We start from the raw sequence: 226,712 nt of genomic DNA on the forward strand, positions 1-226,712 counted from the left end.
ACGTGGTGGTGCCCGTACCCGGCTGGGTCAGCTACGCGGCGCAGACCCGGCTCGCGGGCGGGCGGGTGCTGCCGGTGCCGATCCTGCCGGGCGAGGGCGGTGTCCCGGACCCCGAGCGGCTGCGTGAGGCGGTCACCGCCGGGCGCGCCGCCGGGCAGCACCCGCGCGCCGTGGTCGTGACGGTGCCGGACAACCCGACCGGCACCGTCGCCTCGGCCGAGACGGTGCGGCGCCTGGCCGAGACGGCCCGCGACCTGGACCTCGTCGTGGTCTCCGACGAGATCTACCGCGATCTGGTCCACGACCCCGGGCGGCCTGCCGTCTCCCCGACGGCGTACGCCCCAGAGCGCACTGTCGTCACCACGGGCCTCACCAAGAACCTGGCGGTGGGCGGCTGGCGCACCGGCGTGGCCCGGCTGCCCGACAGCCCGGCCGGGCACGAGCTGCGCACCGCTCTGCTCTCCGTCGCCAGCCAGATCTGGTCCAGCCCCCCTGCCCCGGTGCAGACGGCCGCGGCCTGGGCCTTCACCGAGCCGCCGGAGATCACCGAGCGGATCGCGGCGAGCCGCGAGTTGCACGCGACGGTGGCCCGCGCGGCGGCCGGCCGCTTCACCGCGGTCGGTGCCCAGCTCGCGCCGGTGACCGCCACCTGCTACCTGTACCCGGACTTCGAGCCGTTGCGCGCCCGCCTCACCGAGGCGCACGGCGTCACCGGCGGCGACGACCTGGTCCGGCTCCTCGTGGAGCGGCACGGCGTCGGCGTACTGCCGGCGAGCGCCTTCGGCGAGCCGGAGGGCGCGCTGCGGATCCGCGCCGCCACCAGCCGCCTGTACGGCGACACCGACGAGCAGCGCACCGCCGCGCTGACCGCGCCCGACCCACTCGCCCTGCCCTGGATCCGCGAGGGCCTCGACCATCTCGGCGAGGCCCTGGCCGACCTGATCGACCCCCGATCCTGACCCCGTACTTGGAGGCGTTCCCCATGTCCCAGTCCCTGCCGCCCGTGCTCACCGAGGTCACCTACGAAGACGGCCGCTACGTCACCTTCGGCCGGCCCGAACCGGGCGAACCGCAGACGCTGTACCGGGTGGTCGACGGCGCCCTGGCCGCGGCGTTCACCGCCACCGACGGCTCCGCGGACGCCGTCCGAGCTGCTGTGACCGAGGGCGCCGAGACGGTCGTCGTCCCCGCCGGCGACCCGGCCGTGCGCCCGCTGGTGCCGCTGCTGCCCCAGGCGTCCGGCGCGGCCCTGCTGAGCGGCTTCATGGGCACGCACAGGAAGAAGTGGGGCGGGCGGAGCCAGCCGGAGGACGGCGAGTTCACGCCGCCCAAGTGGTTCTTCAAGGGCTTCGGCGACTGGGTTCGGCTGCCCGGCGAGCCGCTGACCGTGCCCGCCCGCCCGGTCGCTCTCATCGAGGAGCCGGAGGTCGCGCTCGTCTACGTCAACGACGCCGACGGAACGCCCCACTACGCCGGCTACACGTTCGGCAACGACCTGTGCGACATCGGCCTGCATCGCAAGGACCCCGGCTACAACCCGTACTGCAAGCTGTGCGACACCGCGCTCGCGCCCTGGCTGTTCCTCGGCGCGCCGCCGCGCTCGGCGACCGGTCTCGTCACCATCGTGCGGGACGGCGCGACGGCCTGGGAGGGCAGCTTCGACTGCGGCGGCGACGCGCTGTACTTCCGGATCCGGGACATGGCGGAGCACCTGTTCTCCTTCCCGGCGGTCCGGCGGCCCGGCCTGGTCAACTACGTGCTGCTGGGCGCCGACGAGGCCAGCTTCCACGACGGCTTCCGGATCGCCGACGGCGACCGCGTCGGCATCGACGTCAAGAGCCACGGCGTCAGCTTCGAGAACACAGTGCGGTACGTCTCCCCGGCCCCCGCGACCGTGCTTCCGGCCTCATGAGCGGTCCGGCCACCGCCGGACGGAAGCAGGTGCACCTCGCGGCCCAGTTGCCCGGCATCCACAATGTGACCGTCTGGTCGGACCCGCGCTCGGAGAGCCAGATCGCCTTCGACTCCTTCCGGCGTCTCGCGCGGACCGCTGAGCGCGGCCGTTTCGACTTCTTCTTCCTGGCCGAGGGCCTCAGACTGCGCGAGCACAAGGGACAGTTGTACGACCTGGACGTGGTCGGTCGGCCCGAGAACCTCACCCAGCTGAGCGCCCTGGCCGCGGTCACCACACGGCTCGGGCTCGCCGCCACCGTCAACGCCACCTTCAACGAGCCCTACGAGGTGGCGCGCCGGCTGGCCACCCTCGACCACCTCAGCGGCGGGCGCTCCGCCTGGAACGTGGTCACCAGCTTCGACGCCTTCACCGGGGAGAACTTCCGGCGTGGCGGGTTCCTCGCCGAGGCCGACCGGTACGGGCGCGCGGCGGAGTTCCTGGCGACCGCGCGAGAGCTGTGGGACAGCTGGGCCGACGGCGATGTGCGCGCCGACGCTACGGCCGGCGCGTTCGTCCGGCCCGGCGCCGGCCACTTCGAGCACCACGGCCGGCACTTCGACATCTCCGGCCGTTTCACGACCCCGCGTCCGCCGCAGGGGCACCCGGTGATCATCCAGGCGGGCGAGTCCGACCCGGGCCGGGAGTTCGCCGCCGCCGAGGCCGACGTCGTCTTCAGCAAGTACAACCGGCTCGACCAGGCCCGCACCTTCTACCGGGACGTCAAGGCACGGCTGGCCCGGTACGGCCGCAGCCCGGACCAGCTGAAGATCCTGCCGACGGCCACCGTGGTGGTGGCCGACAGCGACGCGGAGGCCGCCGCGTACGCCGACGAGATCACCCGCGCCCAGGTGAGCCCGCAGACCGCGATCGCACACCTGGAGGCCGTCTGGGGCCGTGACCTGTCCGGTTACGACCCCGACGGCCCACTGCCGGACATCGAGCCCGAGCCCGACTCGCTGATGCTGAAAGGTCATTCACTGTTCCGCAGGGACCGCGCCGAGATCGCGCGGCGCTGGCGGTCCCTCGCCGAGCAACGTGGACTGAGCATCCGTGAACTGGTCATCGAGGTCTCCGGCGGGCAGACCTTCGTCGGCGCCCCGCGCACCGTCGCCGACGCGATCGACCACTTCGTGCAGACCGACGGCGCCGACGGCTTCGTCCTCGTACCGCATCTGACCCCCGGGGGCCTGGACGACTTCGTGGACCGGGTCGTGCCGCTGCTCCAGGAGAAGGGCGTCTTCCGGCGGGACTACACGGGCCTGACCCTGCGCGACCACCTGGGCCTGCCGCGCGGCACCGCGGACACCACTGCCAAGGAGGAAACCTCGTGACCGCACCCCCGCTGCACCTCGCCGTCGCCCTCGAGGCCGCCGGCTGGCACCCGGCGGCCTGGCGGGCCGAGGACGCCCGGCCCGGCGCGCTCTTCGCCGCCGACTACTGGGCGGACCTGGTCACCGAGGCCGAGCGCGGCCTGCTCGACTTCGTCACCTTCGAGGACGCGCTCGGTGTGCAGTCGGCCGCCTTCCATCGGCCCGACGACCGCACCGACCAGGTGCGCGGAAGCCTGGACGCGGTGCTGCTCGCGGCCCGCGTCGCGCCTTTGACCACACACATCGGCCTGGTCCCGACCGCGAACGTCACCCACACCGAGCCGTTCCACGTGTCCACCGGCATCGCCACCCTCGACCACGCGAGCACGGGCCGGGCCGGCTGGCGCCCGCAGATCGCCTCGCGCGCCGCCGACGCCGCCCACTTCGGCCGCCGTACGACACCGCAGCTCACCGACGACGACGCGCGCCACCCGGAGCGGATCGGCGAGCGGCTGAGCCCGCTGTTCGACGAGGCAGCCGACGCGGTGGAGGTCGCCCGGCGGCTGTGGGACAGCTGGGAGGACGACGCGGAGATCCGTGACGTGGCCACCGGCCGCTTCATCGACCGCGGCAAGGTGCACCACATCGACTTCACAGGTGCGCACTTCAGTGTCCGGGGCCCCGCCATCATCCCGCGCCCGCCGCAGGGGCAGCCGCCGGTGATGAGCCTGGCGCACGCCTCGGTGCCCTATGAGTTCGCGGCACGCTCCGTCGACGTCGTGTGGGTCACTCCGCACGACCGCGAGGAAGCCGCGGCGATCCTCGACCAAGTGGAAACGGCCGCCGGTCGCGTCGGCCGCGACACGCGCGCCTGGCCGCTGCTCCGGTTCGCGGAGGTCCTCGTCTTCCTGGACGCCGAGCCGGGCGCCGCCGCGCGCCGCAAGGCACGTCTCGACGGCCTGGACGGAGCGGAACCGGCATCCGACGCGGAGGTGTTCGTCGGCACCCCCGACGAACTCGCCGACCTGCTGCTGGACTGGCGCGAAGCAGGGCTCGACGGCTTTCGGCTGCGGCCCGGTACGCTGCCGCACGACCTGCGGCAGATCACTCGTGGACTGGTACCCGAACTCCAGCGGCGCGGAGCGTTCCGCACCGCGTACGATGCGACGACGCTGCGCGGCCACCTGCGCCTGGCGCGCCCCGACAGCCGTTACGCGCAGGCGAGCCCTACCCGACAGTGACGAGCCTCACCCCCGGAATCGGCTTGACCTTCACACTGAGTGTGAGGGTGCGAAGGTGCGGGGGTGACTACCCATGCGTTGACATCCACTCCTGGCGACATCCCTGTCCGTGCGGAGAAGTCACCGGTGCGCCCGGCGGCGAGACAGCTCACCTTCATCGCCGCCGCCCGTCTGCTGCCGTCCTTCTGCATCCTGGCCTCGCATCTGTCCTTCGAACGCGTCTTCAGGGACCCCACGGTGCAGGAGACGTACTACCGCATCTTCAATCCGGCCGGCTTCAACGCGGTGTCGTTCTTCATCGTCCTCAGCGGCTTCATCCTGACCTGGATATCCGCGGAGCGCCCACCGGGCCGCGGCTTCCGGGCTCGCCGGCTGCTGCGCATCCTGCCGGTCCACTTCATCACCTGGGCCGTGATCGTGTGCGCCTTCGCCGCCACTTTCCCGGCCACAGGCCTGTTCGCCACACTCACCCTCGAGCAGAGCTGGTTCCCGGACCACGGCATCTACTGGGCCGCCAACGCCCCCGCCTGGACCCTGACGACCGAACTCGTCCTGTATGCGGTGTTCCCGACCGTGTACCGGTTCCTGTCCCGCCAGGGCGACCGGTTCCTGTTCCGCCTGCTGGCCGGTCTGGTCGCGGTCGTGGTGCTCTTGCCGGTCGTGCTGCAACTCCTGCCGGACGGCGCCAGGTTCGCGAACGCGGCCTTCACCGAGCGCGGCCACCTCGTCCAGGTCTCCGAGTGGAAGTACTGGCTCGTCTACGTCTTCCCGCTCACACGCGTCCTGGAGGCGCTGTGCGGGGTGGTGATCTGCCTGCTGGTGCTCCGCGGCAGGTGGACGCGGAACGCCCTTCTGCCGACCGCGCTGCTCGTGCTCGCGGTGGTGGTCGAGGAGCTGTGGGCCCCGATCCTGTTGGACCTGACGGCGTTGACAATCATTCCGATTGTCCTGCTCATCGGCGCCCTGGCGGCAAGGGAGATCGCCCGCTGGAACACCCCCGGTGCCAAGGAGAGCCGTGCCGTCACGCGCATCTCGGCCTACGGCAAGTACACCTTCGGCATCTACATGTACCAGTGGGCGCTGATCCTGATCTGCCAACGCTACGTGCACCCGTGGGGCAACTCCGTCATCGGGGGCGTGCTGTTCATCGCCGCCTTCTACGCGCTGTGCCTCACCGTCTCCATGATCTCCTACCGGTTCGTCGAAACCCCGGTCAACCGCTTCATGAAGCCCGCGATCGCCGCCCATGCGAAGCGGTGACCGACGTCTGCCCGGATCACCGCCTCACCCGGATCACCGCCTGACCTGGATCAGCGCGTGCGTGCCGCTCGTACGCCAGCGCTGTCCCTCCGCGGCGACCAGCGACGCCTCGGTCGCCGCGGTGAGGCCCACGATCACGTCGGACTTCAGGGTGCGCAGCGCCGCGACCGGGCCGGGGAAGTACGCCGTGGTGTCCGCGAACGGAGTCGTCGGCGGGTGGAGCCGGTCCCCCACCAGGCGGCGGTAGTTGAGGTCGCCCTTGAGGATCGTCAGGTCCGCCTCGGCGAACTGCGCGCGCAGGTCGTCGGGCATGTCGGCGTACGGCAGCGGGGCGCAGGAGAACGGGTGCGCCCGGACCTCCAGGCGCCCCTCGGCCAGAGCGGTCCACAGGCGCTCCCCGGCCGCCGCCGCCTCGCCCTGGGCGGCGGTGAGGCGGCGTACGGCGTCCACGACGTCCGCCGTGGTGGCGTCGGAGATGTAGTAGGGATACACCTTCACGTGCAACAGGGCCCGCCGTACCCGGCGCCGGGTCAGCAGATGGTCCAGCAGGAGGAGGTCCGGGATCAGTTCGCGGCCCGCGTTGTCGGCGACCAGGCACACCGTGTCGCAGGGCAGCAGGGACCACAACACGTCGCTGTCGTCGGCCACGAGCCCGGACGCCGCCGTCGAGGCGTCGGGTGCGGACAGACGGAAACCGAGGTCCGCGCGGTTGCCCCACAGCGAGCCGTGCAGCAGTGCCCGCGCCCGCGCGTCGGCCGGCTCGCCGGCCAGCCGGTCCAGGGCCGCCAGTTCCTCGTCGGTCTCCACGGAGTCGAGTTCGGCGAGTTTGAAGGGGCGGAACGGGTCGATGCCCTGCCAGGGGCCAGGGCCGAAGTACCCGACCGCCTGGAGGAGGTGGCGGTAGAAGTAGCTCTCGGACCACAGGAAGGGCACCTCGAACCAGGACCGGCCCAGGTACTCCCGGGCGCCCCACTGCGCCCACCGCACGTCGTCCTCCGTGCCGAGGGGCTCGATGACGCCCTCGGTGGCGCTGGTCAGCAGCGCCTCCAGGGCGTGCCGCCGGTCGGGTCCGTACGGGAAGGCGTCCCGCACCGCGCGGATCAGCGCGGGATGCCGTGCCGAGAGCACACCGTGCGGGAAGGAACCCGGCTCGTCGGCGAGGATCACGGGGGCGTCAGGCATGGTCTCGGGCTCCTCAGGGGCCGACGGGGATCCCGGGCGGCAGGTCCACGTCCGCGAACCGCTCCTCGAGCTGCTTGTCGTAGCCGGCCCCGGTCCACACGAACTTCTTGAACTGCTCCGGCGTCAGCAGACCCTGCCACGGAGTGCCGCCGGGGCAGAACACCGACGCGCACCCGGCGCAGTGGTACGCCGGTCGCCACAGTGCCTCGGCGCGGGCCTCGCCGGCGGTGACGAACCCGCGTTCGCGGGCCTCGCGCCGGACCACGACGACCGTCCCGACCAGCAGCAGGACGGCGAGGAGCGATCCGCCGGCGGTGTAGAGCGGCTGGTGGTGGGCGACGCCGCTGTAGGCGAGGGCGGCACCGACGCCGACCATCAGCATGCCCTCCAGGAAGTGCACACAACTGTCGAACCGTGACGGCGCGCCCGGCGACCGCGCCAGCCGGTCGGCGAGTCCTTCGCGCATGGACGCGTGATCGGCGCAGACCTCGGGGACCGCCCGCACTGCGGCCGAGCCGCAGCCCGGACATTTCACGTCAACCGCCCCTGCGACGCTCTCCGTTGCCATGCGCCTACGCTAACCGGCGCGTCCGCCCTCCCGCGCGCCGCCGGTCGGGCCGGCACGAGGCGCCGTACGTCTGAACAGGCGCCGTCGCATCCCCGTACTCCTCGGTGCGCACCCCGCGCCCGCCGGACCCGACGCGCATGGAGACCCCCGATGCCCGCTCACCGTCCCGTCGCCGCGGCCGCCGTCGCCGTGGCGGCCACGCTGCTGCCCGCGACCCCGGCCCTCGCCCACGGCGCGCCCACGGATCCGGTCAGCCGGGTGGTCGCGTGCTCGCCGGAGGGCGGCGAACGGGCGCGGACCGCCGCGTGCCGGGCGGCGATCGCGGCGAACGGCGCCCCGTTCACGGCCTGGGACAACCTGCGGGTGGCGGACGTGAACGGCAGGGACCGGCAGCTGATCCCCGACGGCCGGCTGTGCAGCGGAGGGCTGCCCGCGTACAAGGGCCTGGACCTGGCGCGCTCCGACTGGCCGTCGACCCGGCTCACGCCCGGGGCCACGCTGACGATGACGTACAGCTCGACGATCCCGCACACGGGCACGTTCAAACTGTTCCTGACCACACGCGGCTACACTCCCACGAAGCCGCTGACCTGGTCCGATCTCCCGGCGAAGCCGTTCGCGGAGGTCACGGACCCGCCGCTGCGGAACGGTGCCTACCGGATCAGGGCGACGCTTCCGGCGGACCGCTCGGGGCGCCACGTCCTGTTCACGATCTGGCAGAACTCGAGCACGACGGACACCTACTACTCGTGCTCCGACGTGGTGTTCGCCGCGTCCGGCGCCTCGGGCACCGGCGCGGACGGGGGCAGGCCGAGCGGCACGCCGACACCGCCGCCGAGCGCCCCGGCGACCACCGCGCCCGGTGCCCCGGCGCCCGCCGCGTCCAGCGTCCCGGCGACCACCGCGTCCGGTGCCCCGGCGACGACCGTACCCGGCACTCCGGCTGCGGCCACAGCGCCCCGCAAGGACGGTGGCCCCTCGGTGCTGTTGCCGGCGGCCGGCGCCGCGGCGGTCGCGCTGCTCGTGGGGGGCGCCGCGTTCGCCGTGCTGCGCCGCCGGCGCGGATGAGACGGCCGCCCCCGGTCCCACCGGAGACCGGAGGCGGCCGTGGGCCGTCAGTTGACGGAGACGACCGGGCTTCCGGCCTGGCTGGTGTCGGTGACCGGGGCGTACTTCGCGGTGAAGTAGCCGTTGGCGAAGCACAGCGACGAACCGGAGGTCTTGGTGAAGTGCTGGCTGGTGAAGGCGATGCTGTTGTCGGTGTTGCTCGCCGTGCCGGTCAGGCTCGGCGCCTGGTAGACGCAGGTGATGGAGCCGAGCAGGGTGCGCAGCTTGACCGTGGTCTGGATGGTGGAGCCGGCGGCCGGGGTGACGGTGACGGTGCCGTCGGAGGCGACCGTGGTCGTGTAGGGCAGGTTGTCGACGGTGATGCCGCTGACGCCGAGGACGCCGGTGACGTTGCTGGTGCAGCTGCTGCTGTCGAAGCTGTGGCCGGTGAGCGACTCGGTGGCGGTGCCGGGGGCCGCCGGGTTGTCGGTGACGGTGGCGGTGAACGTCGACGAGGTGCAGGAGACACCGCTGGTGCCGGTGGCGCTGGAGTAGAGCGTGGCCGTGGTGCCGCTCGCGAGCGACGCGTTGAGGACGTCGCCGACGGCGACGGCGGTGCCGCCCGCGCCGCCGGTGGTGAGCACCGCGCCGTCCGCGGACGCGGGGGACGACGTGGCCACGGCGAGGGCCGCGGCGGCGCCGGCGACGGCGAGCAGGGATCGGGAGGTACGCATGGGGTGCCTCTTTCCGAAGTGGGGGGCTGTGCGGGTGGTGGGTCCGCTGCCGTCCCGTCACGCCTTCTCCGTACGTGACGGGACGGCAGCGGCGGCCGGGCCACCGGGGACGGTCCGTGGACAGGGGGAAAGCGGACGTGCCGGGTGACGCGGAGGGATGACCGGATCGCTGGTGGATGTGAAGGATCCGTGCGGCGCACCGCGTGTGCGGAGGCGTCACCACAGGCCCCGGAAGGCAGGGGCCGGGAGGGCGACGTGCGCCGTGCGACGGATCCGGCGCCACGGATCCGCGAAAACACGGGATGTTGTAGACCTGATCGTCCGTCAACGTCAATACGTCACACAGAAGTTGGAGTGCCGGGACTCGAGGGCGCAGGCCGCGGCCACCGCACCGGATGTGCCGGCGACTGCGCCGGTCACCGGGCCGATCACCGGCGCCACACAATCAACACGCTTCTGCCACAACTCCCTTGACCCTTGGATGTAACCCCCGGTAACTTCGTTGGTGGCCACTGCCGCAACCACGAGCAAGCCCTTGCACACGCCGGGAGGTGCGAGGAGGCGTGCGCGGCAGCCGCTGTCCGCGCCAGGACACCGTGCCAGTGAAGCCCTACTCGCATTGACCATGCCCAGGAGCAGACATGGCCTCGTCCTCGGACGCCACGGCGTCCCCCGGTTCCACCCCCGAGCCCCCGGAAAGCGGTTCCGCCGCCGAGGGGCCCTCCGCAAGACGCGGGCGGGTCCGCCTGCGCCGCGCCGCGGTGATGGCGGTGCCTGCCACCGCGATCGCCGCGGGACTTGCGATCATGACCGCCCAGGGAGCACTGGGCGTGCAGTTCGCGATCTCCGGCATGGCCTTCACGGTCACCGCCACCGACCTGAACGGCACCGGCTTCGAGCAGTTCGGCGGCCTCGACACGCTGGACAAGGACAACCCGCTGAGAGAGACCGTCGGTGACGAGGTGGCGGTCGTCACCTCCGTGATCAAGAACGCGACGCTCACCAAGCTGTGCCAGAGCGTCGACCTCGGCGGCTCCTATCTGAAGATCACCGCGGGCGGCGGCAAGGACAAGGTCGTCGCCAGCGATCTGACCACCGACTCGACCCAGCTGACCGGCGACGCCGACTTCACCAACATCGAGATCGGCAACGACGCCGGCACGCTGAACAAGGCAGGGGTGAAGGGCCCCCACGGTGTCTTCAGCCAGCAGTCCGACACCGTGCACATCGCCAACCTGCGGCAGACCAACTACGCCACCACGGCGGGCACCTTCAAGCTCCCGGGGCTCAAGCTCAGCTTCAGCGACTCGGACTGCCCCTCATGACGAGGGGACCGAGGGCCGCCTTCCGGCGGTGGCGGGCGAACCGGCCCTTCTGGGGCGGGCTGCTGCTCGCCCTGGGCGGGGCGGAGATCCTCCTCACCGAGAAGGCGTCGCTGAAGGTGGTCATGCACATCGGCATGCAGGGCGTCGCGGGGTATCTGCTGCCGACCGTGATGGTGCTGTGCGGTCTGCTGGTCCTCTTCAACCCCACCCAGCGCCTGTTCTACTCGCTCATCGGCATCCTGACGTCGCTGGGCACCTGGCTCACGTCCAACCTGGGCGGCTTCCTGATCGGCCTGCTGCTGGGCGCGCTGGGCAGCTGTCTGGCCTTCGGCTGGCTGCCGGACCAGGAGCCGCGCCGGGGCGTGCTGCGCCGCCGTCGCGATCGGGCCCGCACCGCCGACTCGGCCGCGTCCTGACCCCTCGTGCCCCTCGGCGGGCCGGCGATCGCCCCGACCCCACACCAACGGGGCTCCCCTCCGGATCCCGCCCGCCGAGGCCGTACCACGGGCCGGCGTCCCCGCACGGCCGCCGGTCAGCGTTCCCGCTGCCTCGCGGTCACCGTGAAGCGCGCGCCGTCCGGGTCGGCCAGCACCGCCTCGCCGGTGCCCTCCTCCCACTGCAGCACGGACCCGCCGTGCGCGCGGGCCGCAAGGACGCAGGCGGTGACGTCGTCGACCGTGAAGTGGATCTGCCAGTGCGGGCGGATCGTGGGATCGGGCGCCGCCTCCACCGCCCCCGAGTGGATCCGCGCGATCACCGCTCCGCTGCTGCGCAGCACGACCTCGTCGCCGTCGTAGTGCACCTCGCAGCAGCCGGGGCGCGCGGCGGCCCACTCCAGGACCTCGCCGTAGAAGATGGCGGCGTCGAAGGCGTCGCGCGTGTGCAGCCTTATGAAGGTGGGCGCGGCGGCGCGCCACTCCTCCCAGTCCGTGATGAGCGGACCCTCCCAGATGCCGAACACGGCCCCGTCGCGGTCCGCGAGCAGGGCCGCTCGGCCCGGCGGGAGCGCGAGCGGTCCCACGGCCGTCGTCCCGCCGCGCTCCCGGCAGCGGGCCGCGGCGTCGTCGGCGCTGTCGACCGCGAAGTACACGGTCCAGGCCACGGCCATCTGCCACATCGAGGCGACGGCGGCGATCCCGGCGACGGGCACCCCGTCCGCGAGCGCCACGCGGAACCGGTCGCCGAGGCTGTTGGGCCGCCATTTCCAGCCCAGGACGGCCTGGTAGAACTCCTCCGCGCCCTCCAGGTCGCGGGTGGCCAGACTCACCCAGCACGGTGCGCCGAACACCGCGTGACTGGTTACTTCCCCCTTGCCACGTGTCTCGTTCTTCTCCATGACCACACCGCCCGGTACGTTTTCCACGACTCCGCCTTCGGGGCGCCTGAGCCCGGCGCCGGGCACCTCCTGCGTCGTTCGCTCAGGGCCTCCGGGTACCCCGATCGCACCCTTGCAAGGATGCGCCACCGAACGCCGGGTTTCATCCCGAGCCGGGGCGCCTGAGGCCCGGAACGGCCTCAGGCGCCCACACCCAGCGACCAGTGCGGGGTGCTGCCGGCCAGGCGGCAGGCGAGGAAGTACAGCGGTATGGGCGGCGTATACGGAGAGTCACCGTCGGGTCGGTGGATCAGCCGGGGCCGGCCGGGGCGAGGGCCGCTCCAGGAGGGGTCACGGCGGCGTGCGTCCGCAGCCGCGCCCGGCCCCACGCGCGCGTCGACGGCGTAGCTCGTCGTCGGCGGCCAGGTGACTCCTATGTCGGAGCCCGCGGGAACGATCCACCACCAGCGCAGGTCGTCGGCGAAGACGCAGCCTACGCGGGGCAGGCCTTTCATGATCCGTTCGCCGTGGGCCCCGGGGATGCCCACGGCGTCGTACCCGAGGGGTGCGGTCAGCTCCCTGGGGACGGGCAGGCGGTCGGGCGGCTCGGGCGGGAGGGACATCTGCGGGGACGAGGAAGGAACCGGACGGGACAGCGGGTCGAAGACGGGCGGTCGTTCCATGCGATGTGGATCCTTGTTGATCATTTGCCTCCGGGGCGCCTGAGCCGGTGCCGGGAGGCCGACCGTGCTCAGCCCGCCTTCGCCGGGCCTCCGCGCGATCGACCTCTCAGCACCGGCGCGCCCCGTCGGCTTGGGCGGCCGGGTGGGGGTCGGGCCTGAGGGTGTGCTGGTGCGGGAGCGGGTCGGTGGCGACGGTCTCGCCGGGTTCCGGTGCCAGGTCGGCCCAGACGATGCGGCCGGAGCCGTCCGGGGCGTCCCGCACGCCCCAGCCGCCGCTGAGCATGCCGACCAGCATCAGCCCGCGGCCGCCCTGGTCGTCCGGCCCGGGCCGGCGCCGGGTCGGGAGCGTGCCGCCGCGGTTCTCGTCCTCGACCTCGATGCGCAGCCGGTGGCCGTCGGTGAGGATCCGGCAGACGATCCGGTCGCCGGCACTGTGCTTGACCGCATTGGTGACCAGCTCGGAGGTCACCAGCACGGCGTCGTCGGTCGTGCGGTCCCCGGTGCCCCAGCGGCCGAGCAGCCGCCGGACGCTTGTGCGGGCCAGGCCTACGGCGGCGGGGACCGCCGGGAGGTCGAAGACACCGGTTCTCGGTTGTGCCGCGCCCGCGGGCAGGCGGCCCACGGACTGGGGGAGGGAGGGCGGAGCCATCGCCGTTCGCCTTTCGTCTGCCTGGGGACCTTGCCGGTACCCACCGCCTTCCGGCCACGGCGCGATCCGCACCTCGCGCCGCAGGCGCCGAAGCAGCCCCGTCTCCCCCAACTGAGCTGTTCGACCCCATGGTTCACCGTCTTCGGGCGGTATGAACACTGTGGCATCCGGCAACAACGCCCCGCAACCGGCAAGTTGAAAATTGCAATTCGTGAGGTGCATCCTGCTCCGGTCGGCGGAAGATCGTGACAGACTGCGACCGTGCATCCCGTGCGAGGGGGTAGGCGTGACCGCGGAAACCGACTGGGGCGGCGCCCCCACCGTGCTGCGCATGATCCTCGGTCGGCAGTTGGAAGAGCTGCGCACACGGGCCGGTCTGACGTACGAGCAGGCCGCCGAGGCGATCGGGGTCAGCCACTCCACGATCCGCCGCATGGAGGCCGCCAAGGTGGCCCGGCTGCGGATCGCGGACGTCGAGAAACTGCTGCAGACGTACGGCGTCACGGACCAGCAGGAGATCGACACGTTCCTGAAGTCGGTCCGCGAGGCCAACAAGCGCGGCTGGTGGCACACCTACCGCGATGTGCTGCCCGACTGGTTCGCCGCGTACCTCAGCCTGGAGCAGGCGGCCCTGCAGATCCGCGCGTACGAGGCCGAGTTCGTGCCCGGCCTGCTCCAGACGGAGGACTACGCGCGCGCCCTGCTGAGCGCCGGCAACCCGCACGCCCCCACCGAGGCGACCGAGCGCCGGGTGGCACTGCGCATGCGGCGCCAGGAACTGCTGTCGCGGCCCTCGCCGCCGCGCGTGTGGGTGGTGATGGACGAGACGGTGCTGCGCTGGCCGGTCGGCGGCCCGAAGGTGATGCGCGCCCAGATCGACCATCTGATCGCGATGAACGCCCTCCCCCATGTCACCTTGCAGGTCATGCCGTTCGGCAACGGCCCGCACCCGGCCATGCGCGCCGGTGCGTTCCACCTCTTCCGGTTCCGGGCGCCCGAGCTGCCGGACATCGTCTATCTGAGCGGTCTGGTGGGCGCCGTCTACCTGGACAAGGCGGACGACGTCGTGGTCTACCGCGAGGCCCTGGACCGGTTGGGCGCACAGTCCGCGCCCGCGAAGAAGACCGAGGCCGTCCTCGGCGCGATCCGCAAGGAGTTGTGAAAAGTGCAGGACCCGATACGCACCTGTATGCCGTCCCACGCCCTCGGCGCCCGCGGCTGGTCCAAGCCCTGGAGCGACGACGCGGGCGGCGCCTGCGTGGAGGCGAAGAAACTGGCCGACGGCAGCGTGGCCCTGCGGCAGTCCACGGACCCCGACGGCCCGGCGCTGGTGCTCAGCCGCACCGAGATGGCGGGCTTCCTGGCGAGCGTGAAGGCGGGCGAGGCCGACTTCCTGCTGTGACGCGCGGCCGCCCGCCGCTGCCGATCCTCTTTTATCTCTGCGCCCTGTGTGTCTGTCTCTGCGACCTCAGCAGAGCCTTCCTCTCCACCCATGACCGAGACCCCACGACCGAGACCCCACGACCAAGACCCCACGACCGAGACTTGGAACAGGAGACGGCGTTGCCCGACAACGGATGGCCGGCCGACCGCATCGACACCGAGAGCGCGCACTCGGCGCGCATCTACGACTACATCCTGGGCGGCAAGGACTACTACCCCGCCGACAAGGAGGCGGGCGACGCCATGGCACGGGAGTGGCCCGCCCTGCCCATCCACATGCGTGCCAACCGGGACTGGATGAACCGGGCGGTGCGCTGGCTCGCCGAGGAGGCGGGCATACGCCAGTTCCTGGACATCGGCACCGGCATCCCCACCTCCCCCAACCTGCACGAGATCGCCCAGTCGGTGGCGCCCCAGTCGCGGGTGGTGTACGTCGACAACGATCCCATCGTGCTCACCCTGTCCCAGGGGCTGCTGGCCAGCGCGCCGGAGGGGAAGACGTCGTACATCGAGGCCGACTTCCGCGACCCCGAGGCGATCCTGGGCGCCCCCGAGTTCCGGGAGACCCTTGATCTCGGCAGGCCGGTCGCCCTCACGGTCATCGCGATCGTCCACTTCATCCTGGACGAGGACGACGCGGTGGGGATCGTACGGCGGCTGCTCGAACCGCTGCCGTCCGGAAGCTACCTGGCGATGACCATCGGGACCGCCGAGTTCGCGCCCGAGGAGGTGGGCCGGGTGGCACGGGAGTACGCGGCCCGCAACATGCCGATGCGGCTGCGGACCATCGAGGAGGCCCACGAGTTCTTCGAGGGGCTTCAGTTGGTCGAGCCGGGGATCGTCCAGGTGCACAAGTGGCACCCGGACGGCACGGAGGAACAGGGCATTCGGGACGAGGACATCGCGATGTACGGGGCGATCGCCCGCAAGCCGTAGCCCATGGCCCAGCGCCCCCCGTCGAGCCGTAGCCCACGGCCCCGTGCTCCTCGTCGAGGCCGTGCGGCTACGACTCCACGAGCACGGCGAGGAGTTCGGCCGTCGTCGTCACGTCCGCCGTCAGGGGGCGGTCCTCGCGACGACGCGGGCGCCCGTCGCCCCGAAGGGCGCGGGCACCCGCGTCGACCCGTCCCGCGGTGGTGTCCGCGGCGTGGACGTCAGTCCAGGCCGACCGACTTCAGCCAGGCCTTGGCGACGTCGAGCGGGTCCTTCTTCTGGAGCTGCACCTGGGTGTCCATATCGAGCAGGGCCGCCGTGTCGAGCTTGGCCGAGACCGCGTTGAGCGCGTCGACGCCCTTCTGGTCGAGCCCGCTCTTGTAGACGAGCGGCTGCACGTTCTCGAACCCGAAGAGGTTCTTGGGGTCCTGAAGGACGACGAACTTCTCCTTGGTGATGGTCGGGTCCGTGGTGAAGATGTCGGCCGCCTGCACGGTGTTCTTCTTCAGCGCCGCCTGGGTGAGCGGGCCGCCCGCGTCCAGCGCTTTGAAGGACTTGAACTCCAGACCGTAGACGCTCTTCAGGCCGAGCAGGCCCTGCTGCCGGGTCTGGAACTCCGGCGAGGCGCCGATCACCAGGTCCTTGGCGACGTCCTTGAGGTCGGCGATGGAGGACTTCTCGGTGAGGTTGTACTTCTTCGCCGTGTCCTGGTTGACGGTGACGGAGTCCTTGTCCTGCGCGGGCGCCGGTTCCAGGAGCGTCAGCTTGGAGTCCAGCTTGGCGTTGATGGCGGCCGTGGTGGCGGCGACCGTCTTCGGGGCCGCGTTCTTGTCGAGGTAGGCCAGCAGCGCGCCGTTGTACTCGGGCAGGACGGTGATCGAGCCGTTCTTCAGCAGGCCGTACGTCGTCTCGCGGCTGCCGATGTTGGGCTTGTAGGTGACCTTGACGCCCTTGGCCTTCAGGGCCTCGCCGTAGACGTCGGCGAGCAGGATGCTCTCGGAGAAGTTGTTGGAGCCGACGACGACCGAGTCGCCGCTCGCCTTGCCGCCCTGGAGCGGGTTGTCGGACTTGGTGTCGGAGGACGAGGAACACCCCGCGAGCAGTGCCGCCGTGGCGGCGAGGGCGACGGTGGCCGCGCCGGGGAGTCTCCTGCTGGACGTGCTGGCGTTCGCTGTAGAAGTCACGGTTCCCGTTCCGGGCCGATGGGTTGGGGCTGGGCGTGCTGTGCTGTGTTGTGTTGTGTTGTGCTGGTGCGGTGTACCGCACTCCACTGATCCAATCCAGCTCGTTCTCGGTCAGTCAAGAGCAGCCGGGTCACCGATCGGCCTCGATGAGCGGGCAGTTGCCGCGTGTCGTTCAGGCGCTCCTGCGCACTCCCGGCGACACCGCGGTCCGCGACACCGCCCAGAACACCGTGAGCGTGGCGAGCGCCAGCACGGCCACCAGGGTGGCCCCGCCCACGACCTTCTCGTAGTCCCGCTGGTAGAGCCCGTCCACGATGTAGCGGCCGAGGCCGCCGAGGCTGACGTACGCGGCGATCGTGGCCGTCGAGACGATCTGGATGGCCGCCGAGCGCAGACCGCTGAGGATCAGCGGCAGCGCCACGGGCACCTCGACCTGGAACAGGATCCTGGGCTCGCTCATGCCCATGCCCCGCGCGGCGTCCACCGGTGAGGGGTCGACGGAGCGCACGGCCTCGTACGTGGTCACCAGGATCGGCGGCACGGCCAGCACCACCAGCGGGATCATGACCGGCAGCAGCCCGAGGCCGAGCAGCACGAACATCAGGACCAGCAGACCGAAGCTGGGCAGTGCGCGGGCGGCGGTGGCGACGAACGCGAGGACGTTGCCGCCGCGCCCGGTGTGGCCGGTGAGCAGACCCACCGGCAGCCCGATGGCGGCGGCGACGGCAAGGGCCGTCAGGGAGTACTGGACGTGTTCGAGCAGTCGTTGCGGAATGCCGTCGTAGCCGTGCCAGTGGGCGCTGTCGCTGAAGAACGCGTTGACGAAGTTGAGGACGTTCACCGGGGCGCGTCCTTAAGGGCGAGTGCGGACGGTTCGGGTCGTGCGGTGGCCTTGCGCCTCCTGCCGGTGCCGCGTGGCATCCACGGCGTCAGCAGGACGCGTACCAGAACGAGGAGGGCGTCGACGAGGATCGCGAGGACGGCCGTGGTGACCACGGAGTTCACCGCGAGGACGGGCCGGTGGTAGAACATCGCGTCGGCGAGGAGATTGCCGAGCGCGCCCTGGTTGCCGATGAGGGCGCCGACGCTGACCAGGCTGATGCTGGAGACGGTCGCGACCCTGAGGCCGGCCAGGATGGCGGGCGCGGCGATCGGCAACTGCACCTGCAGATAGCGCCGTACGGGCCCGATGCCCATGGCGGTGGCCGCCGCCAGCGTCTCCTGCGGCACCGACCGGACACCGTCGACGATCGCCGGGACCAGGACCACCAGGCTGTAGACGGCGAGCGGGATCATCACGGTGAGCTCGGTCTGACCGGTGTAGTCGATGAGCACGACGAAGAACGCCAGCGACGGGATGGCGTACAGGACCGTCGTCACACCGAGGACGGGCGGGTACAGCCAGCGGAAGCGGACGCACAGCTGGGCGATCGGCAGCGCGGCGACCAGACCGGCGAGGACCGGCAGCAGGGCCTCCCTCAGGTGCAGTCCGATCAGCCCCAGCCAGCTGTGCTGGAGGTCGCTCGGGATGTCGAAGAACCCGTTCATCCGGCGACCTTCGTGTCGCTGAGGCCCTCGGCGTGGGCGCTGCGGATCGCCTCGGCGATGGTGGCCTGCGAGACCACGCCGACCACCCGGCCGCTGTCGTCCACCGCGACGGCCCACCCGGTGGGCGAGAGCACGGCGCCGTCGAGCGCGGCCCGCAGCGAGTCCTTGCCGTGGGCGAACGGCCGCCCGTACGGCAGCAGCCTCTCCGGCGCGATGTCCCCGGCGGTCAGTTCGCCCGGCTCGCTCCAGCCGAGCGGTCGGCCGTCGAGGTCGGTGACCAGCAGGTACGGCACCTCGGGCGTGGCGTGGGAGGCGATCTGCCCGGCGGTGGAGTCGACGGCGACGATCGGGGTCTTGAGCAGCTGAAGGGTCTCGGAGGTGAAGAACGACAGCCGCCGGATGCCGCGGTCCGTGCCGAGGAAGTCCTCCACGAAGGCGTCGGCGGGGGACGACAGCAGTTCGGCGGGCGGTGCGAACTGGGCGAGCCGGCCGCCGGTGCGCAGAACGGCGACCATGGTGCCGAGCCGGATCGCCTCGTCGATGTCATGGGTGACGAAGACGATCGTCTTGCCCAACTCGTCCTGGATCCGGAGCAGTTCCTCCTGCAGGCCCTTGCGCACGATCGGGTCGACGGCGGAGAACGGCTCGTCCATCAGCAGCACCGGCGGATCGGCGGCGAGTGCCCGGGCCACGCCGACGCGCTGCTGCTGTCCGCCGGAGAGCTGGTAGGGGTACCGCTTGGCGAGGGAGGCGTCGAGCCCGACCCGTTCCATCAGCTCCCGGGCCCGGTCGCGGGCGCGGTTCTTGCTCCAGCCGAGCAGTCGGGGCACGGTGGCGATGTTGTCGACGATGGTGCGGTGCGGGAAGAGCCCGGCGTTCTGGATCACGTAGCCCATGGACCGGCGCAGGACGTTGACCGGCTGCTCGCCGATGTCGACGCCGTCGAGGGTGATCGTGCCCTCGCTCGGCTCGACCATCCGGTTGATCATGCGCAGGGTCGTGGTCTTGCCGCAGCCCGAGGGGCCGACGAGGACGGTGATCGAGTGGTCCGGTATCTCCAGAGACAGCCTGTCGACCGCCACCGTGCCGTCCGGATACCGCTTCGTGACTGAATCTATCCGTATCAAAACGCCGAATGCCCTTCGGGTGTGGCGGAGAGCGGCCTCAAGTCGGCCGACGCACGGGCCGTTGCGGGGAGAGTGTAGACGGCGTGTGTTGCGGCGCTGTGGCGTGCGGGACGGACCTGAGGGAGCCGACGGGGGCGGGCCGAAGGTGAATCCTTGACTTGCGGGTTTGCGCAAATCCGCAGGCGAGGGAGAGCATGACCGGCATGCCGCTGAACGAGATGGCCATGACGACGGCGAGCCTGCCGCAGCTCAGCACGGGGCGGCTGCTGTCCTCGTGGCACCTCGACGTCCCGGCGCTCCTCCTGGTCCTCCTCCTCGGCACGCTCTACGGCTGGGGCGTCCTGAGACTGAGACGCCGGGGCGAGCCCTGGCCCGCGGCCCGCACCGCGGCTTTCGCGCTGCTGGGCCTCGGCACGCTCGTCGTGGCGACCATGTCCGCGCTCGCGGTGTACGACCACGCGCTGTTCTGGCCCGCCGCGGTGCAGAACGTCCTGCTCGACCTGATCGCTCCCCTCGGCCTGGCGCTGGGCGACCCGCTGCATCTGGCGGTCCGCGCCCTGCCCGAGCGTGCCTCGGGGCGGGTGCGGCGGGCGATGGCCGGGCGGGTGGTGCGGCTGCTCACCTTCCCCCTGGTCAGCACGGCCCTGGTGCTCGCCACCGAGCTGACGGTGTACTTCACGCCGTACTTCGCGACCGCGCTGCGCCTCGGCTGGCTGCACGAGCTGATGTATCTCCACCTGCTGCTCGCCGGGACGCTGTTCGTCGTGCCGGTCCTCACCCACGAGGGGGCGCTGCCCGCCTGGTGCACGCACCCGGTGCGCGCGGCGCTGGTGTTCGTGGACGGGATCGTCGACGCGGTACCGGGGATCGTGGTGATGACCCACGGCACGCTGATCGCCGGCGCCTGGTACGTGCACCACGCCCCGCCGTGGGATCCGGACGTGCACCACGACCAGCAGCTCGGCGGCGGCGCGATGATCAGCATCGCGGAGCTGGTGGCGCTGCCCTTCCTGCTCGCGATCCTGGTGCAGTGGGCGCGCACGGAGCGCGCCCGGACCGTCGCGCTGGACCGCCGGCTGGAGACGGAGCTGGTCCCCGCGGCCCCCGCCCCCGGGCAGACGGCCGACGAGGACCGCGTACGCCCCTGGTGGGAGACGGAGGACAACGAGGTGGCCCAGCGCATCCGCCGGCAGCGGGACTGACTTGCTCACGGGGGGGACTCAGGCGAGGCCGAACCAGCCGAGGACGGTCTGCCCGAGCAGGATCGTGGACATGGTGGCCACGCCGACGACCACCGCGGTGGCGGCGATGCGGTAGCGGGGTCCGTTGGCGGCCGGTCCGAGCACGGTGCGGCGGTTGGTCAGCACCAGCAGGTAGACCAGGACGACCGGGCTGATCAGGCCCTGCAGGACCTGCGTGCCGATCAGCAGCCGGATGACGTCGATCGGGGTCATGGCCAGGGTGGCGCCCAGGACGATCTGGGCGGTGAACAGGCCGAGGAAGAGCGGGGCGTCGCGGAAGCTGCGCGAGACGGAGCGTTCCACGCCGGCGGCCTCACCGATGGCGTAGCTGGCCGACAGCGGGACGACGGCTCCGGCGAGCGCGGAGGCACCGATCAGGCCCAGCGCGAACAACAGTTCAGCGTTCTGTCCCGCGACGGGTTTCAGCGCCTCGGCGGCCTGGGCGGCGGAGTTCAGCGGACCGGTGCCGCCGATCGCGGCGGCGGTGGCGATGATGATGGTCAGGCTGATGACACAGGCGAACACCGCGCCGAGGACGGCGTCGGCGCGGATCAGCGGGTAGTCGGCGGGTTTGGCGCCGCGGTCGACGACACCGGCGGCGGCGTAGAACTGCATGTAGGGGCTGACCGTGGTGCCGATCAGGGCGACCGCGAGCAGGATGAAGTCCTTGCTCGGCTCGACGTGCGGGACGACGAGGTGGCGGCCGACCGCCGCCCAGTCGGGGTGGCCGAGGATCATCGCGACCGGATAGGCGAAGAACGCCAGCGACATGATCAGGAAGATGCGTTCGGCCCAGTGGTAGGAGCCGAACAGCACCAGCGCCCACAGCAGGATCGCGGCCGGCGGGATGACCGCCCACTTGGGCACCCCCAGCAGTTCGAAGGCGGCGCCGATGCCCGCGAACTCGCTGACGACCAGACCGGTGTTGGCCAGTAGCAGGCAGAACACCGCGAGCGCGGTCAGGCGCAGGCTGAACTGTTCGCGGATCAGGGCGCCGAGGCCCTTGCCGGTGTACGCGCCGAGGCGGACGGCCATCTCCTGCACCATCACCAGGGCGACGGTCACCAGGACCATGAAGAACAGGGTGCCGTAGGCGAACTGGGAGCCGGCCGAGGCATAGGTGGCGATCCCGGCCGCGTCGTTGCCGGCGTTGGCCGCGACCAGCCCGGGGCCCGCGATCGCGGCGACCATGGTCAGGCGGCGCCATCCCGTGGGGCGGGCGGCGGGCGCGCCGGTGGTGCCCGGTGCCGTGGTCGTCGGGGGCGTGTGAAGGTCGCGGGTCACTGGAGGAACCTCCTGAAGTGCACGCGCCCGCGTTCGGGCAGCAGGGCGTCGAGCAGGTCGTCGGCCAGGATCCGGCCGAGGGGACGGTCGGTGTCGTCGACCACCAGCAGCGAGGAGGCGCGGGCGGCGACCAGCTGGTCGGCGGCCTCGGACAGCGGTGTGTCCGCGCGCACGGTGACCGGAGGACCGAACTGGGCCCGCCAGGCCACCAGATCGGCCACCGGGGCCGCGTCCTCGGCCACCGCCAGGTCGAACAGCGCCATGTCGCACAGCAGCCGGCCCTCGTCGTCCACGACGGCGACGGCGTCGATCTCGGTACGGTGCTCGGCCTGCTCGGCCAGCCGGGCCCGCACCTGGGCCACGGTCGCGTCCCGGTGAACGGTGATCAGCAGGGTGGTCATGGCGCCGCCCGCGGTGCCCTCCCGGTGCGCCAGCAGCCGGCGCAGCTCCGCGGACCGGTCGTCCGGCATACGGGTGAGCAGTGACTCGCGTTCCTCCGGGGTGAGGTCGCGCAGCGCGTCGGCCGCCTCGTCCGGCTCCATCTCGTCCACCAGCCGGGCGGCGTGCTCGGGCTGCGCCTCCCGCAGCAGGGCCTCCAGCTCGGCCGGTTCCATCTCCTCCAGTGCGTCGGCGGCCTGTTCGGGCTCGAGCCAGCCCAGCAGTTGCTGCCGTTCGGCGCGGCCGAGGTCCTCGAGGATGTCGGCGAGGTCGGCCGGGCGCAGCCGGTGCAGCGCGGTCCGGGAGGCGCGCAACCGCACCTCGGGCGGCCCCTCCGTGGCCTCCTCGGCGAACGGGGCCACCGCCTGCCAGTCCAGGACCCGCTCGGGAGTCGGCCGGGCCTGCCAGCGGCGCGGGCCCAGCCGGCGCAGCAGGGTGGGCAGCGAGACGTCCACCCCGACCAGGACGACGCGGTCGACGAGCGGCGCCAGGTACAGGTCGGCGGCGCGCGTCACCTGGACCCCGTCCACGTCGACCAGTTGGTGGTCGAGGACGTCCCTGGCCAGCAGCGCCTCGCCGGGGCGGCGGGAGAAGTCCCGCAGGTCCACTCGGGCGGCGCGCAGCCGCACGTGTCCGGCGTGCACCTTGCCGATGGCGTCGGCGGCCAGGAAGGTGCGCCGCCGCCCGATGCGCAGGATCAGCCCGGTGACGGGCGGGTACGACTCCGCCCCGTAGAGCCGGGCGACGACGTCCACGAGGCGGCCGACCTCCTCGCCGGCCTGGTTGGTGACGGGTCCGCCGACCAGTCCGGCCAGGGAGACCAGGGAGCCGCGGACCGCCTTGGAGGCGGTGGCGCGTCGCTCCAGACGGACGCGGCGGTCACGCAGCCGGGCGCCGGTGGACATGAGCAGCGTGTGGGAAGCCATGAGGAACACCCCCTCGCCCCGTCGGGGCGGGGCACCGGGCGGCCCGTGGCAGCCGCCTTCCCGCTGGTGCGCACACGACAACACGCGGCCCGGCGGGGCCGCGTGCGGCACCGGCTCGAGTCGCCGGGCGGTCAGCGGGGAAGCACGTGCTGCCCCGGGCCGCGGAAGGACGACCAGGACAACGCGGAACGGGGCCGACTATGGCCCGGACTACTGTCCATCTCGCCTCCTCCCGGTCCCGGCGTCGGAGCTGATGCCACGGCAGGCGACGTCTGCGCGGCCGGTCAAGGGTACGACGCCGCATGGTGCCACCGGGCGGTGTGACCGGATTGTTGGGGAACCCTTACCGGTGCCTTTCCGGTCGTGGATCTTCCGCCCCGTACGGTTGCGGTGGTGCGGCGGCTGTCCGTCGCCGACCTTTCGACCAGCTGGGAGTGTGGATGACGACCGGTCGCCGGGCCGTGCTGGCCGCCATGGCGTCCAGCGTGCTCGCCGGATGCGCGGGCCGGAAGAGCGCGACGAGCGGCGGGACGCCCACGTCCGGCCCGCCCGGCGCGCCCGCACCGAACGCCACGGCCACCCCGGCGCCCACCCCTTCGGCGACGGCGACGGCGACGGCGGTGACCCGTGCCGAGATCGTGGCCCGCTACGGTCATGCCGTGCCGCACACCTGGGGCTTCCAGGCCCCGGGGGTGGTGCACACGCTGCCGAAGGGCAAGCGTGAGATCGCGCTGACCTTCGACGCCTGCGGCGGCCCGGGCGGCGACGGCTACGACAAGGCCCTGATCGACTTCCTGCGCAGCCGGGAGGTACCGGCGACCCTCTTCATCAACTCCCGCTGGATCGACGCCAACCCGGCCCTCTTCCGCCGGCTGGCCGCCGAGCCGCTGTTCGAGATCGCCAACCACGGCACCCGGCACCGCCCGCTGTCCGTCACCGGGCGCTCCGCCTACGGCATCCCCGGCACCCGGGACGCCGGAGAGGTCTACGACGAGATCGCCGGCAACCGGGCCGAGCTCACCCGGCTGCTGGGCGCCCCGCCGCGCTTCTTCCGGTCCGGCACCGCTTACTGCGACGACGTCGCGGCACGGATCGTCACCGACCTCGGGGAACGCTTCGCGAGCTTCTCGGTCAACGGAGACGGCGGCGCCACCTTCACCCCCGAGCAGGTGCGCACCACGGTCGGGTCCGCGCCCGGCGGCTCCATCGTCATCTGCCACATGAACCACCCCGAGGGCGGCACCGCCCGGGGCATCGCCGCCGCGGTACCGCGGCTGCTGGCGAACGGTCGCACCTTCGTACGCCTGTCGGACGCGCTGGACTGACGGAGCGTCGGGGCCCTCGGCCAGGCCCAGTCACACCACCGAGGCGATCAACTGGTCGATCAGGGCGATGAGGACGTCCCGGCACGACTCGCGCTCCCGCGCGTCGCACAGCAGCACCTGGACGTGCTCGGGCAGCGCCAGGGCCTCCCGGATCTCCTCGGGCGGGTAGGGGTGCTGCCCGTGGAAGCCGTTGACGGCGACGACGAAGGGGATGCCGCGGCGTTCGAAGAAGTCGATGGCGGCGAAGCTGGACTCCGGGCGGCGGACGTCGATGAGCACCACGGCGCCGAGCGCGCCGATCGCCAGGTCGTTCCACATGAACCAGAACCGCTGCTGACCGGGCGTGCCGAAGAGGTACAGCACGAGGTCCCGGCCGATCGTGATGCGGCCGAAGTCCAGGGCCACGGTGGTGGCCCGTTTCTCCTCGATGCCGGCGAGGTCGTCGACGTCCAGCCCGGCGGTGGTGAGCGGTTCCTCGGTGCGCAGCGGGACGATCTCGCTGACCGACCCGACCATGGTGGTCTTGCCGACGCCGAAGCCCCCGGCGATGAGGATCTTCACCGTGTCGGGGGCCGGCGCCGGAGGGGTGGCGGTGTCAGAGCCGGCCAAGGCCGTCCCTCACTTTCTGCAGCAGTTGAAGGTCCGGAGTCCGGGAGACGGGGTGCGGCGGGCGGATGGTGATCCGGCCCGCCTCCAGCAGATCGCACAGCATGATCACGACCACGCTCACCGGCAGATCGAGATGGGCCGCGAGCTCCGCCACAGCGATCGGCTCCGCGCACCGCTTCAGGATCCGCGCGTGCTCGGGCTGGAGCCGCGGCGCCCACGCGGGCGGCGGGTCCACCGCCGTCACCGTCGTGATGAGGGTGAAGTCGGCGCGGCTGGGCCGGGTCCGTCCGCCGGTCAGCGTGAACGGCCTGACCAGCCGGCCCGCCGCGTCGCCTCCGCTCACCTCACTCGCCGCTGTCGGACGCGCCGACGCCCGCACGCGGTGCCGCGCTCAGGTGCTCACCGATCTTCTTCACCAGCATGTTCATCTGGTACGCCACCACCCCCACGTCGGCGCCCGGGCCGGTGAGGACGGCGAGGTGGGCGCCGGGCCCGGCCTGGGTGAGGATCAGATAGCTGTGGGCCATCTCGATGAGTGCCTGGCGCACCGGGCCGCCACGGAAGTCCATGCTGACGCCCTTGCTGAGGCTCATCAGGCCGGACGCGGTCGCCGCGAGCCGTTCGGCGTCGTCGCGGACGAATCCGGTGGAGTGGCTGACGACCAGTCCGTCCTCGGAGAGCACCACCGCGTGGGCGACCCCGGCGACCCGGTCCACGAGTGAGGTGAGCAACTGGTCGAGCTGGCTGTGCGTGGCAGGGGAGCGTGTCATGTCGGTGTCCTTCACGAGCGGTCGGCGAGCGGTGTGGACTTCGGTGCGGCCCCGGGTGCGTCGGCCACGGCGGGCTCCTCCTGGTCGTACTGCTCCAGGGCGCCCTCGTCACGCGCCCGCAGCGTGCCGCGCTGGAAGCCGGCGAGGGAGGAGGCGGCGCGTTCGGCGGTGAACTCGTCGAGCACACCGTCCCCCTCGGCGGGCGCGGCCTCCTCGAGCAGCTCGGCGGCCAGGCTGGTCTGCGGCACCCGGCGCGGCAGCGGGGGAAGCCCTCCGGAGCGCCCGGCCTCATCGCTGTGCACGGCGTCTTCCCTCCGGGTGGGCTCCCGGCGCCGGGCGTCGGCCGCGGGAGCGGTCCCGGTGGTGCGGGCCGCCGGGCGGGCGTGCCGGGGTTCCCGGGCGGGCTCGGCGTCGGTCGCCTGTGAGGTTCCGGGTGCCTCGCGCACCACGATGTCGTGCGGGACGAGCACGATCGCCGTGGTCCCGCCGTACGGCGACGGGCGCAGCGTCACGGCGATGCCGTGCCGGGTGGCGAGGCGGGCGATCACGAACATGCCGAGCCTGAGGTCGTCGGCGAGGGCCACCACGTCGAACTGCGGGGCCACCGCCAACTGGGCGTTGAGCTGGGCGTAGTCGTCCTCGGACATGCCGAGGCCGCGGTCCTCGATCTCGATGGCGAGGCCCTTGGCGACCAGTGCGGCCCGCACCTCGACGGGGCTCGGGGCGGGCGAGTACACGGTCGCGTTGTCGATGAGCTCGGCCAGCAGGTGGATCAGGTCGGCCACCGCGGGCGGGGACAGGTACACGTCCTCGTCGGTGTGCACCTCGACCCGCTGGTACTCGGCGACCTCGCCGACGGCGCTGCGCACGATGTCGATCAGCGCGACCGGTTCGGTCCAGCTGCGCCGGGGCTGCTCGCCGCTGATGATGACGAGGTTCTCCTCGTAGCGGCGCAACTGGCTCGCCGTGGAGTCCAGTTCGTACAGCCCCTTGAGGACGTCCGGGTCCTGGTGCTGTCTCTCCAGCGCGTCCAGCTTGCTGAGCTGCAGGTTGACCAGGTTCTGGCTCTGCCGGGCGATGCCGAGGATCACCTTCTGGAAACCGCGCCGGGTCTCGGCGAGTTCGACGGCGGTGTGCACGGCGGTGCGCTGGGCGGTGTTGAACGCCTGTGCCACCTGGCCGAGTTCGTCGCGTCCGTAGTCGAGCGGTGGCGTGGCGGACTCCACGTCGACCTTCTCGCCCCGCTCGAGGCGGGCCACCACGTCGGGCAGCCGCTCCTCGGCCAGGGAGAGCGTGGCGAGCCTGAGCCCGCGCAGCCGCCGGGACAGGGAGCGGGTGATACGCCAGGACATGCCGACGCACAGCAGGAGGGCGGCGAGCCCTCCCGCGCTCAGCGAGCCGGCCTTGACCAGCAGACCGTGCGCCGTGGCGCCACTGCGGTCGAGGAGCTGCGCCGTCTGCTGCCGGATCAGCGCCGTGTACTGGTCGGCGAGGGTGTTCATCGCGGTGCTCCACCGCTGCCGGGCGTCCGGCAGTGCGATCCCGCGCGCGCCGGACGCCGTCCGGGCCGCGAGCACCTGGTCCTCGACGTTCTGCAGGGTCGCCCACTCGGGCGACTGGAGGATGCGCTCGGCCTGTGTCTTCATGCTCCCTTGGAGCGAGGGCACGATCTGCTCCTGGACCAGCCAGCGGCGGGCGTGGACCAGTTGCATGAACCGGTCCCACGACGCGTCGTCCATGTGGCGCGACGGCCAGGCCAGGGTGAGCTCCGCGTCCTCCTGGGAGGCCAGCTCCGCGGCGTTCTCCAGCGCGACCAGCGGGCCCGCCTGGGAGGTGAGGTCGCCGTCGTCGACCTGGGAGAGCTCCTGGAAGGCCTGGATCTGCCGGCCGATGATCGCGGTGTACTGGTCCAGCGCCTGCTGGGCGGTGATGTCCGTGGGACGGTCCACCTGGTCGCGGTAGTACTCCAGGCTGCCCACCGAGGCGACGACGGAGTACATCGGGTCCTTGATGCGCGAGGGCGCCCGCTTGATGGCGTCGGCCTGCCCGGTGAGCTGCGCCACCGCCGCGTCCGTCGCCCTGCGTTGCGCGTCCAGGGCGGCCCGGGAGCCGTGCGGGGAGGCCAGCCACGCGGCGGACAGCTGCCGCTCCCGCTGCAGGGCGAGCGCCGCCTCGGTGCCCATGGCGCCGGTGGACCGGCTCAGTTCCGTCTGCGCGCGCAGCCGCAGCCCCTCCGAGAACATCTGGGTGGTGGTCACACCCCAGACGGCGGCGAGCGTGACGCTGGGGACCAGGGCCAGGAGGATCAGGGAGAGGCGTATGGAGCCGAGACGGCGCCGGATAGGTGTCGGTGTCCGTCGAGACATCGTGGTCCTAGAGCGGTCCATGGGTACGGGGAAGGGGGACGGACGCGAGGGGTGAGCGCGTGTCCGGTGCGACACAGGGGTGCGCAGGATGTTATCCGTCCGTGTGACCTGGCGCACCGACAGGGACCGTATCGTTTCGGCGTTTCTTGGGACCAGCGCCTGCTTGGGGCACCGGGTGGCCGCTCAGCGGGTACCTCCCGCCGCGTACTTCGCCACCGAGGTGATGTTCGCCTTGGTGACGAAGGCCGGACCGGTGAGCACCGGCGCGGTGCCGCCGCCGCTGACGTTGCCGTTGGTCTTGTAGAGCCACAGCGAGTCCACGGCGAGGTAGCCCTGGAGGTAGGGCTGTTGGTCCACGGCGAACTGCACGTTCCCGTTCTGCACGACCTTGACCAGGTCGGTGTTGAGGTCGAAGGTGGCGACGCGCGCCTTGCTGCCCGCCTGCTGCACCGACTTGACCGCGGCGAGCGCGAACTGCGCGCCCAGCGTGACCACTTCGTCGATGGTCGGGTCCTGCCGCAGCTGGGCGGCGACGGCGCCGGTCACGGCGTTCATGTCGGTGCCGTCCACGTAGAGCAGGTCGGTCCGGCCGCCGAAGGCCTTCTTCACCCCGGCGCAGCGCGCTTCCAGCGCGACGTTGCCGCGCTCGTGGATGACGCACAGGGCGTGCTGGGCGTGGAGGTCGTCCAGCTTGTCGCCGACGGCGCGGCCCGCGACGCGCTCGTCCTGGCCGAAGTACTCCAGTACGCCCTCGGAACGCCAGGCGTCGATCCCGGAGTTGAGCCCCACGACCGGGATGCCCGCCGCCCTGGCGTCGGCGATCGCGCCCTTCATCGCGTCCGGCTTGGCCAGTGTCAGCGCGATGCCGTCGACCCGGTCCTTGACCGCGTCCCGCACCAACTCCGCCTGTCCCGCCGGGTCCGGGTCTCCCGCATACGTCAACTCGGCGCCGTCCTTGGCCGCGGCCGCCTCGGCGCCCTTGCGCACCAGCTCCCAGAAGGCGTCGTCCTTGGCTCCGTGGGTGACCAGGGCGACCTTGAGCCGGCCGGGGCCGGACGCCTTCGCGTCGGCGTCGGATCCGGCACCGCCGAAGCCGGAGCAGCCGGCCAGCAGCAGGCAGGCGGCGAGGGCGGCGGTCAGGGCGGTGCCGAGCGGGGCTCTGCGGGAGCTGTGCGGAGGGGGAGGGGTCTTCATGGGGGTGCGGCACCTCGCTGTGCAGCCGAGCCAGAGGACGGCGGTCGTACGGGAAGAGCGGAGTGAGCCGGGGACGATCGGCTCGGTGGCTCGCGCTGTGCCGGAGCCAATCGCGGGTGACCGCCTGTGGTCAAGTGAGTGACCGCCGGTAGTCGGCTGTTGCTGCCGCATTGTGATGATCTCCGCCACGCGGACCTGGACACCGGCCCCCGGACTCCCGGCCCGCGCGGCCCGCCCCGGCGGCACCCTGGGCGGCCGGCCTTTCGGGCGAGGGCGACAACATGTAGCTTTTGCGGTGATACAGGTGGTTTGCACTGCCGGGGCGTGCCATGGTGCCGTCCCGTTCGATCACGGTCGTGCCAGGAGGCCGGTGTGTACCGTCCGTGTGAGTGGCCGCAAGGGCGTCCGTCATGACCGGACCGAGGCGGCCACCACGGCAGGCGCACACCTACGACCTGCGTCTGCGGCTGCGCGACGAGCTGGCCCGGATCGACGAGCAGTTGCGTGCCCTGGTCGCGGCCATGGACCGGCTGCAGGGGCTGCTGGACGCCGTGGTGGCGATCAGCCGGGAGGTGGAGCTGCCCGGGGTGCTGAACCGCATCGTGACCACCGCCATGGAGCTGGTGGGTGCCCGCTACGGGGCACTGGGAATCCTCGACGAGTCCGGTGAGTCGCTGAGCGAGTTCATCGCCGTCGGCCTGTCCGAGCAGGAGTACGCCCACCTGGTGGCCGAGGTCGGCCTGCCCGAGGGCCGGGGCCTCCTCGGGCACCTGATCAGCCACCCCGAACCCCTGCGGGTCGACGACATCCCGGCGCACCCGTCCTCCGCCGGCTTCCCGCCGGACCACCCGAGCCTGCACACCCTGCTCGGCGTGGCCATCACCGTGCGCGGCGAGATCTACGGCGACCTCTACCTGTCCGAGCGGCGCGACGGTCGGCCCTTCGACGTCCATGACGAGAACATCGTCGTCGCCCTGGCCGGCGCCGCCGGCATCGCGCTCGAGAACGTCCGCCTGTTCGAGCAGGTGCGCAACACATCCGAGAAGTTCCAGCGGCTTCTGCTGCCGGCCCTGCCCGATCTGCGGCCGTTCACCGCCGCCGCCATCTACCGGCCCGCCGCCGAGCCGAGCCGGCTCGGCGGCGACTGGTACGACGCCATCCTGCTGCCCGACGACGCGGTGGCGGTCGTCATCGGCGACGTGGTGGGCCACGATCTGGAGGCAGCCGCTGCCATGGCCTCCACCCGCAACATGCTGCGCGCCCTGCTCTTCGACCGGTGCACTCCGCCGAGCGCGATCCTCGCCCAGCTCGACCGCACCGTGCAGGGCATCACCGACACCCCCGTCACCACCACGACCCTGGCGCGCATCGAACCCGACGGTCCGGGGTGGCGACTGCACTGGAGCGCCGCCGGCCACGTCCCACCCCTGGTGATCGCCCCCGGCCGGAAAGCGGAGTACCTGTTCGCCGAGCCCGGACTGCCCCTCGGGGTCGACACCGGGCAGGCCCGCCCCGACCACATCCACCCACTGCCACCGGGCAGCACCGTGGTCCTCTTCACCGACGGTCTGGTCGAACACCCCCGCCGGCCCATCGACGAGTGCCTGGACGAGCTCGCCGGTCTCGCCACCGCCCATGCGGGCCTGCCCCTGGAGGACTTCGTCCACGCCCTCGCCGACCACGGCCCCAGCGACGGCCACGACGACATGGCCATCCTCGCCGTGCGCACCCCGGCGCCCTGAGGAACACCCGGAAGCAGGCGCACCCCGCTTCGGTCGGTCACCGCATGGTGGATCGCGAGCCGCCGACGGACGATGGACTACGGGGGGCGAGCCGATGGGAGGACACCCGATGTCCGTCGCGCGGCACGAAAGACTCCGGCGCGGTGCAGTGACCGCCCTGGAGATCTGCGTCATCGCCGCGCTGTACTACGCCTCGGGCAGGCTGGGGCTGCTCCAGCAACTGGTGCGCGGCCAGGTCACCCCGCTGTGGCCGCCGACCGGGATCGCGGTCGCCGGGCTGCTGCTCCTCGGTCCCCGGGTGTGGCCGGGGATCGCACTGGGCGCGTTTGCGATCAACGTCTCTCTGGGGCCGTCGATCCCCGCCGTGCTCGCGATCGTGGCCGGGAACACGCTCGCGCCGCTGTGCTCGTACGCGCTGCTGCGTCGCGCCGGGTTCCGCACCGAGATGGACCGGCTGCGCGACGCGCTGGCGCTGGTGTTCCTCGGGGCCTTCACCGGCATGCTCCTCAGCGCGACGGTGGGCGGCTGCACCCTGCTGCTCGCCGGTGCGCTGTCCACCGGGGCGTTCTGGCCGACGTGGTCGGTCTGGTGGACCGGCGACGCGATGGGGGTGCTGCTGGTCGCGCCGGTCCTGCTGGTGCTGCGCTCCGCGCGCCGGCCGAGGGACGTGCCGCCGTCCCGGTGGCTGGAGGCATCGCTGCTGCTGGTGACCACCATCGGCGTCGGGTTCCTCGAGGCCGGTCGCGTACCGCTGCTCTTCCTCGGTCTGCCGGTGCTGATCTGGGCGGCCTTCCGCTTCCAGCGGGCCGGGGCCGCACCCTGCGCACTGGCCGTCTCGACGTTCGCCATCCTCGCCGCGGCGCGCAGAACGGGCCCCTTCGCGGGTCAGCACCTGCTCATCGGCATGATCACGCTCCAGGCCTTCAACGGCTCGGTGGCGCTGACGGCGCTGCTCCTCAGTGCGACGATCAGCGAGCAGAGACAGAACCGGATGGAGATCGAACAGGCGTGCCGACAGCTCGCCGAGATGGTGACGAGAATCGCGCCGGAGGAGGCCGAGAGCGCGACGAGGCTCGACAGCGAGGAGAACGGAGCCGGGGACGACGAGCGCCCCCGGAAACACCGCCGTCCCTCGGCAGCCGAAGCGGAGGGACGGGACCGCTGGGGCCACCACCCCCGCCCCCCTTGACCACCGGCCCGGTCGGTCATCCTTGTACCGACGGCTCAACGGGCGAAGACGACCCCTTGCCGTCGACCCGTGAGATCAACCCTCGTCAGGGACCAGGCGCAGGGAGATCGAGTTGATGCAGTACCGCTGATCCGTCGGCGTCGGGTACCCCTCGCCCTCGAAGACGTGCCCGAGATGCGAGCCGCAGCGGGCACACCGCACCTCCGTGCGGACCATCCCGTGGGAGCGGTCCTCCAGGAGCTCCACCGCGTCGGTGTCCTTCGGGTCGTAGAAGGACGGCCAGCCGCAGTGGGACTCGAACTTCGTGTCCGAGGTGAACAGCTCGGCGCCGCAGGCGCGGCAGGAGTACACACCCTTGGTCTTGGTGTCCGTGTACTCACCGGTGAAGGCGGGCTCGGTGCCGGCCTGGCGCAGGACCGCGTACTCCGCCGGGGTCAGCTCCGCGCGCCACTGCTCGTCCGGCTTGTCGACGTCGTACGACATGAAGGCCAACCCCTTAACTCTGTGCGAGACGGTCCAGGATCCGCGGGCCGAGGTCCGTGACGTCGCCCGCCCCCATGGTGATAACGAGATCACCCGGCTTCGCCATTCCCGCGACGACCGCGGGGACCTCCGCCTTGTCGTGGACGGCCTGCACGTCCGCGCCCGCCGCCCGCGCCGCCTCGATGATCAGCTCGCTGGTCACGCCCGGGATCGGGTCCTCGCGGGCGGGGTAGATGTCGAGGACCACGGAGGCGTCCGCGAGCCCCAGCGCCCGGCCCATCTCCTTGCCCAGTTCCTGGGTGCGGGAGAACAGGTGGGGCTGGAAGACCACCAGGATGCGGGACTCGCCGGCCGCCGCCCGCATCGCCTCCAGGTCCGCCGTCATCTCGGTGGGGTGGTGGGCGTAGGAGTCGACGACCTGGACGCCGGCCTGCTCGCCCTTCAGCTGCAGGCGGCGCTTCACCCCCGTGTACGCGGCCAGGGCCGGGGCCAGCTCCGCCGCCGGGATGCCGAGCGCCACGCCCGCGGCCAGGGCCGCGACCGCGTTGTGCGCGTAGTGGCGGCCGGGGACGGAGACCGCGAAGGTGAGCTCCTGACCGTCGAGGAGGACCGTGACCTGGCTCTTCAGGCCCTGCGGGACGACCGACAGGACCCGTACGTCGGCGTCCTGAGCCCCTCCGTACGTCACCACCGTCACGTCGCGCGCCGTGACGCGCCGCGTCAGCTCGCGTGCACCTTCGTGGTCCGCCGAGATCACCAGCGTGCCGCCCTCGGCGATGCGGTCCACGAACGTCTCGAAGGACTCGTAGATCTCCTCCATCGACGCGTAGTTCGCGTGGTGGTCGAGTTCGACGTTGAGGACGATGGCGACCTCGGGGGCGTACTTGTGGAAGCTGCGGTCCGATTCGTCCGCCTCCGCCACGAAGATGTCGCCCTCGCCGTGCAGGGCGTTCGAGCCGGGGGCGTCCAGGTCGCCGCCGATCGCGTACGACGGCTTCAGGCCCAGCTCGGTGAGGGACACCGCGAGCATCGACGTCGTGGTCGTCTTGCCGTGGGTGCCGGCGACCGCGATCGGGCGCAGGCCCTCCATCAGGGCCGCGAGGGCGTCGGAGCGGTGGACCACCGGGATGCCCAGCTCGGCCGCGCGAGCCAGCTCCGGGTTGTCCTCCCGGATCGCCGAGGAGACGACGACACAGCTCGCGTCGTCGGCGAGGTGCCCGGCCGCGTGCCCGATGTGCACCGTCGCGCCCAGCGCGCGCAGGGCCTCGGCGGTCGGCGAGTCCTTGGCGTCGCTGCCCGCCACCCTGGCCCCGCGCTGCGCGAGGATCTTCGCGATGCCCGACATTCCGGCGCCGCCGATGCCGATGAAGTGCGGTCGGTCCATGGCGGTGGGGAGGCCGGGTGCCATGCGTGTCTCCTGAGTGCTGGTACGGCGGACGTTCAGCGACACACCCTAGTGCGTCACGACCGGGTCCCGGTGACGCTCACGCCTTGCTGTGCGAGAACAGCTTGAGCACCGGCACGCCCACCTTGTGCCGTGCCCTGGACGCCCAGTCGCGGTGGAAGAACTCCTCCACGTAGTGCGGGTCGGTCAGCACGATCACCTCGTCCGCGCCGACCTCGCCGACCAGGTCCTTGAGCGCGTCCAGCGGGTGGTCCTCGATGAGGCGCCCCTCCGCCGCGCCGCCCGCCGCACGCAGCGCGGCCAGGGACACCTCCAGGGCCTGCCGCCCCAGCTCGGCGGCGTCCTTGCCCTCCGGTGTCTCCCGTTCGTGCGCCGCCTCGTCCAGCTCGCCCAGGGCGATGTCGTCGATGGCCCGCAGCAGGCGGTCCGCCTGGTCGCCGCGGGGCTGCAGCAGGACGTGGAAGGAGACCGGCTCGTCACCGTGCAAAGTGGTGACGAATTCCACGTCGGCGGACGTGAGGGCCTTCTCGATCATCAGTACGCTCGTGAACACGACAGGCGCCCTTCTCCTCCATGGACCGCGGGCCTTTCCCGGTGGGCCGTCACGGCCCTTGCGGAAACCATCCTGCCCCGGCACCGGCACGGGATCCGCGAGAACTAGTGTGCCCACCGAACATTGAACGGAACGGGTGATTCCGCGCTGTCCCCGCACATCGGGAGCTTCCGCCATCAAACGCCCCGTGCGCTCCCGCCTTCAGGTCCGGCGGTACCGGCTGAACAGGAACCCCTCCTCCTCCAGCAACGACGCCAGCGCGAAGCGCTTGGGCACCGTGAGCGAGGGGCCTCCGGCGATCCGCTGCGCGTCGCCCGCCGTGAGCATCGGGGAGACGGTCAGGCACAGCTCGTCCAGCACCCCGGAGACGACCAGCTGGCCCAGCAGACGTGGCCCGCCCTCGGTGAGCAGCCGCGTCATGCCGAGCTCCGCGAGGGCGCGTACGGCGCGCACCGGGTCCACACCCATGCCGTCCCCGGCGATCACCACCCGGGCGCCCGCCTTCTCGGCCGCCGCCACCCGGTCCGGGGCCGCCGCGGCCCCGGTGAGCACGAGCGTGGGCACCAGCGGCGAGGTGAACAGCGGCCAGGAGAAGTCCAGCTCCAGGCTGGAGCTGACCACGGCGATGGCGGGCACCGGGCCCTGTCCGGCCGCCTCCCGCATCGCCGCGAAGGCCTCACGCTCGCGTGCCGGACGGTACCCCTCCTGCCGTACCGTTTCGGCACCCACGATCACCACGTCCGCGAGCCCCCGCAGCGTGCCGAAGATCCGCATGTCGGCAGCGCTGGAGATCGGGTGGGACCGCCCTTCGTGCTGGGCCGCACCGTCCAGCGTGGAGACCATGTTGGCGCGCAGCCAGGGCTCCCGGCCGCCGGGCGGGGGCTCCGGGTAGGCGTAGGCCGCGGCGAGCTCCTCCAGCGACCACTCGCGGTCGACGGAGCCGCCCGCCGCGCCCGCGCCCGGCGCCTGCCCGGTTTCCAGGGCCGGAGCACCCGGCCGGGCCGCCGTTTCGTCTGTTTCGTCGGTCACAGGGAACAGGCGTCGCATGTCGTGCAGTCTGGCACGACACGTACAGTGGGGAAGCGTGTCGTCCTCCACCGCCGCCTCCCGGACCGAACCGATAGCCGACGCGGCCCCGCTGTCCCTGTGCGCACGCGAGCCGCACGTCCCCGCCGACCGGCTCGTCGCCGAGATGGTGCCTCCGCCGCGCTTCGACTCGGTCCGCTTCTCGACGTACGTCCCGGACCCGAACCAGCCCAGCCAGAGCGAGGCCGTCCGTGTCCTCGAGGGCTTCGCGACCGGGCTCGGCGGGGCGCAGTCCACCGGCAGGCGGGGGTTCCTCGGGTTCGGCAGGAGCAAGGCCCCCAAGACGCCCGCGGGCCCCCGCGGTGTCTACCTCGACGGCGGCTACGGCGTCGGCAAGACCCACCTGCTCGCCTCCCTGTGGCACGCCACCCCGGCCGAGCCCTCACTCAAGGCCTTCGGCACCTTCGTGGAGCTGACGAACCTGGTCGGCGCGCTCGGCTTCCAGCAGACCGTGCGGACACTCTCCGGCCACCGCCTGCTGTGCATCGACGAGTTCGAGCTGGACGACCCCGGCGACACCGTCCTCGTCTCCACCCTGCTCGGCAAGCTCGTCGAGGCGGGCGTGGCGCTCGCCGCCACCTCCAACACCCTGCCGGGCAAGCTCGGCGAGGGCCGCTTCGCCGCGGCCGACTTCCTGCGCGAGATCCAGGGGCTGTCCGCCCACTTCCGCACGCTGCGCATCGACGGCGAGGACTACCGCCACCGCGGGCTGCCCGAGGCGCCGGCGCCGTACACCGACGCGCAGGTGACGAAGGCGGCGTACGCCACCGCGGGCGCCTCGCTCGACGCCTTCCCCGAGCTGCTCGACCACCTCGCGCGGGTGCACCCCAGCCGGTACGGCGCGCTGACCGACGGGCTGAAGGCGGTGTGCCTGACGGACGTCCGGCCGGTGCCCGACCAGTCGACGGCGCTGCGGCTCGTCGTGCTCGCGGACCGGCTCTACGACCGCGAGGTGCCGGTGCTCGCCTCCGGGCTGCCGTTCGACAAGCTGTTCAGCGAGGAGATGCTGAAGGGCGGTTACCGAAAGAAGTACTTCCGCGCCATCTCCCGCCTCACCGCGCTCGCACGGGACGCCGCGAGCCTCGTTCAGGACCAGTAGCACCACAGGCCCGTTCACGCATAGCAGACTCAAACTGACGTGCGCCAGCGACGACTTCAGGCCACGCCCACCTCGATTTTTGGGCTTTCCTTTACCTGAAACGTAAAGTTAACCCTGCAAAGGCGGTTGCCGGGTTAGCGTGTTGGCCAGACACCTTCGGCGGACGCTGGCAAGGGGAAGGAGGCGCATGGTACGCGGTGCGACGGTCCGGTTCGTGCTCACGATCCTCTCCGCCGTCCTGCTCGCCCTGCAGCTCTTCGCACCCACCGCGTCCTTCGCCGCCTCCGCGCACCAGGCCCATGTGAGGGCCGTCGAAGCGCCGGAGGCGGTCACCGTCAAGCGCGCCGACGAGACGGACGAGGTCGTCACCTGCGGCGACCACGGCCGACCGGCCGGCCCCACCGGCCCGCTGCGTACCCGTGACCGGCACCGCGCGGCGGCGGACTCCACTCCGGAGGCCCCCGCTCTCGTAGCGCTGGCACGCGACGTCACGGCCGTGCGGCCACCGGCCGCCTCTCCCGGCGCGCTGCGCATATCCAGATCCTCGACCGCTCACACCGCCGCGGCACTCCAGGTGTTCCGCTGCTGAGCCCTTCACCCGGTACGGGCTGACACGACCTCCCCTCACCACGCCACGTTGGCCGAGCGCGTCGACGTGGGTCGTGTCGCCGTACCCGCATCTGCCATGTTTCGTACACCGACGCGCCATCCAGGGCGCGCCAGGAGGAACTGACAATGCAGCCCCTCATCGACAACGCCCGTGCGCACGGTCAGCGCCCGGAGCAGTTCGCACGGCTGGCCGCGGGCCAGTCCCCGCAGGTGTTGTTCATCACCTGCTCCGACTCCCGGGTCGTGCCCGCGCTGATCACCGGAGCCCGGCCCGGTGAACTGTTCGAACTGCGCACCGCGGGCAACATCGTGCCCCCGTACGCCTCCGAGCACCCCACCAGCGAGGCGGCCACCATCGAGTACGCCGTGGAAGTCCTCGGCGTCCAGGACGTCGTGGTCTGCGGCCACTCCCACTGCGGAGCCGTCGGCGCGCTGGTGCGCGGCGACGACCTGACCGCCGTACCGGCCGTGCGCGACTGGCTCGCGCACGCCGCGCCCGAGCCGCGGTCGTCCGCCGCGGACGACCCGACGGTCGCGGAGGCCGTGCAGAACCACGTGCTCGCGCAGTTGCTGCGCCTGCGCTCGTACCCGTGCATCGAGCAGCGCCTGAAGTCGGGTCAGCTGCGCCTGCACGGCTGGTACTACGAGGTCCACACCGGATCGGTGCACGAACACCGCACCGAGACCGACACGTTCGAGGCTCTGTGAGCGGCCCGATGACCAAGTTTCCCTACCTGAGGCAGGACTTCGCCGCCTCCATAGTCGTCTTCCTGGTCGCCGTGCCGCTGTGCGTCGGCGTGGCGGTCGCCTCCGGCGTCCCGGCAGAGCTCGGACTTGTCACCGGCATCGTGGGCGGGCTCGTCACGGGGTTCATGCCCGGCAGCAGCCTTCAGGTGTCAGGGCCGGCCGCCGGCCTGACCGTGCTGGTCTTCGAGGCCGTCAGCGAGTTCGGTGTGCCGGCGCTCGGCGTGATCGTGCTGGTGGCCGGCCTGCTCCAGCTCGCCATGGGCTTTCTCAAGGTGGGCCGCTGGTTCCGGGCGATATCCGTCTCCGTTGTCGAGGGCATGCTCTGCGGCATCGGGCTCGTGATCATCGCCGGCCAGATATACGCGGCGGCGGGACTGAAGGCCCCCAAGACCGGCGTCGGCAAGATCGCGGGGCTGCCGGGAGCTTTCGTCGACGTCCTGAGCAGCACGGCGGCCCTGACCTCGCTCGCGATCGGCGCGGGCACCATCGCCGTCATCCTGCTGTGGAAGAGGATGCCCAAGGCCGCGCAGGCCGTGCCCGGTGCCCTCGCGGCGGTCGTGCTGGCCACGGTCGCCACGCTCGCCTTCGGCCTGCCGGTGGCCACGGTGAAGGTGGAGGGTCTGCTCGGCGTCATCCGGCCGCCCGGGGCCGAGGCCCTGGGTGAGCTGGCCTCCCCGGCCATCTGGGGCACCATCCTCGCGTTCACGCTGATCGCCTCGGCGGAGAGCCTGTTCAGCGCGGCGGCGGTGGACCGGCTGCACGACGGTCCACGCACCGAGTACAACAAGGAGATGATCGCCCAGGGCGCGGGCAACACGGTGTGCGGTCTGCTCGGCGCCCTGCCGATGACCGCGGTGATCGTGCGCAGCTCGGCCAATGTCAACGCGGGCGCGAAGACCAAGGCATCCCGCGTCCTGCACGGCGTGTGGCTGCTGCTGTTCGCCGCCGCGATGCCGTGGGCCCTGGCGCTGATCCCCGTTCCCGCCCTCGCCGGCATTCTGGTCCACGCCGGCTGGAAGCTGATCCCGTTCCGGCAGGTCGCGTCGCTGTGGCGGTCGCACCGGGGCGAGGCGCTGATCCTCGTGGTCACGGCGGTCTCGATCGTCGCGGTGAACATGTTCGAGGGCGTGCTGATCGGTCTGGCCCTGTCGGTCGTCAAGACCGCCTGGGAGGCGTCGAAGGTCAAGCTGGAGGTCATCGACAAGGGCGCCGGCCCCATCCAGGCCTACCTTTCGGGCAATGCGACGTTCCTGCGGCTGCCGAAGATCCTCGACAGTCTGGAGGCCCTCCCGCAGGACCGGCCCGTGGAGCTGGACCTCTCCGGATTGCACCACCTGGACCACGCCTGCCGTACGGCCCTGGACAACTGGGCGGAGCGGCACAGCGTGCCCGGGACCGAGCCGGTGCGGATGACGTCCGGCACGGAGCCGCTGGAGATGGCGTCCGGCACCTGACGACCCGGGGCCGCTCGGCCCCCGACCCCCTTGGGCCCGCCGGTGGTGCATCGGCGGGCCCTCGGTTGTGCACCGGTGGCCCTCGGTTGTCCCTCGCCTGGTGGGCTCCGGCGGAACTATCGTGGCAAGTGCACACATACCAGGCCTCTCGACGAGGGGGTCGTCATGCTCCAGGAGCTGGTGGGTGCCCTTGTGGGGGCCGGCGTCGCGGGACTCGTGGGCCTCGCCTCGGCGGCACGGGTCGTCAAGCAGTACGAGCGCGGGGTGGTCTTCCGCTTCGGGCGGCTCCTCGGCTCTCCCCGGCCGCCGGGCTTCACCCTGATCGTTCCCGTGATGGACCGGTTGCAGAAAGTCAACATGCAGATCGTGACGCTGCCGATCCCCGCACAGGAGGGCATCACCCGGGACAACGTGACCGTGCGCGTGGACGCCGTGGTCTACTTCAAGGTGGTCGATCCGGCGAACGCGCTGATCCGGGTCGAGGACTACCGATTCGCGGTGTCGCAGATGGCGCAGACCTCGCTTCGCTCGATCATCGGCAAGAGTGATCTGGACGACCTGCTGTCCAACCGCGAGAAGCTCAACCAGGGCCTGGAGCTGATGATCGACAGTCCGGCCGTGGGGTGGGGAGTGCAGATCGACCGCGTCGAGATCAAGGACGTGTCGCTGCCGGACGCGATGAAGCGGTCGATGGCCCGGCAGGCCGAGGCCGACCGCGAACGCCGGGCGCGCATCATCAACGCGGACGCGGAGCTCCAGGCCTCCAAGAAGCTGGCGGAGGCCGCCGGAGTGATGTCCGCCCAGCCCGCCGCGCTCCAGCTGCGGCTGCTGCAGACGGTGGTGGCGGTCGCGGCCGAGAAGAACTCGACGCTGGTGCTGCCGTTCCCGGTGGAACTGCTCAGGTTCCTGGAGCGGGCGGCACAGCAGCACGAGACGCAGCCGGCGGCAGGCGGCGCCCCCGCCCCCTCGCCGACGGCCACACAGGCACCACCGGCGGTCACGGCCGGGCAGGCGGCGCCGGACGACGCCGCGGCCGCCCGGACACCGGAGGCCGAGGACGCTCTCGCTCCCCCGCCGGCGAGCGAGCCCACGTCCGACCTCCCGGAGGAGGCGACCCGCGACCTCCCGGAGGAGGCGACCCGCGCACTGTCGTCCTCCGAGAACGCGGTGACGCCGCCGTTCTAGGGCCCGGATGCGTGCGGCCGTCCCCCCGAGGGTGCGCCATGGCGAAGAAGCGCGAGGAGGAGACGCAGCCGGCGGTAGGCGGCGCCCACGACGGTGCCCCCCTGCGTGACCTGCTCCGCCTCCCCGTCGGCGAGCCCGTCGACCTGAGCGCCCACGACGCCGGGGCGACGCCCGGCGCCCCCGGCGACAAGGCCGCCGGACTCGCGGCCACCGCCCGTACGGGCAAGGACCTGGCCGGCCTTCAGGAACGCCTGTGGGCCGGGGCGACCGCCGGGGACCGCCGCCGGATCCTGCTGGTGCTCCAGGGCATGGACACCAGCGGCAAGGGCGGCACGGTCAAGCACGTCATCGGCGTGTGCGACCCGGCGGGCTGCCGCATCCACGCCTTCAAGGCGCCGACGCCCGAGGAGCAGCGGCACGACTTCCTCTGGCGTGTGGTGAAGGCGCTCCCGCGACCCGGCGAGATCGGCATCTTCGACCGTTCGCACTACGAGGACGTGCTGATCGCCAAGGTCCGCTCGCTGGCCCCGTACGACGAGATCGAGAGCCGCTACGACCGGATCAACGGGTTCGAGACGTCCCTCACGGACGACGGGGTGACGATCATCAAGTGCTTCCTGCACATCTCCTACGAGGAACAGCGGCGCCGCCTGCTCAAACGTCTCGACACGCCGCGCAAGCGGTGGAAGTTCGCCCCCGGCGACCTCGACGAACGGGCCCTGTGGCCGGCCTACCAGCGGGCGTACGAGACGGCCCTGACCCGCTGCACCACCCTGGCCGCGCCCTGGTACCTGGTCCCGGCCGACCACAAGTGGTACCGCAACTGGGCCGTCAGCAGGCTCCTGCTGGAACACCTGCGCGAGCTGGATCCTCAGTACCCGGCGGCGGAGTTCGACGTGGACGAGTACCGGGAACTGCTGGCGCAGGGCGCGGTCCGGCCGCGGTCCCGGCCGGGCGGGTGACACGAGGGACCACTACGACCGGGATCGCCCGATACATCCGCTTTTGACGGTATCCGTCGCCTTACGTTCGTACGGTGATCCCTCTTGTGCGGCGTATCGCCTGCCTTGCCGCCCTCTGTGCCCTCGGCGCCGCGTTCGCCACCTGCGGAGCCGACCACGCCCCCCGGCACCCCGCCCTGGGCGCCACCGACCACCCCGGCTCCTCCTCGGCGGCCGACGGCACGCCGCCCAGGCCCGCGCCGGGACCCGGTGGACTCGCACCCGTCTTCCAGAAGGGTGCGACGCGCGACAAGACCGTCGCCCTCACCTTCGATGCCGACATGACCGCCGATCAGGGGGACCGGGCGGAGAACGGCGAGGCGTTCGACAACCCCGATCTGATCGACACGCTGCGGGACCTGGAGGTTCCGGCGACCGTCTTCATGACGGGGCGCTGGGCGGACCAGTACCCCGACGAGGCGCGGGACATCGGTGAGGACCCGCTCTTCGAGGTCGGGAACCACTCCTACAGCCACTACTCCTTCACCCGGAGCTGCTTCGGCCTGCCGGTCCTGCCCGAGAAGCAGCTGCGCCCGGACGTGGAGCGCGCCTTCACGGCGATCCGCAAGGCGGGCGTGCCCCATGTGATGCCGTACTTCCGCTTCCCCGGCGGCTGCTACGACGACCGGGCCCTGCGCGCGATCGGTCCCCTCGGGGTCACGGTCGTCCAGTGGGACGTGGTGAGCGGGGACGCGTTCGCCACGGACGCGAGCCGGGTCGCGCGGCAGGTGCTGGAGGGGGTGCGGTCGGGCTCGGTGGTGGTCATGCACTGCACCCGCAGCGCGGCGCCGGTGACGGAGGAGGCGGTGCGGGCGGTGGTGCCCGAGCTGCGCAAGCAGGGGTACCGGTTCGTCAAGGTCTCCGAACTGATCGGGGCCGCGGGCCGGCGCCGGTAGGGATCGCGCCGGGTGTGCCTACGCTGGGGGCATGAGCGATGACCGAGACATGGCCGCCTACTGCGACACGGGGACCCCGGACCCGGCGCCCGAGGCGGGCGGCCCGCCGTTCGCCGAGTGCGTGCTGTGCCGCCGGCCGACGGAGTACCCGGAGTCGTACAAGGGGATCACGCTGTGCCCCGTCTGCGAATGGCAGGAGGCCCAGCGCACGGCCTGCTCCGGGTGAGCCGGCAGGCCCCCACCCGCCACCGGAATCCCCCGATCTTCCGCCTGGCAGACTGGACGCCGTGAGCAGTGACCAGACCCGCCAGGACAGCCCGTTCCGTTCCGAGCGCATCGCGCGCGACGAGGCGCCGCAGTTCGTGCTGCCGCTCGTCGTGCGGATCGAGCGCACCGCTCCCCCGGCCCGCACGGACGCGCTTCAGACGGCGGCGCGTGCCGTGCTCGTGATCCTGAGCGACGAGCGGTCGCTGGGCGAGGGTGAGTGGGCGCGGGCGATGCGGGACTGGCAGGACGCGCGGATCCGCAAGGTGGTGCGGCGGGCGCGCGGCGCGGAGTGGCGGCGGGCCGAGGCGCTGCCGGGTATCACGGTCACCGGCAAGTCGGCGGAGGTCCGGGTCTTCCCTCCCGTCCCGCTGGACGGCTGGCCGAAGGATCTGGCCCGACTGCAGGTCTCCGGCACGGACCTGGAGGACCCGGAGCCGCCGGTGGAGGCCGACCCGACGGCTCCCGTGCTGTGGCTGAACCCGGACCTGGGGATGTCGGCGGGCAAGGCGATGGCCCAGGCGGGCCACGGCGCCCAACTGGCCTGGTGGGCCCTGCCGGAGGAGGAGCGAGCGGCCTGGCGCGACGCCGGCTTCCCCCTCGCCGTCCGCACGGCTCCCCCGTCGCGCTGGCAGGAACTGACCACGTCCGGCCTGCCGTTGGTACGCGACGCGGGCTTCACGGAGATCGCCCCGGGCAGCTGCACGGTGGTGGCGGACCATCCGGCGCTGCGGGGCGACTGACCGGGAGGCGGCGCCGCGAGCCCCCGCGCCGTGGACGGCACGGCTCGTCCTTCTCCCGCTCAGAACCGCTGACCAGAGTGGCCGGACAGGGCTTCGGTGCGGTCCCGCCCCGCGCTCTCGCTGGTCGGAGCACCGAACTCGGTAGAGATCACCGATCTCGGACCCGACCGCCCGACACGCCGGGTCGGCTGTGTCACCACCTCCGAACTGGCCGGCTCGGCAGTCGTGCGCGCCTTGGTGAGGGAACTGCGGGCAACGGCCCTCCAGGGTGGGTGCGGACTCGGCCGCGAAGCGTGATCAGGCCCGGCGAGTCACTCCTGCACCTGCGCTTCCCGTACGTGGGAGCGTCCCGGCTACCCTCTTCCGCACACACTTTCCGTACGCCCGCGCACGCATCCCAGGAGGTCGCCATGTCCGGCACCCGGCTCGACGGCAGGGTCGAACGCGGGAACCGGACCCGGCAGCTGGTGTTGCGGCGGACCGTCGACATCGCCTCCGTCGAAGGGCTGGACGCGCTGTCCGTGGGCCGCATCGCGACCGAACTGCAGCTGAGCAAGAGCGGCGTGTTCGCCCTCTTCGGGTCCAAGCAGGAGCTGCAGCTCGCCACGGTCCGGGAGGCGTCCCGCATCTACGTCGAGCAGGTCGTACGTCCCGCCGCCGACACCCCCGTCGGGCTCGCCCGGTTGTGGCGGCTGTGCGAGCTGTGGCTCGACTACTCCGAGGGCCGCGTCTTTCCCGGCGGCTGCTTCTTCTACGGCGTGATCGCCGAGTACGACGCCCGCTCGGGGCCCGTCCACGACGCGATCGTCCGGGCCCAGCGGGACTGGACCGCCCACATCGAGCGCACGATCACCGAGGCCCGCGACGACACCCGTGAGCTGCGTGCCGACACCGACGCGCCGCAACTCGCCTTCGAGCTCATCGCGTTGATGGAGACCGCCAACGTCGTCTCCGTGCTGCACGACGACGGCACCGCCTATCGCCGCGCCCGGATCGCCATCGCGTCGCGGTTGCGGGCCGCCGCTGCGGGTCCGTCGGTCGTGCCTCAAGTCCCGTGAACCTTAGGAGATTTATGACCGGATACGATCGTCGGAAACTAGTAGCACGATCGTTCGCACAGTTTTATCCTCGGCGCCATGGACATCACCGGAGCGAACGAAGCCGAACTCGTCGAGCTCGACCGGATCGCGGTGCAGGAGTCGGTACGGCTGGTGGAGCTGGCCCGGGAGCAGGACTGGGAGCGCGACACCCCGTGCGCGCAATGGACCCTGCGGAGTCTCGTGGCGCACATGGCCGCCCAGCACCACGGGTTCGCGGCCGCCGCGCGGGGTGCCGGGAGCGAGAGGGCGCACTGGCGGGAGCCCGAGGACATGCGCGACCCGTCGACCACCTACCGCGTCGCCGCCATGAGCGTGCTGGCCGCCTTCGCCGAACCGGACGTCGTCGGGCGGGAGTTCGCGCTGCCCGAGCTGGGGCGCGTGGTGCCCGGACGGGTGGCCCTCGGGTTCCACCTGGTCGACTACGTGGTGCACGCGTGGGACGTGGCCGCCGCTCTGGGTACGACACCGGCGCTGCCCGCCGCCGTGCTCGAGGCCGCCCTCGGTGTCGCCCTGCTCGTGCCGACGAACCCGGTGGGACGCGGACCGGGCTTCGCCTTCGCGCCGCCGCTCGCCGTACCGCCGGGCGCGGATCCGCTCACCGCGACCCTGCGCCTGCTCGGCCGGGACCCCGGCGCGTGGGCGGTCGCGCGGCAGCCGTAGCGGGTCCGGCGGAACCTCAAATGTTGCTCTGAACGTCCCCGGTCAGGGGTTCAGCGCCGACAGCCGGGGCCATGACTCCGTCACCGCGGCAGCGGGCGGTCCACGGGTACGGGCGGGCCGGGCGAGGGAGGGGACGATGGAGCGACTGGGAACGGGCATCGGGTGGCGGCCGGAGATCGCCGACGCGGTGGAGCGCATGCCGGGCCTCGACTGGGTGGAGGTCGTGGCCGAGAACGTGTGCCCCGGGCACCTCCCCGAGTCACTGCTGCGGCTGCGCGAGCGCGGCGTCACCGTCGTCCCGCACGGTGTGTCCCTCGGCCTCGGCGGCGCGGACCGCCCCGACGAGGCCCGGCTGGCCGCGCTCGCCGAGCGGGCCGAGGCCCTGGGCGCGCCGCTCGTCACCGAGCACATCGCGTTCGTACGGGCGGGCGGACCGCGGACGGCGTCGCCGCTGCTGGAGGCCGGGCACCTGCTGCCGGTGCCGCGCACCCGGGACGCGCTGACGGTCCTGTGCGAGAACGTCCGGATCGCACAGGACGCGCTGCCCGTGCCGCTCGCCGTGGAGAACATCGCGGCGCTGATCTCCTGGCCGGGCGAGGAGATGACGGAGGGGCAGTTCCTGTACGAACTGGTGGAGCGCACCGGCGTGCGGCTGCTGATCGACGTCGCCAACCTCCACACCAACCACGTCAACCGGGGCGAGGACCCGGCGAAGGCGCTCGACGAACTGCCCGTCGAGGCGATCGCGTACGTCCATGTCGCGGGCGGCTACGAACGCGACGGCGTCTGGCACGACAGCCACGCCCACCCGGTCCCACCACCCGTCCTGGACATCCTGGCGGACCTGGCGTCCCGTACCGCGCCACCGGGCGTCCTGCTGGAACGCGACGAGAACTTCCCCGAACCGGCGGAGCTGGAGCGGGAGTTGGCCGTCATCCGGGAGACGGTCGAGAAGGCGGCGCCCGGCCCGGGGACGCGTACGTCCCTGGCAACGGCAGCGAGCGGGCTCCCGGGTGCCGACACGGAAGCGGACCGGCAGCGGCTCGGGCTCGCCCAGGCCGCGCTGCTGTCCTGCCTCGTCGCCGGCACTCCCGTTCCCGAGGGGTTCGACCGGGTGCGGCTCGGGGTGCAGGCGCGGGCCCTCGCCGCCAAGCGGGCCGGTGTCGTGGCCAAGGTCGCGCCCGAGCTGCCCGGCATCCTCGGGGAGGGGTACCGGTCCGCCTTCCTCGGCTACGCCCAGCGGCACCCGATGGCCGGCGGCTACCGGCGCGACGCCCTCGACTTCGCCGAGCACCTGCTGCTCACCGGGCGGCCGGAGGACAACGAGGCGCGGCGCCGGCTGCGCGCGTGGTGGCTGGAGCGTTCGGGCCCCACGCCGCCGTCCCGGCATCCCGCCGCCCGTGCGCTCCGCGCCACGCGCCGGGTCCTGCTGCGGAACTGAGGGGCCTTGCCGCGGGGCGCTGCCCGCGTCCGCCCGCCGCGTAGCACTCCGGCGGGCGTTCAGGAGGTCGTCCGCGGGGAATGTGCCGTGGTTAACACAACAGTCGCGCCCTTGAGGGAGAGCGGTTGCTTGCGCGGTTCGTCCGGCAATGCCCGGTCTTGCGACTGCGGTATTCGGTGCGCGATGCCTGGTTTCCATCCGCTTTGTCTGGTACGGCAGTTGGCGTATACGGCGCAGTAATATGCCAACTCGCACCCGAAGCGCACTAGCGTGCGGTGCCGCAAGCAGGAGGCACCATGAGATCCAGACCCGTCCGAGGCCGCGGCATCCTCAGCGGCACCGGGATCCTCATCATCTTGCTCGCGGGGACCCTCGCCGCGCTGGTCTTCCCGGTCTGGTCCTACGCGGACCGCGCCGGCACCGGCGTGGACACTCTGAACGCCGAGTCCGTATCGACCCAGTACGGTCCGCTGTCCGGGCTGGACCGCGACTTCGTCACCAAGGTACGGCTGGCCGGGCTGTGGGAGCTGCCCGCGGGACAGCAGGCCGAGCAGAAGGGCACCACCGAGGCCGTCCGCACCGCGGGCGAGCACTTGGTGCAGGGCCACACCTTCCTGGACGCCCGGGTCCGCGACGTCGCCGCGCGGCTCGGCCTCGCCCTGCCCAATCAGCCGAACGCCCAGCAGCGCCAGTGGCTCGACACCCTGGACGCCGCCCAGGGCGAGGAGTACGACCGCGACTTCGCCAACCTGCTCCGCCGGGCCCACGGCAAGGTCTTCACCGTCGTCGCCCAGGTCCGCGCCACGACCCGCAACTCGCTCGTGCGCGCCCTCGCCGACGACGCGAACGCGACGGTCCTGGACCACATCAAGGTCCTGGAGGCCACCGGTTACGTCGACTTCGACGCGCTGGCGCAGGACGCGGCCACCTCGAGCCCGCCCCCGCTCACCCACTCCCCCGCGCCGCCCGGGCCCACGGAAGACCCCGGCACACCGGTCCCGGTGACCCCCTCGCCGACGTACACACTGCCGCCGGCCGCGTCGAGCCCACCGCCGTGATCCACCGGCGGGGGCGCGGCAGGCCGCGCCCCCCGTCGGAATGCGCTCAGGCGAGCCCGGCCACCAGCTCCGCGACCGACTTCCTGCGCCCGGTGCTGCATCATCCGGGGGACGACCCCCAGACCCCCGGCCGGACGACGGGGCACCGTCTCCCGTCAGGCGAGCCCGGCCACCAGCTCAGCGACCGACTTCCTGCGCCCGGTGAAGAAGGGCACTTCCTCGCGGACGTGCATCCGTGCCTCCGAGCCGCGCAGGTGGCGCATGAGGTCGACGATGCGGTAGAGCTCGTCGGCCTCGAAGGCCAGGATCCACTCGTAGTCGCCGAGGGAGAACGACGCGACCGTGTTGGCCCGCACGTCCGGGTAGCCGCGGGCCATCTTGCCGTGGTCCGCGAGCATGCGGCGGCGGTCCTCGTCCGGCAGCAGATACCAGTCGTAGGAACGCACGAACGGGTAGACGCTGACGTAGTTGCGCGGCGTCTCGTCGGCGAGGAACGCCGGGATGTGCGAGCGGTTGAACTCGGCCGGGCGGTGCAGCGCCATGTTCGACCACACCGGGGTGAGCGCGCGGCCCAGTTTCGTGCGGCGGAAGAGGTTGTACGCCTCCTGGAGCTGGTCGCTCGTCTCGGCGTGCCACCAGATCATGAGGTCGGCGTCGGCGCGCAGGCCGGACACGTCGTACGTGCCGCGGATGGTCACGTCCTTGGCTGCGAGCTGGTCGAACAGCTCCTGGACCTCGTCGGCGTACCCGGCGCGGTCCTCGGGCAGCACGTCCTTCAGCTTGAAGACGGACCACAGCGTGTAGCGGATGACCTCGTTGAGGTCCTTGGCCAGCTTGCCCTTGTTCGGGATCCTGCCGGACTCGGTGGTGGGGGCGTCGTCACTCATGCACCTATTCTCCCGCTCCGCCGTGCAGGCTCTGCACCGGGTTGGCGGTGAGCTCCTCGACACCGCGCAGGTCACCGCCCAGCTGATCGACGGCCGCGTACGCGCTCGCGATGCACGCCGGGATGCCGACCCCGTCGTACACCGCGCCGCACACCGCGAGCGCCGGCAGCTTCGCCACGTGCGCGCGGATGCGGGCCACGCGCGCGTGGTGACCGACCGGGTACTGGGGCAGGCCGTCGGTCCAGCGGGTGACGCGCGTCTCGATCGGGGCGGCGTCCAGGCCGGTCGCCTCGCGCAGGTCGTGCCGCGAGACGGCCACGAGGTCGGCGTCCTCGCGGCGCAGGATCTCCGTCTCGCCGTACCGCCCCACGGACGTCCTCAGCACCAGCACGTCCGGGTCCTCCTCGGCGATCCAGCCCCACTTCCGGGAGGCGAACGTCGACGCCTTGATCGTGCGTCCGTCGACGGGCGGCACGAGGAAGCCGCTGCCCTCGGGGAGGGTGACGTCGGCGCGGCGGTAGGCGAGGGTGACCAGAGCCATGGAGGCGTACTCGACGGTGCGCAGTTCGGCGGCCGCTCCCGGGCACTCGGCGGCCAGCAGCCGGGCGGCCACGGCGGCGGGCGCCGCGATCACCACCGCGTCCGCCCTCTCCGCACGGTCCCCCACGACGACCTCCCACCCCTCCAACGTGCGGCGCAGTCCGTCCGCCGCGGTCCTCAGCCGGATCTCACCGCCCCGCGAGCGCACCGACTCGGCGACCGCGAGCGGCAGTTGGCCGACGCCTCCCTCGATCCCCATGAAGACCGGCCCGGTCTGCTGCGCCGCGGCGGCCTTCGCCTGGATCTCGCGGACCGCTTCCGTCAGCGAGTCGTGCGCCTTGGCGGCCTCGAAGAGCTGCGGGACCGCCGAGCGCAGGGAGATGCGGTACGCGTCGCCCGCGTACACCCCGCCGAGGAGCGGCTCCACCAGGCGGTCGACGACCTCGCGGCCGAGGCGCGCCGCCACGTACTCCCCCACCGCCACGTCGTCGCCGATCTCCGTGCGCGGCAGCTCCGCGTCGCGCTCGATCCGGGCCAGGCCCTCGTCGGACAGGACGCCGGACAGTGCGGAGGCCGTGCCGGGGACGCCCATGACGTGCCCCTTCGGCATGGGCCGCAGCGCGCCGCGGGTCCAGATCGAGGCGGTCGCCGTGGCGGGCGGCTGGAGGCGGTCCGTGAGTCCCGCCTCCCGGGCGAGCGCCACCGCCTCCGGCCGCCGGGCCAGCATCGACTCGGCCCCGAGGTCGACCCGCACGCCCGCGATGTCGCCGGGCAGCAGCTTGCCGCCGACCCGGTCGGACGCCTCCAGGACCGTGACCCGTGCGCCACGGTCCAGCAGCCGGTGGGCGGCGGCCAGGCCCGCGATCCCGCCCCCGATGACGACGACATGCCCCGCGCCCCCGCGGGCCTCCACTGCGCTCATGTCCCCAGCCTCTCAGACCCCGCTGACACCCCGGAGGGCGCCCGGTGTCCCCGCCGAGTCCCGACCGTGACCGCATCGGGACCGCATCCGGCCAACGTTCCGCGGGGGCCCGGAGTCGAAGAAGTGTCCGTCACGACGACTTCCGGGGGTTCGACCGATGCACACTCCACGCTCCCCACGCCCGGTGCGGGTGCTGGCCGCGACGCTCCTCGCCGCCGCGCTCGCGCTCGCGGGCTGCAGCGCCGACGACACCGGCGCGTCGAGCGACAGCAAGGCCGGCCCCGCCAAGGGCGCGCAGCGACAGGGCGCCGCCGACAGCGGCACGGGCGGCGGCTCTACGGCACGCGGCAGCACGCCGAAGCTCACCACGAACGCCGTCATCCGTACGGCATCGCTGACCGTGCAGGTCGAGGACGTGCCCAAGGCCCTCGACGAAGCGCGCGCCACCGTCGAGAACGCGGGCGGGTTCGTCGGCGACGAGAGCACCACCCGCGACCTGGAGGGCGACGAACGCACCCGGCTCGTGCTGCGCGTCCCCACCGAGAAGTACGACCAGGTGCTCACCGCGCTCCAGGGCGCGGGAAAACTCGTCGAGCGCACCGCCAAGGCCGAGGACGTCACCGACCAGGTCGTCGACGTGGAGAGCCGCATCAGGTCGCAGCGCGCCAGCGTGGCCCGGGTGCGGGAGCTGATGGACCGGGCGACGAAGCTCGGTGACGTGGTCGCCCTGGAAGGGGAGTTGAGCTCCCGCGAGGCCGACCTGGAGGCCCTGCTCGCCCGTCAGGCGTCCCTGAAGGACCGCACCAGCCTGGCCACCATCACGCTCTCGCTGTCCGAGACCCCGGTTCAGAAGGCGGCAAAGGACGACCGGCCCGGTTTCCTGGACGCCCTGGCGGGCGGCTGGCACGTCTTCGTCACGCTCCTGCGGTGGATCGCCCTGGCGATCGGCGCCGCCCTCCCCTTCCTGCTGCTCGCGGCCGTCCTGGTGCTGCTCTGGACCCGGGTGGTGCGCCCCCGACTGCCGCGCCGCCCTGACCCGGTGCCGGCGGCGCCCGCCCTCGGCCCGCTGCCCGTGGCCCGGACGGCGCCGGAGCACGAAAACCGGGGCGGGCAGGACTGAGATGCCCCCTGCCCGTAGCGTGTTCGCATGAACATGAGCCGTACGAGCCGTCCGCGGGAGCGCCTGGTCGTCATCGGCGGCGATGCGGCGGGCATGTCCGCCGCATCGCAGGCGCGCCGCCTCAAGGGCCCCGACGAACTGGAGATCGTGGCGTTCGAACGCGGCCACTTCTCCTCGTTCTCGGCCTGCGGCATCCCGTACTGGGTGGGTGGCGACGTCGCCGGCCGGGACGAACTGATCGCCCGTACACCCGAGGAGCACCGGGCGCGCGGCATCGACCTGCGCATGCGGACGGAGGTCACGGAGATCGACGTGGCGGGCTGCCGGGTCCGCGCCCGGAACGTCGACTCCGGGGCCGAGGAGTGGACGTCGTACGACAAGCTGGTGATCGCGACCGGGGCCCGCCCGGTCCGCCCCGACCTGCCCGGCGCCGACTCGCCCGGGGTGCACGGGGTGCAGACCCTGGACGACGGCCAGGCGCTCCTGGACGCCCTTGCCGCCACCAAGGGGCGCCGGGCGGTGGTCGTCGGCGCGGGCTACATCGGCGTGGAGATGGCCGAGGCGATGATCAACCGCGGCTACGAGGTCACCGTCGTCAACCGCGGCAGCGAACCCATGAGCACGCTCGATGCGGACATGGGCCGGCTGGTGCACCGGGCCATGGAGGGCCTCGGCATCACCATGGTGGACAACGCCGAGGTCACCAAGATCCTCACCGATGACGACGGCGGGGTCCGCGCGGTCGGCACGCAGGACGCCGAGTACCCGGCGGACGTGGTGGTCCTCGGGATCGGCGTACGGCCCGAGACGGCCCTGGCGCGGGACGCGGGGCTGCCGCTCGGCGACCACGGCGGGCTGCTCACCGACCTCGCGATGCGGGTGCGGGGTCACGAGAACATCTGGGCCGGCGGCGACTGCGTCGAGGTCCTCGACCTGGTCTCCGGCCGTGAGCGGCACATTCCGCTGGGCACGCACGCCAACAAGCACGGGCAGGTCATCGGCACCAACGTCGGCGGCGGCTACGCCACGTTCCCCGGCGTCGTCGGCACGGCCGTGAGCAAGGTGTGCGACCTGGAGATCGCCCGCACCGGGCTGCGCGAGAAGGACGCGCGGCGGGCCGGGCTGCGGTACGAGACGGTCACGATCGAGTCGACGAGCCGCGCGGGCTACTACCCGAACGCGGCCCTCATGACGGTCAAGATGCTCGCCGAACGCCGCACGGGCCGCCTGCTGGGCGTCCAGATCGTCGGCCGGGAGGGCGCGGCGAAACGCGTGGACATCGCGGCGGTGGCGCTGACCGCGCGGATGACGGTGGAGGAGATGACGGCCCTGGACCTGGGCTACGCCCCGCCGTTCTCACCGGTGTGGGATCCGATCCTGGTGGCGGCCCGCAAGGCGACGGCGGCGGTTCGGAGAAACGCCGGGTGAGGGAAGGCGTCCCTCCAGGGGCGCGGGAACTGCGCGACCAGCCGAGGACAACCGGCACCCGGCCGACGATCGCAGCCCCCACGGCGAGCCCCGAATCAAGCCGTCTCGTGCTGCCCGACCCCGTTGATCCTCTCGATGGCCTGCCGGGCCTGCTCCCCCGGCGGCCGTGACGGCAACGAGGACACAGACGCGCTGGAGGCCACCGCGGGCGGCTGTGGCTGAGCCATCGGCTTCGCATGCGCGGCAGCGCCCCGCGAGGACCGCAGCCGGTGGCTGACCGCCTCGTCGAGGGTCACGGGCCGCTGCATCTGGGTCGCGAGCCGGGCGGCCTCCTGGCCGAGCCGCGCGACGTCCTCCCAGGGCAGCTGGATCACCAGCGCGAGCTCGGCCTCGCCGTCGGGCAGGGCGTGTATCGGAGGAGTAACTCGGTCGTTCATCGCCTGTTCCTCACGTCGTCCCCGCGACACGCCTTCCCCGCACCGCGGGCGGTTGAGGAGACATACGCAGCCGCGGAGCGCCGCGTTCACCGATTCACCCGGCCGATCCAGGGCAGTACTTCCTTGTGGTCATCCCCGTCCATGATGTGAACCCGGTGCGCCGTACGCCCTATGTGACGTACGCGCTGATCGCGGCCAATGTCGTCGTCTTCCTGTTCACCCCCGGCCTGGCGGGCTCCGTGGCGGGGCAGAGCGACCTGGCCCAGTTCTGCCACCTCCAGGCGTTCCTGGACCACTACGCCGCAGTGCCGCGCGAGTTGATCCACGACCAGCTGCCGAGGCTCGTGCCCACCGGCGCCGTCGGGGTCGGCCCGCACGGCCCCGGCTGTGTGGTGGCCCCGCCGGACTACGACAAGTCGCCGCCGGCGTCGGTGTTCACCGCGATGTTCCTGCACGGCAGCTGGCTGCATCTGCTGGGCAACATGCTCTTCCTGCTGATCTTCGGCAACAACATCGAGGACCGCCTGGGCCACATCCGCTTCGCGCTGTTCTACGTGGCGTGCGGATATGCGGCGGGGTACGGCTACGCGTACCTCAACGCGGGCTCGAGCGACCCGCTGATCGGCGCGTCGGGCGCCATCGCGGGCGTGCTCGGGGCGTACCTGGTGCTCTATCCCCGTGCGCGGGTCTGGATCCTCGTGCCGTTCCTGCTGTTCCTGCCACTGCGGCTGCCCGCGTGGATCGTGCTCGGCTTCTGGTTCGGGCTGCAGGCGGTCTACTCGTCCGGGAACGGTGTCTCCTCGGCCGGGACCGTGGCCTACGCGGCCCATGTGGTCGGCTTCATCGCGGGCATGCTCCTGGCCTTCCCCCTGCGCCAGGGCACCCCGCCGCCACCCGAACCGCGCGGCCTGCTGTGGGGCAGGCAGGCACGCCACACCTGGTGACGACGGCGGGGCCGCGCCGCGCGGCGTTTCGCCCGCACACTCCACGGAACCCGATATGCCCGAAACGCACGTCATCGGGAGTCATCATGGGCGACCCACGCGAACGTGAACGCGAGCGGCAGTCACCGCTCGAGCGGGAGACCGGGGAGCCGGACGTCCACCCGGAGGAGCAGGGGCGGTCGAAGCCCGACACGTCCGGTGGTCCCCCGACCAAGGCCACCGACGCACGCGAGGAAACCGAAGAGGGTTCCGACTGAGCCGCGGTCGTCACGGCCGCCCGTCCGGCTGGAGGAGGTCTGCTGTCCGACCGGCGGACGGAGCACGTCGTCCCGGCCCCGGGCCTGCGCAGCGATGCCGGAGACACGGGCGACGCGGGAGCACGCGGCCGGCCCGAACGCACGGAGACCACGGAGCCCCAAGAGGAACAGGCCGCTGGTGCGACCTCGTGGGAAGAGACCGCGGACGCCCGTCATGCGGCCGACGAGGGCACGTTCGCGGAGGTGTTCACCACGCGGGCCGAGGACGACCGCGGCCGTCTCGCACCGCAGTTCCAGGAGCCCGAAGGGGCCGGGGACGAGTCCTCCGGCGACTGAGGGGGCCCGCGCCGGTGCCGCTGTGCGCGGCGCCCTCGGCGCGGGTCGCCATTCGTTCGCCGGCCCCGGTCAGCGGGCCGTCTGCGTGTGGACGTACTCCACGAGCCGGGTGAGGCTGTCCGGGTCGGTGGACGGCAGGACTCCGTGGCCGAGGTTGAAGACATGGCCCTCAAGGCCGACAGCGGCGTCCAGGACCTCGCGGGTCTTGGCCTCGACGGCCTCGCGCGGGGCGAAGAGCACCGCCGGGTCCAGGTTGCCCTGGAGGGCCTTGCCGGGGCCGACGCGGCGGGCCGCCTCGTCCAGCGGGACGCGCCAGTCGACGCCGACGACGTCCGCCCCGGCCTCCCCCATCAGCCCGAGCAGCTCACCGGTGCCGACACCGAAGTGGATGCGGGGGACGCCGTAGCCCTCGACGGCCCGGAAGACCTTGGCCGAGGCGGGCAGCACCGAGCGGCGGTAGTCGACGGGGGCCAGGGCGCCGGCCCAGGAGTCGAAGAGCTGGACGGCCGAGGCGCCGGCCTCGATCTGGACCTTCAGGAAGGCGGCCGTGATGTCCGCGAGCCGGTCCACCAGGTCGGACCACAGCTGCGGGTCGCCGTGCATGAGCGCCTTGGTGTGCTCGTACGTACGGGACGGGCCGCCCTCGATGAGGTAGCTCGCGAGGGTGAAGGGCGCGCCGGCGAAACCGATCAGCGGGGTCTCGCCCAGCTCCGCGGTGAGCAGCTTGATCGCCTCGGTGACGTAGGAGACGTCCTCGGGGGTCAGGTCGCGCAGCCGGGCGAGGTCTGCGCGGGTGCGGATCGGATGCTCGACGACCGGGCCGACGCCCGGCTTGATGTCGAGGTCGACGCCGATCGCCTTCAGGGGCACGACGATGTCGCTGAAGTAGATCGCCGCGTCGACGCCGTGCCGGCGGACCGGCTGGAGGGTGATCTCGGTGACCAGCTCGGGCCGCATGCAGGACTCGAGCATGGGGATGCCCTCACGCACCTTGCGGTACTCGGGCAGCGAGCGCCCGGCCTGCCGCATGAACCACACCGGCGTGTGCGGCACGGGCTCGCGCCGGCACGCCCTGAGAAAGGCGGAGTCGTACGTCGCTGTCGGCTGGCCCGTGGCGGGGCGGTCATTGACACTCACGCAAAAAGTCTCGCACGCCACCGGAGCGATTCGGCCTCGGGGCGGGAGCGCCCTCGGGGGGCGCGGGACCGTGTCCGTGCGCGGCTGAGCCGCGTCGGCGCGCCACACGTCGAAGGACCCGACCGGCCGTACGACAGGAACCAGCCAAGACGAACCCGCGCACGGCAGCCGAAGCCCCGGCGGCAACGGGTGTCTCTCCAAGCGGACGCGCTTTCTTCCCCTTAATCTTCCCCGCATGGCTGCGGCTCAGGAACGACCGACGGACGGCGCCGACGGAATGGACGACGCGAAGGGGGAGGGCGATGCGATGGACACCGCTCCCCTGCCCTTCCGCGCCGCGGTCGACGCCCTGAAGGCCGCACGCCTGCGGCCGGAGATCGAGATCGAGCCGTCGCGCCCGCCGCAGCGGCTCGCCCCGCACACGTACGCGCTGGAGGCCGCCGTGGTCGCCGACGAGGAGGACCTCGCCGACGGGCGCCTCGTCCTCCTGCACGACCCGGCGGGACACGAGGCCTGGCAGGGCTCCTTCCGCCTGGTGACGCTGGTGCGCGCGGAACTGGAGCCGGAGATGGCGACGGACCCGCTGCTGCCCGACGTGTGCTGGTCCTGGCTGACCGGCGCGCTCCAGGCCCGCGGGCTGGCGTACGGCGAGCCGAGCGGGACCGTCACGCGCGCGAGCTCGCACTACTTCGGCGGTCTCGCCACCCGCCCTGCCGTCTCCCAGATCGAGATCCGTGCTTCGTGGACGCCCCGGGAGGGCATCGGAGGCGTCCCGGACACCGCGGCGCACCTGGCCTCCTGGTGCGACCTGCTGTGCCAGGTGGCGGGCCTGCCCCCGGCGGGGCCGGGCGACGCCTCGGTGGTGACGCTGCCGCAGCGTCGCGGGCCGCAGCCCCGCTGACCCCGGCGCCTCCACCGGCGCTGTCGATGTCACTGGCGCTGTCGATGTCATCGGCGCTGTCAATGTCGCCTTGACCTTCCTTGCCATCTCTTTGTCGATACGGCCACTTTCAGCCTCGTATTGACCATGGACCGAACCGACTCGATCCCCGAATGATCGCTCGCGCGTCCGAATTGCACGGATTGTTACTCACCAAATCGTGATCATTCTCTAAAGGAGCACGAGTTTGGTGCCGAAGACGACTGTGACCTTGAAACACGGTTCGTCCCGGCCGCTTCCCCGAGCCGGCCCCGTCCCCGCACCCATCCAGGAGGCCTGGTGTCCGTTCTCCTCGAGCAGCCCGCAAGCCTGGTCGCCTACCGCCCCAACAAGCCGACCGCCATGGTCGTCGTGGCCGACCCGCGCGTTCGTTCCACCGTCACCCGCCATCTCTGGGCGCTCGGAGTGCGCGACGTCATCGAGGCGTCGTCCATCGCAGAGGCCCGTCCCCGTATCGGCAACCCGCGCGACATCTGCGTCGCCGACGTCCACCTCCCCGACGGCTCCGGTCTCACCCTCCTGTCGGAGACCCGGGCCGCGGGCTGGCCCAACGGTCTGGCCCTGTCCGCGGCCGACGACATCGGCGCGGTGCGCAACGCCCTCGCGGGCGGAGTCAAGGGCTATGTCGTCACCGGCACCCGCACCAACATCGGGCTCCCCACCCGACCCGGTGCCGCCCCCATCGGCGCCGCCGCCGCGCGCCTGCACCGCCGCCCCCCGGGTGCCCCGAGCCACCCGGGCGGCTACCGCGAGCTGTCCGGCCGCGAGGTGGAGGTGCTGCGTCTGGTCGCTGAAGGGCAGTCGAACAAGGCGATCGGCGTCTCGATGGGCCTGTCCGCACTGACCGTGAAGAGCCATCTGGCCCGCATCGCCCGCAAGCTCGGAACCGGCGACCGTGCCGGGATGGTGGCGGTGGCCCTGCGGACCGGCATCATCCACTGACCGCCTTCCCCCTCCCCTGACCACCAGACCCGCCGACTCCCCGACTCCCGAACCTCCTCCTCCGCCCGCCCCGGTCCGCATCCGCACCGAGCCGCGTCCGGGGACCTGGACCGCACGCCCCGGGACGCCCGCCGTCCCGCTCCGCACACCGGCACCGCGCCCTCGTGCGGACACGAACGCCCCATGTGACACATGACTGATTTACGACCCCCCATCGCCCGCCGACGGAACGTTCCGTCGGCGGGCGTAGTCGACACACAGATACCCTTGACAGGTGACCGACGCCCAAGAGACCGCAGCAGACAGCCCACTGCGAACCACCGGAGGCGCCCCTCCGGACGACGTCGAAACGGCGCCGATCCCGTTGCTCGAGCCGCGAGACGGTATTCCGCCCGTGATCGCCGACGACGCCTCCCTCGCTGAGGTGATCGCCGCCTTCGCCGCCGGCACCGGCCCCGTCGCGGTCGATGCCGAGCGCGCGTCCGGCTACCGGTACGGCCAGCGCGCCTACCTCGTGCAGCTGCGCCGCGAGGGCGCGGGCACCGCCCTGATCGACCCGGTGGCCTGCCCCGACCTGTCGGCCCTGGGCGAGGCGATCTCCGACGCCGAGTGGGTGCTGCACGCCGCCACCCAGGACCTGCCCTGCCTGCGCGAGATAGGCATGGTGCCCACCCGTCTGTTCGACACCGAGCTGGCCGGACGCCTCGCCGGGTTCCCACGGGTGGGACTCGGCGCCATGGTGGAGAGCGTCCTCAGCTTCATCCTGGAGAAGGGCCACTCCGCCGTCGACTGGTCGACGCGGCCCCTGCCCGAGCCCTGGCTGCGCTACGCCGCCCTCGACGTCGAACTGCTCGTGGACCTGCGGGACGCCCTGGAGAAGGAACTCGAGCGGCAGGGGAAGCTGGAGTGGGCCCGGCAGGAGTTCGACGCGATCGCCTCCGCGCCGCCGCCCGAGCCGCGCAAGGACCCCTGGCGCCGTACGTCCGGGATGCACAAGGTGCGCCGCCGCCGGCAGATGGCGGCCGTCCGGGAGCTGTGGCAGGCCCGGGACCGGATCGCGCAGCGCCGGGACGTCTCGCCGGGCAAGGTGCTCGGGGACGCCGCGATCGTCGAGGCGGCCCTCGCCCTGCCTCCGAACGTGCACGCCCTGGCCGCGCTGAACGGCTTCGGGCACCGCATGGGGCGGCGCCAGCTGGAGCAGTGGCAGGCCGCGATCGATCGCGCCAAGGCGCTGCCGGAGGCGGAGCTGCCGCAGCCGGGGCAGCCGGTCACGGGTCCGCCGCCGCCGCGGGCCTGGGCCGACAAGGATCCGGCGGCGGCCGCCCGGCTGTCCGCTGCGCGGGCCGCGGTGTCGACCTTGGCCGAGGAGCTCACCATGCCCCAGGAGAACCTGATCTCCCCGGACACCGTGCGGCGCCTGTGCTGGGAGCCGCCGAAGCCGGTGGACGCGGAGTCCGTGGCCTCCGCGCTGGCCGGGTACGGGGCGAGGGCTTGGCAGGTTGAACAGGTCACTCCGGTACTGGTGAAGGCCCTGTCCGTGAAGGACGCCTAGCCGCCGCAGCGGCTTTGCCGTATGGCGGGTGGGGGGCGTCTTCGGTGAAGCGTCCTCGGTGGGGGGCGTCTTCGGTGGAGGCAGCTTCGGTGGGGGGCGTCCTCGGTGGGGGCATCTTCGATTGGGGCGCCCGCGCGGCGGAGCCGCGTGCGACATGGCGGGTTCCATGCCGACGCGGCGCAGCCGTACGCCGATAGGGCTGGAGCCACGCGGATACGGCGGAACCGCATGGCGACACCCGCAACCGATGCCCGACGCGGCGCAGCCGCATGCCGACACGACGGGGCCCATCACGATGCCACGCAGCCACATGCCGACACCGTGGAGCCGCATGGCGTCACCCCCAGCGATGCCGACGCGGCGCGGCCCGAAGTCGATGCGATGCGGCGCAGTCGCATGCCGATACAGGGGCCCCATGCCGCCGCGACCCGCCTCTTTGCGGCGATGCGGCCCCTTGCGGGGAGCGGCCCGCGCCGCTTGCGGGGAGGCGGCCACCGCCTCCCGTTCCGAGCCCTTGGCCGACCCCGCGGGGGCTCCGTCGCTACGCCGAAGGTGTGACCTTCACCGCTTGGGCGTGCGGGACTGGGCAGCTTGGTTACCCACAAGTAGCATGGTGCTGAGCGCGCGCTCAGCGTGTCGCAGCAGTGCCATCCCGCACCCTGGAGGAGAGCCATCGTGCCTCGTACCGTCAGGGACGTCGTCTTCGTCGACGGCGTCCGCACCCCGTTCGGCAAGGCGGGCCCGAAGGGCATCTACCACGAGACCCGCGCCGACGACCTCGTCGTGAAGGCGATCCGGGAGCTGCTGCGCCGCAACCCGGGTCTCGACCCGAAGAAGATCGACGAGGTCGCCATCGCCGCGACCACGCAGATCGGTGACCAGGGCCTGACCCTCGGCCGCACCGCGGGCATCCTGGCCGGTCTCCCCCAGTCGGTGCCTGGCTACTCCATCGACCGTATGTGCGCGGGCGCGATGACGGCCGTGACGACCACGGCCGGCTCGATCGCGTTCGGCGCCTACGACGCCGTCATCGCGGGCGGTGTCGAGCACATGGGCCGCCACCCGATGGGCGAGGGCGTCGACCCGAACCCGCGGTTCGTGAGCGAGAAGCTGGTCGACGAGTCCGCGCTGTTCATGGGCATGACCGCGGAGAACCTCCACGACCGCTACCCGCACATCACCAAGCTGCGCGCCGACGAGTACGCGGTGCGCTCCCAGGAGAAGGCCGCAAAGGCGTACGCCAACGGCAAGATCCAGGCCGACCTGGTGCCGATCTCCGTACGTCGCACGAACCCCGAGGGCGGCGAGACCGGCTGGGGCCTGGTCACCGCCGACGAGCCGATGCGCCCGGGCACCACGCTGGAGAACCTGGCCGGCCTGAAGACGCCGTTCCGCGTGCACGGCCGGGTCACCGCGGGCAACGCGGCCGGTCTGAACGACGGCGCCACCGCCTCGATCATCGCGAGCGAGGACTTCGCCCGTGAGAACGGCCTGCCGGTCAAGATGCGTCTCGTCTCCTACGCCTTCGCGGGCGTCGAGCCGGAGGTCATGGGCTACGGCCCGATCCCGGCCACGGAGAAGGCCCTCGCCAAGGCGGGCCTGTCCATCTCCGACATCGGCCTGTTCGAGATCAACGAGGCCTTCGCCGTCCAGGTCCTGGCCTTCCTCGACCACTACGGCATCGCGGACGACGACGAGCGCGTGAACCAGTACGGCGGCGCGATCGCCTTCGGCCACCCGCTGGCCTCCTCCGGCGTCCGGCTGATGACGCAGCTGGCCCGCCAGTTCGAGGAGCAGCCGCAGGTCCGCTACGGCCTCACCACCATGTGCGTCGGCTTCGGCATGGGCGCGACGGTCATCTGGGAGAACCCGCACTTCGACGGAGGCGACAAGTGAGCACCACCGCTGAGCTGTTGAAGGGCGCGGCCGAGCTGTTCCCGGACGAGGTCGTCACGCAGGCGCACGTGCGCCACTTCGACCTGCCGTTCGGTGTGGGCCGGTTCGCCCTGATCACCCTCGACAACGGTCACGACCACACCAAGCCGACCACCTTCGGCCCGGCCTCGCTCGCGAACCTCAACACCGCGATCGACCAGGTCGAGAAGGAGGCCGCGGACGGCGAGATCGTCGGCGTCGGCATCACCGGCAAGCCGTTCATCTTCGCGGTCGGCGCCGACCTCAAGGGTGTCGAGCTGCTGAAGAGGCACGAGGACGCGCTGGCCATCGGCAAGGGCGGCCACGAGGTCTTCAAGCGCCTGTCGAAGCTGGCCGTGCCCACCTTCGCGTACTACAACGGCGCGGCGATGGGCGGCGGCGTCGAGGTCGGCCTGCACTGCACCTACCGCACGGTGTCCGCGGCCCTCCCGGCGTTCTCCCTCCCCGAGGTCTTCCTCGGTCTGGTCCCCGGCTGGGGCGGCTGCGCGCTGCTGCCGAACCTGATCGGCGCCGACAAGGCCGTCTCGGTCATCATCGAGAACAGCCTCAACCAGAACAAGCAGCTCAAGGGCCGGCAGGTCTACGAGCTCGGGATCGCCGACGCCCTCTTCGAAGGCGCCGACTTCCTGGAGCAGTCCCTGACCTGGACGGCGGCCGTCCTCAAGGGCGAGATCGTCGTCGAGCGCCCGGTCATCGACCGCGGCGAGGCCTGGGACCAGGCCGTCGCCAAGGGCCGCTTGATCGCGGACGGCAAGGTGCACGGCGCGGCCCCGGCCGCCTACCGCGCCCTCGACATCATCGCCGCCGCGAAGAACGGCGACCTGCAGCAGGGCTACGACGCCGAGGACCAGGCCCTCGCGGACCTGATCATGGGCGGCGAACTGCGCGCCGGCATCTACGCGTTCAACCTCGTCCAGAAGCGCGGCAAGCGCCCGGCGGGCGCCCCCGACAAGAGCCTGGCGCGCCCGGTCACCAAGGTCGGTGTCGTCGGCGCCGGTCTGATGGCGTCGCAGCTCGCTCTGCTCTTCCTGCGCCGCCTCGAGGTCCCGGTCGTCCTGACGGACATCGACCAGGAGCGCATCGACAAGGGCGTGGGCTACGTCCACGCCGAGATCGACAAGCTGCTCGGCAAGGGCCGGATCAACCAGGACAAGGCCAACCGACTCAAGGCGCTGGTGACCGGCGTCCTCGACAAGGCCGAGGGATTCGCGGACGCGGACTTCGTCATCGAGGCCGTGTTCGAGGAGATGGGCGTCAAGCAGAAGGTGTTCGCGGAGGTCGAGGCGGTCGCCCCGGCGCACGCGATCCTCGCCACCAACACCTCGTCCCTGTCCGTGTCGGAGATGGCCTCGAAGCTGAAGCACCCCGAGCGGGTCGTCGGCTTCCACTTCTTCAACCCGGTGGCGGTGCTGCCGCTGCTCGAGATCGTTCGCGGCGAGAAGACGGACGACGCCTCGCTGGCGACCGCCTTCGCGGTGGCCAAGAAGCTGAAGAAGACGGCGGTTCTGGTCAAGGACGCCCCGGCGTTCGTCGTGAACCGCATCCTGACCCGCTTCATGGGCGAGATCCAGAACGTCATCGACGAGGGCACCCCGGTCGAGGTGGCGGAGAAGGCGGTGGAGCCGCTGGGTCTGCCGATGTCCCCGCTGGTCCTGCTGGAGCTGGTCGGCCCTGCGATCGGCCTGCACGTCTCCGAGACCCTCAACAAGGCGTTCCCGGACCGCTTCACGGTCTCCCCGAACCTCAAGGCGGTCGTCGAGGCGGGCAAGCGCGGCTTCTACGTCTACGACAGCGGCAAGCCCGAGCTTGACCCGGAGGTCGCCGCGCTGCTGAAGCAGGGCGACACGGTCCTGACGGAGGAGCAGGTCCGCGCCCGCGTCCTGGACGCCGTGGCGCAGGAGATCGGGCTCATGCTCGAGGAGGGCGTCGTCGCCGAGGCCCAGGACATCGACCTCTGCCTGATCACGGGCGCCGGCTGGCCCTTCCACCTGGGCGGCATCACGCCGTACCTGGACCGCGAGGGCGTCTCGGAGCGCGTGAACGGCAAGACGTTCCTCGAGCCGGGCGTGGCGTCGGTTCCGGCGTAACGGCCGCAGCACCGTGAAAGGGCCTCCGCGCAAGGCGGAGGCCCTTTCACGTCGTGTGCGCAAGGCCGGTGGCGTCGGGGCCGGTCGGATCCGCCGTGGCGTCCCTCGCGCGGCCGGACAGGCTCGTGGGACGCTGGGGGCATGAGTGTCCCGCTCCTGGTGATCGTCGATGGCGCGAACGTCGTCGGGTCGGTGCCCGACGGCTGGTGGCGGGACCGGCGGGGCGCCGCCGACCGGCTGCGGGACCGTCTCGTGCCGTTCGCCGCCGACGGGCTGCCCGGCTTTCCCGGGCCGCTGGAGCTGGTGCTGGTCGTGGAGGGCGCGGCGCGCGGCGTGGAGCCCGTGCCCGGCATCCGGGTGGACGCGGCCCCCGGCAGCGGGGACGACCGTATCGTCGAACTGGTCGCCGAGGCCGGGGACCGCCCGGTCCTGGTCGTCACGGCGGACCGGGAGCTACGGCGCCGGGTGACGGTTCTCGGCGCGGAGGTGACGGGCCCGCGTACGGTGCGCTGAATCCCCGTGCGGAACGCGGCGGTCACCGCGTGCCGCCTCCGGGCGGCCCGCTCACCCCGCCCGCGGCGGACTGCTCGGCACGGCCCACACGGCTGTGCGAGCGGCCGTAGAGGAAGTACACGACGAACCCGATGACCAGCCAGACCGCGAACCGTAGCCAGGTCTCGGCGGGCAGGTTCAGCATCAGCCACAGCGAGGCGCACACCGACAGGATCGGCACCACGGGGACGAACGGGGTGCGGAAGGCGCGTGGCAGGTCGGGGCGGGTGCGGCGGAGGATGACCACGCCGATCGCGACGACGATGAATGCGAACAGCGTGCCGATGTTCACGAGTTCGGCCAGTTCGCTGAGGCTGGTGAAGCCCGCGACGACGGCGATGACCACGCCGAGCAGGATGGTCGGCCGGTGCGGGGTCTTGAAGCGCGGGTGGACGCGGGAGAAGAAGCGTGGCAGCAACCCGTCGCGGCTCATCGCGAAGAAGACCCGGGTCTGGCCGAGCAGCAGGATCAGACAGACGGTGGTCAGGCCGACGGCGGCACCGAAGCTGATCACACCCGCGAACCAGGGGTGCCCGATGGCCTTGAACGCGTCGGCGAGCGGGGCGTCCACGGACAGCCTGCTGTAGTGCTCCATGCCGGTGACGACGATCGACACCGCCACGTACAGCGCAGTGCAGATGAACAGGGAGCCGAGGATGCCGCGCGGCATGTCGCGCTGCGGGTTGCGGGTCTCCTCGGCGGTGGTCGCCACGATGTCGAAGCCGATGAAGGCGAAGAAGACGACGGACGCGGCGGTGAAGATGCCCATCACGCCGAAGTTGGACGGTGCCCAGCCCACCATCAGCTGGATGAGCGGCGCCTTGAGGCTGCCACCCGCCGGCACCGCCTGCGGCTCGGGCACGAACGGCTTGTAGTTGGCGCTGTTGACGAAGAAGGCTCCCCCGATGATCACGATCAGCACCACGGCCACCTTGATGGCGACGACGAGCTGGGTGACCCGGGCCGACAGCTTCATCCCGAGGACGAGGATCGCGGTGAGGAGGAGGACGAGCGCGGCGGCGAGGATGTCGAAGCCGAATCCGTGCGCCCCCTCGCGTCCGCCGAGATAGGCGGGCAGGTGCCAGCCCGCGTTGTCCATCAGGGAGCGGATGTACCCGGACCAGCCGACGGCGACCACCGCCGTGCCGAGCGCGAACTCCAGGACCAGGTCCCAGCCGATGATCCAGGCGGGCAGCTCGCCCAGCGTGGCGTAGGAGAACGTGTACGCGGATCCGGCGACCGGCACCGTGGAGGCGAACTCCGCGTAGCAGAGTGCGGCGAGCGCGCAGACGACGCCGGCCACGACGAAGGACAGGGAGACGGCGGGGCCCGCGTTCTGCTTGGCGACCTTGCCGGTGAGCACGAAGATGCCGGTGCCGATGATGACCCCGACGCCGAACACGGTCAGGTCGAGGGCGGACAGGGTCTTTCTGAGCGCGTGCTCCGGCTCCTCGGTGTCCTGGATCGACTGCTCGACGTTCTTGGTCCGGAAGAGAGTCCTGCTCATGGCGTACCTCCCGCGCTCGCCGTCCCCGACATGATCGAGAGGGGGCGTACTCCGTGTGCCCCGGCACAGGCAGATTCACGCAAACGGGCCGGTTTCGCCACCGTAAAGGATGGAGAAACCGGCCCGGGCGCGTGCGGCGGGTCGTCTCAGTCGCGGGCGGGCTCCACCGAGTCCACGGCCTGGGCGGTGCCCGTACGGTCGGTGGGGGTCCCCCCGCTCGAGCGAAGCCGAGAGTGGGGGAGGCCGCCGTCCAGCTTGGAGACCAGCCCGGTGACCTGGCGGGCGATGTCCGGCGCGGTCAGGCCGATCTCCGCGAGGACCTCCTTGCGGGAGGCGTGGTCGAGGAAGCGCGGCGGGACGCCGAAGTCGCGCAGCGGCACGTCCACACCCGCGTCGCGCAGCGCCTGCGCGATCGCCGAACCCACACCACCGACGCGGGAGTTGTCCTCGACGGTGACGACCACACGGTGCCGCTCGGCGAGCGGGGCCAGCGCCTCGTCGACGGGCTTGACCCAGCGCGGGTCGACGACGGTGGTGGAGATGCCCTGCTTGTCGAGGAGGTCGGCGATCTCCAGGCACATGGGGGCGAGCGCGCCGACGGACACCAGCAGGACGTCCGGCACGGGGGCCTCTGCCTTGCGCAGCACGTCCATGCCGCCGACCTTGCCGACGGCGGGGACGGCCGGGCCGACGACGCCCTTGGAGTAGCGCAGCACGGTCGGCGCGTCGTCCACGTCGACGGCCTCGCGCAGCTGGGCCCGCAACTGCTCGGCGTCGCGCGGGGCGGCGATCCTCAGACCCGGGACCACCTGGAGCATCGACATGTCCCACATGCCGTTGTGGGAGGCGCCGTCGTCGCCCGTGATGCCCGCCCGGTCGAGCACGAACGTCACACCGCACTTGTGCAGGGCGACGTCCATGAGCACCTGGTCGAAGGCGCGGTTGAGGAAGGTCGCGTACACCGCGAAGACGGGGTGCAGACCGCCGGTGGCGAGGCCGGCCGCGGAGACCGCGCCGTGCTGCTCGGCGATGCCGACGTCGTAGATCCGGCTCGGGAAGGCGTCCGCGAACTTCTTCAGGCCCACCGGCTGGAGCATCGCGGCCGTGATGGCGACGATGTCGTCGCGCTCCCGGCCGAGCCTGACCATCTCGTCGCCGAAGACGGAGGTCCAGCTGGCGGCGGCCGCCTTGATGGGCAGACCGGTGTCGGGGTGGATGGGGCCGATGCCGTGGAAGCGGTCGGCCTCGTCCTGCTCGGCGGGCTTGTAGCCGCGGCCCTTCTCGGTGAGGCAGTGCACGATGACCGGGCCGCCGAACCGCTTGGCGCGGGCCAGGGCGGACTCCAGGGCCTCGATGTCGTGCCCGTCGATCGGGCCGACGTACTTCAGGCCCAGGTCCTCGAACATGCCCTGCGGGGCGATGAAGTCCTTCAGGCCCTTCTTGGCCCCGTGCAGGGTCTCGTAGAGCGGCTTGCCGACGACGGGCGTGCGTTCCAGGACCTCCTTGGTGCGGGCCAGGAACTTCTCGTAGCCGTCGGTGGTGCGCAGCGTGGCCAGGTGGTTGGCGAGGCCGCCGATGGTGGGCGCGTAGGAGCGCTCGTTGTCGTTGACGACGATGACCAGCGGGCGGTCCTTGGCGTCGGCGATGTTGTTCAGCGCCTCCCAGGCCATGCCGCCGGTGAGGGCGCCGTCACCGATGACCGCCACGACGTGGCTGTCGCGCTTGAGCAACTGGTTGGCCTTGGCCAGGCCGTCGGCCCAGCCGAGGACGGTGGAGGCGTGCGAGTTCTCGATGACGTCGTGGTCGGACTCGGCGCGCGAGGGGTAGCCGGACAGACCGCCCTTGCTGCGCAGCTTGGAGAAGTCCTGACGGCCGGTGAGCAGCTTGTGGACATAGGCCTGGTGGCCGGTGTCCCACAGCACCTTGTCCTTCGGGGAGTCGAAGACGCGGTGCAGGGCGATGGTGAGCTCGACCACACCGAGGTTCGGACCGAGGTGGCCGCCGGTCTTGGAGACGGCGTCGACGAGGAAGGTCCGGATCTCCTCTGCCAGCTGGTCCAGCTCCTCCAGGCTGAGCCGGTCCAGATCGCGCGGTCCCCTGATGCGGGTCAGCAGCGGCACCCGTGCCTCCTTGCAGTAGAGCTGTGTCGAGCATTCGCCGGGCCTGTCGAGTCTAATGTTCCGCCTGTGAGGGATCACCGATGGCCCCACGGATCCCCCCGACGTGTCCGCCGAAACACGGTGCCGGGCACAGGACTGTGCCCGGCACCGCCGTTGGCGCCGGGCACAGTGACCTGAAGGTTCGGCTGCGGCTACGCGCGGCCGGCCGTCTTCTGGGTCTTGCGGGTCACGGCGTCGATGACGACCGTGGCGAGCAGAACACCACCGGTGATCATGTACTGCACCGGCGAGGCGATGCCCTCCAGGGCGAGGCCGTACTGGATCGAGACGATCACCAGCACACCGAGCAGCGCGTTCCAGGTGCGGCCACGTCCGCCGAAGAGCGACGTACCACCGATCACCGCGGCGGCGATGGCGTTCATCAGCAGGTCACCGCCACCGGCGCCCTGGTTGGCGGACGCGATCTTCGACGCGATGAACAGACCGCCGATCGCGGCGAAGGTACCGGAGATGGCGAAGACCGAGATGCGGACCGTGGCCACGTTGATACCGGCGCGGCGGGACGCCTCCACGCTGCCGCCGAGCGCGAACACCTTCCGGCCGTACGCGGTGCGGCGCAGCACGAAGTCCGTGATGAGCAGCACACCGATGAAGATGACCACGGCGAGCGGCAGGCCCTTGTACTGGTTGTAGACGACGGCCACGGCGAACGCGAGGACCGCCAGCAGCGCCGTGCGCAGGATCGTCTCGCTCAGCGGCCGGGACGGCACACCCGCGGCCTCGCGCCGCTTGTTGCCGAAGTAGGAGCTGAGGAAGTACAGCACGGTCACCGCGAGCGCGAGCCCGTAGGCGGCGGCCACGTCGGAGAAGTAGTACGTCGTCAGCTTGGCGACGAGGCCGTCGCTGTTCAGGTTGATCGTGCCGCTGTCGCCGAGGATCTGGAGCATGAAGCCGTTCCAGAACAGCAGACCGGCCAGCGTGACCGCGAACGCCGGCACGCCGATCTTCGCGAAGACGAAGCCGTGGATCGCGCCGGCGACCGTGCCGGTGAGGATGGCCAGCACGAAGGCGAGCCACTCGCTCATGCCGTGGGTGATGTTCAGCACGGCGAAGGTGGCGCCCGCGACACCGGAGACCGAGCCGACCGACAGGTCGATCTCGCCGAGCAGCAGCACGAAGACGATGCCGACGGCGATCATGCCCGTGCCGACCATGGCGACGGAGATGTCGGAGAGGTTGCCGGCGGTGAGGAAGTTGGAGTTCAGGCTCTGGAAGATGATCCAGATGATCGCCAGACCGACGACGACCGGGATGGCGCCCAGGTCGCCGGCCTTCATCTTCCGCTTGAACTCGGTGACGTAGCCCGCGAAGCCCTGCTCGCGCACCAGCAGACGGGGGTCGACGGCGGTGACCGCCTTCGCCGCCGCCTCGGGGTTCTCCACGACGGTGTCCTCGGGGGGCGTGGAGGTCTTGTCGATGCTCACTTCTTGATCTCCCCATTGCTGCGCGCCGCACGACGGGTCACGGCGTTGTCCGTGGCGCCGGTGATGGCGGAGATGATCTCTTCCTGCGAGGTCGTCTTGACCTCGAAGACGCCGTTGTTGCGCCCCAGACGCAGCACCGCCACCTTGTCGGCGACGGCCTTCACGTCAGCCATGTTGTGGCTGATGAGGATCACGGCGTGACCGCGCTCCCGCAGCCGCTCCACCAGGTCGAGGACCTGCGCGGTCTGCTCGACGCCGAGGGCGGCGGTGGGCTCGTCGAGGATCACCAGCTTGGGCTCGCCGAGCATGGAACGGGCGATGGCCACGACCTGGCGCTGACCGCCCGAGAGCGAGGCGATCGGGATGCGGACGCTGGGGATGCGGATGGACAGCTGGTCCAGCAGCTCGCGCGAGCGCCGCTCCATCTCCACCTCGTCCAGGACGCCGCGGCGGCGGATCTCCCGGCCCAGGTAGAGGTTGCCGACGACGTCGATGTTGTCGCACAGCGCGAGGTCCTGGTAGACCGTCGCGATACCCAGGTTCTGGGCGTCGTTCGGCTTGCCGATGTGGACGGTCTTGCCTTCCCACTCGATGACGCCCTCATCGATGGGGTGCACGCCGGCGATCGTCTTGACCAGCGTGGATTTTCCGGCGCCGTTGTCGCCGACCAGGGCGACCACCTCACCGGCGTGGACCTCAAGCTCTACGTCGGTGAGCGCCTGAACGGCACCGAACCGCTTGGAGACCCCGCGCAACGCCAGCACGGGCGTAGCGGACACGTGAACCATCTCCTTCGCCGCCTGACCCGGCGGGAGGTTGTGCAGAAGTTTGGGGGGTGTTCCGTCCGGCGCCCCGCGACGAGCTTGCGGGGCTGGTGAAGGCGGGGCGCCGGAGGAGCTTCAGTGCGCCAGTCCCTCACGGGAATTCAAGGACGAATTCCCGTGGCGGGAAAGGGGCTTGAGGCCGGTTACTTCAGGCCGATCTTGTCGCAGGCCGACTTGTACTGCCCGGTGCAGATGTCCGCGGCGGTCCACAGGCCGTCCTTGACGACGGTGTCCTTGATGTTGTCCTTCGTCAGGGCGACGACCGGGACGATGACGGAGGGCACCTGCTTGGTGGTCGGGCTGTCGACCTTGTCCTTCGCTATCGAGTCGACGGGCTTGCCCTGGGCGAGGGCGACAGCCATCTCCGCGGCGACGTCGGCCTCCTGCGGGTACGGCTTGTAGACGCTCATGTACTGCTCACCGGTGATGATGCGCTGCACACCGGCGAGTTCGGCGTCCTGACCGGTGACCGGGGCCTTGATGCCGGCGGCCTTGAGGGCGGTGATGATACCGCCGGCCATGCCGTCGTTGGCGGAGTAGACACCGACGATGTTCTGCTTGCCGAGGGCGGAGATCGCCGCCTCCATGTTGGCGTTGGCGTTCTCCGGCTTCCAGTCCTTGGTGTCGTACTCCTTGCCGATGTTCACCTTGCCGTCGAGCACCTCGTGGGCGCCCTTCTTGAACTGCGCGGCGTTCGGGTCGGTGACGGAGCCGTTCATCATGACGATCTTGCCGGACTTCGCCTTGGCGCCGAGGGCCGTGAGGAGGGCCTGGCCCTGGGTCTTGCCGACCGTCTCGTTGTCGAACGAGGTGTAACCGCTGATCGGGCCCTGCGCCAGGCGGTCGTAGGCGACGACCGGGATGCCCGCGTCCTTGGCCTTCTGCACGGAGTTCTTGATGGCCGCGGAGTCCACCGCGTCCACGATCAGCACGTCGACCTTGTTGGTGATCATGGTGTCGACCTGCTGGTTCTGCAGGGTCGCGTCCTGCTTGGCGTTGGCGTAGACGACCTCGCCCTTGCCGTTCGTCAGCTCCTTGACCTTCTTCTCGATCAAGGGACGGTCGAGCTTCTCGTAACGCGCCGTCTGGTTCTCGGGGAGAAGCAGACCCACCTTGATGGCGTCGCCCTTCTTGGCGTTCGAGGACGGGGACGAGCTCTTGCCGGACTCCTTGGCGCTGCCACAGGCGGCGAGCGAAACGGCCATGGCACCAGCAGCAACGGCGAAGGCCGCACGACGCATACGCGTGTTCACTTCTAGAAACCTCCCTGACGAGGCCGCGTCGTTGCGGCCGAGGTGGCTGGAAGTCAACTCGGCCACACGTGCGACGTCAAGAAGTAAATCCTTAACGAGATGGCAACGGTGCCATCCGTTATCTAAGTGAAGACAGGCGTCGCAGCAGGCAGGCTGCCGTCCAAAAGGGTTGAATCACCCATTTCGCTGAGTGCGAGAGCGAGCGCGCCGAGGACCTCCGCGCGGCCGCCGAGCGCCCCCGGCAGCACCGAGAGTTGGCGTGCGGCACTGGGGATCGCGTACCGGCCGACCGACTCCCTGATGGGCCCGAGGACCAGCTCACCGGCCTCGGCGAGATCACCGCCCAGGACCACGCGGCTCGGGTTGAGCAGATTGCACAGGTTGGCGACTCCACTGCCGATGTGGCGGCCGACATCCGCGATCACCCGACGACAGCCCGGATCACCGTCCCGCGCCAGCCTCACCACGCCTTCCATGGTCAGGTCGGCGCCGTGGCTGGGCTGCAGCAGCGGAAGCACGTACCGCGCCGACGCGAACGTCTCCAGACAGCCCCGGTTGCCGCAGCGGCAGACGGGACCGGATTCATCGAGAGTAATATGCCCGATTTCTCCCGCTGTGCCGCCAGGCCCGCGGTAGATCTTGCCGTCAATCACCAGTCCGGCGCCGACACCGCTCGCCACCTTGATGTACGCCAGGTCCTTGACCCCTCGGCCGCTGCCCCAGACCAGCTCGCCGAGGGCGCCGAGGTTGGCGTCGTTGTCCACGTGCACCGGCACGCCGAGCCGCCCCCGCAGCTCCTCGGCGGGTTTGGTGCCGGTCCAGCCCGGCAGGATGGCGGTGGAGCCGAGCGTGCCCGACTCGACGTCAATGGGTCCGGGCACGCCGAGCCCCACACCCGCGATCTTGGACCGGCTCACTCCGGTCGCCTCGATCAGCCTGCTGACCAGCTCTTCCGCCCGGTCGAAGCCCTGCGCGGCGGAGGCGTCCACGTCCAGGGGCTCGGACTCCTCGGCGAGCACCTGATGGGCCAGGTTCCCGATCGCGACGCGCAAATGGGTGTGCCCGAAGTCGACGCCGATCACGATGCCGGCTTCACCGCTGAGAGAGACGCTGCGGGCCCTGCGGCCACCCGCCGAAGTGGGCGTGACCTCGACGGTTCCGCCGTCCTTCAGCTCCCGCACGATGTTGGAGACGGTCGCCGCGGACAGACCCGTCGTCCTCGCGATCTCGGCCTGCGTCAGCGAACCGGCCAGGCGCACCGCACGGACGACACGCTCCAGATTTGCCCGATGCAGCGACGACTGCGATCCCGGAGTCTCCATCGACTCATTCACTCCTGCCCTCAGCGCGGCGGCCACGGCGCCGCCCGTGTGACCCGGATCACAGCAGCGGAATCCGAGTCACGTACAAGTTGTGAACTCCAAGCTCCGCTGAACGGGTTACCGCAGTCAAGTCCTTGACGGAAATCGGGAGAGATCAAAAAGAGGGCGGACGGACGCACCGGCGCCGCCCCCGGTTCACGGGGAAGACGCCGGCAGGCCGGGACAGTGGAAGTCGATCACTATTTCAGGGCGCCCGCCGTCAGGCCCTGGACCACCTGCCTCTGGAAGACGATGTACGCCGCGAGGACCGGCAGCATCGCCATCACCAGGCCGGCGAAGAGTCCGGACCAGTCGCCCTTGTACCCCTGGCTGGCCGCCAGCTGGACCAGGCCCTGGGTGAGGACGCGCTTGTCGGGGTCGGTGTTCAGGACCGTCGGGAGCATGTACTGGTTCCACTGGCCCAGGAAGTTGAAGATCCCCACGCTGATCAGGCCCGGCTTGGCCATCGGCAGCATGATCTGGAAGAACGTACGGGAGTGCGAGGCCCCGTCCACGAACGCGGCCTCGGCCACCGAGGTGGGCAGCGAGCGGAAGAACGCGGTCAGGAAGAACACCGTGAAGGGCAGCGAGTAGGCGATGTAGACGAGGATCAGCCCGTGGATCGTGTTCAGCAGCCCCATGTTGTTCACGACGTAGAACAGCGGGACCAGCGCCAGCATGATCGGGAAGCTCATGCCTCCGATGAACAGGTAGTAGATGAACCGGTTGCCCGGGAAGTCGAAGCGGGCGAGGACGTACGCAGCCATCGAGCCGAGCACCAGGGTCCCGATGAGCGAACCGCCGACCACCAGGACGGTGTTGAGGAAGTAGTCGCTCATGTTGGCGTCGGTCCAGGCCCGCGCCCAGTTCTCGAAGTGCAGCTTGTCCGGCAGCGACCAGGGCGAGTCGAAGATCGAGCGGTCGTCCTTGAAGGAGGTCATCACCGCCCACAGCAGCGGCATGACGACCATGAACGCCCACAGGATCAGCATGCCGTGCGAGAAGACGTTGAGGACGGCGCCTTCCCGCTTCCCCCGGGGCGGCCCGCCGACCGGGGCGTCCGCCTTTTCGAGGGTGACGTGCGGCTCGGCCGGGATCGGGGCCGGGGTCTCGGCGGTCTCCATCGTCAGTACTCCAGCCGCTCGCGCCGGCCCAGCCGCATCACGACCGCCGCGAACAGCAGCGTCACGACGAGCAGGGCGACACCGATCGTGGTTGCGTAGGCGGCCTGACCGTCGCGGAAGGCCTTCTGGTAGACGTACAGCACCATGACGGTGGTCGAGTAGTCCGGCCCGCCGGGCCCGGTCGTCATGATCTGTACGACCGCGAACGACTCGGCGCCCAGGGCGAGGATGCCCATGTACACCCAGCCGGACTGCACGGTGTCCCACAGCAGCGGCAGGGTGATCCGGAAGAAGGTGGTGGTGCGGTTCGCCCCGTCCAGGAGCGCCGCCTCGTACAGGTCCGCCGGGATGGAGGTCATGCCCGCGGAGAACAGGACCACGAAGAAGCCGACCGTGGACCAGACGAGGACCGCCATCACACACCACAGGGCGAGGCCCGGATCGCCCAGCCACAGCGGCTGGACGCTCCCGAGCCCGACGCCGCGCAGCAGCGAGTTGACGGCGCCGCTGTCCGGGTTGTACGCGAAAGCGAACAGCAGGGCGACGATCGCGATGGAGAGCACCTGCGGGAAGAAGTAGACGATCTTGTAGAAGGACGAGCCGCGGACCCCGGAGATCACCGGCCCGCCCTTCCGCCGCCGCCCGCCCACATTGATCATGAAGGCGAGGAACAGCGCGAGACCGATCGTCACCGGGGGCAGCACCAGCGCGAACAGCAGGCTGTGCCACAGCGACTTCCAGAAGATGTCGTCGTGGACCAGCCGGGTGTAGTTGTCGAAGCCCACCATCTTGAACTCGGGGCTCAGGCCGGACCAGTCCGTGAACGAGTAGTAGATGGACTGGATGAACGGCCAGACGACGAAGAGCGCGTACAGGCCGAGGGGAACGGTCAGGAACCCCACGATGAACCGGTACTTGCCGTGATGCATGGCTACCGACCCCGATCCGGCCGTGCGGGCGGCCGCCTCCGCTGCCGCTGACGGACCTGCCGCTGACGGACCTGTCCCTGACGGACCCTCACTGGTGCTTGTAGTGCTTGATCGACGTGTCCTTGGCGGTCTGGTCGGCGAAACCCTGGATCCGCTTGATGGCCTCGGCCGGGGTGATACGGCCCGCCATCATCTCGCCGAGACCGGACACACCGATCTTCTCCTTCTCCAGCTGCACGTACCAGTCCTGCAGCCGCGGGTTCAGGACGTTGCTGCCGGCCTTCTCCAGCGCTGCCACACCCGACTTCAGGCCCGGGGTGAGGCTGATGCCGGTGGTGCCGCCGTTGAACGCCGTCAACGACTTGACCTTGGTGGTGAAGTTCTTCGAGGACGCCTCGCTGAGCATGATGCGCAGCTGCTCCATGCCTCCCTGGGGGTTCTGTGCCTTGGCGGGGACGATGAAGGGCTCACCGCCGGAGGCCCAGATGGTGCCGAAGGGCATCTTGTCGGAGGAGTCGATGCCGGAGGGCGCGGAGACGGCGAGGTCGAAGTCGGCCGGGATGACGTTGGCGGACTCGTTCTCCACCCAGGAGCCGTTCGGGATGAACAGCGCCTTGCCCTGGGCCCAGGCGGTCTGCGACTGGATGTGGTCCAGGCCCGGCGTGCCCTTGAGGATGTAGCCCTTCTTGTAGAGCTCGTAGTACGCCTCGAAGCAGGCCTTGACGGCCGGGTGCTTCCAGGCGTTCGGCTCCAGGTTGTCGATGGCGTCGAGGACCTCTCGGCCACCGACCTTGCCGATCATCGGGTACAGGGAGAAGGGGATGTAGTACGGGTACTTGCCGGCGTAGGTCCAGCCCGCGATGCCCTTCTTCTTGGCCTTCTCGCAGACCTTGAGCATCTCGTCCCAGGTCTCGGGGTACTTCTCGTCGAGCGAGTCGAGGAGCTTCTGCGAGTACCAGACGCCGTAGACCGTGTAGGCGTAGTACATGATCCACACGGGGCTGCCGTCGAACTGGCCCATCTCGACGATGCCGGGACGCAGTGTGTCGCGGACCTTCTTCGACGGGTCGTCGTAGGAGGGGGCGTCGAGGAGCGGGGTGAGGTCGGCGAGCTGGTTGCGGCTGACGAGGACGCCCATGTCCATCTGCTCGGCACCGGAGTTGTCGATGAGGTCCGGCGGGTTGCCCTGGTTGAAGCGCGGCTGGAGGGTGGACTGGATCTTCTGGGTGGCCGAGAACTTCACCTTCGCCTTCGGGAAGTCCTTCTGGTAGATCTTGACCGCGTCCTGGGCGTACTCCTTGCCGAAGCCGCCGTCGAAGAGCACGAACTCCATCTGGGCCGAGTCGTTGACGCCGAGCGGGTTCTGCTTGGTCTTCTTGCCCGCCTTGGCCTTCTCCTGGCCACCGCCTCCGCTGCTGGCGCAGGCGGACAGGAAGCTCATCGTGGGGACGGAGACCAGGCCCAGCGCCACGGAACGCTTGATCAGGCTGCGGCGCCCGACGCCTTCGGGGGTGGTGGTGCCGGTGCCTTCGAGGCTGGTGGTGCCGATGCCTTCGGGGGTGGTGTGCTCGCCGGAAGTGGATCCCATGCTCAAGTCCTCGCCTTCTCCAGGACTCAGGCGGTGCACCGGCTCCTCCCCGGCACCGCGGTGATGGTGAAGCTGGGGTCGTGCATGAGCGATTCAGGGGGACGGTGCGCGGTGGTTCTTTCTCGAGACGGTCCGCCGCCTCCCGCTTGTCCCCGGTCGTGCCTGTCCACAGCCGTCGTACGGCAAGGTGACGGCTGCCCGGACGCCGACAGGTATAGTCCACTCTCCGTCGGCGGAGCAATATCGCAAGCAAGGTTGCCGCCGTGCGTATCCGAGTTGAGACCTCGCGGAAATACGGGATGCTCGCACAGCTCTCGAACGCGATACCCATTGCATTGAGCCCGAATGCCACAGCCAACGCCCTTGACATCGCTGACCACTTGACCACCTACTGGTCCTTGCGCAAGCGAAGTGACAACGTTGTCCATTCTCAACAGGCGCAGGGAGGGTGCTCGCGCATGCAGCACAGATCTCGGCACAGATGGGCTCCTACGGCGGTCGTGGCAACGGCCGCCTTCGCGTTGCTGGTGGCGGCCCAGGGCGCGGCGGTGGCCCTGCCCGGCGAAGCGGCGGCCGCGGACCACGAGTTCGCCTCCTCCTTCGAGCCGGGGGATCCGGCGCCCACGTGGCTGAACACCGTGGACACGACGGCGGACGGCACCAAGCGGGCGTCCGGCGTGGACGGAGGGTACGCAACGGGCATTCCGGGCAATGTGACCGATGAGGTCATCGATGTCCGGGCCGACTCCGAGAACACGGACGGCGGGGAGATAGCGGACAACCTGATCGACGGCGACTCGGGTACCAAGTGGCTGACGTTCGCGCCGACGGGCTGGGTCGAGTTCGACCTGGACGCGCCGGTCAAGGTGGTCACATACGCGCTGACCTCGGCCAACGACCACGCCGAGCGGGACCCGGCCGACTGGACCCTTCAGGGGTCCACCGACGGCAAGGACTGGAAGACGCTGGACACCCGCACCGGCGAGTCGTTCGACAAGCGCTTCCAGACCAAGTCCTACGACCTCGCCGAACCGGCCGAGTTCGCGCACTTCCGGCTGGACATCACCAGGAACCACAGCGGCGGCATACTGCAACTCGCCGATGTGCAGTTCTCCACGGGCAGCAGCACCGACCCCACGCCGAAAGACATGCGCACACTGGTGGACCGCGGTCCCCTCGGCTCCCCCACCGCCAAGGCGGGCGCGGGCTTCACGGGCAGGCGGGCGCTGCGCTATGCGGGCACGCACACGTCCGACGAGCGGGCGTACTCGTACAACAAGGTCTTCGACGTGAACGTACGCGTCGAGCGGGACACGCAGTTGTCGTACCGGATCTTCCCGGCGATGGCGAACGGCGACCGGGACTACGACGCCACCAACGTCTCGGTCGACCTGGCCTTCACCGACGGTACCCACCTCAGTGACCTCGGCGCGCTGGACCAGCACGGCTTCCCGCTGAGCCCGGCGGGACAGGGTGCGGCCAAGGTGCTGTACGTCAACCAGTGGAACAACGTGGTCGCGCGGATCGGGTCGGTGGCGGCCGGCAAGACCGTGGACCGGGTCCTGGTGGCGTACGACTCGCCGAAGGGACCGGCCAATTTCCGGGGCTGGCTGGACGACCTCACGCTGAAGCCGGTACCGCCGGACAAGCCCAAGTCCCACCTGTCCGACTACGCGGTGACCACCCGCGGCACCAACTCCAGCGGCTCCTTCTCCCGGGGCAACGACTTCCCGGCGACCGCCCTGCCGCACGGCTTCAACTTCTGGACGCCGGTGACCAACGCCGGCTCGCTGAGCTGGTTGTACGACTACGCCCGGGCCAACAACTCCGACAACCTGCCCACGATCCAGGCGTTCAGCGCGAGCCACGAGCCGAGCCCGTGGATGGGTGACCGGCAGACGTTCCAGGTGATGCCGTCGGCCGCGTCCGGCACTCCGGACACCGGGCGCAGCGCGCGGGCGCTGCCGTTCCGGCACGAGAACGAGATCGCGCGCCCCTACTACTACGGCGTGACCTTCGAGGGCGGCCTCAAGGCGGAGATGACGCCGACGGACCACGCGGCGGTGCTGCGGTTCACCTACCCGGGCGACGACGCGAGCGTGATCTTCGACAATGTGACCGAGCAGGCCGGGCTCACCCTCGACGAGGCGGGCGGCGTCGTGACCGGCTACTCGGACGTGAAGTCCGGGCTGTCGACGGGCGCGACGCGGCTGTTCGTGTACGGCGTCTTCGACGCGCCGGTGACGGACGGGGCCGCCTCGGGCGTGAAGGGCTACCTGCGCTTCAAGCCGGGCGCCGACCACACGGTCACCCTCCGCCTCGCCACCTCCCTCATCAGCATCGACCAGGCGAAGGACAATCTGCGCCAGGAGATCCCGGACGGCACCTCGTTCGACGACGTCAGGGCACGCGCCCAGGGGACATGGGACAAGCTGCTCGGCACCATCGAGGTCGAGGGCGCGAGCTCCGACCAGCTCACGACGCTGTACTCGTCGATGTACCGGCTGTACCTCTACCCCAACTCGGGCTTCGAGAAGGTGGGCTCGGCCTACCGGTACGCGTCCCCGTTCTCCCCGATGACGGGCCCGGACACGGCCACGCACACCGGGGCGAAGATCGTCGACGGCAAGGTGTACGTCAACAACGGCTTCTGGGACACCTATCGGACGACCTGGCCCGCATATTCCTTCCTGACACCGACTCAGGCCGGCGAGCTGGTCGACGGCTTCGTCCAGCAGTACAAGGACGGCGGCTGGACCTCCCGCTGGTCCTCCCCCGGCTATGCGGACCTGATGACGGGCACCTCGTCGGACGTGGCGTTCGCGGACGCCTATGTGAAGGGCGTGAAGTTCGACGCCGAGGCCGCCTACGACGCGGCGGTGAAGAACGCGACGGTCCTGCCGCCGTCGTCCGGCGTGGGCCGCAAGGGCATGGCCACCTCACCCTTCCTCGGCTACACCAGTACCGCCACCCGCGAGGGCCTGTCGTGGGCGATGGACGGTTACATCAACGACTACGGCATCGCCAGGATGGGCCAGGCCCTGTACGAGAAGACCAGCAAGCAGCGCTACAAGGAGGAGTCGGCCTACTTCCTCAACCGCGCCCGGGACTACGTCGGCCTCTTCGACTCGCGGGTGGGCTTCTTCCAGGGCCGCGACGCGCAGGGCGGCTGGCGGCTGGACCCGTCGAAGTACGACCCGCGCGTGTGGGGCCACGACTACACGGAGACCAACGGCTGGGGCTTCGCCTTCACGGTCCCGCAGGACAGCCGCGGCCTTGCCAACCTGTACGGCGGCCGGGCGAAGCTGGCCGACAAGCTGGACGAGTACTTCGCGACACCGGAGACGGCCTCACCTCAGTTCGTGGGCTCCTACGGCAGCGTCATCCACGAGATGACGGAGGCCCGTGACGTCCGGATGGGCATGTACGGGCACTCCAACCAGCCCGCGCACCACGTGATCTACATGTACGACGCGGCGGGCCAGCCCTGGAAGGCACAGGCGAAGGTCCGCGAGGTGCTCTCCCGCCTCTACACCGGCAGCGAGATCGGGCAGGGCTACCACGGCGACGAGGACAACGGCGAGCAGTCCGGCTGGTACGTCTTCTCGGCGCTGGGCTTCTACCCGCTGGTGATGGGCAGCGGCGAGTACGCCATCGGATCCCCGCTGTTCACCAAGGCGACCGTGCACCTGGAGAACGGCAAGGACCTGGTCGTCAAGGCCCCCGGGAACAGCGGGCGGAACGTCTACGTGCAGGGCCTGCGGGTCGACGGCAAGGAGTGGACGTCGACAGCGCTGCCGCACGCGCTGCTCTCCCGGGGCGGTGTGCTGGAGTTCGACATGGGTCCGCGGCCGTCGGCCTGGGGCACCGGGAAGAACGCGGCACCGGCGTCCATCACACGGGACGACAAGGTGGCCTCACCGCGGGCGGACGTGCTCAAGGGCGACGGTCCGCTCTTCGACAACACCTCGGCGACGGAGGCGGCCGTGACGAGCGTGGACCTGCCGGTCACGGAAGGCACCAAGGCGGTGCAGTACACGCTGACGTCCCCGGCGAACCACACCAAGGCCCCCACGGGCTGGACGCTCGAAGCGTCCGAGGACGGCACGACGTGGACGACCCTGGACCGGCGGTCGAGCGAGTCCTTCACCTGGGACCGGCAGACGCGGGTGTTCTCCGTCCCGCATCCAGGCACGTACACGCACTACCGCCTGACCTTCACGACGGAGTCGTCGCTGGCGGAAGTGGAGCTGCTGGCCTGACGCACACCGGCCCGAAGGAGGGGCGGGCCCGCCGGGGCCCGCCCCTTCGTGCCGAACAGCGATGATCAGCCGGTGCGAGGGTGAACACGTGCCGGGATGTCCCCTTAAGAGTGAACCCCATGGAGGATCCTTGACATCGTTGTCGGCTGCCGAGGTACAGTCATGTACAGACCATCCCGACAACGTTGTCGCCGGCGCCGATCGGTATAACAAGCCATCAGACCCCGGTCCGGCCTACTCCCCCCGGGCCGGGCCGGCTCGCGGACCGGGTGGCACGCACAGCGGCCACCCGGTCCGCCCAGAGGCCCGGACAATCCCCCGCCGACCCCAACCGTCACTCGTGGGGGCGGTGTTCACCGCTCCGGGGCGCGCACGGGGCAACCCGAGTGCTCTCGTGGTCATCTACCTGTACGAACGCGATGACCGGGGAGAAGGACGGGTTGTGCACGGTTCCGGTGCGGACGGTGGCCGCGAGAAGGCCACCGCCGGCTCCTGGTGGGCGGCCGCGGTGGCGAACCTCCTGATCGGCATGCTGGCGATCGTTCCCGGTGTGTGCGTCCGGTGGCTGCTGAACAGGTACGCGCTGCTCCACTGCGTCACCGGCTTCGGCTGCGGCGGCACATCACCGGACCAGACCGTCGGTATGACGCTCGGCGCGGTGCTGGGCGGTGGTTTCGTCCTCGGGATGGTGCTGGTGGTGGACGTCCTCATGCCGTGGCAGGAGGGCCGACCGCTGCACCTGTGGCTCAGCATGACGACCCTGGTGCCTGCGCCGTTCGCGGTGGCGCAGGCGGCAGGATGGATCTAGGCAGGATGGATCTAGGGTCTCCCGTCGACGACGGTTCGGCCGCAGGCAGTTCGATCGTGAACTCCGTACGGCCCGGAACACTCTCCGCCCGGACGCCGCCGCCGTGGGCCGCCGTGATCGCCGCGGCGGTCGAGGACTCTGAGTGGGGCCGGTCGTTCCGTGCGTTCCTGCACGGTAGGGGTGGACGAACGCCGAGGGGCCGCGGTGCCGCAGGCAGGCAGCGGCGGGGCCCGAGGGCCCCGGCCGCGTGACCGCCGGGGCGGTGTGTCAGACCATGGCGAGGCGGTCCACCAGCAGCTCCACCCTCCGCTCGGCGTCCTGCGGCAGCAGCCGTCCCGCCCGGGTCAGGGTCGCGATCCCGTGCAGGGACGCCCAGAACACCTCGGTGAACAGCCCCGGTTCGACGCCGTCCCCGGCGACCTCGCCGAGGGTCTCCAGCAGCGCGGCGAAGGCGTCCTTCAGCGGCTCCGGGGTGTCCTCCTGCGCGTACGCCAGGCCGCCGTCGAGCTCGAAGATCGCGTCGTAGACGGCCGGATTGCGTTCCGCGAAGTCGAGGTAGGCGCGGGCGAGGGCGGAGACCCGGGCGCGGGGGCCGTGCGCGGCCGAGGTCGCGGCGCGCACGGTCGCGGCCAGCTCCGTGGCGCCCTCGAGGGCGACGGCGCCGATGATCTCGCGTTTGCCGCGGAAGTGGCTGTAGAGGACGGGCTGGCTGTATTCGATGCGCTCGGAGAGCCGGCGGGTGGTGACGGCGTCCCAGCCCTGCTGCTCGGCGAGTTCGCGGGCCGTCGCCACGATGAGGCGCTCGCGCTCCGCCCGCTCGCGTGCCTTGCGTTCCTGTACCGACATGACTCGATCCTAGCACCGCTAGACAAGCAAGCGGCAGTAGTACTAGCGTTGCCCCATCGGCTAGCAATGCTAGATCCCGGGAGGGTCATCATGCTCAGCACACTCGAGGTCGTCACCACCGTGATCGTCGGCGTGATGGTGGGGGTGGAGTTCTCCGTCGCCTTCGTCATCAACCCGATCCTCAACGCCCTCCCGGAGGACAGTGGCCAACTCGGCCGCGCCCACGGGGGCCGGATGCTCGGCGCCGTGATGCCGGTCTGGTACATCGGCTCGCTCATCCTTGTCGCGGTCTGGGCTGCCGCGGGATGGCACCACCACGGCACCGGCCTCGTCGTCACCGCCGGCGCGCTGCTGATCCTCAGCGTGATCATGTCGATTCTGCTGCTCGTCCCGATCAACAACCGGGGCAAGACGTGGACCCCTGACAACCGGCCCGCCGACTGGAAGGAGCAGATGAACCGCTGGGACCGCTTCCACTACGTCCGCGTCGCCGTCATCATCGCCGCTTTCGCCCTGCTGGTCGCCGCCCTCGCCTGACACCAAAGCCGCCCCGATGCACTGGTTCGCCCCTGTATGTCGACAGCTTCGCCTCGTCAGGGTGAACTCGACAGGGCTTCGGAAAGCTCCATGAAGCTCACCAGGCCGGCGAAGACCCACAAGGAGAAGAACAGTGTCGCTGAAGAAGATCAACACCGTCCTGGTCGCCGCCTTCATCCTCTTCATCCTCTGGTTCGGGATGGAGTTCATCCTGAACCCGGAGGCGACGGCGCCGGGCTTCGGCCTGCCGAGCCGGCCGTCCGGCGACGGCGGCGGCTTCCTGGTCATCAAGGGAATCCGCGACGTCGTCCTGGCCCTGGTCCTCGGCATCCTGCTGATGACGGGCCACCGCCGGGCGCTGGGCTGGGTGCTGCTGGTGGAGGCCCTCGCCGCGTACGGCGACATGGCCACCGTGCTGGCTCACCACGGCTCCGTGGCCACCGCGCTCGGCGTCCACGGCCTGACCGCGACACTGATGGTGGTCAACGGCCTGCTGATGCTGCGCGAGACCCGCAAGGCCGCCGCCGCTCCGGCAACGCCCGCCCCGCAACCCGCCTGACGCCACCTTGGCGACGAGGTCGGGGTCCCGGCCGCCGCAGCGCGCGGCGCCGCCGTCCGGCAGCAACTCCTCGAACTACCCGCCCCCGTCGTCGCAGACGCCCTCGGCCACCGACCAGACCACCACCCGGCTCCTCAAGGAGACCGGCGGGACATGGAGCCGATACGCCCGAGGCGACCGCACACGGTGACCATGCACCCGCCCGGACCAGTAACTGCGGTCACGCGAACGGCAGGTTCGCGCACTCATGTCCCGTGCGGGCGGCGGTACGAAGACGGCGGAGGGCCGCACCCCCCGGGCGGGGGTGCGGCCCTCGACTGCCGTGCCGGATCGCCTACTTGCGGATCAGGCTGCGCAGCACGTACTGCATGATGCCGCCGTTGCGGTAGTAGTCCGCCTCACCGGGAGTGTCGATGCGGACGACCGCGTCGAACTCGACGCCGGTGTCGGTGGTGACCTTGACCGTGCGCGGCGTGGTGCCGTTGTTCAGCTCGGTCACGCCGGAGACGGAGAAGGTCTCCTCGCCGGTCAGGCCGAGGGACTCGGCGTTCTGGCCCTCGGGGAACTGCAGCGGCAGGACGCCCATGCCGATGAGGTTCGAGCGGTGGATGCGCTCGTACGACTCGGCGATGACGGCCTTGACACCGAGGAGCGCGGTGCCCTTGGCCGCCCAGTCGCGGGACGAGCCGGAGCCGTACTCCTTGCCGGCCAGGACGACCAGCGGGATGCCGGCGGCCTGGTAGTTCTGCGAGGCGTCGTAGATGAAGGAGACCGGGCCGCCCTCCTGCGTGAAGTCGCGGGTGTAGCCGCCCTCGGTGCCCGGTGCGATCTGGTTGCGCAGCCGGATGTTGGCGAACGTACCGCGGATCATCACCTCGTGGTTGCCGCGGCGGGAACCGTAGGAGTTGAAGTCGCGGCGCTCGACGCCGTGCTCGGTGAGGTACTTGCCCGCCGGGGTGTCGGCCTTGATGGCGCCGGCCGGGGAGATGTGGTCGGTGGTGACCGAGTCGCCCAGCTTGGCCAGGACGCGGGCGCCGGAGATGTCGGAGACCGGCTCCGGCTCCATGCCCATGCCCTCGAAGTACGGGGGCTTGCGGACGTAGGTGGACTCCGGGTCCCACTCGAAGGTGTTGCCGGTCGGGACCGGGAGGGACTGCCACTGGGCGTCGCCCGCGAAGACGTCGCTGTAGGACTTGGAGAACATGTCCTCGCCGATGGCGTTGGCGACGACCTCGTTGACCTCGGCCTCGGTCGGCCAGATGTCCTTCAGGTAGACCGGGTTGCCGTCCTGGTCGGTGCCCAGGGCGTCCTTCGTGATGTCCACCTTCATGGAGCCCGCGATGGCGTAGGCGACGACCAGCGGCGGGGACGCCAGGTAGTTCATCTTGACGTCGGGGTTGATACGGCCCTCGAAGTTCCGGTTGCCGGAGAGGACCGAGGTGACCGCGAGGTCGTGGTCGTTGACGGCCTTGGAGACCTCCTCCGGCAGCGGGCCGGAGTTGCCGATGCAGGTGGTGCAGCCGTAGCCGACGAGGTTGAAGCCCAGCTTGTCCAGGTACGGGGTGAGGCCGGCCTTCTCGAAGTAGTCGGTGACGACCTTCGAGCCCGGGGCGAGGGTGGACTTGACCCACGGCTTGCGGGTCAGGCCCTTCTCGACCGCCTTCTTGGCCACCAGGGCCGCGCCGATCATGACGTACGGGTTGGAGGTGTTGGTGCAGGAGGTGATGGCCGCGACCGTCACCGCACCGTGGTCCAGCTCGTAGGTCGTGCCGTCGGGGGCGGTGACCTGAACCGGGTTGGACGGTACGGCACCGGTGCCCTGGCCGTGCTGCGGGGCGCCGGCGCCGTTCTCCTCGTGGCCGTAGGCCGGGGCGTCGGAGGCCGGGAAGGACTCGGCGCTGGCCTCGTCGACCGGGGAGGCGGCGGCCTCCGGCGACTGCGCGACCGGCGCCTCGACGTAGTTGAGGACGTCCTTGGCGAACTGCTGGGCGGCCTCGGCGAGGACGATGCGGTCCTGCGGGCGCTTCGGGCCGGCGATCGAGGGGACGACCGTGGACAGGTCCAGCTCGAGCTTCTCGGAGAAGTCCGGCTCGGCCTTCGGGTCCAGCCACAGGCCCTGCTGCTTGGCGTAGGCCTCCACGAGCGCGACCTGCTGGTCGGAGCGGCCGGTCAGGCGCAGGTAGTTCAGGGTCTCGTCGTCGATCGGGAAGATCGCGGCGGTGGAGCCGAACTCCGGCGACATGTTGCCGATGGTGGCGCGGTTGGCGAGCGAGGTGGCGGCCACGCCCTCGCCGTAGAACTCGACGAACTTGCCGACCACACCGTGCTTGCGCAGCATCTCGGTGATGGTGAGCACGAGGTCGGTGGCGGTGGTGCCGGGCTGGAGCTCACCGGTGAGCTTGAAGCCGACGACGCGCGGGATGAGCATGGAGACCGGCTGGCCGAGCATGGCGGCCTCGGCCTCGATGCCGCCGACGCCCCAGCCGAGGACGCCGAGGCCGTTGACCATCGTGGTGTGGGAGTCGGTGCCGACCAGGGTGTCCGGGTAGGCCTTGCCGTCACGGACCATCACCACGCGGGCGAGGTGCTCGATGTTGACCTGGTGGACGATGCCGGTGCCCGGGGGGACGACCTTGAACTCGTCGAAGGCGGTCTGGCCCCAGCGCAGGAACTGGTAGCGCTCCTTGTTGCGGCCGTACTCCAGCTCGACGTTGATCTTGAAGGCGTCGTTCGTGCCGAACTTGTCGGCGATGACGGAGTGGTCGATGACCAGCTCGGCCGGCGCCAGCGGGTTGATCTTCGCCGGGTCGCCGCCCAGCTCCTTGACGGCCTCGCGCATGGTGGCGAGGTCCACGACACAGGGCACGCCGGTGAAGTCCTGCATGATCACGCGGGCCGGCGTGAACTGGATCTCCTGCGACGGCTGGGCCTGGGAGTCCCAGTTGCCGAGGGCGCGGATGTGGTCGGCGGTGATGTTCGCGCCGTCCTCGGTGCGGAGCAGGTTCTCCAGCAGGACCTTGAGGCTGTAGGGCAGGCGGGCCGAGCCCTCCACCTTGTCCAGCCGGAAGATCTCGTACGACTCGTCGCCCACCTGCAGCGTGCTGCGGGCGTCGAAGCTGTTCGCCGACACGACAGTCTCCTTCATTGATGTGCGCGTACCACCACGATCCTGCCGCCACGGCTCTCGGCCGATCCGCTGAGGTCAGGCTAAGTTAGGTAACCCTTACCAGAGCGGCCACTGCGGTACGCCTCGGCAGATATCTCGATGTCGAGATAACTCTAGTACATGGGGCCGGGTAGGTCATGCGCGGCCGGAGCCCGCTGCGACACACCCCCTGTCACCAGGCATCACTCCGCTCCCTTCACTCGAATGGACCCCACAAGGTGCCGCATCTCATATCTGAGATAACCTCAGTCTCATGTCAGACGACTACCTCGTACGTATCGGCAAGCTCATCCGTGTCGCACGCCAGCACCGTGGCCTGACCCAGGCGCAACTCGCCGAGGCACTCGGTACCAGTCAGAGCGCCGTCAACCGCATCGAGCGGGGCAACCAGAACCTCAGCCTTGAGATGATCGCCCGCATCGGGGACGCCCTGGACAGCGAGATCGTGTCCCTGGGCTACGCGGGCCCCATGCATCTGCGCGTGGTCGGCGGCCGCCGGCTCTCCGGCGCGATCGACGTCAAGACGAGTAAGAACGCCTGCGTGGCGCTGCTGTGCGCCTCGCTGCTCAACAAGGGGCGCACGGTGCTGCGGCGCGTCGCCCGCATCGAGGAGGTGTACCGCCTGCTGGAGGTGCTCAGCTCGATCGGTGTGCGGACCCGGTGGATCAACGAGGGGGTCGATCTGGAGATCGTCCCGCCCGCGGACCTCGACCTGGACGCCATCGACGCCGAGGCCGCCCGCCGTACGCGGTCCATCATCATGTTCCTCGGTCCGCTGCTGCACCGCCTCGACCGCTTCAAGCTGCCGTACGCGGGCGGCTGCGACCTCGGGACGCGCACCATCGAGCCGCACATGATCGCGCTGCGCCGCTTCGGGCTCGAGGTCACCGCAACGGAGGGGCTGTACCACGCGGTGGTGGACCGGTCCGTCTCCCCCGGCCGGGCGATCGTCCTGACCGAGCGCGGCGACACCGTGACCGAGAACGCCCTGCTGGCCGCCGCGCGGCACAACGGCGTCACGGTCATCCGCAACGCCTCCTCCAACTACATGGTCCAGGACCTGTGCTTCTTCCTCGAGGCGCTCGGCGTCGAGGTCGAGGGCATCGGCACCACCACGCTCACCGTCCACGGCGTGCCGAACATCGACGTCGACGTCGACTACTCCCCCTCCGAGGACCCGGTCGAGGCGATGAGCCTGCTGGCCGCCGCGGTGGTCACCGAGTCCGAACTGACGGTGCGCCGGGTGCCGATCGAGTTCCTGGAGATCGAACTCGCGGTGCTGGAGGAGATGGGGCTCGACCACGACCGTACGCCCGAGTACTCCGCCGACAACGGCCGTACGCGGCTGGTGGACCTGACCGTGCGGCCCTCCAAGCTGGAGGCGCCGATCGACAAGATCCACCCGATGCCGTTCCCCGGCCTGAATATCGACAACGTCCCGTTCTTCGCGGCCATCGCGGCCTCCGCGCAGGGCAAGACGCTGATCCACGACTGGGTCTACGACAACCGGGCCATCTACCTGACGGACCTCAACCGCCTGGGCGGGCGCCTGCAGTTGCTCGACCCGCACCGGGTGCTGGTCGAGGGCCCGACCCGCTGGCGCGCCGCCGAGATGATGTGCCCGCCCGCGCTGCGCCCCGCCGTGGTCGTCCTGCTGGCGATGATGGCGGCCGAGGGCACGTCCGTACTGCGCAACGTGTACGTCATCAACCGCGGCTACGAGGACCTGGCCGAGCGGCTGAACTCGGTGGGGGCGCAGATCGAGATCTTCCGGGACATCTGAACGGCGCGGTGTCGTGCCCCTTGGAGGCAAGGGGCACGACACCTCAACATGCCAACTGACCTGCGGATACTAGTGGTCGATTTCGCCCGCGACGGTGAGCACGTGGATGCCGTCGGTGGAGGTGCTCTCGACCGACAGGCGGTCGGACCATTCCGCTTTACCGGTGTCCGTCACGCTTCCTCCACACTGTCGGAGATACTTACAGGCCGGCTGTTCCGACAGGACGACCATCGTACGGGTCCGCCCTTTGAGCGGCTGGGCCAGGTGGGGCAGCCAGGGCGTGGTGCTGCCGGTGGTGGGTACGCGGCGGGGCGTGAAGGGTGAGGACGGACTGTATGGGATCAGCGCCTGTGGAGGAGGGCGGCATCACGCCGGAGGCTGAGCCGATCCAGACCACGGTGGCCTTGGACGGGGACGGTACCTGTATCGCCGAGGCCCGTCACCTGGCTGTCCAGTTCCTGGCCGATGTGCAGGCCAAGCACGGGCTGCCGGTGTCGGCCCGCGCGATGGATATGACGCAGTTGGTGGTGAGCGAGCTGGTCACCAACGCCCGCAAGTACGCGCCGGGCCCGGTACTGATGGATCTCCGGATCGTCGGCGACCTGGTCGAGGTGGCGGTGTGGGACTCGCAGCCGGTGTTGCCGATGGCCCGGGCGGCGGATCCCGGCCGGGTGGGCCAGCACGGCCTGGAGATCGTGATGGCCGTCGCGGAGGCCTTCGAAGTGGAGCGCACGCCGGTGGGCAAGCGCATCACCGCCCGCATCGCCCTGCTCGACGGCCCAGGCTCCGGCATCATCGGACGCCGCCCCTTGTAGCACCACTGCTGCGCGGGCAGGGAAGCGCAGGTCGAACAGCTTGCCCGCGCCGGTCAGGTGAAAGAGCCGTGCGACAAGTGGGATCAGGATGCCGACCAGGGAGAGGCCAGCTCCTGACTCGCAGGCCTGTACCCACAGGTTCGGCCCGGAGCAATCACAGAAGGCGACGCCGGTGAAGTCCAACTGGATGCGACGTGCGCCGGCGGCCAGTGCGTCGTATAGGGCCTGGTACAGGTGCGGGGCGGTCTTCCTGGCCGGCCTTCGATGATGTGTGGCTGCCGTCCCCGCCAACACACTGCGCGTGCTGCGCATCGTCGGCCTCGACCAGGTTTTCACCGTCCCCCCGACAGCGAAACCGCCACGCGTTCCTGAGCAGGACGCCCACCCTGGGAACGAAAGCGGATTGACAGGTGTCGCCGGGCGCTGGAATCGGGCTATCCATCAGTTACTCATCAACCGGAAGTACATGCGCTTTGTCCGATTTTCCCCGGTAATGAGGTGGTGGGCTTGCTGAGGAGTGCCGGTGTCGGCGCCGAGGCGAAGGTGGTTCCGGGGGAGGCGGTGCGGCCGTTGTGCATTGGGGGAATGAGCTGCATATGCCGGGGTAGGCGCGCCGTGGTCGGCCCGCGACAGGCCGACAGGGTGCAGCAATAGGGAGGGAAGCATCATGGCGACAGTGACTGCGGCGAAGACGGAGACGGAGACGGGTGCAGCCGATCTGCCGGAGGTTGCCGACCCCTCCACTGTTGCGCCCAAGAATGCCCGCGACCTGTCCCGTCTGTTCTTCGATCAGTTGGCAGTGCTGGAGGAGGGTACGGCCGAATACCAGTACGCGCGGAACACGCTGATCGAGATGAACATGTCCCTGGTCCGCTACGCAGCGGGGCGGTTCCGCAGCCGTGGTCCGGAGGAGATGGAGGACATCGTCCAGGTCGGCATGATCGGCCTGATCAAGGCGATCGACCGGTTCGAGCTGTCCCGCCAGGTGGAGTTCACCTCCTTCGCCATCCCCTACATCGTCGGCGAGATCAAGCGGTTCTTCCGCGACACCACCTGGGCCGTGCACGTTCCGCGCCGCCTGCAGGAAGCCCGCGTCCAGCTCGCCCGCGCCACCGAAGAACTCCGCAGCCGCCTGGGGCGCACGCCGACGGTCAAGGAACTGTCCGAGCTGATGAGCCTGCCCGAGGACGAAGTCATCGAAGCACGCCTGGCCTCCAACGGCTACAACTCCACATCCCTGGACGCCGCGATCAACAGCAGCGAGGACGGCGAAACCGCCCTGGCGGACTTCATCGGAACCGACGACCAGGCCCTGGAGCTCGTCGAGGACTTCCACGCACTCGCCCCGATGATCGCCGCACTGGACGAACGCGACCGGCAGATCATCCACATGCGCTTTGTGGAAGAACTCACCCAAGCACAGATCGCCGAACGCCTCGGCTTCTCCCAGATGCACATCTCCCGCCTCCTCTCGCGCTGCCTGGCCCGGCTGCGCGAAGGCATGCTCACCACCCGCTGACAGCAGCAGGCGGCCGGGCGCAGACGCCTGGTCACACCACCGCACAACGCCCGGCCCAGCCTGGAACTGCTTTGCGTGTCCTCGCAGTGGCACAAATGTGATACTTAGGGGCGTCGGCAGAAACTGTGACGGTTCGGGCTGGCCGGTGTCCTCGAAGACACGCGGGTGACGGCCGGTCGAAGCAGGAGGTGAGCGCCCAGATGCCATCGGGCCGGCCGCAAGCATGGCCCGAACGTGTGCCGGCTTGAGACGCAGCTCACTTGGCGCAGGTGTGATGGACGACTGCGGCGTTCACCCCTCACATACAGATGCTTTATGAGGCGGTCAGCGCGGGCCGGCGAGTGACTCCTCGGCCTCGCGGGTATTGCCGCAGCCTCGGCTGCACGACCCTTTGGCGACCAGCTTCTCGTTGCCCGCAGGGCGCTTGGGCGCCTGGGCGACCTTGCCGACGGCCCGCTCCCCCTTGGTCCAGGCCTTCTCGCCGACAGCCATGGGCCCACCTCCTCCGGTTTGCGGTAGGAGGCTGGCTGCGCGCCTGCCTCTTCACGGCGCCGGCAAGCTCAGGCCGGGCCAGAGCAACGCATTGAGTGATCGCCGCTGCTCACCTGCCGTGCATCCACCGGCGGAGGAGGGAATCGTGCACGGCGCGCAGATTCCCTTCATCCTGTGGAAGCAACTCATATTTTGTGTGCTTGTAGAGACGAGATAAGGGCATTCGCTTGCCAGGAGGTTGATAACGATGGTTCCCCTGCTTCTGGTTCTTCTGCTGGCTCTCATTCTCTTCGGCGCCGGCTTTGCCCTGAAGGCGCTGTGGTGGGTCGCAGTGATCGTGCTGATCGTGTGGCTGCTGGGCTTCGTCGTCCGGTCCGCGGATGGCACAGGCCGCAAGGGCCGCTGGTATCGCTGGTAGACGCAGGACGGCAGCGTGAGGAGCACTGCCGCTTGTGCAGGTTGACGCGGGGCCCGGCCGGGGACGGCCGGGCCCCGCGTCGCACAAGAGGACACCTTCCCCGCCAGGTAACAGGGAGGGATCAGGCGTATAGGACACATCCTTGGGTACGTGTATAACGCACCGGCCCCGCACAAGAAGCAGTGGAACCCTGCACCTCCCATCTGCGCGGGGCCGATGCACCAGATATGGCATTGATTGCCAGCTCGCGGCCAAAACACCGGCCCCTTCTCGACCGTGGACGGCACTGGAGACGGCCGTGCAGGCGGCAGCCGCCGTACCTGAACTCTCACCGAGAGCGTCGGGGTGCCCACCCCGCACCTGCCATCCGGTGCGGCGGAGATTACGGTCGGCCTGCTGGGCGGCCTGGCGGTGCAACCGACACGGCGCACCCTCAGAGTTCGGCCGAGTCACCGAACAGGCATCTGCAGGAAAAGACCTCACTCGTTCGGCCTATGCGCTCACGACCGTGCCGTGCAAAGGCGAGGCGTTCGAGGTAGGGGGTGAGCCGGTGGGCAAACAGATCGCCACCTGAGTCGTCCTGTTGGAAGACCTGAGCAGCGGCATCGCCGAAGGGCGCCCCCTGCGGGACGACGGCCGCATTGGGCAGGTAGTCCCGGGCCGAACAACTGTCCCAGGCCGACCAGGGGAAACAGCCGCGCGACGACCGCGACCAAGGTGCCAGGCAGCGCGAGAGCTCGCCGCCGGCTCCTGACCTGTTGCGGGACCGGGTCGGGCACATGGGTGAGGCTCGCGACATTTCGGGGAAAAAGTGGTGGCAGCTGATGGGAGGTTGCCGTGAAGGGTGGAGATGTGGAACTGGGCGAGTTGCTGGCTGCTGCGGAGGCGGCGCCGCCCGGTGCGTCCGTCGACGTGGTGGCACGCGACCTGCAAAAGCGATGTGGTGCGGAAGATGTGTCCTTCCTGTTCGTCGACCTCGTCGGTCAGCGGCTAGTGAGGCTTGCGGCAGTCGACGGTGCCGTCGCGGACCAGGCTGAACCGATCGACCTGGGGGGCAGTGTCTACGACAGCGTTCTGCGCAGCCAGCGCCAGCATGCGGAACCGGACGGTCAGGGCGGACGCCGCGTTATCACGCCGGTCACCAACCGCGGCGACTGCATCGGCGTCTTGGAGGTGACCCTGCAGACCGCCGACGACACCGTGCTACGACAGGTCCGCGACGCGGCACACGCGCTGGCCTACATCATCGTCACGGACCGCCGCTTCACCGACTTGTACCATCTGGGCCGTCGCACCACCGAGACCAGTCTGGCCGCGGAAATCCAGCATCAACTGCTTCCCTCGGCCCCCTGCTGCGAGGCGACCCAGTTCACCCTGGCGGCCGGGCTGATGCCGGCGGACGACATCGGTGGCGACACTTACGACTACACCCTCGACCGCGACACCCTGCACCTGTCCATCACCGACGCCATGGGCCACGACACCAACTCCGCTCTCCTGGCTACCTTGCTGGTCGGCGCGCTGCGAAGAGCACGCCGCAGCGGCTGTGACGCCCTCAAACAAGCCCATCACGCCCACCAGGCCCTGCTAAGCCACAGCCGAGGCCTGGCCACCGGACAGTTGCTGTGCATCGACCTCAAAACAGGCCTGTGTGAACTCATCAACGCCGGCCATCCCTGGCCACTGCTGCTGCGCGATGGCACCGTCGATGAGGTCAAACTGGCCGTCAACCTCCCGTTCGGTGTGGCGGCACCCACCTCGTACCGCCTACAAGAACTTCAACTCTGTCCCGGGGACCGCCTGATTCTGCTCACTGACGGAATGCAGGAACGCGGTGCCGCAGCCGTCGACCTGGCCTCTGTCGTTCACGACACCCGCATGCTGCACCCCCGCGAAGCCGTCCGCAGCCTGACCGCCGCAGTCCACGATGCCTGCCATGGCAACCTCAAGGACGATGCCACGGTCCTCATACTCGACTGGCATGGCAATCGTGGGTCTGTCAAAGGAGCGGCCCTGTCTCACATTCGGTAGTGACGGAAAGTGCCCCTATCCGAGGAGGATGTGGTGGCGAAGAAGGGTGAAGCCTGCTCGTCCGTGCATCTGGCGCGCGATCCGCTTGGTCTTGGTGTCGACGCCCTCGGTGGGGCCGTTGCTGTACGGAAGCGTGAGCGCGGCGATCACGGCGTCCCGGCCTCGGTCCAACCCCCCGGTGAAGGCGTGCAGATGAGGCAGATCGGCTGCGCGGACCTGGACGATCCAGCGCGAGAGCCCGTCGGCAGTTTCTGCGCGAGGCATCAAGAGCTGTGCAAAGCCCCTAATAGTGGCGGCCAGTTGGGTCATCTCGGGGCAGGCGGAGGTTGGCTTGGCCAGGAGCTCGTGTTGTTCGGCTTTGAGGTTTCCGGGCCTGGTGAGGAGCATCCGGGCGAGCCGGGCCGCGGTCGGCGAAGCCGCCCTCCTGCTCAGCGCCTTCCGCCTCACCACCGCCCATCGCTCCAGCCTGCCCGACCTCACCGCCGCCCTGGACGCCCATGTCCAGCGTTACCTCGCCGACTTCTCCGCCACCGACGACGAGACCGGTGAGCGCTTCATCACCGCGCCGTTCCTGGACCTGCCCGAGGACGAACCTCTTGCCCGTCTGACCAACTGCGGGCATCCGCCGCCGCTGCTTCTGCGGCCGGGCCAGGAGCTCCGGCCGGTCGTGGCCGAGACCGGACCGCCCCTGGGCGTCCGCCTCCTCTCAGCCAGCATTCACGCCGAGACGACCGTGCCCTTCGACGCCGGCGACACCCTGCTGCTGTACACCGACGGCGTGATCGAGGCCCGCGACGCCTCCGGCACCTTCTACCCGCTGGCCCAGCGTGCCGCCCACTGGGCCCACTGCCCACCTGCCGCACTGGTCAGGCATCTGTGCCGCGACCTGTTCGCCCACACCGGAGGCCGCCTGGGCGACGACGCCCTGATCGCCGTCCACCGCGCCTCGCACTCCCACAAGACCAGCCCAGCCAGGCGGGGCCCGGAAGCCGCATGCTGAGTTGGAACGGCCAGAGCCCGGAGGCCGAGTCTCGGCCAGGCTGTCACACCACGGACTTACCTGATCTTCCAGACGTGCTTCTGGCGGGCGGAGTGGCGGTGAGGACGAGGGCGGCCTGGTCGTCGTGTATGCCGCGGGAGCCGGTGAAGGCGTGCACGGCGCGAGTGAGCCTGTCGATGGCCTCCTGCGCGGTCAGCGGTGCCCCGGGGGAGCTGCTGAGGGCGTGGACGAGGCGTTCCTCGCCGAACTGCTCCCGGTCGTCGTTGCAGGCTTCCGTGATGCCGTCGGTGTAGAGCAGCAGGCTTTCGGTCGGCCCCAGGTGCAGGTGGTGGGTGGACAGGTGGGGGTCGTCGGTGATGCCGATGAGGCTGCCGGGGCTGTCGACGAGATGTGCGGTGCCGTGCTGGTCGAGGTGGAGGGGGAGGGTGTGGCCGGCACGGACGAAGGTGAGGTCGAGACCCTTCTCACCGGCGGGGGTGAGGTGGCCGTAGACGAGGGTGACGAAGCCGGTGCCGTGGCTGTCGGGTCGCTGCAGGAGGGCTTTGTTGACGGCGCGGACGACTGCTTCGGGGCCGGGCAGGAGGGGGGCGACGGCGCGGGCGGTGTGGCGGACCAGGGCGGTGGTGGTCGCGGCGGTGGCGCCGCGTCCGCAGACGTCGCCGAGCATGAACGCCCAGCTGCCGTCGTCGAGGGGAAAGAGGTCGTAGAAGTCGCCGCCGATGTCGAGTCCCTCGCCGGCGGGGTGGTAGTAGGCGGCGGCCTGGGCGCCGGGCAGGGCCGGGACCTCGGGCAGGAGGAGGCCGGCCTGCAGGTCGCGGGTGAGGGTGACGCGCTGGGTGTACTGGCGGGCGTTGAGCGCGGCCGAGGTGGCGCGGCGGGCGAGTTCCTCGGCGAGGGCAATGGTATGGCCGTCGAAGGCGTGCTCGCCGGTGGACAGCAGGGTCAGGGCGCCAAAAGCGCGGCCCCGCTCCAGGAGCGGAATGCACAGGTAGCCGGTGACGCCCAGCTCGTCCCAGGGTCCGGGACCGGTGGGGGTGCGGCGGGCAACCTCGCTCAGCCCGGTGGCGAGGACGCGGGCGACGGCGTCGTCGGCGGCGTCGTAGACGGGAATGTGCGCGGCGAGCAGGTCCTGCTGGGCCTGAGTGGGGGCGGCGGTGGCGATGCGGCGCACCCGCCCTTTCTCGATGAGGTCGACCGCGCACAGCGGGGCCAGCACGGGAGTGCAGGAGGCGGCCAGGCGCTGCAGGGTCTGGGTGTCATCCAGACCGGCGTTGAGGGCGGTGCTGGCCTTGAGGAGGAAGGCGAGGTCGGCGCGGGCGGCCTGCTCTCTTGCCTCAGCGGCCAGGCGGGCTTCTTCCGCGTGGTGGCGTTCGATGGCCAGGGCGGCGGTGTCGGCGAAGACCCGGGCCAGGGCGAGGTCGGACTCCTGGGGCGCCCGGGGGGTGCGGTGGTACATGGCGAAGGTCCCCAGCAGCGAGCCGTCCCTGGCCAGGATGGGCGTGGACCAGCAGGCCGCGAGCCGCGCGGCCTCGGCAAGGTGACGGAAGTCGTCCCAGAACGGATCGGTGGCGATGTCGGTGACGATGACCGTCTTGCGCCGGTGGGCGGCGGTGCCGCAGGAGCCGACCCCGTCGCCCGTAGCGATACCGTCGATGGCCTGGTTGTAGAAGTCGGGCAGGCTCGGGGCGGCGCCGTGCCGCAGATGCTTTCCGTCGGCGTCGGCGAGGAGCACGGAGACCAGGACCTCTTCCGGAGCGAGGTCCTCGATCGCGCGGGCCATACCCTCCAGTACCTCGGCCAGGGGGGCCTGGCGGGCGATCTGCTCCAACAGCGCACGGTGCTCGGCCGTCAGCCGCTGGGCATGCTTGACCTGTGTGGTCTCCACCCCGATGACCCGCACACCGATGACGTTGCCGCCCGCATCCAGCCGCGGCTCATAGGTGAAGTCGAAAAACGCCTCGCGGGCCGCGGCTCCACTGCCGAGGATCACGCGGGCGTCGCGCCCGATGTGCCGCTGCCCGGTGCGGAAGACCTGGTCCAGCAGGGCGATAAAGCCCTGGTCGGCCAGCTCGGGCATCAGCTGCCCCAGCGGCACCCCGGTACGGGCCCGCTCGCCGCCGCCGATCGCGGCGAAGAACGCCTCGTTGGCGGCCTCCACCATGTGCGCGGGCCCCGCAAGCGACGCGAACACGGCCGTCGACCGACCGAACAGGGCTAGAAGATCTTCTTCGGCGCCCTGCCCGGCCGCAGCGTTCATGGTCCGGGCAGGCCCGGTCTGCGCGGCCTGGACAGGCTGCTGCTCTTGAAAGCGGGTCATGCCCCTGCTACCTCTCACTCGCCGCCTGCGGCGAAGACGATCCGTCCCCCGGGCGGGGCGCCGGCCCGCCTGCCTCGGCGGCCGACGCATCCGCCACCGTGCCATACAGGCCGATGACCTGGTCCAGACCCGTGAGCGCGAACACCCGCGTCACCGAGCCAGGGGCTGCCGCCAGCCGCAGCACACCCCTGTACGCCGCCAGCCGCTGGTGCGTTGTGATCAGAGCGTTGATGCCGGATGAGTCGCAAAACGTCAGGGCGGAGCAGTCGATCACCACCACCTCCGGCGGCTGCGGCCCGGCGAGCACCGCATCCACCGCCTCGCGCAGCTGCACGGCGCTGTTGAAGTCCAGCTCGCCGCGTAGAGCGATCACACACCCCAGCCCGCCCGGTTCGACGTCCACCGAAAACACCCTCGGCGCCTCCTCCGCCCTTTGATCGTGAAACGAGTATCTGACAGCCGGTATCGCCAGATACGGGCGGGCGCCCGGGAGCCCGACGCTGTTCGGGTGGTCCGTCAGGGTCTTCACAGTCGTGCGGGGTAATCAGGCGCCGGGCCGGCGGCTGTGCCCACTGGGGCCGGGGCGCGGTCGGCCTCGTCCTTCACGAGCATGGACAGCAGTGCGGCCACGGTCAGTCCGGCTCCTGCTTCGGCCGGGTGGCGCAGCACCTTGGTGGGATCGATCCGGTAGGTGTTGGTACGCCCTTCCCGGGTGTGGGAGAGGTAACCGTCCTGTTCGAGGTCGGAAATGATCTTCTGAACGGCGCGGTCGGTGAGCCGGCAGTGCACGGCGATGTCACGGATGCGGGCGTTGTGGTTGTCGGCGATGACGGCCAGCACCCGGGCGTGGTTGGTCAGGAACGTCCATCCGGTGTGCGGCTCGGGTGCGGTATCCATGCTCGCACTTTACCGAATGGCCGTTCACGAACCAGTAAACACGTACCTGGTTTCATGTATTGGTTGACGTATGTCGGGTGAGGAGGCGAGTCTGGACGCGCAACAGGCGGTCAGACAGGGGAGACGGGCCATGTCGGAACCTGCGCACTCTGCGCGGTCCCACAGCGCGAAGGGCACGCAACGCCCCAAGAGCGACACCCGGCCCGCGGCCGACTGGCCATGCCTGGCGACGGTCGACATCGTGGCGGACGGCGACCGCACGAGCGTGACCGTGCGGGGCGAACTCGACCTCGATGCCGTACCGCTCATCCGGAGCGAGATGCACGAAGCCCTGCACCGCTCGGGCAGCGCCATCGACCTGGATCTGCGCGCGGTCGGATTCTGCGACTGCTCCGGCCTCAACCTCCTGCTCGAACTGCGTCAGCGAGCTCTCCGCCAGGGCAAGACCGTAGCTATCCGTGCCGCAAGTCCCCCGGTGGGCCGGCTGCTCGAGCTGACCGGTACCCGCCAGTTGTTCGCACACCCCGCCCCGGACGCCAAGGACAGCAGGCGCCCGGGTGGCCACGACACGAATGCGTGCCATGACGCCGACCAGGACCTGCGCAGCGAGGTCAGTCAGCTGCGGCGTGCCATGCGGACCCGGCCGACGATCGACCTGGCCCGCGGCATCCTGATGGCCACCTTCGGCCTGAGCCCCGAGGCGGCCTGGAACGTGCTGGTCACCACCTCGCAGACCACCAACACCAAGCTGCACCGCCTGGCAAGTGCGCTGGTGAGCACTGTCCACGGCGCCACGCTGCCCCCCACCGTGCAGGCACATCTCAGGGCCGCAGTCACCGGTACGAACGCAGCATCCGCGGCCCCGGCGAACGGCCGGCGCCGACACCGTGGTGAACCTGCCCGCCATCTGCCGTTCAGTGGCAGGCTGGGGCAGATGCCCGCAGGCCCGGGCAGAGCCGACACACCCAGCTCGGCGCAACCACGGCCGGCCCGCCCTTCATGACGCTCCTCATGCAGCCCGCCGACCGACACCGCCTCCCGCCGAACTGATCCCCGACACCACGGGCCTGGACGCCCACCCACCGGGCTCGGGAACGCAGTCTGACCTGCACCTGCCCGGTTTCACGATCAATCTGCGCGCGCGACCGGTCCGTATGAGGAGCACCGTCAGCGCGTGAGCATGCCGAGCGCATGCCCTCGTGCCCCGTACGGTCTCCCCACGGAGCGAGCCCGGCCGCCCGAAGGACTGCCACGACCGCGCGATGCCGCCCGGCATGCTCCGCAGCCGAGCACCGCTCCCGCACACTGACCACCGTGTCCGAAGCCCGTGTCCTCGGCATGGCGGATCAAGCGCACTGCCGCATGCGGATCTCCGCAGCGAGTCTCGCATTCCGCTTCGACGGCATCCAGCCACGCCCAGAACTCCGCTGACGCCTGTCCGCGGCGAGCATAGGCACGGGCGGCCATCATGCGCTCGACTGCTGCCTCCCGGTCGTCCGCCCAGCCCGGAATGAAGGCCATGTGCGCGAGGACGGCTGCGCCGAGCAGCGCATCGTCCGCTTCGGCGGCGGCCTGTAGAGCCCGCAGGAGGGTCTCCGAAGCCTGCTCCGGCTCTCGCAGGTCGAAGAACTCGATGCGGCCGGCAAGGAGATAGGACTCGGCCAGTGCGGCTGCGAGGGTCTGACGGCCGGGTCGGCCGTTTCAGGGAGGAGGGCGCAGCCGAGACGAGCGTGCTCCAGGACCGCTGGGTGCAACACGGCAGGGGCGACGGACCAATACAGGTGCCGGTGTGAGCGCGTGACAGCCTCGAAGTCCCTGCCGACGGTCACTGGTTGCGTTGTGGCCCCACCTTGAGCGGGGACGGCCGTCAGCCGGGCTCCGGGCAGAGGCGCACGAGGCCCACCGCGCGGGGCCGCGCCCGTGCACGCCGACGCCGCCCGGTCGGGGCGGCATGGCAGGAGCCGCAGACGACAAGGGCGAGAGGGCGGTCCTGACGGCCGTCTGCGGCATCGCTCATCTTCCGTCTCCTCCGTATGGGTCAAAGAAATCCCCCGTCTGCGCAACGGGCGACCCAACTCGCCGAATGGGCCGCCCTAGTTGGGACGCCGGCGATTTGACACCGCCCCGCCGTACCACCAGCCTATGCGCATGACATCCATTTTCAATAGGAGCGGCTGAAGCCATGCGCGTTGCCTTCGTCGGCAAAGGCGGCAGCGGCAAGACGACCCTGTCCGCCCTCTTCTCCCGTCACCTGGCGCGCTCCGGAGCGCCGGTCGTCGCGATCGACGGCGACATCAACCAGCACCTGGCCCACGCTCTCGGCCTCGACGAGGACGAGGTCTTCGCCGCGCCGCCGCTCAGCGCGCGCACGGGCGAGATCAAGGAGTACCTGCGGGGCACGAACCCGCGGATCCCGTCCCGCGAGGCGATGGTGAAGACGACGCCGCCCGGACGCGGCTCCCGGCTGCTGCGGCTGCTCGGCGACGACGAGATCCACGGCCACCACGTCCAGGAGGTCGCAGGCGTCCCGCTCATGGTGACCGGCGCCTTCGACGAGAGCGATCTCGGCGTGGCCTGCTACCACTCCAAACTGGGCGCGGTCGAGCTGTACCTCAACCACCTCGTCGACGGCCCCGGCGAGTACGTCGTCATCGACATGACCGCCGGCGCCGACGCCTTCGCTTCTGGCCTGTTCACCCGCTTCGACATGACGTTCCTGGTCGTGGAACCGACCCGCAAGAGCGTCTCCGTGTATCGCCAGTACCGCGACCACGCGGCCGAGTTCGGGATCCCGGTCGCCGTCGTCGGCAACAAGGTCACCGGCGAGGACGACCTGCTCTTCCTCAAGGAGCACGTCGGCGAGGACCTGCTTGCCCACTGCGAGCAGTCCTCCTACGTACGTGCCCAGGAACAGGGCCGCGGCCACGGCGAGCTGGAGCTGCACAACACCCGCACCCTGGACCGGCTGCGCGCGGCCGTGGACGCCCGCCCCAAGGACTGGGCGGCCTTCCAGAAGCACGCCGTGGACTTCCACCTGCGCAACGCCGCCGCCTGGGCCAATGAGGCCACCGGCCAGGACCTCGCCACCCAGGTCGATCCGGACTTCCAGCACGGCCCCACAGCCCTGGCCGCCCTCGCCTGACCCACACCCCCTCAAGCACCGAACGACAGAAACAGAACAGGACGCCCCTTCATGTCACTCGACGTCTCCCCGCAGCTGCTCGCCGAAGCCGAGAACGGCGAGGTGCAGGAGCAGGACTTCGTGGAAACGGTCCGTACGTCCCTGCCGTACGCCTACGACCTCATCGCCCGCCTGGCGGACGAACTGCGGTCCGGCCCTGCAGAGTTCGCCGACAACCAAACCCCGCCGCCCTCCGAGAAGGAGCGCGGCCAGCTGCTGCGCGCTCTGTCCAGCGACGCGATCCGGGGCAGCCTGGAACGCCACTTCGGCATCGCCCTCGCCTTCCAGAACTGCCACCGCGTGGCCGCCTTCCACCCCGAGGCGCGCGGCGGCGAAACGCACACCCGCTTCACCTCCCTGCGCTCGCAGATCCTCAACCAGTCGCCGGAGTTCCGCGACTGCTGAACCACCGCCGCCGCGGCCGCCGACTGCCGAATCCGGCGTTCGGCGAACAGGTCGGCCACTTCCAGCCCTCGCCGGCCGCCGCCCACCAGGACACCCGGTCCTGGTGAGTGGCGGCCGCCGACCCTCATTCATCGTCACGCCGCTCGCCGCAGGACCTACTCCCAGCGACCGATGAGTCCTCACGCTTGTGCGGCAAGGGCTTTGAGCGGCGTCGCGTGGCGCGGCCCGAGCGGTGGCACGGATGGGAGGTGCACTCCTGTCCGGTGCCTTGGGCCACGGCTTGCACGACGAGCTCGGAGACCGATTCCAGGTCCGGCGACTCCGTGCAGGTCAGCGATCCGGAACTGCCCAATTCGGCAGGTCGCCAGGCCGGCTGGTCTCATCCCGCGGTCAGGGTCACGTCCTGTCGGCGGACCGCGTGCAAGCGCGGCAGCGGGAGTCCGGAGCCGCTCAGTTCCAACAGTGTGGCCTCGACGTGCGCGCGGCCCGTGGTGTAAGCGTCCTTGCGGGTCTCGGATGCGGTCCAGCGGTGCCCGAGGCCGTCGCAGACCGCCAGGGTGCTGCCGACGCCGTGGCTGACGTGGGGGTCGGCCTGGGAGACCGAGGCGGAGACGAAGACGGGGCCTCCCCCGCTACCCACGCAGCGGTAGGTGCCGGAGAGGGTGATCGTGCCGTCGGGCGCCAGGTGTCCGGTCGGATCGACGGTCACCTCGTCGGACGAACGGACGGCGAGTGCGCCCGCGGAGGGGGCGACGGACAGCAGCAGGGCCGCACCGACGGCCGGCACGAGGACCGTCCCGACGACCTGGCGCAGGATCATGGAAGCACCTCCTGAAATACCCGGAATTGCGGATTCCATAGGTACCGGGCCCTCGCGTCCCGGCCCGTGATCCTCACCCCTTCGGTGGCGAGTCCGCGCCGACGGTCGGGCGGCGCCCGCCACCTGGCGCCTGCTCGGTCGCCCAGAAGCACAGGCCGGTCGAACGTCTTCAATGCCTGATCGGCTTCCAGGAGTTCGGTCCTGCGGAGATGGGTGCCGTAGTGCCCGAAGTCGCGCGGATGGCCTTGTCGGTGCGCAGGGGCCGCAGCCAGCCGTCCACGATCTCGTCCGGCAACGGTGTGCCGCGCTGCCCCCCTGCTCGAGCGCAGCCGGGAGCTTTGGGGAGGTCACCTAGCGCCAGACGGTGTGGTCGTGCACCAGGCCGTGCAGGAGGACCACGACCGGGCCGTCGCCGCCCGTGTCCTCATAGGCGACGGGGCCTGCGGTCAGCGTGATCTCGGGCATGTGACGACTCCCCTCGACTCGCCCGAGGCACGCACAGGTCATGCCCGTGGCGTGGCTACGGGAGCACCGCGAAGCCGTCCAGTTCCACGAGCGCCTGCTCGTCCCACAGGCGCGTGGTCCCCACGACGGCCATCGCGGGGTAGTCACGGCCCGCCAGCCGCCGCCAGATGCGGCCCAGTTCGGGGGCGTGCGCACGGTAGTCGGCCACGTCGGTGGCGTAGACGGTGACGCGGGCGAGGTCGGCGGGGGTGCCGTCGGCGGCGCGCAGGGCGGTGAGCAGGTTGGCGAGGGCGCGCTCGAACTGCTCGGGGAGCGTGTCGCCGACCACCTTGCCGTCGCCGTCGAGGGCGGTCTGGCCCGCGAGGAAGACCACGCGGGTGCCGGTGGCGACGACCGCGTGCGAGAACCCCTTGGCCGGGGAGAGGTCGGGCGGGTTGACGCGCTCACTGGTCACGGGGCCTCCACGGTGGCGTACAACTCCTTGGCGACGATGCCGCGTTGCACCTCGCTCGCGCCCTCGTAGATCCGGGGTGCGCGCACCTCGCGGTAGAGGTGTTCGAGGAGGTGGCCGCGGCGCAGCGCGCGGGCGCCGTGCAGTTGCACGGCGGCGTCGACGACGTACTGCGCGGTCTCGGTGGCGAGCAGCTTCGCCATGGCGGCGCGCTTGGGGACGTCCGGGGCGCCTTCGTCGTACGCCGTCGCGGCCGAGTAGACCATGAGGCGGGCCGCCTCGGTGCGCAGGGCCATCTCGGCGACCTGGTGGGAGACCGCCTGGAGGTCCTTCAGCCGGCCGCCGAAGGCGTCCCTTCCGGCGGTGTGGGCGAGGGTCGCGTCGAGGGCGGCCTGCGCCATGCCGACCGCGAACGCGCCGACGCTGGGGCGGAAGAGGTTGAGGGTGCCCATGGCGACCCGGAAGCCGCGGTCGGCCTCGCCGAGCAGGTCGCCCCCGGTCACGGGCACCGCGTCGAAGGCGAGCGTGCCGATGGGGTGCGGCGAGAGCATGTCGAGGGGGGTGCCGGTCAGGCCGGGGCGGTCGGCGGGGACGAGGAACGCGGTCACACCGCGGGCGCCCGCGCCGGGGGCGGTGCGGGCGAAGACGGTGTAGAAGTCGGCCTCCGGGGCGTTGGAGATCCAGCACTTCTCACCGGTGAGCCGCCACCCGGAGGGGCCGTCGGCCTCGGCCGCGAGGGACAGCGCCGCCGCGTCCGACCCCGCGTCCGGCTCGGTCAGCGCGAAGGCGGCGACCGTGGTGCCGGCCCGGACGCCGGGCAGCCAGCGGGCGCGCTGGGCCGGTGTCCCGTAGGCGTGCACGGGGTGGGCGCCCAGCCCTTGCAGGGCGAGGGCCGTCTCCGCCTCGGTGCAGGCGTACGCCAGGGACTCCCGCATCAGGCACAGTTCCAGCGCTCCGGAGGTGAACAGCCGGTCGAGCAGACCGAGTCGGCCGAGTTCGGTGACGAGGGCGCGGTTCACGTGACCGGGCTCGCCCTTCTCGGCGAGCGGACGCAGCCGTTGCTCGGCCAGGGTGCGCAGCTCCGCACGCCAGGCCAGCTGGGCGGGGTCGAGCGAGAATGCGGTCATGGCCGGTCCCCTCTCCCTGACGGCCCCTCGGGGCCGGGTGGGCTGCTCACCCGAACGTATCGCGGACCGTTGACTGTCGTCACCAACACGATACGCTCGATGCGCGAGCCCACCACGACAAGGGGGCGAGACGCCATGGACCCGAGGGACGCCACCAGCGCCACGGACACAGCGAGCGCATCCGACACGGCGACCGCCACGGACACGGCGACCGCCACGGACACCGCGAGCGCCACGGACACCGCGAGCCGCGCGTCGGCCCAGGCTCCGCCACCGGTCCGCACCGCCCACCGCGACACCTTCGCCCGCGACCATCTCCCGCCCCGCGAGCAGTGGCCCGAGCTCCGCTTCGACCTGCCCGAGCTGTGCTACCCCGAACGGCTGAACGCCGCGGTCGAGCTGCTCGAGGGCACCGCCCCCGACCGCCCGGCGTTCCACACGGCGGACGGCGACGTGTGGACGTACGGACAGCTCCGCACCCGTGTCGACCGCGTCGCGCACGCGCTCACCTCCCGTCTCGGAGTCGTCCCCGGCAACCGTGTCCTGCTGCGCGGCCCCACCACCCCCTGGCTCGCCGCCTGCTGGCTGGCGGTCCTGAAGGCGGGCGCGATCGCCGTCACCGTGCTCGCCCAGCAGCGCCCGCACGAGCTGCGCACGATGTGCGACATCGCCCGGGTCGGCCACGCCCTGTGCGACGTCCGCGTGGTGGACGACCTGGTGAAGGCCGACGTTCCCGGGCTGCGCATCACCCCGTACGGCGGCGACGCCCCTGACGACCTGCTGCGTCTGCCGGTGCCCGAGGAGCCGTACGCACCGGTGGACACGGCGGCCGACGACGTGGCGCTGATCGCCTTCACCTCCGGCACCACGGGCCGCCCGAAGGGGTGCATGCACTTCCACCGCGACCTGCTCGCCATCGCGGACACCTTCTCGAGGCACATCCTGCGCCCGCGCCCCGACGACGTCTTCGCGGGCAGTCCCCCGCTCGGCTTCACCTTCGGGCTCGGCGGACTCGTCGTCTTCCCGCTGCGGGCCGGCGCCAGCGCCTTACTGCTCGAACAGGCGGGCCCCAGGCAGCTGTTGCCCGCGATCGCCGAGCAGCGGGTCTCGGTGTTGTTCACCGCGCCGACCGCCTACCGGGCGATGCTCGACGAGCTGGACGCGTACGACACGACCTCGCTGCGGCGCTGTGTGTCGGCCGGCGAGAACCTTCCCGAGGCCACCTGGCGGGCCTGGCACGAGCGCACCGGTCTGCGGATCGTCAACGGCATCGGCGCCACCGAGCTGCTGCACATCTTCATCTCGGCGGCGGACGACCGGATCCGGCCGGGAACCACGGGGCTTCCGGTCCCGGGGTGGCACGCGCGCGTGCAGGACGCCGACGGCGTGCCCGTACCGGACGGCGAGCCCGGACTGCTCGCAGTGCGCGGACCGGTCGGCTGCCGCTATCTCGCCGATCCACGGCAACGGGAGTACGTCCGAGGCGGCTGGAACATCACCGGCGACACCTACGTCCGCGAGCCCGACGGCTACTTCCGCTATGTGGCCCGCGCCGACGACATGATCATCTCCGCCGGGTACAACATCGCCGGGCCCGAGGTCGAGGACGCCCTGCTGCGCCATCCGGACGTGGTCGAGACGGCGGTCGTCGGGCGGCCCGACGAGGTGCGCGGGCAGGTCGTGGTGGCGTATGCGGTCCTCAGGCAGGGCGCGCGGCGCGACCCGGAGGCGCTGCGCGCCTTCCTGACGTCGGAGCTGGCGCCGTACAAGTGCCCGCGCGAGTTCGTCTTCCTGGACGCGCTGCCGCGCACGGCGACGGGCAAGCTCCAGCGGTTCCGGCTGCGCGCGGACGCCGACCCGATGCCCGCGCGAGGTGATCATGAGTGACGCCGACGATCTAAAGTGATCAACGTGTCCGATCAGCACGCTCAGCACGCCCCGAGGTCCCTCATCGTCACGTTCTACGGCGCCTACGGCCGCTTCACCCCCGGCCCGGTCCCCGTGGCCGAGCTGATCCGGCTGCTCGCCGCGGTCGGCGTGGACGCGCCCTCCGTACGGTCGTCGGTGTCGCGGCTGAAGCGGCGCGGACTGCTCGTGCCGGAGCGCACGGCGACGGGCGCGGCCGGGTACGCGCTGTCGCCGGACGCACGGCAGCTACTGGAGGACGGCGACCGCCGGGTGTACGCGACGGCGCCCCCGAAGGACGAGGGCTGGGTGCTTGCCGTGTTCTCCGTGCCGGAGTCGGAGCGGCAGAAGCGGCACCTGCTGCGCTCCCGGCTGGCGGGGCTCGGTTTCGGCACCGCGGCCCCCGGGGTGTGGATCGCCCCCGCACGCCTGTACGAGGAGACCCGGCACACCCTGGAGCGGCTGCACCTGGACGTGTACGTGGACCTCTTCCGCGGGGACCACCTCGGCTTCGCGCCGACCGCGGAGGCGGTGGGGCGCTGGTGGGACCTGGCCGCGATCGCCAAGCAGCACGAGGCGTTCCTCGACCGCCACGCGCGCGTGCTGCGCGACTGGGAGGCCCGCGAGGACACCCCGACCGAGGAGGCGTACCGCGACTATCTGCTCGCCCTGGACTCCTGGCGCCATCTGCCCTACGCCGACCCCGGGCTGCCGGCCGGCCTGCTGCCCGCGAACTGGCCGGGCGCCCGCTCGGCGGCGGTCTTCCGGGCGCTGCACGAGCGGCTGCGGGAGGCGGGGGCGGTGTTCGCGGGCGTGGCGGACCTGCCGTAGGTCTTTCAACTTCCCAGCGTCAGACGGGGCTTGGGGGCGTCGGTGCGACCGGTGTTGGGGCGCCTGCTGCCCGCCCGGTAGGGCGCGGGCCACACCGCGCCCTGCCCGCCGTAGCCCTGTTCGGCCGCAGCGTGCAGGGTCCAGTGCGGGTCGTACAGGTGCGGCCGGGCGAGGGCGCACAGGTCGGTGCGCCCGGCCAGGATCAGCGAGTTGACGTCGTCCCAGGACGAGATGGCGCCCACCGCGATCACCGGTACGCCCGTCTCGTGGCGGATCCGGTCGGCGTACGGCGTCTGGTACGAGCGCCCGAACGCCGGCTTCTCCTCGGCCACCACCTGCCCCGTCGACACGTCGATCGCGTCGGCGCCGTGCGCGGCGAACGCGCGGGCGATCTCGACGGCCTCCTCGGCCGTGGTGCCGCCCTCGGCCCAGTCGGTCGCGGAGATCCGTACGGTCATGGGCCGCTCCCCGGGCCACACCGCCCGCACGGCGTCGAAGACCTCGAGCGGGAAGCGGAGCCGCCCGGCGAGCGAGCCGCCATAGGCGTCGGTGCGGTGGTTGGTGAGCGGTGAGAGGAAGCCGGAGAGCAGGTAGCCGTGGGCGCAGTGCAGTTCCAGCAGGTCGAAGCCGGCGCGGGCGGCGCGGACGGCGGCGGAGGTGAACTGCTCGCGGATGTCGGTCAGCTGGGCGCGGGAGAGCTCGCGGGGCGTCTGGCCACCCGGTTTGTACGAGATCGGGGAGGCGGCCACGAGCGGCCAGTTGCCCTGCTCCAGCGGCTCGTCCATGCCCTCCCACATCAACTTGGTGGAGCCCTTGCGGCCGCTGTGCCCGAGCTGCACCCCGATCGCGGTGCCCGGCGCCTGGCCGTGCACGAAGTCGGTGACGCGCCGCCACGCCTCGGCCTGCCGTCCGGTGTAGAGGCCGGCGCAGCCCGGGGTGATGCGGCCCTCGGGGCTCACGCACACCATCTCGGTCATCACCAGCCCGGCGCCGCCGAGGGCCCGTGCGCCCAGGTGGACGAGGTGGAAGTCGCCGGGGACGCCGTCCACGGCCGAGTACATGTCCATCGGCGAGACCACGACCCGGTTGCGCAGGGTCAGGCCGCGCAACCGGAAGGGGGTGAACATCGGGGGTGTGCCGGGCGGGCAGCCGAACTCGCGCTCCACCGCCTCGGTGAAGCGGGGGTCGCGCAGCCGCAGGTTGTCGTGGGTGACGCGACGGCTGCGGGTGAGCAGGTTGAAGGCGAACTGGCGGGGCGGCTGGTCGAGGTACAGCCTCAGGTTCTCGAACCACTCCAGGCTGGCGCGGGCCGCGCGCTGCGTGGAGGCGACCACCGGGCGCCGCTCCTCCTCGTAGGCGGCCAGGGCCTCGGGCAGCGAAGGGTGTTCCTCCAGGCAGGCGACCAGGGCGAGCGCGTCCTCCACCGCGAGTTTCGTACCGGAGCCGATGGAGAAGTGCGCGGTGTGCGCGGCGTCGCCGAGCAGGACCAGGTTGCCGTGGGACCAGTGCTCGGCGACGACCGTGCGGAAGGTGGTCCAGGTGGAGTTGTTGGAGCGCAGGGCCCGGCCGCGCAGGGCGTCCGCGAAGATCTTGGTGCAGCGCTCGATGGTCTCGGCGGTGTCCAGCTCGGCGAACCCGGCCGCGTGCCACACCTCCTCGCGCATCTCCACGATGACCGTCGAGGCACCGAATTGACTCTGCGGCCCGGAGGGCCTCGTTGAGGGGTGGTGGTCGGGCGACGGGCGGGCATACGGGTAGCCGTGGAGCTGCATCACGCCGTGCTCGGTCTCGGCGATCTCGAAGCGGAAGGCGTCGAAGGGGAAGTCGGCGGCGAGCCAGATGTACCGGCAGCGGTGCTCCTCGATCGAGGGCCGGAACACCTCGGCGTACGCCTCGCGTGTGCCGCTGTGCACTCCGTCGGCGGCGATGACGAGGTCGTACGCCTCCGTGAGCCAGGCCGGGTACGGGGCCTCGGTGCGGAAGCGGAGGTCGACGCCGAGGGAGCGGCAGCGCTCGTGCAGGATCCGGAGGAGCCGCCGCCTGCCGAGCGCGGCGAAACCGTGGCCGCCGGAGGTGTGGCGCACGCCCCGGTGCACGATGTCGATGTCGTCCCACCGCACGAACTCGTCCTTCAACGCGGCGTACACGACGGGGTCGGCGTGCTCGATGCCGCCGAGGGTCTCGTCGGACAGGACGACGCCGAACCCGAAGGTGTCGTCGGGCGCGTTCCGCTCCCAGACGGTCACCTCGCGGGCCGGGTCGAGCCGCTTGAGCAGGGCGGCGGCGTAGAGGCCACCGGGGCCGCCGCCGATGACGGCGACGCGCAGCGGCCGCCCTCCGGTGCCGGTCATGGTCACCTCCCCCGCCACTTGGGCGCCCGTTTCTCCGAGAAGGCCGCGTGGAACTCCGCGTAGTCCTCGCTGTTCATCAGCAGGGCCTGGGTCGCCGCGTCCAGTTCCACCGATGCCGCGAGCGGCATGTCCAGTTCGGCCGTGAGGAGGGCCTTGGTCTGGGCGTACGCCAGCGCCGGGCCGTCGGCCAGGCGGCGGGCCAGCGCCTTTGCCGCCTCGTCGGCGCCGCCCTCCTGCGTCAGCTCGCTGATCAGGCCGATCCGCTCGGCCTCGGCCGCCCGCACCGGCTCGCCCAGCATGAGCAGCCGGGTCGCGTGGCCGAGCCCGACCACCCGGGGCAGCAGATACGCGGCCCCCATGTCACCGCCGGAGAGCCCGACCCTGGTGAAGAGGAACTGGAAGCGCGCGGTGGGGTCCGCCACGCGGAAGTCGGCGGCCAGGGCGAGGACGGCGCCCGCGCCCGCGGCCACCCCGTGCACCGCCGCGATCACCGGGAACGGGCACTCCCGCAGGGCCCGTACGACCTGCCCGGTCATCCGGTTGAAGTCCAGCAACTGGGCCGTGTCCATGGACAGCGTGGCGCCGATGATCTCGTCCACGTCTCCGCCCGAGCAGAAGCCGCGTCCCTCGCCGCCCAGGACCAGGGCGCGTACGGACCTCTCCCGGGACAGTTCGGCGAGCAGGTCGCGCAGGTCGGCGTAGGCGCCGAAGGTGAGCGCGTTGATTTTTCCGGGGCGGGCCAGGGTGACCGTGGCGACCCCGTTGTCGTGGACGCACCGCACATGGCGCCAGTCGGAGGTGCGGGCGGCGGAGCCGGTGAAGGGACTCATGACGTGCGGCCTCCTCGGACGGGGGCGGCGGTCCTCGCTGCTGCTCTGTCATGAAGTTATCACTGATTCGTGACTGTCGTCATGAGTGCGCGATACGAGGGCTCGGCGGCCCGGCTGTCACACCTTCTCGACAGGCCGGTAACGGCAGGCGCCGGCATGCACGACGGGCCATCGGTACGGGTAGGCAGTCGGCGCCGGGGTCGACGACGCCCCGGCGAATCCCGCCGACCGCCCCGCAGGGGGCGCGCCGTACGATGCCCTTTGTTGAAAGCAGGACCGCCTGCGCCATGAACGGACCCGCCTTGTACGAATCCCCCGCACTCGCCTCCTGGCGCATCGCCCTGCCGCACACCACCGCCGCCGTGCCCGTCGCCCGCGCGCTGGTCCGTACGGCGCTGGCGGAGCTGGAGCACGCGGCCGACAGCGACACCGCGGAGCTGCTGACCGCGGAACTGGTCGCGAACGCCGTGGAGCACACCGCGGGGGACGGGCCGATCGAGCTGGTCGTGGAGCTGCTGCCGACCGGCTGCACGGTGGAGGTGCACGACCCGGACCCCGCGCCGCCCGGCCACCTCACCCACCCGCTCCCGGTGGCCCCCGACCCCTGGCAGGAGCACGGCCGGGGGCTGTTGCTGATCCGCGCGCTCAGCTCGTCCTGCGGGCACCGCCCCACCGAGTCCGGCAAGGCGGTGTGGTTCAGACTGCCTGTGGTTCCCGCTCAGCGGCGTCCGCTGTGACGGCCCCGGCCGTGAGCCGGGAGTGCCGGCGCCCGTAGAGGGCGTACACGAGGGAGCCGACCGCGAGGAACACCGCGAACTGTGCCCAGGTCGCCCAGCCCGTCTCGTACATCAGGTACAGGCAGAAGCCGACGCCGAGCAGCGGCATCACCGGGTAGAGCGGCACGCGGAAGCTGCGGGCGAGGCCCGGTTCACGACGGCGCAGCGCGATCACGGCCACATTGACCACCGCCATCGTGGCGAGCGTGCCGATGGTGCACAGGTTGACCACCGAGTCGAGCGAGGCGAAGGCCGCCGGGATCGCGAAGACGATCGCGACGATCAGGGTGCCGCCGACCGGCGTCGAGGTCCTCGGCGAGACCCGTTCGAAGATGCGCGGGATGAGCCCGTCGCGCGCCATGGACATGAGGATGCGGGTCTGGCCGTACATCACGGCGAGCACGACCGAGGCGATGGCGACGACCGCGCCGAAGGCGATGACACCGCCGCCGACCGTGGAGCCGGTGACCTGGTTGACGACGTACGACAGCGCGGCGGGCCGGCCGCCGACCGCGGGCCCGCCGATGGCGCCGATCGCGGCGAGCGCGACCGCGCAGTACAGCAGGGTGACCAGTCCGATGCAGACCAGGATCGCGACGGGAATGTCGCGCCGCGGGTTCCGGGCCTCCTCACCGGCGGTGGTGATCGCGTCGAAGCCGATGTACGAGAAGAAGGCGGCCGTGGTGCCCGCGCCGATGCCGCCGAGGCCGGCCGGCGCGAACGGCGTCAGGTTGCCGTGCTTGAAGGCGGTGAACCCGATGGCGCAGAAGGCGACCAGGATCGCGAGCTTGAGGACGGCCATGGCGGCGGTGGCCCGTGCGCTCTCGCGCACGCCGCGCACGAGGAGGACGCAGGCCAGGGCGATGACGATCACGGCCGGCAGGTTGACGATCCCGCCGTCGCCGGGTCCGGCGGAGAGCGCGGCGGGCAGCTCCCATCCGGTGAGACTGTGCAGCAGCTCGTTGACGTACTGGCTCCAGCCGACCGCGACGGCCGACACGGACACGCCGTACTCCAGGAGCAGGCACCAGCCGACGAGGAAGGCCGTCCCCTCGCCCAGCCCGGCGTAGGCGAAGGAGTACGACGACCCGGAGACCGGAATGGCGCCGCCCAGCTCGGCGAAGGCGAACGCGGTGAACACGCAGGTCAGCGCGGCGAGCACAAAGGAGACGACGACGCCGGGCCCGGCCTGGGCGACCGAGTCGGACAGTCCGACGAAGATGCCGGTGCCGACGATCGCGCCGATGCCGAAGCAGACGAGCTGGAACAGGCCCATGTGGCGCTTGAGGCCGTGCCCGGCGAGATCGGTACCGGCCTCGGCGACGAGCAGCTCGGGGGACTTGATGCGGAACGGGTTGGCAGGGCTGCCGGGCATACGGGTGGTGCTCTTTTCAGTGGTGGGGCGCGACCGGGTGGGCCGCTCGACGGGCACGGAACGGGTGGTTCCGGGTCCGCCGGAGATCGTACGGGAGGGTGCGGGACTTGCGCTGTGGCCGCCGTCGCAGCCGGTCAGGCGAAGGATCCGGTCAGGCGAAGGATCCGGTCAGGCGAAGGATCGGGTCAGGCGAAGGATCCGGTCAGGCGAGGGTCGCGACGAGGACCGCCTTGATGGTGTGCATCCGGTTCTCCGCCTCGTCGAAGACGACGGAGTGCCCGGACTCGAAGACCTCGTCGGTGACCTCCAGCTCGGTGAGGCCGTGCCGCTCGTGGATCTCGCGGCCGACGGCGGTGCCGAGGTCGTGGAAGGCCGGCAGGCAGTGCAGGAACCTCACCGAGTCGTTGCCGGTGGCCCGCAGCACGTCCATGGTCACCGCGTACGGGCCGAGCAGCTCGATGCGCTCGTCCCACACCTCCTTGGGCTCACCCATCGACACCCACACGTCGGTGGCGACGAAGTCGGCGCCGCGCACGCCCTCCTTCACGTCCTCGGTGAGCGTGATCCGGGCGCCGGAGTCCTCGGCGAGCCGCTGGGCCGCCTCGACGACGGCCTGGTCCGGCCACAGCACCCGGGGTCCGACGATGCGGACGTCCATCCCGAGCAGGGCGCCGGTGACGAGGTAGGAGTTGCCCATGTTGTTGCGGGCGTCCCCCAGGTAGGCGTAGGCGATCTCCGTCAGCGGCTTGTCGCAGTGCTCGGTCATGGTGAGCACGTCGGCGAGCATCTGGGTGGGGTGCCACTCGTCGGTGAGGCCGTTGTAGACGGGGACCCCGGCATGCGCGGCCAGCTCCTCGACGATGTCCTGACCGTGTCCGCGGTACTCGATGGCGTCGAACATCCGGCCGAGGACGCGCGCGGTGTCCTTGACGGACTCCTTGTGCCCGATCTGGGAGCCCGCGGGGTCCAGGTAGGTGGTGTGGGCACCCTGGTCGGCGGCGGCCACCTCGAACGCGCAGCGCGTACGCGTCGAGGTCTTCTCGAAGACGAGCGCGATGTTCTTCCCCGTCAGGTACCGCGTCTCGGTCCCGGCCTTCTTGGCCGCCTTCAGCTCGGCGGCCAGCTCGATCAGACCACGGAACTCCTCGGCGCTGAAGTCCAGCTCCTTGAGGAAGTGGCGTCCGGCGAGGGCGGTCGGGACTGTCGCCATGGGGGCGCTCCAGAAGTACGAGGGGACGGGGACGAACACGGGAACGAATGGAAGTCTATACGACGCCCCACATTTCTATACGGAGCCTGGTTCTTTCACCCACCCACGCGGTCCCTCTCCACCGGGCAGCTCATGCACCGAGGGCCACCCCGTCCCCTCCCCAGCTCACTCCCCGGGATCTCGATCACTTCGATCCCCCGCTTGCGCAGATGCGTGTTGGTGGTGGAGTTCCGCTCGTAGGCGATGACGACCCCCGGCTCCACCGCCAGGACGTTGCACCCGTCGTCCCACTGCTCCCGCTCGGCCGCGTGCACGTCCTGCGTGGCGGTCAGCACCCGGATCTCGCTGAGCCCCAGCGCGGCGGCGATCGCCCGGTGCATGTGCTCCGGCGGATGATCGGTGACCTTCAGCTCCTTGTCCCCGGCGCCGGGCTCGATCGTGTAGGAGCGGAGCATGCCGAGCCCCGCGTACTGGGTGAACGTGTCGCCGTCGACCATGGTCATCACCGTGTCGAGGTGCATGAAGGCGCGGCTCTTCGGCATGTCGAGCGCGACGATGGTCCGGGCCGACCCGGCGGCGAAGAGCTTGGTCGCGAGCATCTCGACGGCCTGGGGCGTGGTCCGTTCGCTCATGCCGATGAGCACCGCGCCGTTGCCGATGACGAGCACGTCGCCGCCCTCGATGGTGGACGGGTAGTCGGACTGGCCCTCGGACCAGAGGTGGAAGTCCTCGTCACGGAACAGCGGGTGGTGCCGGTAGATCGCCTCGAAGTGCACGGTCTCGCGCTGACGAGCGGGCCAGCGCATGGCGTTGATGGAGACCCCGTCGTAGATCCAGGCGGAGGTGTCGCGTGTGAACAGGTGACTGGGGAGGGGCCACAGGAGGAAGTCGTCGAGTTCCATCACATGGAACCGCACGGAGGTCGGCTCCGGATGCGCGTCGAGGAACTCCCGCTTGGTCATGCCGCCGACGAGCGCCTCGGCGAGCTCCGCGGAGGGCAGGGCGTCGAAGGTGGCGCGGAGGTGGTCGGTGGCGAGCGGACCGTACTCCTTCTCGTCGAAGACACGGTCCAGGACCAGGGACCGGGCCGCCGGGATGTCGAGGGCCTCGGTGAGCAGGTCACCGAAGAGATGCACGGTCACCCCGCGGTCGCGCAGCACGTCGGCGAACCCGTCGTGCTCCGCGCGCGCCCGCCGTACCCACAGCACGTCGTCGAAGAGGAGCGCGTCCTTGTTGCTCGGGGTGAGCCTTTTGAGCTCGAGATCGGGCCGGTGCAGAATGACGCGCCGCAGCCGCCCGGCCTCGGAATCGACGTGGAATCCCATGCCTCCATCCTGACCATTCGGGCACGCGTTCACCCCTCGTTCGCGCTGAATCGGACCGATACCGTTTCGGAGCGATACCCGATTCCGGCCGACACCGACTCGGGCCGAGACCCGATTCGGGCCGAGACCCGATTCGGGCCGACACCGACTCGGACGGACACCCGACTCGGACCGCTACCGACTCCGGCCGGCACCGACTCGGACCGCTACCGACTCGGACCGCTACCGACTCCGACCGACACCGACTCCGACCGCTACCGACTCCGGCCGACACCGACTCCGACCGCTACCGACTCCGGCCGACACCGACTCCGGCCGACACCGACTCCGGCCGACACCGACTCGGGGCGGCTGGATCGGGGCCCCGCGGCACGGGCCGGGGCTGGTGCCCCGGTCCCGGCCCCGGCCGCCCCTTGCCGGCGGCGGTCGCGTCTCACAGGCGGGGGTCCACCGGCTCCGACTCCAGGGCCAGCACCGCGAACACCGCCTCGTGCACCCGCCACAGCGGTTCGCCCTCCGCCAGGCGGTCCAGGGCCTCGAGGCCCAGGGCGTACTCGCGGATCGCCAGGGAGCGCTTGTGGTTCAGGAACCTCTGGCGGAGCCGGGCGAGGTTGTCCGGGCGCGTGTACTCCGGGCCGTAGATGATCCGGAGGTACTCGCGGCCACGGCACTTGATGCCCGGCTGCACCAGGCGGCCGGCCGTGCTGCGGACCAGCGCCTGGACGGGCTTGACGACCATGCCCTCGCCACCCCGGCCCGTCATCTCCAGCCACCAGTCGACCCCCGCCCGCACCGACTCCGGGTCGCCGGTGTCGACGTACAGACGGCGAGTCGTCTGCAGCAGGCCGGTTCCGTCGTGCTCGACCAGGCGGTCGAGCAGCGCCAGCTGCTCGTCGTGCGGCACGGCCGCGAGACTGCGGCCCTGCACCGCCAGCAGCTGGAACGGGGCCAGGCGGACGCCTTCCAGACCGTCCGTCGACCAGCAGTAGCGGCGGTAGGCCGCCGTGAAGGCCGCCGCGTCGGCAGCACGTTCGCGCTGGCGGTCCAGCAGGCCGGCGACGTCGACGCCCCGGGCCGCCGCGCCCTCCAGCGCGGCCAGCGCGCCCGGGAACGCGGCACCGGACGCGGCGCCCACCGCCGCGTACTGACCGCGCAGCAGTCCCGACGCCTTCAGCGACCACGGCATCAGCTCCGCGTCCAGCAGCAGCCAGTCCGTCCCGAGTTCCTCCCACAGACCCGCGGCGCCGATCGCCGTGCGCAGCCGACCGAGGATCTGCTCCGTCACCGACTCGTCGTCGAAGAACGGGCGGCCCGTGCGCGTGTAGAGCGAACCCGTCGGGCCGGCGACACCGAAGCGCTTGCCCGCCGCCTCCGCGTCCCGGCACACCAGGGCCACCGCCCGCGACCCCATGTGCTTCTCCTCGCACACGACCCGTGCGACCCCGTCCTCCCGGTACTGCGCGAAGGCCTCCTCCGGGTGCTCCAGGTAGCCCTCGACGCGCGAGGTGGCCGTGGGCGCCATGGTCGGCGGCAGGTACGGCAGCAGGCGTGGGTCCACCGCGAAGCGGCTCATGACCTCCAGGGCCGCCGCCGCGTTCTCCTCGCGGACCGAGACCCGGCCCGCGTGCCGGGTCTCCACCACCCTGCGGCCGTGCACGTCCGCCAGGTCCAGCGGACGGCCCTCGTGGCCGCCGGGCGCCTCGGTGGCCAGCGGCCGGGCCGGCTCGTACCAGACCCGCTCCGCCGGTACGTCGACCAGCTCCCGCTCGGGCCAGCGCAGCGCGGTCAACCTGCCGCCGAACACCGCGCCGGTGTCCAGGCAGATGGTGTTGTTCAGCCAGGTGGCCTGCGGGACCGGCGTGTGGCCGTACACCACTGCCGCCCGGCCCCGGTAGTCCTCCGCCCACGGGTAGCGCACCGGCAGCCCGAACTCGTCCGTCTCCCCCGTCGTGTCGCCGTACAGCGCGTGCGAGCGGACCCGGCCGGAGGTGCGGCCGTGGTACTTCTCGGGCAGACCCGCGTGGCAGACGACCAGCCTGCCGCCGTCGAGGACGTAGTGGCTGACCAGGCCGTCGATGAACTCCCGTACCTCCTGCTTGAACTCCTCGCTCTCGCCCTCCATCTGCGCGACGGTCTCGGCGAGTCCGTGGGTGTGCTGGACGTTGCGGCCCTTGAGGTACCGCCCGTACTTGTTCTCGTGGTTGCCCGGCACGCACAACGCGTCGCCCGACTTCACCATCGACATCACGCGGCGCAGCACGCCCGGGCTGTCGGGGCCGCGGTCCACCAGGTCGCCGACGAAGACCGCCGTACGGCCCTCGGGGTGGACCCCGTCGACGTAGCCCAGCTTGCCGAGCAGCGCCTCCAGTTCCGAGGAGCAGCCGTGCACGTCGCCGATGATGTCGAAGGGGCCGGTGAGGTGGGTCAGGTCGTTGAAGCGCTTCTCGGTGACGACGGTCGCGTTCTCGACCTCCTCCACGCCCCGCAGGACGTGCACCTTGCGGAAGCCCTCGCGCTCCAGGTGCCTGAGCGAACGGCGCAGTTCGCGGGTGTGGCGCTGGATGACCCGGCGGGGCATGTCCGCCCGGTCGGTGCGGGCCGCGTTGCGCTCGGCGCACACCTCCTCCGGTACGTCCAGCACGATCGCGATGGGCAGGACGTCGTACTGCTTGGCCAGGTCGATCAGCTGACGGCGGGCGTCCTGCTGCACGCTCGTCGCGTCCACGACGGTGCGACGGCCGGCCGCGAGGCGCTTGCCGGCGATGTAGTGCAGGACGTCGAAGGCGTCCCGGGTGGCGCTCTGGTCGTTCTCGTCGTCGGACACCAGGCCGCGGCAGAAGTCGGAGGAGATGACCTCGGTCGGCTTGAAGTGCCTGCGGGCGAAGGTGGACTTGCCCGATCCGGAGGCGCCGATCAGCACCACGAGGGAGAGGTCGGTGACGGGCAGGGTGCGCCCCTTGGTCTCGGTCACGGTCATGCTGCCTCCCCCTCCTTCGTGGTGGTCGTGGTGGCGGTGGTCGTGGTGGCGGTGGTCGTGGTGGTCAGGGTGAACACGGCCATCTGCGTGGGCGGCCCCACCTCGGGGTCGTCGGGGCCCACGGGCCGGAACCCGACGGTGTATCCGTGCCGTTCGGCGACCCGGCCCGCCCAGGCGCGGAACTCCTTCCGCGTCCACTCGAAGCGGTGGTCGCCGTGCCGTACGTGGCCGGCAGGCAGGCTCTCCCAGCGCACGTTGTACTCGACGTTCGGCGTCGTCACGAGGACCGTGCGCGGGCGGGCCGCGCCGAACACCGCGTACTCCAGGGCGGACAGCCGGGGCAGGTCGACGTGCTCGATCACCTCGCTCAGCACGGCGGCGTCGTACCCCTTGAGCCGGCGGTCGGTGTACGCCAGCGAGCTCTGGAAGAGCCGGACGCGGGACGCCTGCCGCTCCCCCATGCGGTCCAGTTTCAGCCGCCGGGAGGCGATGGTGAGCGCCCGCATCGACACGTCGACACCGACGATCTCGGTGAACCGCGCGTCCTTCAGCAGTGCCTGCACCAACTGGCCCTGCCCGCAGCCGAGGTCCAGGACCCGGGCGGCGGCGGACTCCTTCAGCGCCGCGACGACGGCCTCCCTGCGCTGCACGGCGAGCGGGACCGGCTTCTCCTCCGTCCCGGTCTCCTCCTCGACCGCGTCGCCCGCCCCCTCGACCGCGTCGCCGTCCAGGACCGCGTCGTCGTCCAGGACCGCGTTGTCGATCTCCTCCACCTCGCTGTCGTCCGTCTCCGCGAGCCGCACCAGCTCCAGCCGCTCCATCGCCTGCCGGGTCAGCGACCAGCGGCGCGCCAGGTAGCGGCTGGTGATCAGCTTCTGCTCCGGGTGGCCGGGCAGCCAGCCCTCACCGGCCCGCAGCAGCTTGTCGACCTCCTCGGGGGAGACCCAGTAGTGCTTGGCGTCGTCGAGGACGGGCAGCAGCACGTACAGGTGGCGCAGGGCCTGCGCCAGGGTCAGGGTGTCGGACTCCAGAACGAGACGCACATAGCGGGAGTCGCCCCACTCCGGGAACTCGACGTCCAGCGCGACCGGTTCGGCGGTGACCGTCCAGCCGAGCGGCTCGAAGAGACGCCGTACGAGGTCGGGTCCACCGCGGGCCGGCAGCGCGGGTATCTCGACGCGCAACGGCAGCGGCTGCTCGGCGCGCCCCGGCAGGGCCTTGCACACGCCCCTCATCGCGGTGGAGAACACATTGCTCAGCGCCACGGCGAGCAGGGAGGACGCCGCGTAGGGGCGGTCGTTGACGTACTGCGCGAGCGCCGCGTCGGGCGCGCCACCGCGGCCCTTGCCCTTGCCCCTGCGCACCAGCGCCACCGCATCGACCTCCAGCAGCAGCGCGGCCGTGCAGCGCTCGGCGTCCGCCTCGGGGTAGAGGACGTGCGCCGTGCCGTAGGAGGTGGAGAACGCCTGCGCGGTGTCGGGGTGCTTGTGCAGCAGGAAGCCGAGGTCGGTCGCGGGGCGTTCGGGCGTGCCGGTAGTGCCGATGGTCAGGAACATGCCCTGAGTCTCCCGGTCCCGGGGCACCGGGGACCACCGGATTTAGAACCGTGCCGCCCCACCCCGAGGCGCGGGGCGCACACGTCTCCGGGGCCCGTCCGGGCTACTTCACCTGGGACTGGACCCGGGAGGAGATCAGCTCCAGGTGGTCCAGGTCATCCAGGTCGAGGATCTGGAGGTAGACACGCCGGGCGCCGATCTCCGCGTACCGGCCGATCTTGTCGACGACCTCGGCCGGGGTGCCCGCCAGCCCGTTGGCCTTCAGCTCGTCGACCTCGCGGCCGATCGCGGCGGCACGACGCGCCACCTCCTGGTCGTCCTTGCCGACGCAGACCACGAGTGCCGTCGAGTACGTCAGGGCGTCCGGGTGCCGTCCGGCCTCCTCCACGGCGGCCCGGACCCGGCCGAACTGGCGCTCGCTGTCCTCGATCGACCCGAACGGGATGTTGAACTCGTCGGCGTACCGGGCGGCGAGCCGCGGGGTGCGGGTGGCGCCGTGGCCCCCGATGAGCACCGGGATCCTGTCCTGGGCGGGCTTGGGCAGGGCGGGCGAGTCGGTCAGGTCGTAGTACTTTCCGTGGAAGTCGAAGGTCTCGCCGGTCTTGGTCGCCCACAGCCCGGTGACGATCTCCAGCTGCTCCTCGAGGCGGGCGAACTTCTCCGTCGGGAAGGGGATCCCGTACGCCCTGTGCTCCTCCTCGAACCAGCCCGCGCCCAGGCCCAGTTCGACGCGTCCCCCGGACATCTGGTCGACCTGGGCGACCTGGATGGCGAGGACGCCGGGAAGCCGGAAGGTGGCGGCGGTCATCAGCGTGCCGAGGCGGATGCGTTTGGTCTCACGGGCGAGGCCCGCCAAGGTGATCCAGGCGTCGGTGGGGCCGGGGAGGCCGTCCACGTTGCCCATCTTCAGATAGTGGTCGGAGCGGAAGAAGGCATCGAAGCCGAGGTCCTCGGTGGCCTTGGCGACGGCGAGGAGGGTGTCGTAGGTGGCGCCCTGCTGGGGCTCGGTGAAGATGCGAAGATCCATACCTCCATCCTGCACGGTCGATCACCGGTCGACCGAACCCTCCCGCCGCCGCCTCCGGCCCCGGGCGGGTGAAAATCCGTCCATCCGACGGGCCGATGTGCGGATGATCGGTGACCGTGTCCGGTGGTGATCGTTGCTGGTGCGGAGCCGGACCGCCCGGCACCCGTCGCCGGCGGCCGCGCCCGGGGGCGTCAGGGCCGAGGAGGTCTCATGTCCCAGCACATGTCCCAGGAAGCCGTGTCCCCCGGCGGGGTGCCGCACGAGGCTGCCTCCGGGCAGCCCGAGGGGCTGCTGGAGCGGATGGAGAGGCTGATGGCGGCGCTCACCGCGGACCTGACGGAACTGGGGGCGGAGCTACGGGGGCCGAAGACCGGCGACGGCGACCGGGGCTGAGCCCCCGCGCTGCTGCCCGGGCCGCGGCGCGGACGGCACCGTCACTCAGCCCGCCGCCCGGTCCCGCTCCCGTATCTCGCCGTCTCTCGCCGCCAGTCTGCGCAGCATCTCCCTGACCCGGTCCCTCGACTCGTCCGCCGCGTCTATCGCCTCCATGCACTGCCAGTACGTGCCCTCGTCGTCCGCCGCGCTCGCCACCGCGACCAGGGCCATGCCCAGTTCCATGAGGAGGGAGCCGAGGTCCAAAAGCGCCTTGCGGGCGTCGCCCAGCTCGGTGAGCTGGGCCGCACGCAGATCGGCCATGTCGACGGGCGGTGTGTCCAGCACGCCGCATCCCCTGCCCGCCAGCTCCGTCAACCCCAGTGCCTCGCCGCGTAGTTCGGGTGGGCCCGAGACGGCCAGGCGGCTGCCGATCGCCTGTGCCAGGGCGTACGCCTGCCACGCCTCCGTCATGATCCTCGGCCCGTCCTCGCTCCCCGCCAGGGCGCGCCTGCTCGCCACGATGAGCCGCACCGCATCCATGCCCTGCCCCCGCTCTGTCCGACGCACGCTCCCGCACGTCTGCCCGCACTCCGGTGTCCACTACCCAGAGTGAGTGCAGTCGGGCCGAAAAGCCAGAGCTGGTACGAAATCTGTGGACAACCAGGGGGATGTGGACAACTCAATGACTCCGGAGAGTGACGATCCGGCCTCCTGTGATCAGTCCTTCCCGGGCGCCGGAAACCTCTCCTCGTTGCGGTCGATCTTCGCGTCCAGTGCCGCCAGCGCGTCGATGCCCAGTACCTCGCAGAGCTGGAGCAGGTACGCCAGGACGTCCGCGACCTCGTCCGTGACCCGGTGGGCCGTGTCCGGGTCCTCCATGACCCGCGCGGACTCCTCCGGCGTCAACCACTGGAAGATCTCGACGAGTTCGGACGCCTCCACGCTGAGCGCCGCCACCAGGTTCTTGGGGGTGTGGTACGGCTGCCAGGCGCGGGCGGCCGCGAAGTCGGCGAGCCGGCGCTGCAGCCGCGCCACGGTCAGGTCCTTGGGCTGCCCGGGTTCCTCTGTCACGCGCTCAGGTCTACCACCGTCGCCCCGTCCACCCCCGCCGTCAGGGACGTCTCGCTCACCGTGCCCACCAGCCGGGTGTGGCCCCGCTCGCACATCCGCGCCGCCAGCCGGAGCAGTTCACGTGCCTGGAGCCGGTCCATGCGGCGGTCGAAGCCGTCCGCCAGGACCGTGAGGGTCTGCAGCGCCGCCGGCACCTCCCCCACCGGGTCGACCTCCAGGACGCCCGGGCCGGTGAGAAGGACGAGGGCCAGGGCCACGTACCGCAGTTCGCCGTCGCCCAGCAGCTTCAGCGGGGTGCGCTGTCCGTCGCCCCGGTCGAGCAGCGCGCGGACCGTGCCGTCGCCGAGCGGTTCCGCCAGCAGGTCGACGACTTCCCCCGCGCACCCGGCAGCGACCGCCGCCGTCAGCAGGGCGTGCCGCCGGCCGCACTCCGCGCGCGTGCGCCACAGGACGTCCGCGAGGTTGGAGCAGTCCGGCAGCAGCCGGCCCGCGCCCAGTGGGACGGGGGCACGCATCCGGCGGGGGCTGGGGTCGCAGGCGAAGCCCGAGCGCAGGGCGACCACCATCTGCTCGGCGGCGGCGAGCACCCTGCGCTGGCCGTCGGTCTTGCCCGCGACGCGCAGCGGCAGCAGCGCGGTGCCGAGACGGTCGTCGGGGAGCGGCCCCCGGGTGACCGGGGAGGCGCCGGCGGTGTGCCAGGCCGCCTGCACCACCGGGCGGCTCGGGTCGCGCAGTGCGGTCTCCAGCAGGACGAGACCGCCGGACGTCAACCGTTCGCCGACGATGCGCAGTTCGGGCTCGGCCTGCACGGCGACGTCGAGCCGGACGGGTCCCTGAGGGCCGTCGGCCGTGCAGCCGATCCGGAAGCCGCGCCGCCACTGGGCGTCGGGCCGCGCCCGCTCGGGGACGCAGGCCACCGGGTCGGGGAACACCTCGGCCAGCTCCGCACCGCCGCCGAGCCGCGCGAGGGCCCCGTACGCCTGCAACGCGCGTGACTTGCCCGAACCGCTCGGCCCGGTGAACAGCGTCAACGGGCCCAGTGGAAAGGCGGCCCGGCGATGCCCGGCGAAGGCGGACAGGCGCAGTTCGGTGACGCACGGCCGGTCCGGACGCGGGTCGGCGTCAGCGGCTTGCTCAGGGGCAGCGGGCAGGGGTGGCGCAGGTGACAGGGTCATATCCGGGACCGTAGGTCTCCTGCCGACCGGCGAACCGTTCCGGCCCCGCGGGCTTCCTACGATCGAGCGACCGGCCGGGCCCGTCCGGGACTCACACCCCGGCTCAGACCCCCGGGACCCCTGCCTCCTCCATCAGTCCCCGCACTTCCGTGCCCCGCGGCGTCAGCAGGAACACGTTGCGGTCCACCCGGTGCATCCCGCTGGACAGGCCGAAGACGACGCCCGTGCTGAAGTCCAGGACCCGCTTGGCGACGTCCGTCTCGGCGCCGGTGAGGTCGAGCAGGACCGGTACGCCCGCCATCAGGGTCTCGGCGACGTCGCGGGCGTCCGCGAACACATTGACCCTCAGGACGACGAAGCGGCGGCGCGCCTCGGTCTGCGCCTCGGGCAGCGCGCGGTGGTCGACCGCTGACGGCCAGGCGTCCCGGCCCCGCAGCGGAACCACCTGAGCGAGCCCTTCCCACTGTTCGTCGGTGACATCGTGGCTGTTCACCGGCCCTCCCCGTGTCGGCTCGCACTCATCGTCTGCACCGGGCAATTGTTGCGCATGGTCACCCGTTCGGCCCAACAGCGACACGGACCGCGACACCCCCTTCGGTCACTCGGGCCGGACGGCGCCCCTCCAGTACCACGCCGGGATCGCCTCACACCGGCCCCGTGCCCGGTGTGCAGCGCGCGTAACGGCTCAAGATCGCGGCGCGTGACATCCGCGTAACGGGCAATTCGTACGGTCGTCGACATGACCACGAGCCCCGGAACGCAGCAGATACGAACCGTCTGCTCGTACTGCGGCGTCGGCTGCGGGATCGTGCTCGACGTCGCGACCGGTCCAGACGGCCGCCGTCGTGTCGTCAAGGCGTCCGGCGACAAGAAGCACCCGGCCAACCGCGGCCGGCTGTGCACCAAGGGCGCCACCACCGCGGACATGCTGGCCGCGCCCGGCCGGCTGACCACGGCGCTCGTGCGCGACGACCGGGGCGCGGAGCCGGTGCCCGCTCCCGTGGACGCGGCCGTGCGCGAGACCGCCCGCCGACTGCGGGAGATCGTCGACGAGCACGGTCCGGACGCCGTCGCGTTCTACGTGTCGGGCCAGCTGAGCCTCGAGGCGCAGTACCTCGCCAACAAGCTGGCCAAGGGCTTCGTACGGACCAACCAGATCGAGTCGAACTCGCGGCTGTGCATGGCGAGCGCGGGCGCCGGATACAAGCTCTCGCTGGGCGCCGACGGGCCGCCGGGATCGTACGACGACCTGGACGAGGCGGATGTCTTCCTGGTCATCGGCTCGAACATGGCCGACTGCCATCCGATCCTGTTCCTGCGTCTGATGGACCGGGTCAAGGCGGGCGCCAAGCTGATCGTCGTCGACCCCCGGCGCACCGCGACCGCCGCGAAGGCGGACCTCTTCCTGCAGATCCGGCCCGGCACCGATCTCGCCCTGCTCAACGGGCTGCTGCACCTGCTGCACGAGAACGGGCACACGGACGAGGGCTTCATCGCCCGGCACACCGAGGGCTGGGAGGCGATGCCCGCCTTCCTCGCCGACTACACGCCCGCCGCGGTCGCCGAGATCACGGGCCTGGCCGAGGAGGACCTCCGCCGGGCGGCCCGGCTCATCGGCGAGGCGAAGGAGTGGACGAGCTGCTGGACCATGGGGCTCAACCAGTCCACGCACGGCACCTGGAACACCAACGCGCTCGTCAACCTGCACCTGGCGACCGGCGCGATCTGCCGTCCGGGCAGCGGCCCGTTCTCCCTGACCGGGCAGCCCAACGCCATGGGAGGCCGCGAGATGGGCTACATGGGGCCGGGGCTGCCGGGTCAGCGGTCGGTGCTCGTGGAGGAGGAGCGGGCCTTCGTCGAGGAGCTGTGGGGGCTCCAGCCGGGCACGTTGCGTGCGGACGGGGTGGGGCGCGGGACCGTCGAGATGTTCCAGAAGATGGCCGACGGGGATATCAAGGCCTGCTGGATCATGTGCACCAACCCCGTGGCGTCCGTGGCCAACCGGAAGACGGTAATCGAGGGCCTGGAGGCCGCCGAGTTCGTCGTCGCCCAGGACGTCTTCGCCGAGACCGAGACCAACGCCTACGCCGACGTGGTCCTTCCCGGTGCGCTGTGGGCCGAGGCAGAGGGCGTCCTCGTCAACAGCGAGCGCGGGCTGACCCTCGCCCGGCCCGCGGTGGACCCGCCGGGCGAGGCGATGGCCGACTGGCGGCTGATCGCGGCGGTCGCGCGGGAGATGGGCTACGCGGAGGGCTTCTCCTACGACAGCGCCGAGGAGATTTTCGAGGAGATCAAGCGCGCCTGGAACCCGAAGACGGGCTGGGACCTGCGCGGGGTGACCTACGACCGGCTGCGGACCGGGCCCGTGCAGTGGCCGGCCGCCCGGGAGGACGGTCCGGCGCGCAATCCGATCCGGTACGTCGACGGCGGGCTGAGGTTTCCCACTCCGAGCGGCCGGGCGGTGTTCCACGCGCGGCCCCACCTGCCGCCCGCCGAACTGCCGGACGACGACTTCCCGTTCCTGCTGAACACCGGGCGGGTGCAGCACCAGTGGCACACGCTGACCAAGACGGGGAAGGTCGAGAAGCTCAACAAGCTCAACCCGGGGCCCTTCGTGGAGGTGCACCCCGAGGACGCGGCCGCGCTCGGGATCGCGGACGGCGACCGGGTGGAGGTGGCCTCGCGGCGCGGGCGGGCCGTGCTGCCGGCGGTGGTGACGGACCGGGTGCGGCCCGGGTGTTGTTTCGCCCCGTTCCACTGGAACGACCTGTTCGGCGAGTATCTGAGCGTCAACGCGGTGACCAGCGACGCGGTGGACCCGGTCTCCTTCCAGCCGGAGTTCAAGGTGTGCGCGGTGGCACTGGCGAAGGTGGCCGAGCCGGCGAGCCCTCCGGCGGCCCCCGTCCCGGCGGTCACACGGGTCCCGGTGCCCGTCGCCCCGACCGCCGCCGACCCCTTCGGCCTCGCCCACGCCCCTCCGCCGGTCCTGAGCGCCCAGGAGCGCCAGTACCTCACCGGCTTCCTCACGGGCCTCGCCTCCGGCGCCCCCGGGGTGCCCGTGCTGCCGCCGGACGCGCCCTTCAGCCCGGAGCACGCCCTGTGGGTCAACGGCGTCCTCGCCGGCATGTACTCCCGGGCCGGCAGCGCGCCCGAGGAGCGGCAGCCGGCCGGCCGTGAGGTCGTCGTGCTGTGGGCCTCGCAGACCGGGAACGCGGAGGAGTTCGCCACGGCCACCGCCCAGCGGCTCACCGCGACCGGACACCGGGCCACCCTGGTCGGCATGGACGAGGCCGACGTCGGCCGACTCCCGCGTGGTGCCGATCTGCTGCTGATCACGAGCACGTTCGGCGACGGCGACGCCCCCGACAACGGCTCCGGCTTCTGGGACACCCTCTCCGGCCACGAGGCCCCGCGCCTGGACGGTGTGCGCTTCGCCGTGCTGGCCTTCGGCGACTCGTCCTACGACGACTTCTGCGGACACGGGCGCCGCCTCGACGCGCGCATGCAGGAGCTGGGCGGGGTGCGCCTCGCTCCGCGCACCGACTGCGAACCCGACTACGAGCCGTCCGCGGACGCCTGGCTCGAGTCGGTCCTCGCGGCGCTCGGCGGCGCCCCGGCGGCGGCCCCCGTGCAGCCGAAGCCGGCCAAACCCGCCCCGGCGACCGCCCGCCTAGTCGGCAACCGGCTGCTCAGCCTGCCCGGAGCGGGCAAGGAGGTGCGCCGGTTCACCTTCGACACCAGCGGGACCGGCCTCACCTACGAGGCCGGGGACGCGCTCGGGGTGCGCCCGGTCAACTCCCGCGCGCTCGTGGAGGAATGGCTGGAGGTGACGGGCATCGACCGCGCCGCCGCCGTCGAGGTCGCGGGAGCCGGAGAGGTGCCCTTCGCCGAAGCCCTGCTCAGGCATCTCGACATCACCCGGATCACCCCGGACCTGCTGCGCTTCGTCGCCGAACGCGCCCGGGACGACCGGGAGCTGCGACAACTGCTGCGCCCCGACAACAAGGACGGCCTGGCGCGCTGGTGCTGGGGCCGGCAGGCCGTCGACGTCGCGGCCGAGTACGCGGTACGGGCCACGGCCGAGGAATGGGCCGGAGTGCTCAAGCGGTTGCAGCCGCGGCTGTACTCGATCTCCTCCAGCCCGCTCGTCGACCCCCACCGGGTGTCGCTGACCGTGTCCGTGGTGCGCTACGAGAGTCTGCGCGGGCGGCCCCGCGCCGGGGTGTGCGGCGGCTTCCTCGCCGACGCGGAGCCCGATGCGCCGGTGCCGGTCTTCGTGCAGCGCTCGCCCCACTTCCGGCCGCCGGCGGACGGCTCGACCCCGATGGTGATGGTCGGGCCGGGCACCGGGGTCGCCCCTTTCATCGGTTTCCTCCAGGAACGCCGCGAACTCGGGCACACCGCGCCGAACTGGCTGTTCTTCGGCGAGCAGCACCGCGCCACCGACTTCTACTACGAGGAGGAGCTGACGAAGCTGCGGGAGGACGGCGTGCTCACGCGTCTCGACACCGCCTTCTCCCGTGACCAGCGTGCCAAGGTCTACGTCCAGGACCGGATGCGCGAGCACGGCCCCGAGCTGTGGCACTGGCTCCGGGAGGGCGCCCGCTTCTACGTCTGCGGGGACGCCTCCCGCATGGCCAAGGACGTCGACCAGGCGCTGCGGGACGTCGCCGTCCTGCACGGCGGCCTGAGCGAGGCGGAGGCGGCGGCGTATGTGAAGCAGCTCGCTACGGAGAAGCGGTACGTGCGGGACGTCTACTGACGTCCACCGGGGCCACACCGGAATCTTCACCTCCGGGCGCTCGGTGTTCATGCTGTCCACCTACGTTCCTGGCGTGCACTTGGCAGAAGTGAAGCCGTCGACAAGCACCCGCTGGGTGCGCCCGCTGGTGGCACGCGGCGAGGACGAACCGGACCGGGTCCCCGCGCAGTGGCACCGCATACTCACGTTGCTCGCGAACATCAGCCTGTTCATCGGCACGCGCGGCGTGTGGAACAGTGCCGCCGGCCATCAGCCGCTGATCGCCGCGGTGATCTCCGTCTGTTATGTGTCGATCCTGGTGACGGGCGTACTGACACTGGTGGTGCGGAGCAGCCGCTCGCTGGCACGTCTGGACCTCGTGGTGCTGGTGACGGGGATCACGCTGGTCTACTGCGCGACCGGCCTGCGGCACGGCTACAGCGACGAGTCGATCCTCACGATCCAGGCCGCCCGCGAGCTGCGGCACGGAAACCCGGTGTACGGGCAGGCCTGGCCCTGGCTGTTCGGGCACTACAGCTCCGTCGCCTACACCACCACGGTGGACGGCGGTTACGACTACACCTACGCCTATCCGCCGCTGACCGCGATGCTCACCGCGCCGCTGTTGTGGATCGGCCACGACGCGCTGCCCGAGGTCCTGGTGCCCACCACCGCGATCGTCCTCGGCACGATCGTCATGTGGAAGATGCTGCCGACGCCGTGGCGCTCGGCGGCCACCATGGTCTGCCTGGGCTTCGGCCTGATCCCGATGTACGCCCGGCTCGGCTACCCGGCGGTCCTCGCGCTGGCGTTCCTGATCCCGGTGGTGGTGCGCTGGACGCGGATGGGCACGGGCGGCCCGGCCGACTGGGCGCGGGCGGCCTGCCTGGGCGCGGCCTGCGCCAGCCAGCAGTTGCCGTGGTTCCTGACGCCGTTCCTGCTCGCCGGCGTCTACGCGCTGCGGCGCGGCGAGCTGGGGGCGCGCGAGGCGGCCCTCGCGGTGGGGCGGATCGTGGGCATCGCCTCCGGAACGTGGCTGCTGATCAACGCGTACTTCATCGTGACCGAGCCGCGCACCTGGATCGAGGGCATCGTGCTGCCGTTCACCCAGGGTGCGACCATCCACGGCCAGGGCCTGATCGGCATCTCCCTCTACTACACCGACGGCAGCGACCGCCTGTCCTGGTACTCGCACGCGAGCATGCTGCTGGCGGCGGGTCTGCTGGCCCTGTTCGTGCTGTTCGTGCGCCGGCTGGGTCCGGCGGCGACCGTGCTGCCCTGGTGCGCGTTCTTCCTGGCGACCCGTTCGCAGGACGGCTACTACCTGATGATGACGCCGCTGTGGCTGGCGGCGGCGGTCACCGCGCCGCCCTCCGCGTTCGCCACCGCGTGGCAGCCCCGGCTGCTGCACGGCCGGCGGAGGGCCCGCGCGGTGCTGGCCGGGGCCCTGGTGGCGCCGGCCCTGGTGGCCGCGACGCTCGCGGCGACCGGACAACCGCCGTTGCGCATGCAGGCCGTCGGCTCCACCCGGAAGGCCGCGACCGTCAGGACGCTCACCGTCCGTGTGAACAACACCGGCGGCTCCGCCGTCCAGCCCCACTTCATGGTGACGACCGGCCACGGCGAGAGCCTTTGGTGGAAGGTGCTCCAGGGCCCGCCGTCCGTCGGCGCCCACGCCACCGCCACGTACCGGATCCAGGCGCCGGGCAAGGGCTTCACCGTGCCCAAGAAGGGCGTCCGCGTCCGGTTGCGCGCCTTCACCGAGTCGCCGCTGACGCTGTCGAGCCAGGACATCCACCTGGCACCGCAGAAGGACCCGGCCCCGCACGGGAAGTGAGCCGTCCGCAGGAACCGATCCGCCCTCAGGTCACCTGCTTGAGCAGCTCGTTCACCACGGGGTCGATCACCCGGTAGCGGACGATCCGTCCCTCCTTCTCACCCGCCACCACCTCGGCCGTCCGCAGCAGCCGCAGCGCCTGCGAGACGGCCGGGTCGTTCATGCCCGTCGCCACCGCCAGGTCGGAGACGGCGAGCGGCCCGGCCCGGTGCAGGGCCAGCAGCAGGGCGAGCCGGCCGGGGTCGGCCAGCAGCGAGAAGCGGTCGGCCCAGGTGCGCACGGCCTCGGGGGCGCCGATGGCCTCGATGGCCTCGCAGACCCGGTGGCCGTCGATGGTGCGCCTGCCGGCGCGGTCGGCGGGGACGAGATGCATGCGCACATTCTCCCAGGCGCCCCTGTGTGATCTTCGATACCTCCGGATACCTGCGCAACTGTGCAGTCTTGCAGGCGTCGCCGCCCCCGCCCTAAGGTGGCCGGGCCGTGGTGTTCGGGAAGACCGGTGAAAGTCCCCAGGGACTCAGGCCGGAGCGGCCCTCGCCACTGTGATCGGGGAGTTCCCGTCCCGCACCGCCCGCCTCCAGCGGGTGGCGCCACTGGCTGCACGTCGGCCGGGAAGGTAGGGGCGGGCGCGGTGATCCGTCAGCCAGGAGACCGGCCACGGCATCTCACGAAGTGATCCACGAGGTGCTGGAGCGTGACCGTATGACCCTGACCGACCCTGCCCTGCCCGAGGCCGCCTCCTTCCGCTGGCGACGCGAGGACACCCTGCGGACCGCCGGGCTGCTGGCGGTGATCGCCGCTCTGCACGTGGCCGCGTTCGGCGTGCTGTTCCTGCTGGTGGTGCCCGAGCACTACCAGATGGGCTCCAAGGCGTTCGGCATCGGGCTCGGCGTCACCGCGTACACGCTGGGCATGCGGCACGCCTTCGACGCCGACCACATCGCGGCCATCGACAACACCACCCGCAAGCTGATGGCGGACGGCAAGCGTCCGGTGTCGGTCGGGTTCTGGTTCGCGCTCGGGCACTCCAGCGTGGTGGTGGTGCTCGCCGCGCTGATCGCCGGGGGCACCCAGCTGGCCGGGCGCCTGATGAACGAGAACTCCCGTACGCACCAAGTGCTCGGCGTGCTGGGCACGACGATCTCCGGCTCGTTCCTCTATCTCATCGCGGCCCTCAACCTGGTGGCGCTGATGGGCATCCTGCGGGTGTTCCGGGCGATGCGGGCGGGGACGTACGACGAGAAGGAGCTGGAAACCCACCTGGATTCCCGGGGTTTCATGAACCGGATCCTCGGCCGCTTCACCCGGTCCATCAGCCGCCCCGGACAGATGTTCCCGCTCGGCTTCCTGTTCGGCCTGGGCTTCGACACCGCTACCGAGGTCACGCTGATGGTGATGGCGGGCAGCGGGGCGGCGGCCGGGCTGCCCTGGTACGCGATCCTGTGCCTGCCGCTGCTGTTCGCGGCCGGGATGAGCCTGTTCGACACCCTCGACGGCACGTTCATGAACTTCGCCTACCAGTGGGCTTTTTCGAACCCCGTACGCAAGGTGTTCTACAACCTCACCATCACCGGGCTGTCGATCGCGGTGGCCTTCCTGATCGGCACGATCGAGCTGGTCGGAGTGCTCCACGACAAGCTGGACCTGCGGGACGCGGTGACGGGCTGGATCGCCGGGCTCGACCTCGACAACGTGGGCTTCGTCATCGTGGGGCTGTTCGTGGTGGTGTGGGCGGCGGCCCTCACGTACTGGCGGCTGGCGAAGGTGGAGGAGCGCTGGGCCCCCCGCCCCGCCGACGGCAGGTGACGCCGGCGGGGCGGTGGCCGGTCACTCGCCGCTGGAGGAAGCGGAGGCGCCGCTGCGGCCGCGGGCGATCGCGAGGCCCGCGGCCGCAAGGGCCAGGACACCGACGACCAGACCGGCGATGCCGAGCCCGCGGGCGGTGGAGTCACTGGTGGCCGCGGCCTTCGTCGTGGTGGCACTCGGCTTCTCCCCGGTGCCCGCGGGAGCCGCGGTGGAACCGCCGCCCTCCGCCGTGCCCTTGGCGGTCAGCTGGAGCACCGGCGCCGGGTTCTCCGGCTCGTCCTGCCCCTTCTGGGCCTCCTCGATCCAGCGGACGACATTTCCGTCGGAGTAGGTCTGCAGCGTCTTGAACGTCAACTGGTCGGCGTTTTCGGGAAGTTGACCGAAGGCGACGTTGAAGTCCTGGTACTGGCCGTGCCGGATGCGGCCGCCGGTCCAGGTGATCTGGGAGACCGCGTCGGTGATGGTGCCGTCGTCCGTCTTCACCGGGGTCTTGAGCTTGGTGGTGGTCACCTGCGCCGTCCAGCCGTCCTGCGGGCTGACCAGCACGCCCAGGATCGGATGCTCGGTGGGCAGGAAGACCTGCACCTTGGTGGTCGCGGCGGTGTCCTCCTCGTTGGGCACCCGGAAGGTCAGCACACCGTCGGTGGCGCCCTTGGCGTAGCTCTCGGGGTGGACGGTGACATGGGCGAAGGCCGCGCCGGCCGCGGTGAGGACACCGGCGGCGGCGAGCGCGGCGACGGTGGTGGCGCGGCGCAGGGTGGTACGCATCGGGGACATGGGTGGGCAAGCTCCGTACTAGTGCCGGGTGTTGGGGGTTCAGACGGTGTACGGGGCCGCCGGGGGCGGGCCGCGCCGGTGGAGGGCGTGGCGGAGCAGCGCCTGTCCGGGGAGCCGGTGTCGGCGGGCGTACGGGCGCGGCGGCCTGACGTACGCGGGCAGCGGTGCCGTACGCCACCGGACGGCGAGGCGCGGGACGAAGGCGGCGGCCTTGCGCAGCAGCGACCACAGGGCGGCCTCGCCGCGCCGCAGGCACCAGGAGGCCAGCAGGGCGGCGGCCAGGTGCGCGGCGACGGCGTGCGAGGTCATGGCGTGCGGTGGGGCGGCCATGGGCATGCCGTGCGCCATGCCCGGCATGCCCGGCATGCCCATCGGCATCTGTGCCGGCCCGGCCGCGTCGAAGGCGAGATGGAGCCCGCCCTGGACCAGGAGCATCGCGAAGGCGATACCGGGCAGCGAGCGCTCACGCCCGGCGAGCGCCGCACCGGCGGCGAACACGGGCAGGAACCCCGCCGCGTCCGCCCACACCGGCGGCACCGCGCCGGTGGCCAGCGTGTGTCCGCCGACGGCGAGCAGCACGCACACGACGGCGAACACCGCCGCGCGCAGGCTCCGCACCGTCCAGGACACGTCCATGGGGTGGGATCCTGCCATGCGGACACCCGCGATCATGTCCGTTTCCGCAGATCCGGCGTGCCGGGGGCACCGTGGGACGCGTTGCGGAGGGGGTGGCGCGAGCGCCTATCGTGGCGCGCATGCAGTCCTACACAATCGGCCAGGCCGCCCGGCTGCTCGGGGTGAGCCCGGACACCGCGCGGCGGTGGGCGGACGCGGGGCGGGTGGCGACCCGGCGCGACGAGAGCGGGCGGCGGGTCATCGACGGCAGGGACCTGGCCGCGTTCTCGGTGGAGCTGGCGCGCGGCGGCGCCGGCGAGGAGGACGCCCCCTCGTACACCTCGGTCCGCAACGCCTTCCCGGGGATCGTCACCGCTGTGAAGCTGGGTGACGTGGCCGCCCAGGTGGAGATCCAGGCGGGCCCGCACCGCCTGGTCTCCCTGCTGACCCGGGAGGCCGTGGAGGAACTCGGCCTGGAGGTCGGCATGGAGGCCACCGCCCGGGTGAAGTCGACGAACGTCCATATCGACACGGCCTGAGACCGTCGCCGGACGACACCTCCATGCGGACGCACACGCCAGCCCGATCCTCGGACAGACCGGCTTGCGCGATGAGAAGGAGCACTTATGGGTCGCATCTGCGCCGGTATGATCGGCGTATCGGAGGGTGTCCCTGCTCCCTCCCGGACGAGCAGAGGGAGTGGACCCGTGATGACCCGTTCCGCGCGCCGGACCCGCCGGATGGTGCAGGTGGCCGGTGCGGGGGCCGCCGCGCTGCTGGCCCTGAGCGCCTGCTCCTCCTCGTCGGACTCCCCCAAGACGGCGGCGTCCGCCGCGGCCCCGTCGCCGAAGCCGTCCGGCACGGTCACCGTCTTCGCTGCCGCCTCCCTCAAGGAGAGCTTCACGACCCTGGGCAAGCAGTTCGAGAAGGAGCACCCCGGCACGAAGGTGTCCTTCAACTTCGGCGGCAGCGACACCCTCGCCGCGAGCATCACCGGCGGCGCCCCGGCGGACGTCTTCGCGGCGGCCAGCCCCAAGACCATGGCGATCGTGACGGACAAGAAGGACACGGCCACCTCCCCGGTCACCTTCGTGCGCAACCAGCTGGAGATCGCCACCCTGCCGGGCAACCCGGACAAGGTCTCCTCCCTGAAGGACCTCACCAAGTCCGGCCTGAAGGTCGTCCTGTGCGACAAGACCGTGCCGTGCGGGGCCGCCGCACAGAAGGCACTGGCCGCGAGCGGTCTGAAGCTGACGCCGGTGTCGTACGAGCAGGACGTCAAGAGCGCCTTGACCAAGGTGGAGTTGAAGGAGGCCGACGCCGCGGTCGTCTACCGGACCGATGTGAGGGCGGCGGGTGACAAGGTGCAGGGCGTGGAGTTCCCCGAGTCGGCCAAGGCCGTCAACGACTATCCGATCGCCCTGCTCAAGGACGCGCCCAACGCCGAGGCGGCGAAGGAGTTCATCGCGCTGGTGACCTCCGCCGAGGGCCGCAAGGTGCTGACCGAGGCCGGGTTCCTGCAGCCGTGACCCGGATCGACGCGTCCGACGCCGCGGCCGACACCCTGGTGGGCGGACCGCGGCGCGGACGTGTCCGCCGGCCCGGCGTTCCGCTGCCGCTGCTGCTGCCCGCGCTCGTGGGCCTGGCGTTCCTGCTGCTGCCGCTGGTGGCGCTGCTCGTGCGGGCGCCCTGGCACACCCTGCCGGACCAGTTGACCAGCGCGGAGGTGTGGCAGGCGCTGCGGCTGTCCCTGGTGAGCGCCACCGCGGCGACCGCCGTGAGCCTGGTCCTCGGGGTGCCGCTGGCCTGGCTGCTGGCCCGAACGGACTTCCCGGGCCGGGGATTCGTGCGGGCTCTGGTGACCCTGCCGCTGGTGCTGCCGCCGGTGGTGGGCGGCGTGGCCCTGCTGCTGGCGCTCGGGCGCAACGGCGTGGTGGGGCGGTGGCTGGACTCCTGGTTCGGGATCACGCTGCCGTTCACGACGGCCGGTGTGGTGGTCGCCGAGGCGTTCGTGGCGATGCCGTTCCTGGTGATCAGCGTCGAGGGCACGCTGCGGGCCGCCGATCCGCGCTACGAGGAGGCCGCGACGACACTCGGCGCGTCCCGCTTCACCGCGTTCCGCCGGGTGACGCTGCCGCTGATCGCACCGGGCGTCGCGGCCGGCGCGGTGCTGGCGTGGGCGCGGGCGCTCGGCGAGTTCGGGGCGACGATCACCTTCGCGGGCAACTTCCCGGGCCGCACGCAGACCATGCCGCTGGCCGTCTACCTGGCCCTGCAGAACGACCCGGCGGCGGCGATCGCGCTGAGCCTGGTGCTCCTCGCGGTGTCGATCGCGGTCCTGGCGGGACTGCGGGACCGCTGGATGACGGCGTCATGACCCACACCGACCGGACCACCCCCCGCAGCACCGCCACCGGCGTACGCGGCGACGGCCTCGACGCGCGGATCGTCGTCGAGCGCGGTTCCTTCCGGCTCGACGTGGCGCTGGCCGCCGCGCCCGGGGAGGTGGTCGCGCTGCTCGGGCCCAACGGCGCCGGGAAGACCACCGCCCTGCGCGCGCTGGCCGGGCTGGTCCCGCTCTCCGGAGGTCATCTGCGGCTCGACGGGGCGGCGCTGGAGCGCACTCCGCCCGAGGCGCGCCCCGTCGGCGTCGTCTTCCAGGACTACCTGCTCTTCCCCCACCTGTCGGCACTGGACAACGTGGCCTTCGGTCCACGCTGCCGGGGCGCGTCCAAGGCCGAGGCGAGGGCGGTCGCCGCAGGGTGGCTGGAGCGCATGGGGCTCGCCGAGCACGCGGGCGCCAAGCCGCGCCGGCTCTCCGGCGGCCAGGCCCAGCGTGTCGCGCTCGCCCGGGCGCTGGCCACCCGGCCCCGGCTGCTGCTGCTCGACGAACCGCTCGCCGCGCTCGACGCCCGCACCCGGCTGGAGGTGCGGGGCGGACTCCGCCGCCATCTGGACGAGTTCGAGGCGGTGGCCGTGCTGGTCACCCACGATCCGCTGGACGCGATGGTCCTGGCCGACCGACTGGTGGTCGTGGAGCACGGCCGGGTCGTCCAGGAGGGCACCCCCTCCGACATCGCCCGCCGTCCCCGCACCGACTACATCGCCCAGCTCGTCGGGCTCAACCTGTACCGGGGGACGGCGCAGGGGCACACCGTACGGCTCGACGCCGGTTGCTCGATCACCACTACGGAGGACCTGTCCGGACCCGTCTTCGTGGCGTTCCGGCCGAGTGCGGTGACCCTGTACCGGGACCGGCCCGACGGCTCCAGCGCGCGCAACCTGTGGCGCTGCGAGGTGGCGGGGCTCCAGACGCACGGCGACCAGATCCGCGCCGACCTCACCGGTGAGCTGCCCCTGGCCGCGGACCTGACCACTGTCGCCGCCGCCGAACTCGGCGTGCACCCGGGCGCCACGGTGTGGGCCACGGTCAAGGCGGCACAGACGCACGCCTATCCGGCCTGAGGTGCGGCCGAGACGTACCCGGCCTCAGGCGCGGACCAGGCGTATCCGGCCTGAGGCGCGGGCCGAGACGTATCCGGCCTCAGGCGCGGGCCGAGACGTATCCGGCCTGACGCGCCGCCCGGAGACGGCCCGCGCATCCCGCTACCGTGGGACCGGCCAGGACAGAATCAGCCATTCTCCACATTCCGCGAGGGCCGCCCATGAACCTGAGCATCCGCAACCAGATTCCCGGCACCGTCACGTCCGTCACGCCGGGCGAGGTCATGGCAGCCGTCAAGGTCAGGTTGGACGGTGGGCAGGACGTCACGGCGGCGGTCACCGCGGAGGCCGTGGACGAGCTGAACCTCGCTCCGGGCGCCTCCGTGTACGCCCTGGTCAAGTCCACGGAGGTGGCGCTGGCCACCGCGGCGCTGGAGGGCGTTTCCATCCGTAACCAACTGCCCGGTACCGTCGACCGCGTCACCACGGGCGGGGCCATGGCATCCGTGAAGGTCACGATCGTGGGCGGGACGATCACGGCCGCGATCACCAAGGACGGCGCGGAGGACCTCGGCCTCCTGCCCGGCTCCTCGGTCGTCGCGCTGATCAAGTCCACGGAGATCTCACTCGCGACGCCCTGAAAGGAACGTTCGCCACCCGAACATCGTCTACAGTTCCGTAGACGTCTACACGAATGTAGTCAGCCGCCGGGTGACGCCGCGTCGCGCCCGGTCTCCGCACCGGAAGGGCTCGCGCCGATGGCCACCTCCTTGTTCCTGGGATCACAACTAGCGGTGAACGTGCTGGACGCCCAGTCCCTGCTCGCCGCTTTCGGGGTGCTGGGCGTGGGTGTGGTGATGTTCGCGGAGACCGGCCTGCTGATCGGATTCTTCCTGCCCGGCGACTCCCTGCTGTTCACGGCGGGCCTGTTGTGCACCGGCTCGGGGCAGGACGGGGTGAAACTGTCGCTGCCCGCGCTGCTGGTCGCTGCGGCCGTGGGCGCGCTCGCCGGGTCGCAGTGCGGTTATCTGCTCGGCCGCAAGGCGGGCGGTGCGCTCCTGACCCGCAGCCGCTCGGCCCGCCTGCACGAGGGCGCGCGCCGCGCCGAGGAGCTCCTGGAGCGGTACGGACACGCGAAGGCGATCGTCCTGGCCCGCTTCGTGCCCGTGGTGCGTACGGTGCTGAACCCGATGGCGGGCGCGCTGCAGGTGCCGGTGCGGACCTTCACCGTCTGGCAGGTGGCCGGCGGCCTCCTCTGGAGCCTCGGCCTCACCCTCGCCGGGTACGCGCTCGGCTCGTCGGTGCCGAACGTCGACAAGTACCTGCTGCCGATGGTCGCGGTGATCGTGCTGATCTCCCTGATCCCGGTCGCCCTGGAGGTCCTGCGCTCCCGCCGGGCCGCGAAGGAGGGTGTCCGCGGATGACGTACGCCTTCGACGGTGCCCCGATCGACGGCTGGGCCTACACGGACGTGGTGGACCTGGCCCGCCGTACCCCCTCGTGGCTGGACGCACTGATCTCCGCCTGGTCGACGTACGGGCTCGGGGTGTTCGCCGTGCTGATGGTCCTCGCCTGGTGGCGTGCGCGCCGCACCGGCTCCGGGGCGGCGCTGCTCGCCCTCGCGGTGCCGCTGCTGGTGGTGCTGGCCTACGCCGTGAACTCCGTGCTGAAGCTGCTGGTCCGCGAGGACCGGCCCTGCCAGAGCCTGCACGTGGTCACGCTGGAGGCGTGTCCGGCGCCGGGCGACTGGTCGTTCCCGAGCAACCACACGGCGATAGCCGCAGGGGCCGCGGTCGCCCTGTTCTTCGTCTCGCGCCGGATCGGGTACGTCGCTCTCGTGGCGGCCGGTGCGATGGCGGTCTCCCGGGTCTGGGTCGGCGCCCACTACCCGCACGACGTGGTGGCCGGGTTCGTGGTCGGCGCCCTGGTCGCCTCGCTCACGATGATCCCCCTCAGCCGCCGCCCGTACGCCCTGGCCCACCGCCTGGAGACCACTCGGCTGTATCCCCTGCTGGTGGCGTCCACGGCGACCCGCCGGGACACCGCCCCCGAGCGGACCGGCACTCCCACGTAGCGCCCGGACCATGCGTCTCGGGCTCCCCGGTCGGCCGCCCGGCGGGCACCACTGTCACAGCACCCTGCGCCGTACCAGCAGGCCGAGCACCAGCAGCCCTGGCAGCAGCGGCAGCCAGACCGTCAGCAGGCGGTAGCCGAGGACCACGGAGGCCGCCGCTGAGCCGGGTGCGCCGCTGAGCGAGAGGGCGAGGGCGAGGGCGGCGTCCAGCCCGCCGATGCCGCCCGGGGTCGGCAGCAGGACCGCCGCGCTGCTCGCCACGAAATAGGCCAGCGCCACCCGCCCGGGCGGCAGCGGCACGGCGAGGGACCGGGTCACCGCGATCACCACCAGCGCGTGCAGTGACGCGAAGGCGAGCGAGCCGCCCCACAGGGCCAGCGCCCGCCCGGGCAGCCGGTGCACCGCCCGCACGTCCGCCAGTACGGCCCCGGCGGCACGGCGCACCGGCCCGATGAGCAGCAGCGTGAGTGAGGCGGCCACCAGGACGGCGACCACCGCCAGGACCGTGGAGGCGCGCGGCAGGCGCAACAGCCCGGGCCCGGCGAGCGCGAGGGCGGCGATCAGCGCGCCGCGCGCCATGCCCCCGGCGGTGGCCTTGACGGCGAGCGCGGTCGCCGAGCGGGTCACCGGCAGCCCGCAGCGGGTCAGGAAGCGCAGGTTGACGGCGCCCGCGCCGACGCCCGCGGGCAGCAGATGGTTGGCGGCGGACGCGGCGAACTGCACCGCCACCAGCCGCCCGCCGGGCAGCGCCTCGGGCACCGCGCCCTGCTGGGCGAGCGCCGAGCACGCCCAGGTCGCCGTCGCGGCCGTCGCCCCGAGCAGCAGCCAGCCGGGGTCGGCACCGGTGAGCCGGTCCGCGCCGGACGCGATCACCGGCCAGTGGCGCAGGGCGAGCAGGGCCGCGGCGGCGAGCACGGCGAGGGTGAGAACCGCCTGCCAGTGGGCGCGGCGGCGCAGGATCGCGGTCCCGGTCCGGGCGGTCGCCGCCACTCTGGTGTCAGGCGCCGCCTCGGTGGCCGCCGGAGGACTCATCCGCGTCCGCCCCTCGCCGTGGGCGAGACGAGGATGCGGACGCCGTCGACGGTGTGCGCCTCCCAGCCGCGGGTGTACGACGGCGGGCGGCCGTCGGGGGCGCCCAGGTAGGCCACGGGGATGCGCCCGGCGGTGCTCGCGATGCCCGCGGCGGTGGTGTTGGCGTTGTGGCCGCTGGTGGCCGCGGAGGCACAGCCGGCGTAGAAGGCGATGGGGACGGCCTCGTTCCCGGTGAGCAGGCAGGGCGGGCGGACCCCGAGCCGGTGCAGTTCGGCTGCGGTGCGGGACCAGCCCTGGTGGTCGGCGGTGGTGCGGGCCACCGTGCGGTGCAGCACCGCGAATTGGACCGCCAGATGCCCGGCGAGCCCGATCGCCACCAGCGTCGCGGTGACCGGGCGCCACCGGCCGTCGGGCCCGGTGACCAGGTGCAGGAGAGCGTCGGCGACGGGGATCGCGAGCAGGGCGTAGGAGGGGAGCAGGAAACGGGGCGCGGCGTAGCCGATGAGGAAGAGGTACGGGAAGGCCGACGTCGCCGCGCACGCCAGGGGCACGAGGGTGCGGGAAGGGGCTGCCGGGCGGCGGGCCCTGAGCGCGACGGCCGCCGCGAGCACGGCGAGCAGGGGCAGCACGAACCACCAGGCGGTCACCGCCGGGTTGGGCAGCGGGCCGGCGCACGGGCGGCACAGGGCGCGCCCGCCGAGGCTGCGCAGCTGGTCGCCTATGGCGATGCTCCAGCCCAGGCCGCCCTGTATCCGGGAGCCCTCGGCGAGGCGGTGCAGGAGGCTGCCGTAGCCGACGTAGGCCTCGATGATCCACTCGGCCGCGCCGGCGACGAGCCCGCACACCAGGGCCAGCAGCAGCCGCAGCCTGCGCCACCGGGGGAAGAACAGCGTCAGGGCCAGCAGCGGCGCGGTGATCCAGGCACCGTCGGTGGGCCGCATCCACGTCATCAGCGCCGCGGCCGCGGCGAGTCCCCACAGGGCCGCCCGGTCGGTGCTGTCGGCGTGGGTGCGCAGGAAAAAGCCGGTGCCGGCCAGGGCACCGATCGCGACCCAGTAGTTGGGCATGACCTGCGGGCCGTAGAACAGGGTCACCCACAGGCTCGCGAACAGGGCGCCCCCGAGGGCGAGGACGCGGGGCGGGAACAGCCCGCGCCAGACGCGCAGCGCGACGAACAGGGCGGCCGAGGAGAGCACCGCCAGATAGACCCTGAGCAGTGCGGTGGAGGAGGACCACCAGGTGACGGGGGCGACCAGCAGCGATATGCCCCGCGCGCGGGGGGCGCTGAAGTACGCGGCGGGGGCGTGGGCGCTGATCTGGCTGACATAGACCGTCTCGTCCCAGCCGAGTCCCATGCCCGGCTGTACGAGGACGAGCTGGGCCAGCGCGAAGGCGCCCGCGACCGCGGCGATCAGGCCCTGGCCGCGGTCCCGCCACGACATGCCGGCGACCGACGGCGCTGCGAGCCGGCGGACGCCTGCGAGCGTGGTGCGCGAGCTGTTGGCCATGACCCACCTCTCACCCCTACGGGCCGCAGGGGCATCACACCCTACAAGCCGTAGGGTCGACGATGGAAATCAGGAAAGAAGCAGGTAAAACACGGACAAGCTAACGCGCGCGGCCACGGGGTGCAGCGCGAAAACGGCGGTCACCCCGCCTGCTCGTGGGCGCTCTTGCTCCGATGGAGTGAACCGGGCCGTGGCGGTGCGCGGGCGGCACGACTCCGCCACCGCCGACGAACCCCCTACGCGCTGTAAGGTTGCGGGCATGGTCGGCAGAGGCCCTGGGGGCAGGGCGGAACGACGCAGCAGCGGTGAGCTGGAGAGCGAGGTGCTCGCGACGCTGTGGGCCACCGAGGAGGCGCTCACCCCGGCCGAGATCCAGGCCGAGATCGGCGGCGGCCTCGCCTACAACACCGTGCACACCATCCTCAAACGGCTGTACGACAAGGGGCTGGTGCTGCGGGACGTGGACGGGCGGCGCGGCGCGTACCGTCCCGCGAAGAACGCGGCCGAACTGACCGCCAAGGCGATGCACGAGGCGCTGGACCGCGGCCCTGACCCCATCGCCACTCTCCAGCAGTTCGTCTCCGGCCTCAGCCCCGAGGAGGAACAGGCGCTGCGCGACCTGCTCGGCGGGCGCCCCCTCCGCCAGGGCGATGGCGCATGAAGATCGACGTCTACATTCCGCTCCTGCTGTCGCTGCTGCTGGCCTCCCTCAGCCCGCTGGTCGGCCGTCGGGTGGCACCCGCGCTCGCGGCCCGGGTACTGACGGCCTCCGCCGTGTTCACCGCGGCCGCCACCGTCTGGTCGCTGCTGCTGCTCGCGATCACCCTGGTGGGCCAGGTGCCGCCGGTCGCCGCGGACGCCCGCGAGGACGGCCACCGACTGCCGGACCCGGTCCCGGAGGCGATCGCCGTCGCCGCCGTCCTGACTCTCGCAGGGGTGGCCCTGCGCGTGTACCGGGCCGTCCGCGCGGAACGCGTGACGCGCCGCACGCTGCGGGCCCTGTGCGCCGGACAGCCACCGGAGACGGAACTGGTCGTCGCCGCCTCACCCGTGCCGCGGGCGTTCGCCATCCCCGGCGGTGGCGGCACGCCGGGCCGGATCCTGGTCACCTCGGCGATGCTCAGCGCACTGGAACCGGCGGAGCGCCGGGTGCTGCTGGCGCACGAGCGGGCGCATCTGACCCACCGGCACGCGCTCCTGTCGACGGCCGTGGCGCTCGCCGCGGCGGCCGATCCCCTGCTGGCGCCCGTCCACACCACGGTGACGTTCCTGGTGGAGCGGTGGGCTGACGAGCGGGCGGCCGACGCGGTCGGGGACCGTGGCACCGCGGCCCGCGCCCTGGCGCGCGCCGCGCTCAGCGCCGGGCGACGCGGTCCGGCGTGCGCGTTGACCTTCACCGACCGCGCGGTCACCCGCCGCATCGCCGCCCTCCAGGCGGGCCCTCCCCCGCACCTGTGGCCGCTGGCCGCGACCACACTGGCGCTGGGCGCCCTGCCGGCGCTGGGGGCGGCGGACGCCACGGGGGATCTGCTGCAACTGCTGGGGAACGCGCTGGTGTGACACGGCTCGACCCCTCAGGCATCTGACGCTGCGTCAAATTCCGGGCGTTACCAAGAGAGTTCAGTGGGCCGCGCCGCTCTCCCCCACCGGGCGGGCCGAGGCCGTCTCTCCGGGAGCCGCCTGGATCAGGCGCTGCGCGGACGGCTCGGCCGAGGCGGAACCTGCGGCGTCGCCGTCCTCCTTCATGGCCTTGGCCTCGCTCTTGAGGATGCGCATCGACTTGCCCAGCGCGCGAGCGGTGTCCGGGAGCTTCCTGGAGCCGAACAGCAGGATGATGACGATCGCCACGATCAGCAGGTGCCAGGGTTCCAGGCCGTTGCGGAGCATCCCCGCCCACCCCTTCTCTTCCTCGAACCGAGGTGCCCGCCGGGCGCGTGGCACCACCTGAGATTATTGCTACATTGCGCAACTGTACAACCATCAGGTGGGGCCGGTCGTCCCCTCCGTATGAGTCTCACGGATGAGGGCGCAGCCATGCCGACGAGCCGCCAGGCCACCCCCTCCCGCCACCGCCACGGGAGCGAGCCCCCGAGCCACCGCCGCGGCAGCGAGCCCCCGAGCCACCGCCGCGGCAGCGAGCCCCCGAGCCACCGCGGCGGTGCCGCACGGCGCCGCAAGCGGGGCCCGCTTCGCATGGCCCTGGCCGTCGCGCTCACCGTCGTGGTGCTCGGTACGGCCGGCCTGGGATGGATCTACCTCAAACTGAACGGCGACATCGACACCTTCGACGCCGGGGGGCTGTCCAAGAACCGACCGGAGGCCGGGGCGTCGAAGGGCGAGAACGTCCTCGTCATCGGCACGGACGCGCGCACCGACGGCAACTCCGCGCTCGGTGGCGGCGACAGCAACGACATAGGCCGCTCCGACACCACCTTCCTGCTGCACATCCACGCCGACCACCGGCACGCCGTCGCCGTCTCGATCCCCCGCGACACACTGGTGACCATCCCGCCGTGCAGGCTCCCGGACGGCACGTGGACCAAGGCACAGCCGAACACGATGTTCAACGCGGCCTACTCGGTCGGGGAGACCGCCAAGGGCAACCCCGCCTGCACCCAGAACACCGTCGAGAGCCTCACCGGGCTGCGCGTCGACCACACGGTCGTCGTCGACTTCAAGGGTTTCGCGGCCCTGACGGACGCGGTCGGCGGGGTGCAGGTGTGCGTGCCGCAGAACGTGTACCAGAACGATCTGAACCCCGACCTCAGCACCCGGGGCGCGCTGTTGTTCAAGAAGGGCGTGCAGACCGTGTCGGGGCAGAAGGCCCTGGACTACGTGCGCATCCGGCACGGCATCGGCGACGGGTCGGACATAGGCCGGATCAAGCGTCAGCAGGCGTTCGTGGCCGGTCTGATCAAGAAGGTGAAGAGCGACGGGCTCACCCCGGCCAACCTGCTGCCGCTCGCCGAAGCCGCCACCAAGTCCCTGACCGTCGATCCCGGACTCGGCTCGGCTAACAAGCTGATCTCCTTCGCGATGTCGTTGAAGGACATCGACCTGCACAACACCAAGTTCGTCACCATCCCCTGGCGGTACGTCGGCGAGCGCGTGGCGATCGTCGAACCGGACGCATCTGAGCTGTGGGCCGGGCTCAGGGCGGACCGCACGATCGACGGCAAGAACGCCGCCGGCACGAAGGGCAAGGCCGCCGCCTCGGCCTCACCGAGCCCGAGCGCGGACGTTTTCGGGGCCGGTATCGACGTCGCGGTCTACAACGGCACCACCACCGGCGGCCTGGCCTCCCGCGCCGCGGCCACCCTGACCCGGCACGGCTTCACGGTCACCGGTACCACCAACGCGAGCAGCCAGGACCACGCCACCACCGTCATCGAGTACGGCGCGGGCCTGAAGACCCAGGCCGAAACGGTCGCCCGGCTCTTTCCCGCCGCACAGCTGCAGCCCCTCACCGGCGCAGGCATCGATGTCGTCCTCGGCCGGTCCTACGCCACCGCCGCCCCCTCGGCCTCCCCCACACCCACCGCGCTGCCCTCCTCGGTGGCGGCCGACGCCCGCTCCGCCGACGACGACCCGTGCTCCGACCTCTCGTACGGGTGACAGAACGCTACGCGCCGACCGCCTGGCCCGCCTTCGTCCAGTCGGCGTGCAGGCGGTCGAGGTAGGAGCGGGCCTGGGTGCCCGGGGTCGCTCCGCGCGCGAAGGCGAGCATGTTGCCCACGCCGGCGTTGTAGCCGAGGGCCAGCAGCTCGTCCTTGGTGTAGGAGGCGGGCCAGGTGGCGGGCAGTTGGGCGGCCAGGTCGTGCAGGTACCAGGCCGCGGACTCGATGGCCAGGTCCCGGTCGTCGGGCAGTTCCTCCCAGCGACGGCCGGCGAAGTCCCGGCCCTGTTTGACCGCGTCGAAGGTGGCGCGGTGCATGTTGGCGATGCCGAAGGAGGCGTCCGCCTTGTACTTCTGCCAGGCCCGTTCCAGGGCCGGATCGTGCGGTTTGTAGGCCTCGTTGTAGAGGATCGCCATCAGCAGCCGGGCGTCGACCCCCGCCTGGCGGGCCCGGGCCCGGACCTGCGGGGCGTAGTCGGCCGGGTCGTACGCCGACGCGCTCTTCGACGCGGAAGGACTGCGCGAGGGGGAGGCGGAGGACGGGGTGGGGGCGGGGGTGGACGCAGCGGCCGGGGGCGGCGCGCTGGACTGCGGAGTGCCGGCGGCACGGACGATGACGTACAGGGCGAGGGCCAGCACCAGCACGGGAAGCCACTTGCGCCGCAGCCGGGACTCGGCCATCTCTCGCCCCTCTCCCCCTGCTCCTTCGCACCCGGGGAACCGGTGGGCACCCGACGCACCGCGTGCCCGTACCGAAACGTACTCCCGCCCCTTCTACACCCGGCGCATCAAGGCCCGTGTGAGCGACCATCGGTGGCGTGCGCGGGGCACGGAACCCGAGGTCCCCTCCGGTTCGCCGCCCGCACCGTCATTCCTCGTAGTAGTTGTTGACCACGACCTCCGGTTCGTCGTCGTCGAACGCCTCGTTGAGCAGCGCACCGCCGATCAGTCCGGCAGCGCCCGCACCGATGAGCGCGCCCGTGCCGAAGCGGCGGCCGCCCCCGTGCTGGTGGTGGTCCGTGTACTGGTCAGGATGGCCCTGCTGCGGGTAACCCTGCTGCACGGGCTGCGGGTAACCCTGCTGCACAGGCTGCGGGTAACCCTGCTGCACGGGCTGCGGGTAGCCCTGCTGGGGCGGGGTGTAGAACGGCGGCACCGTCGTCTGCACGCGCTGCGCACAGCCGCCGCAGGTCTGGATCTGCCGGGGCACGCCCCACTGCGGCGACCAGGTCACCGTCGTCGTGCCGGGGCCGTGGGTCGGGTCGAAGAAGCACGTCACGGGGGAACTCCCTGGGGGTTGCGGCGGCGCGGTGGGCGCCTGCGGCTGCGACTGCGGGACGGTGGCGGGCGCGGACGGAAATGACGGACCGGTCTTCGCCGCGGACTCCGGGACGGTGACGGGTGGCGCCGGGCTCCCGCTCTCCTTCAGCACGTTCACGCCGTAGTCGGTGGCGATGCCCGCAAGTCCGGAGGCGTAGCCCTGGCCGACGGCGCGGAACTTCCACTCCGCGCCGTGCCGGTACAACTCGCCGAAGACCAGGGCGGTTTCTGCGGACAGAGCGGCGGTCGTGAGGTCGTAGCGGGCCAGTTCGGCGCCGCCGTCCTCGTCGACGACCCGGATGTGGGCGCCGCCGAGGTCTTCGAAGGCCCGGCCGCGGGCCGGGGCGTCGTGGAGCGACACCAAGAAGACGATCTTCGTGACCTCACCCGGGACTCCCAGGAGGTCGACGTGGATCTGCTGGCCGTCCCCATCGACCGGGCCGCCGCTGCCGGAGTGACGGACCGTACCGTCCGGGCTGCTCGGGTTGTCGAGGAAGACGAAGTGCTCGTCGGACAGCACCTTGCCGCTCCGGTCGCACAGCAGTGCGCCGGCATCCGGCTCGTAGCCCGTGCCCGTCTGCCAGCCCAGTCCCACCGTCACGGCAGTCAGGCCGGGGGCCTGCTTGCTCAGCGACACGTTGCCGCCCTTGGTCAGGGCCACACCCATCGACGTCCTCCACGGCCAGTCGTCTCGTCGTCCGCGTCCATCATGATCGACGCTTCCGGACGCCCATCAGTTCCCGGATTGCGCAAGAGACAAAGCAAGCGAGGGGTACCGTCACCCGGGCGGCGCCATGCGGACCCGCCGCGGGTGGACCGGGGGCACGCGCGCCCTCCGCAGGCGAACCAGGGGCGTGCGCGCCATCACGATGCGCCCCCCCTCCAACCAAGGCCCCGAGGATCTCCCCGCGGTCACCGCATCCGCCTCGGCACGGTCGCCGGCGTCCGCCCGGGCCGGAGCGCGGCCCGCCCAGTATGGGCGGGCCCGCCGGGGGATCCGCCCCCGACGTCGCCGCCCGTAACCCGACGCGACCCGATCGGCGCCATCGCCCCGAAATCGACGACCCAAGGATCCTGACGGTGCGTCGCGTGACGCGCGACTCGTGCTCAAGTCACGCAACTCACAGCCAAGTTGGATATGCATCGAACATGTCTTCGCACCCGGAGCCGTCGGCGGCCCGGTCGCGCGGAGACCTGATGTCGCGTCATCGGCGGGACGAGCGCGGCACATCGATGTCCGGACGCACGCTCCCCCGCGTCCATTCGTGGTCGGACTAGTACTGACGGGTGTGCTGCCGACCGGGTTACTTTTCGGCCCGCAGGCACCCGGAGGGAGTACGAGCTAGCTCGCTTGCCGTGTTCTGCGGTGGTGAGAGGCGGTCCTCGGGTTGAAGGTGATCACGTCACCACTGCGATTTCCCGTGCCGGCGTGGTGTCGGCCTTCGTGGTGGCGATGAAAGGACTACCTCTCATGCGAGCGACCCGGACCATGTTCGCCTCCGCGGCGATCGCCGCTGCCGTCGTGTTCTCAGCTCCCGCCGCGTACGCCCTGTCGGCGCCCGAGCTTCGGGCCGCGGACGGCGGTTCCTACGGCGAGGAGCACGGCGGCCACAAGGGCAAGGAGCACGGCCACCACAAGGGCGAGGAATCCAAGGACGAGGAGTACGGCGGCAAGAGCGAGGAGTACAAGGGCGAGGAGAACGGCGAGGAGTCCAAGGGCGAGGAGCACGGCGGCAAGAGCGAGGAGTCCAAGGGCGAGGAGAACGGCGAGGAGTCCAAGGGCGAGGAGTCCAAGGGCGAGGAGTCCAAGGGCGAGGAGCACGGCGGCAAGAGCGAGGAGTACAAGGGCGAGGAAAAGAGCGAGGAGGGCAACAACGACAAGGGTGGAGCGTCGAAGGGCAAGGAGAACGGTCGTTCGAAGGACCAGCCGCGCGGCGGGGTGAAGGCCGGTGGCGGCGCCCTCGCCATGGCCAAGCAGGAGGAGGGCGGCTGGTCGGGCGAGGACGAGCAGTCCTCGCAGGACGACGAGCAGGGCGGCGAGCACGCCCGTGGCGGCTCGCGGTCGAAGGGCGATGAGGAGGAGGGCGCGAACGGGAGCGAGGAGCGTGCGAGCGGGCGCGAGGAGGGCGCGAACGGGAGCGAGGAGGGCGCCAGCGGGCGCCAGGAGGGCTCGTCGAAGCAGCCCCGCGGTGGGGTGAAGGCCGGTGGCGGCGGGCTGGCGGAGTCCGGCAGCGGCCTGGCCGCGGGCTCGGTGCTGCTCCTCGGCGGCCTCGGCGCGGGAGCGTACATGCTGCGGCGCCGGGGCGCGTCGAGTGTCGCCGGTGCCTGATCGGCGGCCCTCGCCGATTGCTGCGCGGTCGCGGCCGCTGTCGCCCCGGAAAGGGTGACGGCGTCCGCGGCTGCGGCGCTTGTGCCGGCCGCTGCCGGCCCCTGAAGTCCGACCCTCGCCCCCGTCGATGAAGAGGCATTGTCCGATGGCCCCCTCGCAGCCCACCCCACCGGATCGGCCGCAAAGCGGAACCGCGCCCCGCCGTACGGCCGGCCGAGCACTGCTGTGGCCGGCCGTGGCGGTCGGGCTGGGCGTTCTGCTCATCCACAACTCACTGACCGGCACCCCGGCGGACCCCAAGCCGGCGGCCCCGCCCGCGGTCGCCGTCTCGCCCGCCAATCTGGACCCTCCCGTGGACGCCGCTCCGCCCGTGGACGCCGCCCCGCCCGCGGCCGTCACCCCGGTGGCTCCGGGGCCGGACGCGACGGCGAGCCCTCAGAAGCAGGGGCTGCCGCGGTCGGCACCGAAGCGGATCGAGATTCCGCAGATCGGGGTGGACGCGCCGTTCACGGAACTCTCCCTGGGGGCCTCCGGGCACCTGGACCCGCCGCCGGGCAACAACACCAACCTGGTCGGCTGGTACCGGGGCGGCGCCTCGCCGGGCGAGCGGGGCACGTCGATCGTGGTGGGGCACGTCGACACCAAGACCGGCCCGGCGGTGTTCGTACTGCTGCGCACCCTCAAACCGGGCAGCAAGGTGGACATCACCCGTGCGGACGGCACCGTCGCCAGGTTCAAGGTCGACTCGGTCGAGACCTTCAGGAAGGCCGGCTTCCCGGACAACCGGGTGTACGCCGACGCCCCGACCCCTCAGCTCCGGCTGATCACCTGCGGCGGCGACTACAACCGCAGCGCCCACGACTACGAGGCCAACGTGGTGGTCTTCGCCCATCTCGCCTCGGTCAAGCGCCCGGCGGCATGACCACGCGGCGGGGCGGACGGGCGTCCCCGGACACCTGGTGACCGGTCGTCCGTGACGCGGTGCTGTCCGCGCCCGCCTTTCGGCCGGCGCGGACAGTGCCGTTCTTGTTGTCGGCCAGTCGTCGAGGGTCACGACGACCTTCTCGACAACACCCGGCGTCAGTGCCAGCTCGAAGGCGCGGTCCGCCTCCGTGAAGGGCCTTGCCGGAGTTCGGCGCCACCGACATCGTCACCGAGCGCAGCGAGCCCACGAGGGTCCAACGCCGTTGACAAGGACGTCAGCTTCGTCGGTCACTCCAGCACGCTGTCGGCGCCGATGCCGTCCGACAGTTCCTTGACGCGGGCGATGGCTTCCCAGTCACCGACACCGACACCGACACCGACACCGACACCGACACCGACGTCAACGACCGCATCGGCGCCGCCTACCGCGCCAAGTGCGGCCGCTACGGCGCCGGTTGCGTCAACCCGGTGGTGGCCTCCCGTGACACCGCCCTCAGGCTCGTCCCGACCGGCTGAGCCGCCCGAACCCGTCCACTCCTCCCACAGGAGAGACACCCCTTGCTCGGTCTCGAACTTAGCCATCCGTCCGCTCACGTGGGCGGTTCCGTCCCGGCCTGCTCGCTCACCATGTACCGCGCGTACCAGTCCGGCCAGTCCGGGTCCTCCGCACCGATGCGCGCCTCGTGCTCGCCGTGCGCCGCCGCGGCCCGCCGCAGGGCGCCCGCCAGGTCCTCGGCCGAGGCGAACGAGGTGGTCGCGGGATCCAGCCGTCCCGGAAGCCGTGTGGTGACCTCCTGCAGGAGCCAGTCGTTGCCGTCCGGGTCACTGAACGAAAGGAAGGAGCCGTAGCTGCCGCGTTGCGGATCAGGACCGGGCACCCGGGCGTCGGTGCCGGCGTGGTGGAATCCGCCGCCGGCGTCGCGGAACACATCGCTCGGGTCGGCGCCGTGCCGCGTCAGCTCGTCGCGGGCGGCCTCGATGTCGTCGACGATCAGGTGCAGGCCACGAGCCGAACCCGGGGCCTGGAACAAGCTCAGCTCAGAATTGCTGCTGCTTGGCTCCCGGGGGGAGGAAGCAAGGGGTGGAGACGGAGAGCCGGAGAGTGCCGGGAGGGTTTACCGAGTCCGCGATGAGCGAGTAGCCCTCACTGTCGCTTCTGCCGTACATGATGGCTTCAGGCGTTGTCGGGCGCTCGGTGTGACTGGTGATGCGGACCCCGTGTTGCTCAAGCGCTTTACGAAGCTTGCGGATGGCGGGGATGTGCTGCTCTTCGGGGAGCCTGGCATAGCTGGTATAGGTGAGCGTGTACCGCCCGTCCTCGGCCACTTCGTCCTTCTGGCCTACGCAAGTGTCGAAGCGCTTCCTCGGCTCGGGATCACCGGAGATCTCGACATCGGCATAGCGCGCCATGGTCGAGGTGTACTCCTTGGCCCATGCCAGAGATTCCGCCCTGCTCTTGCGAGGGAGGGGTTTGTTGATGTCGTCGGTCTGCCGGGACATGCAGGCTCCGGTGAAGATGGTGGTCGTGATTGCCAGGGCGGCTATGAGGGCGCGCTTGTGACGCATCGTTCTCGCTTTTGAATAGCGGGGGGTGATCACAGGTGTCCGGGTGGTTGGGCCGGCATCGAGGGGGGAGGACTGTATGCGCTCGGCTGGCGGCCGGCGATGATCCGGCCTTGGTTTGCCAGGCTTTTGCTCATGCCTTCACTGTTTTCATCCCAGTAGCCGCTGTGGCCGCTGGTGTCTGTTTCGAACCGTGTAGCGCCGAAGTAGTCGGAAGTCACGTTATGACCGACGCTCAGGTCTTGAGCATCTCTGACAGGGTCGTCTTCAGCCAGACCCACACAGACATGGCTCGGGTCAATATTGAGCTCTTCAGCTCTGTCCACGGTCATGCCGGGGCTGCCGACAACAGCAATGTTGTCCGCGTCCAAACCGTCGTCTCCGGCTGCTGCCGCACCTACAGCGGTGGATCCGTAACTGTGGCCCAGCACAGTGAGGTTTGCCCTCTCGCCCTCATGGGAGGCGCGTAGGCCGTGGGTGAAGTCCCTCAGGTCCTGGGCGCCGTCTTCGGCTCGGCCTGGGCCGGCGACATCGAGGTTGTTGGCCTCGCTGATCGGAATCTCAGGGGCGTCGTAGCCCAACCAGTACACCATTGCGGTATCCGCCGTGGGATCTGCTTCCCCAGCCGAGTCCTGCAGCTTGCTGACGCGCTCCAATTGCCCACGTGTGGAGTCCATCGTGGTTGCGGTGCCGGGACTTGGACACCGACGTTGTCGGCGGTGTCCGGGTTGCCCATGGCTATGATGGCCCGCCCGTCGTCCTTTGAGTCGTAGCCGAGGAGGTACAACTCCTTGCCCTTGGGCGCGGCGTCCGCGGCTTCGAGCTGGTCGTTGAGCACCTGGAGGTTGTGCAGGCGCCTGCTGACTGTTTCGTCACTCTCTCCCGGGAACCCTTCGTCCCAGTTGCCCTCCTGGATCAGATTGAGTTCCTGGGCGAGGGCCGTGCGATTGGCGTCGTCGCGTACATTCGACGGCAGACCGTCGGTCGCGCCGATCTCCTTCGGGTAGAGCGTGGTGTAGGCCTGGCGCTCCTCGGGGCTGAGGGCCTTCCACCACTCGGCGGCGGCCTTCGGGTCGTCGTCGGGGATCTGCGGAGGCTGGACGCCCACCGCCTTCATGGCGTTCTTGACGTCCTGGGCGGATTCGGCTGCCGCGTCATGGCTGAGCGGGTCGGTGAGGATGCCACCGTTCAGCTCAGCGAGGGCCTTCGCACCGTCATCGCTTGCCTTGTGCGCGGCGGTCAGGGCCTCGTCGATGGCCGCGCGGTGCTCTCCCAACAGGGCACTGCGGTCCGCGATGATCTGCCGTGCGTCGGGGTCCTGGCGTGGCAGGCCGGTGGTCGTCGGATCGCTGACCTCACCGTCACCGTCGACCTCGAAGTGGTCCTCTTCCGCACGCCGCACCGCGTTGCGGAGGTCCGTCTGGGCCTGCTCCATCCAGAACTTCGTGGTGTCCAGGACCTCGGCGATGGCCATGGCCTCCGTCTCGACCACACCGATCCGTAATTCGACGTCCTCCAGATAGAAGAGGGCCGCGTCGGCGTCGTCGCCCTTCCAGGACTGGTGCAGTGGTCCCGTCACCTGCCGACGGTGGCGGTCCGTGAGGGAGTCCATGGTCGTCGACAGGTTGCGCCAGGCCCTGGCCGCGACTTCCAGGTCGGAGAAGTCCTGTTTCATCAGCCGGGAGAAGTCAGAAGCCACGTCGGCTCCCGCTCGACCAGCCCAAGGGTCTTTCGAGGCACAACAAGCCGGCGCAACCAGACATGAGGCAACCCCCGTTGCTACTCACTCACGAGTTCGAGGCGCTCAGCCTAGCCGAAGCCTTCTCCACACAGGGACGAACTCGATCTTCATCTCCGGCCGACGACACGCAGCGGCAACCGCCACTCCGGCTCCCCATGACGTCGGAGCGCTCCCGTGCCCCCGGTTTGGTCAGCAGCGCTTCCAAGTAGTGGTCCCGCACCGGGTGTTCGGCGCCGCAGCCCGGCAGCGGCCGACGGCAGGCGATCTTCTCGTCGGCCGTCATGGACGGTCATCCCGGTCGCCGTCAAGACGCTGCACGCCGAGCATGCCACCGTCCCCCGGATCCGGCAGAGCTTCGTGCATGAGGTGCAGGCCGCGCCGCGCGTCAGCGGGCGTCACACCGTGCCGGTGATCGGCGCCGACACCGAGGGTGAGAGCCGCTGGTTTGCGGTGCCGTGCTCGGGACATGCGGTCCCACCGCCGCCGGCCTCGACGAAAACCCAGGTCAGGCACCCTTCGCAACAGGCTCAAGAATAGTCACGCACTCCACGTGCGCCGTCATCGGAAACATGTCGGCCTGCGCCCGCCACGAGAAAGGGCAGGTCAGACGCGGTTTTTCGACTCGCTCTATGGCGCGCGGGCATCCGGAGCGTCAAACGAGCGTCACGGCCGACAGCCCTTCCTCCTGCTGGGGGCGGAACCAGCTCACCGACTCGCATGGCAGGCTGCAGCCCGCTCACTGGAGACGCCGAGCTCGGGGCGTGATCAGTGAGCGTGCCCGATGGGCTGTTCGGACCAGATGGTCTTGTGGTTCTGGCCATGGCGGCAGCCCCAGCGCTCGGCGAGTTGGGCGACGAGGAACAGGCCGCGTCCTCCCTCGTCGGTGGTTCGGGCGCGACGCGGGCGGGGCTGGGTGCTGCTGGAATCGGTGACCTCGCAGATCAGGACGTTGTGACGGATCAGTCGCAGCTCCGCCGGTGGGCGACCGTGGCGGATCGCGTTGGTGACCAGCTCGCTGACGATGAGTTCGGTGGTGAAGAGCAGGTCGTCCAGTCCCCACAGGGTGAGTTGGCGGGTCGCCCATTCCCGGGCCTGGGAGACCGCCGCCGGATCGGCCGGGATCTGCCAGTGAGCGGTGTTCTCCACGGGTACGGCGCGGGTGCGTGCCAGCAGCAGGGTCGCATCGTCACGCGGTGCTTCGTCCACCAGGTCGGTGACGATTGCCTGGCCGGTCTCGTCCAGAGTGCGGTTCGAGCGGTGGGAGGTGGTGAGCGCATGGGTCAGCCGTCGGAGCCCGCCATCGGTGTCGTCGTCCGCCTCTCGATCGACCAGGCCGTCGGTGTAGAGGGCGAGAACGCTGCCTGGCTCGAGGTCGATCGTGGTGGTCTCGTACGGCATGCCGCTGACGGCGAGTGGTGGTCCGGGGACAATGTCGACGGCTTCGGCGGTCCCGTCGGGCCGGACCAGGACGGGTGGCAGGTGGCCGGCACTGGCCATGGCGCAGCGTCGGGTGACCGGGTCGCAGACCGCGTACAGGCAGGTGGCGCCGACGGTGTCGTGTTCGTCGGACGGTGCTTCGGCCGCAAGGCGCTGGACCAGGTCCGCGATACGGGTGAGCACCTCGTCCGGTTCCAGTTCGAGGTCTGCGAGTGTCTGGATGGCGGCGCGCAGGCGGCCCATGGTGGCGCTTGCGCGTATGCCGTGGCCGACCACGTCTCCGACGACGAGGGCTAGCTGGAGGGAAGGCAGGGCGATGGCGTCGTACCAGTCGCCGTTGGTGCCCGCTCCCCCACTTGCGGGCCGGTAGACGCCGGCGGTCTCGGCTGCCGGTGTGTCGGTCGTGGCCGGAGGAAGCAGGCTCTGTTGCAGGGCCATGGCCGCCCGGTGCTCGCGCGTGTAGCGGCGGGCGTTGTCGATGGCGAGTGCTCCCCGGGAAGCGATCTGACGCATGAGATCCGTCTCGTCCTCGGTGAAGGGTTCGGACAGGCCGGTGCGCCAGATCACGATGGCGCCGAGGGTGAGGCCGCGGGCGTAAAGGGGGGCCGCCATCACCGCATGGGCGTCGTGCGGGATGAGGTGTTCGGCCAGGTGCGGGCCGCCGAGCAGGGCGGCGAAGTCGTCCCGACTGCAGACGACTGTCTCGCCATGCTGGAAACTGCGCAGGAGGGGGTGGTCGGACAGCGGGGGGACTAGGTTGCCGTGCTCGATGCCGGCGGGCCATGCTGCGGTGGCGGGCGCCAGGCCCGCGTTGCGCAGATGCAGATCTCCGCCGCCCAGCCGCTCGGCGGGCTCGTCACCGTAGAAGACGGACTGCGCGAGGTCGACTGCGGCGAGTTCACCGAAAGCGGGTACGAGTACGTCCGCAAGGTCCTGTGCGGTGCGCACGACGTCCAGGGAGCCCCCCACCCGCTCGGCGACCTCTCGGGCGAGATCCAGCTGCCGGCGGGCGCGCAGCTCAGTGTCGTCGATGTAGAGCGCTGCGACCCCGGTGGGACGTCCGCGCGCGTCCTCCAGGCGGAAGGCGGACAGTGACAGCGCGTGCCGCCGCGCCGGACGGTGCCGCAGGCTCACTTGCCGGCTCCTGTGGACCACCGGAACCCCCGTCTCGAGTACCTGGCGCAGTACCGCCTCGAGGTTCTCGGCGTCCTCGGCGCACAGCACGTCGCACAGCCGGGTGCCGGGCTGTACCGGACGGCCGTCGAGAGCGTCCTGCGTGGCATTCGTCTGCACGGTGGTGAGGTCTGTGTCGTGCAGAGCGATGGTGATCCGGTGCTGTGCGGACAGGGCCCGCAGGAGCGCCGCGCCGTGCTGATGGTCGGCGACGTGATGGGTGGCCGCCGCCAGCACGAGGAGCTCCGCCGAGGTGCCCAGCCTTGTGGTCCGGAAAGTGACGTCGACGGTGTGGCCGCACCGGTGCCACAGCCGTACCTGGCCGAACGCCGGCGCGTGCGTGGCCCCGCTCAGGTCGTCCGGGAGGTCGGCCACCAGTTCCCGCACGGGGCGGCCGTGGACATCGTCGGCGGGAAACCCCGTCAGATCCTCTGCTGTCCCGGTCCACCCCACCACCACGCCTCGATCGTCGAGCACCGCGGCCGCCAGGCCGTCCAAGGCGGAGATGCTTCCGCCGGGACGGGCACCGGAGTCGCTCATCGCTCCAGGGGAGGCACCTGCCGAGGCGGCGTTTTCAACGTTCACTGGGTGGTCCATGTCTCTGGCTTCCTTATGAGAGTCCGCGGCTACGGGAGACCGACATGCGCGGACGTTCGCTGTCGGCCGCCCGGCTCGCCGACGGGTCACCGGGCGCCGGCCGTGGAGGGCAGGTCCTGTTCGGCCCAGACGACCTTGCCGTCCGTTGCGGAGCGGGAGCCCCATCGGCGCGAGAGCTGTGCGACCAGGTGGAGGCCGCGGCCGTGCTCGTCGAGCGTGTGGGGATGGCGGGGGCGTGGCTGGCCGTTGTTGCTGTCGGAGACCTCGCACGTCAGCACCCGGTGCTGGATGAGCCGTAGGCGGCTCGGGCCGTCGCCGTGGCGGATGGCATTGGTGACCAGCTCGCTGACGATCGACTCCACGGGCGTCACGAGCGGCTCCAGACCCCAGTCCCTGAGCTGACGGGCGGCCAGGCGCCGGGCTGTCGGGACGGTGACCGGTTCGTTCGGCAGGTCCCAGGAGGCGACCTGAGCGGGCTCGAGCGCGCGAGTCCGGGCAAGGAGCAAGGTGACATCGTCGGCCGGTGCGTGGCCCCGCAGGCCCTGCATCGCTCGCGAGCACATGTCCTCCAGCGACCCACCCGGCTGGGCCAAGGCGGTGCACAGGCGGCGCAGGCCGACGTCGATGTCTTCGTCGCGGGACTCCACCAGCCCGTCGGAGTAGAGGGCGAGCACACTTCCCTCGGGCAGTTCCAGTTCCACGGACTGGAAGGGCACCAGCCCGAGGCCGAGGCCGAGCGGGGCTCCGGCGGGCAGGTCGGGGACGGTGACCTCGCCCTGTGCACCGACGATCAGGGCCGGTGGATGCCCGGCCCGCGCCATCGTGCACCGCCGGGTGACCGGGTCGTAGACGGCGTACAGACAGGTGGCGCCCACCACCGTGGTGGCCTGCCCGGAGTCATCGGTGTCCTCGTCGTTCAACCGTCGGACCGTGTCGTCGAGGTGTGCCAGCAGTTCGTCAGGGGGAAGGTCCAGGTCGGCCAAGGTGCGCACGGCGGTGCGCAGCCTGCCCATGGTCGCCGCGGCGTTGATGCCGTGTCCGACGACATCGCCGACGACGAGGGCCACCCGGGCGCCGGACAGCTCGATCACGTCGAACCAGTCACCCCCCACGCCGTGGTCCATGTCGGCCGGCACATATCGCGAGGCGACCTCGACGGCTGCACCGCCCTGCACCCGATGGGGCAGCAGGTCGCGTTGCAGCGTGAGGGCGGCGGTGCGTTCACGGGCGTACTGGAGCGCGTTGTCCAGGCAGAGCGCCGCGCGGGTGACCAACTCCTCGGCGAGGAGCAGGTCGTCCTCCTGGAACGGCGTCTGCTCCACGGAGCGGCCGAACAGCGCCAGTCCCAGCACGCAGCGCCGCGCACGGATGGGTACCACCATCAAGGAGTGGACGCCGCTGTCACGCACCTTCTGAGCCCGCACCGGGTCGTGGTCGACCCAGGGACCTGAACGGGTGTCCAGCACCGGCTCCAGGTAGGACCGGCCCGTGCGTACGGCGGCGGTGAACGGCGAGTCCGGGTGGGTGTGGACCACCTCTTCACGCACCCACGGCAGCTCCAGGACACCCAGGTCGACGGAGGCCACACCGGCGCGGCGCATCAACTGTGGACGGCCACTCCCTGTGCCGATCCGTGCCGACGGCTCGACGCCGAACGGAACAGACTCCACCAGATCGACGAGGGCGTGGTCGGCCAGCAGCGGTACGGCCAGCTCGGCCAGTTCCTGCCCGGTCCGCATCACGTCTAGGGTGCTTCCGATGTGCGTGCTGGCCTCGCTGAGGATGGCGAGGCGGTCACGCGCACGCCTGTTCCCGGTCACGTCCACGGTCATGGAACACACGCCCAGGGGCGTGCCGTCCGCGCCCTGGAGGCAGAAGAACGAGGCCGAGAACGCATGCTCACGGCGCCGATCCGCAGGCGGCCACGCCCGGTACTCGTGCACCGTCGTGGTACCACTCTCCAGCACCTGCCGCATCACCACCTCGAGGGCTTCGGCCTCGATGGCGGGCAGCGAGTCCTTCAGGCCGCGCCCGAAGCGTCGGTGACGAGGCACGCCGTCGTGACACTCCATGGCGTCGTTCACCCAGACACAGCGCAGCCGCGTGTCATAGACGACGATGCCGATCGGGGCTCGGGCAAGGAGTGATTCCCGCACCGGCCCTCCGGTCGCCCCCGAGGACAGGGAACCTATCTCGGTCACGGACACCAGCCACCGGTTGCCCGCGTCCTGCCCCCACAACAACGAGACCCGCAGCGTCACCCTGAGCGTGCGGCCGCCGCGGTGGCGTATCGCTGCCGTCCCCGACCAGCCACCCCGCGCACGGCACTGTTCGGCGAACTCCGAGGCCCTCGGGGCCTCCTCGGGCGGCGGCAGCAAGTGTACGGCGGACCGGCCCACCACCTCCCCGGCCGCATACCCCACAAGCTGCTGCGCTGCCTGTGTCCACCCCACCACCGTGCCCTCGGCGTCGACGACCGCTATCGCGGCGTCGGGCACCTCACGGGGGCACGCCGGCTCGGCGAGGGCGGTCTGGTCGGTGTACGTCATCGCGGTTCATCCCATCGGTGCGGAGGTGAAGAGAGCGTCGGCACGAGGCGCGGCGGCTCTGTGTGCAGCGGTAGTGAACGGCGTTGTCCGGTTGAGCGGCACACGTGGGGCATGTGTCTGGATGCGATATTCTGCCCACTTATGATGAAATAATCAGATATAGTCCTTTCATCGTCAAGCTCCTCGTCGGAATTGATTGAACGATCAGGAGTGTGGGACGAACATGTGCAAGCCCGGATGATCGGGCTCAGCACCCCGCCGCCGTGCCTTCGACTCAGCGCCTAGCTGCAGCGCAGGCAAGCCTGGGGGACGGCACGGACGGGAAGCTCCCGCACAGCTTGGCTTCTCCGCGGGCGAAGCCGGCGGCAGCGTACGGCGCCCCCCTTCCCGCCGTAGCCTGACGAGGACGCCGTGGCCCCTGCTTCACAGATGGATGGGCAGGTGGCGGGGGCCGCGGAGCATGGCGTTCTGTCGGTACGGGGGCGGGTCTTCCACCAGGCGGGCGCTGCCGAGATGCGGAAGCAGGGCGCCGAGCGCGGCGTACGCCTCGACGCGAGCCAGGGGTCCGCCATAGCAGGCGTGGATGCCGCTGCCGAAGCCGAGGTGCTGGTTGTCGGGGCGGGCGGGGTCGAACCGGTCGGGGTCGCGGAACCGCATCGGGTCGCGGTTGCCCGAGGCCAGCACCAGAACGACGGACGCGCCTGCGGGGACGAGGGTGCCGGCGATGTCGATGTCGGCGTGCGGGATGCGCTCGCGCATGTGGACCGGGGGCTCGTAGCGCAGCAGCTCCTCCACCGCACGCGGGAGCAACTCCGGTTCCCGGCGCAGCCGGTCCAGCTGCTCGGGCTGGCGCAGGAGGGTGAGGGCGCCGTTGGTGATGAGGTTGACCGTGGTCTCGTGTCCGGCGATGAGGAGCAGTACGGCGGTTTCCGCGAGTTCCTCGTCGGTGAGCCGCAGAGCCGGGTCCGGCTCGTTGACGAAGGCGGAGAGCATGTCGTCGCCCGGCTTGCCACGGCGCTGCTCGGCCAGGTTCAACAGGTAGCCGCCCATCTCCATCCGTGCCTGGTCGCCGGCCTTGTCCGGCTCGGTGGAGTCGTCTTCGGGCCTGACGTCGGCGGCGGCGACGATCGCGTCGGACCAGGCCCGGAAGAGGGGTTCGTCCTCGTGCGGCACGCCGAGCAGGCGGCAGATCACGGTGACGGGCAGCGGATAGGCGAAGTCGTCGACGATGTCGATCTGCCGGCCCGCCTCGAACGGCTCCAGCAGTTCCCTGGTGATCCGGTCGATCTCGCCGCGCATGCCGTCGACCCGGCCAGGGCTGTGCGGGGGCCCGAAGGGCCGCATGGCCAGGGTGCGCAGCCTGTGGTGTTCGGGGTCGTCGAGCCGCAGGAACGGCGGCTTGTGGGTCGCCTCGCCGCGGGTGCGGGGGTCGGCACTCATCCGTGGGTCGTGGAGCAGCGCGGCGATGTGGTGGTAGGTGCCGATCAGGTAGCTGCCGTCGGCCTGCGGCACCACGGGACCGGCCTCGCGGAGTTCTGCGTACAACGGGTAGGGGTTGGGACGGCTGGCGTAGTCGGTGATCCGTGCCAGCAAGGTCGCGGAGTCCATGGCGGCTCCTCGTGGGGCGGGATGGGGGCTACACCACCGTCAGCCGACGGTCGGGAAGGTGACCGGTGAGTGCGACGGTCGGGCCGTGGGACAGCACGGAGGGGTCCGGTACGGCGGAGGGGATCGTGATGTCGGCCGCGATCGCGCGGTCCTGCGCGCCGGGCGGCGGCGGGAAGGGAGCGGCGGTCTCGATCAGGTGCCGGTAGTAGTCGAGCGCCTTGGCCATGTCGACGGTGACCGCTGCGGTGACCCGGCCCTGATAGCCGTAGACCATCGCCAGACGGCGGGCCTCCAGGGAGCCCTGGGCGATGACCACGTGGTCGGAATAGGTGGGCACGCCCACCGACTTGATGTTGAGCCCGAACTGGGTCGACCAGAAGACCGGGATGGCCAGGTGCGGGCGCTGCAGCGGTCCGGGGTTGACCATGTTGTGGGCCGCCACCTGGGCCTGCTCGACCGCGTTGCCCCAGTGCTCCAGCGACAGCATCTGGTAGCCGAACAGCGGGTGGGGGAAGCGGGAGACGTCGCCGGCCACGAAGACATCGTCGGTGACGATCCCGTACATGTTGAAAGCCCGGCAGCCAGCGTCGCAGGCGATGCCGCGCGGGCCCGCCGCCAGCCCCGACTCCGCCAGCCACTCCACATTGCGGATCGCCCCCAGGGCCACGACGCACACGTCCGCCTCGACGCGGCTGCCGTCGGACAGCTGCGCGCCGATGAAGCTGCCGTTGCCGTTCAGGGCGGTGACCGTCACCCCGGTGCGCAGGTCCACGCCGTGGTTGCGCTGCATGACGGCCGCGAGCTTCGACAGGGTGCCGCCGAGCGCGCCCACCAGGGGTGCGGGACCGCGTTCGGCGACGGTCACCTCAAGGCCCAGTTCCCGGCAGGCCGAGGCGATCTCCGAGCCGGTGAAGCCGCCGCCGATCACCAGCACCCGCTCCGGCCTCGCGGCCAGCCGCTCGGCCAGTCCCGCGCCGTCCTCGCGCGTGCGCAGGGTGAACACCCCGTCCAGGGCGCCTTCCTCCGGATTGGGCCAGGGCCGCGCGCGGGTCCCGGTCGCGATCAGCAGCCGGTCGTAGGGCAGGGACTCACCGTCTTCGAGCGACACCTGTTTCGCCAGCAGGTCCACACCGGTGGCGCGCACGCCGAGGCGCCACTCGGCGTCCGGGTCCCGCCGCATCGGCAGCTCGAGGGTGTCCGCCGCCGCCTGGCCCAGCAGCACCTGCTTGGACAGCGGCGGCCGGTCGTAGGGCGCATGGGGCTCGTCCCCCACCACCGTCAGTGAACCCGTGAATCCTTCCTCGCGCAGCGCCTCGGCTGCTCTCAGCCCGGCCAGCGAGGCGCCGACGATGACGATGCGGCCGCCTTTCAGGTCACCGGGCACCGGTGCTCACCTCTTCCCCCAGGAGGATCGCCTGCACCGGACACGCGGCCGCGGCCTGGCGCACATGCTCCACCTGATCGTCAGGCACGGCCGTGGCGTACAGCAGCCCCTCCTCGCCGTGCAGCTCGAACACCTCCGGCGCGAGGAACACGCACTGCGCATAGCCCTGGCAGCGTGTGAGGTCGACAACGGTCCGCATCTCCACCACTTCTTCCTCCGTTGTCACACCCCCCTCCTCTCCAGCATGGGGCCAGAGCTGAGTCCCTGCATGCGGCCTGCATGCCTTGTGATCGAGAGCTGGTATTCGGGCCGGCAGGGCGAGGGGGAAGGAGATGAACTCCCGGCAACGACGCTCCAGTTACTGAGAAGCGTTCAGGTGCGTCTCCTTCGACCAGGTGGTCCGGGTGACCCGAGTCACTGTCACCGTCACCCCATTTCCATACGTCGTATGGTTATCCTGGCAGGGCGATTCCATACAACGTATGGAACTGCTTGACGGACAACGCCACACAACGCCAGGCGCCTCACATCGCCTGCAAAAGCAGCCGTTGGTGCAGATCGCACCAACCGGAAGGAAAGATCATGAAGAAGCTCACGAAGCGGATTGCTGTCGCCGTTTCCTCCGTGGCGGTCGCGGGTGTCGCCGTTGTCGGTGCCGGGGGCACCGCTTCGGCCGCGACTCCCGCCTCTGTGCACGTCCAGCGGTCGGCCGAGGTCAACCTCACCGACTACCGCTGGGACCACGGCGTGGGTTACCTGATCGAGCAGGGCTACTGCTGGGACGGAAAGCGTGGCTGGCACCACGACGACCATGTCGCCGGCTCCCTCTGGCACAGCCGCGACGGTCGCTGCTACCGCTGGGACGATGAGCGGCGCGGATGGAAGTCCGACAGGTCCTACCGGCTCGACTGGAACCGCTACGAGAGCGACGGCCGGGGCTGGGACCACCATCCCTGGAATCGCGGTGACCGGGACTACTTCGGCTGGGACCACTACGACCGGAACCACGGTGGCTGGGACCACTACGACCGGAACCACGGTGACCAATAGGACGGGTCCCGCCTGTGCCCCTGAGCGGAGGCTGTACCCCTCGCCTTGATGCCTGTCGGCGGCAGGGATGCGACCGCTGGTCACGGATCAGCGGTCCCCTGCCCGCCGCCCGGGCGGGTGATCCAGCGAGGGCCTGCTCCCTGCTCCCCTCTGAACCTGCCTGCGGCACCACCTCGTGCCACAGGCGCGCGTCGCCCAACTGCCGCGACGCCACGACCCGCGCGGTCCGCCGATGCTGTCCGGCGCCCGGGCCCTGCTGAACACCTCCTGATTCGATGCGTGCTTGTCGCCACGAGCGCCGGGGCGCAGCCGAGGCAAGGAGGGTGCCTTGGAGTGAATGCCCATGGAGTCTTCGAGGACCGTGGTTCGGGCGGTGATCGCGCAGCTCGTCGTCTCGCGCACCTACACACAGCCCTTGTGCATGCGGCTGCGGTACGAGCCTGCTGATCCCTACGTCGTCCGTGCCGCCTTTTTCGTCCACAGCGACGAGCCGGTCGAATGGGTCCTGGGGCGGGATCTTCTGGCTGACGGTCTGGAGGGTTCCGCAGGTTACGCGGACGTCCGGATCTGGTCGGCCGCAGGGCGGGGTGACGAGTCGATCTACATCGCCCTCGGTTCTTCCGGAGGCACCGCCTTGCTCGAGGTCCCCGTGCAGGACATCTCGTCCTTCCTTCAGGACACCCAGGCTTTGGTGCCACGGGGTACCGAGTCCGGACTCATCGACTGGGATGCCGAACTGGCACACCTCCTCCCCCGAGGCTGACCGCCGACCATCCGTGCTCAGAAGTAAAGGAACCAGTGTCATGCCCCAGTACCAGCTTCGCGTCTACACCCTGCGCAGCTCCGACGCGCTCTCCGCCTACAAGAAGATCTGGGCCCAGCACATTCCCGGTATGGCCAAGCACCGGATCACCACCCACGGCGTCTGGACGGTGCCCGCGGCGCCCGGAAGCGACACCCCCCGGCTGTACGCCCTCGTTTCCTACAAGGACGCCGAGGACGTGCAGGAGCGGCTGGAGGCATACCTGTCGAGTCCTGAATTCCGCGCGGACATGGAGGGCTTCGACATCAAAGAGATCGTCGGCCTCGACGAGACCCTGCTGACGCCCACCGTGGACTCTCCCTTGCGCTGACGATCGGCCTGCGACGAGTGACGCGGCCAGAAGGGCCGGTATCCGGCGGCCCTGCGATGGTGGTTCCGGTGTCGTCGATGGCGACCCACCAGTGGTGGCCCTTGCCGGCATCGATACCGACCCATAAGCAGGGCACCTGTGTGGTCATGTGCGTCTCCTCGGACTCGGACAGCGTGCCGTTCCGGTCCAAGGACGGCTCTGCCCTGCGTGACCGGGCCCCGGCAACCACGGCCCGCGTCGAGGTGGGGACCGTGACGAGTCGGTTCACTACAACCACGACCGGTACAGCGTCGATCGCTGACACCAAGGGCGCCCTTTGTCCGGCAACCACCGTTGGCCACATCTCCGTGATGGCCCCGGCCGGCAGTGGTGGCCTCGCCTGCTCCCGTCGGCTGGGCGCCCTTGCGACGGCACGAAGAACTGCTCCTGCGGGTGTCACCGTGCCGCCCCCGGTCCTCGCAGTAACCGCGTCTCTGTGCAGCCCCTTTGAATCCGACGACAGCCCTTCCGGTGGCCCTCCCCGGATGACTCGAAGCACCAGGAGTATGACCAGTGAAGTCATTGAGAACTGTGATCCAGAGGCTACCTGTGAAGCTTGTCGGCATGCATGCGACGTCCTTGCCCATGATCATGAACCTGCGGTACGAGCCGAGTGATCCCTATGCGGTCCATGCCGCATTCACCACCGATGTCGACAGCGACGAGCCGGTGGAATGGATCACCGGGCGCGATTTGCTGATCGACGGTCTGGAGGGCCCCGCCGGCGAGGGAGACGTTCGCATATGGCCCACCGGCGAGGAGGGCAGCCGCGATTTGTACATCCTTCTCAACCCGCCGTCCGGTACGGCCCTGCTCAAGGCCCCAGCGCAGGAATTCAAGGCGTTCCTGCAGGAAACGGAGGCAGTGGTGCCCCGGGGGGCCGAGCTCGGCCACAGCGACTTCGACCCGTTGCTGACGCACTTCCTCGCCGAAGGGTGAGTCCTGTCAGGGTGCGACCCGAGGCAGGCACACGGACGTCTGCGCCTCGGTGTTCACCGCCATGGTGAGTGGATATCCGCAGTCGGGGCGTCGAGGGCGGCCGGGTCGATGCCGGCCTCGGTCAGGATGTTCGCCGCGACTCCGCGGCCGACCCGCCCCGGTGAGACCAGCCGTCACGCGGCAACCCGCTACCTGCGTCGCATCGCCCACCTTCCCGCGCTCCGTAGCTCGCCGCTCATCGGCAGGCTCTGCCGCAGGGACGCACCTGAAGGCGTTTACGTCGTCGTGGTGCGCCCTGCAGCGGAAGTCTGGCCGCCGTTTGTCCGCTTCGCGCTCGCCCCGCAAGCCCGCTGGTGGACGACGGCCGAGTTGGGGTCAGCCGGAGTGCTGGCCGAACCTGCTGAACTGCTCGACTCATGGATGGCTACTGGGACGGGCGGCTGCCCGACGAAGAAACGCTCGAAGAACAGCGGCCCGGCGGTGGCCATGGCGAATGGTCGGGGGTGACGTCGAGCCGGAGCTGGCCGCGCTCGACGGCTGTGGTAACCGCGGGACACAGGGCGTCGGCGATCTGGTTCAGCAGTGACTCCCGAAGGCGGCGCATACCTTCGTCGTGCCGTGAGCTCCCGAGGACCGCGGCAAGGACGGCCCCCGATTGCTCGTCGTCCCAACGCTCGGCGAGCACGTTTAGACGGTAGATGAGCTCCGCTCGCGGATCGTTGCCGAAGCGGCCCGAAGCTCCTCGGGTACCGGAGGGAGAGGGGGCATGCCGGCCTCCAACGCGGCCAGGCGGAGGTCGAGAAGGCTCGGCCAGTGCCGGTAGACGGTTGTCCTGCCCACGCCGGCACGAGTCGCAACCGTTTGATGTGTCACGGCCTCCAGCCCACCTTCCGTGAGCAACGCGGTGGCCGCCGCGACCATGGCCTCACGACTGCGCAATAGACGCGGATCTGTTCGATCTTCCGCCTGGTACACCTTCCGCTGATAGAACCCGAGTCGCAGCCACGATGGGACATCCATTGCGCAGGGGAGGGGAGCCGCAAAGACCCTGTTCGCCCCCCTCGAAGGTGGGCCCTAAAAGCACTGCTTGTCCCACTACATGTGCACGACGGATGCAGCGTTCCCGTTCTGCTGGGGCACACCCCGGCGGTAGAGCAGGGCGGTGACGACCAGGCCGGTGACGAAGACGGCCGCCGACCACCAGTAGGCCGTGGAATAGCCCTCCAGGCCGGCCTGAGCCAGCACGCCGGGGTTCTTGGGATTGCGGCCGGAGAGGTAGCCGGTGGCGGCGTCGGAGGCCATCGTGCTGAGCAAGGCGATGCCAATGGAGCCGCCCACCTGCTGAAGCGTATTGACAGCGGCCGACGCAACGCCGGCATCGGCGGCCGCCACCCCGGAGGTCGCCAGGCTCATGGCGGGCGCGATGACCGTGCCCAGCCCGATGCCGACGAGTACCAGCTGGGGCAGTACCTGCGTCACGTATCCGCTGTTCAGGTCCAGCTTGGTCATCCAGATCAGCCCGGCGGCCGCAATGGCCATGCCCAGCGGGACCACCGGCGTCGGTCCTACGCGCGCCACCAGGACGTTGTTCGCCGCCGCGGAGGCGGACGACGAGGCCACGATCAGGGGCAGGAAGGCGAAGCCGGTGTCCAGAGCGCTGCAGCCGAGGCTCTGCTGCAGGTAGTAGGTCAGGAACAGGAACACGCCGAACATGCCCGCGCCGGTGACGAAGAGGGCGGCGAAGGAGGCACCGCGGTTACGGTCCAGCAGGACCCGCAGGGGCAGCAGCGGAGACGCCGCCCTGCTCTGCCACCGGGCGAAGACGGCCACCAGTACGGCGCCGACTGCCAGCATGCCCCAGGTCGCCACCGAGCCCCAGCCGTGCGTTTCGGCGTTCGAGAACCCGTAGACCAGGCAGAACAGTCCGATGGAGGCCAGCAGAGTGCCGGGGACGTCGAGCTTGGAGGTCGTGTCACGCGGGGTGCGGTGCAGCAGGGCTGCCCCACCGACGAACGCCACCACCGCGAAGATCACGTTGACGTACATGGTCCAGCGCCAGTCCAGGTACTGGGTCAGCACGCCGCCGAGGATCAGGCCGATGGCTCCGCCGGCACCGGCGACCGATCCCGCGACAGTGAAAGCTTTCGCCCGCTCGCGCGGATCGGTGAAGGTGGTCATCAGGACCGACAGGGCCGACGGGGCCAGCAGGGCGGCGAACAGGCCCTGGACGGCGCGCGCGATGACGAGCATGGCGAAACCGTTCGCCGCGCCTGCCACCATGGAAGCGGCCGCGAAGCCGGCCAGACCCACCAGGAACGTCACCTTCTGCCCGACGAGGTCTGCGACCCTGCCGCCGAGCAGCAGCAGGCTGCCGAAGGCCAGCGCATAGGCGGTGACCACCCACTGCCGGTCGGCGTCCGAGAAGCCCAGGTCGTGCTGGGCGGACGGCAGGGCGATGTTCACGATGGTGCCGTCGAGGACACCCATCAGCATCGACAGGGAAATGACCAACAGAATCCACCAGCGACGCCGGTGCGACAGGTCGGGCACATTCTCAGCTGTGGTCTCGGCGCCGCAAGCAGCGACGGTGGCGTTCTGGGACATGGGGGCAGTCCTCCGGACAGCGAATGGGGGATGGAGGAAGAGAGAAAAGAACGGATCGAGAGATCGGGTAGGTCTCATCCGGTACGGGGCGACACTTCGCGCTCACGGGCGGGAGCACTCGGCGGCGTAGCCGCCTCGGTGAACGCGGATGATGCAGCTCGACGAGGCCGACGGTCTCCCCCTCAGGAGGGAGACCAGGAACAAGCCGACGACCATGGTCATTTCACGGTTCAGCGTCGGCATGCGGCTGCCGTGTAGAGGCTGGATGTGGAACCACCCCGCCGGGCGGTCTCACCCGATGTGACGGGGTGGCTCCCGTGTGTCGCAGCCTGAGATCGCCCGACTGCGGGCGCGCCTCAGGCGCCAGCGCCTGGGGCGCAGCGTCTCAGGCTGACTAGCTCAATGGCCGGCATGCCGGCCGTCACGACCGGCGGTGAGGCGGCTTTCCAGGCCCGTGATCAGCGTGTCCATCACGAGGCGGAACATGTGGTCCTGGTCAGGGCCTTCGGGGGCCGCACTCGTAGAGCCAGGGTCTGCGTCCGCGGCCCCGTCTTCGTCGGATTCAGGGCCGTGGGACTTGAGGGTCGACCACTGATGGAGAGCGCCGTTTAGTTCTGCGGTGAGGACACCGATGACGACGGCGACCATCAGCGCGGCGATCTCCGAGACCTCTGACTGCGGCACACCGGCAGCGGCCACGATGGCGGTGAGGGCGGTCCAGAACGGGTCGTCGGGCTGGATGAAGTCCGGCTGGTGGCTGAACGAGTACGCCAGCAGCTTAGGGTGACGGTGCGCCAGCGTCCGGAAGTCCGTGGCGAGCAGACGGATCCGCTCCTGCCAGGGAGCGTCCTCCAGGGTCACGGTGCGGAACTGCGCTCCGACCATTCTCGTCACGCCGCGCAGCACGGCTTCCTTGTTCGGCACGTGGTGGTACAGCGACATCGGGTTCGCGTCGAGCGCGGTGGCGAGTTTGCGCATGGTGAGCGCCTCGACCCCGTCCTCGTCGATGAGCCGCAGGGCGGCGGCATAGATCCCGGCCTCCGTCAGAGGCACGTCTCTCTTCCTCGTTCCCCGCGGGGGACGCCTCACCTTCTTTTCCATACCCCGTACGGTACCAGTTCCGTACACGGTACGGAAATGAGCTTCACCACAGCTTCACCCGGGCTACCGGGGTTGCGCTCCACTTTCCATACCCCGTATGGTTCAAGTTCCATACGACGTATGTTTCTGTACGGCGCCACGGCATCGACCTACGCAGCGCGCCCTTGCCCATCCCCCTCCACCCCCTCCGCAGAGGAGCAAGACATGACCACGCACTCCGCGAACGACCTTCACCCCATCCGGTCCCCGCGCGGGATCCCCCTCCTCGGCAACACGCCGCAGATCCCCGACAGCAATCCGGTGGAGTACTTCGGTGAGCTGTCCAAGCAGTTCCCCGAGGGCATCTACGGCATGGACATCGCCGGCATCGAGCAGGTCTTCGTCTACGACCCGGACCTGGTGGCCGAGGTCTGCGACGAGACGCGGTTCTTCAAGCAGATCGACAAGACGCCGCTGCACCACGTCCGGGACTTCGCGGGGGCGGGCCTGTTCACGGCCCACCAGTACGAAGAGGAATGGGGCATGGCACACCGTGTCCTGCTGCCGGCGTTCAGCCAGCGGGCCATGAAGGCGTACTTCGGGCAGATGCTGGAGATCGCCCAGAACCTGGCGGGCAAGTGGGAGCGCCGGGAGGGTCAGCCGGTCAACATCACCGACGACTACACCCGCCTGACGCTCGACACCATCGCCCTGTCGGGGTTCGGCTACCGGTTCAAGTCCTTCGACAAGGAGGAGCTGCACCCCTTCCTCAACGCGCTGCTGGAGGCGCTGATCGAGTCGTTGCGGCGCTCGCAGGAGCTGCCGATGATGACCAGGCTCCGCAAGGCGGACGACCGGAAGTACCGCGACAACATCCGGCTGATGCAGGACCTGGTCGAGAGCGTGATCAAGGAGCGCCGCGAGGGCAAGGGCACCGGTGAGGAGGACCTTCTGGGCCTGATGCTGGAGGCCACGGACCCGGAAACCGGCAAGCTGCTGGCCGACGACAACGTCCGCGACCAGGTGCTGACGTTCCTGATCGCCGGCCACGAGACCACCAGTGGTCTGCTGTCGTTCGCCACGTACTCGCTGATGCGCAACCCGCACGTCCTGGCCCAGGCGTACGCCGAGGTGGACCGCCTGCTGCCCGGTGACACCGTCCCGGACTACGACACGATCATGCAGCTGGACGTCATCCCGCGGATCCTGGACGAGACCCTGCGCCTGTGGGCTCCCATCCCGGCGTTCGGCAAGGCCCCGCTGGAGGACACCGTCATCGGTGGCCGCTACCTTCTCAAGAAGGGCACGCGGGTCAACATCCTCGAGGGTCCCCTGCACACCCACCCCAAGGCGTGGGACCGTCCCGACGAGTTCGACATCGACCGGTGGCTGCCGGAGAACCGCGCCCAGCAGCACCCGCACGCCTACAAGCCGTTCGGCAACGGTGTGCGTGCCTGCATCGGCCGGCAGTTCGCGCTCACCGAGGCCCGCCTGGCCCTGGCGCTGGTGCTGCAGAAGTTCAAGCTCTCGGACACCAGCGACTACAAGATGGACGTGCGGGAGGCGTTGACGCGCAAGCCCGGCAACTTCGAGCTGATCGTCCGTCGCCGTCAGGAGCACGAGCGGACCGTCTTCGGCGCCGCGGACCGGCAGACCGGCGACACGCAGGCGCAGGCAGCGGTCAGCGGCGTCGGGGTGAACCTGACCGTCGCCTACGGCTCCAGCCTCGGCTCGTGCGAGGACCTGGCCCGCACCATCGCCGACCGCGGCGAGCGCTCCGGCTTCGGCACCACGCTGGTGAGCCTGGACGAGCTGGGCGACAACCTGCCCTCCGAGGGCCTGCTCGCCGTCGTGGCCGCCAGCTACAACGGCAAGGCTCCCGACAACGCCCAGCGCTTCGACGACCTGCTCGCCGCCGGGCTGCCCGAGGGCTCGCTGGCGGACGTGCGGTACGCGCTGCTGGGCGCCGGCAACACCCAATGGGTGGCCACCTACCAGGCATTCCCCAAGCGGGTCGAGGAAGGTCTGCTGGCCGCCGGCGCCACCCCCATCGTCGAGCGCGGCATCGCGGACGCCGCCGGTGACTTCGACGGCATGGCCACGCGGTGGATGGACAACCTGTGGGCCACTCTGGCCGAGGAGTACGCCGCCGACACCTCCCAGGCCAGCGGCCCGCGCTACCAGGTCCAACTGCTCACCGAGTCCGACGTGCGCCCCGCCATCGTCTCCGAGCAGGCGTACCCGCTCACCGTGGTGGCCAACGAGGAACTCGTGGCCGACGCGACCGGCCTGTGGGACTTCAGTATCGAGCCGCCGCGCCCGTCCGCGAAGTCCATCACCTTCGAGCTGCCCGAGGGCGTCACCTACGACACCGGCAACCACCTGGCCGTTTTCGCCAAGAACGAACTCGCCCTGGTGGAGCGCGCACTGAGGCGGCTCGGCGTCGAGTACGACCAGGTGCTCCGGCTCGACCAGCCGGCCGGTGGCCGTACCCACCTGCCGGTCGGCACGCCGGTCACCGCCGGCATCCTGCTCACCGAGTTCCTGGAGCTGCAGGACGTGGCCACCCGGTCCCAGATCCAGACGCTCGCCGAGTACACCGAGTGCCCGTGGACCCGGCCGCAGCTCCAGGCGTACACCGCCGACACCCAGGAGGCCGAGGAGCGCTACCAGAAGGAGATCCTCGGCAAGCGCATCTCGGTGCTGGGCCTGCTGGAGCGCTTCCCGGCCGTCGAGCTGCCGCTGGCGGTTTTCCTGGAGATGATGGGCCCCATCCGCCCGCGCTTCTACTCCATCTCCTCCGCCCCGTCGGCCAACCCGCGTCACGTGCGCCTGACCGTCGGCCTGCTGGAGGGCCCGGCCCTGTCCGGCGACGGCCAGTACCGCGGCACCTGCTCCGCCTACATCGCGGCCCTCGAGCCCGGAGACGTCGTCTACGGCTACGTCCGCGTCCCCTCCCCGACGTTCGCCCCGCCCGCCGACCCCGCCACGCCGCTGATCCTCATCGGCCCCGGCACCGGCATCGCGCCGCTGCGCGGCTTCCTGGAGGAGCGGGCGACACAGCACGCGAACGGCACCCAGGTAGGCGCGTCGCAGGTCTTCGTCGGCTGCCGCCACCCGGAGCACGACTACTTCTACAAGCAGGAGATGCAGGACTGGGAGCAGGCCGGGATCGCGCAGATCCACACCGCCTTCTCCGCGGTGACCGGCCACCCGGCCCGCTTTGTGCAGAACGCCATCGCCCATGCCGCCGACACGGTGTGGCAGGCCATCGAGGACGGCGCGTACATCTACGTCTGCGGTGACGGCCGCCGCATGGCCCCCGCCGTCCGCGAGGCACTCGCCGCCATCCACCGCCAGAAGACCGGCAGCGACGACGAGAGGGCCCAGCAGTGGCTCGCCCAGCTCGAAGCGGACGAGCGCTACCAGCAGGACGTCTTCGCCTGACCGGCGCAGGCCCCAGCCGCCGGGAGGCGTGCGGACGTCCTGCCTCCCCGCACGCCTCCCGGCCCCACCAGCCATTCAGACACCCCATGGCACCCATGGCCCGAACCACCGGGCCGTGCCGCTCACAGAAAGCAGATCACCATGGACACCATGCTCGCCGGACGCTTCCACCTGGACAGCAAGAAGTTCGCCGTGGAGGAAGTCCCGATCCCCGTGCCGGGCCCGGGCGAGGTCCTCATCGAGGTCAAGGCCGCAGGCGTCTGCCTCTCCGACGTCCACCTGCTCGACGGCTCCCTCGTCCCGCTGTTCGCCACCTCCGACACCATCACCGTCGGCCACGAGGTCTCCGGTGTGATCCACACGCTCGGCCCCGACCTCAAGCGCGGCTTGGCCGTCGGCACCCACGTCACCCTGGAGGCCGGCAAGACCTGCGGCAAGTGCGCCGGATGCGTGCGCCACCGCCCCTGCACCCAGATGCTCACCGCCGGCATCGACTACGACGGCGGCTGGGCCGAGTACGTGATCGCCCGCGAGGACACCCTCATCCCCATCCCCGACAGCCTCCCCTTCGACCAGGCCGCGATCATCCCCGACGCGGTCTCCACCCCCTACGCCGCCGTCGTCGCCACCGCGGGCGTCCGTGCCGCCCAGTCCGTCGGCGTCTGGGGAGTCGGCGGAGTCGGCGCCCACAACGTACGCCTCGCCCGCCTGGTCGGCGCCGCCCCGATCATCGCCATCGACCCACTGCCCAGCGCCCGCGAGCGCGCCCTGGCCTTCGGCGCGGACCTCGCGCTCGACCCGGCAGCCCCCGACTTCGCCGACCAGGTCCGCGCAGCCACCGGCGGACGCGGCCTCGACTTCGCCTTCGACTGCGCCGGCGTCCCCGCCGTACGCGACCAGGCCGCCTCCGTGCTCGGCCTGGGCGGCTCCCTGATCCTGGTCGGCATCACACCCCGGCCACTGACCATCACCGAGGGCCTGACCTTCAACTACCTGCAGAAGCAGGTGCGCGGCCACTACGGCGGCTTCCCCGAGTCCGTCTCCGAGCTGGTGCAGCTGACCGCGGCCGGCCGCCTCGACCTGGCCCCCTCCATCACCGACCACATCCCGCTCATCGAGGCCGCCGACGCCGTCCACCGACTGGAGAACAAGATCGGCGACCCGATCCGCCTCATCCTCGTCCCCTGACGCCGTCAGCAGGACGACAAGCCACCCTGGGCAGGGGTGAGTGGGCGCCGGTGCGTGAGGGAGCACCGGCGCCCACGGCTTTCCGGCAACCGCGGAGAGAAAGAACCATGCAGACGACCGACACCCCGGGCCGTACTGTGCAGCGCAAGGATGCTCACTCCAACCGCCGACGCATCCTCGCGACCGCCCGGCGGAAACTGCGGGAGGACCCGGACGCGAGTCTCGACAGCATCTCTCAGGCGGCCGGCGCCGCCCGTCGCACCCTCTACGGACACTTCCCCAGCCGGCATGCGCTGATCGCCGACCTGACACAGGAAGCAGGCCGTGAACTCCGGCAGGCGTTCGCCGGAACCCGTACCGCGGATGCCGACCCGGTCGAGGCGATGACACGGATGGTGCTGGCGGCATGGACGGTGGGCGACCACTACCGCATGCTCATCGCCTTGGGACGGCGCCACCTGGGAGAGGACGCGATCCGCACCACCCTGGGCACCGGCCCGCGCAGAAGCCGTCGCAACCCTACGACGTGGTCAGCGCGAAGGCGCCTTCGCGGACCACCTTGCAGCACCTGTCCTCGCCCAAGCGCTGGAGGCACTCATGCTGGCCCTCGCCGAGGAGAACGCCGCATGCCCGTGGGCGGACCCTACGGGTGAGGCCGCGGCAACCGCGTTCCTCGTCGCCGCTGGCGTAGCACCACAGAGGGCCGCGCTTCAGGTGCAGGAGGTCATCGGGCGAGTTCGGGCAGCGAGCGACGGGTGACCTCGTGGGCGTCGTCCGCAGCGAGGCCGAGCATGCGCAGGACCATCTCGGCCAGGTCGGAGGCGGTCTCGTCGCCGTCGAGGTCCGGGCGGTCCAGCCGGAGAGCCACCAGGGACAGCAGGGTGCCGCCCAGGGCGGACAGGGCGGTGGTCGCGTTGCCGCAGGTGAAGCGGCCCGAGGCGATGCCGATCTCCAGGTCGCGCAGGGCGCGTGGGGCGAGGCCGCGGTCGGAGTGGATGTGGGACAGGCCGCGGTCGCGCAGGATCCGCATGAGTTCCGGGTGGGAGTCGGCCATCCGGGCGGTGAGCCGGAAGCCGGCCGCGACCAGCTCGGCCGGGTCGTCGATGCCTTCCACGCGCGCGTCGATGACCTGCCCGAACTCCTCCAGGGCGTCCGTCACCGCCGCGTCGAACAGCTCCGTCTTCGACTCGAAGTGGTTGTAGAAGGACCCGAAGCCGACATCGGCGCGCTCGGCGATGGCCTGGATGCTCGCGCTCGTGTCTCCGGTCTCCGCGAGGATCTGCCGGGCCGCGCGGACGAGCGCCTGGCGGGTCTCGGCACGGCGTCGCTCGAAGCGGTTCTTGGGCGGGGCTGACGTCGGCATACGGCCCAGTGTAACCGCCGCGACGATGACACTGCCATTACTGATGAGATCCTCAATTATTTGGGCTGCCCCTATTGACGACGAGAAACAGCAGAGTTGATGATTTCCTCATTACGGCAGTGTTGCTTGGAGGACACCATGTCCCACATCCCCGTTAACAAGGGCGGTCCTCTGACGCCCCACCAAGACCTCCACAGCGAGCAGGGCGCCCTACGCGGTGAACACCCCGGACGAGCCCGGAATCCCGTGATCAAAGTGGCGGACCTGGCCTGGCTGGAGTTCGAGAAGCCGGACCTGGACCGGGCCGAGGTGTTCGCCCGTGACTTCGGCTTCGCGATCGCCGCCCGCACCGATCACGAGCTGTGGCTGCGCGGCACGTTCGCGGGCTCGCCCTGCATGGTCATCCGGCGTGGGCGGGCGTCCCGCTTCCTCGGGCCGGCGTTCCGCGCGGCCGAGCGGGCCGATGTGGACCGGCTCGCCGCCGCCGTCGGACACACCGTCCGGGACATCGACGTCCCCGGCGGCGGCCGGTCGGTCGCCCTGTTCGATCCCTCGGGACTCCCGGTGCGGGTGGTGCACTGCGCCGAACCGCTGCCCGCGCTGCCCGGGCAGCAGCCGCTGATCCTCAACACCGGCATCGAAGGCCGTCGTACGAACACCACCCAGCGCCCGCCCCGTGAGCCGTCCCGCATCCAGCGCCTCGGCCATGTGGTGCTGGAGACGCGGACGTTCACCCGCACGCTGGACTGGTACCTGGACACCCTTGGCATGATCGTGTCCGACTTCCTGTTCCTGGACGGGCAGCGCGAGCGCGGGCCGACCATGGCGTTCATCCGCTGCGACCAGGGCAGCGTCCCCGTGGACCACCACACCCTCGCACTGCACCTCGGGCCGGGCACCGGATACGTCCACTCCGCCTACCAGGTCACCGACCTCGACGCGATCGCCGCCGGCGGCGAGTACCTCGCCGAGCGCGGCTACCAGCGCAGCTGGGGGATCGGCCGGCACATCCAGGGCAGCCAGCTGTTCGACTACTGGCGGGACCCGGACCGCTTCATGCTGGAGCACTTCGCCGACGGTGACCTGTTCTCCTGCGACCTGGAACCAGGCTGGGCACCGATGTCGGCGAGCGGCCTCGCCCAGTGGGGCCCGCCCGTCACCCGCGACTTCCTGGGCACCAGCCCCTCCCCCGCCAAGCTCCGCGAGGTCATGACGGCCCTGCGCGACGACAACGAACTCGACCCCGCACGCCTGCTGGGCCTGATGAAAGCGATGAGCTCATGAGCACCAACGTGCTGCGCACCCCCGACGGCTGGTGGGCCGTCCTCCCCCAAGCTCTCGACTCCGCTCGAGCAGGGGGGACCCCCACCGAGCGTGCCGTCCGCATCGAGACCAAGGCGGTCACCACCGCCGAACTGCTCGCCGACCGGGCCGCCCTCCGGGAGGCCGCCGCCTCCGGCGAGAGCGGCACGCCTGTCGCCGACCTGGTGGCGCTGCCCCCGGTCACCACCCCCTGCCGGGTGGTCGCCCAGATGGTCAACTACCGCAGCCACGCCAAGGATTCGGGCTTCACGGGCGACATACCGCCCACCTTCTTCCGCAAGGCGTCCGGCTCGGTCAGCGGTCCGCACGACACGATCGTCCGCCCGGCACACGTGAACTTCCTCGACTACGAAGTCGAACTCGGCCTCGTCATGGGCGCGACGCTCCCGGTGGGCACAGTTGTGGAGGAGCAGGACCTTCCTTCGTACGTCGCCGGGCTCGTCCTCACCAACGACGTCAGCGCCCGCGACGTCCAGCTGACCAAGACCCAGTTCTACGAGAGCAAGTCCTACCCGACCTTCACGCCGACGGGTCCGTACCTGGCCCTGCTGGAGCCGGAGGACTTCGACCGTCTGATCGACCTGCGCCTGCGGCTGTCGGTGAACGGTGTAACGCGTCAGGACCGCACCCTGGCCGACATGATCGTGCGGCCCGCGCAGGCGCTCACCCTGCTCTCCCGTTTCCAGACCCTCGACCCGGGCGACCTGCTGCTGACCGGTACACCCGGCGGCACCGCCCTGAAGGCCCCGCCCAAGCCGGTCGAGAAGATCTCCGCGCTGCTGCCGCCCGCGCTGAAGTGGAAGGCGTTCTTCAACGGCCAGGCCAAGAATCCCCTGTACCTGCGCGACGGTGACCTCGTCACCGCCACGATCGCCACCCCCGACGGGCGGATCGACCTGGGCGAGCAGCGGACGGCTGTGAGGGCCGCGACGTGAGCGCCACACCCCGCAGACCGGTGGTGATCATCGGGGCGGGGCCTGTGGGAGTCACGGCCGCGCTCCTGCTCGCCCGTTACGGGGTGCGCAGCCTGCTCCTCGAACGTCACCGGGACGTCTACCCGCTGCCGCGTGCCGTCGTCGTGGACGACGAGGTCCGGCGGATCCTGCAGAGCGTCGGTGTCCACGAGGAGTTCGCCGCCCTCGCCCGTCCGGCGCCCGGGTTGCGGCTGCTGGACGCCCGGCGCCGCGTGATCGCCGAGTTCCCGCGGTCCCTGCACGGGCACCACGGCTTCCCGCAGACCAGCATGTTCGACCAGCCGGAGCTGGAACGGCTGCTGCGCGACGCTCTGGCCCGACGCCCCGAGTGCGAGCTGTGGGGCGGGGTGGAGGTTGTGTCTGTCACCCAGGACAGCGACGGATCGCCCGCTGCCTCAGGTCCGGTGCGGGTCACCTTCCGCCGCGACGGCAGCGACAAGGACGAGCACGTGTGGGTCGATGCCGTCCTCGGCTGCGACGGCGCGGGCAGCATCACCCGCGACGCCATCGGCGCGAAGTGGGAGGACCTGCACTTCGAGGAGAGCTGGCGGGTGATCGACGTGCGCACCAGCCTGCCGGTGCGCACCTGGGAAGGCGCCGAGCAGATCTGCTGCCCCACCCGGCCGGCCACCTTCATGCGAGTCGGCGAGGACCGCTACCGCTGGGAGTTCCGGCTGGCCGAGGGTGAGCCCTTGGACGGCCCGGAGGGGCTGGAGCGGTTGCACGAGCTGGTCGCGCCCTGGGTCGACCTGCCGTCCGCTGCCCACGGGGGCGACGACTTCGAGGTGATCCGGCAGGCGCGATACACCTTCCGGGCCCGCCTCGCCAACCGGTGGCGCGGTGGGCGCGTCTTCCTGCTGGGCGACGCGGCCCACCTCACCCCGCCCTTCATCGGGCAGGGCCTGTGCGCGGGCCTGCGCGACGCCCGCAACCTCACCTGGAAACTCGCCCGCGTCCTTCAGCAGGGCGCGGACGACCGCCTGCTGGACACCTACCAGCAGGAGCGCAAGCCGCACGCCCGCCACGTGATCCGTGTCGCGGTCGCCGTCGGCTGGGCCATGACCGGCGGACAGGACCGCGGTGCGGCCATCCGCCGGGCCGTGGTGGGCGCGGCCTGCCGCATCCCCGGTGTGACCGCGGCGGTGAGCCGCGACCTCAGTCCCGCACTGACCGCCAATCCGCTGGTACGACGCCGCCCCCGGCTGACCGGCCGCTCACTGGCCGGCACCTTCTGCCCGCAACCCTGGGTGATCGTCGACGGCAGGCGAGAGCGCCTCGACGACATCCTCGGGGACTCCTTCGCCGTGCTGACCGCCGTGCCGCCCACGGCACGGATGACGGGCGTGGCCACGGCCCTTGACGCATCCGTGATCCATGTCGGCGACTTGGACGACGACGGCACGCTGGCCGCCTGGCTGGCACGCGGCCGGGCGGACGCCGTCCTGCTGCGCCCCGACCGCGTCGTGATGGACACCGTCCCCACCGGCACCGGCGACTTCACCGACGCCGCCGCCTGGGCTCCCCTGCTGCACACGGCCCGCCGCCCCGCCGAAGCCCGGCCCGCACCCTGACGAGGAACACCACACCATGACCACCCCGCACTCCACGCCCTGTCCGGAGCCCTTCCTGCCGCCCGACCCCCAAGCGGCCGCCGGCAGCCGCATCGCGGACTTTGCCCGCTGGGCCGCCCGGCACCAGGGCGCCGAAGGGATTCCGGACCCGACCGACTACCAGGCCCTGCACCGCTGGTCCGTCACCGACCTGGAAGGATTCTGGGCCGCGGCGTGGGAGTACTTCGACATCGACGCCACCACTCCGTACGAGCGGGTGCTGGCCGAGGAGACCATGCCCGGCGCCCGCTGGTTTCCGGGCGCCACCCTCAACTACGCCCACCACGCACTGCGCAACCTGCACCCGGACGCCCCCGCGATCACCGCACTGGACGAGACCGGAGCCGCCTACGAGATCACGGGCCGGCAGCTCCGCGCCCAGGTCGCCTCCGTCGCGGCCACCCTGCGCGACCTGGGCGTCGGACCGGGCGACCGGGTGGTCGGCTACCTGCCCAACACCCCCCACGCCGTCATCGCCTTCCTCGCCACCGCCAGCCTGGGCGCGGTGTGGTCCGTGTGCGGCCAGGACTACGCGCCCAAAGCCGCAGCCGACCGCTTCGCCCAGCTCGAACCCACGGTGCTCATCACCGCGGACGGCTACCTCTTCAACGGCACCGCGCACGACCGCCGCGCGGCCTCCCTCGACCTGGCCGCCGCCCTGCCCACGCTCAAGGCCACGATTCTCGTGGACCACCTGGGTCTTGCGTGGCCCGCGTCCCGGGCCGCGAGGCTGACGGTTCCCTGGGAGGACGCGGCCGGCCGCACCGAGTACCTCACCATCACCCCGGTGCCGTTCGACCACCCGCTGTGGATCGTCTTCTCCTCCGGCACCACCGGGCTACCCAAAGGCATCGTCCACGGCCACGGAGGCGTCCTGCTGGAACACCTCAAGACCCTCGGCCTGCAGTGCGACCTCGGCGTCGGTGACCGCCTGCTGTGGTACACCACCACCCACTGGATGATGTGGAACCTGGTCGTCTCCACCCTGCTGACCGGTGCCGCCACCTGCACCTACGACGGCAGCCCCGCTCCGGTGGCGCGCCCGGACGTCCTGTGGGAGCTGGCGGCCCGCCACAAGGTCACCGTCTTCGGCACCAGTCCCCAGTACCTGCTGGCCATGGCCAAGCTCGGCGTCGACCCCGCCGTGCACGACCTTTCGGCGATCCGCGTCATCGGCTGCACCGGCTCCACCCTGCCGGCCTCCGCCTACCCCTGGGTCCGCGACCACGTCGGCGCAGGCGTCCAGCTGGCCTCCACCAGCGGCGGCACGGACGTCGTCTCCGGCTTCGCCGGCAGCGCCCCCACCACCCCGGTGTGGGCGGGTGAACTGTCGGCTCCCAACCTCGGCGTGGCGCTCGCGGCGTACGACGGCGCGGGACGGCCGGTCGTCGACCAGGTCGGCGAACTGGTCGTCACCCGGCCCATGCCCTCCATGCCGCTGTATTTCTGGAACGACCCCGACGGCAGCCGCTACCGCGACGCCTACTTCAGCGCCTACCCGGGCGTGTGGCGGCACGGCGACTGGATCACTCTCACCTCCCACGGCTCGGTGATCGTCCATGGCCGCTCCGACGCCACCCTCAACCGCAACGGCGTACGCCTGGGCAGCGCCGACATCCACGACATCGTCGAACGACTCCCCGAGATCACCGAGGCCCTCGTCATCGGCGCGGAGGAACCCGACGGCGGCTACTGGATGCCGCTCTTCGTCGTCCTCACGGACGGGAACGTCCTGGACGATGCCCTGTGCGAGAAGATCCGCGACGCGATCCGCGCCGGCGCCTCCCCCCGCCATGTCCCCGACGAGATCCTCGCCGTGCCGGCCATCCCGCACACAAAGACCGGCAAGAAACTCGAGGTCCCGGTCAAGCGCCTCCTTCAGGGCGCCCCCGCCGAGCAGGTCCTCAACCCCTCCGCGGTCGACAACCCCGACCTGATCGCCTACTTCGCCGGCCTGGGAGCCGAACGCCGCCAGGCCCCTTGTCCGCACACCCCCGAGGGCGTCTCGTGATCCTCTCCGCCTCGCTGACCTGTCTCATCGCGTTGATCTTCGCCCTGCTGGGCGTGGCCAAGATCCTGGCCCTGGGTCCGATGCCCGAGCTGGCCGCCCACGCCGGCTTCACCACCGCGGCCTACCGGGTCATCGGCGGGCTGGAGCTGGCGGGCGCCATAGGCGTGGCCCTCGGCCCGGTCGTACCGCTGTGCGGCGGCCTGGCCGGCATCGGACTGCTGGCGCTGCTCGCCGGTGCCGTGACGATGCACGTACGCAGGGGCGACGGGCTGACCAAGCTCCTCCCCGCCGTGACATGCGCGGCCCTGGTCGCCTGGTATCTCGTATTCCTCGCCGGCCTCTGACCCGTTCCGGGAGACTGTCGGCGGCCACTCGTCCTGTTAGCGAGCCCACGGCGGGGCTGGCAGACTGACTCTGTGGTTCCGCTGATGGTCGCGGCGGATCAGATCGCGTCCTCATCGCTTACCGGCGCCAGTGTGGTATCAGTCTGCGCACTGCTCTTCACCGTCGCGTCGTTCTGGTGGCTCAACGCCCGACAGGGACGCCTGCAGGCGTGGGAACCTCATTCCTTCGCGGCGATCGTCCACGGTTCCACGGCACGCCTACGACTGCCTCTCGTCCTGCACAACACCGGTCCCAAACCGATCGTCGTGCAGGACCTCATCCTGACCTTCCCTGATGAACCCGCCTCTCATCTGCCCCTCCTGTGGGTGTCCTCCCCGCCCCGGCTCCAACCGGGGCCGGACGAGGAGGCGAAGCTGCCCGCCGGATTCGTCGTGCCCGGCAGAGAAGCGCAACAACTCTTCCTCGAGTTCGACGCACCGTTTTCCGGATTCCTCCCGGAGGCCCGTGACTACAAGGCCCAGCTACAAGTTCGGGTCGGCCACCGCAAGGGTTGGCGCCCCCTTTTGACGTTCACCTTGAGAGCGGCCAACATCATCGATCCGGATCGCTACACCGTCTACAACAACGCACCGGTCGAGCTGACGAAGGAAGATCAGAGAAGAGCGGACGCGGCGCTCCTCGAGTTGCTGGAAGAGCACGGGGACGGCTCCCCTCCGAGCGGCAGGAAACAGAGAGACCCGCCGAATGACGGCGACGCCGACACGAACAGCTGATACGAAGTCTCGGATCGGCGTCACCGGGAATTTGCTCCGTGGTCATGTTCCGCCGCCGAGAGCCTTCCCGAAGCCGGGCGTAGCGTGAAGTGACGGATGCCTGTCCGAACTCGTGCTGCAGCGAGCGGGTCCAAGGCACGAGCACGGGCCTCGGCAGACCTATGAACCCAGAGCACTTACATGCTCGCCTTGTTTGAGTCGGTAAGGGGTTGGAGGAGTCCGATGCCGATCACAGCCTCGCCAGCGGCCAGGGCGCCCACCTCAGCATCGCCGCCTGAAGCCTTTGCCGAATTTCTCGCGGACCGAGAGACGGAAGGCCGCTCATCCCTCGATCCATGCGCGCGCTCGTAGCCGTAGCGGCCGGCGAGCCCACCGATGTCCTGCGGCTGGAATCCCGGCCTGTTCCCACGCCGGACGCCGGTCAGGCGTTGATCCGTGTGAAGGCGACCCCGGTTCACGCGAGTGATCTGCACGTGCTGCGCGGCCGCTACGGCTTCTCGCCGGAGTTTCCCGCTGTCGGGGGCTACATGGAGTGCGTGGGCCGTGTCGCGGACCTGGGCCCGCAAACCGAAGGGCTGAAGGTCGGTGAGCGCGTGGTGGCCGCCGCGATCCCGGCTGTACCCGGACCCCCTGTGGCAGGCACCTGGCAGGAATACCTCGTCGCCGACACGCGCAGGCTGCTGTCGGTCCCCGACCATCTGAGCGACTCCACCGCCTGTCAACTCGCCGTCAATCCATTGACCGCGCTGCTCCTCGTTACGCGCGAACTCGACGTACAGCCGGGCGAATGGCTGTTGCAGACCGCCGCCGGCTCCACAGTGGGCCGGCTCGTGATCCAGCTGTCCCGGCATCTGGGGATTCGTACGATCGATGTCGTGCGCCGACGTGCTGCTGTCGAGGAGATCACAGCGCTCGGTGGAGGCGAGGTCATCTGCACAGAGGACGAGGACCTGGTGCAGCGCGTCGCTGAGATCGCGGGACCGACCGGCGTTCGGTAGGCCGCCGACTGTGTCGCGGGCCCCGTCGGCGCCCAAGTGTCCCAGGCACTGGCTCCCGGAGGAGAGCTGGTCGTATACGGCGCGCTCTCCACCCACCGAAAGACCGACCCAGCAGCGCTGACGATCCCTCTCCAGGCGCGCTCGGTCATCTACGAGACCAAAAAAGTCCGTGGCTTCTGGCTGAACCGCTGGTTCGGCAGCGCCTCGCCGGAGGACGCGCTGCGCGCGCTGGCCCAGGTGCGCGGTCTCGTCGCCGATGGGGTGCTGAGCATCCCCCAGGGCCGGCCGTTCCCGCTCGAAGCTTTCGCAGAAGCCGTCACGCTCGCCGAAGCACCCGCACACGGCACCAAGCCACTGTTCGTCTTCGATGACGAGCGGGACGAACATGACAGCACATCAGAAGGAGCGTCATCTCAGCGTCGAGATGATGTGCCGCCGTCCGCGCCGTAACGGTGAACGTTCACCCGTCGACCCGGCACGACGTCACGAAACGGCAGGTCAGCGTCGTTCGTGAGGCATACGACGCGCTTCACGTCATGCACTTCGGGGAACAGGTCGAGCACACCCGGCCACGCCTGAGAAACCCGAGAAAGCTGCAGGTCAGGGCCGCTTTGCAGCGGGTTCCAGAATCGCCACACACTCCACGTGCGACGTCATCGGAAACAGATCGAACGCCCGAAGCGTCCGCACCCGGTACCCGCCCTCCCGGAAGTACGCCAGGTCCCGTGCCAGGGCGGCCGGGTCGCAGGCGACGTAGGCGATCCTGCGTGCGCCCAGCGAGGAGAGGTGGGCGACCGCCCTGCGGCCCGCGCCCGCCCGCGGCGGGTCGAGGACGATCAGGTCGACCTCCGTGATGCCCGTGCGCGGCAGGACCGATTCGACCTTGCCCTGTTCGATGCGGACGCGCGGGAAGTCGGCGAGGTTGTGCCGGGCGTCCTCCACCGCGCGCCTGCCCGACTCGATGCCGAGCACCGCGCCCTTCTCGCCGACCCGGTCGGCCAGCGCGCCCGCGAAGAGGCCGACGCCGCAGTACAGGTCGAGCGCCATGTCGCCCTTGCGCGGCAGCAGGCCCTGCATCACCGCCGTGACCAGGGTGTCCGCCGCCTTGGGGTGGACCTGCCAGAAGCCGCCGGCCCCGACGCGGTGCGTACGGCCGTCGGCGCGTTCGCGGACGAAGGGGCGGCCGTGGACGCGGTGGATGCCGCCCGTCTTCTCGTCGACGCGCAGGACGGAGACCGGCTTGTCCAGTTCCACCAGCGGCAGGCGCGCGCCAGGCTTCGGGGTCAGGATGACCTGGCGGTCCTGGGAACCCGTCGCCGCGATCGCCTCGACGGAGTCCATCCCCGTCCAGTCCCGCTTTTCGATGCCCAGCTCACTGACGCCCTCGGCGGCGATCAGGCAGTGGTCGATCGGCTCCACCTCGTGCGAGCGGTGCCGGCGCAGGCCCGCCCTGCCGGACGCGTCCACCGCGTACTGCACCCGCGTACGCCACTGGGGCACCTCGCCCGCCGGCAGCTTGTCACCCTCCGCCGGCACCACCGTGCCGTCCCAGCCCGCCTCCTCGGGCGTGAGGCCCGCGAGCCGGTGCAGCTGCTCGGCGATCACCTCGGCCTTCAGCCGGCGCTGTGCGCCCGGCTTGGCGTGCTGCCAGTCGCAGCCGCCGCAGCGGCCGGGGCCGGCGTAGGGGCAGGGGGCCTCCACGCGGTCCTTCGACGCCTCCAGCACGCGTACGGCGTCCGCGCGCAGGAAACGGGCTCCCTCCTCCCCCTCGGTCACCCGGGCCACGACCCGCTCGCCGGGCAGTGCGTGCCGGACGAAGAGGACCTGACCGGCGGCCGTACGGGCGATGCAGTGGCCGCCGTGGGCGACGGGGCCGATCTCGACCTCGTACTCCTCCCCCACCAGCGACTTCTTCGGTTCTGCCTGCATGGGGGGCGACTCCAGATCCAGAAATGCGGGAAACGGGCGCGAACACGACGACGGCGTGTCGACGGTTCGGCCGGACAACAGCCCACCAGTCTACGTGGGTGCCGTCCGGCCGTTCACCATGGTCCGGGGGCGGGCCTCAGCTCTGCGACGCCTGAGAGGCCGACGACTCCCGCGTCCGCTCCTGCGCCGGTCCGCGCCGCACCGCACCCGGCGCGTTCCACTCCTGCCGCTTGCGGGCGCGCCGCTTGGCCGCCTCCGAGGACGCCAGCTGGTACGGCACCGAGGTCACCATGACGCCCGGCGTGAACAGCAGCCGGCCCTTGAGCCGCAGTGCGCTCTGGTTGTGCAGCAGATGCTCGTACCAGTGGCCCACCACGTACTCGGGGATGATCACCGAGACGGCGTCGCGCGGGGACTCGCGGCGCAGGCCCTTGACGTACTCGATCACGGGGCGGGTGATCTCCCGGTACGGCGAGTCGAGGACCTTCAGCGGCACGTCGATGCCGCGCCGCTCCCACTCCTCCCTCAGCGCCTTCGTCTCCGCCGGGTCGACGTTGACGCTGAGTGCCTCCAGGCTGTCGGAGCGCAGCAGTTTGGCGTAGGCGAGGGCGCGCAGCGTGGGTCGGTGGATCTTGGAGATCAGGACCACCGAGTGGACCCGGGAGGGGCGCACACTGTCGTCGCTGGGGCCCTCGGGCGCGGCGAGTTCCTCGGCCACACCGTCGTAGTGGCGACGGATCGCGGTCATCGTCGCGAAGAAGATGCACATGCCGAGCAGGGCGACCCAGGCGCCGTGCGTGAACTTCGTGACCAGGACGACGACCAGCACCAGACCGGTGAAGAAGGCGCCGAAGGCGTTGATGGCGCGCGAACGGATCATGTGGCGGCGCTTGGCCTGGTCCTTCTCCACGGCCAGGTGCCGGTTCCAGTGCTTGACCATGCCGGTCTGGCTGAGCGTGAAGGAGACGAACACGCCCACGATGTAGAGCTGGATCAGCCGGGTCGAGTCGGCGCCGTAGATGAAGATCAGCAGTGTCGCCGCGCCGGCCAGCAGCACGATGCCGTTGGAGAAGGCCAGGCGGTCGCCGCGGGTGTGCAGCTGGCGCGGCAGGTAGCGGTCCTGGGCGAGGATCGAGCCGAGCAGCGGGAAGCCGTTGTAGGCGGTGTTCGCGGCGAGGAACAGCACCAGCGCGGTGGCGGCCGCAAGGACGACGAACAGGAAGCTGCCCTTGCCGAAGACGGCCTCGGCGACCTGCGAGATCACCGGGTTCTGGACGTATCCGGAGCCGAGCGGGTTGCCGTTGTGGAGCAGGTCGGTGGCCGGGTGCTCGGCCATGCGGACCTTGGTCGTCATGGCGAGGACGATGATGCCGCAGAACATGGTGACGGCGAGCAGGCCCATCATCGCGAGCGTGGTCGCCGCGTTCTTCGACTTGGGCTTGCGGAAGGCCGGGACGCCGTTGGAGATCGCCTCCACACCGGTGAGGGCGGCGCAGCCGGAGGAGAAGGCGCGCAGGAGGAGGAAGACGAGCGCGAAGCCCGCTATGCCCTGGTGCTCGGCCTTGATCTGGTACGCGGCCGTGGGCGCCCGCATGGTGTCGTCGAGGACCAGCCCGCGGAAGGCACCCCACGCGATCATGATGAAGACGCCCGCGACGAAGACGTAGGTCGGGATCGCGAACAGCGTGCCGGACTCCTTGACGCCGCGCAGGTTCATCAGTGTGAGCAGCACGACCACGGCGACCGCGCAGAACACCTTGTGCTCGACGACGAACGGGATCGCCGAGCCCAGGTTCTCGATGCCGGACGAGATCGACACGGCGACCGTGAGGACGTAGTCGACGAGCAGGGCGCTGGCGACGGTGAGGCCGGCCTTGGGACCGAGGTTGGTGGTGGCCACCTCGTAGTCGCCGCCGCCGCTGGGGTACGCGTGCACGTTCTGCCGGTAGGAGGCGACCACCGTGAACATGAGCACGACGACGGCGACGGCGATCCAGGGGCTGAAGTGGTAGGCCGACACGCCCGCGATGGAGAGGACCAGCAGAACTTCTCCGGGCGCGTACGCGACGGAGGAGAGCGGGTCGGAGGCGAAGACGGGGAGTGCGATGCGCTTCGGCAGGAGCGTTTCCCCCAGCCGGTCGCTGCGCAGTGCGCGCCCGATCAGGATCCGTTTGGGCACGTCGGTCAGTTTGGACACAACAGAGGATCGTAAGGGGTCGTTCGGGCGCCCCTCCACCCGCGGGAGGAGATCTGCCTCACGAGTGAAATGCGTGAGGGGGCGCGCTGCGGATTCCGCAGGTGAGGGGTTCGGCATGACTCTATGACAAAACCCCTTCGGCTGCCGCCCGGGAGGTTGCCCGTACGACGGGCGCGGCATGGTGCACGGGGGTCCCCTGTACGGACCGCGCGTGTGTAGCTTGGGCGGCGGTCTGAGAACCTGGTTGGACTGAGTCATAAACCATTGACATCGGAAGGACGGTCGTGCACATCGTCATCATGGGCTGCGGAAGAGTGGGTTCCGCTCTGGCCCAGACCCTGGAGCAACAGGGGCACACGGTCGCAGTGATCGACCAGGACCCCACCGCCTTCCGACGACTGGGCTCCGGGTTCGGCGGCCGTCGTGTCACCGGCGTCGGCTTCGACCAGGACACCCTGCGCGAGGCGGGCATCGAGGAGGCCGGTGCCTTCGCCGCCGTCTCGAGCGGCGACAACTCGAACATCATCGCGGCGCGGGTCGCCCGCGAGATGTTCGGCATCGAGAACGTCGCGGCCCGGATCTACGACCCCCGCCGCGCCGAGGTCTACCAACGGCTCGGCATCCCGACCGTGGCCACGGTCCGCTGGACGGCGGACCAGATGCTGCGGCGTCTGCTGCCGTCCGGTGCGGAGCCGCTGTGGCGCGACCCCACCGGCGGGGTCCAGCTCGCCGAGGTGCACGCGTCGGCGAAGTGGGTCGGCCACAAGATCAGCAAGCTGCAGGAGGAGACCGGCGTCCGGGTCGCGTTCCTCACCCGGCTGGGCGAGGCGATGCTGCCCACCTCGCAGACGGTGCTGCAGGAGGGCGACCTCGTGCACGTGATGATGCGGACGGACGACGTCGAGAAGGTCGAGACGGCGTTCGCCGAGGGCCCTGAAGAGGAGAGCGGTCACTGATGAGGGTCGCCATTGCCGGTGCCGGCGCGGTCGGTCGCTCGATCGCGGGCGAACTGCTGGAGAACGGCCACGAGGTCCTTCTCATCGACAAGGCGCCGACCGCGATCTCGGTCGAGCGCGTCCCGCAGGCGGAGTGGCTGCTGGCCGACGCCTGTGAGATCACATCCCTGGACGAGGCGGCGCTCCAGCGCTGCAACGTGGTCATCGCCGCGACGGGCGACGACAAGGTGAACCTGGTCGTGTCGCTGCTGGCGAAGACGGAGTACGGCGTCCCGCGCGTCGTCGCCCGGGTCAACAACCCGAAGAACGAGTGGCTGTTCAACGAGGCGTGGGGCGTGGACGTGGCCGTGTCCACCCCGCGCCTGATGTCGGCGCTGGTGGAGGAGGCGGTGAGCGTCGGCGACCTGGTCCGTCTGCTCCGCTTCAGCCACGGCGACGCGAACCTGGTCGAGCTGACCCTGCCGCCCGAGTCGGCCCTGGCGGGTACGCAGGTGGGCGATGTGCAGTGGCCCGAGGACACGTCCCTGGTGACGATCATCCGCGGCACCCGGGTCCTGACCCCGTCCCGGGAGGACTCCCTGGAGGCGGGCGACGAACTGCTCTTCGTGGCGGCCCAGGCACGCGAGGGTCAGCTGGAGGAACTGCTGTCGGTGCGCAGGGAGGACGCGGCGGGCTAGGCCGCGAGGCTGCGGGCTTCGGGTGCGCCTGGCATCTCCGGGCGCACCACACCCTTCAGCGGAGCACCCTTGGGTAGCGGCCCCCTTGAGTGGGGCCACCCGGCAGCCGAGGCCGGCGACCGCCGGCCCGGCCGGGGCGCCCCCTGCTCGAAGAGCTCGGAGGAGATCGAGGACGAGCCGTTCAGACCGAAGCAGGGGCCTGCGGGCGACAGCCCCCAGGCCGAAGCGGGGCGCCTGCGGGCGACAGCCCCCGACGGCCACCCCGCCACCGGGGGACTAAGCCTCCCGACGGTGCCGCCCGGCCCCTTCGCTCTTGGCGGCAGCCTCTTCGGCCTCCATCTCCGCGAACACGTCGATCGGCGCGGGCGCTTTCGCCAGGAACACCCACGTCAGCCACACGGCGAGCAGGAACGGCGGGATCTTCAGCGCGATCAGGACCCAGCCCAGCTGGGCGGTGTTCGCCCACCAGTACAGGGGGAACAGGATCGCGCACTTGCCGAGCAGGATCAGCCCCCAGGCCCAGCTGGCCTTGGCGTAGGCCTTCTTACGGCCCGGGTTGCGCGTACGCCAGGAGAGGTTCTCCTTGAAGACCGGGCCGAGGATCAGGCCGATCAGCGGCACCCCGGCGAGCGTGGTGATGATGTACGCGAGGCCGAGGCCCAGCGTGTAGAGCATGCCCGGCAGGTAGAAGTCCTTCGCGTTGCCGGTCATCATCGCGAAGACCACGCCGAACGCCACGCCGAAGACACCGCTGAACGCGTGCTTCACGGTGTCCCGCATGGCGAGGCGGACCACCACCAGCAGCAGGGACACCGCGAGCGCGACGATCGCCGACCAGTGCAGGTTCTTGTTGATGGTGAAGATCGTGACGAAGAACAGGCCGGGCACCACGGTCTCGACCATGCCGCGGACCCCGCCGAACGCCTCGAAGAGCGCGGCCTCGGTCACCGCCCGCGAATCCTGCTGGGCGTCTTCGGTCGGCTTCTCGAGTGACGTCACCGGCTACTCCCGTCCGAGCGGTCTGAGTTCGTACTTGGGGTTGAACAGCACTCTGCGGCCCCGGCTCATCGAGATCCGGCCCGACGCGATCAGCTTGCGTCCCGGCTCTATCCCGACGATCGAGCGCCTGCCGAGCCACACCACGTCCAGCGCGGCCGAACCGTCGAACAGCTCGGCCTCCAGGGCCGGGACACCGGCCCGCGGGCGCAGCGTGACCGTGCGCAAGGTACCAGTAACCGTGACGATCTGTCGGTCGTGGCAGTCGCCGATCCGCGTACAGCCCGCGGTCTCGGCGTCCTCCCGTAGTTCCTCGGACTCCAGGTCCTCCTGCGACGAGGAGAGCCGGTCCAGCATGCGCCGGAGGCGACCCACCGGCTTTTCGGAACGAGGAACAGCGCTCATACAGAAAGCGTACCGGGGGGCGCCGACACGGATGTACCGGCGGCACGGCCCCTCACTGCCCCGGCCGGGCTTCCGGCCTCACTTCTCGAACCGGTACCCCATCCCAGGCTCCGTTATGAAGTGCTGGGGATGCGACGGGTCCGTCTCCAGCTTCCGCCGCAGCTGGGCCATGTACACGCGCAGGTAGTTCGTCTCCGTCCCGTACGACGGCCCCCACACCTCCTGCAACAGCTGTTTCTGGCCGACCAGGCGGCCGGTGTTGCGGACCAGCACCTCCAGCAGGTGCCACTCCGTGGGTGTGAGGCGTACGTCCTTCCCGGACCGGTTGACCTTCTTCGCGGCCAGGTCGACCGTGAAGCCCTCGGTCTCCACGATCACGTCGTCCTCGCCGCCTCCGTTCGGCTCCGCGCGGCGGACCGCGGCGCGCAGGCGGGCCAGCAGCTCGTCCATGCCGAACGGCTTGGTGACGTAGTCGTCGGCGCCCGCGTCCAGCGCCTCGACCTTCTCGTCGGAGGAGTGGCGGGCGGACAGCACGATGATCGGCACCCGGGTCCAGCCGCGCAGCCCCTTGATCACCTCGACGCCGTCCAGGTCGGGCAGCCCGAGGTCCAGCACCACGACGTCGGGGTGGCGGGCGGCGGCGAGCCGGAGCGCGGTCGCGCCGTCGGTGGCCGCGTCGACGTCGTACTTGCGCGCCTTCAGGTTGATCACGAGGGCGCGCACGATCTGCGGCTCGTCATCGACCACGAGCACCCGGGTCATGTGGTCTGCCTTTCCGGTTCGGCGACTCGTACGGGGTGGTGGGCGCCGTTCACGGCCCGCAGGGTGAGGACCATCGTGAGCCCTCCGCCGGGAGTGTCCTCCGCGTTCAGGGTGCCGCCCATGGCCTCGGCGAAGCCACGGGCGACCGCGAGGCCGAGGCCGACGCCGGCGCCGCGCGGGGCGTCGCCGTAGCGCTGGAAGGGCTCGAAGATGCGTTCCTTCGCCTCGTCGGGGACGCCCGGGCCGCGGTCGACGACGCGCACCTCCACCCGGTCGGCGAGGGCGCTTGCGGCGATCAGGACGGACGAGCCGAGGGGGCTGTACTTGACCGCGTTCTCGACGAGGTTCGCCACCGTGCGCTCCAGCAGCCCGGCGTCCACGGCGACCATCGGCAACGTCTCGGGGACGTCGAGTTCCACGCTGTCCTCCGGCACGCCGCCGAGCGCCATCGGGACCACCTCGTCGACGTCGATCTCCCGGATCAGCGGGGTGACGGTGCCGGTCTGGAGGCGGGACATGTCGAGCAGGTTGCCGACCAGGTGGTCGAGCCGGTCGGCGCCCTCCTCGATCGCCGCCAGCAGCTCCGCGCGGTCCTCGTCGGACCACTCCACGTCGTCCGACCTGAGGGAGGTCACCGATGCCTTGATGCCCGCGAGCGGGGTGCGCAGGTCATGGCTGACGGCGGCCAGCAGGGCGGTACGGATGCGGTTGCCCTCGGCGAGGGTGCGGGCCTGTTCGGCCTCCTTCTGCAGACGCTGCCGGTCCAGGACCACCGCGGCCTGCGCGGCGAAGGCTGCCAGCACCCGGCGGTCGGAGGCGGGCAGGACGCGCCCGGACAGCGCGAGCGCCATGTGCTCCCCGGCGGGCACGTCCACGTCCGCGTCCTCCGGCCGCCCGACCGGGGTGCCGGGGCCGACGCTGCCCGCGCAGGTCCAGGGCGCGACGTCGCTCTCCCGCTCCAGCAGTGCGGCGGACTCCATGCCGAAGGTCTCCCGCACCCGCTCCAGCAGCGCCTCCAGGCTGGACTCGCCGCGCAGCACGCTGCCCGCGAGGAAAGAGAGGATCTCGGACTCGGCGCGCAGCCTGGCCGCCTGGTGGGTGCGCCGGGCGGCCAGGTCCACCACCGAGGCCACCGACACCGCGACCGCGACGAAGATCGCGATGGCGACGATGTTCCGGGGGTCGGCGATCGTCAGCCGGTGCAGCGGAGGCGTGTAGTAGTAGTTCAGCAGCAAGGAGCCGAAGGCAGCCGAGGCGAGCGCCGGCAGCAGCCCGCCGAGCAGCGCCGCCGCCACGGTCAGCGCCAGGAACAGCAGCATGTCGTTGGCGAGGCCCAGGTCGACGGTGTTCAGCAGCAGCGCCAGGACAACCGGACCGAGGACGCCGACCAGCCAGCCGGCGAGGATGCGCGTACGGCCGAGGCGTGCCCCCCGGGCCACCGGCAGACCGCGGCCCTTGGCGACCTCCTCGTGGGTGACGATGTGCACGTCGAGGTCGGGCCCGGACTCGCGGGCGACCGTGGCACCGACGCCGGGTCCGAAGACGTACTGCCAGGCCTTGCGGCGCGAGGAGCCGAGGACGATCTGGGTGGCGTTCACCCCGCGGGCGAAGTCGAGCAGCGCCGCGGGGATGTCGTCGCCCACCACGTGGTGGAAGGTGCCGCCCAGGTCCTCGACGAGGGTGCGCTGGACGGCGAGTTCCTTGGGCGAGGCGGAGGTGAGCCCGTCGCTGCGGGCGATGTAGACGGCCATCACCTCACCGCCGGCGCCCTTCTCCGCGAGGCGGGCGGCGCGCCGGATCAGGGTCCGTCCCTCGGGGCCACCGGTGAGCCCGACGACGATCCGCTCGCGGGAGCCCCAGATCGCCGACACCTGGTGCCGGCTGCGGTACTCGTTCAGGTATTCGTCGACCCGGTCCGCCACCCACAGCAGGGCCAGCTCGCGCAGCGCGGTCAGGTTTCCGGGCCGGAAGTAGTTCGACAGGGCGGCGTCGATCTTGTCGGGCTGATAGATGTTGCCGTGCGCCATGCGCCGGCGCAGTGCCTGCGGAGACATGTCGACGAGCTCTATCTGGTCGGCGCGGCGCACGACCTCGTCGGGGACGGTCTCGCGCTGCCGTATGCCCGTTATCGACTCCACCACGTCGCCGAGGGACTCCAGGTGCTGGATGTTGACGGTGGAGACGACGTCGATCCCGGCGGCCAGGAGGTCCTCGACGTCCTGCCAGCGCTTGGCGTTGCGGGAGCCGGGGACATTGGTGTGGGCGAGTTCGTCCACCAGGGCGACGGCGGGGGCGCGGCGCAGCACGGCGTCCACGTCCATCTCGGTGAAGGAGCTTCCGCGGTACGCCAGCTCCCTGCGCGGGACCTGCTCCAGTCCGTGCAGCATCACCTCGGTCCGGGACCGGCCGTGGTGCTCCACGAAGCCGACCACGCAGTCCGTGCCCCGCTCGACGCGCCGGTGTGCCTCGGACAGCATGGCGTAGGTCTTGCCGACGCCCGGTGCCGCACCGAGGTAGATCCGAAGCTTGCCGCGTCCCATGGCCCCATTGTCTTCCGGTGTCTTCCCGCCGCAGCTGCGCACGCTGCGTCGACCTTACGGCCAATAATCACGTCATATGGGGCATGGAACGGCGGGCGGGGCATCTTTGACGCAACCCTGATACGCCCGTCGGACCCGTGTCCGACATGGGGAAAACGACTGTGGGGCCGCGCCCCTCGGCGAGGGATGCGGCCCCGTGGTGTGCCTGCCCGGCGGCAGTGCCCGGCTGCTAGCGGACCTCGGTGATCTCCGGGCCGCGCTGCAGCTGGCCCATACCGCCGGAGAAGCGGGAGCCCTCCTCCTGCTGGACGCCCTCGGGCACCATCTGGGCGTCGTTCGGCAGCTTCAGGACGATCGGGTCGCGCGGTGCCATGGGGCCCTCGCCGCGGACCACCACCGTGTCGCGGAAGATCTGCTCGAGCAGGCCGGCGGCCTGCGGCTGCACGGCGCCCTGCCCGGAGATCACGCCGCGCAGGAACCAGCGGGGACCGTCCACGCCGACGAACCGCACGACCTGGAACCCGCTCGTGCCGTCCGGCAGCTGTACCGGCACCTGCGCGCGCAGCTCCCAGCCCAGCGGCCCCTCGACCTCGTCGACGATGCCACCCTGCTGGGTGATGCCGCCGGCGATCTCCTCGCGCACCTCGCCCCAGATGCCCTCGCGCTTGGGCGCGGCGAACGCCTGGAGCTGGATGGCGCTGTCGCGCAGCACGACGGTCGCCGCGACGATCGCGTCGCCCGCGACCTCGACCCGCAGCTCCATGCCCTCGACGCCGGGCACGAACAGCCCGCCCAGGTCCACCCGGCCCTCGCCGGGCTCCCGGACCTCGGACACGTCCCAGGGCCCGTCGGGCCGGGGCTCGGGCTCCAGCCTCACGCGCTCGCGCTCGACCTCGTCGTCCGCCTCAGTGTCGACACCGTCGACGACCTGCTCGGCCTCGCCGGCCGCGTCCTCGGCGGCACCCTTCTTCTTGCGACGTCCGAACACGTCACTGTCCTTCCCGGTCGGATACGACCGAAGCGTATCGATTCCCACCCGTTGTGCCGCCCACGGCGGCATGACCGCCGGTGGACCCGAAGCCCCCCTCGGCCCGCGCGGAGTCGGGAAGCTCCGCGACCTCCTGGAAGCGGACCCTCTCGACCTGCTGGACGACCAGTTGGGCAATCCGGTCGAAGCGCTCGAACCGCACGGACTCGCGCGGGTCGAGATTCACCACGATCACCTTGATCTCCCCACGGTACCCGGCATCCACCGTCCCCGGGGCATTGACGAGGGCGACACCGCAGCGTGCGGCGAGACCGGACCGCGGATGCACGAAGGCCGCGTACCCCTCGGGCAGCGCCACAGACACGCCGGTGGGCAGAACGGCCCGTTCACCGGGCGCGAGTTCGCAGGCGACGGTGGTGCGCAGATCGGCTCCCGCGTCACCGGGGTGCTCGTACGCCGGAAGCGGTACCTCCGGGTCAACACGCCGGATCAGCACGTTCACAGGTTCGCGGCTCACGGGTTCACCTCGAAGGCTCGTACGCGCCGGAGCTGGTCCGGGTCGTCCATGGCCGCCCGGATCTCCTGGGGGCGGCCGTGCTCGGTGAAGTGGTCCACCTTCACCTCGATGAACAGGGCCTCGGCACGGACGGCGACGGGCCCCTCGGGGCCGCCGATCCGCCCGGTCGCCCTCGAGTAGATCTTCCGCCCGGCCACCGCCGTCACTTCGGCCTCCAGATACAGCACGGTACCCACGGGCACGGGCCGTACGAAGTCTGTCTCCAGCCGTCCTGTGACCGCGATGGTGCGCAGGAGCCAGTTCAGGGAGCCCAGGGTCTCGTCGAGGGCGGTGGCGAGGACCCCGCCGTGGGCGAGGCCGGGCGCGCCCTGGTGGGCGGGCCGGACGGTGAACTCGGCGGTGACGGACACCCCGTCACCGGCCCTCGCCTCGAGACGCAGCCCGTGCGGCTGCTCTCCCCCGCACCCGAAGCACTGCCCGTAGTGCGCGCCGAGCGGCTCGCCCGGCGCCGGGGCGTCGGGGTGCCGTACGGGCGCGACCGCGTCGGCGGGGGGCGTCAGACCGGAGGAAGTACCACTCACAGGCGCAGACCTTACCCGCGCGTGAACGTGCCGCGGACACCGTGCCAAGCTTGGCTCCATGCAGCTCTCCGCGTCGCCGTACGAAGAACGCCTGACCGCGCCCCGCACGTGGTGGCTGATGTGCCTCCTGGTCGGTGTCGCCATGGCCCTGGTGCTGCTGCCGTTCGGCACGCTGCCGCTGCTCGGCGGACTGGTCGGCGGCACCGCGGCCTCGGCGGTCGTGGCCAGTTCCTACGGCTCGCCCCGTATCCGTGTGGTCGGCGATGCGCTGATCGCGGGCGAGGCGAAGATCCCGGTGTCGGCGCTCGGCGAGGCGGAGGTTCTGGACCAGGAGGAGGCCCGCGCCTGGCGCACGTACAAGGCGGACACGAGGGCTTTCATGCTGCTGCGCGCGTACATCCCGACGGCGCTGAAGGTGGAGGTCACTGATCCGGCCGACCCGACGCCGTACCTGTACCTGTCGACCAGGGAACCGGAGAAGCTGGCGGCGGCGATCAAGGCGGCCCGGGCGGAGAGCCGGGGCACGGTCTAGGAGGCGCTCAGCCCTCGATCGGCGAGGGACCCGGCGGCTTCTCCAGCGGCGGCAGTTCCGGCAGCGCCTCCCACGGCACCTGCATCCTGCGCAAATCCTTGCGGACCCGCTGCGCGACCCTCCGGGTGTCGCGGCGGTTCATGACCGCGCCCACCGCGGCTCCCACCATGAACGGCATCAGGTTCGGCAGGTCCCGCACCATCCGTTTCATGATCCGCTGCCGCAGTTCCCGCTTCATGCGCCCGCCGAGGGCGGCGTCGATCGTGGCGGGGTTGGTCATGTCGATCCCGCGTTCGCCGGCCCAGGACCTCAGATACAGGGTGCTGCGCTGAGCGAGGGTGCCCGGCGGCCGCAGCCCGTACACCTCGTGCAGTTCGGCGATCAGCTTCAGCTCGATCGCCGCGACGCCGGTGATCTCCGCGGCCAGCTCGGTCGGCATGGCAGGCGGCACCGGCAGCATCGCCGCGGCGCCCACTCCGGCCCCGACCGTGGCCGTCGCCCCTGCCGCTCCCGCGACGAGTTTGTCGGCGATCTCCTCGGGCCCGAGGCCGGGGAACTGCCTGCGCAGTGTCTCGAGGTCCCGTACCGGGATGCGCGGGGCCATGTCGATGATCCGGTCGGCGAGATACGCCAGAGCCGCTCTTGCCGCACTGCCGCCCTTGCGGACGCCCTCCCGGACTCCTGTACGGACTCCCTCGCGGACGGCGACCGCACGGCGTCGTGCGGCAGGTGCCGGAGCATCGGCCGGCACCAGGGGCCCCACGGGGGCCGCTGGGGCGTGCGGTTCGAGCGAGGCTGTTCCCTCACCGGAAGAGCCCCGCTCGTCGTCACGTGCGCCGTGGGAGCCCTCGTGGGGCTCCTGCTCCGCTCCCCTGTGCGAGAAGCGGCGCTTCCAAGGAGGGGTCGAGCCGGTCACGGCCGACCCTGCCTCAGTCGCAGTCGCGGCAGATCGGCTGCCCGTTCTTCTCCCGGGCCAGCTGGCTGCGGTGGTGCACCAGGAAGCAGCTCATGCAGGTGAACTCGTCCTGCTGCTTCGGGAGCACCCGGACGGCCAACTCCTCGTTGGAGAGGTCGGCGCCCGGCAGCTCCAGGCCCTCGGCGGCCTCGAACTCGTCGACGTCTACTGCGGAAGCGGACTTGTCGTTCCGCCGGGCCTTCAGCTCTTCAAGGCTGTCGGAGTCGACGTCGTCGTCGGTCTTGCGTGGGGTGTCGTAATCCGTTGCCATTTCGCTCTCCCCCTCTGGGTGTCTGCGGTGTCTCCAGCGCACGTAACGCGTGAGAGGCCGGACTTGTGCCCGCCTCGAGGCGGAGATTTTGCCTCACATCAAGGTCTGTTACTCAATCGACACCCAACCGGACTCCTCAAGAGTGATCGGCTTGGATGGCGAAGCGGACCGTACACGGTCCCGGTGGCACAGTTCAAAGGCATCTCACCGCGTACTACCCGTGATCAAGGCACCGGAAAACCCGGATATTCCGGCTTTGTGGGCACTCACAGCATCACGGAGAGTAGGTGGCTGGAAAAATGTCCTTGTGATCGATCACACATGACCAAACCAGGACCCGTGCCCGAAAATTCCGCGCAAAGCGAACGTCGGGCGGGATCTCCGGCATCTGTCACAGCGGCAGGGTGACACGCATCACAAGCCCACCCCCTTCGCGCGGCTGTGCGCTGATGTGGCCGCCGTGGGCGCGTGCGACGGACCTGGCGATGGACAGGCCGAGGCCCACGCCCTTGTCGCTGCCCGTGCGCTCCGTGCGCAGCCGCGTGAAGGGCTCGAAGAGGTTGTCGATCTCGTACGCGGGGACCACCGGGCCGGTGTTGGAGACGACGAGTACCGCCTGGCCGTGCTGGGCCTGGGTGGTCACCTCGACCCAGCCGCTCTCCGGAATGTTGTAGCGCACCGCGTTCTGCACGAGGTTCAGGGCGATCCGCTCCAGCAGGACGCCGTTGCCCTGGACGACCACGGGGGCGCGCTCGCCGCGGATCTCGACGCCCTTGGCCTCCGCCTCGGCGTGCACCTGGTCGATGGCCTGGGAGGCCACCTCGGCGATGTCGACCGGCTTGCGCTCGACGATCTGGTTGTCGCTGCGGGCGAGCAGCAACAGGCCCTCCACGAGCTGTTCGCTGCGCTCGTTGGTGGCGAGCAGCGTCTTGCCGAGCTGCTGCAGTTCGGCGGGTGCCCCGGGGTCGGACAGGTGTACCTCGAGCAGCGTGCGGTTGATGGCGAGCGGGGTGCGCAGCTCGTGCGAGGCGTTGCCGACGAACCGCTGCTGGGCCATGAACGCGCGCTGCAGCCGCTCCAGCATGTCGTCGAAGGTGTCCGCGAGCTCCTTCAGCTCGTCGTCCGGGCCGTCCAGCTCGATACGGCGGGACAGGTCCGAGCCGGCCACCGCGCGCGCGGTGCGGGTGATCCGGCCGAGCGGCGAGAGCACACGGCCGGCCATGGCGTACCCGAAGGCGAAGGCGATCACGGCGAGGCCGAGCAGGGCCAGCAGCGACTGGCTGAGCAGGTTGTCCAGGGCGTGCTGGCGCTGCTCGTTCACGCAGGCGTCCAGGGCGTCGTTGAGTACGCTCGCCGAGGTCTGCTGCGGGAGGTTGCAGGTGTCGCTGGCCACCTGGCCCTGCAGGATCTTGAACGGCAGTTCGCTGCCCACGTTGAGGGCGTGCGCCGCGAACAGGTAGATGATCGACAGCAGCAGGATGCCGGCGATCAGGAACATGCCGCCGTACAGCAGCGTGAGCCTTATGCGGATGGTCGGGCGCAACCAGGGGAACGGCAGTTCCGGCCTGCGGGGGTCCCAGGTGGGCTTGGGCGGTGCCGTGGGTGGTGCGGGTGTCGTGGCCACGGTCATCAGATCCGGTATCCGGAGCCGGGAACGGTGACGATGACGGGCGGCTCGCCGAGCTTGCGGCGCAGGGTCATCACGGTCACGCGTACGACGTTGGTGAAGGGATCGGTGTTCTCGTCCCAGGCCTTCTCCAGCAGCTGCTCGGCCGAGACGACGGCGCCCTCGCTGCGCATGAGGACCTCGAGGACGGCGAACTCCTTGGGGGCGAGCTGCACCTCGCGCCCGTCGCGGAAGACCTCGCGGCGGTTGGGGTCGAGCTTGATCCCGGCGCGCTCCAGGACGGGCGGCAGCGGGACGCTCGTACGCCGGCCGAGGGCGCGCACGCGCGCGATGAGCTCGCTGAACGCGAACGGCTTCGGGAGATAGTCGTCGGCGCCGATCTCCAGGCCCTCCACGCGGTCGCTGACGTCGCCGGACGCGGTAAGCATCAGCACGCGCGTGGGCATGCCGAGCTCGACGATCTTGCGGCAGACGTCGTCGCCGTGCACGAGCGGGAGGTCACGGTCGAGGACGACCACGTCGTAGTCGTTGACGCCGATGCGCTCCAGGGCGGCCGCACCGTCGTACACGACGTCGACGGCCATGGCCTCCCGGCGCAGTCCGGTGGCCACCGCATCGGCGAGCAGCTGCTCGTCCTCGACGACGAGTACGCGCACGTCGCTTGTCCTTCCTCTGTCCACCCGGGTGACCCGTTTGCGGGCAGCCCACGGGCAGTTTCTGTCACGGGTTGTGGGCTCCATCCTGCCCTTTTCGACCGTAAACCGGCTGTAAGGCGGCGGGAAGCGGCCCGCGGGCGGATCCGCAGGTCCGGGAATGCGAAATTTTCTCGCGCGGTTGAGGTTTCCGCGGAAGGCAGCGGGGGGAGGACGGCTTTACACCCCGCGATCACGCTCTGCATGTGGCACACCACCACGTGGTCGGCTGCTCACCACTTCCCGTAGAGCGGGCGTGGGTGTCCGGCACCGTCGCCGCCCAGCCAGGGCTGCGCTGGGCACCCAATGGAGACGTGATCGCCCCTTCCCATACGGCACACCCCCGTGCCACCGACCCACGACCCAGGACGAGGGGGCGCAGCATGGACGCATTCACCGCAGGACTTCTGCAGCGCATACGGGCGACCGAGTCCGACCTGACGCGGGCCCGCGAAACCGGCGACGACTTCCTCGTGGACGTCGAACAGTCGGAGCTCGACGACCTGCACCGCCTTGCCGCCGAGCACGGTGTGGAAGTCACGGCGACGCGCGTCTGATCAGCTCGCAGCAGGCGGGGCCCCGGCAGATCCAGGCCGGGGCCCCGCTTCATGCGTACGGAGCCTGCTGCGAGACGAGGACCCTGCGCGGCCCCACGGGGGCGCGGAAGGTGGTCCCTCGGGCCTCCAGGGCCAGGTCCGGCCCGCGCCCGGGCACCCCGGCGGCGACCGCCGCCCTGAGGCGCAGGCGCGGGGCCGGGCGTCAGGTCCTCAGTCGTGCCACGCCCCCAGTTCCTCCAGCCGCGTCTGGAGGTGTTCGAAGAGGGGCGGTGGAGCCGCGATCGTCAGTTCCGGGGAGACCGGCTCCCCGGGGCGGCCGCCGGTCCGGGCGCCCGCCTCGCGGGCGATCAGGTCGCCCGCCGCGTAGTCCCAGGGGTTCAGGCCGCGCTCGTAGTACGCGTCCAGGCGGCCCGCCGCCACGTCGCACAGGTCGATCGCGGCGGAGCCGCCCCGGCGGATGTCCCGCACCTCGGGGATCATCCGGCGGACCACCTCCGCCTGCCGGGCCTTGCGCTCGGCGAGGTAGCCGAAGCCGGTGCCCACCAGGGCGAGGCCCAGGGCGGGCGCGGGGCGCACGCGCGCGGGGCGGTCGTTCAGGAACGCGCCCCCGTCCAGGACGGCACGGAAGGTCTCCTGGCGCATGGGCACGTGGACCACCCCGACGAGCGTCTCCCCGTCCTTGCGGGCCGCGATGGAGATCGCCCAACTGGGGAGTCCGTACAGGTAGTTGACGGTGCCGTCGATCGGGTCGATCACCCACTCGACACCGCTGCTGCCCTCGACGCTGGCACCCTCCTCGCCGAGCAGGCCGTCGGCGGGCCGGCGGTCGGCGAGCAGCCCGGTGATCAGCTTCTCGGCGGCGATGTCCATCTCGGTGACCACGTCGATGGCGCTGGACTTGGTGGCGGCCACCCCGAGGTCGTCGGGGCGCCCGTCGCGCAGGAAGGCGCCCGCGCGCGTGGCGGCCTCCAGCGCGATCTCGAGGAGTTCGGCCTTCAGCCGCTCGGTCGGTTCGGACTGCTCGGTCACGGTGCTCCTCATGCGTACGGGCTGTCGGCGCCCGCCGCGGCGGGCTTGGGGGCGCGGGCCGGGCAGCACCCGACCGGGCAGACGTTGTGGCTCGGGCCCAGGGCGCCGAGGGCGCAGGGGGTCACCTGCTGCCCGCGCTCGGTCGCGGCGCGCTCGACGATCAGGTCACGGATCGCGGCGGCGAACCGCGGGTCGGCGCCCACGGTGGCCGAGCGGCGCACCGGCAGCCCCAGCTCCTCGGCCTTCGCCGTGGCCTCCGTGTCGAGGTCGTACAGCACCTCCATGTGGTCCGAGACGAACCCGATGGGTGCCATCACGACCGCCGGGACCCCTGCGCCGTGCAGCTGCTCCAGGTGGTCGCAGATGTCCGGCTCCAGCCACGGGATGTGCGGGGCGCCCGAGCGCGACTGGTAGACGAGCTGCCAGGGGTGGTCGACGCCGGTCCGCTCGCGCACCGCGTCGGCGACCAGCCGCGCGACGTCGAGGTGCTGCCGCACGTACGCCCCGCCGTCCCCGTGCTCCTCGGCGGGACCGGAGGTGTCCGCCGCGGAGGTCGGGATGGAGTGGGTGGTGAAGGCGATGTGCGCCCCGGCCCGGACGTCCTCGGGGAGGTCGGCCAGCGACTTCAGGACACCCTCGATCATCGGCTCCACGAAGCCCGGGTGGTTGAAGTAGTGCCGCAGCTTGTCGACCCGCGGCAGCTCCAGGCCCTCGGCCTCCAGGGTGGCCAGGGCGCCCGCGAGGTCCTCGCGGTACTGACGGCAGCCGGAGTACGAGGCGTACGCGCTGGTGGCGAGGACGAGGATGCGGCGGTGACCGTCGGCGACCATCTCGCGCAGGGTGTCGGTCACGTAGGGCGCCCAGTTGCGATTGCCCCAGTAGACGGGCAGGTCCAGGGCGTGGTCGGCGAAGTCCTTGCGGAGGGCGTCGAGCAGGGCGCGGTTCTGGCTGTTGATGGGGCTGACCCCGCCGAAGAGGAAGTAGTGCTGCCCCACCTCCTTCAGGCGCTCCTTGGGGATGCCCCGTCCCCGGGTCACGTTCTCCAGGAACGGGACCACGTCGTCCGGGCCCTCCGGGCCTCCGAACGAGAGGAGCAGCAGAGCGTCGTACGGGCTGGCGTCGAGTGCGTCGGGCATGTCTCCGATCCTGCCACCCGCCACCGACAGGAGGACCGGCCGCCCACCGCCGACGATGGCTGGGCGCATGCGCCGGGGCCGTGAGTATGATCCCCTTCCTACCGGTCGGAAACTTACCGTCTCCGATCATGGCGCTGTTCGTTGCGGGCCTGTCCGTCGCACCCTCGGTGATCACAACGGCTCTCGTCGAACGGTCGTACGGGCGTCACCGGCCGGGCAGGCCGGATCCGCGGCGGGGAGGGTCCCATGAGCACCACAGTGAGCGGGAAGAACGGCACGTGGCGTAACTGGGCGGGGAACGTCACCGCCCGGCCCGTACGGGCGGTCACCCCCGCCTCGGTCGAGGAGCTCTCCGCCGCCGTGCGGAAGGCGGCCGAGGACGGGCTCAGGGTGAAGGCCGTCGGCACCGGGCACTCCTTCACGGCCACCGCCGCGACCGACGGCGTGCTGATCCACCCTCAACTGCTGGCCGGGATCCGCGGCATCGACCGTGCGGCCGGCACGGTCACCGTCGAGGCGGGCACTCCCCTCAAGAGACTCAACACGGCGCTCGCGCGTGAAGGACTGTCCCTCACGAACATGGGCGACATCATGGAGCAGACCGTCTCGGGCGCCACCAGCACCGGCACGCACGGCACCGGCCGGGACTCCGGCTCGATCGCCGCGCAGATCAAGGGGCTCGAACTGGTGACGGCGGACGGCTCGGTGCTCACCTGTTCGGAGCGGGAGAACCCGGACGTCTTCGCGGCCGCCCGCATCGGCCTGGGCGCGCTCGGGATCATCACCGCGATCACCTTCGCGGTGGAGCCCCTCTTCCTGCTCACCGCCCGCGAGGAACCGATGCCGTTCGAGAAGGTCCTCGCCGAGTTCGACGAACTGTGGGCCGAGAACGAGCACTTCGAGTTCTACTGGTTCCCGCACACCGGGAACACCAACACCAAGCGCAACAACCGCAGTCTCGGACCCCGTCGGCCGATCGGGCAGGTGAGCGGCTGGTTCGAGGACGAGTTCCTCTCCAACGGCGTCTTCCAGGTGGCCAACCTGGTCGGCCAGGCCGTGCCCGCCACGATCCCGGCGATCGCCCGGATATCGAGCCGCGCCCTGTCGGCCCGTACGTACACCGACATCCCCTACAAGGTCTTCACCTCCCCGCGCCGGGTGCGGTTCGTGGAGATGGAGTACGCCGTCCCGCGCGAGGCCCTGGTCGAGACGCTGCGCGAACTGAAGACCATGGTCGACCGGTCGGACCTGCGCGTCAGCTTCCCCGTCGAGGTCCGCACCGCCCCGGCCGACGACATCGCCCTGTCCACGGCGTCCGGCCGGGACAGCGCCTACGTCGCCGTACACATGTTCCGCGGCACGCCCTATCAGGCGTACTTCACCGCCGCCGAGCGCATCTTCACGGCGCACGAGGGGCGCCCCCACTGGGGCAAGGTGCACACGCGCGACGCGGAGTACCTGGCCAAGGCCTACCCGCGCTTCGGCGAGTTCACCGCACTGAGGGACCGCCTCGACCCCGACCGGCGCTTCGGCAACGACTATCTGCGCCGGGTGCTGGGGGACTAGAGGATCTCGTTCGTCCGGAGCACCGCGAGTTGAGGGATGCTCAGAAGGACGGCGACACCCGAAGTGAATCGTTCCGTTTCTGCCGGTCAGATGAAGTACGCCACGTTTGAGGGCCACGAAAACGGCGCAGAGGACGGCCAACTCGTACCCCTTGCCAGAACTTGGGCGGCGTGCCGATCCACGCGCGTGGCCCGAATGGAGTACTGTTGCGAGCCCTGGGTCCGGTCTCCCGCCAGGGTGTCCGGGGCCTTGCTGGACCGCCGGGAGGGGGCTAGTTGCACAGGGTGACAGAGTTGGTCACTTTGCGTTGCGAATAGGTAACCGTGCCATAACGGCGATCCAGGGCCCGTGCCCGACACGCCGGGCAACTCGGCAAGGTTGTGGCAGGCTGCACCCGGGCAGGCCACACTCGACTAGCGGAAGCAGCGACGCACGTGACGTCGGCAGGCACCACCCGGGAGGTCCCCATGCCCGAACTGCGTGTCGTGGCCGTCTCCAATGACGGCACACGGCTGGTGCTGAAGGCTGCGGACAGCACGGAGTACACGCTTCCGATCGACGAACGGCTCCGCGCCGCCGTGCGCGGCGATCGTCCCCGCCTCGGCCAGATCGAGATCGAGGTGGAGAGCCATCTCCGCCCCCGCGACATCCAGGCCCGTATACGTGCCGGTGCGTCCGCGGAGGAGGTCGCCCAGCTCGCCGGCATCCCCGTCGACCGCGTGCGCCGCTTCGAGGGCCCCGTGCTGGCCGAGCGTGCCTTCATGGCCGAGCGGGCACGCAAGACACCCGTGCGCCGGCCGGGCGAGAACACCGGTCCCCAGCTCGGCGAGGCCGTCCAGGAGCGGCTGCTGCTGCGCGGCGCCGAGAAGGACACCGTCCAGTGGGACTCCTGGCGCCGCGACGACGGCACCTGGGAGGTGATCCTGGTCTACCGGGTGGCGGGCGAACCGCACTCGGCGACCTGGACCTACGACCCGCCCCGCCGGCTCGTCCAGGCCGTCGACGACGAGGCGCGCGCGCTGATCGGCGAGTCCGACGACCTCGCGGCCCCCGAGCCGAGCTACCCCTTCGTGCCACGGATCGCCCGTCTGCCCCGCGAGGGCCGGCTCGACCGCGCCCCGGAGCGGCAGAGTGACCGTCCCGCGTTGCCGTCGCAGGCGACCGAGCCGGCGGAGGAGAGCACCGGCGAACGGGACTCGCTCACCAGCCTCCTGGAGGCGGTGCCGAGCTTCCGCGGCGACCTGGTCGTGCCCGAGCGGCCCGCCGAGGAGCCGGAGGAGCCCGTACAGGAACCCGCGGCGGAGGAGCCGCCCGCGCCCGCGGCCTCGGCCGGATCCGCGTACGCGGACGTTCTCATGCCGCGCACGGTCGGCAGCCACCGCGACCGGCTGATCGGCGCGACGGACCGCCAGGCCGAGGCGGACGGTGTCCGCCCGGGTCGCAGAGCGGCGGTCCCGAGTTGGGACGAAATCGTGTTCGGTACGCGCCGCAAGAAGCAGGAGTAGCCGGACCGGGACACAGGCTCTGACGGGTGGGGTGGACGTCGAGGTGGCGTACACCCCACCGCCACGCTCACTGCGGGTCGGGGCCCACCGCCACGGGGCGGTTGCTGTCCGACGACCACTCCGACCACGACCCCACGTACAGCGCGGCCGGGATGCCGGCGAGCGTCAGCGCCAGCACCTGCTGGGCCGCGGAGACGCCCGAGCCGCAGTACACGCCGACCTCGGTGCCCTCCGTGACGCCGAGCGCCTTGAAGCGCTCGGCGAGTTCCTCCTGGGGCAGGAAGTGGCCGGTTTCGGTCAGGTTCTGCGCCGTCGGCGCCGACACCGCGCCCGGAATGTGCCCGCCCACCGGGTCGATCGGCTCGACCTCGCCCCGGTAGCGCTCACCGGCCCGCGCGTCCAGGAGCAGCCCCGTCCGGGCGAGCGCCGCCGCGCCGTCCGCGTCGAGCAGCGGCAGCGCGCCCGGTGCGGGCCGGAAGTCGCCCGGCTCGGGCGCCGTTTCGATCCCGGAGGCCAGGGACCCCTCCCAGGCGGGCAGACCGCCGTCGAGCACCCGCACATCCGGGTGACCCGTGAAGCGCAGCAGCCACCACGCGCGCGCGGCGGCCCAGCCCGTCCCGCCGTCGTACACCACCACCGGCCGGTCCGAGGACACGCCTGCGGCCCGCATCGCCGCACCGAAACGCTCGATGCCGGGCAGCGGATGCCGACCGGCCGGCCCCGGCGGATCCGCGAGATCGGTGTCCAGGTCGACGAAGACGGCCCCCGGAATGTGTCCGGCCGCGTACTCGGCACGGCCGTCGAAAGGAGCGGCGCCCGCCGCCGTCGCGGTGCTCAGCTGCCAGCGGATGTCCAGGAGCGTCGGCGGCCGCGCTCCCGCCAGTTCGCTCGCGAGTTCGGATGCGGAGATGATGGCCTTCATGGCCCCCATCCTCGCGCACGGGGTGGCCCTCTCGCCCAGGTCCCGCTACTCTGCTCCGCCGGACAGGTCCGATCACCCGCTGTACGGGATCGGGCACATGCTGTACAGCCGATGGACCGCACACGGCGATCACACCGCGACGCACGAGCACCGTCCCATCGAGCCCCTGTGGCCGGCGGCCGTACCGCACGGCGCGGCCGGAGCCCGTGGTGCGACCGGTGGTGCGACCATCGACGCGGACCGTGCACCCGCGCCCACCCGGCACAGGTGCACCCGGGCGGAAGCTGAACGGCCACCACGAAGGGCCGAGGAGAGAGTGACGATGATCGAGGCACCGGGGTCGGCGGGCCTGACCGGCACGGCGCACGAGAGGCCGGCGCCCGGCGTACCGTGCTGGGTGAGTCTGATGGTGCACGGGATGGCCGCGACCCAGGAGTTCTACCGGGCGCTGTTCGGCTGGGAGTTCCGTCCGGGACCACGGCAACTCGGGCCCTATGTGCGGGCCGTGCTGCACGGCTACGAGGTGGCGGGCATCGGCCAACTGCCGCCGGACCGCCATCTCCCGATCGCCTGGACGCCGTACCTCGGCTCGGACGACGTGGACGCGACCGCCGAGGCGGTCCGCAGCTGCGGCGGCACGGTGGGGGTCGGTCCCCTGGACGCCGCCGAGGCCGGGCGCCTGGCGATCGCCTGCGACCCGACGGGCGCGGTGTTCGGCATCTGGCAGGCGGCCGAACACCTCGGCACCGGCCTGACCGGCGTCCCCGGCACTCCTGCCTGGAACGAGCTGCTGACCTACGACACGGCGAGCGTCGCCACGTTCTACCGGACGGTCTTCGGCTACGAGGAGGAGCCGGTGGCCACCGCCGACTCCGACTACCGCACCCTGCACATCGAGGGCCGTCCGGTCGCCGGCATCCACGGTGTCGGGCACGCCCTCCCCCGCGACCGGGGTCCGCACTGGTTGACGCACTTCCGGGTCGAGGACGCCGACACGGCCGCCGAGCGGGTCACCGAGCTGGGCGGACACGTCGTGAGTCCCGGTCGCAGCACCGCCCTGGGCCGTATGGTCGCGGTCGCGGACCCGGAGGGAGCGACGTTCTCGGTGGTGAGCCCGCTCGACCGAGCCGGCTCCTGACGGGTGAATCGCCGGGGCGTCAGATGGACGACACCGGCAGGACGTCGGGGGAGAGGGCCGCCGCGCGCGCGGCGGCCGCCGTCATACGGCGCCGGTGGTGGCGGCGGCACAGCACCTCGTAACCGATCTCGTCCGCCGACTGGGTCACGTCGCCCACGACGACCTGGGCACCCTCGACCACCATCTCGCCGCCCACCGTGCGGGCGTTGTGCGTCGCGCGGGCGCCGCACCAGCACAGCGCCTCCACCTGGAGGACCTCGACCCGGTCGGCCAACTCCACCAGGCGCTGGGATCCGGGGAAGAGCTTGGTGCGGAAATCGGTCGTGATACCGAAGGCGTAGACGTCGAGACCGAGGTCGTCGACCACCCGGGCCAGCTGGTCTATCTGCTCCGGCGCCAGGAACTGCGCCTCGTCCGCGATCACGTAGTCCGCTCGCCCGCCCTGGGAGAGATGGTCGACGACGTGGGCATACAGGTCCTGTCCGTCGCCCACCTCCACCGCGTCGGTGACCAGGCCCAGGCGCGAGGAGAGCTTGCCCTCGCCCGCCCGGTCGTCCCGGGTGAAGATCATGCCCACGAGGCCGCGCGCGGAGCGGTTGTGCTCGATCTGGAGAGCCAGCGTCGACTTCCCGCAGTCCATGGTTCCGGAGAAGAACACCAGCTCGGGCATGGGAGATTGAGGCCTTTCGGGCGGGGCGGAGGGCATGGGGGATCTTCACGAGCGTACTGGGCACACGGGCGCGCGCCACGCTCGGGTGGCGGTCACATGAAGGTCAGGTGCGCACTTCGAGCAGGGGCACCAGCTGTTCCACGGCCGTCATCGAGCCGTGGTTGCCGACCATGGCCGATTCCTTCGGCTCCCGCTCGGAGGCGATGATCAGCACGTCGTCACGGGCCGCCGCGACCACGTCACCGATGCGCGGGTACACGCGGTCGTCGATGTGGGGGCCGAACCAGCCCGCCGCGATCGCCTCGTCCCGCGAGGCCACCCAGAACTGCTCGCCGAGGACCTCGCGCCAACAGGTCAGGACGTCGTTCTCGGCTCCCGGCAGCGCGTAGACGTGCCGTGCGCGCCCCTCGCCGCCGAGCAGGGCGACGCCGGCGCGCAGCTCCCAGTCCTCGTCGAAGTCGATGCGGTGCCGCTCGTCGAACGGGATGTCGAGCATGCCGTGGTCGGCTGTCACGTACAGGGCGGTGCGCGGCGGCAGCTGCTCGGCCAGGCGCTGGACCAGCCGGTCGACGTACATGAGCTGGCCGCGCCAGGTGTCGGAGTCGACGCCGAATCGGTGGCCGGCGCCGTCCAGCTCGGAGTAGTACGTGTACACCAAGGAGCGTTCGCCGGCGGCCAGTTGCTCGGCCGCCAGGTCCATGCGGTCCTCGCCGGTCAGCTTCCCGCAGAACGTTCCGCCACTGAGCGCGACCTTCGTCAGCGGGGTGTTCTCGAACGCCGGGGAAGACACCTGTGCGGTGTGCACACCGGCGTCGTGAGCGAGCTGGAACACGGTGGGGTACGGCTGCCAGACCTGCGGCGGGGTCCACGGCTGCCAGCGCAGCTGGTTCATCAGCTCCCCGGTGTCCGGGTCGCGCACGGTGTAGCCGGGCAGGCCGTGCGCGCCCGGGGGCAGGCCGGTGCCGACGGAGGCCAGCGAGGTGGCCGTGGTCGCCGGGTAGCCGGCGGTGATGGGCCGCCCCGTGCCGCCGCGGGAGGACGCCAGGAGCGAGGTCATGAAGGGCGCCTCGCCGGGGTGCGCCTTCAGCTGCTCCCAGCCGAGCCCGTCGATCAGGAAGACGCAGTTGCGGTCGGCGGCGGTCAGTTCCGGGATGGCGGCATTCTGGCCGGGCACCCCCATGCCCGCCGCCAGGGTGGGCAGGAGATCGGCCAGCGAGCCCGAGCCGTACTCGGGGACGGGCGCGGAGCCGAGGGCCAGCGGCTCCGGGTGGTCGGCCCAGGCGGGGAGTGCCATCAGCGGGAGTCGTCCGCGGTCGCCTCGGAGAGGGCCTGCGCGAAGGCGAGCGCCTGGCGCACCGTCTCCGGGCCGTCCCCCGCCTCGCTGACACGCAGGCTCAGGTCGTCCGCCGTCGAGCTGCCCGTGTAGCCGTGGTCGGCCTCGCAGTTGGGGTCGCCGCAGGCGGCGGGTTCCAGATCGATACGGGAGACCGCGCCCCAGCCGATGGTCAGGACGACCTCGCGGGGCAGCGTGCCCGGGGTGTACGACTCCGGGTTGGCGACGACACGGCTGAGGACGACCGAGGCGATCCGGCCGAGCTTCACGGATTCCGTCGACGTCGTCGCGTACGGCGTCGGGGAGGTGTCGTCCGCGGCCTGCTCGTCGGTGTGGCTGACGATGAAGCGGTTGCCTGTGAGGACCAGCACGGTCACGTGCCGGCGCACCTCGTTGGCGTCGAAGGTGGTCTCCTGGTGGACCAGGTACGACCGGATGGGCTCGCCGCCCACCGCGGCTTCCACCGCCTCGGCCACGAGCGCCGGGTAGTAGCCGCTGCGCTCGATCGCCGCGCGCAGCCCCTGGGTCGTCGTACTGGTCTTGGCCATGCCGTCCATCCTACGGGGGTGCACTGACTGCGAGGCACCGCTCGTCGCTGCTCAGTACACCGGGAGCCTGCGCGGGCCCAGGTCGTCGCGGGCGGGCGGGGGAGCGAGCCGGACGGTGGCCCCGAGCACGCTCAGGCCGCGCGGGGCGACCACGACGGGCTCCAGGGTGACCGCGACGACCTCCGGATGGTCGTCGACCAGCCGTGACACGCGCAGCATCAGCTCTTCGAGGGCGGGCGTGTCCACGGGAGCGGAGCCGCGCCAGCCGAACAGGAGTGGGGCGGTCCGGATCGACCGGACCAGGGAGGTGGCGTCGCGGTCGGTGACCGGAATCAGTCGGTGCGCCATGTCGTCGAGCAGCTGGGAGGCGGCCCCGGCGAGCCCGAACGACAGGACGGCCCCGGCCGCGGGATCGATGACCGTCCGCAGGAAGGTGTCGACGCCCCGTGGCGCCATGCCCTGCACGACCGGCCGCAGTTCCTCCGGCTTGCCGAACAGGGACGTCAACTCGGCGTACGCCCGCCGCAGTTGCTCCTCGTCGGCCAGGTCGAGGCGTACGCCGCCCAGGTCGGCGCGGTGGCGCAGGTGCGGGGCGGTGGCCTTGAGCGCCACCGGGTAGCCGATCGTGCGGGCGGCCTCGAGAGCGGCCTCGGGGGTGGGAGCCGGCAGCGCCCGGCGGACGTGGATGCCGTAGCGCGCGAGCAGGTCGCAGGTCTCGTCCGTGCCGAGGGTGAGCCCCTGGCCGCGCGCGAGCAGGCCGTCGATCAGCCGGGCGGCGCCCTTCTCGTCGATATCGTCGAACTCGGGCACCTTGCCGGGCTCGGCGGCCTCCCGCCGCCACTGCGCGTACTTGACGGCTTCGGCGAGGGCCCGGACGGCGCGCTCGGCGGCGGGGTAGGCGGGGATGAGCCGGGAGTCCGGCGGCGCCTCGGTCGCGGGCGGTGGTACGGCGTCCCCGGCCTCCTGCTGCGGTCGTCCCGCGGTGCCGGCCTGGGGCCCCGTGCTCGCGGCGGCGGACAGGGCCTCTGCCAGCCCGCCGAGCTCCACGTGCACCACCAGCACGGGCTTCGCGGGAGCCGCCGCGGCGGCGGACCTCAACGCCTCCGCCAACTCCGCGTCCCCCGGCGACGTCTCCCCCACCGCCGGTATCGCCGTCACGACCACGGCATCACAGGAGTCGTCGGCCAGCGCGGCGACCAGCGCCCGGTGGAAGTCCTCGGCCGACGCCTCCGTCGTGAGATCGAGCGGCGGCGAGGGCCGCAGTCCCTCCGTGAGGCAGGCGTCGTACGTCAGCAGCCCCAGCGACTCCGAGTTCCCGAGGATCGCCACCCGGGGCCCCGCGGGCAGCGGCTGGCGGGCCAGCAGCAGGCCCGCGTCCACCAGTTCCGTGATCGTGTCCACGCGGATCACCCCGGCCTGCCGCAGCAGCGCGGACACCGTGGCGTGCGGCAGGCGTGTGGCCCGTACCGCATGCCCCTGCGGCGCGCCCCCGTGCCGCGCCCCCTGCACCACCACGAGCGGTTTGGACGCCGCCGTGCGCCGCGCGAGCCGGTTGAACTTGCGCGGGTTGCCGATGGTCTCCAGATACATCAGGGCGACGTCGGTGTCCGGGTCGTCGTACCAGTACTGGAGGACGTCGTTCCCGGACACGTCCGCCCGGTTGCCGGAGGAGACGAAGGTCGAGACACCCGTGACGCCGGTCACACCTCCGCCGCGCCGATGCAGCCGTGACAGCAGGGCGATCCCGATGGCGCCCGACTGGGCGAACAGCCCTATGCGCCCGGGGCGGGGCATCTCGGGGGCGAGGGAGGCGTTGAGCCGGACCTGCGGCGAGGTGTTGATGATCCCGAAGGCGTTCGGCCCGATGATCCGCATGCCGTACGACCGCGCCTGCCGCACCAGCTCCCGCTGCCGCTCCCGCCCCTCGGGCCCGCTCTCGGCGTACCCGGCGGAGACCACCACGAGCCCCTGCACCCCGTGCTCGCCGCACTCGGTGACGACCTCGGGGACGTGTTCGGCGGGCACGGCCACCACGGCGAGGTCGACCGGCTCGGAGATGTCGCGGACCGAGCGGTGGGCGGGGACGCCGTCGAGGTCCTTCCGGTCCGCGGCGAACGCCCGGTTCACCGCGTACAGGCGGCCGGTGTACCCGCCGTCCCTGAGGTGGTCGAGAACGCTGCGGCCCACTCCCCCGGGCGTGCGGCCGGCGCCGATCACGGCGACCGCGCCGGGTGCGAGCAGCCGCTGCACGGACCGCGCCTCGGCCCGCTGCTCCCGGGCTCGCTGGACGGCCAGCGACCGGTCGGTGGGCTCCAGGTCGAACTCGAGGCGTACGACACCGTCCTCGAAGCTGCGCTTCTGCTGGTACCCGGCGTCCGTGAACACCTTGATCATCCTGGTGTTGGCGGGCAGCACCTCGGCGGCGAACCGGCGGATGCCGCGCTCCCTGGCCACCGCCGCGATGTGTTCGAGCAGGGCGGAGGCGACGCCGCGTCCCTGGTGCGCGTCCTGCACGAGGAAGGCCACCTCGGCCTCGTCGGCAGGCGAGGAGGCGGGCAGGCCGTCGGTACCGATGCGGTCATAGCGTACGGTTGCGATGAACTCGCCGCCGACCGTGGCCGCGAGTCCCACCCTGTCCACAAAGTCGTGGTGCGTGAAGCGGTGGACGTCCTTGGCGGACAGGCGCGGGTACGGCGCGAAGAAGCGGTAGTACTTCGACTCGTCCGAGACCTGCTCGTAGAAGCTGACGAGGCGCTCGGCGTCATCGACGGTGATGGGCCTGATGCGCGCGGTGCCGCCGTCGCGCAGCACCACGTCGGCCTCCCAGTGAGCGGGGTACTCGTGCCGGTCCGACGTGGTCTGCATGGGCCCCAGAGTAAGGCTCGCGTCCGTAGGCGGCGCGAGGCAGGCTGAGGGGACCGGTCCCGGCCCGCCGGGGACGGACGACGCCCTTCCGGGCACGCTTCACCTATGGAACACTGGTCTAGACAACCCTGATACACCTGAAGGGCAGCAACACATGGCTGAGCGCCGCGTCAACGTCGGCTGGGCCGAGGGTCTCCACGCCCGCCCCGCCTCCATCTTCGTCCGGGCAGCCACGGCCTCCGGCATCCCGGTGACGATCGCCAAGGCGGGCGGCACCCCCGTCAACGCCGCGTCCATGCTGGCGGTTCTGGGCCTCGGCGCCCAGGGCGGCGAGGAGATCGTCCTGGCCTCCGACGCGGAGGGCGCGGACGCCGCGCTCGACCGCCTGGCCAAGCTGGTCGCCGAGGGCCTCGAGGAACTTCCCGAGACCGTCTGACCCTTCGGGCAGCAGCACCCCGCTTCAGCCGCGTCGCCTACATGGCGGCGCGGCTGTCGTCGTGCCGGGCAAGCTCCCGTCCCGGAGGCGACAGCCGGCGATGACCACAGTCCCGGTGCGGGAAACGGCGAGGAGCGGCGCAGGGAACGGGGACGAACGGCGCACGCAATGAAAACGGCCCACGGCGCATTCGTCAGCGCGAATAACATCGCGCACGACATACCGAAACAGCACACGTCGAATTCGTGGACGCGCGCGAAAAACAGGCAGCCGAAAAGAGGGCCTCAGCCGAATATCCATCTTTGTATACGGCGCCGGTGTTAATACCGGAGCGCCGACATGTTTACGGGGTGTTGCGAAGTCCTCACACGGTCCGCGCGGTCCGTCCCGCCGGGAAAGCGGAGCCGGTGGGCGGCCGTGGAGCGTTCCGTGTGCAGCGCCGTGATCGCCCGGGCCCGCTCGCCGTCCCCGCGCGCGACGGCGTCCACGATGCCGCCGTGCTCGGCCCAGGACTCCACGGGGTTGACCGGTGCGTCGACCGCGTACATCCATGTGATCTTGTGCCGCAGCTGGGCGAGCGTCGAGGTCAGCGCGGGGCTCCCGCAGGCCTGCGCCAGCGTCTCGTGGAACCAGCCGCCCAGGGAGCGCAGATCCTCGCTGTGGCCCCTCCTGGCCCGCTCCTGGCCCAGTCTGACCAGGCCGCGCAGCACCTTGAGGTGGGCCTCGGTACGCCGCTGCGCGGCCCGCGCGGCCCCGAGCGGCTCCAGCAGCATCCGCATCTCCAGCAGGTCGGCGGCCTCCTGCTCGGTGGGTTCCGCCACGCACGCGCCCGCGTGCCGGCGGGTGACGACGAAGCCCTCGGCCTCCAGGGTGCGCAGCGCCTCGCGCACGGGGACGCGGGAGACGCCGTAGCGGCGCGCGAGGAGTTCCTCGGTGAGCCGGCTGCCGCGCTCGTAGACACCCGCGACGATGTCATCACGGATCGCCGTGCAGACCGAGTGCGCCGGAATACGCATGACCGACCTCCGCCTTAATCCCCGTGAAACGTACGCGATTGACGCGTGTTCAACCGACTCTATTGCAGTGGGCCGGAATTTCCGACGGCGGGTCGGAATCCGAGGATATTTTTTGGACACACATGCGTTCGAAAGCCGATGACGGCCCCGGCTGATCAGCCGGGGCCGTCGGGTGCGGGCACGCCTGTCGCGTGCGCGGGCCGTCAGACGTTCACGCCGTGCGAGCGCAGGTAGGCAACGGGGTCGATGTCCGAGCCGTACTCGGGAGTGGTACGGGCCTCGAAGTGCAGGTGCGGCCCGGTGCTGTTGCCGGTGGACCCGGCGAGGGCTATCTGCTGGCCGGGGACGACCCGCTGGCCCACAAAGACGCCGATGGACGACAGGTGGCCGTACTGGGTGTAGGTGCCGTCGTTCATCCTGATGACGATCTGGTTGCCGTACGCGCCGCCCCAGCCGGTCTCGACGACGGTGCCGGAGCCGACGGCGTGCACGGGCGTGCCCGTGGCGGCGTGGAAGTCGATGCCGGTGTGGGAGCCGGAGGACCACAGGGAGCCGCCGGTCCTGTAACCGGTGGACACGAAGGAGTTGGAGATCGGCGGCACGAACGCGTTGAGACGCCTGCGCTCGGCCTCGCGTGCGGCCCGCTCCTTCGCCTCGCGCTCCTGGCGCGCCTTCTCGGCGGCCTTCCTGCGCGCGGCCTCCTCGGCCTGCTTCTGTTCGGCGGCCTGCTTCTGGGCGGCGGCCTGGGCGCCGATCTTCTCGGCGACCGAGTCACCGAGGGTGACGGCCTGGAGCAGTCCGGTCTGCTCGACAGGGGCGCCGGCGGCGAGGGCCGGGGCGGCCAGGGTGCCGATGACACCGGTGGTGGTGAGCGCTGCCACGCCGACGGCGTTCGCAGTCGTACGCTTCACACGGCTCGGGCGACGGTGCTTCCCGGTGGCGCAGGTGAACGCCATGAAGTGGCTGGTCCTTTCCTTCCCTCTCGCCTACCGGGTTAGCTGACGGGTTCGGAGCAGGAAGGTCTCCTACGGGCTCGCGCCCGATTCACCCCAGGGACTGTGGTTTTGGGTCCCCGGCTCCCCTGGCTCGCGCCGTGCGGGGACTCGGCGATGACTGTCCGGTGCCGCGGGTGCGGCGCACTGCCTGACGGACAGCCCGAATGACGCTAAGGGGACCATCTTTCAATCAGCAAACGCAGACCGGGGTTTGTAGCGCATCCCACAGGGCAGAGAGGCAACCTCTGTGGCAATACGGACAAACCCGCCAAGGGGCGGGGCCCTGGTGACACGGAAAGTCACCAGGGCCCCGGGACGGGCGCGGCGCACGCGCGCGTGCGGTGCGCTCTACTCGGCGGCGACGACGCTCACTTCACCGATGCCGAGCGCCTCGACGGGCTCCTTGATCTGCGCGGCGTCGCCCACCAGCACGGTGACCAGACGGTCCACCGGGAAGGCGTTCACCACGGCCGCGGTGGCCTCCACCGTGCCCGTGGCGGCGAGCTGCTGATACAGCGTCGACTGGTAGTCGTCCGGCAGGTGCTGCTCGACCTGGTCGGCGAGCGTGCTCGCGACGGCCGCCGCCGTCTCGAACTTCAGCGGTGCCACCCCCACCAGGTTCTGTACGGCGACGTCGCGCTCGGCGTCCGTCAGGCCCTCGGCGGCGAGGGTGCGCAGCACCTTCCACAGGTCGTCGAGCGCCGGGCCGGTGTTCGGCGTGTCGACGGAGCCGCTGATGGCGAGCATCGCGGCGCCCGTGCCGTCGGGCGCGGAGCGCAGCACCTGCCCGAAGGCCCGCACCCCGTAGGTGTAGCCCTTCTCCTCGCGCAGGACGCGGTCCAGGCGGGAGGTGAGGGTACCGCCGAGGCAGTACGTGCCGAGCACCTGCGCGGGCCACACGCGGTCGTGACGGTCGGGCCCGACACGGCCGATGAGCAGCTGGGTCTGGACGGCGCCGGGACGGTCCACGATGATCACGCGGCCGGTGTCGTCGGCGGTCACCGCGGGCACGGGACGCGGCTTGGACGGCTCCCCCGTCCAGGCGCCGAGGGTGTCACCGAGGAGCTCGTCCAGATCGATCCCGGTGAGGTCGCCGACCACGACCGCGGTGGACGTCGCGGGGCGCACAAAACGCTCGTAGAAGGCGCGGACGGCCGCGGCGTCGATGTTCGCGACCGTCTCCTCGGTGCCCTGGCGCGGGCGCGACATGCGCGAGGACGCCGGGAACAACTCCTTGGAGAGCTCCTTGGCGGCGCGACGGGCCGGGTTGGCCATCTCGTGCGGGATCTCGTCGAGGCGGTTGCGCACCAGGCGCTCCACCTCGCTGTCCGCGAACGCCGGCGACCTCAGGGCGTCGGCGAGCAGTCCGAGCGCCTTGGGGAGGCGGGAGACCGGCACCTCAAGGGAGAGGCGGACGCCGGGGTGGTCGGCGTGCGAGTCGAGGGTGGCGCCGCAGCGCTCCAGCTCGGCGGCGAACTCCTCGGCGGAGTGTTTGTCGGTGCCCTCGGAGAAGGCGCGCGCCATGATCGTGGCGACGCCGTCCAGGTTGGCCGGCTCGGCGTCCAGGGGCGCGTCGAGGAGCACCTCGACGGCGACGACCTGCTGACCGGGGCGGTGGCAGCGCAGCACGGTCAGGCCGTTGTCCAGCGTGCCGCGCTCGGGCGCCGGGAACGCCCAGGGCCGGGCCTCGCCGGGCTGGGGCTGCGGGTGGAACTCCATGGTCGCGAGCTCGGTCACTTCGCCGACTCCTCGGTCTCGTCGGTGGTCTCGGCTGCTTCCGGGGCCTCGGCCTCGGCCGCGACCGGTTCGTACACGAGCACCGCGCGGTTGTCGGGGCGCAGGCGGGCCTTGGCGATCTCCTGCACCTCCTCGGCGGTGACCTCCAGCACGCGCTTGACGGCGGTCAGGGCGAGCTGGGGGTCACCGAACAGCACGGCGTACCGGCACAGTTCGTCGGCGCGGCCCGCGACCGTGCCGAGCCGGTCCAGCCACTCGCGCTCCAACTGCGCCTGGGCACGCTCCATTTCCTCGGCCGTCGGGCCTCGCTCGGCGAACCGGGCGAGTTCCTCGTCGATGGCGGCCTCGATGACGGGCACCTCGACGTCGCCGGAGGTCTTCACGTCCAGCCACCCCAGCGAGGGCGCACCGGCGAGCCGCAGCAGGCCGAAGCCGGCGGCGACGGCGGTGCGGTCACGCCGCACGAGCCGGTTGTACAGGCGGGACGACTCGCCGCCGCCGAGGATCGTGAGCGCCAGGTCGGCCGCGTCGCACGCGCGTGTGCCGTCGTGCGGCAGCCGGTAGGCGGCCATCAGGGCGCGCGCCGGAACCTCCTCCTCGACGACCTCGCGCAGTTGCTCGCCGATGATCTCGGGCAGCGAGCCGTCGCGCGGCTGGGGCTTGCCGTCGTGGGACGGGATGGACCCGAAGTACTTCTCGATCCAGGCGAGGGTCTGCTGGGGGTCGATGTCGCCGACGACGGACAGCACCGCGTTGTTCGGCGCGTAGTAGGTGCGGAAGAACGCGCGTGCGTCCTCCAGGGTCGCCGCGTCCAGGTCGGCCATCGACCCGATCGGCGTGTGGTGGTAGGGGTGGCCCTCCGGGTAGGCGAGCGCGGTCAGCCTCTCGAAGGCGGTGCCGTAGGGGACGTTGTCGTAGCGCTGGCGGCGCTCGTTCTTCACGACGTCCCGCTGGTTCTCCATGGACTCGTCGTCGAGCGCGGCGAGCAGGGAGCCCATGCGGTCGGCCTCCAGCCAGAGGGCGAGCTCCAGCTGGTGGGCGGGCATGGTCTCGAAGTAGTTGGTGCGCTCGAAGCTGGTGGTGCCGTTGAGCGAGCCGCCCGCTCCCTGCACCAGCTCGAAGTGGCCGTTGCCCTTGACCTGGGCGGAGCCCTGGAACATCAGGTGCTCGAAGAGGTGGGCGAGACCAGTGCGCCCCTGAACCTCGTGGCGGGAGCCGACGTCGTACCAGAGGCACACCGCCGCGACCGGGGTCAGGTGGTCCTCGGAGAGCACCACGCGCAGGCCGTTGGCCAAGCGGTGCTCGGTCGCTGTCAGGCCCCCGGAGCCTGCCTCGGCTGTGGCCGTGTGACCCATGGGCATGTACGTCCCTTCGATCGAGGAAGCTGTCGCGGAAACCGCGTTTTCCTGCCGGTGCTGTCACTGTATGCAAGCGTGCCGACCGGTGGCGAAGTTCCCGGGCGGCGTACGCCGAGAGCGAGACCATGATTACGTGGGGTGGGGGACGCTCCTCGTTGACGCGTCGGGGGCCGGGACGCTCGTGATCGCCTACGGGCCGGTTTCAAGGCCCCACGGATGGGCCCCGGTCCCCGTTGTCGGTGCGGCGGTCCACAATGGTCGGCGTCAGATTCGTTTCCATGCCCAGCACAGACGGTGAAGGAGCCGGCAGCGATGGCCCGCCGCAGCACGAAGACCCCGCCACCCGACGACTCGTACGAGGAGAAGATCCTCGACATCGACGTCGTGGACGAGATGCAGGGCTCCTTCCTCGAGTACGCGTACTCGGTCATCTACTCAAGGGCCCTGCCGGACGCCCGCGACGGCCTCAAGCCGGTGCACCGGCGGATCGTCTACCAGATGAACGAGATGGGCCTGCGCCCCGACCGCGGCTATGTGAAGTGCGCCCGCGTCGTCGGCGAGGTCATGGGTAAGTTGCATCCGCACGGCGACGCGTCGATCTACGACGCCCTGGTGCGCATGGCCCAGCCCTTCTCGATGCGCGTGCCGCTGGTCGACGGCCACGGCAACTTCGGCTCGCTGGGCAACGACGACCCACCGGCGGCCATGCGGTACACCGAGTGCCGGATGGCCGAGGCCTCAGGTCTGATGACCGAGTCGATCGACGAGGACACGGTCGACTTCGCGCCCAACTACGACGGCCAGGAGCAGGAGCCGGTGGCCCTGCCCGCCGCCTTCCCGAACCTGCTGGTGAACGGCGCGTCGGGCATCGCGGTCGGCATGGCGACGAACATGCCGCCGCACAACCTGCGCGAGGTGATCGCGGCCGCCCGCCATCTGATCAGGTATCCGAACGCGGACCTGGACGCTCTGATGAAGCACGTCCCGGGCCCGGACCTGCCCACCGGCGGCCGGATCGTGGGGCTGCCCGGGATCCGGGACGCGTACGAGACGGGCCGCGGCACCTTCAGGATGCGAGCCACGGTCTCCGTGGAGGACGTGACGGCGCGCCGCAAGGGGCTCGTCGTCACCGAGCTTCCCTTCACGGTCGGCCCCGAGAAGGTGATCGCAAAGATCAAGGACCTGGTGGGCTCGAAGAAGCTCCAGGGCATCGCCGACGTCAAGGACCTCACCGACCGGGAGCACGGCCTGCGCCTGGTCATCGAGATCAAGAACGGCTTCGTGCCGGAGGCGATCCTGGAGCAGCTCTACAAGCTGACGCCCATGGAGGAGTCCTTCGGCATCAACAACGTGGCCCTGGTCGACGGCCAGCCGCTGACGCTGGGCCTCAAGGAGCTCCTCGAGGTCTACCTGGACCACCGCTTCGACGTGGTCCGCCGCCGCTCGGAGTTCCGCCGCGGCAAGAAGCGCGACCGCCTCCACCTGGTCGAGGGCCTGCTGACGGCGCTGGTGGACATCGACGAGGTCATCCGTCTGATCCGCTCCAGCGACAACTCCGCGCAGGCCAAGGAGCGCCTGATGGAGCGCTTCTCGCTGAGCGAGATCCAGACGCAGTACATCCTCGACACGCCGCTGCGCCGTCTGACGAAGTACGACCGCATCGAGCTGGAGGCGGAGAAGGACCGGCTCAACACCGAGATCGAGGAGCTGACCCGGATCCTGGAGTCGGACGCGGAGCTGCGCAAGCTGGTCTCCAACGAACTGGCCGCGGTGGCCAAGAAGTTCGGCACCGACCGGCGCACGGTGCTGCTGGAGTCCTCCGGTGTCCCGGCCCCGACGGTTCCGCTGCAGGTCGAGGATGCCCCGTGCCGGGTGCTGATGTCGTCGACGGGCCTGCTGGCGCGCACGGCCAACAACGACCCCTTCGAGGAGGACACCGACGGCAGGCGCGCCAAGCACGACGTGATCGTCTCCGTCGTCCCGGCGACGGCGCGCGGTGAGGTGGGCGTGGTGACGTCCGCCGGGCGACTGCTGCGGGTGAACGTGATCGACCTTCCGCAGCTGCCGGAGACGGCGACGCGGGCGAGCCTGTCCGGGGGTGCGCCGGTCTCGGAGTTCGTCTCCCTGACGGAGGACGAGACGGTGGTGTGCCTGACGACGCTGGACGAGTCCTCCCAGGGTCTCGCGCTCGGCACGGAACAGGGCGTGGTCAAGCGCGTGGTCCCCGACTACCCGGCGAACAAGGAGGAGTTGGAGGTCATCACCCTCAGGGAGGGCGACCGGATCGTCGGCGCGGTCGAGCTGCGCACGGGCGAGGAGGACCTGGTCTTCATCACGGACGACGCCCAGCTGCTGCGCTACCCCGCCTCCCAGGTCCGCCCGCAGGGCCGCCCGGCGGGCGGCATGGCGGGCATCAAGCTGACCGAGGGCGCCAAGGTGATCTCGTTCACGGCGGTGGACCCGGCGGCCGACGCGGTGGTCTTCACGGTCGCCGGATCGCGCGGCACGCTGGACGACTCGGTGCAGACAACGGCCAAGATGACGCCGTTCGACCAGTACCCGCGCAAGGGCCGCGCCACGGGCGGCGTGCGCTGCCAGCGGTTCCTCAAGGGCGAGGACTGCCTGTCGTTCGCGTGGGCGGGCGCGACCCCGGCCCGGGCGGCGCAGAAGAACGGCATGCCGGCCGAGCTGCCCGAGATCGACCCGCGGCGCGACGGCTCGGGCGTGTCGCTTCCGAAGACGGTCGCGGCGGTGGCGGGACCGGTGTAGGTCAGCCCTCGAGGTCGCCGAGGCCCTGAGGGGCCTCGGCCTCCTTGTCCTGGACGTAGCGGAGGACGCCCCACATGCTGTGCTCGTCGGCGTGCGGGGCGTCGTCCGTGCACGCCTGGAGTTCCTTGTCGAGGGCGGCGGTGTCGATGCCCGACCCGATGAGGACGAGCTGGGTGAGCCGCTCGTCGCCTGTCCCCCACGGCTCCGGGTAGAACCGCAGGAACCGCCCCACCGCGTGCAGGGCGTACCGGTTGTGCGGATCCGCCGGGCCGAAGTCGACGTACCCCTTGATCCGGTACAGGCCCTCGGGGCGGCTGTCGAGGAAGTCCAGCAGCCGACGGGGGCTCATGGGTACGTCGGAGCGGAAGGACAGGCTGTCGTACGCGGTGTGCAGATGGGCGTGGTGCGCATCGTCGTGCCCGTGCTCGTCCGGTCGGGGGATGTCGTCGAAGGACAGCTGCCCGACGCGCTCCTCGGCCGGCCGGCAGTCGAAGAGGAACTCCGGGTCGATGCGACCGTAGACGGACGGGACGACGGCGGCACGGTCGGCGAGCGACCGCACCAGCCGCAGGACCCGCTCGCTGTCCTCGGCCCGGTCGGTCTTGTTGACGACGACGAGGTCGGCGAGGGCGAGATGGCGGTCCAGTTCGGGATGCCTCTCGCGGGTGGCGTCGAACTCGACGGCGTCGACGACCTCGACGAGCCCGCCGTAGACGACGCGCGGCTGCTCGCTGGCCAGCACCATGCGGACCAGTTCCCGCGGTTCGGCGAGTCCGCTGGCCTCGATGACGATGACGTCGATGCCGGCGGAGGGCTGGGCGAGGCGGTCGAGGTAGAGGTCGAGTTCGCTCGCGTCGACGGCGCAGCACAGGCATCCGTTGCCGAGGGAGACGGTGGAGTCCCCGAGCGCCCCGGCGACGGCCATCGCGTCGATCTCGATGGCCCCGAAATCGTTGACGACGGCCCCGATGCGGCTGCCTCCGCTGTGGTGGAGGAGGTGGTTGAGCAGGGTGGTCTTGCCGGAGCCCAGAAAACCGGCGAGTACGACGACCGGGATCTGCTGCGGACTCGACGACTGGGTCACTGTGCGCCCCTTTTCACACCCGTGCGCCCGCCGGCGCGCGGACCGGCGGCCGTACGGGGACGGCTCGCGGACCGGCTCACGCCGCAACGGGTCGGCTCTCGTACGAGGATTGAATGCCGACCCAGGATACGAGTGCGGGGAAACCGCGCGAAGTGAACGATTGTTAGCAGCACTTGCGGGGCAGACGTTGGGCATGGCGCTGGAGCGTGCGACCCTCGCTTCCCTCCGTGCGCCTCCTCTCCGCCTCCCGGCCGATCAGAGCCGCTCGGCACCCTGGGAGACGGCAAGCGCGCCGCCCATCGCTCGCCGGTCCCCACCAGTCGACCCGCACCCGACGACCGGCGGACGGTCGCCTGATTCGGGGGTTGACATGGTCACACAGAGCTCCGGCATACGGGGGCTTGGCTCCCTCACCAGGGCGAAGATGGCAGCCGCCTTCGGCTCCATGACCGGTTGGGGCTCGCGCCGGCACAAACGCGCAGCGCTCGTGGAGCAACACCGGCTCCACTTCGAGTTGCTGTGCAAGGCCATGGACGACCCCGCGCTGGCAGCCGTCCTGCACACGTACGACACGGACGTCCCGCCGGACAAGCAGCGCCAGTACCTCTTCGCCAACGCCCTCTATGTCAACGCTCTGTATTACCACCGAATCGGGGCGCTGAGTCTCAACGAGCTGTACGGGCACCTTCGGATGATCTGCCGCAACGACATCTTCCGCGAGTACTGGGCGGCCACGCGCCGCCATCGCGAGAGCCTGCCCGCCTCGTCCGAGGAAGCCAGGCTGGGCGCGTTGATGGACGACCTGGTCCGCGACATGGACGCCCTGATCCGGGAGCAGGAGGACGGGGAGCAGTGGTGGGTGGTGGGAGAACTGCCAGAGGAGTGACGGACGTCAACTCACGGTATCGATGGGAAGACGCGTGGCTGGCGCGGGCTGTACTCTTCCCCGAGTCTGATGCGGTGAAACATCCCCGCAAGCTTCGCATTCCCTGTGCAGGGCTGCCTTTCCCACGAGGAGCGGCGGCCACTCATGAGTTCTTCCGGGCCCCCTCATGAGCTATACCGGACGAAGGAGGCCATCAGCCCGTGCAGCGTCCCACGCACCCCTCGGCCCGTCCCTCGACCAGGCTAGGAACGGACTTGAAGATCGTGCGTCGAGTCGGCGCCTCGCCCCGGGAGCGCGGCAGCGTCTCGGGGCAGAGTTGCCCCGACATCTTCGAGCTGAGCGACGGCAACTTCGCCGTCATCGGCACAGAGGCCACGGATGCTCTTGACGCGGAGCTGCCGCCCGACGCCTCACGGGCAGACTATGAACGGATCGTCGTCATCAGCCGCGAAACGCTGCTCCACGCGAAAGCGGACATCCCCGATGCATGAGTGACGGGCGCTCCCCCACCCTTCCACCCGTGGCCTCGATGCGAACGGCATCGAGGCCCGACGGTTCTCCGGCCCTCATGCCACCGCCGGCACCGCCACCGGCGGTTCCGGGCCCACGTACCGGGCCGCCGGCCGGATGATCTTCCGGTCTTCCGCCTGTTCCAGGACGTTGGCGCTCCAGCCGACCACTCGGCCCGTCGCGAAGGTGGGGGTGAACATCTCACGCGGGAGGCCACAGAGCTCCATCACCACGCCCGCGTAGAACTCCACGTTCGTGTGGAGGTCCCGGCCGGGCTTCAGTTCGGCCAGGATGGACTCCACACGGCGCTCGACCTCGATCGCGAAGTCGACGAGCGGCCCGCCGAACCGCTCCGCGATGCCGCGCAGCATCCGCGAGCGCGGGTCCTCCGTCCGGTAGACGGGGTGACCGAAGCCCATGATCCGGGTACCGGCGAGGACCTGTTCACGGATCCAGGAGTCGATGCGGTCGGGCGTGCCGATCGCATCGAGGGTGTCCAGGGCGCGGCTCGGCGCACCGCCGTGCAGCGGGCCGGACAGGGCGCCGACGGCGCCGACCAGGGCCGCGGCCACGTCCGCGCCCGTCGATGCGATCACCCGCGCCGTGAAGGTTGATGCATTGAACCCATGGTCAATGGTTGATATCAAGTACTGCTCGACCGCCCGGGCCCGCTCCGGGTCCGGCTCGGAACCCGTCAGCATGTAGAGGTAGTTGGCCGCGTGCGGCAGGTCCTCCCGTGGCTCGACGGGCTCGAGACCCCTGCCCAGCCGGTACAGCGCCGTCACCAGCGTGGGGACGGCCGCGCTCGCTGTGAGCGTGTCCTCTCGCCGCCGGTCCGCGTCGATGTCGTACACCGGTCGGAACCCCTTGGACGCGCCGAGCAGCGAGAGCGCCGTACGAGGCCGGCCAGCGGACCGGACAGGCCGGTCGCCGCCGCCACGGCGGGAAGCGCGGCCCGTACGTCCTCGGGCAGGCGGCGCAGCCGTGCGGTCCGCGCGGTGAAGGCGGAGCGCCCGCGGCTTCGAGGACGTCTGGCACCTGATGGTCCATGGCGAACTGCCCGACGCCTCACCGACACCGCACTGGGTGACGTCAGGGGACTGGAGGGCTTGCGCCTACGCCGCCGTCTCGGCCGGACTCGGCGCGCTGGAAGGCCCCCTGCACGGCGCGGCCAGCAGCCTGGCGCACCGGATGCTCCTCGAGGTCCTGGACCGGGGCACCGCGGTTCCCGTGGTCGCCGACGAACTGCGCGCCGGGCGCCGGATCCCCGGGCTCGGACACCGCCTGTATCCCGGCGAGGACCCTCGCGCGCGTGCCCTTTTCGCGGCCCTCGAGGGCCTGCCGTCCGCCGCACCCGCGCTGGCGGCGGCCAGGGACGTCGAGTCCACCGCGGCCCGCCACACGCCCCTGCACGCCAACGTCGACCTGGCCCTGGCCGTGTTCACGGCCTCTTCCGGCATGGACGCCACCGCAGGCGAGACCGTCTTCGCCGTCGCACGCACCGCGGGCTGGATCGCCCACACCCTGGAGGAGTACGAGGAACGCCCGCTGCGCATGCGTCCCAGCGGGCGCTATGCGGGAGCCCGCCCGCCACAGCCGCCCCCCGAGTGAGCCCGGCGTTCGCCGCCGGCCAAGTCAGGTTAGGCTCACCTCTGTGAGTACGTGCACGACCGCGTCCCGGGACCTCGACGAGCCCCTCGCGGGTACCGCGGCGACCGCGAGGACCTGGCTGCTCCTGGAGCAGCCCGGCCCTTGGGGTCCCAAGGCGCTCACCTCCAGCCACCTGGACCGGGCGCTCGGCCGCGCCCTGGAAGGAGCCGCGGAGGGCACCGGCGTGCGGATCGCCCTCATCCGCCGCCCCGGGCGGCACGCCGACTGCGGTACGCCCGCCGAACGGCAGGTCTACGTTGCACACACCGTGCCCGGAAACGTCTGGCTGCACGCCGCCACGACCTCCGCGCCGGAACAGCTGCTCGATCTGGACCTCGCCGCCCTGGGCGCGGGCGACCCGCACAGTTTCGACTCGGTTCTCCAGGGACGGCCGCACACCGGCGACCCGCTCGCCTTCGTCTGCACCAACGGCAGGCGCGACCGCTGCTGCGCCCTCCTCGGCCGGCCCCTCGCGGCCGAGCTGACCACCTCCGGCGTCCACGGCGTCTGGGAGGTCACCCACCTCGGCGGCCACCGCTTCTCCCCCACGGTGCTAGTCCTGCCGTTCGGATACGCGTACGGGCGGGCCCAGGCCGCCCACGTCAAGGAGGTCCTCCAGGCCGTGCGCGAAGGGCGGGTCGTGGTCGAGGGATGCCGCGGCAGCTCCGCCTGGGAGCGGCCCGCGCAGGCCGCGGAGCTCGCGGTGCGCACGACGGCCCACGAGTACGCGGCGGGAGCCCTGACCGTCCTCCGCACCGACGGCGCGGCGCCCCGCTGGAAGGTCACCGTCGCCCACACCGACGGCCGCCTGTGGCGCGTCGTCGTGGCCCAGGGCGCCTCGCTGCCGCCGCGCCCGGAGAGCTGCGGCTCGGTGCTGGGTTCCCCGGCGCGGATGGACGTGGTGTCGGTACGCCAGCTGCGCACCGCGGTCGCCGCCCACCCGGCGCACTGCTGATCGGCGGGCCCCGCGCGGAACGAGGGCGGCTCCCCGTGACGGGCCGCACCCGCACCGCACAGGAGATCCACGCCACACCCCCTACGGCACGGCGCACCCGTCCCCGTACCGTCGTACCCATGAGCCCCTCTGCCCCTGCACGACGACTGCGCCTCGGTCTGCCGCGGCGGATGTTCTCGCAGGTCCTGCTGATGCAGGTGGCGATCGCCGCGGGCGTGGCCGTGCTCGCCACCGGGCTGTTCCTGGCGCCGCTCAGCCGTCTGCTGGACGACCAGGCGATGCGCCGGGCCCTCGCGATCGCGCAGACCACGGCGGCCCAGCCGCAGATCTCCACGGATCTGCAGAGAGCGTTGCCGTCGCCCGACGGGCCGGTGCAGAAGGAGGCGGAGCGCATCCGCAAGGCCAGTCACGCCGAGTACGTCGTGGTGATGAACACAAGGGGCGTGCGCTGGTCGCACCCGGACACCTGGCAGATCGGCAAGATCGTCTCCACCGACCCGAGCGAGGCCCTGGCCGGCAAGGAGATCATGCAGATCGACAGCGGCACCCTGGGCCGCTCGGCCCGCGGCAAGGTGCCGCTGCGGGACGCGCACGGCAGGATCATCGGAGCGGTCTCCGTCGGCATCGAGTACGACAGCGTCCGGGCCCGGCTGATCCACGCGATCCCGGGCCTGTTCGCGTACGCGGGCGCGGCCCTGGCGATCGGCGCGCTGGCCGCGTACCTGATCTCGCGCAGGGTCCAGCGGCAGACCCGTGATCTCGCCTTCTCGGACATCTCGGCACTGCTCAGCGAGCGCGAGGCGATGCTGCACGGCATCAGGGAGGGCGTCGTCGCCCTGGACCGCGAGGGCCGGGTGCGTCTGGTCAACGACGAGGCGCAGCGCCTGCTGGGCATCGGCGACGAGGTCGTCGGCCGCTCCCTCGACGACGCGCTCGGCGAGGGCCGTACGACCGATGTGCTGGCCGGACGGGTCACGGGCACCGACCTGCTCACCGTGCGCGGGCACCGGGTCCTCGTCGCCAACCGCATGCCCACCGACGACGGAGGCGCCGTCGCCACCCTGCGCGACCGCACCGAGCTGGAGCAGCTGGGCCGCGAACTGGACTCCACACGCGGTCTGATCGACGCCCTGCGCGCGCAGGACCACGAACACGCCAACCGCATGCACACGCTTCTGGGACTCCTGGAACTGGAGATGTACGAGGACGC

At 71.0% G+C, this 226,712-nt stretch carries 199 protein-coding genes, 7 pseudogenes and 2 riboswitches (2 of these 208 only partly in view); of the genes and pseudogenes, 100 read left to right on the forward strand and 106 right to left on the reverse strand.

Annotation, left to right across the window (positions count from 1 at the left end; genetic code table 11):
• The 5 genes from SY2F82_RS08425 to SY2F82_RS08445 all read left to right on the forward strand — a co-directional run.
• Positions 1-959, forward strand: the 3' portion of a protein-coding gene (locus SY2F82_RS08425; RefSeq protein WP_236041274.1) for a pyridoxal phosphate-dependent aminotransferase. 343 nt of this gene lie to the left of the window's left edge; only the last 959 of its 1,302 coding nucleotides appear in the window; the start codon falls outside the window, past its left edge; its stop codon occupies positions 957-959.
• Between the two features lie 23 nt (positions 960-982).
• Complete coding sequence (locus SY2F82_RS08430; RefSeq protein WP_200418330.1) at positions 983-1,912, forward strand: fumarylacetoacetate (FAA) hydrolase; 930 nt, start codon at positions 983-985, stop codon at positions 1,910-1,912.
• Complete coding sequence (locus SY2F82_RS08435; RefSeq protein WP_200418331.1) at positions 1,909-3,285, forward strand: NtaA/DmoA family FMN-dependent monooxygenase; 1,377 nt, start codon at positions 1,909-1,911, stop codon at positions 3,283-3,285. The genes SY2F82_RS08430 and SY2F82_RS08435 overlap by 4 nt, the downstream gene beginning before the upstream one ends.
• Positions 3,282-4,505: an LLM class flavin-dependent oxidoreductase gene (locus SY2F82_RS08440; protein ID WP_200418332.1), complete on the forward strand. Its 1,224-nt coding sequence runs from the start codon at positions 3,282-3,284 to the stop codon at positions 4,503-4,505. The genes SY2F82_RS08435 and SY2F82_RS08440 overlap by 4 nt, the downstream gene beginning before the upstream one ends.
• 126 nt (positions 4,506-4,631) lie before the next feature.
• The gene (locus SY2F82_RS08445; protein WP_200418333.1) at positions 4,632-5,765 is read left to right on the forward strand and encodes an acyltransferase; all 1,134 of its coding nucleotides are present in this window, start codon (positions 4,632-4,634) and stop codon (positions 5,763-5,765) included.
• 33 nt (positions 5,766-5,798) lie between these two features.
• On the opposite strand, the gene SY2F82_RS08450 is transcribed toward SY2F82_RS08445, so the two are convergent.
• Positions 5,799-6,947, reverse strand: a complete 1,149-nt coding sequence (locus SY2F82_RS08450) for a damage-control phosphatase ARMT1 family protein (RefSeq protein WP_200418334.1) — start codon at positions 6,945-6,947, stop codon at positions 5,799-5,801.
• Between the two features lie 13 nt (positions 6,948-6,960).
• Positions 6,961-7,515 carry a hypothetical protein gene (locus tag SY2F82_RS08455; RefSeq protein ID WP_200418335.1) on the reverse strand — a complete coding sequence of 185 codons (555 nt, stop codon included), beginning with the start codon at positions 7,513-7,515 and terminating at the stop codon, positions 6,961-6,963.
• 150 nt (positions 7,516-7,665) lie between these two features.
• Here SY2F82_RS08455 and SY2F82_RS08460 point away from each other — a divergent pair, with 150 nt between their 5' ends.
• A complete protein-coding gene (locus SY2F82_RS08460) occupies positions 7,666-8,583 on the forward strand; it encodes a lytic polysaccharide monooxygenase (protein ID WP_200418336.1) in 918 nt (305 codons plus the stop codon).
• Between the two features lie 47 nt (positions 8,584-8,630).
• Here SY2F82_RS08460 and SY2F82_RS08465 read toward each other — a convergent pair whose 3' ends face one another.
• A complete protein-coding gene (locus SY2F82_RS08465) occupies positions 8,631-9,296 on the reverse strand; it encodes a Tat pathway signal sequence domain protein (RefSeq protein WP_200418337.1) in 666 nt (221 codons plus the stop codon).
• 641 nt (positions 9,297-9,937) lie between these two features.
• On the opposite strand from SY2F82_RS08465, the gene SY2F82_RS08470 reads away from it, so the two are divergent.
• Both SY2F82_RS08470 and SY2F82_RS08475 read left to right on the forward strand, forming a co-directional pair.
• The gene (locus SY2F82_RS08470; RefSeq protein ID WP_200418338.1) at positions 9,938-10,621 is read left to right on the forward strand and encodes a DUF6230 family protein; all 684 of its coding nucleotides are present in this window, start codon (positions 9,938-9,940) and stop codon (positions 10,619-10,621) included.
• Entirely contained in the window at positions 10,618-11,037 is a 420-nt protein-coding gene (locus SY2F82_RS08475) for a DUF6114 domain-containing protein (RefSeq protein ID WP_200418339.1), read from the forward strand. The genes SY2F82_RS08470 and SY2F82_RS08475 overlap by 4 nt, the downstream gene beginning before the upstream one ends.
• A 116-nt stretch (positions 11,038-11,153) precedes the next feature.
• Here SY2F82_RS08475 and SY2F82_RS08480 read toward each other — a convergent pair whose 3' ends face one another.
• The 3 genes from SY2F82_RS08480 to SY2F82_RS08490 all read right to left on the reverse strand — a co-directional run bounded on the left by SY2F82_RS08480 (position 11,154) and on the right by SY2F82_RS08490 (position 13,268).
• Entirely contained in the window at positions 11,154-11,957 is an 804-nt protein-coding gene (locus tag SY2F82_RS08480; RefSeq protein WP_200418637.1) for a VOC family protein, read from the reverse strand.
• 179 nt (positions 11,958-12,136) lie between these two features.
• Positions 12,137-12,619 carry a hypothetical protein gene (locus tag SY2F82_RS08485; RefSeq protein ID WP_374707136.1) on the reverse strand — a complete coding sequence of 161 codons (483 nt, stop codon included), beginning with the start codon at positions 12,617-12,619 and terminating at the stop codon, positions 12,137-12,139.
• Positions 12,620-12,725: 106 nt separating this feature from the next.
• Positions 12,726-13,268: an ATP-binding protein gene (locus SY2F82_RS08490; protein ID WP_200418340.1), complete on the reverse strand. Its 543-nt coding sequence runs from the start codon at positions 13,266-13,268 to the stop codon at positions 12,726-12,728.
• A 286-nt stretch (positions 13,269-13,554) separates the two neighbouring features.
• Between SY2F82_RS08490 and SY2F82_RS08495 the strand changes: the two genes are divergently transcribed.
• From SY2F82_RS08495 to SY2F82_RS08505, 3 genes are all read left to right on the forward strand, one after another.
• Complete coding sequence (locus SY2F82_RS08495) at positions 13,555-14,430, forward strand: helix-turn-helix transcriptional regulator (protein WP_103838829.1); 876 nt, start codon at positions 13,555-13,557, stop codon at positions 14,428-14,430.
• A 27-nt stretch (positions 14,431-14,457) separates the two neighbouring features.
• On the forward strand, positions 14,458-14,670 hold the full coding sequence (locus tag SY2F82_RS08500; RefSeq protein WP_200418639.1) for a DUF397 domain-containing protein: 213 nt from the start codon (positions 14,458-14,460) through the stop codon (positions 14,668-14,670).
• 161 nt (positions 14,671-14,831) lie between these two features.
• Positions 14,832-15,647, forward strand: a complete 816-nt coding sequence (locus SY2F82_RS08505) for an SAM-dependent methyltransferase (protein WP_200418341.1) — start codon at positions 14,832-14,834, stop codon at positions 15,645-15,647.
• Between the two features lie 218 nt (positions 15,648-15,865).
• On the opposite strand, the gene SY2F82_RS08510 is transcribed toward SY2F82_RS08505, so the two are convergent.
• The 4 genes from SY2F82_RS08510 to SY2F82_RS08525 form a co-directional block, all read right to left on the reverse strand.
• The gene (locus SY2F82_RS08510; RefSeq protein WP_200418342.1) at positions 15,866-16,828 is read right to left on the reverse strand and encodes an ABC transporter substrate-binding protein; all 963 of its coding nucleotides are present in this window, start codon (positions 16,826-16,828) and stop codon (positions 15,866-15,868) included.
• Between the two features lie 172 nt (positions 16,829-17,000).
• A complete protein-coding gene (locus SY2F82_RS08515; protein WP_200418343.1) occupies positions 17,001-17,669 on the reverse strand; it encodes an ABC transporter permease in 669 nt (222 codons plus the stop codon).
• On the reverse strand, positions 17,666-18,376 hold the full coding sequence (locus SY2F82_RS08520) for an ABC transporter permease (protein ID WP_200418344.1): 711 nt from the start codon (positions 18,374-18,376) through the stop codon (positions 17,666-17,668). The genes SY2F82_RS08515 and SY2F82_RS08520 overlap by 4 nt, the downstream gene beginning before the upstream one ends.
• On the reverse strand, positions 18,373-19,503 hold the full coding sequence (locus SY2F82_RS08525; protein ID WP_200418345.1) for an ABC transporter ATP-binding protein: 1,131 nt from the start codon (positions 19,501-19,503) through the stop codon (positions 18,373-18,375). The genes SY2F82_RS08520 and SY2F82_RS08525 overlap by 4 nt, the downstream gene beginning before the upstream one ends.
• A 203-nt stretch (positions 19,504-19,706) precedes the next feature.
• Between SY2F82_RS08525 and SY2F82_RS08530 the strand changes: the two genes are divergently transcribed.
• Positions 19,707-20,705: a cytochrome c oxidase assembly protein gene (locus SY2F82_RS08530; RefSeq protein ID WP_374707140.1), complete on the forward strand. Its 999-nt coding sequence runs from the start codon at positions 19,707-19,709 to the stop codon at positions 20,703-20,705.
• Positions 20,706-20,723: 18 nt separating this feature from the next.
• Here SY2F82_RS08530 and SY2F82_RS08535 read toward each other — a convergent pair whose 3' ends face one another.
• Positions 20,724-22,028: an NRAMP family divalent metal transporter gene (locus SY2F82_RS08535; RefSeq protein ID WP_236041275.1), complete on the reverse strand. Its 1,305-nt coding sequence runs from the start codon at positions 22,026-22,028 to the stop codon at positions 20,724-20,726.
• The gene (locus SY2F82_RS08540; RefSeq protein ID WP_200418347.1) at positions 22,025-23,392 is read right to left on the reverse strand and encodes a magnesium transporter MgtE N-terminal domain-containing protein; all 1,368 of its coding nucleotides are present in this window, start codon (positions 23,390-23,392) and stop codon (positions 22,025-22,027) included. The genes SY2F82_RS08535 and SY2F82_RS08540 overlap by 4 nt, the downstream gene beginning before the upstream one ends.
• Before the next feature lie 440 nt (positions 23,393-23,832).
• Here SY2F82_RS08540 and SY2F82_RS08545 point away from each other — a divergent pair, with 440 nt between their 5' ends.
• Positions 23,833-24,717, forward strand: coding sequence for a polysaccharide deacetylase family protein (locus SY2F82_RS08545; protein WP_200418348.1), 885 nt, complete (start codon positions 23,833-23,835; stop codon positions 24,715-24,717).
• Between the two features lie 30 nt (positions 24,718-24,747).
• Here the strand turns inward: SY2F82_RS08545 and SY2F82_RS08550 are convergent, their stop codons facing one another.
• From SY2F82_RS08550 to SY2F82_RS08570, 5 genes are all read right to left on the reverse strand, one after another.
• Positions 24,748-25,326 (reverse strand): ATP/GTP-binding protein, encoded by a 579-nt coding sequence (locus tag SY2F82_RS08550; RefSeq protein WP_200418349.1) that lies wholly within the window; start codon positions 25,324-25,326, stop codon positions 24,748-24,750.
• On the reverse strand, positions 25,313-25,669 hold the full coding sequence (locus tag SY2F82_RS08555) for a DUF742 domain-containing protein (RefSeq protein ID WP_200418350.1): 357 nt from the start codon (positions 25,667-25,669) through the stop codon (positions 25,313-25,315). Before SY2F82_RS08555 ends, SY2F82_RS08550 begins: the two co-directional genes overlap by 14 nt.
• A gap of 1 nt (position 25,670) precedes the next feature.
• Entirely contained in the window at positions 25,671-26,096 is a 426-nt protein-coding gene (locus SY2F82_RS08560; RefSeq protein WP_103838841.1) for a roadblock/LC7 domain-containing protein, read from the reverse strand.
• Positions 26,097-26,107: 11 nt separating this feature from the next.
• Positions 26,108-28,462, reverse strand: coding sequence for a nitrate- and nitrite sensing domain-containing protein (locus SY2F82_RS08565; RefSeq protein WP_200418351.1), 2,355 nt, complete (start codon positions 28,460-28,462; stop codon positions 26,108-26,110).
• Positions 28,463-28,645: 183 nt separating this feature from the next.
• On the reverse strand, positions 28,646-29,656 hold the full coding sequence (locus tag SY2F82_RS08570) for a substrate-binding domain-containing protein (protein ID WP_200418352.1): 1,011 nt from the start codon (positions 29,654-29,656) through the stop codon (positions 28,646-28,648).
• 410 nt (positions 29,657-30,066) lie between these two features.
• On the opposite strand from SY2F82_RS08570, the gene SY2F82_RS08575 reads away from it, so the two are divergent.
• On the forward strand, positions 30,067-31,398 hold the full coding sequence (locus tag SY2F82_RS08575; RefSeq protein ID WP_200418353.1) for a PP2C family protein-serine/threonine phosphatase: 1,332 nt from the start codon (positions 30,067-30,069) through the stop codon (positions 31,396-31,398).
• 109 nt (positions 31,399-31,507) lie between these two features.
• A complete protein-coding gene (locus SY2F82_RS08580; RefSeq protein WP_200418354.1) occupies positions 31,508-32,587 on the forward strand; it encodes an MASE1 domain-containing protein in 1,080 nt (359 codons plus the stop codon).
• Between the two features lie 75 nt (positions 32,588-32,662).
• On the opposite strand, the gene msrB is transcribed toward SY2F82_RS08580, so the two are convergent.
• The 4 genes from msrB to SY2F82_RS08600 all read right to left on the reverse strand — a co-directional run bounded on the left by msrB (position 32,663) and on the right by SY2F82_RS08600 (position 36,075).
• A complete protein-coding gene (gene msrB / locus SY2F82_RS08585; RefSeq protein ID WP_200418355.1) occupies positions 32,663-33,070 on the reverse strand; it encodes a peptide-methionine (R)-S-oxide reductase MsrB in 408 nt (135 codons plus the stop codon).
• Positions 33,071-33,083: 13 nt separating this feature from the next.
• Positions 33,084-34,478: a UDP-N-acetylmuramate--L-alanine ligase gene (gene murC, locus SY2F82_RS08590; protein WP_200418356.1), complete on the reverse strand. Its 1,395-nt coding sequence runs from the start codon at positions 34,476-34,478 to the stop codon at positions 33,084-33,086.
• A gap of 76 nt (positions 34,479-34,554) precedes the next feature.
• Entirely contained in the window at positions 34,555-35,028 is a 474-nt protein-coding gene (locus tag SY2F82_RS08595) for an indole-3-glycerol phosphate synthase (protein ID WP_200418357.1), read from the reverse strand.
• Positions 35,029-35,229: 201 nt separating this feature from the next.
• A complete protein-coding gene (locus tag SY2F82_RS08600; protein ID WP_200418358.1) occupies positions 35,230-36,075 on the reverse strand; it encodes a pyrimidine reductase family protein in 846 nt (281 codons plus the stop codon).
• Between the two features lie 37 nt (positions 36,076-36,112).
• Between SY2F82_RS08600 and zapE the strand changes: the two genes are divergently transcribed.
• The 14 genes and pseudogenes from zapE (at position 36,113) to SY2F82_RS08665 (ending at position 48,371) form a co-directional block, all read left to right on the forward strand.
• Positions 36,113-37,213, forward strand: coding sequence for a cell division protein ZapE (gene zapE / locus SY2F82_RS08605; RefSeq protein ID WP_200418359.1), 1,101 nt, complete (start codon positions 36,113-36,115; stop codon positions 37,211-37,213).
• Positions 37,214-37,400: 187 nt separating this feature from the next.
• Positions 37,401-37,802 carry a hypothetical protein gene (locus SY2F82_RS08610; protein ID WP_200418360.1) on the forward strand — a complete coding sequence of 134 codons (402 nt, stop codon included), beginning with the start codon at positions 37,401-37,403 and terminating at the stop codon, positions 37,800-37,802.
• 146 nt (positions 37,803-37,948) lie between these two features.
• The gene (locus tag SY2F82_RS08615; protein ID WP_200418361.1) at positions 37,949-38,530 is read left to right on the forward strand and encodes a carbonic anhydrase; all 582 of its coding nucleotides are present in this window, start codon (positions 37,949-37,951) and stop codon (positions 38,528-38,530) included.
• Positions 38,531-38,538: 8 nt separating this feature from the next.
• Positions 38,539-40,023 carry a SulP family inorganic anion transporter gene (locus SY2F82_RS08620; protein ID WP_200418362.1) on the forward strand — a complete coding sequence of 495 codons (1,485 nt, stop codon included), beginning with the start codon at positions 38,539-38,541 and terminating at the stop codon, positions 40,021-40,023.
• Positions 40,024-40,188: 165 nt separating this feature from the next.
• Complete coding sequence (locus SY2F82_RS08625; RefSeq protein ID WP_236041277.1) at positions 40,189-41,208, forward strand: SPFH domain-containing protein; 1,020 nt, start codon at positions 40,189-40,191, stop codon at positions 41,206-41,208.
• Positions 41,209-41,246: 38 nt separating this feature from the next.
• Positions 41,247-42,170 (forward strand): PPK2 family polyphosphate kinase, encoded by a 924-nt coding sequence (locus SY2F82_RS08630; protein ID WP_200418363.1) that lies wholly within the window; start codon positions 41,247-41,249, stop codon positions 42,168-42,170.
• A gap of 74 nt (positions 42,171-42,244) precedes the next feature.
• A complete protein-coding gene (locus SY2F82_RS08635; RefSeq protein WP_200418364.1) occupies positions 42,245-43,105 on the forward strand; it encodes a polysaccharide deacetylase family protein in 861 nt (286 codons plus the stop codon).
• 31 nt (positions 43,106-43,136) lie between these two features.
• The gene (locus SY2F82_RS08640) at positions 43,137-43,331 is read left to right on the forward strand and encodes a hypothetical protein (RefSeq protein WP_200418365.1); all 195 of its coding nucleotides are present in this window, start codon (positions 43,137-43,139) and stop codon (positions 43,329-43,331) included.
• 61 nt (positions 43,332-43,392) lie between these two features.
• The gene (locus SY2F82_RS08645) at positions 43,393-44,112 is read left to right on the forward strand and encodes an aminoacyl-tRNA hydrolase (protein ID WP_200418366.1); all 720 of its coding nucleotides are present in this window, start codon (positions 43,393-43,395) and stop codon (positions 44,110-44,112) included.
• A 108-nt stretch (positions 44,113-44,220) separates the two neighbouring features.
• Positions 44,221-44,409: pseudogene (locus SY2F82_RS38730) on the forward strand (hypothetical protein); the annotation flags it as partial.
• Positions 44,410-44,522: 113 nt separating this feature from the next.
• Positions 44,523-45,170, forward strand: coding sequence for a TetR/AcrR family transcriptional regulator (locus SY2F82_RS08650; RefSeq protein ID WP_200418367.1), 648 nt, complete (start codon positions 44,523-44,525; stop codon positions 45,168-45,170).
• Between the two features lie 78 nt (positions 45,171-45,248).
• On the forward strand, positions 45,249-45,872 hold the full coding sequence (locus tag SY2F82_RS08655; protein ID WP_200418368.1) for a TIGR03086 family metal-binding protein: 624 nt from the start codon (positions 45,249-45,251) through the stop codon (positions 45,870-45,872).
• A 136-nt stretch (positions 45,873-46,008) separates the two neighbouring features.
• Positions 46,009-47,313 (forward strand): DUF692 domain-containing protein, encoded by a 1,305-nt coding sequence (locus SY2F82_RS08660; protein ID WP_200418369.1) that lies wholly within the window; start codon positions 46,009-46,011, stop codon positions 47,311-47,313.
• A gap of 296 nt (positions 47,314-47,609) precedes the next feature.
• Complete coding sequence (locus SY2F82_RS08665; RefSeq protein ID WP_200418370.1) at positions 47,610-48,371, forward strand: DUF4142 domain-containing protein; 762 nt, start codon at positions 47,610-47,612, stop codon at positions 48,369-48,371.
• A 155-nt stretch (positions 48,372-48,526) separates the two neighbouring features.
• On the opposite strand, the gene hemQ is transcribed toward SY2F82_RS08665, so the two are convergent.
• Together hemQ and hemG are read right to left on the reverse strand one after the other, a co-directional pair.
• Positions 48,527-49,258 carry a hydrogen peroxide-dependent heme synthase gene (gene hemQ / locus SY2F82_RS08670; protein WP_200418371.1) on the reverse strand — a complete coding sequence of 244 codons (732 nt, stop codon included), beginning with the start codon at positions 49,256-49,258 and terminating at the stop codon, positions 48,527-48,529.
• A 4-nt stretch (positions 49,259-49,262) separates the two neighbouring features.
• Entirely contained in the window at positions 49,263-50,720 is a 1,458-nt protein-coding gene (gene hemG / locus SY2F82_RS08675; RefSeq protein WP_200418372.1) for a protoporphyrinogen oxidase, read from the reverse strand.
• Positions 50,721-50,877: 157 nt separating this feature from the next.
• On the opposite strand from hemG, the gene SY2F82_RS08680 reads away from it, so the two are divergent.
• Both SY2F82_RS08680 and SY2F82_RS08685 read left to right on the forward strand, forming a co-directional pair.
• Complete coding sequence (locus SY2F82_RS08680) at positions 50,878-51,840, forward strand: DUF4349 domain-containing protein (RefSeq protein WP_200418373.1); 963 nt, start codon at positions 50,878-50,880, stop codon at positions 51,838-51,840.
• 27 nt (positions 51,841-51,867) lie between these two features.
• Entirely contained in the window at positions 51,868-53,268 is a 1,401-nt protein-coding gene (locus SY2F82_RS08685) for an FAD-dependent oxidoreductase (protein WP_200418374.1), read from the forward strand.
• Positions 53,269-53,363: 95 nt separating this feature from the next.
• Here SY2F82_RS08685 and SY2F82_RS08690 read toward each other — a convergent pair whose 3' ends face one another.
• Positions 53,364-53,705 carry a hypothetical protein gene (locus SY2F82_RS08690; RefSeq protein ID WP_103845415.1) on the reverse strand — a complete coding sequence of 114 codons (342 nt, stop codon included), beginning with the start codon at positions 53,703-53,705 and terminating at the stop codon, positions 53,364-53,366.
• Between the two features lie 125 nt (positions 53,706-53,830).
• On the opposite strand from SY2F82_RS08690, the gene SY2F82_RS08695 reads away from it, so the two are divergent.
• Together SY2F82_RS08695 and SY2F82_RS08700 are read left to right on the forward strand one after the other, a co-directional pair.
• Positions 53,831-54,649 (forward strand): rhomboid family intramembrane serine protease, encoded by an 819-nt coding sequence (locus tag SY2F82_RS08695; RefSeq protein ID WP_200418375.1) that lies wholly within the window; start codon positions 53,831-53,833, stop codon positions 54,647-54,649.
• A gap of 86 nt (positions 54,650-54,735) precedes the next feature.
• Complete coding sequence (locus SY2F82_RS08700) at positions 54,736-54,906, forward strand: hypothetical protein (RefSeq protein WP_200418376.1); 171 nt, start codon at positions 54,736-54,738, stop codon at positions 54,904-54,906.
• 405 nt (positions 54,907-55,311) lie between these two features.
• Here the strand turns inward: SY2F82_RS08700 and hemE are convergent, their stop codons facing one another.
• Complete coding sequence (gene hemE / locus SY2F82_RS08705; RefSeq protein WP_200418377.1) at positions 55,312-56,379, reverse strand: uroporphyrinogen decarboxylase; 1,068 nt, start codon at positions 56,377-56,379, stop codon at positions 55,312-55,314.
• Between the two features lie 277 nt (positions 56,380-56,656).
• Between hemE and SY2F82_RS08710 the strand changes: the two genes are divergently transcribed.
• The 6 genes from SY2F82_RS08710 (at position 56,657) to SY2F82_RS08735 (ending at position 64,348) form a co-directional block, all read left to right on the forward strand.
• A complete protein-coding gene (locus SY2F82_RS08710) occupies positions 56,657-57,280 on the forward strand; it encodes a DUF3000 domain-containing protein (RefSeq protein WP_200418641.1) in 624 nt (207 codons plus the stop codon).
• Positions 57,281-57,598: 318 nt separating this feature from the next.
• Positions 57,599-58,261 (forward strand): response regulator transcription factor, encoded by a 663-nt coding sequence (locus SY2F82_RS08715; protein WP_043444816.1) that lies wholly within the window; start codon positions 57,599-57,601, stop codon positions 58,259-58,261.
• 274 nt (positions 58,262-58,535) lie between these two features.
• Positions 58,536-59,813, forward strand: coding sequence for a ribonuclease D (locus SY2F82_RS08720; protein WP_200418378.1), 1,278 nt, complete (start codon positions 58,536-58,538; stop codon positions 59,811-59,813).
• A gap of 675 nt (positions 59,814-60,488) precedes the next feature.
• Entirely contained in the window at positions 60,489-61,709 is a 1,221-nt protein-coding gene (locus SY2F82_RS08725; protein ID WP_200418379.1) for an acetyl-CoA C-acyltransferase, read from the forward strand.
• A complete protein-coding gene (locus SY2F82_RS08730; RefSeq protein ID WP_200418380.1) occupies positions 61,706-63,835 on the forward strand; it encodes a 3-hydroxyacyl-CoA dehydrogenase NAD-binding domain-containing protein in 2,130 nt (709 codons plus the stop codon). Before SY2F82_RS08725 ends, SY2F82_RS08730 begins: the two co-directional genes overlap by 4 nt.
• Positions 63,836-63,976: 141 nt before the next feature.
• Complete coding sequence (locus SY2F82_RS08735; RefSeq protein WP_200418381.1) at positions 63,977-64,348, forward strand: NTP pyrophosphohydrolase; 372 nt, start codon at positions 63,977-63,979, stop codon at positions 64,346-64,348.
• Positions 64,349-64,370: 22 nt separating this feature from the next.
• Here the strand turns inward: SY2F82_RS08735 and SY2F82_RS08740 are convergent, their stop codons facing one another.
• The 9 genes from SY2F82_RS08740 to ngcE all read right to left on the reverse strand — a co-directional run bounded on the left by SY2F82_RS08740 (position 64,371) and on the right by ngcE (position 76,577).
• Positions 64,371-65,894, reverse strand: a complete 1,524-nt coding sequence (locus SY2F82_RS08740) for an amino acid permease (protein ID WP_200418382.1) — start codon at positions 65,892-65,894, stop codon at positions 64,371-64,373.
• 146 nt (positions 65,895-66,040) lie between these two features.
• The gene (dxs, locus tag SY2F82_RS08745) at positions 66,041-68,014 is read right to left on the reverse strand and encodes a 1-deoxy-D-xylulose-5-phosphate synthase (protein WP_200418383.1); all 1,974 of its coding nucleotides are present in this window, start codon (positions 68,012-68,014) and stop codon (positions 66,041-66,043) included.
• A gap of 191 nt (positions 68,015-68,205) precedes the next feature.
• A complete protein-coding gene (locus SY2F82_RS08750) occupies positions 68,206-69,498 on the reverse strand; it encodes a sugar ABC transporter permease (RefSeq protein ID WP_200418384.1) in 1,293 nt (430 codons plus the stop codon).
• Complete coding sequence (locus tag SY2F82_RS08755; protein ID WP_200418385.1) at positions 69,495-70,286, reverse strand: ATP-binding cassette domain-containing protein; 792 nt, start codon at positions 70,284-70,286, stop codon at positions 69,495-69,497. Before SY2F82_RS08755 ends, SY2F82_RS08750 begins: the two co-directional genes overlap by 4 nt.
• 179 nt (positions 70,287-70,465) lie before the next feature.
• On the reverse strand, positions 70,466-71,563 hold the full coding sequence (locus SY2F82_RS08760; RefSeq protein ID WP_200418642.1) for a sugar ABC transporter substrate-binding protein: 1,098 nt from the start codon (positions 71,561-71,563) through the stop codon (positions 70,466-70,468).
• A gap of 134 nt (positions 71,564-71,697) precedes the next feature.
• Positions 71,698-72,897 (reverse strand): ROK family transcriptional regulator, encoded by a 1,200-nt coding sequence (locus SY2F82_RS08765; RefSeq protein ID WP_200418386.1) that lies wholly within the window; start codon positions 72,895-72,897, stop codon positions 71,698-71,700.
• Between the two features lie 239 nt (positions 72,898-73,136).
• Positions 73,137-74,060 (reverse strand): carbohydrate ABC transporter permease, encoded by a 924-nt coding sequence (locus tag SY2F82_RS08770; protein WP_200418387.1) that lies wholly within the window; start codon positions 74,058-74,060, stop codon positions 73,137-73,139.
• Positions 74,061-74,062: 2 nt separating this feature from the next.
• Positions 74,063-74,989 (reverse strand): carbohydrate ABC transporter permease, encoded by a 927-nt coding sequence (locus SY2F82_RS08775; protein ID WP_200418388.1) that lies wholly within the window; start codon positions 74,987-74,989, stop codon positions 74,063-74,065.
• An 88-nt stretch (positions 74,990-75,077) separates the two neighbouring features.
• Positions 75,078-76,577, reverse strand: coding sequence for an N-acetylglucosamine/diacetylchitobiose ABC transporter substrate-binding protein (ngcE, locus tag SY2F82_RS08780; protein ID WP_200418389.1), 1,500 nt, complete (start codon positions 76,575-76,577; stop codon positions 75,078-75,080).
• A 458-nt stretch (positions 76,578-77,035) separates the two neighbouring features.
• Here ngcE and SY2F82_RS08785 point away from each other — a divergent pair, with 458 nt between their 5' ends.
• Together SY2F82_RS08785 and SY2F82_RS08790 are read left to right on the forward strand one after the other, a co-directional pair.
• On the forward strand, positions 77,036-80,839 hold the full coding sequence (locus SY2F82_RS08785) for a GH92 family glycosyl hydrolase (RefSeq protein WP_200418390.1): 3,804 nt from the start codon (positions 77,036-77,038) through the stop codon (positions 80,837-80,839).
• Positions 80,840-81,281: 442 nt separating this feature from the next.
• Positions 81,282-81,647, forward strand: a complete 366-nt coding sequence (locus SY2F82_RS08790; protein ID WP_200418391.1) for a hypothetical protein — start codon at positions 81,282-81,284, stop codon at positions 81,645-81,647.
• Positions 81,648-81,914: 267 nt separating this feature from the next.
• On the opposite strand, the gene SY2F82_RS08795 is transcribed toward SY2F82_RS08790, so the two are convergent.
• Entirely contained in the window at positions 81,915-82,493 is a 579-nt protein-coding gene (locus SY2F82_RS08795) for a TetR/AcrR family transcriptional regulator (RefSeq protein ID WP_200418392.1), read from the reverse strand.
• 90 nt (positions 82,494-82,583) lie between these two features.
• Between SY2F82_RS08795 and SY2F82_RS08800 the strand changes: the two genes are divergently transcribed.
• Together SY2F82_RS08800 and SY2F82_RS08805 are read left to right on the forward strand one after the other, a co-directional pair.
• Positions 82,584-83,030: a DUF1772 domain-containing protein gene (locus SY2F82_RS08800; protein ID WP_200418393.1), complete on the forward strand. Its 447-nt coding sequence runs from the start codon at positions 82,584-82,586 to the stop codon at positions 83,028-83,030.
• A 133-nt stretch (positions 83,031-83,163) separates the two neighbouring features.
• A complete protein-coding gene (locus tag SY2F82_RS08805; RefSeq protein WP_200418394.1) occupies positions 83,164-83,589 on the forward strand; it encodes a DUF4267 domain-containing protein in 426 nt (141 codons plus the stop codon).
• Positions 83,590-83,923: 334 nt separating this feature from the next.
• On the opposite strand, the gene SY2F82_RS08810 is transcribed toward SY2F82_RS08805, so the two are convergent.
• Positions 83,924-86,734 (reverse strand): aconitate hydratase, encoded by a 2,811-nt coding sequence (locus SY2F82_RS08810; protein WP_200418395.1) that lies wholly within the window; start codon positions 86,732-86,734, stop codon positions 83,924-83,926.
• A 274-nt stretch (positions 86,735-87,008) separates the two neighbouring features.
• Between SY2F82_RS08810 and SY2F82_RS08815 the strand changes: the two genes are divergently transcribed.
• The 3 genes from SY2F82_RS08815 (at position 87,009) to SY2F82_RS08825 (ending at position 90,872) form a co-directional block, all read left to right on the forward strand.
• On the forward strand, positions 87,009-88,538 hold the full coding sequence (locus tag SY2F82_RS08815) for a UDP-N-acetylglucosamine 1-carboxyvinyltransferase (protein ID WP_200418396.1): 1,530 nt from the start codon (positions 87,009-87,011) through the stop codon (positions 88,536-88,538).
• A gap of 335 nt (positions 88,539-88,873) precedes the next feature.
• The gene (locus SY2F82_RS08820; protein ID WP_200418397.1) at positions 88,874-89,353 is read left to right on the forward strand and encodes an ATP-binding protein; all 480 of its coding nucleotides are present in this window, start codon (positions 88,874-88,876) and stop codon (positions 89,351-89,353) included.
• Between the two features lie 667 nt (positions 89,354-90,020).
• Positions 90,021-90,872 carry an RNA polymerase sigma factor SigF gene (locus SY2F82_RS08825; protein ID WP_200418398.1) on the forward strand — a complete coding sequence of 284 codons (852 nt, stop codon included), beginning with the start codon at positions 90,021-90,023 and terminating at the stop codon, positions 90,870-90,872.
• 324 nt (positions 90,873-91,196) lie between these two features.
• On the opposite strand, the gene SY2F82_RS08830 is transcribed toward SY2F82_RS08825, so the two are convergent.
• Positions 91,197-91,364 carry a CsbD family protein gene (locus SY2F82_RS08830; protein WP_200418399.1) on the reverse strand — a complete coding sequence of 56 codons (168 nt, stop codon included), beginning with the start codon at positions 91,362-91,364 and terminating at the stop codon, positions 91,197-91,199.
• 247 nt (positions 91,365-91,611) lie between these two features.
• On the opposite strand from SY2F82_RS08830, the gene SY2F82_RS08835 reads away from it, so the two are divergent.
• Complete coding sequence (locus tag SY2F82_RS08835) at positions 91,612-91,782, forward strand: hydrophobic protein (protein WP_200418400.1); 171 nt, start codon at positions 91,612-91,614, stop codon at positions 91,780-91,782.
• An 837-nt stretch (positions 91,783-92,619) separates the two neighbouring features.
• Positions 92,620-93,813, forward strand: a complete 1,194-nt coding sequence (locus SY2F82_RS08840) for a PP2C family protein-serine/threonine phosphatase (protein WP_200418401.1) — start codon at positions 92,620-92,622, stop codon at positions 93,811-93,813.
• A 15-nt stretch (positions 93,814-93,828) separates the two neighbouring features.
• On the opposite strand, the pseudogene SY2F82_RS08845 reads toward SY2F82_RS08840, so the two are convergent.
• Positions 93,829-94,212 (reverse strand): annotated as a pseudogene (locus SY2F82_RS08845) (transposase); the annotation flags it as partial.
• Between SY2F82_RS08845 and SY2F82_RS08850 the strand changes: the two are divergent.
• The gene (locus tag SY2F82_RS08850; RefSeq protein ID WP_200418402.1) at positions 94,190-94,813 is read left to right on the forward strand and encodes a PP2C family protein-serine/threonine phosphatase; all 624 of its coding nucleotides are present in this window, start codon (positions 94,190-94,192) and stop codon (positions 94,811-94,813) included. The pseudogene SY2F82_RS08845 and the gene SY2F82_RS08850 sit on opposite strands and share 23 nt — an antisense overlap.
• Before the next feature lie 43 nt (positions 94,814-94,856).
• Here the strand turns inward: SY2F82_RS08850 and SY2F82_RS08855 are convergent, their stop codons facing one another.
• The 3 genes from SY2F82_RS08855 to SY2F82_RS08865 form a co-directional block, all read right to left on the reverse strand.
• Entirely contained in the window at positions 94,857-97,130 is a 2,274-nt protein-coding gene (locus SY2F82_RS08855; RefSeq protein WP_236041280.1) for a GAF domain-containing SpoIIE family protein phosphatase, read from the reverse strand.
• Positions 97,131-97,137: 7 nt separating this feature from the next.
• Complete coding sequence (locus SY2F82_RS08860; RefSeq protein ID WP_200418403.1) at positions 97,138-97,533, reverse strand: STAS domain-containing protein; 396 nt, start codon at positions 97,531-97,533, stop codon at positions 97,138-97,140.
• 122 nt (positions 97,534-97,655) lie between these two features.
• Entirely contained in the window at positions 97,656-98,027 is a 372-nt protein-coding gene (locus SY2F82_RS08865; protein WP_200418404.1) for a helix-turn-helix domain-containing protein, read from the reverse strand.
• Positions 98,028-98,157: 130 nt separating this feature from the next.
• Here SY2F82_RS08865 and SY2F82_RS08870 point away from each other — a divergent pair, with 130 nt between their 5' ends.
• Positions 98,158-99,030: an anti-sigma factor antagonist gene (locus SY2F82_RS08870; protein ID WP_200418405.1), complete on the forward strand. Its 873-nt coding sequence runs from the start codon at positions 98,158-98,160 to the stop codon at positions 99,028-99,030.
• A 323-nt stretch (positions 99,031-99,353) separates the two neighbouring features.
• Here SY2F82_RS08870 and SY2F82_RS38735 read toward each other — a convergent pair.
• Positions 99,354-99,922: pseudogene (locus SY2F82_RS38735) on the reverse strand (transcriptional regulator); the annotation flags it as partial.
• 287 nt (positions 99,923-100,209) lie between these two features.
• Here SY2F82_RS38735 and SY2F82_RS08875 point away from each other — a divergent pair.
• Both SY2F82_RS08875 and SY2F82_RS08880 read left to right on the forward strand, forming a co-directional pair.
• Positions 100,210-101,169 (forward strand): adenylyl-sulfate kinase, encoded by a 960-nt coding sequence (locus SY2F82_RS08875; RefSeq protein ID WP_200418406.1) that lies wholly within the window; start codon positions 100,210-100,212, stop codon positions 101,167-101,169.
• Positions 101,170-101,220: 51 nt separating this feature from the next.
• Positions 101,221-101,613, forward strand: a complete 393-nt coding sequence (locus SY2F82_RS08880; protein ID WP_200418407.1) for an SCO5389 family protein — start codon at positions 101,221-101,223, stop codon at positions 101,611-101,613.
• A 379-nt stretch (positions 101,614-101,992) separates the two neighbouring features.
• Here the strand turns inward: SY2F82_RS08880 and SY2F82_RS08885 are convergent, their stop codons facing one another.
• The 4 genes from SY2F82_RS08885 to SY2F82_RS08900 all read right to left on the reverse strand — a co-directional run bounded on the left by SY2F82_RS08885 (position 101,993) and on the right by SY2F82_RS08900 (position 104,476).
• Positions 101,993-102,433, reverse strand: a complete 441-nt coding sequence (locus tag SY2F82_RS08885) for a DUF6299 family protein (protein WP_200418408.1) — start codon at positions 102,431-102,433, stop codon at positions 101,993-101,995.
• Between the two features lie 351 nt (positions 102,434-102,784).
• Positions 102,785-102,898: an alpha/beta fold hydrolase gene (locus tag SY2F82_RS39835; RefSeq protein WP_374707137.1), complete on the reverse strand. Its 114-nt coding sequence runs from the start codon at positions 102,896-102,898 to the stop codon at positions 102,785-102,787.
• Between the two features lie 55 nt (positions 102,899-102,953).
• The gene (locus SY2F82_RS08895; RefSeq protein WP_200418409.1) at positions 102,954-103,352 is read right to left on the reverse strand and encodes a RidA family protein; all 399 of its coding nucleotides are present in this window, start codon (positions 103,350-103,352) and stop codon (positions 102,954-102,956) included.
• The gene (locus tag SY2F82_RS08900) at positions 103,349-104,476 is read right to left on the reverse strand and encodes an acyl-CoA dehydrogenase family protein (RefSeq protein WP_200418410.1); all 1,128 of its coding nucleotides are present in this window, start codon (positions 104,474-104,476) and stop codon (positions 103,349-103,351) included. Before SY2F82_RS08900 ends, SY2F82_RS08895 begins: the two co-directional genes overlap by 4 nt.
• 99 nt (positions 104,477-104,575) lie before the next feature.
• On the opposite strand from SY2F82_RS08900, the gene SY2F82_RS08905 reads away from it, so the two are divergent.
• Together SY2F82_RS08905 and SY2F82_RS08910 are read left to right on the forward strand one after the other, a co-directional pair.
• The gene (locus SY2F82_RS08905) at positions 104,576-106,363 is read left to right on the forward strand and encodes an AMP-binding protein (RefSeq protein ID WP_236041281.1); all 1,788 of its coding nucleotides are present in this window, start codon (positions 104,576-104,578) and stop codon (positions 106,361-106,363) included.
• Between the two features lie 15 nt (positions 106,364-106,378).
• Positions 106,379-107,212 (forward strand): PaaX family transcriptional regulator C-terminal domain-containing protein, encoded by an 834-nt coding sequence (locus tag SY2F82_RS08910; protein ID WP_200418411.1) that lies wholly within the window; start codon positions 106,379-106,381, stop codon positions 107,210-107,212.
• 5 nt (positions 107,213-107,217) lie between these two features.
• Here the strand turns inward: SY2F82_RS08910 and SY2F82_RS08915 are convergent, their stop codons facing one another.
• Together SY2F82_RS08915 and SY2F82_RS08920 are read right to left on the reverse strand one after the other, a co-directional pair.
• Positions 107,218-109,563, reverse strand: coding sequence for a bifunctional salicylyl-CoA 5-hydroxylase/oxidoreductase (locus SY2F82_RS08915; RefSeq protein WP_200418412.1), 2,346 nt, complete (start codon positions 109,561-109,563; stop codon positions 107,218-107,220).
• A 2-nt stretch (positions 109,564-109,565) separates the two neighbouring features.
• On the reverse strand, positions 109,566-110,393 hold the full coding sequence (locus SY2F82_RS08920; protein ID WP_200418413.1) for an enoyl-CoA hydratase family protein: 828 nt from the start codon (positions 110,391-110,393) through the stop codon (positions 109,566-109,568).
• A gap of 287 nt (positions 110,394-110,680) precedes the next feature.
• On the opposite strand from SY2F82_RS08920, the gene SY2F82_RS08925 reads away from it, so the two are divergent.
• A complete protein-coding gene (locus SY2F82_RS08925) occupies positions 110,681-111,130 on the forward strand; it encodes an ATP-binding protein (RefSeq protein WP_200418414.1) in 450 nt (149 codons plus the stop codon).
• Here the strand turns inward: SY2F82_RS08925 and SY2F82_RS08930 are convergent.
• From SY2F82_RS08930 to SY2F82_RS08955, 6 genes are all read right to left on the reverse strand, one after another.
• A complete protein-coding gene (locus tag SY2F82_RS08930; protein ID WP_200418415.1) occupies positions 111,090-112,544 on the reverse strand; it encodes an amino acid permease in 1,455 nt (484 codons plus the stop codon). The genes SY2F82_RS08925 and SY2F82_RS08930 overlap by 41 nt on opposite strands.
• Before the next feature lie 202 nt (positions 112,545-112,746).
• Entirely contained in the window at positions 112,747-113,754 is a 1,008-nt protein-coding gene (argF, locus tag SY2F82_RS08935) for an ornithine carbamoyltransferase (protein WP_200418416.1), read from the reverse strand.
• Between the two features lie 95 nt (positions 113,755-113,849).
• Positions 113,850-115,079 (reverse strand): arginine deiminase, encoded by a 1,230-nt coding sequence (locus tag SY2F82_RS08940; RefSeq protein ID WP_200418417.1) that lies wholly within the window; start codon positions 115,077-115,079, stop codon positions 113,850-113,852.
• 433 nt (positions 115,080-115,512) lie between these two features.
• Positions 115,513-118,056 (reverse strand): polynucleotide kinase-phosphatase, encoded by a 2,544-nt coding sequence (locus SY2F82_RS08945; protein WP_200418418.1) that lies wholly within the window; start codon positions 118,054-118,056, stop codon positions 115,513-115,515.
• Positions 118,053-119,612, reverse strand: coding sequence for a 3' terminal RNA ribose 2'-O-methyltransferase Hen1 (locus SY2F82_RS08950; protein WP_200418419.1), 1,560 nt, complete (start codon positions 119,610-119,612; stop codon positions 118,053-118,055). The genes SY2F82_RS08945 and SY2F82_RS08950 overlap by 4 nt, the downstream gene beginning before the upstream one ends.
• Positions 119,613-119,715: 103 nt before the next feature.
• On the reverse strand, positions 119,716-120,639 hold the full coding sequence (locus SY2F82_RS08955; protein ID WP_200418420.1) for an LLM class F420-dependent oxidoreductase: 924 nt from the start codon (positions 120,637-120,639) through the stop codon (positions 119,716-119,718).
• Positions 120,640-120,849: 210 nt separating this feature from the next.
• Here SY2F82_RS08955 and SY2F82_RS08960 point away from each other — a divergent pair, with 210 nt between their 5' ends.
• Entirely contained in the window at positions 120,850-121,032 is a 183-nt protein-coding gene (locus SY2F82_RS08960) for a hypothetical protein (RefSeq protein WP_146067853.1), read from the forward strand.
• Positions 121,033-121,077: 45 nt separating this feature from the next.
• Here SY2F82_RS08960 and SY2F82_RS08965 read toward each other — a convergent pair whose 3' ends face one another.
• The 4 genes from SY2F82_RS08965 to SY2F82_RS08980 form a co-directional block, all read right to left on the reverse strand.
• On the reverse strand, positions 121,078-121,554 hold the full coding sequence (locus tag SY2F82_RS08965) for a DUF6099 family protein (RefSeq protein ID WP_200418421.1): 477 nt from the start codon (positions 121,552-121,554) through the stop codon (positions 121,078-121,080).
• A 177-nt stretch (positions 121,555-121,731) separates the two neighbouring features.
• Positions 121,732-122,085 (reverse strand): nucleotide pyrophosphohydrolase, encoded by a 354-nt coding sequence (locus SY2F82_RS08970; RefSeq protein ID WP_200418422.1) that lies wholly within the window; start codon positions 122,083-122,085, stop codon positions 121,732-121,734.
• Positions 122,082-123,260, reverse strand: coding sequence for an AAA family ATPase (locus SY2F82_RS08975; RefSeq protein WP_200418423.1), 1,179 nt, complete (start codon positions 123,258-123,260; stop codon positions 122,082-122,084). Before SY2F82_RS08975 ends, SY2F82_RS08970 begins: the two co-directional genes overlap by 4 nt.
• Positions 123,261-123,363: 103 nt before the next feature.
• Positions 123,364-123,753: a cell division protein SepF gene (locus SY2F82_RS08980; RefSeq protein ID WP_200418424.1), complete on the reverse strand. Its 390-nt coding sequence runs from the start codon at positions 123,751-123,753 to the stop codon at positions 123,364-123,366.
• 246 nt (positions 123,754-123,999) lie between these two features.
• Here SY2F82_RS08980 and SY2F82_RS08985 point away from each other — a divergent pair, with 246 nt between their 5' ends.
• Positions 124,000-128,022 carry a bifunctional nitrate reductase/sulfite reductase flavoprotein subunit alpha gene (locus tag SY2F82_RS08985; protein ID WP_200418425.1) on the forward strand — a complete coding sequence of 1,341 codons (4,023 nt, stop codon included), beginning with the start codon at positions 124,000-124,002 and terminating at the stop codon, positions 128,020-128,022.
• Between the two features lie 73 nt (positions 128,023-128,095).
• Entirely contained in the window at positions 128,096-129,838 is a 1,743-nt protein-coding gene (locus SY2F82_RS08990) for a hypothetical protein (RefSeq protein ID WP_374707138.1), read from the forward strand.
• Between the two features lie 25 nt (positions 129,839-129,863).
• Here SY2F82_RS08990 and SY2F82_RS08995 read toward each other — a convergent pair whose 3' ends face one another.
• The gene (locus SY2F82_RS08995) at positions 129,864-130,211 is read right to left on the reverse strand and encodes a metalloregulator ArsR/SmtB family transcription factor (protein ID WP_200418426.1); all 348 of its coding nucleotides are present in this window, start codon (positions 130,209-130,211) and stop codon (positions 129,864-129,866) included.
• Positions 130,212-130,302: 91 nt separating this feature from the next.
• Positions 130,303-130,513: riboswitch (cobalamin riboswitch) on the forward strand.
• Positions 130,514-130,540: 27 nt separating this feature from the next.
• Between SY2F82_RS08995 and SY2F82_RS09000 the strand changes: the two genes are divergently transcribed.
• Positions 130,541-131,644: a HoxN/HupN/NixA family nickel/cobalt transporter gene (locus SY2F82_RS09000; protein WP_200418427.1), complete on the forward strand. Its 1,104-nt coding sequence runs from the start codon at positions 130,541-130,543 to the stop codon at positions 131,642-131,644.
• 21 nt (positions 131,645-131,665) lie between these two features.
• On the opposite strand, the gene SY2F82_RS09005 is transcribed toward SY2F82_RS09000, so the two are convergent.
• Together SY2F82_RS09005 and SY2F82_RS09010 are read right to left on the reverse strand one after the other, a co-directional pair.
• Positions 131,666-132,421: a YcnI family protein gene (locus tag SY2F82_RS09005; protein ID WP_200418428.1), complete on the reverse strand. Its 756-nt coding sequence runs from the start codon at positions 132,419-132,421 to the stop codon at positions 131,666-131,668.
• A gap of 39 nt (positions 132,422-132,460) precedes the next feature.
• Positions 132,461-133,075 carry a hypothetical protein gene (locus SY2F82_RS09010; protein WP_236041282.1) on the reverse strand — a complete coding sequence of 205 codons (615 nt, stop codon included), beginning with the start codon at positions 133,073-133,075 and terminating at the stop codon, positions 132,461-132,463.
• 101 nt (positions 133,076-133,176) lie between these two features.
• Between SY2F82_RS09010 and SY2F82_RS09015 the strand changes: the two genes are divergently transcribed.
• The 7 genes from SY2F82_RS09015 (at position 133,177) to SY2F82_RS09045 (ending at position 138,554) form a co-directional block, all read left to right on the forward strand.
• Positions 133,177-133,575 carry a molybdopterin-binding protein gene (locus tag SY2F82_RS09015; RefSeq protein WP_103839208.1) on the forward strand — a complete coding sequence of 133 codons (399 nt, stop codon included), beginning with the start codon at positions 133,177-133,179 and terminating at the stop codon, positions 133,573-133,575.
• Positions 133,576-133,746: 171 nt separating this feature from the next.
• Positions 133,747-134,565, forward strand: a complete 819-nt coding sequence (gene modA, locus SY2F82_RS09020) for a molybdate ABC transporter substrate-binding protein (protein ID WP_200418429.1) — start codon at positions 133,747-133,749, stop codon at positions 134,563-134,565.
• Positions 134,562-135,413 carry a molybdate ABC transporter permease subunit gene (modB, locus tag SY2F82_RS09025; protein ID WP_200418430.1) on the forward strand — a complete coding sequence of 284 codons (852 nt, stop codon included), beginning with the start codon at positions 134,562-134,564 and terminating at the stop codon, positions 135,411-135,413. The genes modA and modB overlap by 4 nt, the downstream gene beginning before the upstream one ends.
• A complete protein-coding gene (locus SY2F82_RS09030; RefSeq protein ID WP_200418431.1) occupies positions 135,410-136,501 on the forward strand; it encodes an ABC transporter ATP-binding protein in 1,092 nt (363 codons plus the stop codon). Before modB ends, SY2F82_RS09030 begins: the two co-directional genes overlap by 4 nt.
• A gap of 200 nt (positions 136,502-136,701) precedes the next feature.
• On the forward strand, positions 136,702-137,121 hold the full coding sequence (locus SY2F82_RS09035) for a molybdopterin-binding protein (protein WP_200418432.1): 420 nt from the start codon (positions 136,702-136,704) through the stop codon (positions 137,119-137,121).
• Positions 137,122-137,238: 117 nt separating this feature from the next.
• Complete coding sequence (locus SY2F82_RS09040; protein WP_200418433.1) at positions 137,239-137,904, forward strand: DedA family protein; 666 nt, start codon at positions 137,239-137,241, stop codon at positions 137,902-137,904.
• Positions 137,901-138,554: a phosphatase PAP2 family protein gene (locus SY2F82_RS09045; protein WP_200418434.1), complete on the forward strand. Its 654-nt coding sequence runs from the start codon at positions 137,901-137,903 to the stop codon at positions 138,552-138,554. The genes SY2F82_RS09040 and SY2F82_RS09045 overlap by 4 nt, the downstream gene beginning before the upstream one ends.
• 54 nt (positions 138,555-138,608) lie before the next feature.
• Here the strand turns inward: SY2F82_RS09045 and SY2F82_RS09050 are convergent, their stop codons facing one another.
• Together SY2F82_RS09050 and SY2F82_RS09055 are read right to left on the reverse strand one after the other, a co-directional pair.
• The gene (locus SY2F82_RS09050) at positions 138,609-139,586 is read right to left on the reverse strand and encodes a lysylphosphatidylglycerol synthase domain-containing protein (RefSeq protein ID WP_200418435.1); all 978 of its coding nucleotides are present in this window, start codon (positions 139,584-139,586) and stop codon (positions 138,609-138,611) included.
• Positions 139,583-141,094, reverse strand: coding sequence for a hypothetical protein (locus tag SY2F82_RS09055; protein ID WP_200418436.1), 1,512 nt, complete (start codon positions 141,092-141,094; stop codon positions 139,583-139,585). Before SY2F82_RS09055 ends, SY2F82_RS09050 begins: the two co-directional genes overlap by 4 nt.
• 259 nt (positions 141,095-141,353) lie before the next feature.
• On the opposite strand from SY2F82_RS09055, the gene SY2F82_RS09060 reads away from it, so the two are divergent.
• Together SY2F82_RS09060 and SY2F82_RS09065 are read left to right on the forward strand one after the other, a co-directional pair.
• Positions 141,354-141,755 carry a BlaI/MecI/CopY family transcriptional regulator gene (locus SY2F82_RS09060; RefSeq protein ID WP_200418437.1) on the forward strand — a complete coding sequence of 134 codons (402 nt, stop codon included), beginning with the start codon at positions 141,354-141,356 and terminating at the stop codon, positions 141,753-141,755.
• Positions 141,752-142,654 (forward strand): M48 family metalloprotease, encoded by a 903-nt coding sequence (locus SY2F82_RS09065; protein WP_200418438.1) that lies wholly within the window; start codon positions 141,752-141,754, stop codon positions 142,652-142,654. The genes SY2F82_RS09060 and SY2F82_RS09065 overlap by 4 nt, the downstream gene beginning before the upstream one ends.
• A 60-nt stretch (positions 142,655-142,714) precedes the next feature.
• Here SY2F82_RS09065 and tatA read toward each other — a convergent pair whose 3' ends face one another.
• Positions 142,715-142,981 carry a Sec-independent protein translocase subunit TatA gene (tatA, locus tag SY2F82_RS09070; protein ID WP_200418439.1) on the reverse strand — a complete coding sequence of 89 codons (267 nt, stop codon included), beginning with the start codon at positions 142,979-142,981 and terminating at the stop codon, positions 142,715-142,717.
• Between the two features lie 306 nt (positions 142,982-143,287).
• Between tatA and SY2F82_RS09075 the strand changes: the two genes are divergently transcribed.
• On the forward strand, positions 143,288-144,709 hold the full coding sequence (locus SY2F82_RS09075; protein WP_236041326.1) for an LCP family protein: 1,422 nt from the start codon (positions 143,288-143,290) through the stop codon (positions 144,707-144,709).
• Between the two features lie 7 nt (positions 144,710-144,716).
• On the opposite strand, the gene SY2F82_RS09080 is transcribed toward SY2F82_RS09075, so the two are convergent.
• Both SY2F82_RS09080 and SY2F82_RS39670 read right to left on the reverse strand, forming a co-directional pair.
• Positions 144,717-145,391: a lytic transglycosylase domain-containing protein gene (locus SY2F82_RS09080; RefSeq protein ID WP_200418441.1), complete on the reverse strand. Its 675-nt coding sequence runs from the start codon at positions 145,389-145,391 to the stop codon at positions 144,717-144,719.
• A gap of 187 nt (positions 145,392-145,578) precedes the next feature.
• Positions 145,579-146,697 carry a TerD family protein gene (locus tag SY2F82_RS39670; protein WP_200418442.1) on the reverse strand — a complete coding sequence of 373 codons (1,119 nt, stop codon included), beginning with the start codon at positions 146,695-146,697 and terminating at the stop codon, positions 145,579-145,581.
• Between the two features lie 804 nt (positions 146,698-147,501).
• On the opposite strand from SY2F82_RS39670, the gene SY2F82_RS09090 reads away from it, so the two are divergent.
• Both SY2F82_RS09090 and SY2F82_RS09095 read left to right on the forward strand, forming a co-directional pair.
• Positions 147,502-148,359: a hypothetical protein gene (locus tag SY2F82_RS09090; protein WP_200418443.1), complete on the forward strand. Its 858-nt coding sequence runs from the start codon at positions 147,502-147,504 to the stop codon at positions 148,357-148,359.
• 145 nt (positions 148,360-148,504) lie between these two features.
• Entirely contained in the window at positions 148,505-149,281 is a 777-nt protein-coding gene (locus SY2F82_RS09095; protein ID WP_200418444.1) for a class F sortase, read from the forward strand.
• Between the two features lie 290 nt (positions 149,282-149,571).
• Here SY2F82_RS09095 and SY2F82_RS09100 read toward each other — a convergent pair whose 3' ends face one another.
• The 9 genes from SY2F82_RS09100 to SY2F82_RS09140 form a co-directional block, all read right to left on the reverse strand.
• Positions 149,572-149,865, reverse strand: coding sequence for a hypothetical protein (locus SY2F82_RS09100; protein ID WP_200418445.1), 294 nt, complete (start codon positions 149,863-149,865; stop codon positions 149,572-149,574).
• Between the two features lie 8 nt (positions 149,866-149,873).
• A complete protein-coding gene (locus tag SY2F82_RS09105) occupies positions 149,874-150,314 on the reverse strand; it encodes a VOC family protein (RefSeq protein WP_236041283.1) in 441 nt (146 codons plus the stop codon).
• A gap of 7 nt (positions 150,315-150,321) precedes the next feature.
• Positions 150,322-150,882, reverse strand: coding sequence for a hypothetical protein (locus SY2F82_RS09110; protein ID WP_200418660.1), 561 nt, complete (start codon positions 150,880-150,882; stop codon positions 150,322-150,324).
• Positions 150,879-151,523 (reverse strand): alpha/beta hydrolase, encoded by a 645-nt coding sequence (locus tag SY2F82_RS09115; protein WP_236041284.1) that lies wholly within the window; start codon positions 151,521-151,523, stop codon positions 150,879-150,881. The genes SY2F82_RS09110 and SY2F82_RS09115 overlap by 4 nt, the downstream gene beginning before the upstream one ends.
• Before the next feature lie 1,829 nt (positions 151,524-153,352).
• Positions 153,353-155,737 carry a SpoIIE family protein phosphatase gene (locus SY2F82_RS09120; protein WP_236041287.1) on the reverse strand — a complete coding sequence of 795 codons (2,385 nt, stop codon included), beginning with the start codon at positions 155,735-155,737 and terminating at the stop codon, positions 153,353-153,355.
• Positions 155,738-155,880: 143 nt separating this feature from the next.
• Positions 155,881-158,343, reverse strand: coding sequence for a SpoIIE family protein phosphatase (locus tag SY2F82_RS09125; RefSeq protein WP_200418448.1), 2,463 nt, complete (start codon positions 158,341-158,343; stop codon positions 155,881-155,883).
• Between the two features lie 423 nt (positions 158,344-158,766).
• Positions 158,767-159,951: a cytochrome P450 gene (locus SY2F82_RS09130; protein WP_200418449.1), complete on the reverse strand. Its 1,185-nt coding sequence runs from the start codon at positions 159,949-159,951 to the stop codon at positions 158,767-158,769.
• Between the two features lie 28 nt (positions 159,952-159,979).
• On the reverse strand, positions 159,980-161,335 hold the full coding sequence (locus SY2F82_RS09135) for an NAD(P)/FAD-dependent oxidoreductase (protein WP_200418450.1): 1,356 nt from the start codon (positions 161,333-161,335) through the stop codon (positions 159,980-159,982).
• Entirely contained in the window at positions 161,325-161,534 is a 210-nt protein-coding gene (locus SY2F82_RS09140; protein ID WP_200418647.1) for a ferredoxin, read from the reverse strand. Before SY2F82_RS09140 ends, SY2F82_RS09135 begins: the two co-directional genes overlap by 11 nt.
• A 383-nt stretch (positions 161,535-161,917) precedes the next feature.
• Here SY2F82_RS09140 and SY2F82_RS09145 point away from each other — a divergent pair, with 383 nt between their 5' ends.
• The 4 genes from SY2F82_RS09145 to SY2F82_RS09160 all read left to right on the forward strand — a co-directional run bounded on the left by SY2F82_RS09145 (position 161,918) and on the right by SY2F82_RS09160 (position 164,496).
• The gene (locus SY2F82_RS09145; RefSeq protein ID WP_200418451.1) at positions 161,918-162,385 is read left to right on the forward strand and encodes a hypothetical protein; all 468 of its coding nucleotides are present in this window, start codon (positions 161,918-161,920) and stop codon (positions 162,383-162,385) included.
• A 343-nt stretch (positions 162,386-162,728) separates the two neighbouring features.
• Complete coding sequence (locus SY2F82_RS09150) at positions 162,729-163,148, forward strand: SsgA family sporulation/cell division regulator (RefSeq protein WP_200418452.1); 420 nt, start codon at positions 162,729-162,731, stop codon at positions 163,146-163,148.
• A gap of 40 nt (positions 163,149-163,188) precedes the next feature.
• On the forward strand, positions 163,189-163,518 hold the full coding sequence (locus SY2F82_RS09155; RefSeq protein WP_200418453.1) for an NIPSNAP family protein: 330 nt from the start codon (positions 163,189-163,191) through the stop codon (positions 163,516-163,518).
• Positions 163,519-164,142: 624 nt separating this feature from the next.
• The gene (locus SY2F82_RS09160) at positions 164,143-164,496 is read left to right on the forward strand and encodes an SsgA family sporulation/cell division regulator (protein WP_236041288.1); all 354 of its coding nucleotides are present in this window, start codon (positions 164,143-164,145) and stop codon (positions 164,494-164,496) included.
• 424 nt (positions 164,497-164,920) lie between these two features.
• On the opposite strand, the gene SY2F82_RS38745 is transcribed toward SY2F82_RS09160, so the two are convergent.
• The 4 genes from SY2F82_RS38745 to SY2F82_RS09175 all read right to left on the reverse strand — a co-directional run bounded on the left by SY2F82_RS38745 (position 164,921) and on the right by SY2F82_RS09175 (position 168,153).
• Positions 164,921-165,181, reverse strand: coding sequence for a TetR/AcrR family transcriptional regulator C-terminal ligand-binding domain-containing protein (locus SY2F82_RS38745; protein ID WP_236041289.1), 261 nt, complete (start codon positions 165,179-165,181; stop codon positions 164,921-164,923).
• A gap of 2 nt (positions 165,182-165,183) precedes the next feature.
• Positions 165,184-165,516 (reverse strand): TetR/AcrR family transcriptional regulator, encoded by a 333-nt coding sequence (locus SY2F82_RS39840; protein ID WP_374707139.1) that lies wholly within the window; start codon positions 165,514-165,516, stop codon positions 165,184-165,186.
• 75 nt (positions 165,517-165,591) lie between these two features.
• Positions 165,592-167,100: an MFS transporter gene (locus SY2F82_RS09170; protein WP_200418455.1), complete on the reverse strand. Its 1,509-nt coding sequence runs from the start codon at positions 167,098-167,100 to the stop codon at positions 165,592-165,594.
• A 399-nt stretch (positions 167,101-167,499) separates the two neighbouring features.
• Positions 167,500-168,153: a TetR/AcrR family transcriptional regulator gene (locus SY2F82_RS09175; RefSeq protein ID WP_236041290.1), complete on the reverse strand. Its 654-nt coding sequence runs from the start codon at positions 168,151-168,153 to the stop codon at positions 167,500-167,502.
• Between the two features lie 252 nt (positions 168,154-168,405).
• Here SY2F82_RS09175 and SY2F82_RS09180 point away from each other — a divergent pair, with 252 nt between their 5' ends.
• Both SY2F82_RS09180 and SY2F82_RS09185 read left to right on the forward strand, forming a co-directional pair.
• Positions 168,406-171,627, forward strand: a complete 3,222-nt coding sequence (locus tag SY2F82_RS09180; RefSeq protein WP_200418457.1) for a bifunctional cytochrome P450/NADPH--P450 reductase — start codon at positions 168,406-168,408, stop codon at positions 171,625-171,627.
• Positions 171,628-171,768: 141 nt separating this feature from the next.
• A complete protein-coding gene (locus tag SY2F82_RS09185; RefSeq protein ID WP_200418458.1) occupies positions 171,769-172,815 on the forward strand; it encodes a zinc-binding dehydrogenase in 1,047 nt (348 codons plus the stop codon).
• A 724-nt stretch (positions 172,816-173,539) separates the two neighbouring features.
• Here SY2F82_RS09185 and SY2F82_RS09195 read toward each other — a convergent pair.
• Positions 173,540-174,178, reverse strand: coding sequence for a TetR/AcrR family transcriptional regulator (locus SY2F82_RS09195; protein ID WP_200418460.1), 639 nt, complete (start codon positions 174,176-174,178; stop codon positions 173,540-173,542).
• 138 nt (positions 174,179-174,316) lie between these two features.
• Here SY2F82_RS09195 and SY2F82_RS09200 point away from each other — a divergent pair, with 138 nt between their 5' ends.
• From SY2F82_RS09200 to SY2F82_RS09235, 8 genes and pseudogenes are all read left to right on the forward strand, one after another.
• Complete coding sequence (locus SY2F82_RS09200; protein ID WP_200418461.1) at positions 174,317-175,462, forward strand: VOC family protein; 1,146 nt, start codon at positions 174,317-174,319, stop codon at positions 175,460-175,462.
• Complete coding sequence (locus SY2F82_RS09205; RefSeq protein WP_200418462.1) at positions 175,459-176,436, forward strand: fumarylacetoacetate hydrolase family protein; 978 nt, start codon at positions 175,459-175,461, stop codon at positions 176,434-176,436. Before SY2F82_RS09200 ends, SY2F82_RS09205 begins: the two co-directional genes overlap by 4 nt.
• Positions 176,433-178,046, forward strand: a complete 1,614-nt coding sequence (locus SY2F82_RS09210; protein ID WP_200418463.1) for a bifunctional 3-(3-hydroxy-phenyl)propionate/3-hydroxycinnamic acid hydroxylase — start codon at positions 176,433-176,435, stop codon at positions 178,044-178,046. Before SY2F82_RS09205 ends, SY2F82_RS09210 begins: the two co-directional genes overlap by 4 nt.
• Positions 178,047-178,062: 16 nt before the next feature.
• Positions 178,063-180,096 carry an acetoacetate--CoA ligase gene (locus SY2F82_RS09215; protein ID WP_200418464.1) on the forward strand — a complete coding sequence of 678 codons (2,034 nt, stop codon included), beginning with the start codon at positions 178,063-178,065 and terminating at the stop codon, positions 180,094-180,096.
• Positions 180,093-180,440, forward strand: coding sequence for a DoxX family protein (locus SY2F82_RS09220; RefSeq protein ID WP_236041292.1), 348 nt, complete (start codon positions 180,093-180,095; stop codon positions 180,438-180,440). Before SY2F82_RS09215 ends, SY2F82_RS09220 begins: the two co-directional genes overlap by 4 nt.
• A 72-nt stretch (positions 180,441-180,512) precedes the next feature.
• Entirely contained in the window at positions 180,513-181,214 is a 702-nt protein-coding gene (locus tag SY2F82_RS09225; RefSeq protein WP_200418466.1) for a hypothetical protein, read from the forward strand.
• Positions 181,215-181,549: 335 nt separating this feature from the next.
• Positions 181,550-182,212 carry a zinc-dependent alcohol dehydrogenase family protein gene (locus tag SY2F82_RS09230; RefSeq protein WP_200418467.1) on the forward strand — a complete coding sequence of 221 codons (663 nt, stop codon included), beginning with the start codon at positions 181,550-181,552 and terminating at the stop codon, positions 182,210-182,212.
• 15 nt (positions 182,213-182,227) lie between these two features.
• A pseudogene (locus SY2F82_RS09235) lies at positions 182,228-182,662 on the forward strand (hypothetical protein); the annotation flags it as partial.
• Positions 182,663-182,812: 150 nt separating this feature from the next.
• Here SY2F82_RS09235 and SY2F82_RS09240 read toward each other — a convergent pair.
• Both SY2F82_RS09240 and SY2F82_RS09245 read right to left on the reverse strand, forming a co-directional pair.
• Entirely contained in the window at positions 182,813-184,141 is a 1,329-nt protein-coding gene (locus SY2F82_RS09240) for a class I SAM-dependent RNA methyltransferase (protein ID WP_200418469.1), read from the reverse strand.
• Between the two features lie 136 nt (positions 184,142-184,277).
• The gene (locus SY2F82_RS09245; RefSeq protein WP_200418470.1) at positions 184,278-186,338 is read right to left on the reverse strand and encodes an APC family permease; all 2,061 of its coding nucleotides are present in this window, start codon (positions 186,336-186,338) and stop codon (positions 184,278-184,280) included.
• A 284-nt stretch (positions 186,339-186,622) separates the two neighbouring features.
• Here SY2F82_RS09245 and SY2F82_RS09250 point away from each other — a divergent pair, with 284 nt between their 5' ends.
• Both SY2F82_RS09250 and SY2F82_RS09255 read left to right on the forward strand, forming a co-directional pair.
• Complete coding sequence (locus SY2F82_RS09250) at positions 186,623-187,294, forward strand: TrkA family potassium uptake protein (RefSeq protein ID WP_200418471.1); 672 nt, start codon at positions 186,623-186,625, stop codon at positions 187,292-187,294.
• Positions 187,294-187,971: a TrkA family potassium uptake protein gene (locus SY2F82_RS09255; protein ID WP_200418472.1), complete on the forward strand. Its 678-nt coding sequence runs from the start codon at positions 187,294-187,296 to the stop codon at positions 187,969-187,971. Before SY2F82_RS09250 ends, SY2F82_RS09255 begins: the two co-directional genes overlap by 1 nt.
• A gap of 276 nt (positions 187,972-188,247) precedes the next feature.
• Here SY2F82_RS09255 and SY2F82_RS09260 read toward each other — a convergent pair whose 3' ends face one another.
• The 7 genes from SY2F82_RS09260 to SY2F82_RS09290 form a co-directional block, all read right to left on the reverse strand.
• Positions 188,248-188,970 carry a DUF3159 domain-containing protein gene (locus SY2F82_RS09260; protein WP_200418473.1) on the reverse strand — a complete coding sequence of 241 codons (723 nt, stop codon included), beginning with the start codon at positions 188,968-188,970 and terminating at the stop codon, positions 188,248-188,250.
• 3 nt (positions 188,971-188,973) lie between these two features.
• Entirely contained in the window at positions 188,974-189,372 is a 399-nt protein-coding gene (locus SY2F82_RS09265) for an OB-fold nucleic acid binding domain-containing protein (protein ID WP_200418474.1), read from the reverse strand.
• Between the two features lie 78 nt (positions 189,373-189,450).
• A complete protein-coding gene (locus SY2F82_RS09270) occupies positions 189,451-190,134 on the reverse strand; it encodes a response regulator (protein ID WP_200418475.1) in 684 nt (227 codons plus the stop codon).
• A complete protein-coding gene (locus SY2F82_RS09275; protein ID WP_200418476.1) occupies positions 190,131-192,674 on the reverse strand; it encodes a sensor histidine kinase KdpD in 2,544 nt (847 codons plus the stop codon). The genes SY2F82_RS09270 and SY2F82_RS09275 overlap by 4 nt, the downstream gene beginning before the upstream one ends.
• A gap of 229 nt (positions 192,675-192,903) precedes the next feature.
• A complete protein-coding gene (locus SY2F82_RS09280; RefSeq protein ID WP_103839165.1) occupies positions 192,904-193,662 on the reverse strand; it encodes a DUF3710 domain-containing protein in 759 nt (252 codons plus the stop codon).
• A gap of 1 nt (position 193,663) precedes the next feature.
• Positions 193,664-194,179, reverse strand: coding sequence for a dUTP diphosphatase (dut, locus tag SY2F82_RS09285; protein WP_200418477.1), 516 nt, complete (start codon positions 194,177-194,179; stop codon positions 193,664-193,666).
• A complete protein-coding gene (locus SY2F82_RS09290) occupies positions 194,176-194,760 on the reverse strand; it encodes a PaaI family thioesterase (RefSeq protein ID WP_200418478.1) in 585 nt (194 codons plus the stop codon). The genes dut and SY2F82_RS09290 overlap by 4 nt, the downstream gene beginning before the upstream one ends.
• 58 nt (positions 194,761-194,818) lie before the next feature.
• Between SY2F82_RS09290 and SY2F82_RS09295 the strand changes: the two genes are divergently transcribed.
• Entirely contained in the window at positions 194,819-195,292 is a 474-nt protein-coding gene (locus SY2F82_RS09295; protein ID WP_200418479.1) for a DUF3093 domain-containing protein, read from the forward strand.
• Positions 195,293-195,299: 7 nt separating this feature from the next.
• Here SY2F82_RS09295 and SY2F82_RS09300 read toward each other — a convergent pair whose 3' ends face one another.
• The 4 genes from SY2F82_RS09300 to SY2F82_RS09315 form a co-directional block, all read right to left on the reverse strand.
• A complete protein-coding gene (locus tag SY2F82_RS09300; RefSeq protein WP_200418480.1) occupies positions 195,300-196,208 on the reverse strand; it encodes a hypothetical protein in 909 nt (302 codons plus the stop codon).
• 13 nt (positions 196,209-196,221) lie between these two features.
• Positions 196,222-196,518, reverse strand: coding sequence for a DUF4193 domain-containing protein (locus SY2F82_RS09305; RefSeq protein WP_003993510.1), 297 nt, complete (start codon positions 196,516-196,518; stop codon positions 196,222-196,224).
• Positions 196,519-196,909: 391 nt separating this feature from the next.
• Positions 196,910-198,142, reverse strand: coding sequence for a cell wall metabolism sensor histidine kinase WalK (locus SY2F82_RS09310; RefSeq protein WP_200418648.1), 1,233 nt, complete (start codon positions 198,140-198,142; stop codon positions 196,910-196,912).
• A gap of 5 nt (positions 198,143-198,147) precedes the next feature.
• Complete coding sequence (locus tag SY2F82_RS09315) at positions 198,148-198,801, reverse strand: response regulator transcription factor (protein WP_010353034.1); 654 nt, start codon at positions 198,799-198,801, stop codon at positions 198,148-198,150.
• Positions 198,802-199,220: 419 nt separating this feature from the next.
• On the opposite strand from SY2F82_RS09315, the gene SY2F82_RS09320 reads away from it, so the two are divergent.
• Positions 199,221-199,394 carry a hypothetical protein gene (locus SY2F82_RS09320; protein ID WP_200418481.1) on the forward strand — a complete coding sequence of 58 codons (174 nt, stop codon included), beginning with the start codon at positions 199,221-199,223 and terminating at the stop codon, positions 199,392-199,394.
• 210 nt (positions 199,395-199,604) lie between these two features.
• Here SY2F82_RS09320 and SY2F82_RS09325 read toward each other — a convergent pair whose 3' ends face one another.
• Both SY2F82_RS09325 and SY2F82_RS09330 read right to left on the reverse strand, forming a co-directional pair.
• Positions 199,605-200,435, reverse strand: a complete 831-nt coding sequence (locus tag SY2F82_RS09325; protein ID WP_200418482.1) for an inositol monophosphatase family protein — start codon at positions 200,433-200,435, stop codon at positions 199,605-199,607.
• Entirely contained in the window at positions 200,432-201,559 is a 1,128-nt protein-coding gene (locus SY2F82_RS09330; RefSeq protein WP_200418483.1) for a ferrochelatase, read from the reverse strand. Before SY2F82_RS09330 ends, SY2F82_RS09325 begins: the two co-directional genes overlap by 4 nt.
• 41 nt (positions 201,560-201,600) lie before the next feature.
• Between SY2F82_RS09330 and SY2F82_RS38750 the strand changes: the two are divergent.
• From SY2F82_RS38750 to sepH, 3 genes and pseudogenes are all read left to right on the forward strand, one after another.
• Positions 201,601-201,846, forward strand: a pseudogene (locus SY2F82_RS38750) (hypothetical protein); the annotation flags it as partial.
• Positions 201,806-203,125 (forward strand): D-arabinono-1,4-lactone oxidase, encoded by a 1,320-nt coding sequence (locus tag SY2F82_RS09335; RefSeq protein WP_200418484.1) that lies wholly within the window; start codon positions 201,806-201,808, stop codon positions 203,123-203,125. The pseudogene SY2F82_RS38750 and the gene SY2F82_RS09335, both read left to right, overlap by 41 nt.
• 467 nt (positions 203,126-203,592) lie before the next feature.
• Positions 203,593-204,630: a septation protein SepH gene (gene sepH, locus SY2F82_RS09340; protein ID WP_200418485.1), complete on the forward strand. Its 1,038-nt coding sequence runs from the start codon at positions 203,593-203,595 to the stop codon at positions 204,628-204,630.
• A 67-nt stretch (positions 204,631-204,697) separates the two neighbouring features.
• Here the strand turns inward: sepH and SY2F82_RS09345 are convergent, their stop codons facing one another.
• Entirely contained in the window at positions 204,698-205,552 is an 855-nt protein-coding gene (locus SY2F82_RS09345) for a sulfurtransferase (RefSeq protein WP_200418486.1), read from the reverse strand.
• A gap of 322 nt (positions 205,553-205,874) precedes the next feature.
• Here SY2F82_RS09345 and SY2F82_RS09350 point away from each other — a divergent pair, with 322 nt between their 5' ends.
• On the forward strand, positions 205,875-206,690 hold the full coding sequence (locus SY2F82_RS09350) for a VOC family protein (RefSeq protein WP_200418487.1): 816 nt from the start codon (positions 205,875-205,877) through the stop codon (positions 206,688-206,690).
• Between the two features lie 19 nt (positions 206,691-206,709).
• Here the strand turns inward: SY2F82_RS09350 and SY2F82_RS09355 are convergent, their stop codons facing one another.
• The 4 genes from SY2F82_RS09355 to SY2F82_RS09370 form a co-directional block, all read right to left on the reverse strand.
• The gene (locus SY2F82_RS09355) at positions 206,710-207,360 is read right to left on the reverse strand and encodes a thymidine kinase (protein ID WP_200418488.1); all 651 of its coding nucleotides are present in this window, start codon (positions 207,358-207,360) and stop codon (positions 206,710-206,712) included.
• Positions 207,361-207,463: 103 nt separating this feature from the next.
• Positions 207,464-208,654 (reverse strand): alkaline phosphatase family protein, encoded by a 1,191-nt coding sequence (locus SY2F82_RS09360; protein ID WP_200418489.1) that lies wholly within the window; start codon positions 208,652-208,654, stop codon positions 207,464-207,466.
• Positions 208,654-209,241, reverse strand: coding sequence for a DUF5998 family protein (locus SY2F82_RS09365; protein WP_200418490.1), 588 nt, complete (start codon positions 209,239-209,241; stop codon positions 208,654-208,656). Before SY2F82_RS09365 ends, SY2F82_RS09360 begins: the two co-directional genes overlap by 1 nt.
• 51 nt (positions 209,242-209,292) lie before the next feature.
• Positions 209,293-212,106, reverse strand: coding sequence for a bifunctional GNAT family N-acetyltransferase/acetate--CoA ligase family protein (locus SY2F82_RS09370; protein WP_200418491.1), 2,814 nt, complete (start codon positions 212,104-212,106; stop codon positions 209,293-209,295).
• Positions 212,107-212,260: 154 nt separating this feature from the next.
• On the opposite strand from SY2F82_RS09370, the gene SY2F82_RS09375 reads away from it, so the two are divergent.
• Positions 212,261-212,542 carry an HPr family phosphocarrier protein gene (locus SY2F82_RS09375; protein WP_103844608.1) on the forward strand — a complete coding sequence of 94 codons (282 nt, stop codon included), beginning with the start codon at positions 212,261-212,263 and terminating at the stop codon, positions 212,540-212,542.
• 320 nt (positions 212,543-212,862) lie between these two features.
• On the opposite strand, the gene SY2F82_RS09380 is transcribed toward SY2F82_RS09375, so the two are convergent.
• The 4 genes from SY2F82_RS09380 to SY2F82_RS09395 all read right to left on the reverse strand — a co-directional run bounded on the left by SY2F82_RS09380 (position 212,863) and on the right by SY2F82_RS09395 (position 217,651).
• Positions 212,863-213,558 (reverse strand): GntR family transcriptional regulator, encoded by a 696-nt coding sequence (locus SY2F82_RS09380; protein ID WP_200418492.1) that lies wholly within the window; start codon positions 213,556-213,558, stop codon positions 212,863-212,865.
• A gap of 203 nt (positions 213,559-213,761) precedes the next feature.
• On the reverse strand, positions 213,762-214,514 hold the full coding sequence (locus SY2F82_RS09385; protein WP_200418493.1) for a M23 family metallopeptidase: 753 nt from the start codon (positions 214,512-214,514) through the stop codon (positions 213,762-213,764).
• Positions 214,515-214,526: 12 nt separating this feature from the next.
• A riboswitch (cyclic di-AMP (ydaO/yuaA leader) is annotated at positions 214,527-214,677 on the reverse strand.
• Between the two features lie 224 nt (positions 214,678-214,901).
• A complete protein-coding gene (locus tag SY2F82_RS09390) occupies positions 214,902-216,290 on the reverse strand; it encodes a pitrilysin family protein (RefSeq protein ID WP_200418494.1) in 1,389 nt (462 codons plus the stop codon).
• Positions 216,287-217,651 carry a pitrilysin family protein gene (locus tag SY2F82_RS09395; RefSeq protein WP_200418495.1) on the reverse strand — a complete coding sequence of 455 codons (1,365 nt, stop codon included), beginning with the start codon at positions 217,649-217,651 and terminating at the stop codon, positions 216,287-216,289. Before SY2F82_RS09395 ends, SY2F82_RS09390 begins: the two co-directional genes overlap by 4 nt.
• 309 nt (positions 217,652-217,960) lie before the next feature.
• Here SY2F82_RS09395 and SY2F82_RS09400 point away from each other — a divergent pair, with 309 nt between their 5' ends.
• Positions 217,961-220,417, forward strand: a complete 2,457-nt coding sequence (locus SY2F82_RS09400; RefSeq protein ID WP_200418496.1) for a DNA topoisomerase (ATP-hydrolyzing) subunit A — start codon at positions 217,961-217,963, stop codon at positions 220,415-220,417.
• Position 220,418: 1 nt separating this feature from the next.
• Here SY2F82_RS09400 and SY2F82_RS09405 read toward each other — a convergent pair whose 3' ends face one another.
• Positions 220,419-221,501, reverse strand: a complete 1,083-nt coding sequence (locus SY2F82_RS09405) for a GTP-binding protein (protein ID WP_200418497.1) — start codon at positions 221,499-221,501, stop codon at positions 220,419-220,421.
• A gap of 370 nt (positions 221,502-221,871) precedes the next feature.
• On the opposite strand from SY2F82_RS09405, the gene SY2F82_RS09410 reads away from it, so the two are divergent.
• Together SY2F82_RS09410 and SY2F82_RS09415 are read left to right on the forward strand one after the other, a co-directional pair.
• Positions 221,872-222,387, forward strand: coding sequence for a DUF6082 family protein (locus SY2F82_RS09410; protein WP_200418498.1), 516 nt, complete (start codon positions 221,872-221,874; stop codon positions 222,385-222,387).
• A 254-nt stretch (positions 222,388-222,641) separates the two neighbouring features.
• On the forward strand, positions 222,642-222,878 hold the full coding sequence (locus SY2F82_RS09415) for a hypothetical protein (RefSeq protein WP_200418499.1): 237 nt from the start codon (positions 222,642-222,644) through the stop codon (positions 222,876-222,878).
• Positions 222,879-222,953: 75 nt separating this feature from the next.
• On the opposite strand, the pseudogene SY2F82_RS09420 reads toward SY2F82_RS09415, so the two are convergent.
• Positions 222,954-223,906: pseudogene (locus SY2F82_RS09420) on the reverse strand (citrate/2-methylcitrate synthase); the annotation flags it as partial.
• A 95-nt stretch (positions 223,907-224,001) separates the two neighbouring features.
• Between SY2F82_RS09420 and SY2F82_RS09425 the strand changes: the two are divergent.
• The 3 genes and pseudogenes from SY2F82_RS09425 to SY2F82_RS09435 all read left to right on the forward strand — a co-directional run.
• A pseudogene (locus tag SY2F82_RS09425) lies at positions 224,002-224,508 on the forward strand (citrate/2-methylcitrate synthase); the annotation flags it as partial.
• Positions 224,509-224,551: 43 nt separating this feature from the next.
• Entirely contained in the window at positions 224,552-225,502 is a 951-nt protein-coding gene (locus SY2F82_RS09430; RefSeq protein ID WP_200418500.1) for a sucrase ferredoxin, read from the forward strand.
• A gap of 119 nt (positions 225,503-225,621) precedes the next feature.
• Positions 225,622-226,712 carry the 5' portion of a sensor histidine kinase gene (locus tag SY2F82_RS09435; RefSeq protein ID WP_200418501.1) on the forward strand. 631 nt of this gene lie beyond the right edge of the window, so 1,091 of the gene's 1,722 nt are visible here — the first part of the coding sequence; the start codon lies at positions 225,622-225,624; the stop codon falls past the right edge of the window.

The organism is Streptomyces sp. Y2F8-2 (genome assembly GCF_014905555.1).
In the GTDB taxonomy this organism is placed as follows: domain Bacteria; phylum Actinomycetota; class Actinomycetes; order Streptomycetales; family Streptomycetaceae; genus Streptomyces; species Streptomyces cynarae.

Bases quoted from the DNA above. Each gene is read 5' to 3' on its own strand.
- SY2F82_RS08430 (WP_200418330.1), top strand. From the start codon at position 983: ATGTCCCAGTCCCTGCCGCCCGTGCTCACCGAGGTCACCTACGAAGAC.
- SY2F82_RS08435 (WP_200418331.1), top strand. From the start codon at position 1,909: ATGAGCGGTCCGGCCACCGCCGGACGGAAGCAGGTGCACCTCGCGGCC.
- SY2F82_RS08450 (WP_200418334.1), bottom strand. From the start codon at position 6,947: ATGCCTGACGCCCCCGTGATCCTCGCCGACGAGCCGGGTTCCTTCCCG.
- SY2F82_RS08455 (WP_200418335.1), bottom strand. From the start codon at position 7,515: ATGGCAACGGAGAGCGTCGCAGGGGCGGTTGACGTGAAATGTCCGGGC.
- SY2F82_RS08460 (WP_200418336.1), top strand. From the start codon at position 7,666: ATGCCCGCTCACCGTCCCGTCGCCGCGGCCGCCGTCGCCGTGGCGGCC.
- SY2F82_RS08465 (WP_200418337.1), bottom strand. From the start codon at position 9,296: ATGCGTACCTCCCGATCCCTGCTCGCCGTCGCCGGCGCCGCCGCGGCC.
- SY2F82_RS08470 (WP_200418338.1), top strand. From the start codon at position 9,938: ATGGCCTCGTCCTCGGACGCCACGGCGTCCCCCGGTTCCACCCCCGAG.
- SY2F82_RS08475 (WP_200418339.1), top strand. From the start codon at position 10,618: ATGACGAGGGGACCGAGGGCCGCCTTCCGGCGGTGGCGGGCGAACCGG.
- SY2F82_RS08480 (WP_200418637.1), bottom strand. From the start codon at position 11,957: ATGGAGAAGAACGAGACACGTGGCAAGGGGGAAGTAACCAGTCACGCG.
- SY2F82_RS08485 (WP_374707136.1), bottom strand. From the start codon at position 12,619: ATGGAACGACCGCCCGTCTTCGACCCGCTGTCCCGTCCGGTTCCTTCC.
- SY2F82_RS08490 (WP_200418340.1), bottom strand. From the start codon at position 13,268: ATGGCTCCGCCCTCCCTCCCCCAGTCCGTGGGCCGCCTGCCCGCGGGC.
- SY2F82_RS08500 (WP_200418639.1), top strand. From the start codon at position 14,458: ATGCCGTCCCACGCCCTCGGCGCCCGCGGCTGGTCCAAGCCCTGGAGC.
- SY2F82_RS08520 (WP_200418344.1), bottom strand. From the start codon at position 18,376: ATGAACGGGTTCTTCGACATCCCGAGCGACCTCCAGCACAGCTGGCTG.
- SY2F82_RS08530 (WP_374707140.1), top strand. From the start codon at position 19,707: ATGCCGCTGAACGAGATGGCCATGACGACGGCGAGCCTGCCGCAGCTC.
- SY2F82_RS08540 (WP_200418347.1), bottom strand. From the start codon at position 23,392: ATGGCTTCCCACACGCTGCTCATGTCCACCGGCGCCCGGCTGCGTGAC.
- SY2F82_RS08545 (WP_200418348.1), top strand. From the start codon at position 23,833: ATGACGACCGGTCGCCGGGCCGTGCTGGCCGCCATGGCGTCCAGCGTG.
- SY2F82_RS08560 (WP_103838841.1), bottom strand. From the start codon at position 26,096: ATGACACGCTCCCCTGCCACGCACAGCCAGCTCGACCAGTTGCTCACC.
- SY2F82_RS08565 (WP_200418351.1), bottom strand. From the start codon at position 28,462: ATGTCTCGACGGACACCGACACCTATCCGGCGCCGTCTCGGCTCCATA.
- SY2F82_RS08570 (WP_200418352.1), bottom strand. From the start codon at position 29,656: ATGAAGACCCCTCCCCCTCCGCACAGCTCCCGCAGAGCCCCGCTCGGC.
- SY2F82_RS08575 (WP_200418353.1), top strand. From the start codon at position 30,067: ATGACCGGACCGAGGCGGCCACCACGGCAGGCGCACACCTACGACCTG.
- SY2F82_RS08580 (WP_200418354.1), top strand. From the start codon at position 31,508: ATGTCCGTCGCGCGGCACGAAAGACTCCGGCGCGGTGCAGTGACCGCC.
- msrB (WP_200418355.1), bottom strand. From the start codon at position 33,070: ATGTCGTACGACGTCGACAAGCCGGACGAGCAGTGGCGCGCGGAGCTG.
- murC (WP_200418356.1), bottom strand. From the start codon at position 34,478: ATGGCACCCGGCCTCCCCACCGCCATGGACCGACCGCACTTCATCGGC.
- SY2F82_RS08600 (WP_200418358.1), bottom strand. From the start codon at position 36,075: ATGCGACGCCTGTTCCCTGTGACCGACGAAACAGACGAAACGGCGGCC.
- SY2F82_RS08610 (WP_200418360.1), top strand. From the start codon at position 37,401: ATGGTACGCGGTGCGACGGTCCGGTTCGTGCTCACGATCCTCTCCGCC.
- SY2F82_RS08615 (WP_200418361.1), top strand. From the start codon at position 37,949: ATGCAGCCCCTCATCGACAACGCCCGTGCGCACGGTCAGCGCCCGGAG.
- SY2F82_RS08620 (WP_200418362.1), top strand. From the start codon at position 38,539: ATGACCAAGTTTCCCTACCTGAGGCAGGACTTCGCCGCCTCCATAGTC.
- SY2F82_RS08625 (WP_236041277.1), top strand. From the start codon at position 40,189: ATGCTCCAGGAGCTGGTGGGTGCCCTTGTGGGGGCCGGCGTCGCGGGA.
- SY2F82_RS08630 (WP_200418363.1), top strand. From the start codon at position 41,247: ATGGCGAAGAAGCGCGAGGAGGAGACGCAGCCGGCGGTAGGCGGCGCC.
- SY2F82_RS08640 (WP_200418365.1), top strand. From the start codon at position 43,137: ATGAGCGATGACCGAGACATGGCCGCCTACTGCGACACGGGGACCCCG.
- SY2F82_RS08650 (WP_200418367.1), top strand. From the start codon at position 44,523: ATGTCCGGCACCCGGCTCGACGGCAGGGTCGAACGCGGGAACCGGACC.
- SY2F82_RS08655 (WP_200418368.1), top strand. From the start codon at position 45,249: ATGGACATCACCGGAGCGAACGAAGCCGAACTCGTCGAGCTCGACCGG.
- SY2F82_RS08660 (WP_200418369.1), top strand. From the start codon at position 46,009: ATGGAGCGACTGGGAACGGGCATCGGGTGGCGGCCGGAGATCGCCGAC.
- SY2F82_RS08665 (WP_200418370.1), top strand. From the start codon at position 47,610: ATGAGATCCAGACCCGTCCGAGGCCGCGGCATCCTCAGCGGCACCGGG.
- hemQ (WP_200418371.1), bottom strand. From the start codon at position 49,258: ATGAGTGACGACGCCCCCACCACCGAGTCCGGCAGGATCCCGAACAAG.
- hemG (WP_200418372.1), bottom strand. From the start codon at position 50,720: ATGAGCGCAGTGGAGGCCCGCGGGGGCGCGGGGCATGTCGTCGTCATC.
- SY2F82_RS08680 (WP_200418373.1), top strand. From the start codon at position 50,878: ATGCACACTCCACGCTCCCCACGCCCGGTGCGGGTGCTGGCCGCGACG.
- SY2F82_RS08685 (WP_200418374.1), top strand. From the start codon at position 51,868: ATGAACATGAGCCGTACGAGCCGTCCGCGGGAGCGCCTGGTCGTCATC.
- SY2F82_RS08690 (WP_103845415.1), bottom strand. From the start codon at position 53,705: ATGAACGACCGAGTTACTCCTCCGATACACGCCCTGCCCGACGGCGAG.
- SY2F82_RS08700 (WP_200418376.1), top strand. From the start codon at position 54,736: ATGGGCGACCCACGCGAACGTGAACGCGAGCGGCAGTCACCGCTCGAG.
- SY2F82_RS08710 (WP_200418641.1), top strand. From the start codon at position 56,657: ATGGACGACGCGAAGGGGGAGGGCGATGCGATGGACACCGCTCCCCTG.
- SY2F82_RS08735 (WP_200418381.1), top strand. From the start codon at position 63,977: ATGAGTGTCCCGCTCCTGGTGATCGTCGATGGCGCGAACGTCGTCGGG.
- SY2F82_RS08740 (WP_200418382.1), bottom strand. From the start codon at position 65,894: ATGAGCAGGACTCTCTTCCGGACCAAGAACGTCGAGCAGTCGATCCAG.
- SY2F82_RS08755 (WP_200418385.1), bottom strand. From the start codon at position 70,286: ATGGTTCACGTGTCCGCTACGCCCGTGCTGGCGTTGCGCGGGGTCTCC.
- SY2F82_RS08760 (WP_200418642.1), bottom strand. From the start codon at position 71,563: ATGCGTCGTGCGGCCTTCGCCGTTGCTGCTGGTGCCATGGCCGTTTCG.
- SY2F82_RS08765 (WP_200418386.1), bottom strand. From the start codon at position 72,897: ATGGAGACTCCGGGATCGCAGTCGTCGCTGCATCGGGCAAATCTGGAG.
- SY2F82_RS08770 (WP_200418387.1), bottom strand. From the start codon at position 74,060: ATGGAGACCGCCGAGACCCCGGCCCCGATCCCGGCCGAGCCGCACGTC.
- SY2F82_RS08775 (WP_200418388.1), bottom strand. From the start codon at position 74,989: ATGCATCACGGCAAGTACCGGTTCATCGTGGGGTTCCTGACCGTTCCC.
- ngcE (WP_200418389.1), bottom strand. From the start codon at position 76,577: ATGGGATCCACTTCCGGCGAGCACACCACCCCCGAAGGCATCGGCACC.
- SY2F82_RS08785 (WP_200418390.1), top strand. From the start codon at position 77,036: ATGCAGCACAGATCTCGGCACAGATGGGCTCCTACGGCGGTCGTGGCA.
- SY2F82_RS08795 (WP_200418392.1), bottom strand. From the start codon at position 82,493: ATGTCGGTACAGGAACGCAAGGCACGCGAGCGGGCGGAGCGCGAGCGC.
- SY2F82_RS08800 (WP_200418393.1), top strand. From the start codon at position 82,584: ATGCTCAGCACACTCGAGGTCGTCACCACCGTGATCGTCGGCGTGATG.
- SY2F82_RS08810 (WP_200418395.1), bottom strand. From the start codon at position 86,734: ATGAAGGAGACTGTCGTGTCGGCGAACAGCTTCGACGCCCGCAGCACG.
- SY2F82_RS08815 (WP_200418396.1), top strand. From the start codon at position 87,009: ATGTCAGACGACTACCTCGTACGTATCGGCAAGCTCATCCGTGTCGCA.
- SY2F82_RS08820 (WP_200418397.1), top strand. From the start codon at position 88,874: ATGGGATCAGCGCCTGTGGAGGAGGGCGGCATCACGCCGGAGGCTGAG.
- SY2F82_RS08825 (WP_200418398.1), top strand. From the start codon at position 90,021: ATGGCGACAGTGACTGCGGCGAAGACGGAGACGGAGACGGGTGCAGCC.
- SY2F82_RS08830 (WP_200418399.1), bottom strand. From the start codon at position 91,364: ATGGCTGTCGGCGAGAAGGCCTGGACCAAGGGGGAGCGGGCCGTCGGC.
- SY2F82_RS08835 (WP_200418400.1), top strand. From the start codon at position 91,612: ATGGTTCCCCTGCTTCTGGTTCTTCTGCTGGCTCTCATTCTCTTCGGC.
- SY2F82_RS08855 (WP_236041280.1), bottom strand. From the start codon at position 97,130: ATGACCCGCTTTCAAGAGCAGCAGCCTGTCCAGGCCGCGCAGACCGGG.
- SY2F82_RS08865 (WP_200418404.1), bottom strand. From the start codon at position 98,027: ATGGATACCGCACCCGAGCCGCACACCGGATGGACGTTCCTGACCAAC.
- SY2F82_RS08870 (WP_200418405.1), top strand. From the start codon at position 98,158: ATGTCGGAACCTGCGCACTCTGCGCGGTCCCACAGCGCGAAGGGCACG.
- SY2F82_RS08875 (WP_200418406.1), top strand. From the start codon at position 100,210: ATGCGCGTTGCCTTCGTCGGCAAAGGCGGCAGCGGCAAGACGACCCTG.
- SY2F82_RS08880 (WP_200418407.1), top strand. From the start codon at position 101,221: ATGTCACTCGACGTCTCCCCGCAGCTGCTCGCCGAAGCCGAGAACGGC.
- SY2F82_RS08885 (WP_200418408.1), bottom strand. From the start codon at position 102,433: ATGATCCTGCGCCAGGTCGTCGGGACGGTCCTCGTGCCGGCCGTCGGT.
- SY2F82_RS39835 (WP_374707137.1), bottom strand. From the start codon at position 102,898: ATGCCCGAGATCACGCTGACCGCAGGCCCCGTCGCCTATGAGGACACG.
- SY2F82_RS08900 (WP_200418410.1), bottom strand. From the start codon at position 104,476: ATGACCGCATTCTCGCTCGACCCCGCCCAGCTGGCCTGGCGTGCGGAG.
- SY2F82_RS08905 (WP_236041281.1), top strand. From the start codon at position 104,576: ATGCGCGAGCCCACCACGACAAGGGGGCGAGACGCCATGGACCCGAGG.
- SY2F82_RS08915 (WP_200418412.1), bottom strand. From the start codon at position 109,563: ATGACCGGCACCGGAGGGCGGCCGCTGCGCGTCGCCGTCATCGGCGGC.
- SY2F82_RS08920 (WP_200418413.1), bottom strand. From the start codon at position 110,393: ATGAGTCCCTTCACCGGCTCCGCCGCCCGCACCTCCGACTGGCGCCAT.
- SY2F82_RS08925 (WP_200418414.1), top strand. From the start codon at position 110,681: ATGAACGGACCCGCCTTGTACGAATCCCCCGCACTCGCCTCCTGGCGC.
- SY2F82_RS08930 (WP_200418415.1), bottom strand. From the start codon at position 112,544: ATGCCCGGCAGCCCTGCCAACCCGTTCCGCATCAAGTCCCCCGAGCTG.
- argF (WP_200418416.1), bottom strand. From the start codon at position 113,754: ATGGCGACAGTCCCGACCGCCCTCGCCGGACGCCACTTCCTCAAGGAG.
- SY2F82_RS08940 (WP_200418417.1), bottom strand. From the start codon at position 115,079: ATGGGATTCCACGTCGATTCCGAGGCCGGGCGGCTGCGGCGCGTCATT.
- SY2F82_RS08945 (WP_200418418.1), bottom strand. From the start codon at position 118,056: ATGACCGTGACCGAGACCAAGGGGCGCACCCTGCCCGTCACCGACCTC.
- SY2F82_RS08950 (WP_200418419.1), bottom strand. From the start codon at position 119,612: ATGTTCCTGACCATCGGCACTACCGGCACGCCCGAACGCCCCGCGACC.
- SY2F82_RS08955 (WP_200418420.1), bottom strand. From the start codon at position 120,639: ATGGATCTTCGCATCTTCACCGAGCCCCAGCAGGGCGCCACCTACGAC.
- SY2F82_RS08960 (WP_146067853.1), top strand. From the start codon at position 120,850: ATGTCCCAGCACATGTCCCAGGAAGCCGTGTCCCCCGGCGGGGTGCCG.
- SY2F82_RS08965 (WP_200418421.1), bottom strand. From the start codon at position 121,554: ATGGATGCGGTGCGGCTCATCGTGGCGAGCAGGCGCGCCCTGGCGGGG.
- SY2F82_RS08975 (WP_200418423.1), bottom strand. From the start codon at position 123,260: ATGACCCTGTCACCTGCGCCACCCCTGCCCGCTGCCCCTGAGCAAGCC.
- SY2F82_RS08985 (WP_200418425.1), top strand. From the start codon at position 124,000: ATGACCACGAGCCCCGGAACGCAGCAGATACGAACCGTCTGCTCGTAC.
- SY2F82_RS08995 (WP_200418426.1), bottom strand. From the start codon at position 130,211: ATGCATCTCGTCCCCGCCGACCGCGCCGGCAGGCGCACCATCGACGGC.
- SY2F82_RS09000 (WP_200418427.1), top strand. From the start codon at position 130,541: ATGACCCTGACCGACCCTGCCCTGCCCGAGGCCGCCTCCTTCCGCTGG.
- SY2F82_RS09005 (WP_200418428.1), bottom strand. From the start codon at position 132,421: ATGTCCCCGATGCGTACCACCCTGCGCCGCGCCACCACCGTCGCCGCG.
- SY2F82_RS09010 (WP_236041282.1), bottom strand. From the start codon at position 133,075: ATGGCAGGATCCCACCCCATGGACGTGTCCTGGACGGTGCGGAGCCTG.
- SY2F82_RS09015 (WP_103839208.1), top strand. From the start codon at position 133,177: ATGCAGTCCTACACAATCGGCCAGGCCGCCCGGCTGCTCGGGGTGAGC.
- modA (WP_200418429.1), top strand. From the start codon at position 133,747: ATGACCCGTTCCGCGCGCCGGACCCGCCGGATGGTGCAGGTGGCCGGT.
- SY2F82_RS09030 (WP_200418431.1), top strand. From the start codon at position 135,410: ATGACCCACACCGACCGGACCACCCCCCGCAGCACCGCCACCGGCGTA.
- SY2F82_RS09035 (WP_200418432.1), top strand. From the start codon at position 136,702: ATGAACCTGAGCATCCGCAACCAGATTCCCGGCACCGTCACGTCCGTC.
- SY2F82_RS09040 (WP_200418433.1), top strand. From the start codon at position 137,239: ATGGCCACCTCCTTGTTCCTGGGATCACAACTAGCGGTGAACGTGCTG.
- SY2F82_RS09045 (WP_200418434.1), top strand. From the start codon at position 137,901: ATGACGTACGCCTTCGACGGTGCCCCGATCGACGGCTGGGCCTACACG.
- SY2F82_RS09050 (WP_200418435.1), bottom strand. From the start codon at position 139,586: ATGAGTCCTCCGGCGGCCACCGAGGCGGCGCCTGACACCAGAGTGGCG.
- SY2F82_RS09055 (WP_200418436.1), bottom strand. From the start codon at position 141,094: ATGGCCAACAGCTCGCGCACCACGCTCGCAGGCGTCCGCCGGCTCGCA.
- SY2F82_RS09060 (WP_200418437.1), top strand. From the start codon at position 141,354: ATGGTCGGCAGAGGCCCTGGGGGCAGGGCGGAACGACGCAGCAGCGGT.
- SY2F82_RS09065 (WP_200418438.1), top strand. From the start codon at position 141,752: ATGAAGATCGACGTCTACATTCCGCTCCTGCTGTCGCTGCTGCTGGCC.
- tatA (WP_200418439.1), bottom strand. From the start codon at position 142,981: ATGCTCCGCAACGGCCTGGAACCCTGGCACCTGCTGATCGTGGCGATC.
- SY2F82_RS09075 (WP_236041326.1), top strand. From the start codon at position 143,288: ATGGCCCTGGCCGTCGCGCTCACCGTCGTGGTGCTCGGTACGGCCGGC.
- SY2F82_RS09080 (WP_200418441.1), bottom strand. From the start codon at position 145,391: ATGGCCGAGTCCCGGCTGCGGCGCAAGTGGCTTCCCGTGCTGGTGCTG.
- SY2F82_RS39670 (WP_200418442.1), bottom strand. From the start codon at position 146,697: ATGGGTGTGGCCCTGACCAAGGGCGGCAACGTGTCGCTGAGCAAGCAG.
- SY2F82_RS09090 (WP_200418443.1), top strand. From the start codon at position 147,502: ATGCGAGCGACCCGGACCATGTTCGCCTCCGCGGCGATCGCCGCTGCC.
- SY2F82_RS09095 (WP_200418444.1), top strand. From the start codon at position 148,505: ATGGCCCCCTCGCAGCCCACCCCACCGGATCGGCCGCAAAGCGGAACC.
- SY2F82_RS09100 (WP_200418445.1), bottom strand. From the start codon at position 149,865: ATGGCTAAGTTCGAGACCGAGCAAGGGGTGTCTCTCCTGTGGGAGGAG.
- SY2F82_RS09115 (WP_236041284.1), bottom strand. From the start codon at position 151,523: ATGGACTCCACACGTGGGCAATTGGAGCGCGTCAGCAAGCTGCAGGAC.
- SY2F82_RS09120 (WP_236041287.1), bottom strand. From the start codon at position 155,737: ATGAGCGACTCCGGTGCCCGTCCCGGCGGAAGCATCTCCGCCTTGGAC.
- SY2F82_RS09125 (WP_200418448.1), bottom strand. From the start codon at position 158,343: ATGACGTACACCGACCAGACCGCCCTCGCCGAGCCGGCGTGCCCCCGT.
- SY2F82_RS09130 (WP_200418449.1), bottom strand. From the start codon at position 159,951: ATGGACTCCGCGACCTTGCTGGCACGGATCACCGACTACGCCAGCCGT.
- SY2F82_RS09140 (WP_200418647.1), bottom strand. From the start codon at position 161,534: ATGCGGACCGTTGTCGACCTCACACGCTGCCAGGGCTATGCGCAGTGC.
- SY2F82_RS09145 (WP_200418451.1), top strand. From the start codon at position 161,918: ATGAAGAAGCTCACGAAGCGGATTGCTGTCGCCGTTTCCTCCGTGGCG.
- SY2F82_RS09150 (WP_200418452.1), top strand. From the start codon at position 162,729: ATGGAGTCTTCGAGGACCGTGGTTCGGGCGGTGATCGCGCAGCTCGTC.
- SY2F82_RS09155 (WP_200418453.1), top strand. From the start codon at position 163,189: ATGCCCCAGTACCAGCTTCGCGTCTACACCCTGCGCAGCTCCGACGCG.
- SY2F82_RS09160 (WP_236041288.1), top strand. From the start codon at position 164,143: ATGATCATGAACCTGCGGTACGAGCCGAGTGATCCCTATGCGGTCCAT.
- SY2F82_RS39840 (WP_374707139.1), bottom strand. From the start codon at position 165,516: ATGGATGTCCCATCGTGGCTGCGACTCGGGTTCTATCAGCGGAAGGTG.
- SY2F82_RS09170 (WP_200418455.1), bottom strand. From the start codon at position 167,100: ATGTCCCAGAACGCCACCGTCGCTGCTTGCGGCGCCGAGACCACAGCT.
- SY2F82_RS09180 (WP_200418457.1), top strand. From the start codon at position 168,406: ATGACCACGCACTCCGCGAACGACCTTCACCCCATCCGGTCCCCGCGC.
- SY2F82_RS09185 (WP_200418458.1), top strand. From the start codon at position 171,769: ATGGACACCATGCTCGCCGGACGCTTCCACCTGGACAGCAAGAAGTTC.
- SY2F82_RS09195 (WP_200418460.1), bottom strand. From the start codon at position 174,178: ATGCCGACGTCAGCCCCGCCCAAGAACCGCTTCGAGCGACGCCGTGCC.
- SY2F82_RS09200 (WP_200418461.1), top strand. From the start codon at position 174,317: ATGTCCCACATCCCCGTTAACAAGGGCGGTCCTCTGACGCCCCACCAA.
- SY2F82_RS09205 (WP_200418462.1), top strand. From the start codon at position 175,459: ATGAGCACCAACGTGCTGCGCACCCCCGACGGCTGGTGGGCCGTCCTC.
- SY2F82_RS09215 (WP_200418464.1), top strand. From the start codon at position 178,063: ATGACCACCCCGCACTCCACGCCCTGTCCGGAGCCCTTCCTGCCGCCC.
- SY2F82_RS09230 (WP_200418467.1), top strand. From the start codon at position 181,550: ATGCGCGCGCTCGTAGCCGTAGCGGCCGGCGAGCCCACCGATGTCCTG.
- SY2F82_RS09240 (WP_200418469.1), bottom strand. From the start codon at position 184,141: ATGCAGGCAGAACCGAAGAAGTCGCTGGTGGGGGAGGAGTACGAGGTC.
- SY2F82_RS09255 (WP_200418472.1), top strand. From the start codon at position 187,294: ATGAGGGTCGCCATTGCCGGTGCCGGCGCGGTCGGTCGCTCGATCGCG.
- SY2F82_RS09265 (WP_200418474.1), bottom strand. From the start codon at position 189,372: ATGAGCGCTGTTCCTCGTTCCGAAAAGCCGGTGGGTCGCCTCCGGCGC.
- SY2F82_RS09270 (WP_200418475.1), bottom strand. From the start codon at position 190,134: ATGACCCGGGTGCTCGTGGTCGATGACGAGCCGCAGATCGTGCGCGCC.
- SY2F82_RS09275 (WP_200418476.1), bottom strand. From the start codon at position 192,674: ATGGGACGCGGCAAGCTTCGGATCTACCTCGGTGCGGCACCGGGCGTC.
- SY2F82_RS09295 (WP_200418479.1), top strand. From the start codon at position 194,819: ATGCAGCTCTCCGCGTCGCCGTACGAAGAACGCCTGACCGCGCCCCGC.
- SY2F82_RS09305 (WP_003993510.1), bottom strand. From the start codon at position 196,518: ATGGCAACGGATTACGACACCCCACGCAAGACCGACGACGACGTCGAC.
- SY2F82_RS09320 (WP_200418481.1), top strand. From the start codon at position 199,221: ATGGACGCATTCACCGCAGGACTTCTGCAGCGCATACGGGCGACCGAG.
- SY2F82_RS09325 (WP_200418482.1), bottom strand. From the start codon at position 200,435: ATGAGGAGCACCGTGACCGAGCAGTCCGAACCGACCGAGCGGCTGAAG.
- SY2F82_RS09330 (WP_200418483.1), bottom strand. From the start codon at position 201,559: ATGCCCGACGCACTCGACGCCAGCCCGTACGACGCTCTGCTGCTCCTC.
- SY2F82_RS09335 (WP_200418484.1), top strand. From the start codon at position 201,806: ATGAGCACCACAGTGAGCGGGAAGAACGGCACGTGGCGTAACTGGGCG.
- sepH (WP_200418485.1), top strand. From the start codon at position 203,593: ATGCCCGAACTGCGTGTCGTGGCCGTCTCCAATGACGGCACACGGCTG.
- SY2F82_RS09345 (WP_200418486.1), bottom strand. From the start codon at position 205,552: ATGAAGGCCATCATCTCCGCATCCGAACTCGCGAGCGAACTGGCGGGA.
- SY2F82_RS09350 (WP_200418487.1), top strand. From the start codon at position 205,875: ATGATCGAGGCACCGGGGTCGGCGGGCCTGACCGGCACGGCGCACGAG.
- SY2F82_RS09355 (WP_200418488.1), bottom strand. From the start codon at position 207,360: ATGCCCGAGCTGGTGTTCTTCTCCGGAACCATGGACTGCGGGAAGTCG.
- SY2F82_RS09360 (WP_200418489.1), bottom strand. From the start codon at position 208,654: ATGGCACTCCCCGCCTGGGCCGACCACCCGGAGCCGCTGGCCCTCGGC.
- SY2F82_RS09365 (WP_200418490.1), bottom strand. From the start codon at position 209,241: ATGGCCAAGACCAGTACGACGACCCAGGGGCTGCGCGCGGCGATCGAG.
- SY2F82_RS09370 (WP_200418491.1), bottom strand. From the start codon at position 212,106: ATGCAGACCACGTCGGACCGGCACGAGTACCCCGCTCACTGGGAGGCC.
- SY2F82_RS09375 (WP_103844608.1), top strand. From the start codon at position 212,261: ATGGCTGAGCGCCGCGTCAACGTCGGCTGGGCCGAGGGTCTCCACGCC.
- SY2F82_RS09380 (WP_200418492.1), bottom strand. From the start codon at position 213,558: ATGCGTATTCCGGCGCACTCGGTCTGCACGGCGATCCGTGATGACATC.
- SY2F82_RS09385 (WP_200418493.1), bottom strand. From the start codon at position 214,514: ATGGCGTTCACCTGCGCCACCGGGAAGCACCGTCGCCCGAGCCGTGTG.
- SY2F82_RS09395 (WP_200418495.1), bottom strand. From the start codon at position 217,651: ATGCCCATGGGTCACACGGCCACAGCCGAGGCAGGCTCCGGGGGCCTG.
- SY2F82_RS09400 (WP_200418496.1), top strand. From the start codon at position 217,961: ATGGCCCGCCGCAGCACGAAGACCCCGCCACCCGACGACTCGTACGAG.
- SY2F82_RS09410 (WP_200418498.1), top strand. From the start codon at position 221,872: ATGGTCACACAGAGCTCCGGCATACGGGGGCTTGGCTCCCTCACCAGG.